The sequence below is a fragment of the Paenibacillus sp. Paensp111 genome (genome assembly GCF_059492195.1).
Genome location: NZ_CP168527.1, coordinates 925,514 through 1,156,199 on the forward strand (window position 1 = coordinate 925,514; position 230,686 = coordinate 1,156,199).

The 230,686-nt window shown below is 49.0% G+C and carries 215 protein-coding genes, 6 tRNA genes, 2 pseudogenes and 2 riboswitches (1 of these 225 only partly in view); of the genes and pseudogenes, 152 read left to right on the forward strand and 71 right to left on the reverse strand.

Annotation, left to right across the window (positions count from 1 at the left end; genetic code table 11):
- From ACEN86_RS04265 to ACEN86_RS04275, 3 genes are all read left to right on the forward strand, one after another.
- On the forward strand, positions 1-1,578 hold the 3' portion of the coding sequence (locus ACEN86_RS04265; RefSeq protein ID WP_495633123.1) for an ABC transporter ATP-binding protein. The gene continues 186 nt to the left of window position 1, outside the view; the window shows 1,578 of its 1,764 coding nt (coding positions 187-1,764); its start codon lies beyond the left edge, outside the window; the stop codon is at positions 1,576-1,578.
- A complete protein-coding gene (locus ACEN86_RS04270) occupies positions 1,559-3,388 on the forward strand; it encodes an ABC transporter ATP-binding protein (protein WP_495633124.1) in 1,830 nt (609 codons plus the stop codon). The genes ACEN86_RS04265 and ACEN86_RS04270 overlap by 20 nt, the downstream gene beginning before the upstream one ends.
- A 96-nt stretch (positions 3,389-3,484) precedes the next feature.
- The gene (locus ACEN86_RS04275; protein WP_495633125.1) at positions 3,485-4,120 is read left to right on the forward strand and encodes a spore coat protein; all 636 of its coding nucleotides are present in this window, start codon (positions 3,485-3,487) and stop codon (positions 4,118-4,120) included.
- 90 nt (positions 4,121-4,210) lie between these two features.
- Here ACEN86_RS04275 and ACEN86_RS04280 read toward each other — a convergent pair whose 3' ends face one another.
- Entirely contained in the window at positions 4,211-6,640 is a 2,430-nt protein-coding gene (locus tag ACEN86_RS04280; protein ID WP_495633126.1) for a putative bifunctional diguanylate cyclase/phosphodiesterase, read from the reverse strand.
- A gap of 315 nt (positions 6,641-6,955) precedes the next feature.
- Here ACEN86_RS04280 and ACEN86_RS04285 point away from each other — a divergent pair, with 315 nt between their 5' ends.
- Entirely contained in the window at positions 6,956-7,747 is a 792-nt protein-coding gene (locus ACEN86_RS04285) for a nucleotidyltransferase domain-containing protein (RefSeq protein WP_495633127.1), read from the forward strand.
- Positions 7,748-7,862: 115 nt separating this feature from the next.
- On the opposite strand, the gene ACEN86_RS04290 is transcribed toward ACEN86_RS04285, so the two are convergent.
- Positions 7,863-9,002, reverse strand: a complete 1,140-nt coding sequence (locus tag ACEN86_RS04290) for a zinc-dependent alcohol dehydrogenase (protein WP_495633128.1) — start codon at positions 9,000-9,002, stop codon at positions 7,863-7,865.
- Positions 9,003-9,180: 178 nt separating this feature from the next.
- On the opposite strand from ACEN86_RS04290, the gene ACEN86_RS04295 reads away from it, so the two are divergent.
- The 5 genes from ACEN86_RS04295 to ACEN86_RS04315 all read left to right on the forward strand — a co-directional run bounded on the left by ACEN86_RS04295 (position 9,181) and on the right by ACEN86_RS04315 (position 13,259).
- Positions 9,181-10,164 (forward strand): Gfo/Idh/MocA family protein, encoded by a 984-nt coding sequence (locus tag ACEN86_RS04295; protein ID WP_495634212.1) that lies wholly within the window; start codon positions 9,181-9,183, stop codon positions 10,162-10,164.
- 352 nt (positions 10,165-10,516) lie between these two features.
- Positions 10,517-11,107 carry an SLOG family protein gene (locus tag ACEN86_RS04300; RefSeq protein ID WP_495634213.1) on the forward strand — a complete coding sequence of 197 codons (591 nt, stop codon included), beginning with the start codon at positions 10,517-10,519 and terminating at the stop codon, positions 11,105-11,107.
- A 93-nt stretch (positions 11,108-11,200) separates the two neighbouring features.
- Positions 11,201-12,217: a TIR domain-containing protein gene (locus tag ACEN86_RS04305; protein ID WP_495633129.1), complete on the forward strand. Its 1,017-nt coding sequence runs from the start codon at positions 11,201-11,203 to the stop codon at positions 12,215-12,217.
- Positions 12,214-12,387, forward strand: coding sequence for a hypothetical protein (locus ACEN86_RS04310; RefSeq protein ID WP_185897324.1), 174 nt, complete (start codon positions 12,214-12,216; stop codon positions 12,385-12,387). The genes ACEN86_RS04305 and ACEN86_RS04310 overlap by 4 nt, the downstream gene beginning before the upstream one ends.
- Positions 12,388-12,626: 239 nt before the next feature.
- Entirely contained in the window at positions 12,627-13,259 is a 633-nt protein-coding gene (locus ACEN86_RS04315; protein ID WP_495633130.1) for a DedA family protein, read from the forward strand.
- Between the two features lie 131 nt (positions 13,260-13,390).
- Here the strand turns inward: ACEN86_RS04315 and ACEN86_RS04320 are convergent, their stop codons facing one another.
- Genes ACEN86_RS04320 through ACEN86_RS04330 form a run of 3 tightly spaced genes read right to left on the reverse strand, consistent with a single transcriptional unit; the run spans position 13,391 to position 14,430 of the window.
- Positions 13,391-13,642 (reverse strand): helix-turn-helix domain-containing protein, encoded by a 252-nt coding sequence (locus ACEN86_RS04320; RefSeq protein WP_495633131.1) that lies wholly within the window; start codon positions 13,640-13,642, stop codon positions 13,391-13,393.
- Positions 13,643-13,648: 6 nt separating this feature from the next.
- Positions 13,649-13,819 (reverse strand): YvrJ family protein, encoded by a 171-nt coding sequence (locus ACEN86_RS04325; protein ID WP_246021877.1) that lies wholly within the window; start codon positions 13,817-13,819, stop codon positions 13,649-13,651.
- Positions 13,792-14,430, reverse strand: a complete 639-nt coding sequence (locus ACEN86_RS04330; protein ID WP_495633132.1) for an RNA polymerase sigma factor — start codon at positions 14,428-14,430, stop codon at positions 13,792-13,794. Before ACEN86_RS04330 ends, ACEN86_RS04325 begins: the two co-directional genes overlap by 28 nt.
- 570 nt (positions 14,431-15,000) lie before the next feature.
- On the opposite strand from ACEN86_RS04330, the gene ACEN86_RS04335 reads away from it, so the two are divergent.
- Positions 15,001-15,516 carry a mismatch-specific DNA-glycosylase gene (locus tag ACEN86_RS04335; RefSeq protein WP_495633133.1) on the forward strand — a complete coding sequence of 172 codons (516 nt, stop codon included), beginning with the start codon at positions 15,001-15,003 and terminating at the stop codon, positions 15,514-15,516.
- 52 nt (positions 15,517-15,568) lie between these two features.
- Complete coding sequence (locus tag ACEN86_RS04340) at positions 15,569-16,735, forward strand: MFS transporter (protein WP_495633134.1); 1,167 nt, start codon at positions 15,569-15,571, stop codon at positions 16,733-16,735.
- Positions 16,736-16,966: 231 nt separating this feature from the next.
- Here the strand turns inward: ACEN86_RS04340 and ACEN86_RS04345 are convergent, their stop codons facing one another.
- Positions 16,967-17,893: an exonuclease domain-containing protein gene (locus tag ACEN86_RS04345; RefSeq protein WP_495633135.1), complete on the reverse strand. Its 927-nt coding sequence runs from the start codon at positions 17,891-17,893 to the stop codon at positions 16,967-16,969.
- A gap of 187 nt (positions 17,894-18,080) precedes the next feature.
- Here ACEN86_RS04345 and ACEN86_RS04350 point away from each other — a divergent pair, with 187 nt between their 5' ends.
- The 3 genes from ACEN86_RS04350 to ACEN86_RS04360 all read left to right on the forward strand — a co-directional run bounded on the left by ACEN86_RS04350 (position 18,081) and on the right by ACEN86_RS04360 (position 20,154).
- Positions 18,081-18,527 carry a MarR family winged helix-turn-helix transcriptional regulator gene (locus tag ACEN86_RS04350; RefSeq protein WP_495633136.1) on the forward strand — a complete coding sequence of 149 codons (447 nt, stop codon included), beginning with the start codon at positions 18,081-18,083 and terminating at the stop codon, positions 18,525-18,527.
- Between the two features lie 68 nt (positions 18,528-18,595).
- Positions 18,596-19,546: a ring-cleaving dioxygenase gene (locus tag ACEN86_RS04355; protein ID WP_495633137.1), complete on the forward strand. Its 951-nt coding sequence runs from the start codon at positions 18,596-18,598 to the stop codon at positions 19,544-19,546.
- Positions 19,543-20,154 (forward strand): alpha/beta hydrolase, encoded by a 612-nt coding sequence (locus tag ACEN86_RS04360; RefSeq protein WP_495633138.1) that lies wholly within the window; start codon positions 19,543-19,545, stop codon positions 20,152-20,154. Before ACEN86_RS04355 ends, ACEN86_RS04360 begins: the two co-directional genes overlap by 4 nt.
- Positions 20,155-20,324: 170 nt before the next feature.
- Here ACEN86_RS04360 and ACEN86_RS04365 read toward each other — a convergent pair whose 3' ends face one another.
- Together ACEN86_RS04365 and ACEN86_RS04370 are read right to left on the reverse strand one after the other, a co-directional pair.
- The gene (locus ACEN86_RS04365; protein WP_495633139.1) at positions 20,325-21,302 is read right to left on the reverse strand and encodes an aldo/keto reductase; all 978 of its coding nucleotides are present in this window, start codon (positions 21,300-21,302) and stop codon (positions 20,325-20,327) included.
- A gap of 109 nt (positions 21,303-21,411) precedes the next feature.
- On the reverse strand, positions 21,412-23,061 hold the full coding sequence (locus tag ACEN86_RS04370) for a DUF2339 domain-containing protein (RefSeq protein WP_495633140.1): 1,650 nt from the start codon (positions 23,059-23,061) through the stop codon (positions 21,412-21,414).
- A 197-nt stretch (positions 23,062-23,258) separates the two neighbouring features.
- Here ACEN86_RS04370 and ACEN86_RS04375 point away from each other — a divergent pair, with 197 nt between their 5' ends.
- On the forward strand, positions 23,259-24,872 hold the full coding sequence (locus ACEN86_RS04375) for an S-layer homology domain-containing protein (protein ID WP_495633141.1): 1,614 nt from the start codon (positions 23,259-23,261) through the stop codon (positions 24,870-24,872).
- A gap of 3 nt (positions 24,873-24,875) precedes the next feature.
- Here the strand turns inward: ACEN86_RS04375 and ACEN86_RS04380 are convergent, their stop codons facing one another.
- Both ACEN86_RS04380 and ACEN86_RS04385 read right to left on the reverse strand, forming a co-directional pair.
- Positions 24,876-25,301: a threonine/serine exporter family protein gene (locus ACEN86_RS04380; RefSeq protein WP_495634214.1), complete on the reverse strand. Its 426-nt coding sequence runs from the start codon at positions 25,299-25,301 to the stop codon at positions 24,876-24,878.
- 26 nt (positions 25,302-25,327) lie between these two features.
- The gene (locus tag ACEN86_RS04385; RefSeq protein ID WP_495633142.1) at positions 25,328-26,107 is read right to left on the reverse strand and encodes a threonine/serine exporter family protein; all 780 of its coding nucleotides are present in this window, start codon (positions 26,105-26,107) and stop codon (positions 25,328-25,330) included.
- 239 nt (positions 26,108-26,346) lie between these two features.
- Here ACEN86_RS04385 and ACEN86_RS04390 point away from each other — a divergent pair, with 239 nt between their 5' ends.
- The 5 genes from ACEN86_RS04390 to cyoD all read left to right on the forward strand — a co-directional run bounded on the left by ACEN86_RS04390 (position 26,347) and on the right by cyoD (position 30,754).
- Complete coding sequence (locus ACEN86_RS04390) at positions 26,347-26,607, forward strand: hypothetical protein (RefSeq protein WP_127199504.1); 261 nt, start codon at positions 26,347-26,349, stop codon at positions 26,605-26,607.
- A gap of 280 nt (positions 26,608-26,887) precedes the next feature.
- Complete coding sequence (locus tag ACEN86_RS04395) at positions 26,888-27,808, forward strand: ubiquinol oxidase subunit II (protein ID WP_495633143.1); 921 nt, start codon at positions 26,888-26,890, stop codon at positions 27,806-27,808.
- 24 nt (positions 27,809-27,832) lie between these two features.
- Positions 27,833-29,815 (forward strand): cbb3-type cytochrome c oxidase subunit I, encoded by a 1,983-nt coding sequence (locus tag ACEN86_RS04400; protein WP_495633144.1) that lies wholly within the window; start codon positions 27,833-27,835, stop codon positions 29,813-29,815.
- On the forward strand, positions 29,815-30,420 hold the full coding sequence (gene cyoC / locus ACEN86_RS04405; protein ID WP_495633145.1) for a cytochrome o ubiquinol oxidase subunit III: 606 nt from the start codon (positions 29,815-29,817) through the stop codon (positions 30,418-30,420). Before ACEN86_RS04400 ends, cyoC begins: the two co-directional genes overlap by 1 nt.
- A gap of 1 nt (position 30,421) precedes the next feature.
- On the forward strand, positions 30,422-30,754 hold the full coding sequence (gene cyoD / locus ACEN86_RS04410) for a cytochrome o ubiquinol oxidase subunit IV (protein WP_495633146.1): 333 nt from the start codon (positions 30,422-30,424) through the stop codon (positions 30,752-30,754).
- A gap of 136 nt (positions 30,755-30,890) precedes the next feature.
- Here the strand turns inward: cyoD and ACEN86_RS04415 are convergent, their stop codons facing one another.
- Complete coding sequence (locus ACEN86_RS04415) at positions 30,891-32,969, reverse strand: class I SAM-dependent methyltransferase (protein WP_495633147.1); 2,079 nt, start codon at positions 32,967-32,969, stop codon at positions 30,891-30,893.
- Between the two features lie 98 nt (positions 32,970-33,067).
- Entirely contained in the window at positions 33,068-33,781 is a 714-nt protein-coding gene (locus ACEN86_RS04420; RefSeq protein ID WP_495633148.1) for a peptidylprolyl isomerase, read from the reverse strand.
- Positions 33,782-33,896: 115 nt separating this feature from the next.
- Between ACEN86_RS04420 and ACEN86_RS04425 the strand changes: the two genes are divergently transcribed.
- The 4 genes from ACEN86_RS04425 (at position 33,897) to ACEN86_RS04440 (ending at position 38,655) form a co-directional block, all read left to right on the forward strand.
- A complete protein-coding gene (locus ACEN86_RS04425) occupies positions 33,897-34,970 on the forward strand; it encodes a GGDEF domain-containing protein (protein WP_495633149.1) in 1,074 nt (357 codons plus the stop codon).
- A 122-nt stretch (positions 34,971-35,092) separates the two neighbouring features.
- Positions 35,093-36,466, forward strand: coding sequence for a spore germination protein (locus ACEN86_RS04430; protein ID WP_495633150.1), 1,374 nt, complete (start codon positions 35,093-35,095; stop codon positions 36,464-36,466).
- The gene (locus tag ACEN86_RS04435) at positions 36,459-37,556 is read left to right on the forward strand and encodes a GerAB/ArcD/ProY family transporter (protein ID WP_495633151.1); all 1,098 of its coding nucleotides are present in this window, start codon (positions 36,459-36,461) and stop codon (positions 37,554-37,556) included. The genes ACEN86_RS04430 and ACEN86_RS04435 overlap by 8 nt, the downstream gene beginning before the upstream one ends.
- Positions 37,549-38,655 (forward strand): Ger(x)C family spore germination protein, encoded by a 1,107-nt coding sequence (locus tag ACEN86_RS04440; RefSeq protein WP_495633152.1) that lies wholly within the window; start codon positions 37,549-37,551, stop codon positions 38,653-38,655. The genes ACEN86_RS04435 and ACEN86_RS04440 overlap by 8 nt, the downstream gene beginning before the upstream one ends.
- 96 nt (positions 38,656-38,751) lie before the next feature.
- On the opposite strand, the gene ACEN86_RS04445 is transcribed toward ACEN86_RS04440, so the two are convergent.
- The gene (locus ACEN86_RS04445; RefSeq protein ID WP_495633153.1) at positions 38,752-39,069 is read right to left on the reverse strand and encodes a hypothetical protein; all 318 of its coding nucleotides are present in this window, start codon (positions 39,067-39,069) and stop codon (positions 38,752-38,754) included.
- 167 nt (positions 39,070-39,236) lie between these two features.
- Positions 39,237-39,416 (reverse strand): hypothetical protein, encoded by a 180-nt coding sequence (locus ACEN86_RS04450; RefSeq protein ID WP_495634369.1) that lies wholly within the window; start codon positions 39,414-39,416, stop codon positions 39,237-39,239.
- A gap of 178 nt (positions 39,417-39,594) precedes the next feature.
- Between ACEN86_RS04450 and ACEN86_RS04455 the strand changes: the two genes are divergently transcribed.
- The 4 genes from ACEN86_RS04455 to ACEN86_RS04470 all read left to right on the forward strand — a co-directional run bounded on the left by ACEN86_RS04455 (position 39,595) and on the right by ACEN86_RS04470 (position 45,234).
- On the forward strand, positions 39,595-41,037 hold the full coding sequence (locus ACEN86_RS04455) for a SulP family inorganic anion transporter (RefSeq protein WP_495634215.1): 1,443 nt from the start codon (positions 39,595-39,597) through the stop codon (positions 41,035-41,037).
- 87 nt (positions 41,038-41,124) lie between these two features.
- Positions 41,125-41,901 carry a Cof-type HAD-IIB family hydrolase gene (locus ACEN86_RS04460; protein WP_495633154.1) on the forward strand — a complete coding sequence of 259 codons (777 nt, stop codon included), beginning with the start codon at positions 41,125-41,127 and terminating at the stop codon, positions 41,899-41,901.
- 106 nt (positions 41,902-42,007) lie between these two features.
- Positions 42,008-43,018, forward strand: a complete 1,011-nt coding sequence (locus ACEN86_RS04465; RefSeq protein ID WP_495633155.1) for a LacI family DNA-binding transcriptional regulator — start codon at positions 42,008-42,010, stop codon at positions 43,016-43,018.
- Between the two features lie 299 nt (positions 43,019-43,317).
- Entirely contained in the window at positions 43,318-45,234 is a 1,917-nt protein-coding gene (locus tag ACEN86_RS04470) for an ATP-binding protein (protein ID WP_495633156.1), read from the forward strand.
- A gap of 66 nt (positions 45,235-45,300) precedes the next feature.
- Here the strand turns inward: ACEN86_RS04470 and ACEN86_RS04475 are convergent, their stop codons facing one another.
- The 3 genes from ACEN86_RS04475 to ytaF form a co-directional block, all read right to left on the reverse strand.
- Positions 45,301-45,552, reverse strand: coding sequence for an NHLP leader peptide family RiPP precursor (locus ACEN86_RS04475; protein ID WP_495633157.1), 252 nt, complete (start codon positions 45,550-45,552; stop codon positions 45,301-45,303).
- 75 nt (positions 45,553-45,627) lie between these two features.
- Complete coding sequence (locus ACEN86_RS04480) at positions 45,628-46,563, reverse strand: hypothetical protein (RefSeq protein ID WP_495633158.1); 936 nt, start codon at positions 46,561-46,563, stop codon at positions 45,628-45,630.
- A 176-nt stretch (positions 46,564-46,739) separates the two neighbouring features.
- A complete protein-coding gene (ytaF, locus tag ACEN86_RS04485; protein WP_495633159.1) occupies positions 46,740-47,357 on the reverse strand; it encodes a sporulation membrane protein YtaF in 618 nt (205 codons plus the stop codon).
- A gap of 191 nt (positions 47,358-47,548) precedes the next feature.
- On the opposite strand from ytaF, the gene tatA reads away from it, so the two are divergent.
- Positions 47,549-47,752 (forward strand): twin-arginine translocase TatA/TatE family subunit, encoded by a 204-nt coding sequence (tatA, locus tag ACEN86_RS04490; RefSeq protein WP_495633160.1) that lies wholly within the window; start codon positions 47,549-47,551, stop codon positions 47,750-47,752.
- Between the two features lie 48 nt (positions 47,753-47,800).
- Here the strand turns inward: tatA and ACEN86_RS04495 are convergent, their stop codons facing one another.
- Positions 47,801-49,480, reverse strand: coding sequence for an alpha-amylase family glycosyl hydrolase (locus tag ACEN86_RS04495; protein WP_495633161.1), 1,680 nt, complete (start codon positions 49,478-49,480; stop codon positions 47,801-47,803).
- Between the two features lie 270 nt (positions 49,481-49,750).
- Between ACEN86_RS04495 and ACEN86_RS04500 the strand changes: the two genes are divergently transcribed.
- The 6 genes from ACEN86_RS04500 to ACEN86_RS04525 all read left to right on the forward strand — a co-directional run bounded on the left by ACEN86_RS04500 (position 49,751) and on the right by ACEN86_RS04525 (position 53,293).
- Positions 49,751-50,140, forward strand: coding sequence for a DivIVA domain-containing protein (locus ACEN86_RS04500; RefSeq protein ID WP_495633162.1), 390 nt, complete (start codon positions 49,751-49,753; stop codon positions 50,138-50,140).
- A 117-nt stretch (positions 50,141-50,257) separates the two neighbouring features.
- On the forward strand, positions 50,258-50,722 hold the full coding sequence (locus tag ACEN86_RS04505) for a Dps family protein (protein WP_495633163.1): 465 nt from the start codon (positions 50,258-50,260) through the stop codon (positions 50,720-50,722).
- A 202-nt stretch (positions 50,723-50,924) separates the two neighbouring features.
- Positions 50,925-51,092 carry a hypothetical protein gene (locus ACEN86_RS04510; RefSeq protein ID WP_495633164.1) on the forward strand — a complete coding sequence of 56 codons (168 nt, stop codon included), beginning with the start codon at positions 50,925-50,927 and terminating at the stop codon, positions 51,090-51,092.
- Between the two features lie 196 nt (positions 51,093-51,288).
- Entirely contained in the window at positions 51,289-51,630 is a 342-nt protein-coding gene (locus ACEN86_RS04515) for a KGG domain-containing protein (RefSeq protein WP_495633165.1), read from the forward strand.
- A gap of 182 nt (positions 51,631-51,812) precedes the next feature.
- The gene (thpR, locus tag ACEN86_RS04520; RefSeq protein WP_495633166.1) at positions 51,813-52,367 is read left to right on the forward strand and encodes an RNA 2',3'-cyclic phosphodiesterase; all 555 of its coding nucleotides are present in this window, start codon (positions 51,813-51,815) and stop codon (positions 52,365-52,367) included.
- A gap of 161 nt (positions 52,368-52,528) precedes the next feature.
- Positions 52,529-53,293 (forward strand): cell wall hydrolase, encoded by a 765-nt coding sequence (locus tag ACEN86_RS04525; protein ID WP_495633167.1) that lies wholly within the window; start codon positions 52,529-52,531, stop codon positions 53,291-53,293.
- A gap of 15 nt (positions 53,294-53,308) precedes the next feature.
- Here the strand turns inward: ACEN86_RS04525 and ACEN86_RS04530 are convergent, their stop codons facing one another.
- Positions 53,309-54,463, reverse strand: a complete 1,155-nt coding sequence (locus ACEN86_RS04530) for an MGDG synthase family glycosyltransferase (protein ID WP_495634216.1) — start codon at positions 54,461-54,463, stop codon at positions 53,309-53,311.
- 301 nt (positions 54,464-54,764) lie between these two features.
- On the opposite strand from ACEN86_RS04530, the gene ACEN86_RS04535 reads away from it, so the two are divergent.
- The 7 genes from ACEN86_RS04535 to ACEN86_RS04565 all read left to right on the forward strand — a co-directional run bounded on the left by ACEN86_RS04535 (position 54,765) and on the right by ACEN86_RS04565 (position 66,025).
- Positions 54,765-55,361: a TetR/AcrR family transcriptional regulator gene (locus ACEN86_RS04535; RefSeq protein WP_495633168.1), complete on the forward strand. Its 597-nt coding sequence runs from the start codon at positions 54,765-54,767 to the stop codon at positions 55,359-55,361.
- A gap of 48 nt (positions 55,362-55,409) precedes the next feature.
- Positions 55,410-57,683, forward strand: coding sequence for a YhgE/Pip family protein (locus ACEN86_RS04540; protein WP_495633169.1), 2,274 nt, complete (start codon positions 55,410-55,412; stop codon positions 57,681-57,683).
- 299 nt (positions 57,684-57,982) lie between these two features.
- A complete protein-coding gene (gene gltB / locus ACEN86_RS04545) occupies positions 57,983-62,578 on the forward strand; it encodes a glutamate synthase large subunit (protein ID WP_495633170.1) in 4,596 nt (1,531 codons plus the stop codon).
- Between the two features lie 182 nt (positions 62,579-62,760).
- Positions 62,761-63,306, forward strand: coding sequence for a dTDP-4-dehydrorhamnose 3,5-epimerase (gene rfbC / locus ACEN86_RS04550; protein WP_495633171.1), 546 nt, complete (start codon positions 62,761-62,763; stop codon positions 63,304-63,306).
- A gap of 45 nt (positions 63,307-63,351) precedes the next feature.
- Positions 63,352-64,245: a dTDP-4-dehydrorhamnose reductase gene (gene rfbD, locus ACEN86_RS04555; protein ID WP_495633172.1), complete on the forward strand. Its 894-nt coding sequence runs from the start codon at positions 63,352-63,354 to the stop codon at positions 64,243-64,245.
- An 87-nt stretch (positions 64,246-64,332) separates the two neighbouring features.
- Complete coding sequence (locus ACEN86_RS04560) at positions 64,333-65,238, forward strand: ABC transporter ATP-binding protein (RefSeq protein WP_495633173.1); 906 nt, start codon at positions 64,333-64,335, stop codon at positions 65,236-65,238.
- Positions 65,231-66,025 carry an ABC transporter permease gene (locus tag ACEN86_RS04565; RefSeq protein ID WP_495633174.1) on the forward strand — a complete coding sequence of 265 codons (795 nt, stop codon included), beginning with the start codon at positions 65,231-65,233 and terminating at the stop codon, positions 66,023-66,025. The genes ACEN86_RS04560 and ACEN86_RS04565 overlap by 8 nt, the downstream gene beginning before the upstream one ends.
- Positions 66,026-66,260: 235 nt before the next feature.
- Here the strand turns inward: ACEN86_RS04565 and ACEN86_RS04570 are convergent, their stop codons facing one another.
- Both ACEN86_RS04570 and ACEN86_RS04575 read right to left on the reverse strand, forming a co-directional pair.
- Positions 66,261-66,683: a bactofilin family protein gene (locus ACEN86_RS04570; RefSeq protein WP_495633175.1), complete on the reverse strand. Its 423-nt coding sequence runs from the start codon at positions 66,681-66,683 to the stop codon at positions 66,261-66,263.
- 31 nt (positions 66,684-66,714) lie between these two features.
- Positions 66,715-67,689, reverse strand: a complete 975-nt coding sequence (locus ACEN86_RS04575) for a peptidoglycan DD-metalloendopeptidase family protein (RefSeq protein ID WP_495633176.1) — start codon at positions 67,687-67,689, stop codon at positions 66,715-66,717.
- A gap of 226 nt (positions 67,690-67,915) precedes the next feature.
- On the opposite strand from ACEN86_RS04575, the gene cls reads away from it, so the two are divergent.
- Positions 67,916-69,346: a cardiolipin synthase gene (gene cls, locus ACEN86_RS04580; RefSeq protein ID WP_495633177.1), complete on the forward strand. Its 1,431-nt coding sequence runs from the start codon at positions 67,916-67,918 to the stop codon at positions 69,344-69,346.
- A 36-nt stretch (positions 69,347-69,382) separates the two neighbouring features.
- Here cls and ligD read toward each other — a convergent pair whose 3' ends face one another.
- The 3 genes from ligD to ku all read right to left on the reverse strand — a co-directional run bounded on the left by ligD (position 69,383) and on the right by ku (position 72,393).
- A complete protein-coding gene (ligD, locus tag ACEN86_RS04585) occupies positions 69,383-70,282 on the reverse strand; it encodes a non-homologous end-joining DNA ligase (RefSeq protein WP_495633178.1) in 900 nt (299 codons plus the stop codon).
- A 172-nt stretch (positions 70,283-70,454) separates the two neighbouring features.
- Positions 70,455-71,399, reverse strand: a complete 945-nt coding sequence (locus ACEN86_RS04590) for an ATP-dependent DNA ligase (RefSeq protein WP_495633179.1) — start codon at positions 71,397-71,399, stop codon at positions 70,455-70,457.
- Positions 71,400-71,472: 73 nt separating this feature from the next.
- Positions 71,473-72,393, reverse strand: coding sequence for a non-homologous end joining protein Ku (gene ku / locus ACEN86_RS04595; RefSeq protein WP_495633180.1), 921 nt, complete (start codon positions 72,391-72,393; stop codon positions 71,473-71,475).
- Positions 72,394-72,612: 219 nt separating this feature from the next.
- Here ku and tsaE point away from each other — a divergent pair, with 219 nt between their 5' ends.
- The 11 genes from tsaE to ACEN86_RS04650 all read left to right on the forward strand — a co-directional run bounded on the left by tsaE (position 72,613) and on the right by ACEN86_RS04650 (position 80,925).
- The gene (gene tsaE, locus ACEN86_RS04600) at positions 72,613-73,107 is read left to right on the forward strand and encodes a tRNA (adenosine(37)-N6)-threonylcarbamoyltransferase complex ATPase subunit type 1 TsaE (RefSeq protein WP_495633181.1); all 495 of its coding nucleotides are present in this window, start codon (positions 72,613-72,615) and stop codon (positions 73,105-73,107) included.
- A 2-nt stretch (positions 73,108-73,109) separates the two neighbouring features.
- Entirely contained in the window at positions 73,110-73,949 is an 840-nt protein-coding gene (gene tsaB, locus ACEN86_RS04605; RefSeq protein WP_495634217.1) for a tRNA (adenosine(37)-N6)-threonylcarbamoyltransferase complex dimerization subunit type 1 TsaB, read from the forward strand.
- Between the two features lie 13 nt (positions 73,950-73,962).
- Positions 73,963-74,490 carry a ribosomal protein S18-alanine N-acetyltransferase gene (rimI, locus tag ACEN86_RS04610; protein WP_495633182.1) on the forward strand — a complete coding sequence of 176 codons (528 nt, stop codon included), beginning with the start codon at positions 73,963-73,965 and terminating at the stop codon, positions 74,488-74,490.
- Positions 74,478-75,536 (forward strand): tRNA (adenosine(37)-N6)-threonylcarbamoyltransferase complex transferase subunit TsaD, encoded by a 1,059-nt coding sequence (gene tsaD, locus ACEN86_RS04615; protein WP_495633183.1) that lies wholly within the window; start codon positions 74,478-74,480, stop codon positions 75,534-75,536. Before rimI ends, tsaD begins: the two co-directional genes overlap by 13 nt.
- A 242-nt stretch (positions 75,537-75,778) precedes the next feature.
- Positions 75,779-76,567: an SDR family oxidoreductase gene (locus ACEN86_RS04620; protein WP_495633184.1), complete on the forward strand. Its 789-nt coding sequence runs from the start codon at positions 75,779-75,781 to the stop codon at positions 76,565-76,567.
- Between the two features lie 133 nt (positions 76,568-76,700).
- Complete coding sequence (locus ACEN86_RS04625; RefSeq protein WP_495633185.1) at positions 76,701-77,165, forward strand: PH domain-containing protein; 465 nt, start codon at positions 76,701-76,703, stop codon at positions 77,163-77,165.
- A gap of 88 nt (positions 77,166-77,253) precedes the next feature.
- Entirely contained in the window at positions 77,254-77,988 is a 735-nt protein-coding gene (locus tag ACEN86_RS04630; RefSeq protein WP_495633186.1) for a glycerophosphodiester phosphodiesterase, read from the forward strand.
- Between the two features lie 3 nt (positions 77,989-77,991).
- Positions 77,992-79,188, forward strand: a complete 1,197-nt coding sequence (locus ACEN86_RS04635) for an SLC45 family MFS transporter (protein WP_495633187.1) — start codon at positions 77,992-77,994, stop codon at positions 79,186-79,188.
- Positions 79,189-79,237: 49 nt separating this feature from the next.
- Positions 79,238-79,816, forward strand: a complete 579-nt coding sequence (locus ACEN86_RS04640; protein WP_495633188.1) for a DUF1572 family protein — start codon at positions 79,238-79,240, stop codon at positions 79,814-79,816.
- A 241-nt stretch (positions 79,817-80,057) separates the two neighbouring features.
- Positions 80,058-80,474 carry a DUF2500 domain-containing protein gene (locus ACEN86_RS04645; protein ID WP_495633189.1) on the forward strand — a complete coding sequence of 139 codons (417 nt, stop codon included), beginning with the start codon at positions 80,058-80,060 and terminating at the stop codon, positions 80,472-80,474.
- Entirely contained in the window at positions 80,467-80,925 is a 459-nt protein-coding gene (locus ACEN86_RS04650; RefSeq protein ID WP_495633190.1) for a GNAT family N-acetyltransferase, read from the forward strand. The genes ACEN86_RS04645 and ACEN86_RS04650 overlap by 8 nt, the downstream gene beginning before the upstream one ends.
- Positions 80,926-80,940: 15 nt before the next feature.
- Here ACEN86_RS04650 and ACEN86_RS04655 read toward each other — a convergent pair whose 3' ends face one another.
- Positions 80,941-81,708, reverse strand: coding sequence for a YqcI/YcgG family protein (locus ACEN86_RS04655; RefSeq protein WP_495633191.1), 768 nt, complete (start codon positions 81,706-81,708; stop codon positions 80,941-80,943).
- Positions 81,709-81,856: 148 nt separating this feature from the next.
- On the opposite strand from ACEN86_RS04655, the gene ACEN86_RS04660 reads away from it, so the two are divergent.
- Complete coding sequence (locus tag ACEN86_RS04660) at positions 81,857-82,231, forward strand: hypothetical protein (protein ID WP_495633192.1); 375 nt, start codon at positions 81,857-81,859, stop codon at positions 82,229-82,231.
- A 91-nt stretch (positions 82,232-82,322) separates the two neighbouring features.
- On the opposite strand, the gene ACEN86_RS04665 is transcribed toward ACEN86_RS04660, so the two are convergent.
- The 3 genes from ACEN86_RS04665 to ACEN86_RS04675 all read right to left on the reverse strand — a co-directional run bounded on the left by ACEN86_RS04665 (position 82,323) and on the right by ACEN86_RS04675 (position 86,028).
- Complete coding sequence (locus ACEN86_RS04665; protein WP_495633193.1) at positions 82,323-82,700, reverse strand: rhodanese-like domain-containing protein; 378 nt, start codon at positions 82,698-82,700, stop codon at positions 82,323-82,325.
- Positions 82,701-82,726: 26 nt separating this feature from the next.
- Entirely contained in the window at positions 82,727-83,647 is a 921-nt protein-coding gene (cysK, locus tag ACEN86_RS04670; RefSeq protein WP_495633194.1) for a cysteine synthase A, read from the reverse strand.
- A gap of 431 nt (positions 83,648-84,078) precedes the next feature.
- Complete coding sequence (locus ACEN86_RS04675; RefSeq protein ID WP_495633195.1) at positions 84,079-86,028, reverse strand: ABC-F family ATP-binding cassette domain-containing protein; 1,950 nt, start codon at positions 86,026-86,028, stop codon at positions 84,079-84,081.
- 202 nt (positions 86,029-86,230) lie between these two features.
- Between ACEN86_RS04675 and ACEN86_RS04680 the strand changes: the two genes are divergently transcribed.
- The 8 genes from ACEN86_RS04680 (at position 86,231) to ACEN86_RS04715 (ending at position 92,836) form a co-directional block, all read left to right on the forward strand.
- Entirely contained in the window at positions 86,231-86,854 is a 624-nt protein-coding gene (locus tag ACEN86_RS04680) for a 5-formyltetrahydrofolate cyclo-ligase (protein WP_495633196.1), read from the forward strand.
- Between the two features lie 71 nt (positions 86,855-86,925).
- Complete coding sequence (gene moaC, locus ACEN86_RS04685; protein ID WP_495634218.1) at positions 86,926-87,393, forward strand: cyclic pyranopterin monophosphate synthase MoaC; 468 nt, start codon at positions 86,926-86,928, stop codon at positions 87,391-87,393.
- A gap of 39 nt (positions 87,394-87,432) precedes the next feature.
- A complete protein-coding gene (locus ACEN86_RS04690) occupies positions 87,433-87,918 on the forward strand; it encodes a MogA/MoaB family molybdenum cofactor biosynthesis protein (protein WP_251377675.1) in 486 nt (161 codons plus the stop codon).
- 85 nt (positions 87,919-88,003) lie between these two features.
- Positions 88,004-88,219, forward strand: coding sequence for a twin-arginine translocase TatA/TatE family subunit (locus ACEN86_RS04695; RefSeq protein ID WP_495633197.1), 216 nt, complete (start codon positions 88,004-88,006; stop codon positions 88,217-88,219).
- Between the two features lie 121 nt (positions 88,220-88,340).
- Positions 88,341-89,102, forward strand: a complete 762-nt coding sequence (gene tatC, locus ACEN86_RS04700) for a twin-arginine translocase subunit TatC (protein WP_495633198.1) — start codon at positions 88,341-88,343, stop codon at positions 89,100-89,102.
- A gap of 287 nt (positions 89,103-89,389) precedes the next feature.
- Positions 89,390-89,674: a co-chaperone GroES gene (groES, locus tag ACEN86_RS04705; protein ID WP_495633199.1), complete on the forward strand. Its 285-nt coding sequence runs from the start codon at positions 89,390-89,392 to the stop codon at positions 89,672-89,674.
- Positions 89,675-89,755: 81 nt separating this feature from the next.
- Positions 89,756-91,375, forward strand: coding sequence for a chaperonin GroEL (gene groL, locus ACEN86_RS04710; RefSeq protein ID WP_127199560.1), 1,620 nt, complete (start codon positions 89,756-89,758; stop codon positions 91,373-91,375).
- Between the two features lie 276 nt (positions 91,376-91,651).
- The gene (locus ACEN86_RS04715; protein WP_495633200.1) at positions 91,652-92,836 is read left to right on the forward strand and encodes a hypothetical protein; all 1,185 of its coding nucleotides are present in this window, start codon (positions 91,652-91,654) and stop codon (positions 92,834-92,836) included.
- 134 nt (positions 92,837-92,970) lie between these two features.
- Here ACEN86_RS04715 and ACEN86_RS04720 read toward each other — a convergent pair.
- A pseudogene (locus ACEN86_RS04720) lies at positions 92,971-93,084 on the reverse strand (GMP synthase (glutamine-hydrolyzing)); the annotation flags it as partial.
- Positions 93,085-93,966: 882 nt separating this feature from the next.
- Between ACEN86_RS04720 and ACEN86_RS04725 the strand changes: the two are divergent.
- Genes ACEN86_RS04725 through lacZ form a run of 7 tightly spaced genes read left to right on the forward strand, consistent with a single transcriptional unit; the run spans position 93,967 to position 104,087 of the window.
- Positions 93,967-94,938, forward strand: a complete 972-nt coding sequence (locus tag ACEN86_RS04725; protein WP_495633201.1) for an ABC transporter permease — start codon at positions 93,967-93,969, stop codon at positions 94,936-94,938.
- A gap of 15 nt (positions 94,939-94,953) precedes the next feature.
- Positions 94,954-95,823 (forward strand): carbohydrate ABC transporter permease, encoded by an 870-nt coding sequence (locus ACEN86_RS04730; protein ID WP_495633202.1) that lies wholly within the window; start codon positions 94,954-94,956, stop codon positions 95,821-95,823.
- A gap of 49 nt (positions 95,824-95,872) precedes the next feature.
- Complete coding sequence (locus ACEN86_RS04735; RefSeq protein ID WP_495633203.1) at positions 95,873-97,549, forward strand: type 2 periplasmic-binding domain-containing protein; 1,677 nt, start codon at positions 95,873-95,875, stop codon at positions 97,547-97,549.
- A gap of 42 nt (positions 97,550-97,591) precedes the next feature.
- Positions 97,592-98,530: a family 43 glycosylhydrolase gene (locus ACEN86_RS04740; RefSeq protein WP_495633204.1), complete on the forward strand. Its 939-nt coding sequence runs from the start codon at positions 97,592-97,594 to the stop codon at positions 98,528-98,530.
- Positions 98,531-98,549: 19 nt separating this feature from the next.
- The gene (locus tag ACEN86_RS04745; protein ID WP_495633205.1) at positions 98,550-100,253 is read left to right on the forward strand and encodes a sensor histidine kinase; all 1,704 of its coding nucleotides are present in this window, start codon (positions 98,550-98,552) and stop codon (positions 100,251-100,253) included.
- Positions 100,250-101,011 (forward strand): response regulator transcription factor, encoded by a 762-nt coding sequence (locus ACEN86_RS04750; RefSeq protein ID WP_495633206.1) that lies wholly within the window; start codon positions 100,250-100,252, stop codon positions 101,009-101,011. The genes ACEN86_RS04745 and ACEN86_RS04750 overlap by 4 nt, the downstream gene beginning before the upstream one ends.
- Before the next feature lie 28 nt (positions 101,012-101,039).
- Positions 101,040-104,087: a beta-galactosidase, LacZ type gene (gene lacZ, locus ACEN86_RS04755; RefSeq protein ID WP_495633207.1), complete on the forward strand. Its 3,048-nt coding sequence runs from the start codon at positions 101,040-101,042 to the stop codon at positions 104,085-104,087.
- 96 nt (positions 104,088-104,183) lie between these two features.
- Here lacZ and ACEN86_RS04760 read toward each other — a convergent pair whose 3' ends face one another.
- Positions 104,184-106,802 (reverse strand): S-layer homology domain-containing protein, encoded by a 2,619-nt coding sequence (locus tag ACEN86_RS04760; RefSeq protein ID WP_495633208.1) that lies wholly within the window; start codon positions 106,800-106,802, stop codon positions 104,184-104,186.
- 296 nt (positions 106,803-107,098) lie between these two features.
- Between ACEN86_RS04760 and ACEN86_RS04765 the strand changes: the two genes are divergently transcribed.
- Complete coding sequence (locus tag ACEN86_RS04765) at positions 107,099-107,776, forward strand: Na-translocating system protein MpsC family protein (RefSeq protein WP_495633209.1); 678 nt, start codon at positions 107,099-107,101, stop codon at positions 107,774-107,776.
- Positions 107,777-107,949: 173 nt separating this feature from the next.
- Positions 107,950-108,330, forward strand: coding sequence for a response regulator (locus tag ACEN86_RS04770; protein ID WP_495633210.1), 381 nt, complete (start codon positions 107,950-107,952; stop codon positions 108,328-108,330).
- Between the two features lie 98 nt (positions 108,331-108,428).
- On the opposite strand, the gene ACEN86_RS04775 is transcribed toward ACEN86_RS04770, so the two are convergent.
- Positions 108,429-110,186, reverse strand: a complete 1,758-nt coding sequence (locus tag ACEN86_RS04775; protein WP_495633211.1) for a glycine betaine ABC transporter substrate-binding protein — start codon at positions 110,184-110,186, stop codon at positions 108,429-108,431.
- A complete protein-coding gene (locus ACEN86_RS04780) occupies positions 110,186-111,388 on the reverse strand; it encodes a quaternary amine ABC transporter ATP-binding protein (RefSeq protein ID WP_495633212.1) in 1,203 nt (400 codons plus the stop codon). The genes ACEN86_RS04775 and ACEN86_RS04780 overlap by 1 nt, the downstream gene beginning before the upstream one ends.
- 233 nt (positions 111,389-111,621) lie before the next feature.
- On the opposite strand from ACEN86_RS04780, the gene ACEN86_RS04785 reads away from it, so the two are divergent.
- Positions 111,622-112,185, forward strand: coding sequence for a GbsR/MarR family transcriptional regulator (locus tag ACEN86_RS04785; RefSeq protein ID WP_495633213.1), 564 nt, complete (start codon positions 111,622-111,624; stop codon positions 112,183-112,185).
- 48 nt (positions 112,186-112,233) lie between these two features.
- Here the strand turns inward: ACEN86_RS04785 and ACEN86_RS04790 are convergent, their stop codons facing one another.
- The 5 genes from ACEN86_RS04790 to ACEN86_RS04810 form a co-directional block, all read right to left on the reverse strand.
- Positions 112,234-112,803 carry a permease gene (locus tag ACEN86_RS04790; protein WP_495633214.1) on the reverse strand — a complete coding sequence of 190 codons (570 nt, stop codon included), beginning with the start codon at positions 112,801-112,803 and terminating at the stop codon, positions 112,234-112,236.
- Positions 112,804-113,054: 251 nt separating this feature from the next.
- Entirely contained in the window at positions 113,055-113,810 is a 756-nt protein-coding gene (gene pstB / locus ACEN86_RS04795; RefSeq protein WP_495633215.1) for a phosphate ABC transporter ATP-binding protein PstB, read from the reverse strand.
- Between the two features lie 28 nt (positions 113,811-113,838).
- The gene (gene pstA, locus ACEN86_RS04800) at positions 113,839-114,726 is read right to left on the reverse strand and encodes a phosphate ABC transporter permease PstA (protein WP_495633216.1); all 888 of its coding nucleotides are present in this window, start codon (positions 114,724-114,726) and stop codon (positions 113,839-113,841) included.
- On the reverse strand, positions 114,723-115,622 hold the full coding sequence (gene pstC, locus ACEN86_RS04805) for a phosphate ABC transporter permease subunit PstC (protein ID WP_495633217.1): 900 nt from the start codon (positions 115,620-115,622) through the stop codon (positions 114,723-114,725). Before pstC ends, pstA begins: the two co-directional genes overlap by 4 nt.
- A gap of 94 nt (positions 115,623-115,716) precedes the next feature.
- Positions 115,717-116,649, reverse strand: a complete 933-nt coding sequence (locus tag ACEN86_RS04810; RefSeq protein ID WP_495633218.1) for a phosphate ABC transporter substrate-binding protein — start codon at positions 116,647-116,649, stop codon at positions 115,717-115,719.
- Positions 116,650-116,845: 196 nt separating this feature from the next.
- Between ACEN86_RS04810 and ACEN86_RS04815 the strand changes: the two genes are divergently transcribed.
- The 11 genes from ACEN86_RS04815 to ACEN86_RS04865 all read left to right on the forward strand — a co-directional run bounded on the left by ACEN86_RS04815 (position 116,846) and on the right by ACEN86_RS04865 (position 128,174).
- The gene (locus ACEN86_RS04815) at positions 116,846-117,733 is read left to right on the forward strand and encodes a LysR substrate-binding domain-containing protein (RefSeq protein WP_495633219.1); all 888 of its coding nucleotides are present in this window, start codon (positions 116,846-116,848) and stop codon (positions 117,731-117,733) included.
- A gap of 68 nt (positions 117,734-117,801) precedes the next feature.
- Positions 117,802-118,353 (forward strand): sigma-70 family RNA polymerase sigma factor, encoded by a 552-nt coding sequence (locus tag ACEN86_RS04820; protein WP_495633220.1) that lies wholly within the window; start codon positions 117,802-117,804, stop codon positions 118,351-118,353.
- Complete coding sequence (locus ACEN86_RS04825) at positions 118,331-118,681, forward strand: hypothetical protein (RefSeq protein WP_495633221.1); 351 nt, start codon at positions 118,331-118,333, stop codon at positions 118,679-118,681. The genes ACEN86_RS04820 and ACEN86_RS04825 overlap by 23 nt, the downstream gene beginning before the upstream one ends.
- Entirely contained in the window at positions 118,659-120,923 is a 2,265-nt protein-coding gene (locus tag ACEN86_RS04830; protein ID WP_495633222.1) for a carboxypeptidase regulatory-like domain-containing protein, read from the forward strand. Before ACEN86_RS04825 ends, ACEN86_RS04830 begins: the two co-directional genes overlap by 23 nt.
- Positions 120,924-121,136: 213 nt before the next feature.
- On the forward strand, positions 121,137-122,072 hold the full coding sequence (deoR, locus tag ACEN86_RS04835; protein ID WP_495633223.1) for a DNA-binding transcriptional repressor DeoR: 936 nt from the start codon (positions 121,137-121,139) through the stop codon (positions 122,070-122,072).
- 191 nt (positions 122,073-122,263) lie between these two features.
- Complete coding sequence (gene deoC, locus ACEN86_RS04840) at positions 122,264-122,929, forward strand: deoxyribose-phosphate aldolase (protein ID WP_495633224.1); 666 nt, start codon at positions 122,264-122,266, stop codon at positions 122,927-122,929.
- A 34-nt stretch (positions 122,930-122,963) separates the two neighbouring features.
- Positions 122,964-123,362, forward strand: coding sequence for a cytidine deaminase (locus ACEN86_RS04845; RefSeq protein WP_495633225.1), 399 nt, complete (start codon positions 122,964-122,966; stop codon positions 123,360-123,362).
- Positions 123,363-123,448: 86 nt separating this feature from the next.
- Positions 123,449-124,627 (forward strand): NupC/NupG family nucleoside CNT transporter, encoded by a 1,179-nt coding sequence (locus ACEN86_RS04850; protein ID WP_495633226.1) that lies wholly within the window; start codon positions 123,449-123,451, stop codon positions 124,625-124,627.
- Positions 124,628-124,653: 26 nt separating this feature from the next.
- On the forward strand, positions 124,654-125,832 hold the full coding sequence (deoB, locus tag ACEN86_RS04855; RefSeq protein WP_495633227.1) for a phosphopentomutase: 1,179 nt from the start codon (positions 124,654-124,656) through the stop codon (positions 125,830-125,832).
- 285 nt (positions 125,833-126,117) lie between these two features.
- On the forward strand, positions 126,118-126,828 hold the full coding sequence (gene deoD, locus ACEN86_RS04860) for a purine-nucleoside phosphorylase (protein WP_495633228.1): 711 nt from the start codon (positions 126,118-126,120) through the stop codon (positions 126,826-126,828).
- A gap of 44 nt (positions 126,829-126,872) precedes the next feature.
- Positions 126,873-128,174 (forward strand): pyrimidine-nucleoside phosphorylase, encoded by a 1,302-nt coding sequence (locus ACEN86_RS04865; protein ID WP_495633229.1) that lies wholly within the window; start codon positions 126,873-126,875, stop codon positions 128,172-128,174.
- A gap of 57 nt (positions 128,175-128,231) precedes the next feature.
- On the opposite strand, the gene ACEN86_RS04870 is transcribed toward ACEN86_RS04865, so the two are convergent.
- Positions 128,232-129,923 carry a methyl-accepting chemotaxis protein gene (locus ACEN86_RS04870; RefSeq protein WP_495633230.1) on the reverse strand — a complete coding sequence of 564 codons (1,692 nt, stop codon included), beginning with the start codon at positions 129,921-129,923 and terminating at the stop codon, positions 128,232-128,234.
- Positions 129,924-130,330: 407 nt separating this feature from the next.
- On the opposite strand from ACEN86_RS04870, the gene ACEN86_RS04875 reads away from it, so the two are divergent.
- Both ACEN86_RS04875 and thrC read left to right on the forward strand, forming a co-directional pair.
- Positions 130,331-130,495 carry a hypothetical protein gene (locus tag ACEN86_RS04875; RefSeq protein WP_495633231.1) on the forward strand — a complete coding sequence of 55 codons (165 nt, stop codon included), beginning with the start codon at positions 130,331-130,333 and terminating at the stop codon, positions 130,493-130,495.
- Positions 130,496-130,689: 194 nt separating this feature from the next.
- A complete protein-coding gene (gene thrC, locus ACEN86_RS04880) occupies positions 130,690-132,090 on the forward strand; it encodes a threonine synthase (protein ID WP_495633232.1) in 1,401 nt (466 codons plus the stop codon).
- 133 nt (positions 132,091-132,223) lie between these two features.
- Here the strand turns inward: thrC and ACEN86_RS04885 are convergent, their stop codons facing one another.
- Positions 132,224-133,942, reverse strand: a complete 1,719-nt coding sequence (locus ACEN86_RS04885; RefSeq protein ID WP_495633233.1) for a methyl-accepting chemotaxis protein — start codon at positions 133,940-133,942, stop codon at positions 132,224-132,226.
- A 143-nt stretch (positions 133,943-134,085) separates the two neighbouring features.
- Here ACEN86_RS04885 and ACEN86_RS04890 point away from each other — a divergent pair, with 143 nt between their 5' ends.
- Entirely contained in the window at positions 134,086-134,844 is a 759-nt protein-coding gene (locus ACEN86_RS04890; RefSeq protein WP_495633234.1) for an exodeoxyribonuclease III, read from the forward strand.
- A 17-nt stretch (positions 134,845-134,861) separates the two neighbouring features.
- Positions 134,862-136,268 carry an aldehyde dehydrogenase gene (locus tag ACEN86_RS04895; RefSeq protein WP_495633235.1) on the forward strand — a complete coding sequence of 469 codons (1,407 nt, stop codon included), beginning with the start codon at positions 134,862-134,864 and terminating at the stop codon, positions 136,266-136,268.
- A gap of 85 nt (positions 136,269-136,353) precedes the next feature.
- Here the strand turns inward: ACEN86_RS04895 and ACEN86_RS04900 are convergent, their stop codons facing one another.
- A complete protein-coding gene (locus ACEN86_RS04900; protein ID WP_495633236.1) occupies positions 136,354-137,118 on the reverse strand; it encodes a MerR family transcriptional regulator in 765 nt (254 codons plus the stop codon).
- 119 nt (positions 137,119-137,237) lie between these two features.
- Here ACEN86_RS04900 and ACEN86_RS04905 point away from each other — a divergent pair, with 119 nt between their 5' ends.
- From ACEN86_RS04905 to ACEN86_RS04930, 6 genes are all read left to right on the forward strand, one after another.
- Positions 137,238-138,131: a DUF8580 domain-containing lipoprotein gene (locus ACEN86_RS04905; protein WP_495633237.1), complete on the forward strand. Its 894-nt coding sequence runs from the start codon at positions 137,238-137,240 to the stop codon at positions 138,129-138,131.
- Positions 138,132-138,156: 25 nt separating this feature from the next.
- On the forward strand, positions 138,157-138,921 hold the full coding sequence (locus ACEN86_RS04910) for an SDR family NAD(P)-dependent oxidoreductase (protein WP_495633238.1): 765 nt from the start codon (positions 138,157-138,159) through the stop codon (positions 138,919-138,921).
- Positions 138,922-138,957: 36 nt separating this feature from the next.
- Positions 138,958-139,632: a sulfite oxidase-like oxidoreductase gene (locus ACEN86_RS04915; RefSeq protein ID WP_495633239.1), complete on the forward strand. Its 675-nt coding sequence runs from the start codon at positions 138,958-138,960 to the stop codon at positions 139,630-139,632.
- A gap of 148 nt (positions 139,633-139,780) precedes the next feature.
- Positions 139,781-141,325: a methyl-accepting chemotaxis protein gene (locus ACEN86_RS04920; RefSeq protein ID WP_495633240.1), complete on the forward strand. Its 1,545-nt coding sequence runs from the start codon at positions 139,781-139,783 to the stop codon at positions 141,323-141,325.
- Positions 141,326-141,668: 343 nt separating this feature from the next.
- Positions 141,669-142,094 (forward strand): hypothetical protein, encoded by a 426-nt coding sequence (locus ACEN86_RS04925; protein ID WP_495633241.1) that lies wholly within the window; start codon positions 141,669-141,671, stop codon positions 142,092-142,094.
- A gap of 228 nt (positions 142,095-142,322) precedes the next feature.
- Entirely contained in the window at positions 142,323-144,599 is a 2,277-nt protein-coding gene (locus ACEN86_RS04930; RefSeq protein WP_495633242.1) for a preprotein translocase subunit SecA, read from the forward strand.
- Positions 144,600-144,745: 146 nt separating this feature from the next.
- Here ACEN86_RS04930 and ACEN86_RS04935 read toward each other — a convergent pair whose 3' ends face one another.
- Both ACEN86_RS04935 and ACEN86_RS04940 read right to left on the reverse strand, forming a co-directional pair.
- Entirely contained in the window at positions 144,746-145,732 is a 987-nt protein-coding gene (locus tag ACEN86_RS04935) for a BtrH N-terminal domain-containing protein (protein WP_495633243.1), read from the reverse strand.
- Complete coding sequence (locus tag ACEN86_RS04940; protein ID WP_495633244.1) at positions 145,725-146,288, reverse strand: PadR family transcriptional regulator; 564 nt, start codon at positions 146,286-146,288, stop codon at positions 145,725-145,727. The genes ACEN86_RS04935 and ACEN86_RS04940 overlap by 8 nt, the downstream gene beginning before the upstream one ends.
- 87 nt (positions 146,289-146,375) lie before the next feature.
- On the opposite strand from ACEN86_RS04940, the gene ACEN86_RS04945 reads away from it, so the two are divergent.
- The 3 genes from ACEN86_RS04945 to ACEN86_RS04955 all read left to right on the forward strand — a co-directional run bounded on the left by ACEN86_RS04945 (position 146,376) and on the right by ACEN86_RS04955 (position 148,665).
- Complete coding sequence (locus tag ACEN86_RS04945) at positions 146,376-146,543, forward strand: hypothetical protein (RefSeq protein WP_495633245.1); 168 nt, start codon at positions 146,376-146,378, stop codon at positions 146,541-146,543.
- A gap of 266 nt (positions 146,544-146,809) precedes the next feature.
- Complete coding sequence (locus tag ACEN86_RS04950) at positions 146,810-147,616, forward strand: helix-turn-helix domain-containing protein (RefSeq protein ID WP_495633246.1); 807 nt, start codon at positions 146,810-146,812, stop codon at positions 147,614-147,616.
- A gap of 77 nt (positions 147,617-147,693) precedes the next feature.
- Positions 147,694-148,665, forward strand: coding sequence for a proline dehydrogenase family protein (locus ACEN86_RS04955; protein ID WP_495633247.1), 972 nt, complete (start codon positions 147,694-147,696; stop codon positions 148,663-148,665).
- A gap of 324 nt (positions 148,666-148,989) precedes the next feature.
- Here the strand turns inward: ACEN86_RS04955 and ACEN86_RS04960 are convergent, their stop codons facing one another.
- On the reverse strand, positions 148,990-149,871 hold the full coding sequence (locus tag ACEN86_RS04960; protein ID WP_495633248.1) for a LysR family transcriptional regulator: 882 nt from the start codon (positions 149,869-149,871) through the stop codon (positions 148,990-148,992).
- A 100-nt stretch (positions 149,872-149,971) separates the two neighbouring features.
- Between ACEN86_RS04960 and ACEN86_RS04965 the strand changes: the two genes are divergently transcribed.
- The gene (locus tag ACEN86_RS04965; protein WP_495633249.1) at positions 149,972-150,856 is read left to right on the forward strand and encodes a DMT family transporter; all 885 of its coding nucleotides are present in this window, start codon (positions 149,972-149,974) and stop codon (positions 150,854-150,856) included.
- A gap of 405 nt (positions 150,857-151,261) precedes the next feature.
- On the opposite strand, the gene ACEN86_RS04970 is transcribed toward ACEN86_RS04965, so the two are convergent.
- Both ACEN86_RS04970 and ACEN86_RS04975 read right to left on the reverse strand, forming a co-directional pair.
- Positions 151,262-152,134: a sulfurtransferase gene (locus tag ACEN86_RS04970; protein ID WP_495633250.1), complete on the reverse strand. Its 873-nt coding sequence runs from the start codon at positions 152,132-152,134 to the stop codon at positions 151,262-151,264.
- A gap of 20 nt (positions 152,135-152,154) precedes the next feature.
- Positions 152,155-152,367 carry a hypothetical protein gene (locus tag ACEN86_RS04975; protein WP_495633251.1) on the reverse strand — a complete coding sequence of 71 codons (213 nt, stop codon included), beginning with the start codon at positions 152,365-152,367 and terminating at the stop codon, positions 152,155-152,157.
- 391 nt (positions 152,368-152,758) lie between these two features.
- Between ACEN86_RS04975 and ACEN86_RS04980 the strand changes: the two genes are divergently transcribed.
- Positions 152,759-154,174: a deoxyguanosinetriphosphate triphosphohydrolase family protein gene (locus tag ACEN86_RS04980; RefSeq protein ID WP_495633252.1), complete on the forward strand. Its 1,416-nt coding sequence runs from the start codon at positions 152,759-152,761 to the stop codon at positions 154,172-154,174.
- 170 nt (positions 154,175-154,344) lie between these two features.
- Here the strand turns inward: ACEN86_RS04980 and ACEN86_RS04985 are convergent, their stop codons facing one another.
- A complete protein-coding gene (locus tag ACEN86_RS04985) occupies positions 154,345-155,232 on the reverse strand; it encodes a LysR family transcriptional regulator (RefSeq protein WP_495633253.1) in 888 nt (295 codons plus the stop codon).
- Positions 155,233-155,341: 109 nt separating this feature from the next.
- Here ACEN86_RS04985 and ACEN86_RS04990 point away from each other — a divergent pair, with 109 nt between their 5' ends.
- Positions 155,342-156,751 (forward strand): MFS transporter, encoded by a 1,410-nt coding sequence (locus ACEN86_RS04990; protein ID WP_495633254.1) that lies wholly within the window; start codon positions 155,342-155,344, stop codon positions 156,749-156,751.
- A 108-nt stretch (positions 156,752-156,859) separates the two neighbouring features.
- On the opposite strand, the gene ACEN86_RS04995 is transcribed toward ACEN86_RS04990, so the two are convergent.
- Both ACEN86_RS04995 and ACEN86_RS05000 read right to left on the reverse strand, forming a co-directional pair.
- Positions 156,860-157,429, reverse strand: coding sequence for a thymidine kinase (locus ACEN86_RS04995; RefSeq protein ID WP_495633255.1), 570 nt, complete (start codon positions 157,427-157,429; stop codon positions 156,860-156,862).
- A gap of 188 nt (positions 157,430-157,617) precedes the next feature.
- Positions 157,618-158,232: a sterol desaturase family protein gene (locus tag ACEN86_RS05000; RefSeq protein WP_495633256.1), complete on the reverse strand. Its 615-nt coding sequence runs from the start codon at positions 158,230-158,232 to the stop codon at positions 157,618-157,620.
- A gap of 282 nt (positions 158,233-158,514) precedes the next feature.
- On the opposite strand from ACEN86_RS05000, the gene ACEN86_RS05005 reads away from it, so the two are divergent.
- The 8 genes from ACEN86_RS05005 (at position 158,515) to ACEN86_RS05040 (ending at position 169,373) form a co-directional block, all read left to right on the forward strand.
- Complete coding sequence (locus tag ACEN86_RS05005; RefSeq protein ID WP_495633257.1) at positions 158,515-161,550, forward strand: efflux RND transporter permease subunit; 3,036 nt, start codon at positions 158,515-158,517, stop codon at positions 161,548-161,550.
- A 185-nt stretch (positions 161,551-161,735) separates the two neighbouring features.
- The gene (locus tag ACEN86_RS05010; protein ID WP_495633258.1) at positions 161,736-162,926 is read left to right on the forward strand and encodes an acyltransferase; all 1,191 of its coding nucleotides are present in this window, start codon (positions 161,736-161,738) and stop codon (positions 162,924-162,926) included.
- Between the two features lie 111 nt (positions 162,927-163,037).
- Positions 163,038-163,307: a hypothetical protein gene (locus tag ACEN86_RS05015; protein ID WP_495633259.1), complete on the forward strand. Its 270-nt coding sequence runs from the start codon at positions 163,038-163,040 to the stop codon at positions 163,305-163,307.
- A gap of 264 nt (positions 163,308-163,571) precedes the next feature.
- Entirely contained in the window at positions 163,572-164,723 is a 1,152-nt protein-coding gene (locus tag ACEN86_RS05020) for an outer membrane lipoprotein-sorting protein (RefSeq protein ID WP_495633260.1), read from the forward strand.
- A 235-nt stretch (positions 164,724-164,958) separates the two neighbouring features.
- Complete coding sequence (gene alr / locus ACEN86_RS05025) at positions 164,959-166,155, forward strand: alanine racemase (protein WP_495633261.1); 1,197 nt, start codon at positions 164,959-164,961, stop codon at positions 166,153-166,155.
- A 234-nt stretch (positions 166,156-166,389) separates the two neighbouring features.
- Entirely contained in the window at positions 166,390-166,671 is a 282-nt protein-coding gene (locus ACEN86_RS05030) for a CopG family ribbon-helix-helix protein (protein WP_495633262.1), read from the forward strand.
- A 2-nt stretch (positions 166,672-166,673) separates the two neighbouring features.
- The gene (locus ACEN86_RS05035; protein ID WP_127199609.1) at positions 166,674-167,024 is read left to right on the forward strand and encodes a type II toxin-antitoxin system PemK/MazF family toxin; all 351 of its coding nucleotides are present in this window, start codon (positions 166,674-166,676) and stop codon (positions 167,022-167,024) included.
- A gap of 147 nt (positions 167,025-167,171) precedes the next feature.
- Positions 167,172-169,373 carry a Tex family protein gene (locus tag ACEN86_RS05040; protein WP_495634219.1) on the forward strand — a complete coding sequence of 734 codons (2,202 nt, stop codon included), beginning with the start codon at positions 167,172-167,174 and terminating at the stop codon, positions 169,371-169,373.
- A gap of 106 nt (positions 169,374-169,479) precedes the next feature.
- Here ACEN86_RS05040 and ACEN86_RS05045 read toward each other — a convergent pair whose 3' ends face one another.
- From ACEN86_RS05045 to ACEN86_RS05055, 3 genes are all read right to left on the reverse strand, one after another.
- Positions 169,480-169,890 (reverse strand): VOC family protein, encoded by a 411-nt coding sequence (locus ACEN86_RS05045; protein ID WP_495633263.1) that lies wholly within the window; start codon positions 169,888-169,890, stop codon positions 169,480-169,482.
- Between the two features lie 149 nt (positions 169,891-170,039).
- Positions 170,040-170,174: a cortex morphogenetic protein CmpA gene (gene cmpA / locus ACEN86_RS05050; RefSeq protein WP_127199611.1), complete on the reverse strand. Its 135-nt coding sequence runs from the start codon at positions 170,172-170,174 to the stop codon at positions 170,040-170,042.
- A gap of 72 nt (positions 170,175-170,246) precedes the next feature.
- Positions 170,247-170,606 (reverse strand): hydrolase/acyltransferase, encoded by a 360-nt coding sequence (locus tag ACEN86_RS05055; protein ID WP_495633264.1) that lies wholly within the window; start codon positions 170,604-170,606, stop codon positions 170,247-170,249.
- Between the two features lie 111 nt (positions 170,607-170,717).
- Here ACEN86_RS05055 and ACEN86_RS05060 point away from each other — a divergent pair, with 111 nt between their 5' ends.
- From ACEN86_RS05060 to ACEN86_RS05100, 9 genes are all read left to right on the forward strand, one after another.
- A complete protein-coding gene (locus ACEN86_RS05060; RefSeq protein ID WP_495633265.1) occupies positions 170,718-171,179 on the forward strand; it encodes a SprT family protein in 462 nt (153 codons plus the stop codon).
- Between the two features lie 63 nt (positions 171,180-171,242).
- A complete protein-coding gene (brfA, locus tag ACEN86_RS05065; RefSeq protein WP_495633266.1) occupies positions 171,243-171,452 on the forward strand; it encodes a ribosome rescue factor BrfA in 210 nt (69 codons plus the stop codon).
- The gene (locus tag ACEN86_RS05070; RefSeq protein WP_495633267.1) at positions 171,449-171,751 is read left to right on the forward strand and encodes a putative quinol monooxygenase; all 303 of its coding nucleotides are present in this window, start codon (positions 171,449-171,451) and stop codon (positions 171,749-171,751) included. Before brfA ends, ACEN86_RS05070 begins: the two co-directional genes overlap by 4 nt.
- 367 nt (positions 171,752-172,118) lie before the next feature.
- A tRNA-Asn gene (locus ACEN86_RS05075) sits at positions 172,119-172,194 on the forward strand.
- Between the two features lie 9 nt (positions 172,195-172,203).
- Positions 172,204-172,295 (forward strand) — tRNA-Ser (locus tag ACEN86_RS05080).
- A 232-nt stretch (positions 172,296-172,527) separates the two neighbouring features.
- Positions 172,528-172,602 (forward strand) — tRNA-Glu (locus ACEN86_RS05085).
- Between the two features lie 132 nt (positions 172,603-172,734).
- Positions 172,735-172,810: transfer RNA gene (locus tag ACEN86_RS05090), tRNA-Lys, on the forward strand.
- 14 nt (positions 172,811-172,824) lie between these two features.
- Positions 172,825-172,907 (forward strand) — tRNA-Leu (locus tag ACEN86_RS05095).
- A gap of 167 nt (positions 172,908-173,074) precedes the next feature.
- A tRNA-Leu gene (locus ACEN86_RS05100) sits at positions 173,075-173,157 on the forward strand.
- Positions 173,158-173,277: 120 nt separating this feature from the next.
- On the opposite strand, the gene ACEN86_RS05105 is transcribed toward ACEN86_RS05100, so the two are convergent.
- A complete protein-coding gene (locus ACEN86_RS05105; RefSeq protein ID WP_495633268.1) occupies positions 173,278-174,627 on the reverse strand; it encodes an Nramp family divalent metal transporter in 1,350 nt (449 codons plus the stop codon).
- A gap of 345 nt (positions 174,628-174,972) precedes the next feature.
- Here ACEN86_RS05105 and ACEN86_RS05110 point away from each other — a divergent pair, with 345 nt between their 5' ends.
- The 12 genes from ACEN86_RS05110 (at position 174,973) to ACEN86_RS05165 (ending at position 186,463) form a co-directional block, all read left to right on the forward strand.
- Entirely contained in the window at positions 174,973-175,251 is a 279-nt protein-coding gene (locus ACEN86_RS05110; RefSeq protein WP_127200513.1) for a hypothetical protein, read from the forward strand.
- Between the two features lie 170 nt (positions 175,252-175,421).
- Positions 175,422-175,844 (forward strand): thiol-disulfide oxidoreductase DCC family protein, encoded by a 423-nt coding sequence (locus ACEN86_RS05115; RefSeq protein WP_495633269.1) that lies wholly within the window; start codon positions 175,422-175,424, stop codon positions 175,842-175,844.
- A gap of 150 nt (positions 175,845-175,994) precedes the next feature.
- Positions 175,995-177,164 (forward strand): nucleotide-binding protein, encoded by a 1,170-nt coding sequence (locus ACEN86_RS05120; protein ID WP_495633270.1) that lies wholly within the window; start codon positions 175,995-175,997, stop codon positions 177,162-177,164.
- Positions 177,165-177,166: 2 nt separating this feature from the next.
- Positions 177,167-178,432 carry a TadA family conjugal transfer-associated ATPase gene (locus ACEN86_RS05125; protein ID WP_495633271.1) on the forward strand — a complete coding sequence of 422 codons (1,266 nt, stop codon included), beginning with the start codon at positions 177,167-177,169 and terminating at the stop codon, positions 178,430-178,432.
- The gene (locus ACEN86_RS05130) at positions 178,410-179,207 is read left to right on the forward strand and encodes a type II secretion system F family protein (protein ID WP_495633272.1); all 798 of its coding nucleotides are present in this window, start codon (positions 178,410-178,412) and stop codon (positions 179,205-179,207) included. The genes ACEN86_RS05125 and ACEN86_RS05130 overlap by 23 nt, the downstream gene beginning before the upstream one ends.
- A 12-nt stretch (positions 179,208-179,219) precedes the next feature.
- Positions 179,220-180,092 carry a type II secretion system F family protein gene (locus tag ACEN86_RS05135; RefSeq protein WP_495633273.1) on the forward strand — a complete coding sequence of 291 codons (873 nt, stop codon included), beginning with the start codon at positions 179,220-179,222 and terminating at the stop codon, positions 180,090-180,092.
- A gap of 36 nt (positions 180,093-180,128) precedes the next feature.
- Positions 180,129-180,323 (forward strand): Flp1 family type IVb pilin, encoded by a 195-nt coding sequence (locus tag ACEN86_RS05140; RefSeq protein ID WP_495633274.1) that lies wholly within the window; start codon positions 180,129-180,131, stop codon positions 180,321-180,323.
- Positions 180,320-180,979, forward strand: a complete 660-nt coding sequence (locus tag ACEN86_RS05145) for a TadE/TadG family type IV pilus assembly protein (RefSeq protein WP_495633275.1) — start codon at positions 180,320-180,322, stop codon at positions 180,977-180,979. Before ACEN86_RS05140 ends, ACEN86_RS05145 begins: the two co-directional genes overlap by 4 nt.
- A gap of 32 nt (positions 180,980-181,011) precedes the next feature.
- The gene (locus tag ACEN86_RS05150) at positions 181,012-183,219 is read left to right on the forward strand and encodes a hypothetical protein (RefSeq protein WP_495633276.1); all 2,208 of its coding nucleotides are present in this window, start codon (positions 181,012-181,014) and stop codon (positions 183,217-183,219) included.
- On the forward strand, positions 183,188-184,168 hold the full coding sequence (locus ACEN86_RS05155) for a TadE/TadG family type IV pilus assembly protein (RefSeq protein ID WP_495633277.1): 981 nt from the start codon (positions 183,188-183,190) through the stop codon (positions 184,166-184,168). The genes ACEN86_RS05150 and ACEN86_RS05155 overlap by 32 nt, the downstream gene beginning before the upstream one ends.
- Before the next feature lie 20 nt (positions 184,169-184,188).
- Positions 184,189-184,695, forward strand: coding sequence for an A24 family peptidase (locus ACEN86_RS05160; RefSeq protein WP_495633278.1), 507 nt, complete (start codon positions 184,189-184,191; stop codon positions 184,693-184,695).
- Between the two features lie 19 nt (positions 184,696-184,714).
- A complete protein-coding gene (locus tag ACEN86_RS05165; protein WP_495633279.1) occupies positions 184,715-186,463 on the forward strand; it encodes a DUF6382 domain-containing protein in 1,749 nt (582 codons plus the stop codon).
- A gap of 25 nt (positions 186,464-186,488) precedes the next feature.
- Here the strand turns inward: ACEN86_RS05165 and ACEN86_RS05170 are convergent, their stop codons facing one another.
- Together ACEN86_RS05170 and ACEN86_RS05175 are read right to left on the reverse strand one after the other, a co-directional pair.
- Positions 186,489-187,409, reverse strand: a complete 921-nt coding sequence (locus ACEN86_RS05170; RefSeq protein ID WP_495633280.1) for a TIGR01777 family oxidoreductase — start codon at positions 187,407-187,409, stop codon at positions 186,489-186,491.
- Positions 187,410-187,559: 150 nt separating this feature from the next.
- Positions 187,560-188,030: a DUF2621 domain-containing protein gene (locus ACEN86_RS05175; protein ID WP_495633281.1), complete on the reverse strand. Its 471-nt coding sequence runs from the start codon at positions 188,028-188,030 to the stop codon at positions 187,560-187,562.
- 156 nt (positions 188,031-188,186) lie between these two features.
- On the opposite strand from ACEN86_RS05175, the gene ACEN86_RS05180 reads away from it, so the two are divergent.
- The 4 genes from ACEN86_RS05180 (at position 188,187) to ppnP (ending at position 192,998) form a co-directional block, all read left to right on the forward strand.
- Positions 188,187-189,308 (forward strand): deoxyribonuclease IV, encoded by a 1,122-nt coding sequence (locus ACEN86_RS05180; RefSeq protein WP_495633282.1) that lies wholly within the window; start codon positions 188,187-188,189, stop codon positions 189,306-189,308.
- Positions 189,309-189,335: 27 nt separating this feature from the next.
- Complete coding sequence (gene purU, locus ACEN86_RS05185) at positions 189,336-190,235, forward strand: formyltetrahydrofolate deformylase (RefSeq protein WP_495633283.1); 900 nt, start codon at positions 189,336-189,338, stop codon at positions 190,233-190,235.
- Positions 190,236-190,613: 378 nt separating this feature from the next.
- Positions 190,614-192,650, forward strand: coding sequence for a transketolase (tkt, locus tag ACEN86_RS05190; RefSeq protein WP_495633284.1), 2,037 nt, complete (start codon positions 190,614-190,616; stop codon positions 192,648-192,650).
- Between the two features lie 36 nt (positions 192,651-192,686).
- Positions 192,687-192,998: a pyrimidine/purine nucleoside phosphorylase gene (ppnP, locus tag ACEN86_RS05195; RefSeq protein WP_127200534.1), complete on the forward strand. Its 312-nt coding sequence runs from the start codon at positions 192,687-192,689 to the stop codon at positions 192,996-192,998.
- A 671-nt stretch (positions 192,999-193,669) separates the two neighbouring features.
- Here the strand turns inward: ppnP and ACEN86_RS05200 are convergent.
- On the reverse strand, positions 193,670-194,566 hold the full coding sequence (locus ACEN86_RS05200; RefSeq protein WP_495633285.1) for an NAD(P)-dependent oxidoreductase: 897 nt from the start codon (positions 194,564-194,566) through the stop codon (positions 193,670-193,672).
- A gap of 174 nt (positions 194,567-194,740) precedes the next feature.
- Between ACEN86_RS05200 and ACEN86_RS05205 the strand changes: the two genes are divergently transcribed.
- From ACEN86_RS05205 to ACEN86_RS05215, 3 genes are all read left to right on the forward strand, one after another.
- A complete protein-coding gene (locus ACEN86_RS05205) occupies positions 194,741-196,096 on the forward strand; it encodes a glucose-6-phosphate isomerase (protein WP_495633286.1) in 1,356 nt (451 codons plus the stop codon).
- Positions 196,097-196,214: 118 nt separating this feature from the next.
- Entirely contained in the window at positions 196,215-196,847 is a 633-nt protein-coding gene (locus ACEN86_RS05210; RefSeq protein WP_495633287.1) for a YigZ family protein, read from the forward strand.
- A gap of 6 nt (positions 196,848-196,853) precedes the next feature.
- A complete protein-coding gene (locus ACEN86_RS05215) occupies positions 196,854-197,435 on the forward strand; it encodes a TetR/AcrR family transcriptional regulator (protein ID WP_495633288.1) in 582 nt (193 codons plus the stop codon).
- A gap of 152 nt (positions 197,436-197,587) precedes the next feature.
- Here the strand turns inward: ACEN86_RS05215 and ACEN86_RS05220 are convergent, their stop codons facing one another.
- The gene (locus ACEN86_RS05220; RefSeq protein ID WP_495633289.1) at positions 197,588-197,989 is read right to left on the reverse strand and encodes a secondary thiamine-phosphate synthase enzyme YjbQ; all 402 of its coding nucleotides are present in this window, start codon (positions 197,987-197,989) and stop codon (positions 197,588-197,590) included.
- Between the two features lie 782 nt (positions 197,990-198,771).
- Between ACEN86_RS05220 and ACEN86_RS05225 the strand changes: the two genes are divergently transcribed.
- The 3 genes from ACEN86_RS05225 (at position 198,772) to ACEN86_RS05235 (ending at position 203,782) form a co-directional block, all read left to right on the forward strand.
- Complete coding sequence (locus ACEN86_RS05225) at positions 198,772-199,836, forward strand: sulfate/molybdate ABC transporter ATP-binding protein (protein WP_495633290.1); 1,065 nt, start codon at positions 198,772-198,774, stop codon at positions 199,834-199,836.
- A 220-nt stretch (positions 199,837-200,056) separates the two neighbouring features.
- Positions 200,057-202,696, forward strand: a complete 2,640-nt coding sequence (locus ACEN86_RS05230; protein ID WP_495633291.1) for an Ig-like domain repeat protein — start codon at positions 200,057-200,059, stop codon at positions 202,694-202,696.
- A 300-nt stretch (positions 202,697-202,996) separates the two neighbouring features.
- Entirely contained in the window at positions 202,997-203,782 is a 786-nt protein-coding gene (locus ACEN86_RS05235; protein ID WP_495633292.1) for an MBL fold metallo-hydrolase, read from the forward strand.
- 88 nt (positions 203,783-203,870) lie between these two features.
- Here ACEN86_RS05235 and ACEN86_RS05240 read toward each other — a convergent pair whose 3' ends face one another.
- Genes ACEN86_RS05240 through lplA form a run of 3 tightly spaced genes read right to left on the reverse strand, consistent with a single transcriptional unit; the run spans position 203,871 to position 206,678 of the window.
- A complete protein-coding gene (locus tag ACEN86_RS05240) occupies positions 203,871-204,677 on the reverse strand; it encodes a Cof-type HAD-IIB family hydrolase (protein WP_495633293.1) in 807 nt (268 codons plus the stop codon).
- A gap of 30 nt (positions 204,678-204,707) precedes the next feature.
- Positions 204,708-205,664, reverse strand: coding sequence for a DMT family transporter (locus ACEN86_RS05245; protein ID WP_495633294.1), 957 nt, complete (start codon positions 205,662-205,664; stop codon positions 204,708-204,710).
- Positions 205,665-205,676: 12 nt separating this feature from the next.
- Positions 205,677-206,678: a lipoate--protein ligase gene (gene lplA, locus ACEN86_RS05250; protein WP_495634220.1), complete on the reverse strand. Its 1,002-nt coding sequence runs from the start codon at positions 206,676-206,678 to the stop codon at positions 205,677-205,679.
- 245 nt (positions 206,679-206,923) lie between these two features.
- Between lplA and cobD the strand changes: the two genes are divergently transcribed.
- From cobD to ACEN86_RS05310, 12 genes are all read left to right on the forward strand, one after another.
- Positions 206,924-208,012, forward strand: a complete 1,089-nt coding sequence (cobD, locus tag ACEN86_RS05255) for a threonine-phosphate decarboxylase CobD (RefSeq protein WP_495634221.1) — start codon at positions 206,924-206,926, stop codon at positions 208,010-208,012.
- Positions 208,013-208,077: 65 nt separating this feature from the next.
- The gene (locus tag ACEN86_RS05260; RefSeq protein WP_495633295.1) at positions 208,078-208,818 is read left to right on the forward strand and encodes an adenosylcobinamide amidohydrolase; all 741 of its coding nucleotides are present in this window, start codon (positions 208,078-208,080) and stop codon (positions 208,816-208,818) included.
- A complete protein-coding gene (cbiB, locus tag ACEN86_RS05265) occupies positions 208,815-209,783 on the forward strand; it encodes an adenosylcobinamide-phosphate synthase CbiB (RefSeq protein WP_495633296.1) in 969 nt (322 codons plus the stop codon). Before ACEN86_RS05260 ends, cbiB begins: the two co-directional genes overlap by 4 nt.
- On the forward strand, positions 209,774-210,418 hold the full coding sequence (locus tag ACEN86_RS05270; RefSeq protein WP_495633297.1) for a histidine phosphatase family protein: 645 nt from the start codon (positions 209,774-209,776) through the stop codon (positions 210,416-210,418). Before cbiB ends, ACEN86_RS05270 begins: the two co-directional genes overlap by 10 nt.
- Before the next feature lie 188 nt (positions 210,419-210,606).
- A riboswitch (cobalamin riboswitch) is annotated at positions 210,607-210,812 on the forward strand.
- Between the two features lie 293 nt (positions 210,813-211,105).
- Positions 211,106-212,086 (forward strand): ABC transporter substrate-binding protein, encoded by a 981-nt coding sequence (locus tag ACEN86_RS05275; RefSeq protein WP_495633298.1) that lies wholly within the window; start codon positions 211,106-211,108, stop codon positions 212,084-212,086.
- Positions 212,083-213,141 (forward strand): FecCD family ABC transporter permease, encoded by a 1,059-nt coding sequence (locus tag ACEN86_RS05280; protein ID WP_495633299.1) that lies wholly within the window; start codon positions 212,083-212,085, stop codon positions 213,139-213,141. The genes ACEN86_RS05275 and ACEN86_RS05280 overlap by 4 nt, the downstream gene beginning before the upstream one ends.
- An 8-nt stretch (positions 213,142-213,149) precedes the next feature.
- Complete coding sequence (locus tag ACEN86_RS05285) at positions 213,150-213,932, forward strand: ABC transporter ATP-binding protein (protein WP_495634222.1); 783 nt, start codon at positions 213,150-213,152, stop codon at positions 213,930-213,932.
- Positions 213,933-213,934: 2 nt separating this feature from the next.
- Positions 213,935-215,002 (forward strand): nicotinate-nucleotide--dimethylbenzimidazole phosphoribosyltransferase, encoded by a 1,068-nt coding sequence (gene cobT, locus ACEN86_RS05290; protein ID WP_495633300.1) that lies wholly within the window; start codon positions 213,935-213,937, stop codon positions 215,000-215,002.
- Positions 214,999-215,565: a bifunctional adenosylcobinamide kinase/adenosylcobinamide-phosphate guanylyltransferase gene (cobU, locus tag ACEN86_RS05295; RefSeq protein WP_495633301.1), complete on the forward strand. Its 567-nt coding sequence runs from the start codon at positions 214,999-215,001 to the stop codon at positions 215,563-215,565. Before cobT ends, cobU begins: the two co-directional genes overlap by 4 nt.
- Positions 215,562-216,365 carry an adenosylcobinamide-GDP ribazoletransferase gene (gene cobS, locus ACEN86_RS05300; protein WP_495633302.1) on the forward strand — a complete coding sequence of 268 codons (804 nt, stop codon included), beginning with the start codon at positions 215,562-215,564 and terminating at the stop codon, positions 216,363-216,365. Before cobU ends, cobS begins: the two co-directional genes overlap by 4 nt.
- A 97-nt stretch (positions 216,366-216,462) precedes the next feature.
- Positions 216,463-218,043, forward strand: a complete 1,581-nt coding sequence (locus ACEN86_RS05305) for a cobyric acid synthase (protein ID WP_495633303.1) — start codon at positions 216,463-216,465, stop codon at positions 218,041-218,043.
- 151 nt (positions 218,044-218,194) lie between these two features.
- On the forward strand, positions 218,195-218,905 hold the full coding sequence (locus tag ACEN86_RS05310) for a queuosine precursor transporter (protein WP_495633304.1): 711 nt from the start codon (positions 218,195-218,197) through the stop codon (positions 218,903-218,905).
- Between the two features lie 127 nt (positions 218,906-219,032).
- Here ACEN86_RS05310 and ACEN86_RS05315 read toward each other — a convergent pair whose 3' ends face one another.
- Positions 219,033-220,121, reverse strand: coding sequence for a M24 family metallopeptidase (locus ACEN86_RS05315; RefSeq protein ID WP_495633305.1), 1,089 nt, complete (start codon positions 220,119-220,121; stop codon positions 219,033-219,035).
- A gap of 14 nt (positions 220,122-220,135) precedes the next feature.
- Positions 220,136-220,633, reverse strand: a pseudogene (locus ACEN86_RS05320) (DinB family protein); the annotation flags it as partial.
- Positions 220,634-220,793: 160 nt separating this feature from the next.
- Between ACEN86_RS05320 and ACEN86_RS05325 the strand changes: the two are divergent.
- On the forward strand, positions 220,794-221,015 hold the full coding sequence (locus ACEN86_RS05325; RefSeq protein WP_495633306.1) for a YczO family protein: 222 nt from the start codon (positions 220,794-220,796) through the stop codon (positions 221,013-221,015).
- Between the two features lie 102 nt (positions 221,016-221,117).
- Here ACEN86_RS05325 and ACEN86_RS05330 read toward each other — a convergent pair whose 3' ends face one another.
- The 10 genes from ACEN86_RS05330 to ACEN86_RS05375 form a co-directional block, all read right to left on the reverse strand.
- Complete coding sequence (locus tag ACEN86_RS05330) at positions 221,118-222,098, reverse strand: 2-hydroxyacid dehydrogenase (RefSeq protein WP_495633307.1); 981 nt, start codon at positions 222,096-222,098, stop codon at positions 221,118-221,120.
- 290 nt (positions 222,099-222,388) lie between these two features.
- Entirely contained in the window at positions 222,389-222,886 is a 498-nt protein-coding gene (queF, locus tag ACEN86_RS05335) for a preQ(1) synthase (RefSeq protein WP_127200562.1), read from the reverse strand.
- A 30-nt stretch (positions 222,887-222,916) separates the two neighbouring features.
- The gene (queE, locus tag ACEN86_RS05340; protein WP_495633308.1) at positions 222,917-223,672 is read right to left on the reverse strand and encodes a 7-carboxy-7-deazaguanine synthase QueE; all 756 of its coding nucleotides are present in this window, start codon (positions 223,670-223,672) and stop codon (positions 222,917-222,919) included.
- Positions 223,665-224,159, reverse strand: a complete 495-nt coding sequence (gene queD / locus ACEN86_RS05345; protein WP_495633309.1) for a 6-carboxytetrahydropterin synthase QueD — start codon at positions 224,157-224,159, stop codon at positions 223,665-223,667. Before queD ends, queE begins: the two co-directional genes overlap by 8 nt.
- A complete protein-coding gene (gene queC, locus ACEN86_RS05350; protein WP_495633310.1) occupies positions 224,156-224,824 on the reverse strand; it encodes a 7-cyano-7-deazaguanine synthase QueC in 669 nt (222 codons plus the stop codon). The genes queD and queC overlap by 4 nt, the downstream gene beginning before the upstream one ends.
- A gap of 91 nt (positions 224,825-224,915) precedes the next feature.
- Positions 224,916-224,959, reverse strand: a riboswitch (PreQ1 riboswitch).
- A 173-nt stretch (positions 224,960-225,132) separates the two neighbouring features.
- A complete protein-coding gene (locus ACEN86_RS05355; RefSeq protein ID WP_495633311.1) occupies positions 225,133-226,857 on the reverse strand; it encodes a proline--tRNA ligase in 1,725 nt (574 codons plus the stop codon).
- Between the two features lie 375 nt (positions 226,858-227,232).
- Positions 227,233-227,982 (reverse strand): CPBP family intramembrane glutamic endopeptidase, encoded by a 750-nt coding sequence (locus ACEN86_RS05360; protein WP_495633312.1) that lies wholly within the window; start codon positions 227,980-227,982, stop codon positions 227,233-227,235.
- On the reverse strand, positions 227,963-228,508 hold the full coding sequence (locus ACEN86_RS05365; RefSeq protein ID WP_495633313.1) for a PadR family transcriptional regulator: 546 nt from the start codon (positions 228,506-228,508) through the stop codon (positions 227,963-227,965). The genes ACEN86_RS05360 and ACEN86_RS05365 overlap by 20 nt, the downstream gene beginning before the upstream one ends.
- Positions 228,509-228,640: 132 nt before the next feature.
- Complete coding sequence (gene speD / locus ACEN86_RS05370) at positions 228,641-229,459, reverse strand: adenosylmethionine decarboxylase (protein ID WP_495633314.1); 819 nt, start codon at positions 229,457-229,459, stop codon at positions 228,641-228,643.
- A 206-nt stretch (positions 229,460-229,665) separates the two neighbouring features.
- On the reverse strand, positions 229,666-230,607 hold the full coding sequence (locus tag ACEN86_RS05375) for an RluA family pseudouridine synthase (protein WP_495633315.1): 942 nt from the start codon (positions 230,605-230,607) through the stop codon (positions 229,666-229,668).
- Between the last annotated feature and the right edge of the window lie 79 nt (positions 230,608-230,686).

The window sequence follows — 230,686 nt, forward strand, 5'->3', positions numbered from 1 at the left end:
TCGGTTATCGCTTTTATCGCCGGGATCTCAAGCTCCTTCTTCGCTTCCCATGCCAGCCAGAGCTTCGCGTTCGATCTGCGGGACAAGCTGTATGAGAAGGTGCAGTCCTTCACCTATTCCGTATTCAGCCGCTTCGAATCTTCTTCCTTGATCACACGGCTTACCGGGGATGTTACGCAGCTGCAGGATATGATCTTCATGAGTCTGCGGTTCGCAACCCGGGTTCCGCTTGTGGTCTTCGGCAGTATCCTGATGGCGCTTATCGTGGATGTCAGGCTGGGCCTGCTGCTTGTTATGACCATCCCTTTCCTGATCGTGTTTGTGGTGTGGATGATGAGAATTGCAACTTCCAACTTCGGCAGAGTCCAACGGCGGCTCGATAAGGTGAACGAAGTCATTCAGGAGAATCTGACGGGAATCCGGCTAATCCGGGTATTCGTAAGGGTAGGGCATGAGATTGAACGGTTCGCAAAATTCAGCCTTGCGCTGATGAAGGAGACCGTGGGGTCGCTCAGACTCATGGAGTCCACGGTGCCTTTCATTCTTCTGCTGGTTAACTGTGCGATCATCGCCGTGCTCTGGTTCGGCCGAATCGATATCGCCGCCGGGGATGCTACTGTCGGGCAGGTCGTGGCCGTTGCGAATTACTCCCTTAGGATTATCGGGGCGCTGTCGGCGCTGTCCTGGATCCTGATGAGCTATTCCCGGGCTATCGCCTCGGCAGGGCGGATACAGGAAGTGATGGATACGGAAGATCATGCCGAGGATCCTCTTCCTGACGCTGTGAGCGGGGCGGAGAAGTCCAGTAAATCCCCAGGGCCTATCCGCGGACAGGTCCAATTCCATAATGTAGGCTTCCGTTATCCCGGCAGTGACATTGCCGTGCTGGATGGGATCAGCTTCACGGTGGAGGCGGGTCAGCGGGTGGCCATTCTCGGAGCAACGGGTTCCGGCAAATCCTCACTCATCCAGCTCATTCCCCGGCTGCATGAGCCTACTGAGGGGGAGATCCTTATCGATGGTGAGGATATTCGGAATATCTCCCATTCCCGGCTGCGGGCATCCATCGGTTATGTTCCCCAGGAGGTCATGCTGTTCACAGGATCGATCAGGGATAATATCGCCTGGGGCAATGAGCATGCCTCTTACGGGCAGGTTGAGACCGCAGCCAGACAGGCCCAGATTCACGAGACGATTGAGCGGCTGCCCGAAGAGTATGATACGAAGCTCGGCCAGCGGGGAGTCAATCTGTCAGGCGGGCAGAAGCAGCGGCTGTCCATTGCCAGGGCACTGGTCAGACAGCCATCGATTCTGATCCTGGATGACAGCACCAGTGCGCTGGATGTGGCAACAGAGGCGGCCCTCCTGCAAGCCTTGAAGGACTTATCCTGCACCACATTCCTGATCACCCAGAAGATCAGTTCAACAAGGTCATCTGACCTCATTCTGCTTTTGGACGAAGGCCGGCTTGCTGCCATAGGCAAGCATGAGGATTTGATGCAGACATCCCGTTTGTACCGGCAAATCTTTGAGTCTCAGTATGGGGAGGGATCACATCATGTTCAAAGCCTTAGCTGAACCGTTTCAGCATCCATTTCCCGAGATTGAACTGCAGAAGGGGAGCGGCGGAAGGAAGCCGAAAGCTAAAGCAAGGAACGTCTCGGGCACAGTAGGAAGGCTCTGGATTTATCTTGCCCGCCGTAAGGCTAAGCTTCTATTGGTCCTGTTCATGGTGGTACTGAGCTCGGGACTTGCTCTTCTAGGCCCTTACATGATCGGGAAAGCTGTGGATGATTATCTGGAGAGCAGGGGCGGACACTTTGGCCTGTTTCTGGCCGGACTTGGCCTCGTCTATGTGCTGTACTCCGTGACCTCCTGGCTGCAGAACATTTGGATGATTGAAATCTCCCAGGAGACGGTGTACCGCATGCGCATGGATCTGTTCACCCATCTGCACCAGCTGCCGATTCCGTTCTTTGGCAAAAGACAGCAGGGCGAGATTATGAGCCGGCTTACTAACGATATCGAGAATGTCAGCTCTACGCTGAACAGCTCTGCGATTCAGATATTCTCCAGCATTCTCACCCTGGTGGGTACGCTTGGCGTCATGCTGTATCTTAGTCCGCTGCTTACGCTGCTGACCTTCCTGGTCGTGCCGCTCATGATTCTGGGCATGCGCTGGATTACCCGGCGCACAGGTCCGCTGTACAAGCAGCGGCAGGGCAATCTCGGGGAGCTGAACGGGTATATTGAAGAGACTTTGTCCGGACAGCGGATTATCAAGGCATTCTCTCAGGAGCCCAGGGTAATCCGGGGCTTCAAGGAGCGAAATGAAGCCATCCGCCGTTCCGGCTTCTGGGCGCAGACCATATCGGGCTTCATCCCGAAGCTGATGAACAGCCTTAACAATCTGAGCTTTGCCATTGTGGCCGGGATTGGGGGAATTCTTGCGATTCGCGGTGCGGTCACCATCGGAATCATTATTGTCTTCGTGGAATATGCAAGACAGTTCACCAGACCTTTAAATGACCTGGCGAACCAGTGGAATACGCTGCTGTCGGCGATAGCGGGAGCAGAACGGGTATTTGAAGTCATGGATGAGGAAGTGGAGGTCAAGGATGAAGGGGCATCAGTGAAGCTGGATCATGTGGAAGGCGCAGTCAGCTTGTCCCATGTCTCCTTCTCTTATGAGGAGGACGGGGATACGCTGGCAGACATCAGCTTTGAGGCGAAGCCCGGGGAGATGATTGCCTTGGTCGGCCCGACCGGAGCAGGCAAGACTACGTTAATCCAGCTGCTGTCGAGATTTTACGATCCTTCGGAGGGACTGATCACGGTGGATGGGCGTGACCTCACTACGATTCAGCGTCAAAGCCTGAGATCGCATATGTCCTTCGTGCTGCAGGATTCATTTCTCTTCCAGGGAACTATTCGTGAGAATATCCGCTTCGGACGCCTGGATGCTACGGATGAGGAAGTAGAGGAGGCCGCAAGGCTTGCTAATGCTCATGCCTTCATTATGCGGCTTGACGGGGGCTACGACAAAATGCTGGAGACTGGCGGCAGCGGCATCAGTCAGGGACAGAAGCAGCTGCTTGCCATTGCCCGGGCCATTCTGGCGAAACCTTCGATTCTGATACTCGATGAAGCCACCAGCAGTATCGATACGATTACCGAGATCAAGATTCAGGAAGGTCTGCAGCGTCTGATGAAGGGGAGAACCAGCTTTGTCATTGCCCACAGGCTGAATACCATTCGGCAGGCGGATAAGATCCTCGTTCTGAAGGATGGAAGACTGATCGAACAGGGACCGCATGAGCAGCTGCTTGCTGCGGGCAGGTTCTACAGCCAGCTGTATTACGGACAGCTCAGGAATGAGGAAATGTAGTGAGGAGCGCTTGCTTGGCGCCTGAATAATAGCTCTGTTTTTTATGAATACTATTTCAGGTTCACTCATTACACTACCCCAAAGGAGGGTCTGCTAATGCAGCAGCAGTATGGATCAGAACAGCAAAACCAGGGTCAAAATATGCCACAGTTAGGCCGTGGTGGTCATGAAATATTCGAGGCGCATGATATTATCGGGTGTACCATCAATTTGCTCGATAACTATACCATTTACAGATCGTTCGTGAAGGACCAAGAGCTGATGGGTATCCTGGATCGTCAAGCGGCTTATATCCAAACCCAGTACAATTTGACGGTGGAATGCTTCAAGTCTGGGTTGAAGCCAAGTCAGGAGACCGAACCCTATCTGATTCCGCAAATGAAACAGCCTGTATATGGAATGCAGCAGCAAAGCCAGCCTAAGAAACCGGCAGCCTCCCAGGCTGAAATTAATGACGCCGTAATCAGCACATTGATGCTGAATATTGTTAAGCCTCATGCTTCCGCCCTGGCCAGATCGGCGACCGAAGTCGTTAATCCCGTAGTCAGACGGGTGCTGGCTTCCCAATCCCAGAATTTTGTGGAAATGGCCTATGAGCTGTTCGAGTATCAGAATGTACGCGGTTATTACCAGCTTCCGCAGCTTCCCGGACAGGATATGCATGCCATGTTGAATGGATTCGCCCCAGCTATGGGCGGCAACCAAGGTATGGGCATGGGTCAGGCACATTAAAAAAAGCGAAATCGCCAGCCTAAGGAGATGATCCTTGGGCTGGCGATTTGTATTTAGTGCGAGATATCGCAATTTCATTTTATTCATAAGTTAGGAGACTTCATTCTCCAAGACCACCGGGAGATGAACAGATACATCCTCAGAGGTCAGAGGCACACTATAGTAGAAGCCTTGTGCATTGTAGCACTGCAGCTCCTTGAGCAGAGATACCTGGGCTTCAGTCTCCACCCCTTCGGCTACAATCGCTAGGCCAAGCTGTCTGGCCATGGAGATGATCATCTCAGCAATGGCTCTGCTATCACTATCACTTGTTATGTTGCTAACGAAGGACCGGTCGATCTTCAGACAACCAATCGGCAGACTGTGCAGGTAGCTTAAGGAGCTGTAGCCTGTCCCGAAATCATCCATAGATACCGATATGCCCGCCTGTCTCAGATCATTCAGAATACGAATCACGTGCTCCTCATTATGCATCATGGCACTTTCGGTGATCTCAAGTTCGAGCAGTTCCGGGTCAAGCCCAAGCTCGGTGATAAGCATCATAATAGAATCAAATATGTCTGGCTTCATCAGATGAATCTGCGAAATGTTAACGGCTACAGGTCTCACTTGGCGGCCTTCAGCCAGCCATCTCTTCACCTGGGTACAGGCAGTTCGGAGAACCCATAGTTCTAGATCGACAATAAGTCCCGACTTCTCCGCTATGGGAATGAACAGGCCAGGTGAAATCAAGCCGAGCAAAGGGTGATGCCAGCGTACAAGCGCTTCAAGTCCGATGACCTCTCCCGTCCGGATATCGACCTTGGGCTGATAGAGCAGACGCATCTGATCTGCTTGAATGGCACGCTCCAGGTCATTTTCAAGAATAATCTGCTCGATACTGGTCTGGTCGCGTTCGGCATCATAGAATTGATATTGGGAGCTTCCGTTCTCCTTCGCAATATACATGGCTGCATCCGAATGCTTCATGAGAGCGTCAGCATCCAGCCCGTCTTCGGGAAAGGTGGCAATTCCCACAGAGGCGGACAGCTTAACGGAATGATTGCCCACTTCAAAAGGCTGCACGAATTCATGAACCACGCCCCCAGCCAGGCTCTCAAGAACGGCTTTTTCCTGAACATCAGGGATAAGGACCGTGAATTCATCTCCCCCGATTCGGGCAATTGTACAGCTTGCTGGAAGACACCGCTGGAGCTTCTGGGCAGCCTGCCTGATCACTCTGTCCCCGAAGTCGTGACCGAACAGATCATTAATCCTTTTGAACCGGTCCAGATCAATGAAGAGGACGGAGAAAGGACGGGAGTCATGAGTACCCATTGCGGTTTTGGCCGTTTTGGCTGTTAACAAATGCTTGAAAGATCGGCGATTGGCGAGGCCGGTTAGCTCATCATGATAGGCAAGATGCCGGATAAGCTCCTGATCTTTCTTATGGCTGGTCATATCTTTGATGATGCTGTAAGCCCCAACCAGTCTTTGATCAACCATAATGGGCAGCGAGGTAAGCCATAAGTGCAGCACGGAATCATCCGCGGCCTTCACTTGAAGTTCAATGCTGCTGGCCTTCCCGCTTAAGACTTGACTGAAATGCTGGCTTGCCGGCTGCTTCTGATCTTCGGGCAGGAGATCGGGAAAGCGAATGCCGCTCAGCTGTAGACCCAGGCGCTGCTCTAGAAGCTCGGCTTGACGGTTCATGCCGGTAACTCTTCCGCTGGGATCGAAGGCCAGCACGCTGTCGGGATTATACTCATAGAGGGACATATAATGCTGCTCAGTCTCGATGATCCTTTGATTCTGGCGCCGCTGCCGATCTTCGAGAAAGGCATCAGGAATCATATATAGGGCTGAGGTGATGAAGAGCATGAATACATAAGGCATTAAGAAAGCAGGATTCGTGCCTATATCCTTACTTGGAAGCACGGAGAGAATGCAGAGCAGCGGAGTTCCGAATAAGGCTGCGCCAGCCAGGATTACACCCGGAAGCCGTGTCCAGGTATGCAGACTATGCTCACGGTTACGATTGGATACGGCAAGCAGCTTGATTACGGCAAAGCACAGAATTAACACGATCGCCAGGCTTAACAGGACTAGCTGGGGCCTCCATGCGAGATTCGTACCGAACAGGAGCAGAATATTCGCGTAATCGAAGGATAGGATAATGATTGTGATGATCAGGCTGGTTCGGAAATACTGTTTGAATCCACTTCGCGGTTGTCCAGCGTAACGCATGCCGAATTTTACCGCTGCATAACAACCGATAAGGGTGAATAGTAAATGAAGAATATAATAGGTTCGGACGTAGGGCACAGTTGTAGAAGACAGCACCAGGATATGCGAAAGACTGAAGCCAACAGAGCCGGACAAGAGGCTAAGCTGCTGTAATCGCTGTTCTTTCTTGCTGCGTATGGAAGTTAGGGAAGGTGCAGAGCGGTAAGTAAGAAGAGCAGCTCCGGCCAGACTGGCCATGAAGGCTATAGTTAAATCAAGCTGGTCCAAGTGTAAAGGTTCAAGAAGGGTAGGCATAGTTCGACCTCTCTCATGAAGTATGTAGGAAATAGGGTAATAGGATAGATTCAAAGAAGAATCAGGACTGAAAGAACTAGAGCCTTTTATCATATAATAAACCTTAGAACCAGGACTTTAAACATATATTTTCATCAAATAGAATATTTTGTTTGGTTCATAAGACACAGATGTTTGAGTGTGATTAATTCTTCTACTATACAAGTTCAAAAGGGAACTGTGATCCCTAAATGGTATATACTGGTTTACAAGGTTTGAGCCAATATGTATAATTCACTGATAATTAAATACGGATCTGGGAGGTGTACTAAGCAAATGATGAAGGACAAGATAAGACAAGAGCTGCAAAGAATTGAACAAGAAGAGCATGTACGCATTCTGTACGCCTGTGAATCCGGAAGCCGGGCGTGGGGATTTCCCTCCAAAGATAGCGACTATGATGTAAGGTTCATCTACATACGAGAGGTAGAGTGGTACTTATCCATCCATGAGAAGCGGGATGTAATTGAAAGGCCGATCAGTGACCTGCTGGATATTAACGGTTGGGATCTCAAGAAAGCCTTGTATTTATTCCGGAAATCCAATCCGCCTCTGCTCGAGTGGCTACAGTCCCCGATTCAATATCTGGAGACTTCTACCGTGGCCGAACAGATCCGCCGGATATCTCCGCTCACCTTCTCCCCAAGATCCTGTATGTATCATTATCTTAATATGGCAAGAGGCAATTTCCGGGACTACCTATCGGGGGATAACGTGAGGATCAAGAAATACTTCTATGTACTAAGACCGATTCTTGCCTGCGGATGGATTGAACGCAAGGGGACTATGCCGCCAATGGAGTTCGATCACCTGGTTACCGAGCTCATTCCCCATCATAGTGAGCTGTACAGGGAGATCAGGGAGCTCCTTGACCGGAAGAAAGCTGGAGATGAACTGGATTATGAACCGAAGCTTAGTCTCATTCATGAGTACCTGGATGAGAGAATTGCCTACTTTGAGAAGACGATTAGCGAACAGAAGCAGGCGGATGGAGGACTTGATGAACAACTGGATAAGCTGTTTGTTGGAGCCTTGCAGGAGGTATGGGGAGTACCGCTAAAAGTATAGGGCCAGACGCTATCTCCGCCAGAGGTGTACGTGAATCTACTTCACAGGCAAAAGGGGTGTCCCATGCAGCCATTTTCATGGCTCGCGGGACACCCCTCTTGTGTTCTTGCCGGATCTAAGGCTTCAAGATGACCTTGATACACTCATCTTCATGTTCATAGAACGTTTTATAAGCATCGCTGGCCTGATCAAGCGGAACCCGGTGCGTGATAATCTCCGTCGGATCGAATTCTCCTGCGGTAATCATATCGAACAGCTTCGGCATGTAGTGAATGACCGGGGCTTGTCCCATCTTCAGCGTAATATTCCGCTCAAAAATATCCCCGAGAGGGAACATGTTGTACAGAGAACCATACACACCGGTTAGCTGCACTGTGCCGAATTTGCGGACAGCATGAATACCAATATCCAGGGCGCTCAGCGTACCGCCTTGCAGCTTCAGCTTCTGTCCGATAGCTTCCATAGCATTCTTCTTCCCGTCCATCCCCACGCAGTCGATAACAATATCGGTCCCGCCGCTCGTGATCTCTTTGATATATTGGCCCATATCATCGAAATCTTCAAAGTTATACACTTCCGAATTGTTCATCTGCTTGGCCTTGTTCAGCCGATAAGGGACGTTGTCAATAGCGATTACCCGCTTGGCACCTTTCATCCAGGCGAATTTTTGGGCCATGAGGCCAACCGGTCCGCAGCCCAGAACGGTTACAGTATCTCCTGGCTTCACACCGGCATTCTCCACACTCCAATAGGCAGTTGGAAGCACGTCGGACATGAACAGCAGCGATTCATCCGGAAGCTCGCAGGATTCGGGAATCACGAAAGGCATGAAGTTGCCGTAGGGTACTCGCAGAAGCTCGGCTTGTCCGCCGGGATAGTTCCCATAGCGCTCCGTGAATCCGAAGTAGCCGCCCGTATCAATCTCTTCGTTACGATTGGAATTGTCGCACTGACTCTCCATATCGTGCTGACAGTAGAAGCAGTGCCCGCAGGAGATATTGAATGGGAGAACGACACGGTCCCCTTTTTTGACACGGGTCACTTCAGGCCCGACCTCTTCCACAATGCCCATAGGTTCATGGCCTATGACGTAATCCTTGGCGGCAGGAAGTGCGCCGAGATAAATATGTAAATCCGATCCGCAGATCGCTGTTGAGGTAATGCGCACAACAATATCGTCTTTCTTCTCCAGCTTGGGATCTTCCACTTGCTTTACCTGAATATCCTTGGCTCCTTGAAAGGTAACTGCTTTCATAGATGCTCGACCTCCTAAGTGGTAATAGTTGAAATATACCCGGTATCTAATTTTTTAAACGAAGCCAATGGAAAATAATTTCCAAACTTATGAACCTTACCTGACGAGGTAGACATCGACTTTACAGAGTGAGAGAATAATCATATCGATATATTGAGGGAAGGAATGAGACAGGGTGATACGATTCGGTATTATCGGAACGAACTGGATAACAGAACGATTCGTACAAGCTGCTTTGGAGAATGATCAATTTGTTCTGGCGGCCGTATATTCACGAACCAAAGAGAAAGGCAGTTCCTTTGCGGCAAAATATGGCGGTCCACAGGTGTACACGGATCTTACGGAAATGCTCTCAAGCGATTCAGTGGATGCGGTATATATCGCTAGTCCGAATTCTTATCATGCGGAGCAGGCGATTCTCTGTATGAACCATGGGAAGCATGTCCTGTGCGAGAAGCCTATGGCGTCCAACGCGGCAGAGGTACAGCGTATGATCGAAGCAGCACAGAAGAACGATGTGGTGCTGATGGAAGCACTCAAGTCAACGCTGATGCCTAATTTCAAAGTGATCAAGGATAACTTGTATAAATTAGACCGGGTCCGGCGTTATACGGCGAGCTATTGCCAATACTCCTCCCGGTATGATGCTTTCAAGCAGGGCACTGTGCTTAATGCATTCAATCCTGAGTATTCCAACGGGTCTCTGATGGACCTGGGAATCTACTGTCTCTATCCTATGGTAGCCCTCTTCGGCAAGCCGGATTCCATTCAGGCTGTTGGGGTCATGCTGTCATCGGGTGTGGACGGGGAAGGCAGTCTGATTATGAAGTATGATGAAATGGAAGGCGTAGTTATGCATTCCAAGATTAGCGATTCCTATTTGCCGACGGAAATACAGGGAGAGAACGGAACGATGGTGATTGATAAGATCAATCAGCCCTATTCCGTGAAGATTCATTACCGGGACGGAACGATTGAGGATCTTACCAAGCCTCAAATGCATGAATCCATGTATTATGAAGCCCGTGAGTTCATGGACCTCATCTTAAGCGGTGAACGGATAAGTGAGATTAACTCCCATGCTACTTCGCTGGCTGTAGCCGAAATTATGGAAGAGGCCAGACGGCAGATCGGTCTGAAATATAAGGCGGATATCGACTGAGGTTCCACCAAATTAGTCTGGAGAATGGGGACGTTCTGCAAGGTCACTGGACCTTGGGGAGCGTCCCTTTTTGTGTGCCAGCATGGTATAATGCCTTCACAAGATTAGGCTGTATAATGAATTTAGAGAAATTGACATGTAAGGAAGGCGGAACGTAGGGGAAGCTTGGAACTGTAGGAGCGAAAGCGACCGCCTTTGTCTCCGGATTTCAACCGAACAATGTGAATGATAAAGGAATCTGGAGACAACAGCGGCCGAAAGTCCAAGCATTCCTCGTAGTTCCAAGCGTACCCAGATATGTGAATATTTTATTGTGGGTTTATTTAGCATAAAGGTGTGACAAGTGATGACTATCAAAAATCTGCTCGTGACCGGTTACCGTGCCCATGAACTCGGGATATACAATCAGAAGCACGAAGGGATTGCTTATATACGGAAGGCGATAAAGGGGAAATTGATCCCATTGATTGAAGAAGGATTGGAGTGGGTGATTACGCCAGGTCAATATGGTGTTGATCTATGGGCCTGTGAAGCCGCACTGGAACTTAAGGAAGTGTATCCTCATCTGAAATGCTCAATCATCACAGCCTACAAGAATCCGGAGGAGAACTGGAAGGAAGACAAGAAGGAGTATTATGAGCAGATCATCAGGAAGCTCGATTACTATGGAGCGGTCAGCAACCAGCCCTATGACGGAGTGTGGCAGCTTACCGCCCGGGATAATCTGCTGCTGCGGAAGACAGAAGGGATTCTCCTGTTCTATGACGAGGATGCAGGGGAGGCCAGTCCCAAATTTATGAAGAAGCGGGCCTGGAAGAAGCATGAACAGGAGGGCTATCTGTACTTAAGCTTAACTTCGGAGGACATCCAGAGCATTGCGGATGAAGAGGCCATGAACGAGCGCCCCGGAGATGAACCTTTGGGTCTGCCCGAGGATTGGTAACCCTTTGTAATCCATGGCTTTGTCGTGTCTCTGGGCGGCTCATGCATGTTATAATATCCCAATAAGGAAGATTATGGTGATTTGGGGGATGACATGAACAGACCTTCCGTATTTATCGGCTCATCAAAGGAAGCCATTCCAATTGTTAATGCGGTTCAGGAAGAGCTTGAGCATTTTGCAGTGGTTACCCCTTGGCACAGAGGGGTATTTCAGGCGGGACGTTATACGATGGAGGATTTGGAAGTTCAAATTCATGAGAGCGATTTCGCCGTATTTATTTTTCATCCGGACGATGTCACCACTATCAGAGGAAAGTTATATTATACGGCAAGAGACAATACGATATTTGAAATGGGACTGTTCTGGAGTCAGCTGGGCAGAGAGAGAGTCTTCTTTATGCTGCCTGCCCATATTCCTGTTCAGGAGAACGATGAAGAGATACAGGTAGACGGATTTCGCACCCCTTCTGATCTGTTCGGGATGACAACGTTAACCTATCAGTTCAATCCGAAGAACTGGAACTCATCTGTTGGAGTAGCATGCGGCAAAATGGGGGCCAGATTTGCGGAACTGGGCTTCAAGAATACTGACCCGGCTGAGCTTTTGCAGCAATCCGCCCAAGAACGCGACCGCCTGCTGCGGATTATCGGCTTCTTTGAAGAACTCAATCATAAGCCCTCGATGGGAACTGAGCTGTACAACCGGATATGCCGAGCGCTGCGCTTGTCATTCGAAGCAGCTCCTTACACCGTCAGTGGATCAGCGCTGTTCAAGGCGGAGGAACGGGTGATCCGGCAGGTTGGCAGTGACGGAATTGGCGAGCTTGGGCGCGAATATTCTCTTGAGGTGAATCAGGATAAGAAGGCCGCGCACGAGATTATTCATGTGGTCGATGTACATCTCAGCGGGAATGTATCTTTTAGCCAGCGTAACCGCAAATCCATTGTGAAGGAATATATCTTATGTTATCCTCTAGCTAAGAGGTATGTCTTCACCATTCATCTGAAGGGTACAGTCCAGGTGAATGAGACCTTGTTCGAGACGATCTGTTATGTAAATAAGACGCTGCTTGATTCAATCCATGATTTGCTGGGAGGGGAAACGTCATGAAATCCAGACCTAGGATGACTTTCAGAAGATACAGACTGAAGAGTCCGATTCTGCTGCCGGGTCATTTGAAGATTGTGCTGGCTCCTACCTTGGATGGGGAAGATGAAGAGGCGTTCACGGTGCTTTATGAACGTAAGGCCGAGTATGATAAGCCGGTATATCGAATTTAATATCAGGATCCTCATGGTCCTTAACGAATGAAGGGTGTCTTTCGCACGGTGGCGTGCGGCAGGCATCTTTTTTTGTTAGATAAATGTGTACTGAGCCCCTGATGAACAGCAGACGGGTCCAGGGTTCTCCAAGACCAAAGTCCAGCTCCAAGACTATACCCCAGCCAATTACAAATATGGTTATTTGCAGGTAGACTGGTAAGCACCTGAGTTAACTATAGATGGTTAGGGGCGTAATCATGGAGTGGATCAGCGGTTTGTTTGAACAATATGGATATTTGGTGTTATCTCTTGGACTATTTGCGGAGTCACTGGCCATCCCATTCCCGGGTGAGCTGGCTATGGCCATAGCGGGGCATTTATCTACACATGGGAGCTTCAGCATCCCGCTAATTATTGCCTATTCCTATGGAGGGGCCGTAGTGGGGACATTGTTAACCTATCTGCTTGGTTATAGGCTGGGCATACCCTTGCTGGAGAAGTACGGAAGGTTTCTTTTTCTGAATGAGGGCCGAAGGCTCAAGCTGACGAGATGGTTCGGCAAATATGGCGACAAGCTCATTCTGATCAGCTACTTCGTTCCAGGACTACGACATTTTACAGGCTACCTATCCGGTATTCTCAAGGTTAAGCTGAGGACCTTCCTTGTCTATAATTGTATAGGCGGAATTCTCTGGGTTCTGACTTATGTGATGATCGGCCAAATATTCGGGCGAAAAATCGAGCTGCTCCTTCACCTCATCTCCCAGTACTCCGCTGCCGCTATTGTGGTGGGATTGATCATGCTGATAGCCGGACTTCTGATCAAGCGAAACTTCAAGGCTATTCGCCAATGGTTAAGAACCTCAGGCCGGCAAAAAGAACAGGACTAAAGAGAGGATTAGAAGCTGCAGATGATAAAGGATAAATACCAAAAGAAGCCCTTCCTTGGCATGGTTGCTCGTACTTCCATGTCCCAATGAACGGGCTTCTTTTGCTTTAAATTATCCTTGCTAGAGACGCTTTATTTCGTCTCGTCTCGGTCCAAAGAACTTATGAAATCCGTGAAGCTTGGGATACGACTCAGGTCGTATGACAGAATCTTCTCGGTTAGCTTCTCGTGAATACTCTGCTCCAGATCTTCTTGATCGGAGGGGGAGGCCATTCTGCTGTGCTTTTTAATCAGTGGAGCGAACTGGTGTAGAATTTGATAGAGGGCGTCCCGGTCCCCTTGCTGGGCCTTGATCACCAGATCTAGCAGTGTATCATTCTCCATTGCGTGCTACTCCTTTGCTCTTTGTGTGTTGTGGAAATCTGCATCTAATTCTTGGATTGAATGATCCAGCGAACTCAGTTTCTTTTCAAACCGGAAGAACAAATACCCGCTAACCACGATGGGAAAACCGACATTGTTAATGGCATGCATCAGGAAATTGAGCAGTGCTTCATCCACTTGTCATCACCTCCTTTATCGGGACGGACGGAGGAACGGAGCTTGTTCAGGGCTGACTGGCGTGTCTTGAATATCGCTTGCGGACTGACCTGAAGGCTTTCGGCGATCTCCGTGTCTCTATAGCATAGAACATAGGACATAAGTACAATTTGCTGCTGCTTATGGGTTAACAACCGGAAGGAGCCGTACAGCTTCTCATCCTCAATGTTCTCGGCAAAGGCCGAATATTCCTTGAAATAGTAATCCACAGATGGGCTATAATCAAATAGGAGAGAATCACTTCCATGGCTCTCCTCAGAGCTCATCTGATCAATAATCAAGGGGTTCCGGTGATGAATTCGGTGGTTAGATCGGATAAAGGAAAGAGTAGACAGCTGGACAACGGAAGCCATATATCGTACGAAGCGAAGCTGGAACAGATGCTGCCGAAAGGCATCCTGAATCCGGTCCCAGCTTTCTATATGACCTTTGATAGCGCTTACTAGAATAGAGACATGAGGCGTGTGGCTGAAGAAGGACTTAATGACAGGGTTGCGGAAGGCGGCTTCATGAACGGCTGCATATTTCTCAAAAATATTTAGCTCATCGCGGGTTAAAGCTCTTACTTTCATAAGTCTAAACCCCCTTCGTTATATGAATGGCCAAGGTTCATTCCTTGCTTCCGATCTTATTAATAAGATATTAGGGTTATATCCAAAATAAACCTGTTATTGAACATACGTTCTGAGTGTTAAGAAAATTAAAACACAGTAGGTATAGATTATTTCATAAATGGAATTAATTGGCATGAGTCTATAGGCTGTTTATCAATTAGACATATAGAAGGACTTTTGCTGGAGGAGGGGCGGCAGATAGCGGTGGTTTTTCAGAGAATCGGGCCAAGCTCATCTGGACATCACAAACGGCATGGATTACAGTGAACGAAATGATCAACCTGCCATGACAACCCCTCCCTCTGGGTATTTAAGCCTCTGAACATGAATCTGAGCTATGAATGAAGCAATCATTCGTTATTCCATATATTGGCTTATAGTAATAAAGTGTCCCAGGTGCAAAGAAAAACAACCTAGTTTACTTGCTGTTATTAATTTTGTAAATGAGATTTCTCTCTCGCCGATTAGACGGGGCTCTATCATTCATTTCATATGATTAATTACTTGAAGAAGAGGAGGAGTTCTTTCATGAATGAGATTGCGGATCATCTGGATTATGGTCTTCAGATTGTCTTCATTGGCTTCAATCCGAGTCTGCGTTCCGGCGAAGTGGGTCATCATTACGCGAATCCCCGCAATAACTTCTGGAGAATTCTTCACAGGTCGGGACTCACGCCCAGGCTGTATGAGGCTTCCGAGGATGGAGAACTGCTTAAGCTTGGGTATGGCTTCACGAATATTGTAGCCAGACCGACGCGAGGTGTTGAGGATATTACCCGGGAGGAATACCGCGGGGGCCGGGTTATTCTGAAAAGCAAGCTGGAGCGTTACCGGCCGCAGATTGCCTGCTTTGTGGGCAAGGGGGTATATACGGAGTTCACCCGCAGGACAAGGGTGGATTGGGGCTTGCAGCCCGATTCCTTTGTGGAAGGAATTCATGAATTTGTGGCCCCTTCCTCAAGCGGTCTTGTCCGAATGCCGATGGAAGAGATCGTGGAGATCTATAGCAGACTTAAGGAGTTTGTGTCTTTGGAAGAGGAATAGAAGCAGGAAGGCTCATTCGTGGATTGTACTCATAATTAGGAGTGAACATCAGGTGAAAGCAGAACTTACTAAGATTCGTGGTTTCTATCTCGCAACAGGACTATCCGGAGGCGTATTCATCCCTTATTTGTCGCTGCTTCTTGTACATAACCAGCTTACCAGCAGCGAGATCGGATTTGTGACCTCGCTAGGCATGCTCATCTCCGTGCTGGTGCAGCCGATCTGGGGACTGACGGTAGACCGCTTCCAGATCACACGTCTCACCTTGATCCTCAGCTGCGCAATCCCGGCGGTGCTTGCCATAGGTTATAATTCGCACAGCCTGCTTCTGCTCGCTGTGGTCAGCGGCGCAGCAGCGCTTTTCTCCACTCCTCAATCGGCGATTGCGGATACCTATGCGGTAACGGCAGCCAAGGCTGCGAATACTTCCTATGGCACCATCCGCTTGTTCGGAAGCATCGGCTTCTCGGTAGGAGGGTACCTTGGCGGGTACTATTTGATCCATTATCCGCTTACAAGCTTATGGATACCTTATGCCCTGCTAGGCCTGACAGGAGCGGCAGTGGCATTCTCTCTGCCAAGACCCGCGATGAGCATTCATGCCGGTGTAGCCTCCTCCATGAGATCGGGACTACAGGAGCTGCTCCGCAATCGCCAGTTTATTATTTTCCTGTGCGGATGCCTGCTGGTTAGCCAGACCCTGACGGCCTTTAATACTTATTTTGCCCTAGCCTTCAAGTCCATTGGGGGGTCGCTTGGGATGACCGGGATTGCCTTTGCCATCGCTTCAGCGACGAATGTCCCCGCCATGTTAGTCGCTGCCAGGGTCATGAACAAGTACGGACGCGAAAGAACGCTGGTTCTGGCCTCCATCGTCTATGCCCTGCGCTGGGCGCTGCAGGCTCTATTCCCGTATCCTTTTGTAGCCATATCCGTTCAGGTGCTGCACGGGATCTCCTTCGGATTCTATTATGTCGCTGCGGTGAATTATGTCTCAGGTACGGCCAGAAAAGAGCTTCAGGCCACGGGTCAAAGCTTGTTCAGCATGGTCAGCGGCGGATTTGCAGGTATCCTGGGGAATCTGTTCAACGGATATCTGCTTCATGCCGGTGGCCCGGCGCTTATGTATGGAATTTGTACATTGAGCGCAGTTATGGGCGTAGCTTGCTTCTGGTATGTTGCAAGGGCAGGAAAGCAAGCAGCTGCGGGACAAAAATGAAGCTAAGGGGTTCTTGCATGAATATTGAACATAACTCTCTTACAAAATAAACAGCGATAGCCAAGGACGAGAAAAGAGTCCTAGACTATCGCTGTTTCACTTAACTGCTAGTGATAAAAAGCAGCCGACCCATGTGTTGGCTGCGTATGACCAAATTCTCGAGATTTAAGATATCGTCCATCATCACTGTGGGCTAACTAATGTTGTGTTGTTACCAGGGGCACTACCTGCTTACCCCAGCAAAGGCAGGAACTCTTCTTCGGGCAAAATACGGATCTTCCGTCCGGAAGAAGACAGCTTCTCGGCTTTGCGGATCTTGCTGTTGCTCTTGGTTCCGTTCTGGTGCTTGATATAATCCTTCGAACCCACCACCAGGTAGTGGGTATTCGGCAGCACCTGATCGGTCAGCAATCCGCCAGCATCGGCAACCCGCTGCATCGCCTCCCGCCGGGAAAGTGACCCGAGCGTGCCGGAGAACACGACATTTTTGCGATACAGAACGTGATTCTCATCGAACTGGGATACGGAGGGGGCAATCTGGCTGGCCCGGACACTTCCCCCGCTGCTGCGGGTGGAGGCAAAAGAAATATGAGTATAATCCGGCTGGATTGAACCCAGCCGGTATTCGCAGTGAGCAGCAAGCTCGGGAGCGAGTAAGGCTTCGGACTTCTCCATGCACTTCATGAATACAAGTGCGGCTGCTCTGGCGTCTTCGAGCGCGTCATGGTGACGGAAGGCGTCCAGATCCAGATGCCTGCTGATGGAATTAAGCCGGTAGCTGGTTAGCCCCGGCCAGATTCTTTTGGCAAGAAGGTAGGAGCATAGATAGCTGAATCCTTCACTTGGCAGTTCATGTAAGACCATGCAATGTCTCAGTACGCTCATATCAAAAGCGGCATTGTGTGCCACAATAACTTGATTATTCAGTAAAGGCCCGATGGAGTCCCAAAGTTCCTTGAAAGTAGGGGCGTCTTCTACCATCTCTTGGGTGATCCCGTGGATCTGAACAACATAAGGATCGAAGTCATCGAGCGGATTGACAAGTGAATAGAACTCCTCTGCGATCTGACCGTCTCTGACGACTACAATTCCCACGGCACACACACTGCCCCGGTTCCTCATATTCGCCGTCTCGAAATCGAGCGAGACAAAATTCATCGAAGTGTCACCACCCTTTCTAGTATCTGCTGTATTCTATTTTACACCAAATAGATTCGAGTTTCCTTAGCGGGGAAGGATTCCTTCACGAAACATTTGACAGCTGTAAATACCCGATGTATAATTATCTTAAATTAAAGATAAATTAAATTAAGATAAATAATTAGATCAAAGGAGGGAGAGACTTATGAAGAGCGATCGAGAGCTTTCGCTTAAGCTGCTGGTGGTATTGTCCAAATCGCATAAGATCATTATGGATCATGCAGTCAAAGATATGAAGAAGTACGGACTGTCTACCTCCGAATTCACGGTACTCGAACTGCTATACCATAAAGGACAATTCCCGCTGCAGCAGATTGGCGACAAGATTCTGGTGACAAGTGGAAGTATTACTTACAACATTGATAAGCTGGAGAAGAAGGGACTGCTCAAGCGGGTTCCTTGTCCGGATGACCGTAGAGTGACATATGCTGCGATTACAGAAGCAGGTCAGGCGTTATTTGATCAGATCTTTCCCGAGCATGCAGATGTCATTGAGTCCTTGATGAAAGGTCTGTCGGCTGAAGAGAAGAAGATGACGATCTCGCTGCTGAAGAAGCTGGGCAAGTCAGCGAAGAAGACAGAGACAGGATAGCAAATTTTTTTACTATAAATCTTAAATTTAAGATATTCTAATCCAAACTATTAAGGAGAGTGTAGATCATGACACAAAAAACCGCTGGAATTCACCACATTACCGCTTTTGTTCGGAACCCGCAGGAGAATGTTGACTTTTATGCAGGAGTACTTGGACTTAGACTGGTAAAACAGACTATTAATTTTGACGCACCTGAAGTGTACCACTTATATTTCGGGAACCAAATTGGCAGTCCGGGAACTGCCATTACCTTCTTCCCTTGGCCTGAATCTCGTCTTGGTGAAGTAGGCGGCGGGCAGGTGGGGACTGTGACCTTCGCCGTACCGGCGGGAACGCTGTCCTTCTGGGAGGAACGTCTGCAGCGGTTAGGCGTTGAGGCCGAGAGAACCGAGAGATTCGGCGAAGCTTACCTTAACTTCAAGGACTATGACGGGCTGCATCTGGAAATTGTGGAACGGGAGGAAGGGCCGGAGAGCGAGTGGTCATTTGGGGGTGTCCCTGCGAACAAAGCCATCAAAGGATTCGGCGGTGCACAGCTGCTGAGTATGGCCCCAGCGAAGACGATGGACCTGCTGGAGAATGTCATGGGTCTCGTTAAAGTGGGCGAGGAGAACGGGTGGGTCCGTTATCAGGCTTTTGGCGATGTGGGTAATATTGTAGATGTGAATGCAGAACCCGTGAAGCTTGGAAGAGGTGGAAGCGGGACGATTCACCATATTGCCTGGCGTGCTGCGGATGATGAAGATCATGCCAAATGGAGAGCCCATATTCTTGGGCATGGATTCCAACCTACCCCGGTTGTAGATCGCCAGTATTTCAATGCTATCTATTTCCGCGAAGCGGGCGGGATCCTGTTCGAAATTGCTACAGATACACCGGGCTTCGATAATGATGAACCTGCGGATGCTCTGGGTGAGAAGCTGATGCTGCCGGAATGGTTCGAGCCGAACCGGGCTGAGATTGAGGCAGGACTTCTTCCATTCAAAGTCCGTGTACTGGAGGGGGATCAATCATGATTCATTTATTTCAAAAGGGATCGGACCTGAGTACTCCAACCCTGCTGCTGCTGCATGGAACCGGGGGGACTGAACAGGATCTAGTTCCTCTTGCAGGGCTGATCGATCCTACAGCCTCGTACCTAAGCGTACGGGGGAATGTGCTGGAGAACGGCATGCCGCGGTTCTTCCGCAGGCTGGCTGAAGGCGTGTTCGATGAAGAGGACCTGGTCTTCCGGACCGGGGAACTGAACGCTTTTCTGGATACAGCCTCAGTACAGTACGGATTCGACCGGAGTAATGTCACAGCGATTGGTTACTCCAACGGGGCTAACATCGCGGGCAGTCTGTTATTCCACTATCCGAACACGCTGCGAGGAGCGATACTGCATCATCCTATGGTTCCCCGCCGGGGGATTCAGCTGCCTGACTTAACGGGAGTGCCCATCTTCATAGGAGCAGGGTCCAATGATATGATGTGTCCGCCTGCTGAGACCGAAGAATTGGCCTCACTGCTGGAATCGGCGAATGCATCCGTAGAAGTTCACTGGGAGCAGCGAGGCCATCAGCTTACCCAGACAGAAGTGAGCGCCGCAGCAGCATGGTATCAAGGGAAGTTCACATCCTGATGCTTGCGGGGTTCTAAGAACGAACACAGCTCAAGGTACTTCGTGTATTGAGAAAAAGAAACCGTCCCTAGATAGAATGGAAGTACCACCTGCCATCTACCCAAGGAACGGTTTCTTTGTTCGTTCTATATACCATGGACTAACTACGGCCCAACCTTATCCTTTGCCAATTAGGGAAGATTCACTCCCCGTGAAGAGACATACAGCTTGTACCATTCATCACGGGTCATCATTCGTGACTGGCTTTCGGCATCCCGGCAGGCCCGAATCCGCTCGGGATTGATTGTGCCTATCACCGGTTGAATCTTGGCCGGATGTCTCATTAACCAGCCAAGTACGATAGCTTCGGGGGTGGTGCCTTTATCATGAGCCATCTGCTGGACAAGGGCGGCAGTAGCTCTGATATTCTCAGGCTGATCATCCAGCGGTCTTCCCGAGAATTTGCCTTGAGCAAGAGGCCCCCAGGCCTGAATCTGGATATCGCTGGACTGGCAGTATTCCATTAAACCTTCGGAGAAGCCCACAGAGGTTCCAGCCTTCTGATTCACATGTACGCCTTGATCCAGGAAGTCCAGCCGTTCCAGACTGAGCTCCAGCTGGTTCACAACGAGTGACTCCGGCAGGGCCTGTTCCAGAAAGCGGATTTGGGCAGCGTTCATGTTGGAGACTCCGAAGTACCGTACTTTTCCAGAGGATTTGAGCTTGCCGAAGGCTTCGGCCACTTCATCCGGCTCCATAAGCGGGTCCGGACGGTGAAGGAGAAGTACATCCAGATAGTCCGTGCCAAGTCTCTGAAGAGTCCCGTTCACCGAAGCGAGAATATGTTCCTTGGAGAAATCAAAGCGGCCAGGAACCTCCTCGTCCCCAAGCCGGATTCCACACTTGGACTGAATAACAATCTGCTCCCGCATCCCGGGCCGCGTCTGCAGAATTCTGCCAAAGGTCTGTTCCGCCTTGCCGCGGGTATAGATATCGGCATGGTCGAACATCGATATGCCAATGGAGAGGGCGGCATCTACCGCCTTCTCTGCCTGAAGCACATGCTCCTCCGTGATGGGCGCGTCGTTCCATTCACCGCCGAAAGGCATACAGCCCAGAATAAGGCGGCTCGTAGATATTCCTCTTTTCTCAAGCGGCATAATTCTCATAGTTACCTCCATGGTTATTCAAGGATGTTAGTCACTTTAAACATACAGCTTAAAGAACGGCCTTTCAAGAAAGTGAGGAACCTAATGCGAACAGCTGAATAGCTGAGTCTTACGAATTAGGATGATCCGGCGTACTGCCTTGGCCTTGTTCGGGAGGAATTCGTCGGTACAGCAGCCGGGAGGCAGCGATTCCTATCGCGCCGAGACCCATGAACAGCACAGCCCGGATGGCCATCGTTACACCCGGGAGGTCGAAATAGATTACTTTTGCCAGGGTGAGAAATAAGAAGAAAATGCCCGTAAACCTTACGCTGCGGATCTTCCAGACTACTCCGGCCACGATGATGGCTACGGCGTACAGCGCCCATATGGCAGATAGGATGAGGTGCCTGCTGTCAAAGTCTAACCCCCGGGTAAGAATGTCAGTAATTTGAGTGATGAAGATCAAGAACAGTACCGGATCTGCCCAATTCCATACGGAACGCCTAAGCAGGAAGTAAGGCTGCTCAGGAAGCTTGTTAAGGACTTTGGCCACCAGAGCTGCTGAGCCTAGAAGTATAATCCAAGCTGCAGATTCAATAGAGAGCACTTCAGGTATGGGATGCAGGAGCAGCCATAGGATGCCCGTCATGTAGATCAATCCGCCTGTTGCAAGCTGAAGAACTCGCCTGGATAGGATACCGAGCAGAAGGGCGAGCGTCCCCAGGGCGATAAGGGCAGCGGATAGGGTAGCCGCTTGTAGTATGTCAAATAGCCAGAGATAGCAGCCCAAAGCAGCCAGGCTGACGTAGAGCGAGTAATCTTTCTTCCAGATGAAGTTCCATAGGGCGGTCAGGCAGAAGATTAATGCCCATACAGCGGTTGTGATTTGATAAATGATCGCTTGATCTCCATGGAACAGGAGAGCCGTCCAGCCAGAGAGCAGCACGAACCCGGTGAACAATAGGATCTGATTGCCACGGGCAAATATAAGCGGTCTGAAGAATGAAAGGACGAATAATCCGAAGTATTGAAGCAATATGGCGGTTAAATAAGCATAACGAATGGACTCTGTGCCCGAGCCCAGATACAGTGCGAACAAAGGAATATGAAGCATGAAGAATGCTGTGAGATATGAAATGCGGAAGGAATACAGGACCGCGATAATCATAATGGCCACCGAGAACAAAGCTTCATATCCGGCAAAGATCCAGGCGTTAGGCACCTCCGAGCGGATCAGGAAGGGGATTAGATAACCGCCGACCATGGTGATCATGATCAGCACCTGAGACCTGTGCCGAATGGCGGTAAAGACGCCTGCCCCTATAGAGAGAATATAGAGAACGAACGAATGCGGAGCCGGAATCAGCTCGTATAACATATGGGCTGCAAACAGGGTAAGCATCAGAATTGCGATTGATCCGCCCTGCAGGACCTGACCGAGGGCCAGACGTTTGTGACGAAATTGAATCTCCCCGTACCAGAACAAGAGAGCGGCAGCACCAAGGCCGAGTATGCAGCGGGCAGGCTCAGTGACGAACCCCGCACTGACAGCCGCTTTGAATCCCCACAAGATGCCCAGAAGCAGCACAAGCACGAACACTCTTGGCAGCCAGACCCGTGCAATCAAATGCTCCCAGTCTATTCGGGGATCAGGGGCTTTGGCTTTGGGAAAAGGCTTTACTTTCTGAGCTGTATTCTGATGCTGCATGTGTTCAAGCTGCATTTCCAGCCGCAGCACTTTCTTCTCCAGCTCATCGATCCGTCGATGGATATCCAAGACTAAGGCGCCTCCTTTAAGTTGCCGTACAGCTGAGTTAAAGTAACTTCATAAATTTGGTAATAGTATATCATGAATCCGGTCCTATATAACCGCGCTCGTGAAGCTTTGTCTACCAATATTTTCGTGTCGCTAGAGTCCTTTTTTTCTGATAGTATTGCGGGGTTCAATAAGTTAATCAGAAGAGGTGGACAAAGGTGAGGCAGGCCAAAGCGAGAACAGCGGTATTTTTGATTATTTGTATGTTAAGCGGTTTCATGGCGATACAAGGCAAGACCATGGCGGGTGCCGAGAATCTACCATTTACGGATTTGGAAGGTGCCTATGGAACCCACGAGATTGCAGCTCTATATAACCTAAGTATTATGAAAGGGACTTCTCCCACCCTGTTCTCCCCGGATAGGCCGATTACGCGGGCTGAAAGCTTGACTGTGCTGATCCGTCTGCTGAAGCTGGAACCCGTTCATGGAGCCGTTGCTGCATTCACGGATGTACCTGCAAGCAGGTGGTATTACGGTTCGGTACAGGCTGGTGTTGATCTCGGAATTACCGAAGGGACCAGCCCCAGTGAGTTCGCACCGGATCAGCCTTTAACCCGCCAGGAGGCCGCGGTATGGCTGGTTCGGGCTTTGAAGCAATCGGGTACTTCAGTTGGAACAGCATCGGTATTCAGTGATCGGGGGGAGATGGCCACCTGGGCGGTTCCTTCCATTGCCATAGTTCAGGAACTCGGGCTGATGCAGGGGGATGCGGGAGAATTCCGTCCGAATGCTCCGATCACTCGCCAGGAGACCGCCGTCTTGATGGCCAGGGTGCTGGAGACTCGGGACTTTGCCACCAAGATTAATCAGCCAGCAGCATCAGGCATTCAGCTGGGATGGCAGTACAATCAGACTACCGAGCAGTATGAGCAAAGCGTACAGCGTTCAGGGATAAATACGCTTTCCCCGCGCTGGCTATTCCTGGAGAGTAATGGAACCATCAGTCAGTACATTGACCGGTCTCTGATCACCTGGGCCGGGCAGCATAACAAGAAGGTATGGGCGATGGTAGGCAACCGGTTCGATGCCGATGCAACACATCTAATGCTGGCGGATAAAGCCAAGTCAGCGGCAGCAGTCAAACAGATCGGTGATCTCGTACGGAATTACGGCTTGGACGGGATTAATCTTGATTTCGAGAATATATATCCATACGACAAGGCAGCACTGACCTCCTTTGTTCAGGCCCTTGCAGCTCGGCTTCATCAAGAGCAGGCGTTACTTACGTTCAGTGTCTCCCCGGATCTCGGCACGGACTGGACGGAAGCATTCGATTATGCGGCCTTAGGCAAAGCGTCGGATTATATGGTGCTGATGGGATACGATGAGCACTGGGCGGGGGGAAGTGTAGCGGGTTCAGTCTCCTCACTTCCTTGGCAGCAGAGAGGCCTGGATCGGCTCATTGCGGCAGTTCCTGCCACGAAGGTGATTCTTGCGCTTCCTCTATATACAAGAGACTGGTCGCTGAACAAGGATGGCTCAGCGGCATCCTCTGCCGATCTGACGCTGACGGAGCAGAATAGGCTGTTGTCCGCGTACGGCCTTCATCCTAAATGGAATCGGACTCTTCAGCAGTACACAGCCGATTATACATCAGGAACGGTCCGGCACCGGATTTGGGTGGAAGACGCGCGTTCCCTATCGAGAAAATATGCAATGGGCGCAAGCCGCAAGATCGCAGGGTTCGCGTATTGGTACGTTAGCAGTGAGAGTGCGGACGTGTGGCCGGCTCTGCGAAATGCAGGCCGATATGCCGGATACCATTTCTGAGGATTATCTGCCTCGGCTTCTGCTGGCCACTTGGTTCAGCACCTCGGATAGAATAAGTCCCATGGCAATGGCGCCGGAGATTAGGAAAGCTTCAGCAGCCAGCTGAACGGCTGTGTTGTATTCATTTTCAACAAACTTGCGCATCGCATCATAGGCTAGACCGCCCGGGACCAGTGGGATGATACCCGCGACACTGAAGATAATGACAGGCATTTTGTAGAGTTTGGCAAAAACCAGGCTGATCAGTCCCACCATCGCAGCCGCAGATAGTGAAGCCAGCACAGGACCGAAGCGGGGCTGTAGCAGCAGATAGATTACCCAACTGAGCATGCCTGCCAGGCCGCACTGAAGCAGGGAGCGTTTGGGGGCGTTGAACAGGATGGTAAAGGCGGAAGATGCTACAAAGCTGGCGAGCAGTTGGGCCATCATAACCATATCGGAAGACCTCTTTCATATTAGAAAAATAAAAACAGAGCCGCGATCCCGGCTCCAATCGCGAAAGCGGTCAGGAAAGCCTCAGCTCCGCGGGAGAGACCGGAGACCAAATGGCCGGCCATCAAATCTCGTACAGCGTTCGTAATCAAGAGGCCGGGCACGAGAGGCATCACGGAGCCGATAATGATCTTGTCCAGCTGGGCGCCAATCCCTGCGCGGACAAGCAGCAGAGAGACCAGACCGACGAGGAAGGCGGCGAACAATTCAGAGAAGAATTTGACCTTCACCAGTCTCTGGAAATAGATAACGGCAGAGTAGCCGAGTCCCCCGCTTATCATGGCGGGGAGAAAGTCTTTCCATTCGCCCTGGAACATAATTGTGAAGCAGGCGCTGGCAATGGAGGCTGCAGCGATCAGTATCCATACCGGGAAGGCATGGGCGGCGGCATCGATTCTCAGCAGCTCCTGCTTCGCTTCTTCTGCCTGGATCAGACCTCCTTTGAGCTGGCGGGAGACGCTGTTCACGGCTGTCACTTTCTGGAGGTCCGTGGTCCGCTCTGCAATCCGAATCAGCTTGGAGGAAGCCTCGCTGCTCGCTTGAAATATAATTCCCGTAGGTGTGACATAACTGTGGGAGAGGGTCATGCCGAGGCTTGCGGCCATGCGTGTCATCGTATCTTCCACGCGGGAGGTTTCCGCTCCGCTCTGGAGCATGATCTTGCCGGCAAGGAGACACAACTCGGTAGCAGTCTCGATATCCTCTATATGGCGAAGTTTTGAATTTTCGTGGGTAAGGTCCATAGGGATCTACTCCTCTTGGTCTGTAACTGGATTGGATCATCCGTAATTATATCATGAGTAGGTATAGGCTGACATGTTTAGCATCATGGGGAAAGGGTAAGAGATGAATAAGTAGCGCAAGTTCTAAATGTGACAGAATTATAAAAATAATTTGAACAAATTATGAACATTTTGTTGCGGTTTGTGGTATACTTAATTCATAAGCAAGCCCTTTCAACATTTAACCAGGAGTGATGAACATGTCAGCTAAAGTATATCCTTTCAGTAAAGTTCAGCAAATGAAAGATGATGGCTATACCGTTGCCTTTTATATGACCGTAATATCTTGGGCGCTCCTTGCATTCGGTGTTGTACTGTGTCTCTTCAACCTGGCGGAGTTCAATGACCGAAATATGGCCTTGATGGGTGGCCTCGGTGCCATGATCTCCAGTGTATTCGTGTATACCATTGGAACCTCGATTTATCTGGTTCAATCCAACTCGAATAAAGACAACAAATAAACAGTTCTCAAGTGAGATAAATAATTATCAAAAACCCTTAAGATTGATGTCTTAAAGGGTTTTTTTGCGTCCATATTAGTAGTTGTGAACACTTCGTGAAAATAATGCCTTCAAATGGAAATGAATTTATGACGATTTGGTTAACACGTGACAAATCTCACATGCAATCTGATAAACTGAAACAGCTTTGATGTGTATGGGTAATTACATTAATAAAGTACAGTTTGAACTACTGATGTTTTGGAGTCCATTCTGTACCTGATGAAGAGGTGATGGGATAATGAAAAGCAAGCGGTCCGGCTGGAAACTGCTCACGATTCTGGTCTTGAGCTACGCTGTGATCATCGCAGTGTCCGTAGCACTTGGATGGGATAAGTTCATCGTGCTTGATCCGAAAGGACCTGTGGCTGAAGTTCAGCAAAAGCTGATCATTCTAACAGGACTAATATGTATGGCTGTCGTGATTCCAGTTATTGTACTCATGGTCTACATTGTATGGAGATACCGGGATACTCCAGACAATGATGCGCCTTATCAACCTAATTGGCATGATAGCAAGCTGCTTGAAACCATTTGGTGGGGGATTCCAATCGTTATTATTATTGTGCTTGGTATCTTCACTGCGCGTGATACGTATAAGCTAGCCAAGCCACCTGTAACGGATGCTAATCCGATTACGATTCAGGTTACTTCACTGGACTGGAAATGGCTGTTCCAATATCCGGGACAGAAGATTGCGACGGTTAACTATGTGCAAATTCCGGCAGGTGTTCCAATTCGCTTCCAATTGACTTCGGATGCACCGATGAACTCCTTCTGGATTCCGCAGCTCGGCGGTCAGGAATATTCGATGCCAGGTATGGCAATGCAGCTGTGGCTGCAGGCAGATAAGCCAGGTAAATATTTCGGCTCCGGTGCCAACTTTAGCGGTAGGGATTTCGCTCACATGCAGTTCGAGGTGGAGTCCAAGCCGCAGGCAGAATTCAATGAATGGGTGAAACAGGTCAAGGCATCTTCACCAGAGTTAACCAAAGAGGGCTACACTCAGCTGGCGAAACCAGGCACTGCCAAACAGGAATTTTTCTCGTCCTATCCGGATGATCTGTACACCGAGATTGTGGACAAGAATGGCGGAATTTATATGAAGCATGAGATGGATAGTATGAATTCCGGCAGTTATAACGGCTCAACAAAACCATAATGATAGGCGAAAGAGGGTTACGTAATGTGGGAAAATATTAAAGATTTCGCCTCCACTTTTTTCGTCACCGGTGATCCGCTAATTTATGGTGCGGATGTGTCCATTGCGCTGACGAGTATCGCGATCGTCTTTGTACTGACGTATTTCAAAAAGTGGACGTGGCTTTGGCGGGAGTGGATCACTACCGTCGATCACAAAAGAATTGGTATCATGTATCTCATCGCTTCACTGCTTATGCTCTTCCGCGGCGGGGTCGATGCGCTGCTGATGCGTACACAGCTGGCTCTGCCGAACATGAAGTTCCTTCAGGCAGACCACTATAATGCTGTATTTACAACACACGGTACGATCATGATTCTCTTCATGGCGATGCCCATGATGTTCGCTTTATTTAATCTAGTTGTACCTTTGCAATTGGGTGCAAGGGACGTAGCATATCCGTTCCTGAACTCCCTGAGCTTCTGGCTATTCCTGATGGGCGCCATGTTGTTCAACTTGTCATTCGTTATCGGGGGATCTCCTGATGCGGGATGGCTCAGTTATCCGCCGCTGTCGGAACTGTCTCATAGTCCGGGCGTCGGAGAGAACTTCTACATTTGGGGGATACAGATCTCAGGTATCGGTTCCCTGGCAACAGGCATTAACTTCCTGGTAACGATCTTGAAGATGCGTGCACCAGGAATGAAGATGATGAAGATGCCGCTGTTCTCCTGGTCTGTACTTTCCAGTTCGATCATCATCATCTTCGCATTCCCGATTCTGACGGTTACGCTGGCGTTGCTGTTCCTCGACAGGTTCCTCGGGGCTCACTTCTTCACGATGGATCTGGGCGGCAATCCAATGATGTATGTCAACCTGATCTGGATGTGGGGTCACCCGGAAGTGTATATCGTGGTTCTTCCGGCATTCGGTATCTTCTCTGAGGTTGTAGCAACCTTCTCCAAGAAGAAGATATTTGGTTATAATTCGATGGTCTTCTCTATGATGCTCATCAGTATCGTATCCTTCTTCACTTGGGCCCATCACTTCTTCACGATGGGAGCCAGTGCGAACGTTAACGTATTCTTCGCCATCTCGACGATGGTTATCGGTATACCGACAGGGGTTAAGATCTTTAACTGGCTGTTCACGATGTTCCGCGGGCGGATTACAATTACACAGCCGATGCTGTGGACCCTTGGATTCATCCCATGTTTCGCCGTGGGTGGGGCAACGGGTGTCATGCTGGCTGTAGCTCCTGCCGATTATCAATACCACAACAGTTACTTCCTGATTGCCCACTTCCACCAAGTGCTGATCGGTGGTGTTGTGTTCGGTTATCTGGCAGGGATTTACTACTGGTGGCCGAAGGTATTCGGATTCAAGCTGAACGACCGTCTTGGTAAATGGGCCTTCTGGCTGTGGAACATTGGTTTCTATGTATGTTTCATGCCGCAGTACGCACTCGGCTTCATGGGTATGACCCGTCGTCTATATACTTATGGATCAGATACAGGCTGGGATCTGGGCTGGGCACCTCTTAACCTTGTATCCACAGTAGGTGCTTTCCTGATGGGTCTCGGATTTATTTTCCAAGTGTGGCAGATCAGCTACAGTATCCGCAAAGGCGAGCGCGACCTCACGGGAGATCCATGGGGTGGACGGACGCTCGAATGGTCCATTCCATCTCCTGCGCCAATGTATAACTTTGCGGTAGAACCGCAAGTCACTACAGATGACGCATGGTGGAAAGTCAAAGAAGACAGAGCGAAAGGCATTAAGCCGGCACCTGTCAAATATGAACCGATTCATATGCCGAAGAACTCGGCGATACCGTTCGTGATGTCGGTATGCTGGTTTATTGCCGGATTTGGCTTTGTATTTGACTGGATGTGGATGGCCATTCCAGGATTGATCGGGGTAGCAATTTGTCTGCTGGCACGTTCCTTCTCGTACGACACGGATTACTACATTCCGGTTGATGAAATTGAGCGCACTGAGGCAGCTTTAAGAGGGAGGACCGTCTAATGGCACACGCGACTGCAGAGCATTCCCACGCGCATGAAGCCCACGAGAGTCACGAGTCCCTTAAGGTGCTTGGCTTCTGGATCTTCATCGTTACGGATATCTTGATATTCGGCACATTGTTCGCCTGCTATGCGGTACTTCATACGCATACGAACGGCGGACCTGGTGCCAAAGAATTGTTTGAAATGCCGGGCGTTATCGCAGAGACCTTTATCCTGCTTACAAGCAGCTTCACAAGCGGTCTGGCTGTGCTTGCCATGCATAAGGGCAAAGTGAAACAGCTGATTGCTTGGCTGGCCGTAACTGCGGTGCTGGGCGCTGCCTTTATCGGCATGGAGCTTAATGAGTTTGTGAAATTGGTCGAAGAAGGCCACAAGATTTCCAGCAATGCATTCCTGTCTGCTTTCTATACACTGGTGGGTACACACGGTCTTCACGTATCGATCGGTCTTGTATGGATGATCGGACTTATGATTCAGTTGTCCCGTAGAGGTATTACTGAAGTGACTACCCGTAAAGTAACAAACCTCAGCTTGTATTGGCACTTTTTGGATGTCATCTGGATCTTTGTCTTCACCGTCGTATATTTGATGGGGGTGATGTAAGATGAGTCAGCATAATACCGGACATGAACATGCCTCTGGTGAGAGCCATGGTTCACTGAAGTCTTATGTGATTGGTTTTATTTTCTCCATCGTCTTAACGATCATTCCGCTCTTCATTGTTATGAATGGTCTGCTTAACAAGACCCAGACCTTCATCACAATTATGATCATGGCTGTGCTTCAGCTGATCGTTCAGCTCTTCTTCTTCATGCATATCCGTGAAGGTGAGAAGCCAAGATGGAACGTTATGACCTTGATCGTAGGGATTATTATCGTACTTACCGTTGTAGGCGGATCGATCTGGATCATGTCCTTCAACTCTACGGTGCAATAATAGGGCGGCAGTGTTTAACAAATGAAATCGGACTCCAATGAACAGCGGGAAGGCGCCGTTCATGGGGACTGAACTAGAAAAAGGGAATGTCTCATAGCCAGGCAGTTGGCTGTGGGGACATTCCCTTTTCTTTTTGCTAAGTGTTCACTTTCTCAATCACAATCAGGCAGGTGCTGTCTGGAAGAGGTACGGGCATTTCTTGCTCGTCCAGAAATAAGATTCGTTCCGTCAGCGCTTCCGTATAACCTTCCTGAAGGAAGTGGCGGTTCTCGGTAATCAGGGCGGCATCGCCTAAAGTTGAACGGATGAAATCGATGTATCCGCTCGGTGTGAAATAACCGAACTGCTCCTGCACCTCGTGGACATAAGCTTCTTCTCCCCAGGTATAGGTGTATAGGAATTCCATGGCATCGTTAACCGGCATTTGCACTTCCTGATCGCCAACGATTTCAAACTGAATTTTGCGTCCGGTAAAATCATTCTGGTACCTGTGCAGCCAATCCAGCCCGTCTGCCTCCAAGAATCGAATACGGCGGTTGAGTGTAGTCGGCTCGGTCATGATTCCGTCTCTGATTATAATCCTTCCCCCTACAGGAAGGACTTCAAAGGCACTGACCAAGGCAGCGGCGATCGTAGCCTGATTGAACCGTCTGCCTTCATACTCAATGTAAGAGAACAGCTCATGAAGGATAGAGGAGAAGACGATGGTATCGGCCTGACCTGGCTTCACATAACTCGAGAGCTGGAGAGCATCCCCTTTGATCACATGCCAGCTATGTCCTTCAAGCTGTTTTTTGCGCTCAAGCGCTTCAATGACATTAGCTGAAATATCCAGGCCGGTCGCCTGAATATGCGGCAGTTCCTGTTCAATTAGATCAAGCAGCACACCTCCGCCTGGACCAATATCAATGACCCTCTCACCGACGATATAGCCCAGAATTACCTTCTTATAATCGGCTGTCTGGTTCATGCCGGCAAGGTATTCTTCTTCGTTATGAAAACGGTCATAGGCGTCACGGCGCAGATCGAACAGATCGAAGAGCATGAGGACGGCTTTCTCATAGAGAGGTGATTTCTCGGCCTCTATACAGAATTCAATCAGCTTCTCCGCCGCAGGAGAGAACTCGAATGTGAAGAAGACGGTGTCGGGAAGCTCAGGATGAGTCTGTAGCGTATACTTAAGATGAGGACTGGTTATCTTCTGACCGCCGAGGATATTCTCCCAGGAGAGATCAGACAGGTACTTCTCGATAATCCTTTTCTTATAGACATTAATCTTCTTGGAACCTTTATAGTCGTAATACATCATGTTCATAAGCCTCTCGAAGCTGACATGACGCACGGAAAGGTCGGTTCTCTCATGACGGACAGCGAGGAGCAGAATCTTGATGAATTCGTCCAGGGCGAAGTCCTGAGTAGCCGATTCAACGTACCAAAGCGTCTGTTCCTTCATGGGAGCCAGGCTCACATCAAGATTCACCTTTTCCTGAATCAGATTGATTTCTGTATCGAATCGCTCACCCCTGCGAATGGACTGGGTTCTCAGCAGCCGCAGCCGCTCAAGTAACGCTGCTTCGCCTGGAAGGGTATCATAGGCAATCTGCCGGATCAGCTTCTCTACTTCCTCCCGGGTAGACAGCCATAACTCTTCGGATACCCCGCCGATAATGCAGTGATTGAGAGGAAGCAGGATATGGATAAGCTCATCGGGGGATAGCTTGCCGGATCTGATCAAGGCTTGAAGAGGTTCATTCTCCATATAAGGAACCTCCCCGCGGAGCTGCTGGCCGATGAGTCCATGTGTCGCAATCAGGGTATTAATGACTTGAAGGCGGTCGCTCGAAGTCTGTTCGAAGTGGTGCTCACTATAAATCTGAGCCGAGCCGATATTATGTACGAACAGATTTATACCCTGCTTCTGCCAGACTCTGCGCTGCTGAAGGCTGCCTCCCTTGGATACCTCGGACCAAGTGAGCACTTCTTCTATGATCTCCCTGATCCAGAAGGATAAGGGCAGCTTATCCAGAATAAGCAGGGTTCTTTCAACATAATCAAGTACTGGATTAGCATTCTCCAGTTCGCGGAGAGCATGGATACGCTCCAGATTGAAGACGGGCTGTTCTGCGGTGACAATATAGTTCCGCCAGGACTGAGAGTCCGCAGCTGATTCATAGCCTTGCCGATAGGCGGTAATCGCCGAGAGTGATGCAAGCATCGCTTTTAGTCCTCCTCTGTAAGTTCTTATATCAATATATAACACAAAAGGACAGGCCGGGAGGATTTATCCCGGGCCTGTCCCTGATAAGCTGGTGTTTATTTGAGCGTCTCCGGCTGCTTATATTCCACACCGAAGGTATCGACGGTAACTTTCTTCATCACCTGCTTGGTGTTAGGAGCATCATTGGCGTCGCGAGGCTGATTCACGATCTCATCAACAACCTCCATACCTTCAGTTACTTTACCGAAGGAAGCGTACAGACCATCCAGACTTGGATAATCGGCAGCCATGATGAAGAACTGGGAACCGGCTGTATCCGGCATATTGGTTCTGGCCATGGAGATGACGCCGCGCGTATGCTTGAGGTCATTTTGGAAATTGTTCTGAGTGAATTCGCCCTTTATATTATAGCCGGGTCCTCCGGCCCCAGTGCCTTCAGGGTCACCACCTTGAATCATAAAGCCGGGAATGACACGGTGGAAGATGGTTCCGTTATAGAAGCCCTTCTTAATCAGTGAGATGAAGTTATTCACAGTATTGGGGGCAACTCTCGGGTACAGTTCCACTTTAATTGTTTTGCCGCTGTCCATCTCAATGGTAACGACTGGATTTTTGCTGCCCTTGTTGGCAATTTTATCCTGCAGGCTCCCTGCAGCTGGCGTCTCCTTGCTGGTCTCGGCGGGTGCAGCCGGAGCCGCTTGGGATTGTGTGTCCGTGGCCTCCTTCTTGGCTCCGCAGGCTGAAAGCACGAGGACGAACATCATCAGCATGACGATGAGGATCGGCCGGGTTGTCAAAGCTTTCTTCATGTATCTTACTCTCCTTTTTGGTTGTCTCAGGATCTATTATACCTTCTTTGGTTTCAGGAGAGAAACAAGACACAACTAATTATTCTACTTCATAGACACATGCGAGGGATCTGCCATGTTGGAGAAACTAATTAACAATTTTACGCTGCTGACATCATTTCTGTTCTTCGGAAATATGGTCCGCAGTCGGTTCCTAAATGGGAGAGTCAGGTTTAACCTGAATCTGTTCATTAGCGGGGTTGTCCTTGGATTGTTCGGCCTGCTGCTCATGCACTTCACCTTCCCAATCAACAGCTTGGTGGTTGCAGACTTCCGGCAGCTTGCCATTATCGTGTCCGTATACTTGGGAGGAGCCGTCTCTGGATTCTGGACGACGCTGATCATAGCGGTCTACAGGCTGATCTTCCTGCACGGACTCAGCTCAGCTTCCATTCTCGGGGCTTCGAATGCCGTGCTAACCTTTCTGGTAGCGGTGTGCCTGCTGCCGCAGAGGAAATTTCAATTGAGGAAATGGGTACTTACCCTTGTTCTGTCCCTTGCTGTCACGCTGAGTACGTTCTATATAACTTTACACGAGAATGTAGTAGCCGTGCTGGTTCCATTCTCCTTGATATTTACCCTGGCGGGTATGTTCACCTATTATATGCTGCGGTATCTGAAACGCTCGGATGATCTGCTCCATATGATGAAGGAAGCGGCACACCGGGACTTTCTTACAGGCCTGCATAATCTAAGGGCTTTCGAAGCTTTTTTTGATTCCAAAGTGGAGGCCAGTTACATTGAACCTTCGGTATTCTCGCTGCTCGTCGTGGATATCGATTATTTCAAGCAGGTGAACGATACGTATGGACATGCGGCCGGAGACGCTGTACTGTCCCAGCTGGCTGATGTTCTCAGGGATACTTTTCATCCAGGCGATTATATTGCCCGCAAGGGCGGAGAAGAATTTGTTATTATCGTAGATGACTGCGGGATTGATAAGGTACGGCAGGTGGCCGAGCGGCTGAGAAGGAATGTAGAGAATCAAATCTTTGACCTTCCGGAAGGGGACCACATCCGGCTGACCATATCCATTGGTGCCTCAGTCTATCCGGTTATCGAATCAGGGAAGCTGTTCGAGAAAGCGGATCAAGCGTTATATGCGGCCAAAGAAGCAGGAAGAAATCAAGTGTGCCTGATGAGTGCTTAAACTGGAGGAAGAATACCCAAGCGGGTATTTCTTCCTCTTTTTTTGTATGGTTTGCACCCGATTGTGCCAAAATAGGAAAACCATGAGCGAAGATGGAATTGTAGAGGGCAGGAGGAATGGATATGCGAGGCACCAAGAAGGAAGCAGACAGTCTTCTGCGGTTCATTCAAGAGAAATTGTCCAAAAGCATGGATTTGGAGCAGCGCAGCTTGTGTACCTCTGAGCAGCAGGTGGAGCTCGTGTACTTGCGGAGTATAGCGGACTCCTCCACGGTGAACCGCTTTATAATCAGCCCTTTTTTTGAAACCCAGGACAAGGGAAGTTATGAAGATTACATCGCCTCTTTCCCTGGTAGTAAGTCAAGCCAAGACCCTAAGGAGATTCTGGAAATGCTGCTTGGGGGTCATGTAGGAATTTTTTTCAGTATGGAAAAAGTGTATTTGTTCGATGCCGTTCGTGTCGAAGCAGGATCGGTAGAAGATGCACAGACCGAAGTTATCGTTCAGGGTCCTGCAGACTCCTTCAATGAAAGCCTTGATGTGAATATGAATTTGATACGGCGCCGCTACCAGTCTTCTGATCTAAAGGCGGAGACCACCACAATCGGTCATAAGTCGAAGACCAAGATAGCCATCATGTATGATGAGACGCGAATCGATCCTGAGGTCCTAAAAGAATTAAAGAAACGTCTGGATGGCATCTCGGTTGATATCCTTCAGGCTGCAGCGGAGCTCGACAAGTATCTGTCCGGCAATAAATACCGTCTCTTTCCCACGACCATTGTGACTGAGCGGCCCGACCGGGCAGTCTTTAATATCTCGGAGGGCAAGATTATCCTCATTGTGGATACCGCTGGATTTGCGGTTATTCTCCCGGCAGTATTTAATGATTTCTTCACAGCCATGGATGACAAGCTTCAGGTACTTCCGGTAGGCTGGTTCCTCAAGGGTATTCGCTACCTTGGTCTTATCCTTACCGTTCTAATTCCAAGCCTGTATGTGGCGTTCACCTCCTACAACCCCGAAGTATGGAAGGTACAGATTGCTTTGTTAGTAGCAGGAAGCCGCGCAACAGTTCCTTACCCGTCTTATATTGAGGTGCTGATCATGCTTCTCATGATGGAGTTTCTGACCGAGGCCAGCTTGCGGCTGCCTAAAGCTATCGGCCCGACTGCAACTACGGTAGGCGGGCTTATTCTGGGGACAGCCGCTACCGAAGCGGGACTTGTCAGCAACATCATGATCATTCTGGTATCCGCAGTAGCGATTTCCAACTTTGTCATTCCGATGAATATGATGGGGTTCACGGTCCGTGTCATCAAGTACCCATTTATATTCCTGGCTACTATATACGGCTTACTCGGAATTGTGCTGGGCTTAGTCAGCGTGATTGTGTACTTGTCCAGTCTGCGAAGCTTCGGAAAGCCTTATTTCAAGATTTTCGCGATTGAGAGAGTCAGACAGAACCCCTCACAGAAGGAGCAAGGCAATGGTTAAGAACAAATATTTCTACTATCTCTTTCTGATCAATGCCTTGATTAATATTATCAATTTCGTGCCGAGGGGATTAATTGCAGAACGCTTTAACGGAACTATGATGGCGATCGTCGTCTCGGTGCCTGTTGGACTTATTCTTATGTCTCTCTGCGTCAAGATGATGAATAAATTTCCGGGTGAGGGACTGCCGGAAATATTCCTTGCGAACTATCCCAAGCTGCTAGCCAAGTCCATGCTCTTCGGACACACCCTGCTCTGGTATGCTGCTGGATTGATTACCCTAATCTCGTTCGTAGACGTAACCATGAGATATATTACCGCCGATGTATCGCCAGTCTTAATTATGATTGGCTTTCTTGTGGTTGTCTGTCTGGCTGTCCGTGTAACTGCTGAATCGATCCTATATGCGCTCGAAGTCATGATTCTTCTGAATATACCGATCATTCTCTACGTCCTGGTCAAAGCATTCCTGAATCCTATGTTCAGCTGGGATGCAGTACTGCAAGTCCTCACCTATTCATTTAAAGTTCCATCCTACGGGGCTATAGCGGATGCCACTTTTATTTTCACAGGCTATCTTAACTTGGCCATCTTTAACCGGGCCTTTAATAAAGTTACGATAAAACGGTTATGGTTAATCGGGATTACCGGGTTCGTCATTCTGCTTATATCGGTGTTGATTCCGATCGGATATCATGGAACGATTGGAGTAGAAAGACATGTCTACCCTTGGTTCTCTACGGCGGATGTGCTTCGTACGAAGAATTTTATAATTGAACGGGTGCTGTTCTTCTTCTATTTCACCTATTTAACACTCTCCCTGGTGAGTTCAGTGGTACACTGGCATGTGGCACTTGAGATGCTGAAAGGTGTATTTACGATTAAAGAGAAAAAGAAGCGGAAGATTGATCCGGAATGGTGGATGCTTCTTGTATTCGGCCTGGTGGGCTTATTGTCGATGGGGACCAATCAATTTTTCCGGGATCGTGCGGGTCTTTGGTTCCTGAATATTCGGCTTGTCGGCGAAGGCATACTGATCGCCAGTGTGTATTTGGCCTACAAAAGGAGGGGGGCTAAGAGACATGATTAGAATCGTGTACTGGGTTCTGGTTCTCTTGCTGATATTGCCCCTTCAGGGGTGCAAATTCAAAGATATTGATCTGAAGCTGTTTGTTATGGCCATAGGTATTGACGAAGCGGAGAACGATCCGGCCAAGCTCAGTGTGACGCTGAAGATTGCTATACCTCAAGGTGATCCCAAGAAAGCTGAAGAGCAGGTTCAAATCCTGACACATGAAGGGGATACCATAGCTGAGATTGTACGGGAAATGAAGTCCAGAATTGATAAAGAGCTTGACTTCGGACATTGTAAAGCCGTACTGTTCGGCGAGAAATACGCCCGTAAAAATATAGAGGAGGGCTTGGACTGGATGATGCGCAGAAGAGATCTCCAGCTCACGATCTATACTGGGGTAGCCAGGCCTTCAGCGAAAGAGGTGCTCAATGTACAGCCTGTAACGGAACGGATTCCGGCGAACTCGCTTCTCCTTGCCTTAAGTAAGGATGGGACGGAATCTCCCTTTATTGTTCCGGCTGCCTTCTCCTATCTGCTGCAAAGACGTATCGATGAGAAGGGGGTGGACCCGATTCTTCCTCTAATTGAAGCGAAGAATGATCATGAATTTCTGATCAACAAAGCCTATCTCTTTGACAAGAATAAAGCTTTGGAAGTGTTAGATCCAGAAGAGACGAGAATTTATAACTTGCTGTATTTGAAGAATCTCAAGACCTCCTTTAATTTGGAGTATGAGGGGATTAAATATGCTTACAATGTAGAGAAATCCAAGTCGAAGTACAAAATAATTACACCCAAGACGGGGACCCCCTCTATCGAATATACCATCAAAGTTAGTGCCGAGATGGAGGAAAGTTACAGAGGCTCCAGCTTCAATGAGAAGATGATCAAAGATCTGTCGAAAGCCGCAGGAGAACAAATGAATGAGCGTGTGGAGAAGGTTCTTAAGAAGATACTACAAACCAAAAGTGATCCCTTGGGCTGGGGTCTTCGGTATCAAGCCAGGCACTGGAACAATTCTACGGAATATAAGGACTGGGCTGATCTGAAAGAGCGGCTGGAATTTCACGTGAAAAGTAATGTAGATATTAAGTATACGGGAATGGTACGGTAAAGGCAGGCTTATACGCTCATAGTAAAGCCCACAGCTTCAAGAGGAGGCTGTGGGCTATTACATGTGCTTATGAATGTGTCCCTGTGAATCGGACCGTTATTGATCGTCCTCGCCATCATATCCATTAATCAGGTCGGTCCCATGCATGATGATCTCAGGCGGAGCAGCAGGGTCAACGGGACTGTTCTTTTCTATGGCATCCGCGTCCGGTACATCTTCAAGATTGACATCCTCGGCGGAATCTGTCTCATCCTCTTCATAAGAGCTTAGGCTTTGCGTACTCCGGCTGTCATGAGGGAGCAGGTCGTCGCTTGGAATGTCGTTCTCGGGACTATAGTCCGCTAGAATTTTATATTGTTCATATTCCTGATCTCCACGATTTTCCGGGTTAAGTGGGGTGCGATCTCGATCCATAGTCGCCAGGCCTCCTTCAGATTACTTCATTATTAGGGTCTACTTGGAGCTTACCCCAAACCGCCTTTTTCCAAACGCAGACTTACTTGTCTGTACGGTGGAGCCAGCTAACACAATAAACCCGGCAGAGCATGGCTCCCCGGGTTATTCATGCTATAAGGGCAAGCTTAGAATTTAGGGAATACGTATTTAACGAGGAAATAGAGGAATCCGAAGAACAGGATAATGTACGCAGCGTACTTAATGAAAGTTGAAGCTACCATACTTGAGTCGGTTTTGTGCTGAATGTCTCGTCTCTCCACTTCAACATTACTTACCTCAGTGCGTTCCTGGGGATTAATCATCATTTTCTCCTCCTTTTCCGTTGATAGTTGGCTGTATAGGCTGTTGATATTTAATAAACATGAGCACATGCAATGAAACAACAGGGTCAAGGTACTACAGTCTTTCAGGAACGGAACTTGACGTGTGCCTTATAATTGAAGAGATGACTCAAGAGATACACATAGAGGAGTGGGAATTTTGTTGGTGAATGGGTTGAAACAAGGCTTCTTGGGAAATACACGTAGAGATATTTTGTCCGGATTAACTGTGGCCTTCGCTTTGATTCCCGAGGCGATTGCTTTCTCAATAATGGCGGGAGTTGACCCAATGGTCGGACTCTATGCTTCGTTTATTATAGCTGTAAGTATTTCATTCTTCGGGGGAAGACCCGGAATGATCTCCGCGGCAACGGGAGCCATGGCCTCCTTGATGGGGCCGCTCATTGCCGGGTACGGAATCGAGTATTTGTTCGCGGCAACAGTGCTGACCGGAATTCTGCAGTGGGGAATGGGAGCGCTGCGATTCGGGCGCTTTATTACGTTCGTCCCTCATTCCGTGATGGTCGGATTTGTGAATGCTCTGGCTATCATTATATTTATGGCCCAGCTGCCCAACTTTGAGGGAGCTTCTTGGGAAGTCTACGCCATTCTGGCCGGTACGCTGCTCATCATTTATCTGTTCCCGCTGCTGACCAAGGCGGTTCCTTCGGCTCTGGTTGCTATTATTGTAATGACACTCATCTCCGTATGGTCGGGGACCGAGGTAAGGACCGTTGGAGATATGGGGAACATCACACAGTCACTGCCATTCTTTCATCTTCCCCAGGTCCCGCTGAATTTGGATATGCTGCTCGTGATCCTGCCTTATTCACTGGCTTTAGCCGTTGTAGGAATGACGGAATCCCTGCTTACCGCTACGCTGGTGGATGAGCTTACCGAGACAGGGAGCAATAAGAACCGCGAGATCCGCGGTCAGGGGATTGCCAATGTCATCACCGGCTTCTTCGGCGGTATGGCTGGCTGTGCCATGATCGGGCAGACTGTGATCAACGTCAAATCCGGCGGCCGTACCCGGTTATCAACCTTTGTCGCTGGCGCATTCCTGCTGTTTCTCATTCTGGTGCTGGGTGATGTGGTCAGGGTAATTCCGATGGCAGCTCTCACAGGAGTCATGTTCATGGTGTCCTTTGGAACCTTTGACTGGGGTTCTCTTCGTACCCTGCACAGAATCCCGCGTACGGACGCAGTTGTTATGGTGGCTACTGTGCTCATTGTGGTGATCACGTCCAACTTGGCGATCGGTGTAATCTGCGGGATAGTGCTAAGTGCGTTATCCTTTGGTTGGAGAGCAGCACGTCTAAGATCCAGTTCAGAGATTGACCCAAGCGGTGTCAAAAAATACACGGTGTCCGGGCCGCTCTTCTTCGGTACAGCCGCACAGTTCATCCAGTTGTTCCCCGCTTCCGAGGATCCGCGGGTAATTATTATAGACCTTGCGAAATCCCATGTATGGGATCATTCGGCCATTCATGCCATTTCTAAAGTGACTGCCAAGTACAGAGAGCTTGGTAAAGAGGTTAGTATCCAAGGGCTCAATGAGGAAAGTAAGGCATTGATTGAGAAAGCCGGGTATGCCTTAGGATAACCGTAAAGTAAACACTTGACCTGTAATGCTTTTCATATTCTATGCTTATCCCAGCGGCATTAAATAACTAGACTGCGAGGGATAAGTATGGAGCGAAGATTGGTATTTTTTGATATAGACGGTACGTTATTGGATCATCACAAGAAGCTGCCTGAATCGACTATTCAGGCTGTTCAGTCCTTGAAAGAACAGGGCCACGAGGTGGCGATTGCCACTGGCCGTGCACCCTATGCCTTCAAGGAGATTAGAGAGACTCTCGGAATCGAGTCGTTCGTATCGCTCAATGGACAGTACGTGGTATATCAGGGCAAAGTAATCTATAAGAATCCTATTGATCAGGCCATCATACAGTCACTCACTGAGTTCTGTATTCAGAAGAACAATCCAATTCTATATGTCGGGGAAGAGGGCATGAAGATGAACGTGGTTCAGCACAACCGGGTGGATGCAAGCTACATTCCTCACCAAATGGACCTTCCTGGATATGATCCGCATTATTATGTGGACAGAGAGATCTTCCAGTGTATTGTGTTCTGTACGAAGGAAGAGGAGCCCGATTATCTGCTTCAGTTCGATCAGCCTCTCCGATTTGTGAGATGGGACGAGGTAGCTACTGATATTCTGCCCCAAGGCGGCTCCAAGGCTGCTGGAATTTCAAAGTTCATTGATTATGCCGGAGTAAGCCGGGAAGAAGTTGTTGCTTTCGGTGATCATCTCAATGATATCGAAATGCTGCAGTTCGTGGGTCATGGGGTTGCCATGGGCAACGCGCAGGAGGCAGTCAAGCGAATCGCGAGATATACGACAAAGGATGTCGGAGACAGGGGCATCATGCATGGTTTGAAGAAGCTTGGACTCATCTAGGGAGAAGCCGCGGACAGCGGCTTTTTCTTATTGACTTCTATGTTGCTCTTCTCTACAATTTGCAGAAGAATACAAGGCAGAGCCTTAATGTGGGAGTTGACCCCCTTTGATCACCATATACGATATTGCAAGGCAGACCGGCTACTCGCCGACTACCGTCTCCAAGGTGTTCAATGGCTACACCGATGTGAGCCAGAAGACGCGGCGGATCATTCTGGATACTGCGGCCGAACTGGGTTACGTGCCTAATGCCAATGCACGAAGCCTGACCACCAAGCGTTCCTGGACAATCGGGATGCTCTTTGTTGAGCCACGAGGGTCCGGAATCAGGCATCCCTACTTCGGTGGGGTGATTGATGGCTTCAAGCAGGTCGCTACCTCCAAGGGGTATGATTTAATGTTCATTTCCAAGGATATTGGAGGAAGGCAGAGCGGATATCTGGAGCACTGCAAAATAAGAGGTGTGGACGGAATCATTGTTATTTTGCCGGATCACTCAGACCCGTACTTTCATGAACTGATGGACAGCAGCATACCGATGGTTATGCTTGATCAGCATTCTCCTTCGCACAGTACGGTTAGTTCAGATAATATTAAGGGAGGCATTACGGCTGTAGAATATCTCTACTCGCTTGGCCACCGCAGGATTGCCCATATCTCGGGCGGTCTGTCTACCTTTGCTGGAGAGAAGCGTCATCAAGGGTATCAGATGGCCTTGAACAACCTGGGGATTGCCGTGAGGCCCGAATATGTGGCTGAAGGCCCCTTCGATTATTCCATGGAAAGCGGCTATGAGGCCATGAAGCAGTTATTAGCGCTTGAGGAGCTTCCAACCGCCGTCTTTGCCGCTGGGGACAATCTTGCGGTGGGGGCAATACAGGCCATCCGTGAACGCGGACTCCGTGTACCTGAGGACATTTCGATTATGGGCTTTGATGATATTGAAATGGCGCAGTTCCTTACGCCTGCACTAACAACCATTAGACAGGATACGCGTCTGCTTGGCAGCAGAGCTGCTGAATTATTAATTGGCTGCATTGAGGGAGAACATGAAGTACAATGCGAGATCCTGCCTACAGAGCTGATTATCCGTGACACCTGTCAGCCCAATTCATAATTTATATCTGTGCTCTCTAGATAGAGACTCCTGTGATCAGGGGTCTCTATTCCTATGTAATGGGGCATTTTGGAACTAATTACCTACAAACTCCAGTAAAAGTATTTACCTAATTGGAAAAATTTGATAGTCTTAAGAGAGTCGGCAAGCAGCTTGTCATCTTCCGGTAAGGATTACAAAGCACCATATCAGGGTGCTTTTATTGTGACTATAACTAACTTTTCAGTCAGACAAACTTCCAGGATCCGTTCGGTGGGGTAATCGGTCCGAAGGTTCCATTAAATCGTCGAGGTGTAGAAATGAAGGGTCTGCTCAAAGGTATCATCATCGTTATGGTTTTAGTGGGGCTGGGACTAGCTCTGTTCTCAACGGGGTTGTTAAATAACAAGAAATTGGATGCCTATAGTGTTCCCAATTGGAATGTCGCGTGGGTAAAGAGTCTGAATATGCCTAGCGGCAATAAGGAGATCAAGACTCTTAATGGCTGGCATCCGGCAGATCTTAATAATCCTATGCCCGGTAGACCGGGCCAAGCAACTAAAGCTTGGATTGAGTTTACCCTGCCGCCAATGGGGGAAGGAACTCAGGCTATATTGCTGGATAAGGTATTTGCCCAGAAGGTAACTATTTATATTGGAAACCAAAAGATCTATGAATCTCCAACTGATGGAATATTCGGAAAAAAGAAAATTCTTGCCCCATTCCAGCCTTTTAATTATAAGAATCAAATAGTTTACATAGGGTTAACTTCTAATAATACAAGGTTAGGCCTAGTTAAGGACCTAATCAAAGTAGGGAAATATGAGGATTTGGAGAGATATTTTGTAACGCGCGATGTGTTGGATTTTGTTCTAAGTGGTTCACTTATGTTTATAGCAGTCATCATGCTGGTATGTCTCTTCTTCTTGAACTATGAACTGCTATCTATTTGGCTGGCCCTGTCTATGGTTATTCTATCGAGCGGTATGCTGGTTGTAACTTACTCTTCCTTCCTGTATACATTTTATCCGGTTAATGTAAGATATACGCAATGGATTTTTGATATTTCATTGTTTGTTCTGCTTTATTCTATGAATTTATTTTTTGAAAAAATTTTCGGAAGAGGCTTCTTGTCCCTGATTACGATAATCCGTAGATTTCACCTCAGTTACTCGCTGGTTTGTTTTGCGTTTGCGATATTCAATGTCATTAATCATTATCAATATGACCATACATATTCTCTTCTAACCACAACGATTATGGGATTTATCATGATTACTGAGTTTGCGCTATTAATTAGTGTCGCAATAATGGAAGCTGTAAAGGGGAATATGGAAGCCATCTTTTTTTCTATTGGTTTTGCTTTGCTTGCTTCTCTAAGTTTAGGAGAACTCATATGGTATTATATGGAGAACCAACGGTATGAATTTTTTGTCTGGAAATGGGGACTGGTCTGCTTTCTGATATCGCTTATTGTAATCCTAGGAAGAAGATTCGCTAAAAATCATGACCAGCTTGTTGAATATTCCCAGCGGTTGGAAATGTTCAATGACGAACTGCAGCGTTCAGAGAAAATGGAGATCATCAGTGAGCTTGCTGCTTCCGTTGCCCATGAAGTTAGAAATCCGCTTCAGGTTACACGCGGATTCCTTCAATTGTTGGCTGAGAAGCAGCAGACTCAGGACAAAATTTACTTGAATATGGCTTTAGATGAGCTGGACCGTGCTTCCGGTATCATTACCGACTTCCTTACATTCGCCAAGCCGGAAGCAGGGAAGAGCACCATTCTGAATATTCTTAATGAATTTACCCATATTGAAGGCATTCTCGTGCCGATGGCTAATCTTCAGGGCGGGCGCATTACTATGGATATTCCGCCGCTGCTCGAGGTTAAGGGGAACACCTCCAAGTTCAAGCAGGCTTTCATTAACATTATCAAGAACAGCATAGAGGCTCTTCAGGGCGAAGGGGAAATTAAGATTTGGGCTTATGCCAAAGAAGGATATATTTATATTCATGTGAAGGATAATGGGGAAGGGATGAGCGCAGCAGAGCTTGCCCGGCTTGGTGAACCCTACTTTTCTAACAAAAGTAAAGGGACTGGACTGGGGCTTATGGTTACTTATGGTATCATTGAAGTCATGAATGGAGATTTAACCTTTAAGAGTGAGAAGGGGGTGGGGACAGAAGCAATAATCCGGTTCCCCGAAATAAGGAAACCGGATTATCAGAGCTAGTAAGCAATTAAGTATCTTAGTAGAGTGTTAAATAAGTAAGTAGGTTATCGCCCCTTAGAACCATACTTATGGGAACCCGGTCCAAGTATTCTTCATTACTGTGTTCTTGTTAAGCGACTTCTCAGGGCTAGGTGGCAGAATCAGATAGAACTCGTCAGGCTTCTCTTCAACAGCATTCACTCTGATATTTTCTGGAAGAATTACGCCCAATGCTTCCTGGATGGCTTTCTTAGGATTGGCAAGGAGTTGTGCTTTGAAACTTGGGTCCTGCCAGGCTTTCTGAATTACTTGATTTGTAAGAATAGCATCAGTTGACATAGTAATCTTCCTTTCAAAATAGGTATTTTGTTCCAATAACAATGTATCATATAGTTCATGGATTATCTAGTAATTTTATACATTTTTAGAAAGCCAATAGTTCAATCCTCCTGTTTGTAACAACATTCGATCTTTTTCGATATTCTCCGCTGCATTTCGCAGTTCTTCAAGCAAATGATAGCTGAAATCTCTTAGATGCGGCACTAGCTCGTTGATAGCTTCCACCTGCAGGTGATTAGCTGCAGCTTGTTCTGCATAACGGTTAAGACCGTCTTTTATGTAGATTACTTGTTCAATCTGTTCTGCGGATACGGCTTGATCCGCTGGGATCTGGAGCTCGGCACGAACGAACGCGACAAGGCTGTTGTAATTCGCCTCCTTCATGTCCTTCTTCCAATCCATAACATCGTCCAGCATTTGCAGTGTAATGAGGGCATAATCGGTAGCGTCTTCCAGCTGGGGGATGAGTGAGGTTTGCCCGGACATCATAAGACTGCTTGCAACGGACAGCTTGATAGGAGCTGCCTTGTGTGCCATACGGACCGGATTATCCAGGAAATAGTTCTCTTGATTCTCATAAGTTACGGCATCAGCCCACTGCTGCAAATAGATGCGGTAATAATCCCAGAATGCGGATTCAGCCGGAAAGTACGAACTGTAGATGTGGAAGAATTCCTGCTGAAGCAGGTTCGCTAGAGGAAGGAGCTCAGGGGGGCTTTCACCGGGACTATCCATCACATAATCAATGGTTTGAAAATACATCATCCCAAAAATATTGGCGAGCGAAAGTCTGCGGGTGTCTTGAATACTGAGCTGTGAACAGCTCCGGAGCCATAATGGCAATAGGAAGCTGATATAGTTGTTAGGATTGTCTTCCTTCAGGGCATGAGCTTCATCCAGCATCTTGAGAGCCGTAGTCCTGAACACCCCGGGCATCTTTGCAATAATTTGCTCAGCTTCATCGAACGCCCACTGCATGTCCTCTCTATAAGCATCAAACCAATCCTTCATACTTCGTCCCCCTTCATATATTTCATGAGTAGACAAGCTGCGATATATAGATAACGCCCTTAATTCTGAATTAGTTTGCATGTGATCTAAACTTTTTTGGGATCTGAAAATGCGTCAATTTTATGAATGGGAGAGCCCGCCAGCTAAAGCCCAGGGACTCTCAAAATCAAGGACAGCTAGAACATCTGATGAATGCCTATCACAATCAGGAGCAGCCCGGATACTACCGTTGCCCGGTTGCCCAGCTTCTCGGCAGCGTAACGCTCTCCGAATAAAGAGCTGAGGGCAAGCAGGACGAAGCTGAAGAACCCGACGGAGAGTGAGGTCAGCCATACATTAAGGTTCGTGATTCCCGCATTAAATCCTCCAGCCAGGGCATTCATAGCCAGAGCTATACCGAGGAGTAGGGATTCCGCCAGACTGATGGACTGAGAGCTGTCTCTGTCAGCTTCCGCAGGATTGCTCAGCAAGCGGGTGAAGCTGCTTCCGTTACCACTATCGGCTGTTGGCCTGGTGCTCTTCTCCCGGAAGGGTTGCAGCAGAACCCAGATCCCTACAGCGACAATCACTACGGTGCCTATGGCCTGACCGATCCACGGCTCCATCCATATGGAGATCATGCTGCCAAATAGACCGGATACCAAGGTCGCTAGGAAGGAAATGATGGCAATTGCCAGATTCGAATACCAAGGGATACGGATCTTTTGTACGCCATAGGCAATTCCAACTCCGGCATTATCAAGGTTGGAAGCCAAACCGATTGCTAAGACGGCCATCAAACTATAAGTACTCATGAGGTTCGCCCCTTTACCATTGCTTATGAGATCAGCATATGCCCAGTCGCTCAGTTTGGTTTCTCTGGAAATAAGGCGAAGATGATTGCAATCGGAGTGCAAGATTTGTTTCCATTTTTGTCGATAAAATGTTACCCAGAAGCCGTATAAACGTGTATAATTTGAGTATGATCCACTGAGGAGTGATAATTGTGCTTGAAAATTTACTGCGGCCAACTCATTTGCTGCTGCTTGTCATTGCTGCACTGTTGTTGTTTGGTCCAAGCAAGCTCCCTGAACTCGGACGCAGCTTCGGATCGATGCTGAAAGAGTTTAAGCGAGGCGCACGCGGAGATATTGTGGAAGAAGAGAAGCTGCCGGATACAAATAAGCTGGAAGAAGTAAATAGCAAATAAATGAGTAGGCACCCATTGCTGGGTGCCCTTTTTGTATGCTTTATTTGCTTACGGCGTTACAATTACGGTACTGTATGGCGGGAGTAGCAGCTTCGCCCCGTCCAGCTTGGATCCGCTGTCTGTAGTCTTCAGGACACTTTTAAAGGTAGGTACGCCTGAGGGACTTGTTAGTGTAGTCGTCTGCTCCTTGCCCGTAAGGTTGTGAACTACAAGTACGGTATCCTTACCGGACATTCTTACATAAGCCATTATATTACTATTATCCTGGGTATATTCGTCGATCCCGCCGCCTTGAAGTGCCGGGATTTCTTGTCTCCAGGTAATCAGTTCCCGGTAGTGGCTAAGTAAGGACTCGGGATCCTTAAGTTCGGCTTCTACATTTGGTGCATCCTTCCCGCTGTTACTCGCGGCAGGTTCCCAGGTCGTCTGCTGTGGGCCTTTGCCGGCTGCATACCACTGCATGGGTTCGCGGATTTCCTCGTCAGGCTTGGAGCCCTTCATGCCAATCTCCTCACCATAATAAAGGAATGGATTACCGGGAAGCGTTAACAGAATGGACGCCGCCATCTTGGCATGGTGGACATCGCCGCCAAGGACACTCATCACCCGGTTCTGGTCGTGATTGGAGAGGAATACGGCATCGATGAAGTTACCATTTGACTTTTGTGCATAATAATCAAGAGTACGCTTTAAAGTGAAAGCGAGATTATTATCCTTCTCTGCGGAGACGGCATTCAGAATTTGTTCTGCCAGTGCGAAATTGAAGCCTGAGTCGAAAGCCCGATCAAGGAAGGGTGCTATGGACGAAGCAGATTTCTCCCACACTTCGCCCACCATATAGGCTTTGGGGTTAACTTCATTCAGCTTGCTGCGAAATTCCTGCCACCAGGCGACGTTCTTGGCCGTAGTAGCTTCGTTGTGGTCGGACTGCAGATTCTCGTAAATATGCTTGGCTGCATCCAATCGGAAGCCATCAAGCCCTTTTTTCAGCCAAAACTGTCCAATATCCTCAATCTCATTCCTCACCTCAGGATTATCAAAATTCAAATCCGGCATGCTATCCGAGAACGGCGCCAGATAGTGACTTCCCAGTAAAGAACGCCAGGCGTTGCCGCTGCCCGTTGCACTGGCACCCTCAGGCTCAATGTTCTGATCCTCTGCCCATGTATACCAGCTGCGGTATTTGCTCTTCTCATCCTTGGCTGACTGAATGAACCAAGGGTTCATCTTGCTCGTATGATTAACCACCAGGTCCATAATTACTTTAATGTTACGCTTGTGGGCTTCCTTAATGAGAGTATCGAAATCGGCCATGGTTCCAAAGTCCGGATTGATGGCTCTATGGTCGGTGACGTCATAGCCATGATAGCTCGGCGAAGGGTTGATCGGCGTTAGCCAGATTCCGCCCACCCCCAGATCCTTCAAATAATCAAGCTTGGCGGTGATCCCTTTCAAGTCACCAATTCCATCACCATTTCCATCGGCGAAGGAACGGACAAAGATTTCATAATACACGGTTGAAGCTTGCTGTGATACTGAAGCTGTACTCTCCGTGCTTCCCGTCTCTTTGCTTTGAGAAGCTGCGTTGTTAACGGTTGTGGAAGGAGTAGGGGCGGGAGCAGGCGTGGAGGAAGAACTGCACCCGGACAGCAGAACTGCGAGCAGAGCCGCAGAGGTTAGCCAGCGTGGAAGGGTATACATTGATTTTGGGGCTGAGCCGTTCATCATAAGTTATAAGTCAATCCTTTCTTGGGAAAATTGCGGTTATTAAGCTAAATATCTATGTAGGAGCTAATTCCCATATTAATAGATGAAAGCGATTTAGTAAAACGTTTGCGCTATTTTTTTTGTACTCAAAATTGCCCCTTTAGTTCGGACTTAAGTTAGAGGAGGGACCGAGGAAGCGGGTGGTTGTATTCCTGCATTAGAAATGTGATACATTATAAGAAGAAAAAAGAACAATAAGATATCTTTTGTTCAGGTTATGGAGGGATTCAAATGCAGGAGGATTACGAACGCAAGCTGCAGGATCAGAAGGATTTGTTCAGACAGCTCGGGATCAAGCTCGATGCACTTTCAATTCATGAGAAGGACTTCCCTGTGAAAATGAGGGGCTATGAGAAGGAAGATGTCGATCGGCTGCTCGATGAGGTGATAATTGACTATGAGCGCTTTTACGATATTATTACGGATTTGCTCGATAAATATAAAGAGATCCAGCGGAGACAGGCTTTCTGGGAAGAAGAGAAGAGAGCACTGACAGCGCAGAAGGCCAAGCTGGAGAACACCAATGTGGTCGACCGCCATCTTGTAGATGAGGGCATTCGCTCCCTGGAGCGAAGCATTGAGCAGTTCAGGCTGACTATCCGCAAGGAGTTCGACCTTTAATTCAAGTGCATATTTACGGAATGAGGAACACATACTTGGTTCAGATGACCCACAGCCCATATTTATGGACTCTTCATGTTAGTTCGTTAAACTTATCATAGGAGGACGACTCGACTCATGGCTAATCAAGCACTTTCTCATACCGACACTGCACTCCATCAGATCATGAATCTTCAAATTGCCAATTGGTCAGTTCTCTATACCAAGCTCCATCATTTTCATTGGTATGTGAAGGGACCGGATTTCTTCACGCTGCACGAGAAGTTTGAAGAGCTTTATACGGAAGCCGCTGGATACCTGGATGAGCTTGCTGAGCGTCTTCTGGCTATTGGCGGGAAGCCGGTAGCTACCTTGAAGGCGAGCCTGTCGATTGCATCGGTATTAGAGGCGGAAGGGACGCTGCCTGCCGGGCAAATGGTCGCTGCGGTCATTGAAGACTTCAAGTTGGTGACTGCGCAGCTGAAGGAAGGCATTCAAGCTGCGGAGGAAGCCGGGGATGAGGCTAGCGCAGATCTGCTGCTGGGCATTCAGACTGCACTGGATAAGCACAACTGGATGCTGTCTGCTTTTGCACAAAGTTAACAATATGAGATTTGGCGCGGGCTCTATGCATAGGCATGGAGCCTTTTTGCTATGGAATGAAATGCACGGGAATTGGCCGGATGTTTCGCATTTGAATCGGTGGGTAAATTAATCAAGTAGCCGCTGCCAAGCAGCTAACCAACTATCAATTTGACAATTTCCCGGCGGCAGTGCCGGGGTTATCATAAAGGAGAGAATGACCATGAAAGAACAAGAACAAGCTTTTAAGAGAATTATGATTACAGTGAATGGGGAGCCCGTAGGAAGTGAGCTCTTCATCGATCAGGAGACTTATCTTCCGGTTGCACGCCAGTATATTACGAACCTTGAATCGGCTCAAAGCGAAGCAGCAGAGGTATCTGCACTGTAGATTTAACTATATAGGACATGCATTAGGTGAAAGACACTCGACCGGCACCCGGGACGGGTGTTTTTGGTTTATTGGAGTTTTTACAATTACATACTAAATTTAAAATATATGTTTATCTTCTACGAGGCGGGGTAATAGAATAGCGTAGCAGACAAGACAGTCTGATAACTTCAAAAACCATAAGGAGTGATTCATAATGGCACGTAACAATGATAATAACAAGATGAGCCGTGAAGAAGCAGGACGCATGGGTGGAGAAGCTACAGCTAAGAGTCATGACAAAGAATTCTACCAGGAAATTGGTCAAAAAGGCGGCGAAGCTACCTCTAAAAATCATGATAGTGAATTCTATCAAGAGATTGGCCAAAAGGGTGGAGAAGCTACATCGAAGAATCACGACAAGGAATTCTATCAGGAAATCGGTCAAAAAGGCGGCGAAGCCAGAGGCAACTCTGACAGCGGCAGCAGTGATGGTAAAATGAGCCGTGAGGAAGCAGGCCGTAAAGGCGGCGAAGCTCGCGCACGCCAACGCGATTAAGATTTACTTTATCAAACTTAAATTTAAAATATTGGAAGAAAATGCCTCGGGTTATTCATAGACCCGGGGTGTTTTCTTGATTTTTTATGTCCGATTAAGTTATAGTGGCTAAATGTGTGTGGAATACTAATAACAAACTTCGCCAAATTTGGGAAGAAAGTTATAATACCGGAGGTATCACTATGGACCCTAAACCTGACACTGGACGTTTATTTATTGCTGTTCCACTTCCGAATTCGATTCAGAACGCAATTGGAGAATGGATGGATGAGCACAGGAAGCAGCTGCAGTTCCGGAAATGGGTGCATCCGGCGGACCTACACATCACGCTTCAATTTCTGGGGGATACCCTTATGCAGAATGTGCCGCAGCTTCATGCTGAGCTTCGAAAGGCTGCGGAAGGCTTCGGAACTTTCCAATTGGAGGTTCGCGGCCTCGGGACATTCGGACGGCCTGCCGTTCCTAGCGTACTCTGGACTGGCGTCAGCGGAAAGACGGGACGGCTCAGTGATCTTCACGAGCAGGTTGAAAGCGCAGCAGCCAGATTGGGGTTCAAGCCTGAGGAGCGTGCTTATAAGCCGCATATTACACTGGCAAGGTCGTTCCAGGGCGAGGATTTCTTAAGCCAGGATGACCGTATTTCTTTTGGAGAGTGGAGCCCTGATTCATTCGTCATTTACAGAACGCGGATGGGGCGAAATCCCATGTACGAAGTGATCGAGAGGATCATGTTATAAAAAAAATTTCCGGGAGTTGTTATTCAAATCTCTCATAATCGGTTACATAACATAGAGTACGCAAGAACAGATGTACCGTATGAAGCGTCTCTCGTGGAGAGCGGGAGGTTTCGGACGACTTCATAGCATAGAGAGAATATACCGGAACGCAGGAGGTCACTATGGATTTATTCAAACAAAATCGTTACGTCGCGCTGTTGATCGGCGCTATTCTAGTATGTGTGGGTTCAATTTGTCTATTATGGAGGACGGCAGGAATAGAAGAACAGGGGATCATGAGTATGCCAAGGTTGGGTGCAGAATCCGCTATTCCTATGATGCAGGATCAGATTTTACGTCCGGTTGAACCTTCAATTTCGTCAGTACAGAGGAACAATATACCTCATGCTGCTGTGGTGGGACATGACTTTAAGCAAGCGATAGACAAGAACAGACTAGTCAAAGAGCAGCACGTGACTGCTGCAAAACTGGACAAAACCATCCCCCCAAAACAAATTTTCTTCACCAGAACTGCGCTATTAAGTCCGGAGGATAAAAGTAAATCCACCTGGAAATACGCGCTGTCAGAAGAAGAGCTGCTTCTCCTGCAAAAGATTGTCATGGCAGAAGCAGAAGGCGAACCGTACAAGGGCAAAGTGGCAGTCGCCAATGTTGTCCTGAACCGGCTGCGGTCAGCCAATTATCCCGATACGATTAAAGATGTGGTATATCAGAAATATCAGTTCAGTCCTGTTCAGAATGGACGACTAAACCGTGTGAAGCCTAACAAGGATACCGTTCGTGCAGTTACCGAAGCTCTGTATGGACGTAAAGAAGTCAGTGATGATACGTACTATTTCCTATCCATCAAGCTTGCCAGTGATTTAACTGTTGCACGTACTCAGAAGAAGACGAAGCAAATTGGCAATCATACTTTTTACAAATAAATTTCTATGCCTAAGTTACATGCTGATCTGCTTAAGCGTACGAGAATTACTGTTGTCGTAAAGTATTTCCACTAAATCATGAGCACAGCGGTCAGGCTTATAATCCACCTTGGACGCTTGATACCTTGCTGAGTTGTACTGTACCGTCCGGTGTCTGCTGGTTAGCCGCTCGAACCACCGATCAATGGCTTCAGCCTCCAGAGTCTCGCCATAACCGCTGGTTACGAAATACTGCCGGTTGCTCTCTTCCTGACCCGGTATAGATTCACAGAACAGCATCGGAAGTCCCTTGGCCAGCGCTTCTGTACAAGTCATTCCGCCAGGCTTTGTAATGAGCAGATCAGAGGCATCCATCCATTTACTGATCTCCTTGGTATGGCCGAGAATAACCACATTGGGGTGATTAAAGCCAGGATGACTTTTCAGCTTGGAAGCCAGTTTGTCATTTGTACCTGTGCAAAAGACCAATTGAACCTTGTCTCTCCAAGAGCTCAGAGAATCGAGTACCTGTTTCTTGAACAAGAGGCCCCATCCGCCGCCCATAATCAGGACTGTGGGGATGTTGCGAAGCTGTAATTCCTTGCGAACGCACTCCTTATTCCCGGTCGTCCAGAAATTCGGGTGAACAGGGATTCCGGTGACATGAACAGCTTCCGGTGTAATTCCGCGGTTCAGTAGTAATCTGCGGACCTCGGGCGTGGAGACCAGATACCGGTCAACCTCAGGATTGATCCATGCGGCATGGGCATCATAATCAGTAATCACGGTATATAAGGGAACCTTTAGACCTGCCGCCGATTTAAGCCGAGAAATGACGGCGCTTGGAATCGGATGGGTGCATATAATGAGATCCGGATTCAGCTGCTTAATGAGATTAGCCGTATGAGTATAGAATATTTTATGAAGGGCAAGCCGGGTCAAGCGGTTAATAGGCTTCTCGTACTGCTTGCGGTACAGCATGCCGACTAAGGCTGGACTTGTAACGACAGTCTTGCGGTAGGCAGACAGAATGATCGGTGCCACAACAGGATTGAGAAAAGAACCTAGCTCCAGCACCTTGGTCTGTATACCCGGGCTGATTTTTTTCATACCTGCAGCCAGAGCATAAGCAGCCTGAGTATGCCCGCTTCCAAAGCCTTCAGATAGAATAAGCACTCTTTTTCTGTTCACTATGTTCACCTGCTTCATTTAGTCCTCCTTATTATAAGGAGGCTTTTTTTGTTTCCATATGTATATTAACGCTGTTCACTTATCTATAGTTTATTTCGGTTCGCGCTTTTAGAGAACAGGCCGTGGACCAGATAAATACTGGACCAAGGTCGGGGAATATTAATGATAGAATTTCAAAATGAAAAAATGATGAAAATCAGTTGCAAATTCAATTAAAGGGTGATAAATTTAACAATGACCGAATGACCTAAATTAAAATTTAGTCAATTAGTTCTGATTTAACTGAGGAAGGAGGGAAAAGGTGTCCACCATCGATCGGCGCAAACAAATCATAGAAGCAGCAACAAAGTCTTTTTCTTTGTTCGGCTACAAAGCGACCACTATGGATCAGGTAGCCAGGATCGCTAACGTCGGTAAAGGCACGATCTATACCTTCTTCGCGAATAAAGAAGAGCTGTTCGACGACATTCTTCAGGGTGTTCTGCTTGAGATGAAACGAATCACGGAGCAGCAGGTTGAGAAAGACAAATCGTTTTTTGACAATCTGTATAATGCACTGGATGGTGTGCTTGAATTCAGGGAAGAGCATGAATTGCTGATCAAGCTGGCTCAGGAGGTCAGAGAGTTTGGAACGCCGCAGGCAAGAGAAGCTATGCAGCGTGTCGAGAATGTGATCATTGACTACCTGGGGAAGCAGATCGGCCATGCGATTGAACAGGGCGAAATCAGCCAGATTAATCCTGAGGTCGCTTCGTTCATTATGTTTAAGCTGTATATTGCCCTCGCTTCAGATTGGAATAAACAGCATAAGCCTTTGACGAAAGATGAGATCAAGGATTATATCAAGTTATTTTTGACGGATGGTATTGCAGCAGGCAGCAGGGACAAGAGAGAGTAATCTGCCGAACTTAAACAGATAGAGATTTAAAAGGAGAGAGAAATCGCGATGAGAGCATTATCTGTGTTTTTCAAGGATATGAAGTCAGGCGTTAAGAAGCCAATGACCCTGATATCGTTCATTGCGGTCATATTCGTGCCTATTCTGTACTGCGGAATGTATTTATCCGCATTCTGGGACCCGTATGGTCATCTTGATCAACTACCCGTTGCGGTAGTCAACCAAGATAAAGGCGCTGAATATGAAGGGAAATCACTGCATATCGGCAGCGACCTGGTGGATGAGCTTAAGAAGAATGAGGATTTCAAATGGAATTTCGTAACCGAGAAGGAAGCTCAGCAGGGTATTGATGAGAACCGCTATTATATGAAGATTACAATTCCTGAGAATTTCTCATCCCAGGCTACCACCCTCATGAACGATCATCCGCAGCCGGCTGATCTGATCTATGAACCGAATGGGAATTATAACTTCGTTGCCGGCCAGATCGGCAACAGTGCGGTCAAAGACCTAAAAGCAAAGATCTCAGCTAAGGTGACTGAGGCCTATACCAACAGCTTGTTCGATAAGGTATCCGAGATATCCTCGGGTCTGACCGAAGCGGGCAACGGTGCCGGTGATATTCACACAGGTGCCGGCAAGCTGCAGGACGGTGCGGCCAAGCTGAAGGAGAATCTGAATAAATTAGTCAACGGAACCTCGGAGCTTCAGGCCGGTATGGTACCTCTAGCGAATGGCGCCGGCAAGCTTCAAAGCGGTGCTTCGGAGCTGAACAAGGGGGCTTCCTCATTAGCAAGCGGACTTGATCAGCTCAGCGCTGCCCACAAGCAGCTCCAAAGCGGGACCGAGCAGGCCGCAGCGGGGGCTTCCCAGTTAACCGGCGGGCTAGAGTCTTCTCTTGAAGGGAACAAGAAGCTCAATCAAGGACTCCATGCTTCGCTTGAGGGAACAACCAAGCTCCAGCAGGGTCTTCATGCTGCGGTGGACGGAAGTACGAAGTTGAATCAAGGACTGCAGTCTTCCGCCGATGGCAGCGCGAAGGTAGCTGAGGGCGCCAAGGGTGTAGCCCAGGGACTGGATCAGCTGGTCAAAGCCAACCCGGCTCTAGGCAAAGATCCATCTGTTCAGAAGTTGCTCGCGGCAAGCCAGGCTGTAGCCCAGGGCAGTGAGCAGGTTGCTGAAGGACAAAAGCAGCTTGCAGCTGGCAGCGGTCAGCTTGCAGCGGGCAGCAAGCAGCTGTCTGACGGCAGCGATCAGCTTGCGGATGGGAACAAGCAGCTTGTCTCCGGAAGTGATGCCCTGCTTGCAGGGAATCAGAAGCTGGTGGACGGGGCATCCAAGCTCCAGGCGGCTGGACCTAAGCTTACCGGGGGAATGCAGCAGTTCGGCTCCAAGCTGTCCGAGGCGGCGGCAGGCGGCCACAAGCTTGCATCCGGTGCCCAGCAGCTGTCTGACGGCACAAGTTCGCTGGTAGATGGAATTCATAAGCTCGGCGGCGGCGTTAGCACGATTGCCAGCGGTTCCGTCAAGCTGGATGAGGGTGCAGGTGAACTTAAGAACGGGATGGGCGACCTCGTGAGCGGCTCAGGCAAGCTTGCGGATAAGCTGAATGAAGCAGCTGACAAGACTTCTGATGTGAAGGGTACGGATGAGCGGGTTACCATGTATGCTCAGCCTGTCGAGGTCTCCGAGAACACATCCAAAAAAATCACCAACTACGGAACAGGGATTGCCCCTTACTTCCTGTCGATCAGTCTTTTTGTAGGTGCACTTCTTTCTACAATTATTATCTCCATGAGAGGAACTACCGTAGAGGATGCGTCCGGCTTGCAGCGCTTCTTCAGCCGTACATTTACCTTCCTGCTCATGAGCCTGTTCCAATCGATTGTCGTGGCTACGCTTGTCCTGGTACTTGTTGGACTCAAGGTACAGAGCTTACCGCTCTTCTATCTGTTCACATTCGCCACAAGCTTTGCCTTCATGATGATCATTCAGGCCATTGTGACCTGGCTGGATCAACCAGGCCGGTTCCTGGCAGTTATTCTGATGGTGCTGCAGCTGACAACCAGTGCGGGCACTTTCCCGCTGGAGCTGCTTCCGGACTGGATGAAGCCAATCAACCCTTGGCTGCCAATGTCCCACTCCGTGACAGGATTCAAGACGGTTATCTCAAGCGGAGACTACAGCACCATGTGGCATCAATTTGATCTGCTGCTTGTGTATGGTATTGTCTTCGTATTGATTACTTTGGCTTACTTCCTGCTGAGAACACCTAAATCAACAGATATGAATCAGGAAGAGATTGTTACACCACTTGCATAAAATAGATAGTTTGAGAGGCGTTCCTTCATAGGGACGCCTTTTCTCATAAAAAATCTTATCAGCTTCATAAAAAGATTAGATTTCCCACATAGAGAACGGGATGCTACAATATCAAGAACAATAATACGAATGTGACTTCTGTCTCGTTTTTCGTGTTGCAGCTGAGAATTTGGAATGGATGATCCATTTATCAGAGGATTTATGCAAATAAAGTGTTCAAAAGTCTATTGGAAACCTGCCGTTTTGCGTATAAATTGGTTGGAACGAGCTATTTTACGAACAGAAAGGTTGCATGTTATATGAAACATACGGATATTCCGGCAAAGCAAGGTTTATATGACCCGGCTTTTGAAAAAGATGCCTGTGGTATGGGTTTTGTAGCCCATATTAAAGGACGGCCGTCTCACGATATTGTCAGCCAGGCTCTGACTATGCTTATTAATATGGAGCACCGCGGCGGACAAGGCAGTGAGCCTAACTCCGGCGACGGAGCAGGGATCATGATTCAGCTACCGCACCGCTTCTTCGCACTTGAAGCAGAGAAACTGGGCTTCAGCCTACCTGAAGCAGGCCAGTATGGCGTCGGTATGATCTTCCTGCCTCATGATGAAGAGGTTCGCAGCCGTCAGGAAGCGAAATTCAAGGAGATTGTTGAAGAAGAAGGGCAGCAGCTGCTTGGATTCCGTACGGTGCCAACGCACGACGAGATGCTTGGCAAATCCGCCAAGGAAGCTAAGCCTTATGTCCGTCAAGCTTTTATCAGCCGCAGCGCTGATATTAAGGATGATCTGAGCTTTGAACGCAAACTTTACGTCATTCGCCGCCGCGCCGAACTGGCTATCCGTTATGGTGGAGCGGAGCAGGGCGATGCTTTCTACATGCCGAGTCTTTCCTGCCGCAAGGTAGTCTACAAAGGAATGCTCACAACCGAGCAGGTAGGCGAGTTCTATCTGGATCTGCAGAATGAACAGCTTGAGTCCGCTATCGCTTTAGTACATTCCCGTTTTAGTACAAATACGTTCCCAAGCTGGGAACGCGCGCATCCATACCGTTTCATGATCCACAACGGCGAGATCAATACCCTTCGCGGTAATGTTAACTGGATGCATGCCCGTCAATCCCTGTTCCAAAGCGAAGTGTTCGGAGAAGATTTGGCTAAGGTGAAGCCGGTTATTAACCCGGATGGATCGGATACCGGGATGTTTGATAATACGTTTGAATTCATGTATTTGAGCGGACGCTCTCTGCCGCACGTAGCCATGATGATGGTACCAGAGCCTTGGAATAACCATGAAAGCATGGACGACAGCAAGAAAGCCTTTTATGAATACCACAGCTCCCTGATGGAACCATGGGATGGCCCGGCTGCAATGGGCTTCACCGACGGAATCCAGATCGGTGCGATTCTTGACCGTAACGGACTTCGTCCTTCCCGCTACTATGTAACCAAAGATGATCTGATCATCTTGTCTTCCGAAGCTGGTGTCCTGGATATCGCGCCGGAGAACGTTCTGTACAAAGACCGTCTTCGTCCGGGCCGGATGCTGCTGGTAGATACGAAGGAAGGCCGGATTATCTCGGATGAGGAAGTGAAAGCTTCCATCGCCACAGAGAATCCATATCGTGAATGGCTGAATGAGCATCTGGTTCATCTTGATGATCTGCCAGAGGCTCCTGAACTGCCGGAGCAAAGACATGATAATGTAACCAAACAGCAGCTGTCCTTCGGTTATACCTACGAGGAGCTTCGCAAAGTGCTTGAGCCGATGGCTTCCACTGGACAGGAAGCGATTGCTTCCATGGGTTATGATGCCCCAATCGCCGTGTTGTCTGACCGGCCTCAGCGTCTGTTCAGCTATTTCAAGCAAATGTTCGCCCAGGTTACGAATCCGCCGATTGATGCGATTCGTGAAGAATTGGTAACATCGACGCTGACCACGATAGGTCCTGAACGCAACCTGCTTAATCCGGAACCGGAAAGCTGTCGTCATATCCGCCTTGAATCTCCTATTCTATCGAATGAAGATTTCGCGAAGCTGCGCCACGTTCACCGTCCGGGCTTCAAATCGATGACGATCCCAACCTTGTTCCCGGTTGCCGAGGGAGCTGAGGGACTTCGCAAAGCGATCGATACGCTGTGCAGCGCCGCTGACCGTGTCATTGAGAAGGGTCATAATATCCTGATCCTGTCCGACCGTGGCGTTAATGAAGAGCAGGCGGCTATTCCTTCGCTGCTTGCGGTATCCAGCCTGCACCACTATCTGATTCGCAAAGAGACCCGTACCAAGGTAAGTATCCTTCTTGAGTCCGGTGAGCCGCGTGAAGTTCATCATTTTGCACTGCTGCTCGGTTATGGCGTAAGTGCGGTGAATCCTTATCTGGCCTTCGAAACTTTGGATGATATGATCTCACAAGGTATGCTTCGCGGGATCTCCCATGAGAAGGCTGTGAAGAACTTCATTAAGGCTGCTACCAAAGGTGTCGTGAAGACACTGTCCAAGATGGGGATCTCCACGATTCAATCCTACCGCGGGGCTCAAATCTTTGAGGCTGTAGGTCTTAATCAGGAATTCGTAGATCGTTACTTCACATGGACTCCTTCACGTATTGGAGGAATCGGACTTGAAGAAGTAGCTAAAGAGACGATCGCTCAGCACTACCGGGCCTTCAATGAGAAGGACGGCAACGATAACGTGCTGGACTCCGGTGGTGAGTATGCATGGCGTGCGAATTCAGAAGAACACATGTTCAATCCTCAGACGATTCACCTGCTTCAGCAGGCAGTTCGTACGGGAGATTACGGAATATACAAGAAATACGCTGCGCTTGTTCAGGGAGAGAATGAGAACCATTTGACGCTTCGTTCCCTGCTTAATCTGAAGCCAGCGGGTCCTAAGGTTCCACTTGAAGAAGTTGAATCTGCTGCTTCGATCATGAAGCGGTTCAAGACCGGTGCAATGTCCTTCGGTTCCATCAGTAAGGAAGCTCACGAGTCTATCGCGATCGGTATGAACCGCGTAGGCGGCAAGAGCAACACTGGTGAGGGCGGGGAAGACCCGGCTCGTTTCACGCCGGATGCTAATGGAGATTCACGCCGTAGTGCCATCAAGCAGGTAGCTTCCGGACGCTTCGGGGTTACATCCCACTACCTGGTGAATGCGGATGAGATTCAGATCAAGATGGCGCAGGGCGCGAAGCCGGGTGAAGGCGGACAGCTTCCAGGCCGTAAGGTATATCCTTGGGTTGCGGAAGTCCGCGGTTCAACTCCGGGTGTTGGCCTGATCTCGCCGCCTCCGCATCACGATATCTATTCGATCGAGGATTTGGCCGAGCTCATCTACGACCTCAAGAACTCCAATCCGCGGGCTCGTATTAACGTGAAGCTGGTATCTGAGGCTGGCGTAGGTACAATTGCAGCGGGTGTAGCCAAGGGACGGGCAGATGTCATTCTCGTCAGCGGTTATGACGGCGGAACAGGCGCATCACCGCAAGGTTCGATTCGTCACGCAGGTCTGCCTTGGGAACTGGGTGTTGCCGAGACTCATCAGACGCTGATTATGAACAATCTTCGTGACCGTGTTGTTCTTGAGACAGATGGTAAAATGCTCAACGGACGCGACTTAGCGGTTGCCGCTCTGCTCGGTGCCGAAGAGTACGGCTTCTCTACAGCTCCGCTTATCGCGGTTGGCTGTATCATGATGCGCGTATGCCATATGGATACATGTCCGGTTGGTGTAGCTACTCAAAATCCGGAGCTTCGCAAGAATTTCACCGGTGATCCACAGCATGTGGCCAACTTTATGACCTTCGTTGCTGAAGATTTGCGTGAGTGGATGTCTGAGCTTGGTTTCCGCACTATCAATGAAATGGTGGGCCGGACCGACTGTCTGGAGACAAGCGAAGCCGTTAATCACTGGAAGAAGAGCGGCGTAGACCTGAGCCCGCTGCTGCATGTTCCTGCCCTTCATGAAGGTGCAGACCGCTACAATACCCAGCAGCAGAATCACGGCCTCGAGAAGACGCTCGATATGACTAAGCTGCTTGCCCTCGCAGCGCCTGCTCTTGAACGCGGCGAACGGGTTCAAGCCGAGCTGCCGATCACGAACGTGGATCGCGCTACAGGAACGATCCTCGGTAGTGAGGTGACCCGCTTATACGGAGCAGCGGGTCTGCCGGAAGACACGATCCGGTTCCATTTTGTCGGATCGGCGGGTCAAAGCTTTGGAGCGTTCGTGCCGAAGGGCATGACGCTGACGATTGAGGGCGATGCCAATGATTACATTGGTAAAGGCCTGTCAGGCGGTAAGCTGGCGGTGAGACCATCACCGAAAGCTACCTTCGTTGCCGAAGAGAATATCATCGCCGGCAACACGGCCTTCTACGGAGCGACCAGCGGTGAAGCTTATGTCCGCGGTATCGCGGGCGAGCGCTTCGCGGTGCGTAACTCCGGGGCAAATGTCGTGGTTGAAGGTGTAGGCGACCACGGATGTGAGTACATGACGGGCGGACGTGTAGTCGTCCTAGGTGGAACCGGACGCAACTTCGCAGCCGGAATGTCCGGCGGTGTCGCTTATGTATATGATCCGGAAGGTACGTTCCTTGACCGCTGCAACCTGGAAATGGTTCTGCTTGAGCGTGTCGAGGAAGCCGACGAGGCGGAAGAGCTTCGTTCCCTGATCAGCCGCCATGTGGAGTACACAGAGAGTGCTGTGGGCCGCAAGGTGCTGGATAACTGGAATGAATCACTGGCTTCCTTCGTACGGGTTATTCCGAAGGATTACAAGCGGATGCTACAACAGATCCGCAAAGTTCAAGAACAAGGCCTTCAAGGCGAAGCAGCTCTGCTTGCCGCATTTGAAGCCAATATGCGTGAGCTTGCCCGCGCTGGCAACTAATCGCTAAATCGAAGACCTGTAAGTCCAGAAAGTTGGACTTACAGGTTTTTTTGCATATATCCGGGAATTTAACAGTACGTGCTTGGGAGGGCCAGCGACTGCCGTTCCCTACGGTATAAAGCCAGCATATGCTGTGAACAAGGACTGATATGAAGACAGTCAAATGTTTGGGAGGTATGGGAATGCGCGTTATGGATACAGGGCTGCCGGGAGCGGTCATCATTGAGACCGATGTACACGAGGATGAACGGGGCTTTTTCACGGAGAGCTATAAGCGGGAAGCTTTCGAACAGCTGGGGATCACACATGATTTCATACAAGACAATCATTCCTATTCGGCGTCAGCAGGAACGCTGAGAGGGCTCCATTATCAGCTTCAGCCCAAAGCGCAGACAAAGCTGGTCCGTGTTCTGTCAGGAGCCATATACGATGTGTTCGTGGATCTCCGTAAGGAGTCACCTACCTTAGGCAAGTGGGAGGCGGTTATTTTGACCTCGCGGAATTTCAGACAGGTGCTGATTCCCCGTGGCTTCGCTCATGGATTCTGGACGCTTGTCCCCCATACGGAGGTGCTGTATAAGGTGGATGAGGTCTATTCCAAGGAACATGACCGGGGGATTCTCTGGAGCGATCCTGCGCTGGCGATCTCTTGGCCGGGTACCAAGCCTGTTCTCTCGGATAAGGATAAGGCACATCCGGTGATGGCCAAGGCGGATTTTGACTTCTGAATGATTCTGCAGACTTATATTAGAGTGAGGAGTTGAATAGATCTGATGAGCGAGGCAAGGAGTCAGATTGGCCAAGGAACGAGCCGCGTATTAATCACTGGCGCACAGGGCCAGGTGGGGCGTGAGCTTCAGCATGTTTTTCTTCGAAAAGGATACGAGGTGCAAAGCATGGGCCAAAGCGAGCTTGATGTTACGGACACGGACCAGTGCTTTCAGGTGTTCCGGCGTCTGAACCCGGATCTGGTTATACATGCTGCGGCCTACACCAACGTGGATCGCGCAGAGAGCGAACAGGATAAGGCTTATCAGGTGAATGCCTATGGAACACGCAATGTCGCAGCGGCTGCCGAAAGTATCGATGCCAAGCTGATTTACATTAGTACGGATTATGTCTTCGGTGGTGAAGCAGGGCAGGAGCCGCTGGATGAATTCCACCCTACCAAGCCCGTGAATATCTATGGCCGATCTAAGCTTCAAGGTGAGAAGTTCGTTCGCGAGCTTCATTCTCGGTTCTTCATTGTCCGTACCTCGTGGGTATATGGGCACCACGGAAGTAACTTTGTAAGAACGATGCTGGAGCTTGCAGCCAAGCAGGAGAGGATCCCGGTCGTGCATGATCAGATGGGTTGTCCCACCTATGCACGAGACTTGGCCGAGACGCTTGAAGAGCTTGGTTCCTCCTCGAAATACGGCACTTATCATGCAGCCGGTGCAGGTTCATGCTCCTGGTATGATTTCGCTTGCTCGATTTTTGAGTTAGCCGGGATGAAGAAGGAGGTTATTCCCGTATCTACGGAACAATTCCCTCGACCAGCTCCGCGTCCAGCCTACTCGGTGCTGATGCAGCAAGCACTTCGTTTGAATGGGTTCAGTCCGATGAGAGATTGGAAGGAAGCGCTGGCCGATTTTATGAAAAAAGAGAAAACGAAACTCATTTGATTTTCTTGCGTTATTATTATGTATGGTAAAATCAAGAAATTACCGTCCGGCATATCCGGACCGGGTACATAGGGAGAGTGAATGTATATGTCTCAAGAACCTGTCGTCCGCTTATCGAATGTGACGAAGAAGATTGGTTCCAAGACCATCATTGATCGTCTTACGCTTGATATTCCAGCGGGCCAGGTATACGGCTTCCTCGGTCCTAACGGATCAGGAAAGACCACAACCATCCGGATGATGGTCGGCCTAATGTCGATCACGGAAGGGGATATTGTGATCTGTGGGTCGAGCGTCAAGACGGATTTCGAGAAAGCTATTGCTCATATTGGCGCGATTGTAGAGAACCCGGAAATGTACAAATTTCTAACCGGGTATCAGAACATGATTCATTATGCACGGATGTCCGGGGTTGGCAAGGAACGTATAGACGAGGCAGTAGCTTTGGTTGGTCTTGAGAAACGTATTAATGACAAGGTGAAGACGTACTCACTCGGCATGCGGCAGCGTCTGGGTGTCGCCCAGGCGATCCTCCAGCGTCCCAAGCTTCTGATTCTGGATGAGCCTACCAATGGCCTTGATCCGCAAGGGATCCGCGAGCTCCGCGATTACTTACGGGTGCTGGCAAGAGAAGAGGGGACAACCGTATTTGTATCCAGCCACCTGCTGTCAGAGATGGAACTGATGTGTGATACGGTAGCGATTATCCAGAGCGGCAAATTGATAGACGTTCGTTCGCTTAAAGTGGAGGATCTGGAAGGACAGTATACGGAGACCGGCTTTGAGGTTAGCGAACCGGAGCGGGCGCTTGAGCTCGTAGGTGCTGGCCGACTGGAGGAAGGCCGCCTGATCGTCACGGTTAACCGGGAGCAGATTGCAGATCTCAACAGTCGATTGGTAGCTGCGGGAATTAAGGTATATGGCATTCAGGTTCTGACACGATCACTCGAGGATCAATTCTTGGAAATGACGGGAGGCGGGCAAATTGGGTAATTTTCTAGCCTTGGTACAGAATGAGAATATGAAAATTTATCGGCGATGGCGCACATGGATCATGCTTGCTCTAATTGTGCTGCTGCCTATATTATTTGGGATCATAATTGCGGTTAATAATAGTACTTTTGGTTCCAATATGGGGGCTTGGAGTGCTGCGTCTGATCTGTCCTTTATCTATTTTCTTGTGTCGATTTTCTCGGTTGTCATCGCAGCCGATATTGTGGCCTCAGAATTCACATGGGGAACCATCAAGCTGCTGCTCATTAGGCCTTGGACAAGAAGCAAGGTACTTCTGTCGAAGCTGCTGGCCGTCCTGTTGTTCACAATCGCGATAAGTGTCCTATTTATGGTTGTAACGGCAGCTATTTCTCTGATCTTGTTCCCTGCTTTTCCTCCGATTAATGCTTCGGGCCCATCCACGTTCGAATATTTCATCAAGATGTTAGGTTATAAATTCATAGAAGTACTGGTAACTACGGTGTTTGCCTTTATGATATCGGCAGTCTTCCGCGCAAGTGGACTCGCAATTGGATTGTCTATGTTTCTATTGTTTGCTAGCGGTATTCTAAGTGCTATCTTAGATCCGGCAAAATATGCCTGGGCTAAATATCTGCTCTTCAACAATATGGATCTATCGCAGTACGCCATGAGAGAATCTGCTGGATTAACAGCTAACGCTAACGGGATGACCCTTGGCTTCTCCGTGACGGTCTTGGCCGTCTATGTGGCAGCATTCCTGATTATCGCGTGGATGGTATTTACAAGAAGAGACGTTGCGGCGTAGTCATAATATAGAATTGGATTTCGAATGGATGAGACTCTGGCGCTTCATGTGCCGGAGTCTTGTTGTATTAGTTGCGCAATTTCTGTGTTGATTAGATTCGAATTAAGTCATTAACCAACAAAAAAGGGACGCATTCTCCTTGAGAGTGTGTCCCTTATTTAAGTTTGTAGGAGAACAGTATACTGCTTTGTAGTGGAAAGGAAGTAGCAGGGCAGCATCGGAATCAGAGCAGTGGTTATCCGGCTTCAGGCTGGGGAACACTCTTGGACTTGCCAGTGGGAGCAGGGGAGGGAGAAGGAATCCTACTAGCTACAGGCCGCTCCATGATGCTGATTCCATTGAGAATACCTCCATCCAGAATAACCAGCGTGTGGGCAGACACATTCCCGTCTACTTGGCCGCTTGCTGTTATCGTTAATTTGCCCTCGGTAATTATGTCTCCAAAGACCTTGCCTGCAACAATAATTTCGTTCCCCTTAATGGTGGAATGAGCTTCACCTGACTCACCGATCACAATTTCACCTGTTGTCTCAATCTCTCCTTGAAATTTGCCTTCCAGCCTGAGGTTGGATTCACAGCGAAGCTTGCCCTGGATATCACTGCCGATCCCGATTAAGGTGTCGGATCCTTTTCCCGCACGTTTATTATCCTTGAACATGATTAATCCTCCATTCATAAAGGTTATTTAATTACTGTCCCTGATTGAGGTAGGGGAGCGGATCAATCGGCTTATTCTGCTTAAGCACCTGGAAATGAAGATGGGGTCCTGTACTCCGCCCCGTAGATCCGAGCTTTCCGATCACTTCTCCCTTGGTTACTTCGTCATTTGCACTAACGCTGATTCTGCTTAAATGCATGTACCAGGTCTGCAGCCCATTGGGGTGCTGGATGATAATGAAGTTCCCCCGTGCAGGCGAATGCTCCGCCTGAACAACGGTACCCGCAGCGGCGGAGTAGACCGGATCTCCTATTTCCCCGGAAATATCGACACCGGCATGAAAAGCTGACTTTCCGGTAAAAGGATCGGAACGATACCCAAAGTTGGAGGTTATACTCCGGGATAGGGTTGGCCAAAGTGAGGGTGTGGTCGACAAGGATTGATGAAGGTGCTGGGCTTGATCAACCATACCTGGGACCCTGTTCAGCATAGTGTTAATCAGCTCGGACATCTCGGCAAAATCGTCCTGTGTGTTATAGGCAAGCCTGCTTGCGGTATTTACATCATGAACAGCAATGAACTCTCCTCCGATATGAGAAGTATCATCCGGCATACTTGAAGCCGTGCGAGCCTTGCCTGTACCAAATTTGCTGAGAATCTGCTGAAGCTCCTTCTCCAGCTCGGAGACCTGCTGAACCTTGCTCTTCATACTCTTGGATTCAGCTGATAGGGTAACAATCTGGGCCTGTAGGCGTTTGATCGCTTCATCCTTGTCCGTAACCACGGCCTCCAGCTGCATATTATTGCTTTGAAGCTCCTGTTCCAGGCTTGCCACGGTATGTCCGGAGTAAGCTTGAAGGCTTACAATTAACCCGGATATGGAGAGCAGAGCGGCAAGAGGGACGGCAATGACCATGGGCTTGGAGACTTGGATTTGCTTTACGGCTTGGTTGGCATCCTGAAGCACAAGGAGGGTCATTTTGCGGGATAACATGGCATTTCTCATGGCATCTCCTTTCATCAAAGCCGAAAATTGATATTTTTCTTTAATTCAGTGAGCTTTACTTCTATAATTTATGTATTCGCAGCTCTCTTATAACATGCTTAAATAGGCAGAATTAACGAATTTGATAGCTGCAGATGGGATAGGGAGTATTACATAGGAATATGGTTAATGCTGAGTAATACATAATCTTGAAGATTTCTTATTAGAAGATAGAAGGGGGACAACCATGCTTTGGCTGGTGTTTGCACTTATAGCTTTTATTTTCCAAAGCGCTACAATACTTATTCTTGAGTTCCGCAATCCTTCCAAGACGGTAGCGTGGCTGTTCATTCTGTTCTGCTTCCCGATTATTGGCTTCGTTCTCTATTATTTCGTGGCCCAGGATTATAAGAAGCGGAAGAACCTCCGCCGGAAAGGAACCCGGTTGTTCCAAGAGATGAAGGGGCGGCTCTGGCGGCAGGCCGAGATTGTCTCATCCGTTCAGGAAATGCATAATCCCGAGTTCCATCATCAGGAGAGATTGTTCAATCTATTAACTCACTTGTCTGAAAGTCCAATAACCGGATGCAACAGGACCAAGGTGCTTACCGACGGGGAGGATACCTATGATGCAATCCTTGCTGAGATGGAGAAGGCCAAGGATCATATTCATATTGAATACTACATATTTAGAAGTGATGAGGTAGGCAGGCGATTCAAGGAGGTCATGATCCGAAAGGCCGGGGAAGGTGTCAAGATCCGCATGATCTGCGATGGACTCGGCAGTTACTACCTGAAGAATGAATTCATCAATGAGCTTAAAGAGGCGGGAGTTCAATTCTACTTTTTCCTCCCCCCGCTGATTGCTACCATTGACCGACGCGTGAACTACAGGAATCACCGCAAAATTGTAGTCATTGACGGAACTATGGGTTTCTTGGGGGGCATTAATGTCGGCGAGGATTACCTTGGTCTATATCCGAAGCTTGGAGAATGGCGGGATACCCATCTGCAGATCGAGGGGGACTCTATCTATTTCCTGCAAAATACGTTCCTGACCGACTGGAGGCTGGCTTCCGGTGAGCGGGTCTCCGATCCGGCCTTGTTCCCGGAACATCAATGTACCGGGAATGAGCAGGTTCAGATCCTGACCAGCGGTCCGGATCAGCACTGGGATGCGATACAGGAGATGTGCTTTGAAGCCATTGCCGTAGCCAAGAAGCGGGTGTGGATTACAAGCCCGTACTTCATCCCCGACCCGAGTGTATATACAGCACTGAAGACCGCCGCCGTCAGCGGTGTCGAGGTGAAGATTATTATTCCTTATCGTTCCGATAGCAAGCTGGTCCATCTGGCATCCCTCTCGTATGTAGAAGAGCTGCTTCATGCCGGAGTCAAATTCTATCAGTATACAAAAGGCTTCATCCACGCCAAAGTGATGATTGTGGATGACATGCTGGCGACGGTAGGAACAGCTAATATGGATATGCGCAGCTTCTTCTACAATTTCGAAATGACCGCTGTGCTGTTCGATCAGGCTCCGATCCGTAGATTGATGAATGATTTCGAAGTAGACTTGACGCATTGCCGTCCCATCTTGCTGCGGGAGTTCTCCAAGAGACCCAGACTGCAAAAAGGGGCTGAGATGCTTACGCGTATGCTGTCACCTCTTCTATAACCTAATCTAGATCTCATCTATGATCTATGCCAAGAACTATCTCATTGCCGGTTTCTTCAGATGTTTGAGAATTAAATCTACAGATTGGGGCGGCACTGCTTGCAGCAGGTCGCCTTTGTGCTGTAATCGCTCCGAAATATTAAGCAGATTGAACTCGGAAGGATGCGGATTGCGCCTTACTTCTTCCCAGGTTAATGGAGTAGAGACGCTAGCGGCCGCTCTAGCACGCGGGGTATAAGGGGCCGCAAGGGTTTTGCCGTTATAATGCTGGAGGTAATCGAAATAGATTTTATCCCCGCGGTCCTTCTTGAGCCGCTCTATGGTGAACAGGTCTGGGAAGCGTTCGGTGACGAACCTGGCAATGAAATGACCCAGTGTTCTCAGCTCGTCGAAGGTGACGCCATACTCGGTAGGTACAATAATCTGCACACCCGTTGCACCCGAGGTCTTCGGGACAGAGGCAAGGCCGAGTGAGCCAAGAATATCGCCGACATGGGAAGCCGCTTCCATAATGCGCGGGTCATCTTCCAGGGTAGGATCCAGATCAATCATCCACTCGCAGGGGAGGGATTCATGAACATAGTGAAGAGACGGATGGAACTCAATGGAAGCCAGATTGCCCAGCCATAGAAGGGTGGGGAGATTATCCATCACAATGTAATTGATATTCTCGTGAAGAACAGTATGAACATACTCAGGCAGGGGTTCAGGGGCGTTCTTCTGGTAAAAGAAAGGCCCGTGAACACCGCCCGGATAGCGAATGGTGGTTAGAAGACGATTCCGGCAGTAGGTAAGCAAAAAGGGAGACAGCTCAGCGAGCTTCTCCAGATAATCGCGCTTCGTTATCCCGGCCTCCGGCCAAAGCAGCTTGCCCGGATTGGATATAGGGATCTCGTATCCTTCAATAGTAATCGTGCCGCGGATCGTTCTGGGCATGATAGCAGCTCCTTCCGATTTTGAATAAGAACCAGTATTTCGGGATGGGCCAGCAAATAGCAGCATACTGAGCGAACCCATGGGTGCAAGCGGCGCAAGGTGATAGAACTAGATGTACAAGTGCGAGTAAAGCAGACCAGGTTAGTCTCAACTTAACACCCAAATCGCTGCATCAGCTGGAACCAAATTTACATATGGCCGGATCCATGGAGACCACAGCCTGAATACTCGGCTGCCTGAGGGTTCCTCCCGGTGTCCACTCAAGGAAATTCACCTTCACCGTCAGCAGCGGTTCAACCCAATAAGCCTCCTTGCTGCGTGAGGGCTGAACAGCGAAAGGGCGGGAGGTTCTTGTTATGGGAGCGACCCGCTCGGTGAGTGATCTCCAATCCTGAACGGTCAATTTGCCTGTCCCGGCATGTCCGATATACCACAGCCGTCCTTCTTCATCATAGAGACCCAGCATCAGTGCATTCACAATCCCACCGCGCAGCGTATAACCGCCGACGACAGCGACCAGATCCTGAATGACCTTCTTCTTCATCCATCTTTTGTCCTTACCATCCAGTGCATAGGAACTGCCGAGGTCTTTGACCACAATGCCCTCCATACCGTGCTGATTCATGACTTCGTACAAGACTTCAGAAGAGGGGAAGTCGGCTGTGATCTGGACACTTACATTAGGCATGATAGCTTCTCTGAGAATGTTTTGCCGTTCGCGCAGCGGAAGGCCAGTTAACCAGGTTCCGTTGTGATACAAAATATCAAACAGCATATAAGTCACCGGCACCTCCTGCTGTGCCCGCCGGATATTCTCTGCTCTGCGTGAGCCATCCCGCCGCATTACCTCATGGAAAGAGGGCTTGCCTTCATGCAGCGCAATAATCTCGCCATCCAGAATAATGGATTCTGCCCGGCAGTATTCCTGTATCCGGGTCAGTTCAGGATACTGAAGTGTCCGGTTATTCAGCTTCCGGTTAACGAGCTGCACCTCATCTCCGTCGAAATAAGTCAGCATCCTGACTCCATCCCACTTAATCTGGGCGGTCCAAGCTTCACCCTCCGGCAGCTTGTCTGTGGAGATAGGCTCAAAAGGAACAACAGGCTGCAATTTCATCCAAGTTCACTCCTTGCAGGTTTCGATGCAATGCCTGCGTGTACTGCTAAGAGAGTTCCACATTCCCTGGAACCTAGGAAATGGTCTTCTTCGCTTTGGAAGCACTCTGGCGCTTGGGCTTTGGTCCAGCCTTCGGCGCACCGGTCGAGTCTTCTTGGGCAGAAGTGGCCGCGGCTCCGCGCTTGGCTCTCGGCTTCTTCACAGCAGGTCCCGGATCTGTGGCGATAGGCTTCACGGCCTCGATGCTTGCCTGCAGAGCAGCCATCAAGTCAATGACATTGCTCTCCGGCTTCGCTGGGGCCAAGCTGATCTCCTCACCGGCAACCTTGTGCTGAATCAGATTCATCAGCGACTCCCGGTAATCATCACTATACTTTGAGGGCTCGAAAGGTGTAGACAGCTGCTCAATCAGCAGCTTGGCCATCACGAGTTCCTTATCGTTCACCCCGGCAGCCTCGGGGAGATTGGGCACTTGGCTAATCGGCCTAATCTCATCCGGGTAGAAGATGGTCTCGATCGCGAGGCACCCTTCCATGACCCGGATGGCGGCCAGGCTGCTCTTGGAACGTATGGCAATCTTGGCAATCCCGATCTTGCCTGTCTGCTTCATCGCTTCAAGCAGCAGCAGATAAGCGTTGGAACCGGCCTGATCAGGGGACAAGTAATAGGTCTTCTGAAAATAAATCGGGTCGATATCCTTAAGGTCGACGAAATCCAGAATGGTGATGGTCCTTTCCACTTGGGCGGACAGTTGCTCGAGTTCGTTTTTCTCGAAAAGGACGTATTTTCCTTTCTCATACTCATAACCTTTGGAGATTTCCTCCCAGTGGACATCCTTCTCACAGGAAGGACAGCGCCTCACATAAGAGATCGGGCTTCCGCAGGCCTTATGAATATATTTCATGGAGATGTCCTTATCCTCTGTCGCGGAGAACATTTTCACCGGAACATGAACAAGACCGAAGCTAATAGCGCCTTTCCATACCGTATGCATACAGGGAGAACTCCTTTCAGGGTCATAAATATATACCGAATCAAGATCGTGCACTAGGCTGACTACCTTTAGTATGGGACAAAAAGGGCTATCTAATAACCACGGCCCGGTGAGGACAAATAATTCCTGGTTTCTTGCGGGGTGGACAGGGTACCGATATAATGAGAACAGATGTAGGGTATAGGAAATTAGGATGATCGGATAAAGGTGGTTTATCCCATGGAATTTGATAAGAAAGCAGCAGATCTAATATGGAATGCGAAGGATATTGCGGATACGGAGAAGCTGGCTGCATTTCTGGCTGAACAGGCGGAGCCGGGAACGGTCTTGGCGCTGGACGGGGATCTGGGGGCGGGCAAGACCGCATTCTCCCAGCTGTTTGCGAAGCATCTTAAGGTTGAGCAGCAGGTGAACAGCCCTACCTTCACGATAATTAAGGAATATGAGGGCAGGCTGCCCTTCTATCATATGGATGTATACCGGCTGTCGCTGGAAGAAGCGGACGAGCTGGGTCTTGAGGAATATTTCGAGGGACATGGAGTTACGCTTGTGGAATGGGCAAGTCTAATTGAAGAGCTTCTGCCTTCGGCTTATCTGCATCTTTATCTTGAAGTTACGGGCATGAATGAAAGACGGATTTATTTGAAGGGGCAGGGTGCGCCTTATGGGCAATGGCTCCTGGACCTAAGAGAGAATGGGGAACTGGGATCATGACTATGAATTCAGGAATGCCGAGTTATACGCTTACCTTTGATTCGTCCACGGCTTCGCTCGCTGTGGCCGTTATGGAGAGCGGCCGGCTGCTGGCTGAGCGCAATATTACCGCCGAGCGCAATCACTCGGTGCATCTAATTACAGCGATTCAAGATGTTCTAGCGGAGGCCGGCCTGGCGAAGAGCCAGCTTGCCGGTATCGGAACCGGGATCGGCCCGGGGTCCTACACGGGCATCCGGATCGCCGTGACCACGGCCAAGACGCTGGCGTGGTCCATGGGTCTGCCGGTGGCGGGCATCTCCAGCCTCGCCGCCGTGGGACTTGGCGGCTGGGCCGCCGGCACGGGCCAGCCGCCCGAGGCTTTCGAGGCTGCGGCAGGGCGCCGCAGCGAGAAGCCAGCAGCCGGGGAGCAGGCTGCTGCGGGCAGGGCTCCAGTGGAATGGATCATTCCGCTGATGGATGCACGGCGCGGTCAAGTGTATACCGCGCTGTTCGAGGCGGCGCCGGGCGAGCTGCCCCGGCGCCTTGAGCCGGATGGCATCCGGCTGATGGAGCGCTGGGTTGCAGCGCTTGCCGGACGCCTGGAGGCGCTCGCGCCAGAGGCGCGGCCGTCCGCCGTGTGGTTCACCGGCGAGACGGAGGTGCACGGAGCGGCTGCGGAGGCGCTCCGCCCGCTGCTTAGCGGGCGGCTTGAGACGCGGCCTTACGTGCTTGAGGGCGTATGGGCCGGTCTGCTGGGCGCGGACCGGCTCCTGCGCGGCGAATCGGACGAGGTGCATTCGCTCGTCCCGAATTATACCCAGCTTGCGGAAGCGGAAGCGAACCTGCTTCGCGGCGTGTAAGGGGGCAATCGACATGGAAGCAGAACAAGCTGCAGGCATGCAGGCCGGTGACGGAATTAGGTTCCGTCCAATGACGACCGGAGACATACCTGAGGTAATGGTCATCGAGCATGAATCCTTCACGCTGCCCTGGACGGAGAATGCGTTCCGCAGTGAGATGACGCAGAATCATTTTGCCAAATATATCATTATGGAGAAGGACGGCGCACCGATCGGCTATGCGGGTATGTGGACGGTTGTGGACGAGGCCCATGTGACCAATATTGCAGTGCGAACGGCTTATCGGGGTCAGCACCTTGGAGAGAGGCTGATGCGGGAAATGATGCTGTTGGCCGGGAGAATAGGGATGACCAAGATGACCTTGGAAGCCCGTGTCTCCAACACGGTCGCTCAATCCCTGTATGGGAAGCTGGGCTTCCGCCCTGTCGGACTGCGTAAAGGCTATTATTCAGACAATCAGGAGGATGCGCTTATTATGTGGTGCGATCTCCCTGATGATATTGTTGCCCATTATGGGGAAGGAAGCGAATGGGACTTATGAATGGACTAGATACACAATTCGAGCAAGACAGTTATATTCTGGCTGTAGAGACCAGCTGTGACGAGACCTCCGTGTCGGTGGTCAGGAATGGGCGGGAGGTGCTCTCCAACCTGATTTTCAGCCAGATTGAGACACATAAAGCCTTCGGCGGCGTTGTCCCTGAGGTCGCTTCACGCAAGCACGTCGAGAGCATTACGCTGATGCTTCAAGAGGCCGTTCAGCAGTCCGGCATCTCGCCGGACAAGCTGTCCGCGGTTGCGGTCACGCAGGGGCCTGGCCTGGTAGGGGCACTGCTTGTCGGAATTATGGCCGCGAAGAGTCTGGCCTTTGCCCTGGATAAGCCGTTGATCGGGACGCATCATATTGCAGGGCATATTTATGCGAACCGCCTTGTTCAGGAGATCGCGTATCCGAGCATCGCGCTGGTTGTATCCGGCGGGCATACAGAGCTTGTGCATATGGAGAGTGAAGGGCAGTTCAAATTAATAGGCCGAACACGGGATGATGCGGTGGGCGAAGCTTATGACAAGGTCGCGCGTGCACTGGGATTCCCTTATCCGGGAGGTCCTTACGTTGACCGGCTGGCCCATGAGGCGGAGAACTCGGCCGATCTTCCCCGTTCCTGGCTTGAGCCGGGTTCCTTCGACTTCAGCTTTAGCGGACTCAAGTCTGCGGTACTGAATGTGCTGAACCAGAGCAAGATGCGCGGCGAGACGCCGGACACGGCTGCGATTGCCCGAGGATTTCAGGAATCGGTCATCGAGGTCCTGGTGGAGAAGGCGATACGTGCCATGCGGATGACGGGGGCTTCCGAGCTCCTACTCTGCGGGGGAGTTGCAGCGAACCGCGGACTGCGTGAAGCCTTGGCCGCACGCTGTGAACTTGAGGGCATCACACTTCGAGTTCCCCCGCTGCAGTACTGCACAGATAATGCGGCAATGATCGGAGCGGCTGCCTATCTAAAGCTTAGGCAGGGCGAGTTCGCGCCGCAGACCATGAAGGCGGAGCCAGGGTTATCGCTCGAAGAGTGGTCGGTTGGCAGTTAAGTTGGAAAGTATACGAAGTCCATCCTGATTCATGCAGGATGGACTTTTATCTATATTCCCATCAGTGCAAGTGCTGTAGCAAGGGGCTCTGGTCGTATTCAGAAGCTGGTTACTTCCGGGTTTTAATGTCTGATATATCAGTGGCAGACTGGGAATGTTGATGTTGTTCAGTATAATTCATACTGGCTATTTTGGTTATGTTATGTAATAGGAGAGTTCATGCTGATTGGAGGGGGCTAATTATGAATTTGGGTCTATCCGGCAAATCCGTTTTTGTCGCAGCAGCAAGCAAGGGATTAGGCAAAGCCAGTGCGCTTGCCTTTGCGCAGGAAGGGGCACTTGTAACCATAGCCAGCCGGAATGAGGAGCAGCTTGCAAGAGCCCAAGAGGAAATCCTTGAGGCAACTGGTCATAAAGTGAACACAATTCGCATGGATGTTACTGTTCAGGAGGAGATCCGCCTTGCAATCAAGACTGCAGCCGAATCTCAAGGAGGCCTTGATGTAGTCGTCACCAATGCAGGTGGACCGCCGGGAGGAGCCTTTGCGGATATGAGCGATGAAGACTGGCAGCGAGGTTTTGAACTGAACTTGCTTAGTGTTATCCGCATGATCCGGGAAGCGGTCCCCTATATGAAATCCGCAGGAGGCGGAAGAATCGTCAATCTGGCTTCCACTTCAATCAAGCAGCCAATTCAGGGGCTTATTCTATCGAATGTATTTCGTGCGGGAGTTCAGTCGCTCTCCAAGACACTGGCGGAAGAGCTGGCGAAGGATGGAATCCTGATCAATACCTTGGCTCCTGGACGAATTGCTACAGACCGGATTACCGAGCTGGATTCTGCGCGGGCGGCAAGTAAGGGGATTTCGCTGGAATCCCTTCAGGCGGAGGCAGCTCTGGCCATCCCGCTTGCACGGATGGGGACTCCCGAGGAATTTGCCCGCATGGTGACCTTCTATGGTTCATTTGCGAATACGTATGTGACGGGTCAATCGATTATCGTGGACGGAGGCATGCTGAAGGGGTTATAGCCAGCAGCTATGCGTAAGCAGCCTTCATTAGGTCAACCTTTTACACTTAGGTGTAGAAGGTTTTTTGTATTTTAGAATACCTTATTTTTCCTTTGTCGGATAAAATTATAGTTAAATAGAAAGGAGGATCCACATGCCACACCTCGTATTCAAAACAGGCCGAGACCGGGTATACCTGTCCATCTGGATTGGCACCCTTGTGCTGATCGCGTTATCGTTATTTGTACCGCTGCTATTCACCCCTTTCATTTATCTGCAGCTTGTTATTGTGGGGGCCATTGATGTGCTTGTGACCGGCTTATTGATTTGGCTGATCGCCGATCTCAAATATGTGATGACCGAGGAGCACTTGCTGGTAAAGGGAGGCTTCATTAAGTCAAGAATCCGTTACAGCGATATCACCAAAATCACGAGAAATCCGGGGATCTGGGCCGGCTACCGAATGTTATTCTCGCGCGATGCTATTGAAGTGCATTATAAGACAGGACTTTGGGGCAGCGTGATTATCTCTCCTAAGGAGAAGGAAGCGTTCATAGAGGAGCTTAAGAGAAGAAATAGACACATCCAGGTGGAACCTTTGGCACCGGAGCAGCAGTAACTAATCTGCATAACATGGATTTTACATTTGAAGATTATAGTTAAATAAGCACTTATATAAATTACGGTTAGCTGAGGAGGATGAGCTAGTGCCCTTTATCAATTTCGCGCATCGGGGAGCGGCAGGTCACTGCCCGGAGAACACGATGGTATCATTTCAGAAGAGTATAGAGCTAGGAGCTACGGGTATAGAGACCGATGTACAGATGACCCGGGACGGGCATCTGGTATTGATTCATGATGAGACCCTGCAGCGCACGGCCGGTTCACCGGAATGGGTGAAAGATCTGACGCTGGAGCAGCTGAAGCAGAAAGAAGCGGGGTCCTGGTTCCATGAAGACTTCCGGGGAGAAGCGATTCCGACACTTGCACAGCTGCTGGAGCTGGTACAGCCTCATGAGATTGTCGTGAATTTGGAGCTCAAGAACGGAATAGTGCAGTATCCGGACATCGAAGCGAAGGTGATTGAGGAGGTAAGAAAGTTCGGGCTTTCCGAGCGGGTTATTATCTCCAGCTTTAATCACTATTCTCTAGTTCAGTGCAAGAAGCTGGCTCCGGATATACGTACCGGTATTCTATACATGGAAGGGCTGTATGAGCCTTGGAACTATGCGGGTGGAATTGGAGCAGATGCTCTTCATGCTTTCAAATATGCCGTAACACCTGAACTTGTTGCTGAGGCTGCCCGGCATGGGGTTCCCTATCATCCTTTTACTGTCAATGATCCTGCGGAGATGAAAGCTCTTATTCGTGCAGGGGTCTCGGGAATTATAACCGACTATCCGGATCGTCTGGCGGATCTGTTGGCTGCTGCAGGAGGTTAATGGATGAAGAAAACTTGGCTGCTGGGGCTTGGCTTTTTTAGTATCAGTCTGACCTGGGCACTTTACAATGCGTTTGTTCCTTTATTTCTGGATGATTACTTAACCAAAGCCTCCATGATCGGCTTCATGATGACCATTGATAACTATTTGGCTCTGTTCATACAGCCTTGGATTGGCTACCGCAGCGATAAGACACAGACCCGGTATGGCCGGCGGATGCCCTATCTGCTTATTGGGATGCCTCTTGGCGCGGTATTTGTGACACTGATTCCATGGTATACCAGTCTTCCAACGCTCGTCCTGTTCATGGTGCTCATGAATCTTTCCATGAGTCTGTTCCGTTCCCCAACGGTTGCCTTGATGCCGGATATTACGCCAGAGCCGCAGCGGACCAAGGCGAACGGAGTCATTAATTTGATGGGGGGGCTTGGCTCTGTCCTCGCTTTCGGGATCGGCTCCTCGCTGTATGGAATAGGCTCTTATGTGCCATTCTTAGGGGCAGGTATAGTGATGCTTCTGTCCATGTTCATCCTCAAGGCTGTCATTCAGGAGCCTCATGTATTACAGCATCCTGGGGTGACGGAGAAGAAGCCGCCCGTTCGAATTAAGGAGCAGCTGGATAGAACTACGATTCTGATCCTGCTTGCGATCTTCTTCTGGTTCGTAGCCTATCAGGGGGTTGAAGCCATGTTCACCTTGTATGGGACCAAGCACTTAGGCCTGTCCGATAAAGCGGCTTCCTTCTCGCTAACGTTCTTCTCGCTGGCCTTCCTGGTATTTGCGCTGCCAAGCGGCTGGCTTGGGGCCAGATACGGCAAAAAACGGATCATATCCGCAGGGGTGATTGGGCTGCTTCTCGTGTTTGGCGCCCTCATTTTTGTGCAGTCAACCTTATTGCTTCGCGTGCTGCTCATTGTTGGCGGGATCTTCTGGGCATGCATCAACATTAATTCCTACCCCTGGATTGTCTCGACAGGCAGGGAAGCAAGCATTGGGACAAGGACGGGGCTATATTACTTGGTCTCCTCGCTAGCGGCTATTATTTCTCCACCACTGCTCGGCTTGTTGATGGATATGTTCGGCTATCCTATGCTGTTCATTGCGGCTTCATCTGGCCTTGTGCTGGCATTCCTGTGCCTCCTGGGCATTAGACAGGACCCTGCTGAGCGCCATGCTGGACCTGCGGTCTCGTCCATATGACGTATGGAATAGAACGAATAACATAACTTTGAAGAAAGGGTGAGTAAATATGGACAGCCATCAAATTTATCTGGATAGTATTAAAAGTCAATTTGAATATTATAAGAAGCTTGGGGAAAAAGCGATGGAGCAGCTGGAGCCCGAGCAGCTGTTCACCTCCTATAATGATGATACCAACAGTATTGCCACGATAGTGAAGCATCTAAGCGGTAATATGCTGTCCAGATGGACTCATTTCTTAACCGAAGATGGGGAGAAATCTTGGAGAGACCGGGACGGGGAATTTGAGCAGGATATTATCGTAGATAAAGAAGAGCTCATGAAGAAATGGGAAGCTGGATGGGCCTGTCTGTATGAGGCACTGGATTCGCTTCGCCCGGATCAGCTGTTGGACATCATCTATATCCGTAACGAGGGACATACGGTGATAGAAGCGATCAACCGGCAGCTTGCGCATTATCCTTATCATGTCGGGCAGATTATCTATGCGGCCAAGCTGCTTAAGCATGGCAGCTGGCTCAGCCTGTCTGTTCCCAGGAACAGTTCGAGTACCTATAATGCTGAGAAGTTCTCCAATGAGAGAGTGGTTAGGAACTTTACGGTAGAAGAGCTGAAGAGACTCGAATAACATCCATTCATAATAGACCGGAGCTCCCAGGGGCTTCGGTTTTTTGCGTTTATAACTATTTTAAATATTTTTAATCTTAAATCCTTCTTACAAAGCTTACAACTTGCGAAAATACATGTATAATTATGGAAAAAGGGATAGATACTTGAAGTCTTCTCACATCAGCACAAGAATCTCTTATCATAATGTCAATTGTAAAGTCTGAGCATGACTACTATAATGACAGAAAGGCTGTGCAGCCATGGATAACATTTACAGATTCGGACCGGATGGTTTCTTTGAGTTTCTGGATGAGGTTCCCTTGTGGTTCAAGATTTTTGGAGGTACGCTGCTGATTGCGGTAATAGGAATTTTTGCGTATGCCATTATTAAAGGTTTATTGGTATGGTCAGCTAATAATAGTAAGAATCTATTAACGAAGCAGGCAGTGGTTGTGTCGAAGAGAATGGAAGTGTGGAGAGGAGCGGGGAATTCAACCCCTTCAACCAATTATTACATTACCTTCGAACTTGAGAACGGAGCCCGGCTGGAATTTCAGATGGCCGCGCGCGAATACGGTCTGCTGGTAGAGAAGGATGAAGGCGAGATTACCTACCAAGGTGCGAGATTCATGAACTTCAACCGCAGAATTAGAGGGGATTACAAACAGTATGGCTAATAACTTTGGAGTATATCAGGCATCAATCAAGGATTTAGTGGAACTGGCTGAATTGTTCAACAAGTATAGGATCTTTTATGGACAAGCCTCAGATCTTGAAGGGGCGAGAGCTTTCTTGTTTGACCGCTTTGAACATCAGGAGTCCATCATCTTTTGTGTGCGGAATTCAGATACAGGGCAAATAGTCGGATTCACGCAGCTGTATCCGCTGTTCTCCTCCATCTCCATGAGAAGGCTGCTGCTGCTGAATGATCTATATGTCGATGAGGCCCACCGGAAGCAGGGAATCGGTCAGATGCTGCTGGATGCGGCTAAGGATTATGCGGGCAGGGTCCGCGCAAAAGGACTGCAATTATCCACGGCGGTAACGAATAGCTCCGCACAATCCCTATATGAACGAAATAGTTACGTCAGAGACAATGAATTCTATCATTACTTCCTGGGAGTCTAGCCGGAATATTGAGGCTTAATCCTTGGATGTGGAATTGCCCGCCCGGCTCAGCTTACCGTGAGAGAAGGGGCAAGATCTTGCCGCCCTATCGTTATCCCTCAGAAAATACTGCTTCCACTCGTAATTGTCTTCTGCCCCGTACAGCTTGAGGTCCGGATGGGGCCCCACTGTATCATAGGCTTCAAGCCTTTGCCTGATTAGCGGTTTCAGCATTTGAACCTGCTTTGGCATTTTATTGAACTCGGTCAATACCCATCTGGGCGTAAGAGCTAGCAGAAAGTAGGGAAAGTGCCGGCTTTGACGCTGGATGTGAGCAGGGGTTGCACAGTAGACGAAATAGGATTCTTCATGGAAGCAGAATTCCCATATATGACTGGATGGATCCAGCGGTATATGCGGCGGCCATTCACGCTTGTCCTCCTGTGCAGTCCTGCTCAGCAGATCCCAGAACAAGGTTTCATATTGCTCCACGGGGAAGTTACTCTTAAGGTCAGTCGGAGTATCGAAGAATAGAATGAGTGACGTATATTTACCGAACTGGCGGGAGTTCTCCGTATAGTCTCGTATTAATTCGGCCATCATTCCCCCGGCACCCGGACTGCGGGGATCGGTGACAAATCCATATCTTAAGTGGCTGTTCATGAACCCGAGTGTTGCAGGAATACATGGGAATTTCTCTTCGCGGTTCGTCATCTTCGCGGCAAAAGCTTGATAGGCAGCGATCTGCCAGTCTTCCTGAGGGACAGAGTGACCCTCCATCATCTGATTGTCATAAAGAATCATCTGCAGCACTCCTTTTATGACAGATTATGAGAATGAAGGGAAGCGGGTGACTGTCCCGTATTAAGAACTTGATTAGAAGATGAATATGTTCGCAATTGAGGATACATATGCCGACTGCTACACATACAGTCAGAAAGAGAGGCGATCCATGACGCTTACCCTATTGCTCCTACTCATACTTTTCATGGGAGCTGTGTTAGTTCCCTTATTGGTCATCGAGGTCAATCGAAGAAGGGAGATTAACTCGGATTTTGATCGATCATACTTTATTTATTCCTTAATATCACTGGGAATTCAGGTGATATTCCTGGCTTTGTTCCTCACGGATACGCTTCAATTGCTTGAGGTTTGGGGTCATGTGATTTGGTGGTTGGCTATAGTGGCGGGTTTATTTATCTGCGTGTATGGAATCTGGAAAAGAACCAAAAACCGCAAGAATCTGATCCTGTTCCTGCTGACAGGAGGAATCAGTGTAATTCTGAGTTTCTTGTATCTATTAGGCTTGTTAATTACAAGTATGTAATGAGGTATTATACTCTAATACACAAGAAGGCCCTGAGCCGGACTCCGAATGATCGGACCGGGTTCAGGGCTCTTTTGCATACTAGAAATTATTATTTCCGTTCAAGCTGTTCAGGGTTAAATGTTACGATTACATTCTCAGGGCCGCCGATGACTTCCTTATCCCAATTCAGCATGCCGCCTTCATAGTTGTGAACCTTGGTGAAGCCTTGATTCTGGAAGAATTTCGTGACCTGAAAGCTTCGTCCGCCGCTGCGGCACACAAACACATACTCGCGGTCTTTATCGAAGTCGTTAATATAAGCCGCGATTTCACCCATGGGAATCAGCGGAACGGAAGGGATATGCGCGTCCTCATATTCCTCTAGCTCTCTTACGTCAATGACCAGCACGTTTCTCTCTTTGTCCTGAAGAAGTCCGTACAGCTCGTCGCGATCCACATGGGATACGCCCTCAATCATTCTGCTCATTTCTCCATTCTCCACCTTTCCCTATCTCAAAAAATATCCATACTTAAGTACCGCTCCCCTGTATCCGGAGCGATGCAAAGGATCCTTTTCCCTTGGCCAAGCTTCTTGGCCAGCTGTAAGGCAGTCCAGACGGTAGCCCCGGCAGATGGACCAACCAGGATACCTTCCTGGCTTGCAAGCTGGCGGGTGGTCTCAAGAGCGTCGTCATCGGCAACCTGTACAATTTCATCATACACATTTGTATTCAGAATGGAAGGGACGAAGCCGGGGCTTGTTCCCACGAGCTTATGAGGACCAGGAACCCCGCCGGAGAGAACAGGAGAGCCCTGGGGTTCTACCACATAGATCTGGATACCGGGAAGATGCTCACGCAGAACTTCACCGGTTCCGGTAATTGTGCCGCCGGTTCCGGATGAAGCTACAAAGACATCCAGACGGCCTTCCATCTGTTCGATAATCTCAAGTGCTGTTGTGCCGCGGTGGGCATCCGGATTGGCCGGATTCTCGAACTGCTGTGGGATGAAGCTACCTGGAATCTGTGCCTGCAGTTCCAGGGCCTTGGCGATGGCACCGGGCATCCGCTCGGCAGCAGGGGTCAGTACGACTTCGGCCCCGTAAGCTTTCAGAATGTTGATCCGTTCTGCAGTCATATTGTCAGGCATAACCAGAATTGCACGGTATCCCTTGGCGGCCGCGTTCATGGCCAGCCCGATGCCTGTATTTCCACTAGTCGGTTCGATCAGGGTTGAACCCGGCTTAAGTAAGCCTTCCTGCTCAGCCCTAGTAATCATATGATAAGCTGCCCGGTCTTTCACGCTGCGGCTTGGATTGAAATATTCAAGCTTAACATACACCTCGGCGTCTTCCGGCCGAGCGAGCCGATTCAGTCGGACTGCGGGAGTATCTCCAATCAACTCCGTAATACTATTTACTACTTTTTTGGACAAGAGTAACCCGCCTTTCTGAGCTGTGATTTGTATATTGTAACGATAACCTCTATAGCATTCAAGCCTGTCAAAATATAGTTCTTCCCAGCGAAGATGGGGCTTTAGTCGTAGTTGTCAAGTTGTGGACAAACTTATCCACAGTTTACCTGAATTATGTGCATAAAATGTGCAATCCCTTACCCAGTATCTGTTTACATGAATCATGAAAAAGGGGACAATATTTTCATAATGTGATGTGTGATTTGTGGATAATGTGGATAATAAAGTGGATAAGAACGTTTTATTTGGATAAGTAGGCTAAAAAAACGGCCTTGGAGGCCGTTAGATTAAGGACTGAATTCTTAATATTGTGGATAAGGCTGTGCATAATTGAAGTTGATTGTAATGGTAATGTTAAAAAATATTTTTGAGGATCACCGAAATGCACCTGTCTATTCCCCGGCAAGCAGCTCTTCCCATTCCGAATAAGCCTCGGACAATTGGGACTTCAGGAGGTCTATTCGGGTCTGACGTTCCTGTACGGCGAGATAGTCCTGGTAGACTTCCGGCTCAGCGAGCTCCGCTTCAAGTCCCGCGATGCTGTCCTCATGCTGTGCAATCAGCTGTTCCAGCTGTTCAATGCGGCGCTGCCGGCTGCGTTCCTCACGCTTCGCCTGCTTATCGGCCTCATAAGACCTTGCGCCGGCCTTGATTTCCGAAGTATCCTCTTCCGCCTTCTTGGCTGTGGCCAGCTTGGCCGCGGCCTTCTCCTGGGCAAGCTCCTCAAGCTCCTGCTTCTTCTCCAGATAGTCATCGTAGTTGCCCAAATAAGGCTCAGCTCCATTCGGATGAAGCTCCACAATACGCTCTGCCATCTTATTCAGGAAGTAACGGTCATGCGAAATGAAGAGAAGGGTCCCGTCATACTCCATCAAGGCAGCCTCGAGGACCTCCTTGCTGTACAAGTCCAGATGGTTCGTCGGCTCATCGAGGATGAGCATATTGGCTTTATGAAGCATGAGCTTGGCGAGGGCCACCCGGGCCTTCTCCCCCCCGCTTAATGCGGAGATCCGCTTCAGTACATCCTCACCGCTGAATAGAAAGTTCCCCAGAACACTGCGGATCCGGGCTTCCTCAATATGAGGGAAGGCGCTCCAAAGTTCTTCAAGAACGGTGTTCTTCGGATTAAGATGGGTCTGCTCCTGGTCATAATAACCCAGCTTGACCTTGGTTCCCCAGTTAATACGGCCTGAAGCCGGCTTCAGGTCACCGGTCAGCATTTTGAGAAGCGTAGACTTGCCGATCCCGTTAGGTCCAATCAGGGCCACGGTCTCGCCCCGGCGCAGGTCAAAGCTCACATTCTGGAACAGAGGCTTTTCTGTGTCAAAAGAATAAGCGAGCTGGTCCACCTGCAGCACCTCTTTACCGGACATGATCTCTGCTTCGAACGTGAAGCTCGCTTTCTTCAGATCACCGAGAGGGCGGTCAAGCACCTCCATCCGGTCAAGGGCTTTGCGCCGGCTCTGTGCACGCTTGGTGGTCGAGGCACGAACGATATTTTTCTGAATGAAATCCTCAAGTCTTGCAATCTCGTCCTGCTGCTTCTCATACTGCTTCATCTGACTCTCGTACTCGGCAGCCTTGAGCTCGATATACCGGCTGTAGTTGCCTGTGTACTTCTTGGATTGATGACGCTCGATCTCCACAATAGCGGTGACCAGGCGGTCGAGGAAATAACGGTCATGGGAGACAATGAGCAGCGCGCCGGAATAACTGCGGAGATAATCTTCCAGCCAGGTCAGCGTCTGAATATCCAAATGGTTCGTCGGCTCATCGAGCATCAGAAGATCAGGGGCCTGAAGAAGAATCCGTGCGAGAGCAAGGCGGGTCTTCTGGCCTCCGCTCAGGGTGGAGATCAGGGTGTCTGGAGGAAATGAGCCAAAGCCCATTCCATGCAGAACGCTGCGAATGCGGGTCTCCATTTCATATCCGCCATGATCCTTGAACCAGTCGGACTTCCGGGCATAGCGCTCCAGCAGGTCCTCAAATGCCTTCTCATTCCCGGCCGACTCGGGATTTGCAATTTCAAGCTCCATTCGGCGGAGCTCCGCCTCGGTCTCGATCAGCGGACTGAAGACATACAGCATTTCCTCCCAGATTGTGCGTTCGGACTGCAGTCCGCTGTTCTGAGCAAGATAGCCGATGGTGGTCTCCTTGGCTTTGAAGATCTGTCCGCTGTCATAAGACATTTCTCCGGCTAGAATCTGCAGAAGGGTGGACTTTCCGGCTCCATTCACACCCACTAGTCCGATGCGGTCGCGCTCCAGAATTTGCAGGCCAATGCCTTCGAGTATATTGGTGGTACCGTACGATTTACGAATATCTGTAGCTTGAAGCAGCATAACTTGTATATCCTCCATATCTATAAGAAACCTTGCCTGTTGTTAGGGCTGATATCCATAGTTTACATGAAAGATCACTCAATTGCACCGCCAGGCAAGCGGGGTCTGCGTCTTAAAATGAGGGCCCCTTGTATCAAGTTTTCATTTTGACAGAACAGTGCTAAACTAAAGAAAGATATGTTTGTGCGAAGGGTGATAGGAAGTGGGCATACCGGATGTCAAAAGAGAGCTGCGCAGCCGAATGAGAAGCATACGTGCTGCGGTTCCCGAAGCTTCAAGAGTGGAGCAGTCCGATTCGGCAAGCCGCCTCGCGGAAGCCGAGGTCCTCGCCCCGCTTCGCGCCGCTAAGACAGACGGAAGGCTAACCGTGTTCGCCTACCTGTCTTTCCGGGACGAGCCTTCCACACTCCCGTTTATTCGCAGCTGCTGGTCCCAGGGAGACCGCGTCCTGGTTCCGCGTATAACCGGACCTGGGACGCTCACACTGTATGAGCTTGCTCGGGAAGAAGACATAACAGCCGGCACCTGGGGAATTCCTGAACCGGCTGAATATTTGCCTGAGTGGAGTCCCATTCAATATGCCGATATTGATCTAGTTATGGTTCCGGGCCTCGCCTATGATCCAGCCGGAGGGCGAATCGGCTTTGGCGGCGGTTATTATGATCGCTTTATGGAACAATTGAAGAGACAATGCAGAAGAACCAGCATGCCGCTTCTGGCAGCTTTAGCACTCCGGGAACAGATTATTAATGACATTCCGATGGAGGAGCATGATTTTCGGTTGAATCTCCTTTTTACGGCCGCAGGTATCGTTCGGATTCTATAGACCACTTAGAATCGCAATTCATGATAAAGGTTGGGAAGATCTTGACAGATTCAGCATCAGAACACGGCAAAATGACCCATTTCAATGAGCAGGGCCGGGCCAGAATGGTAGACATTTCGAATAAAGAGATCACGGTCCGCACGGGTGTTGCTATAACTAAAGTAACCATGCTCCCCTCTACGCTGCTCGCCATTAAGGAAGGCCGGGTCGGCAAGGGAGATGTGCTGGCGGTAGCTCAAGTTGCCGGAATTCAGGCGGCCAAGCGGACTTCGGATTGGATACCGATGTGCCATCCTTTGCCGCTTACCGGCGTGAACATCATGTTCACCGACAATGGAGAGGACGAGCTCTATATAGAAGCTTCGGTTAAGACCGAAGGGAAGACCGGGGTGGAGATGGAGGCTTTGACCTGCGCCTCAGCAGCAGCCCTGACGATCTATGATATGTGCAAGGCGCTGCAGAAAGATATGGTCATCGGACCTACTCTGCTCAAATCAAAGACGGGCGGCAAGAGCGGCGATTACAACCTCGGGGTATAGACAACTAAATGTTCCAATTCGGATAAGGAGGGTGACTTCATGGTATGGAAAACAGCGATCTTGACGGCTAGCGACAAGGGAGCCCGAGGCGAACGTGAAGATACGAGCGCCCAGGTTATCCGGGAACTGGTCGAGGAAGAACTGGGCGGAGAGATTGTGGAATACCGCATTGTTCCTGACGAACAGGATGAGATTATTGCAGCTTTAATCGAAATGACCGATTATTTTCAGGCCAATCTGGTACTGACAACCGGCGGAACGGAGCTGGCTGCCCGGGATGTAACACCAGAAGCTACGCGCCGTATTATTGAACGGGAAGTTCCGGGCATGGCCGAAGCGATGCGGGCAAGCGCCATGCAGAAGAACCCGGCAGCCATGCTGTTCCGGGGCGTCGTGGGCATCCGCGGCCGTACATTAATCGTGAACCTTCCGGGAACTCCCAAGGGCGTGCATGAGAACCTCGCTGCTATCATGGGACAGCTGCCGGAGGCCCTGCTGATGGTTACAGGCCAGTTCAGACTCTAGGACTTAATGCGTATTTCGGCTGTAACTGTAATTTTACTTATGTTATGATTGGACAATAGCATGTAACAGAACGGAGGGAACAAGGATGGGCGGTTTTATCTTGATCGTGATCGCAGCCCTGCTGCTGTTTGGACCGAATAAACTTCCTGATCTGGGACGGGCGGTCGGCCGTACGTTCCGTGAATTCAAAGAAGCCACCCGTGATATTGTGGATGATGAACCACCTGTGAATAAGACGGGGCCGCTGTCACCTAGGCCAGAGCAGCAGCCGCAGGCAGCTGAACGCCGTTTGCCAGAATAACCTGACTCCTTCCCGAAGGAAGGAGTTTTTTTGAGGGTAGCATAGATTTCGCTTCTATACGGGCACCGGAAGGTGCTTTATTTATGTCCGAAATATGATGATGTACAGGAGGGCGGCCTTAATGCCTGACGAACAGGATGGAATGTCGGTTGTCGATCATTTGTCTGAACTTCGCAAACGTCTGTTTGTTACACTGATCCTATTTGCTGTCGTGCTTGTAGGCGGGTTTTTTGTCGCCCATCCGGTATACGACTATTTGACCACCCATGGACCGAAGGGGCTTGAACTGAAGCTGAATGCCTTCTCCTTCTGGGACGGGGTCAACGTATATATGAAGATTGCGCTGATCGTGGCGCTGGCGGTCACGCTGCCCTTTACCATCTATCAGATCTGGGCCTTCGTCAGCCCGGGCCTTAAGCCTAAGGAGCAGCGGGCTACCCTGAAATATATTCCTTTTGTCTTCATTTGCTTCCTGATTGGCGTAGCTTTCGGATACTTTGTTGTATTTCCACTGGCTATGCAGTTCACCTCAAGTCTGAATAAGCAGCTTGGACTGGTCGAGACCTATGGAATAACGGACTATTTCAAGTTCATGACCAATATTATTCTTCCCATATCGCTGTTGTTTGAGCTGCCGATCGTAGTGCTGTTCCTGACCCAGCTGCGTCTGCTTAATCCCAAACGGCTCAAGAAAATGCGCCGGGTGGCTTATTTTGCCTTAGTGGTCATATCCGTTATGATTACACCTCCGGATTTCTTCTCGGCGTTCCTGGTACTGGTGCCTATGATTCTATTGTATGAATTCAGTGTATTTCTGTCGGGTAGAATGTACAGCAAGCAGCTGGCTGCCGATGCGGAGCGAAGAGCGCAGTACGAGGATTGATTTTAAGAGTTCCCTTTTCATGAGGCTAGGATTAGCCGGATGAAGAGGGGCTTTTTTTATATTTGCAATAGCTTGAAGAATGAGGAATATTTAGGCTGTTGTTCGGATAGGATGTAAGGGGCGTGTCCAAGAAAAAAATGGTGACAGGGACTTGAAATCTGACGCCACACCTAGTATCATAAAGTTGGTTGTTAGCACTACACGATGTCGAGTGCTAACATTAACATTCATGTGTATCCAAGTGTATCCAATCAACACAACATAACTATTTAAGGAGGCTATTTTTCATGATCAGACCTTTAGGTGAACGTGTATTGGTAGAACCGATTGAACAAAACGAGACAACTGCATTCGGGATCGTACTCCCCGACTCCGCTAAGGAGAAGCCGCAAGAGGGCAAAGTAATCGCTGTCGGCAGCGGTTCCGTTAACAAGGACGGTGTTCGTGTGGCTCTTGAAGTGAAAGAGGGCGACGTAGTCTTGTTCTCCAAATACGCCGGAACAGAAATTAAGTATGAAGGTAAAGAATACTTGATTATGAAAGAAAGCGACATTCACGCAGTCATTGGCTAATGAATGCAAAGTCCCGAACTTCAATATAAAGCGTAAGTGAAGATAATTTATTACTAAATTAATCAGGGAGGTTTTTTGAACATGGCAAAGGACATTAAATTCAGTGAAGATGCTCGCCGCGCGATGATGCGTGGGGTTGATGCTTTGGCAAATGCGGTAAAAGTAACACTTGGACCAAAAGGACGCAACGTGGTGCTTGAGAAGAAATTCGGAAGCCCGCTTATCACCAATGACGGTGTGACCATCGCCAAAGAAATCGAACTCGAAGACGCATTCGAGAACATGGGTGCTCAGCTTGTTAAAGAAGTAGCTACCAAAACCAACGATGTAGCTGGTGACGGTACAACTACAGCAACCGTTCTTGCCCAAGCCCTCATCCGTGAAGGTCTGAAGAACGTAACTGCAGGTGCAAGCCCAATCGGTCTTCGCAAAGGGATTGACAAAGCGGTTCGCGCAGCAGTAGAAGAACTGCAAAAGATCTCCAAAACCATCGAAGGCAAGCAATCCATCGCACAAGTGGCTGCGATCTCTGCTGCAGACGAAGAAGTAGGCGAACTGATCGCTGAAGCTATGGAGAAAGTCGGCAAAGACGGCGTTATCACTGTTGAGGAATCCCGTGGATTCGCAACTGAGCTTGAAGTGGTTGAAGGTATGCAGTTCGACCGCGGATATATCTCCCCTTACATGATCACAGACACAGACAAAATGGAAGCTGTTCTGGATAACCCATACATCTTGATCACAGACAAGAAGATCAGCAGCACGCAAGAGATCCTGCCTGTGCTTGAGAAGATCGTTCAACAAGCTCGTCCGCTTGTGATTATTGCTGAAGATATCGAAGGCGAAGCTCAAGCTATGCTGATCGTGAACAAACTTCGCGGTACATTCAACGCAGTAGCGGTTAAAGCTCCTGGCTTCGGCGATCGTCGTGAAGCTATGCTACAGGACATCGCTGCTCTGACTGGTGGTCAAGTGATCACTGAGAAGCTCGGTCTTGACCTGAAAAGCACAAGTATCGAACAACTTGGTAACGCTCGTCAAGTGCGCGTAACCAAAGAAGCTACTACTATCGTTGACGGAAGCGGCGACAAGAACGATATCTCAGCTCGCGTTAGCCAAATCCGTTCCCAATTGGAAGAGACTACTTCCGAGTTCGACAAAGAAAAACTGCAAGAGCGTCTGGCTAAATTGGCTGGTGGCGTAGCGGTTATCAAAGTCGGAGCTGCAACTGAAACAGAACTGAAAGAGCGCAAACTGCGCATCGAAGATGCTCTGAACGCAACTCGCGCTGCGGTTGAAGAAGGTATCGTATCCGGTGGGGGTACAGCGCTTGTGAACGTATATCACGCTGTAGCTGCTGTAAATGTGACGGGCGACGAGAAGACAGGTGTGAACATTGTACTTCGCGCTCTGGAAGAGCCAATCCGTACCATCGCTGCTAACGCTGGTGAAGAAGGATCTGTCATCGTTGAGCGCCTGAAGAAAGAACAAATCGGCGTAGGCTACAACGCAGCTAACGGCGAATGGGTGAACATGTTCGAAGCAGGTATCGTTGACCCTGCTAAGGTTACCCGTTCCGCATTGCAGCACGCTGCATCCGTTGCAGGACTGTTCCTGACAACTGAAGCGGTTATCGCTGATAAGCCAGAACCAGAAAAGCCAGCTATGCCTGACATGGGCGGAATGGGCGGAATGATGTAATAAAGGTGCATATTGGAAGGCAAATGAGCCTTTCAGCTTGTGCTAAGCGGCGTGAATTTTTGTCTTACTTAGATAAGGATTTATGAAGCTGTCATAGTAACAAACTTTAGAACATAGGAAAAACCACTTCTTAATAATTTAATTAAGGAGTGGTTTTTTTGTTGCTAAAATTCAATTTTTATGATTGTCTTGAGGAACATAAGTTCAAAAATAACTAAGGTGAATAACGAAAAATACCTAATTATTTATTGTTTTGTCAAGAGGAGAGATAGAAATATGAGTGACTATGTACAGGCAACAATATTTATGAGTGATGAGAGTAGTGTCAGTATTAAAAATATGTTGAAAAAAAAGAAATATAAATGTTACTTGATGAACAATAGCTCACGATATATAGTTGCTTTCAAAGAACCAACGAAACAGATTATTGAAGATGTATCCAAAACTTTTCAGCGAGTAGTTAATATAGAGTATGGGCAGGATTTCGGGTGGAGTATTGAGCTGTTTGAACAAGGAGAAAAAAAAGGTAGTTTTGAGGTAAGCTTCGAGAAGAAAGGACTAAGAAAAGATAACATTGGAATATTAATGGAAATTTTAGGAGTTTTAAGTTTGGACACAATTGCTCTTCAAGAGCTGGAGACTATTCTTAGAACGAAGGAAACGGTAGACATAGAGAACTATAGCTGGCCTCAACTCATAAGAACATTAAAGTTAGATATAGATACCAATTTCTCATACAGTTTTCTAGAAAACCAGGGAGAAGGGTATCAACAATCTCTTGGCTTACATCATGTTCAAACTAAAAAATCAATGCCCATAAAAAGAATTGTCATACGAGAGTTGAGTACGTTTATGAATGAGAAGGGATACTTTTTAACTAAGACTGCACCAATTCCATTCGATTATGCTTTTTTCAAAAACATTGAGGATATCGGAATAGGCCTTGCATTGTCTATTGAAAAAGAAGACTCAAAATTCAGTGTCACTCCGTTTTTTAAAACACTGTTTGATCATGTTATAATGCTGTCACCTTCTATGAGATATTTTGATACGGAGGAACACCTTGTATCGACTTTAAAGGAAATTAAGAATTCCTTTGAAGAACATGAAAGCAGGTTAAAGGAAGAATTAATATATGCGGCATTTGATAAATGTAAATTTTTCGAAACCTATGTTGATCCATTTATGTCCAGGTATGGTATTACACCAATAGAATCTTCCATAGAAAAATTAGCAGGCGGAAAAATAGTGTATTCTGGAAATAATAAAGAAATTCACTTTCATCAGGGAAACATAGCAATTGGTCTTCTCCTTGAAATAAAAGTAAATAATCAGATGATCCTCCTTGACACACTTGAAAAATACCATACACTAAAAGCTAAGTACCAAAATCAAAGCGAATTTCATGAGATTGTAAATGCTTATCTTCAGATACTTGAACAAGAGTATTTGAGTATTTGATAGAGGTATTCACTTCACGCACTACTAATTTTTTGACGGGGAGTTTGGACTGGCAGGAAACTTATCAATTTTAAGCAAAATTAACCACCTTATACCTCGCAGAGCCCTATTAATTCAGCGCAAAAACTTCTTTTCTATTTTATATTCCCCTCAATGGTAGCTGGTGGTTTTGATGTTACGTCGTTGACGATCCGGCTAACGTTATCAACTTCATTAACAATACGAACGGAGATCTTCTCCAGCAAGTTTCAAGGGATACGGATTTCTAGTTTATATCGGGTATTGGTCGATACCCGTATGAAGGATACATTGGATATTAATTAAGTACTGACATGGGCGGAATGATGTAATAAAGGGTCTACCAACCCGATAATAACAAGCATTTAAAAGGGCTCCCCGAAGGGGGCCTTTTTGTGTGTAATAACGCTGCATAATTGCCTTCAGAAAGGGAGATGACAAATGATATAACTAGTTTGAATACTAGCAATAACAGAAGGCTTCGTTTATAATAAACCGAGGTCTTCCATGTTAGGAAATTATATCTAAAATGAAAAGGTAGATAATGAGAAAAAAAATTCATCCTTACTATTATTTAGGTGGTTTTAGTGGATTGGTTATTGGCTATTTAATAGCAAAAGTCTATCAAATTTGGGTTATTGCTTTTTTAGAAAGGAAGAATTCACAAATCCAATTTCTTCCTATGTTTTGGAGAGAAGTTTATAACACACCTGGTTGGTTTACGTTCTGGGTTGTCCTGATTTTTTTCACTATTTGTATTTTATTAACAAGAATGTTAATAGGTCCGTCTATTAAGTGAGTTGACTAACAGGGACTTATCAAAAAGGGGATCGGCTGCCGCCGGTCCCTTTTTTATTTATCGTCCGCTTGATAACTCTATCTCCAGTTACACGTGATTAACACTCTCCCTCACTCAGACAATCAGATTACCTGTCTTCCCCTCCCGCAAAGCTGTCATCCCTCTATAACCTTCGTTAATAATCTCGATAATCTAACTAAGTTAAATTCGTAGATATGATGTTCAATAAGTCACATATCTAAATGAAAGCGCTGTAGCTAATATTAAATATGTAAAGAAGGAAGGGATTCATTAGATCGGAGGGGGGAATATAATGGCTCAACTGGTGCAGGCCGATGTTGATCAGGTAGAGACGAAGAAAGCATTAAGCTCAAGGGTGAATAGGGTACCCTGGAAAAAGGAACTAAAGAAAAACTGGCCTTTATATCTTCTGTGTCTACCCTCGTTAATTGCCGTAATAATTTTCTCTTACGCCCCTATGGGTGGATTGCTTATGGCGTTCCAGGACTACAAGCCCTGGTTAGGAATTTTTCATTCACACTGGATTGGGCTGGATAACTTCACGAAGATATTTCAGTACCAAGAATCTGTACAAGCTATTAAAAACACAATCATCATTGCTGTCATTAAAATTGTGGTCGGAATTATTGTTCCCATTATCATGGCCCTGCTATTGAATGAGGTTAGAAACATGGGATTAAAGAGAGGCATTCAGACTTTAGTATACCTGCCTCACTTCCTGTCTTGGGTTACGGTTGCCGGGATCATGCTTGATATCCTGGGTCTTGAAGGCGGTATCAATCACTTCCTTGCCCAGTTTGGCGCCAAGCCGATATTTTTCCTGGGGGATCCAAGCTTGTTTAGACCCAGTGTAATCATCAGTGATCTATGGAAGAACTTTGGCTTTGGTATGATTGTCTACCTGGCAGCAATCACAGGAATCGACCCAACCCAATATGAAGCAGCAGAGATGGATGGCGCCACAAGGTGGCAGCAGACCAAATATGTAACCCTGCCGAGCATGCTGCCCATGATTGTAGTTGTCTCCACATTAAGTCTCGGTAGCATCTTGGATGCTGGCTTTGACCAGATCTTCAACTTATACAACCCACTGGTGTATAGCACTGGAGATATTATCGATACTTATGTATACCGGGCTTCACTTTTGAGTGGACAATATGGGTTCGGTACGGCGGTAGGACTGTTCAAATCAGGGATCAGCTTCATATTAATTTTGATTTCCTACCGTATTGCCTACAAGGTTGCCGGTTACAAAATATTCTAGAGAGGAGGTATAATCATGTCTCATAAATCCAGGGGATATAAGATATTCTCGTTCTTCAACCATATATTCCTGATTATGATTGCATTGACATGCTTGTTGCCTTTACTCCATTTGTTAGCACAATCATTTAGCAGTAAGGCAGCCGTAAATGGGGATCTAGTATCATTTTGGCCAGTAGAGTTCAATGCGGATTCCTATATAAAAACATTTAAAAACTCAAATTTTGTTCGTTCTATGGGTATTTCGGTTGTACGAACCTTGTTAGGAACCCTGATTAGTATGTTTTTAATTACTACAGCTGGTTATGCGCTGTCCAAAAACTTCCGTGGACGCAATGTAATCATGTGGGTTTTCATTTTCACCATGCTGTTCTCAGGCGGATTAATTCCTTCCTACATTCTGGTGACTCGTCTAGGTCTGAAGGATACCTTATGGGCACTGGTCCTCCCTGGGGCATTTGGAGCGTATAATCTGATTCTTATTATGAACTTCTTCAAGACGATTCCGAAAGCGCTTGAAGAATCGGCATTTATTGATGGGGCATCGTTCTTCAAGATTCTCTGGAAAATCTATTTACCGCTTTCCTTGCCAGGACTCGCAACAGTTGGATTATTCATCATGGTTGGCAATTGGAACGCCTGGTTCGATGGAATCTTGTACATGTCAGACACAAGCAACTACCCGTTAGCCTCATTCCTGCAGACCGTAGTTGTACAAAGCTCGGCACAAAATATGGCGTTAGACCCATCAGCGGCAAAGGCCATGTCGGAGCAAAGTATTAAGGCGGCTCAGATATTTATTAGTACCTTACCCATCATCCTGGTATATCCGTTCCTTCAAAAATTCTTTGTTAAAGGGATAGTAGTAGGCTCAGTGAAAGAATAATGAATACGAGGACCGCAAGAATATATGTATACGACAAGGAGACATGATCATGAATAAAAGAATCGGTGCTCTAGTATCTGCTGCAGTAGTATTTGGCGGATTGTTAGCCGGCTGCAGTAACAACAATACAGCGGAACCAACAGCTGAATCCACATTTCAGAACGGCAAGTACAATCCGCCTGTTACGATTACGATTGCGAAACAACAAGATGAGAATGCCGGGAAATACATCAATGGTGAGAGTCTAAATGACAACGTGTTATCCCGCTGGGGTGAGAAGAACCTGGGCATCAAGGTCAAAACTACGCTGCTGGGCGGCGATGGCGGCAACTACAATAATAAGGTGCGTCTGGCCCTCACAGGTACCGAGAAGCTTCCGGATGTTCTCCCAGTGTATGATGCACAATTAATGAGTGATTTGATCGAATCAGGTAACGTTAAAGAGATTGCCGATGATATCAAGAATTATATGCCGGACCGCTTAAAGGAAATTTACAAGCAGTATCCAAGCACATTTAACCCGGTTGTAAAAGATGGCAAGGTGTATGGTCTGGCTATCACTCCTAACTTGACTGAAGGCGAAGTCATGCTGATACGTCAAGACTGGTTAGATAAGCTGCATTTAAAGGCCCCTACCAATATAGATGAATTTGAACAAGTCATTGCGGCCTTTACCAATGATGATCCGGATGGTAACGGCAAGAAGGATACCTACGGCTTTGATTTTTCAGGGAAGGATTCCTACAATACAGGCTGGGTTAGTGATCCGGTAATGATCTTCAGTGCTTACACAGGTAAAGACATCCCAAGCCAGTGGCATGAAAATAACGGTACACTAACTTATGGTTCAGTTGCGGCTGGGAATAAGGAGGCACTGGGCAAACTGAGTGACTGGTATTCCAAAGGCTATTTGAATAAAGAATTGGCTACTCAAGGTGCCTGGGATACTTTGGCAGACTTCACTCAAGGTAAAGCTGGTATTATTATTGGACGACCTTGGCTATACGGCAGTGTTAAGGACGTGGAGACTAATGTTAAAGGCGCCAAGATTAAGGCCTATCCAACGATTAAGGGTGTAAATGGGGACAGAACGTATCAATCAGGCCAATTAGCCGATGGTGTCTTCATGTTTAACAAAGACTTCAATAACTTAAAAGCCTTCTTCTTATATTACGATAAGCTCTATGACGCTGCTTTTGGTACTGGCGGTTTCAAGTATGGTTTCGCTGAGGGTTACGATTACGATATCGTAAATGGCAAAGTAACCTTCGATCCCAAACAATTCAAAACTCCATTAGATGCAGCACAAATGGTAGGTAAGATGTCATTTACTAAAAATACACCTAGTGTGGATGGCCCGGGCAAATCCTTCTATGATCTTTCGAAAGGAGTAAAGCCAACAACAGGTGTATTAATGAGATCGGATTCTATGGATCTTCCGGCAAAAGAAGGATATGTCATTTCGTATGAGAATGCCGATTCCCTGCTGCCTAATGCGTTCAACGGTCCTCCTACACAGACGATGGCAGCTTCATGGGAACAATTGCAAACGATGGAGAGAGAAACATTCACCAAGATTATTTATGGAAAGCTTCCTCTTAGCGCCTACGATGACTTTGTGAAGGATTGGAACGAAAAAGGCGGAAAACAAATTACAGATGAAGTGAACCAGTGGTACAAGAATACACAACAAGCGGATGTAATCTCCAAAATGGGCTTGAAATAAGAATTCACGAATAAGAAGAATAACAATAGGAAGTGATATCAATTGAAGCAGCTCATGAATGGCTCTAAGTGGACGGATACGAATGGGAACGAGATTCATGCCCACGGAGGGCATATCATTTATCATCAAGGTTACTATTACTGGTATGGTGAGGATCGCCGGAGCAGCTATTATATCAGTTGCTATCGCTCCAAGGATTTATTCACATGGGAATTTAGAAATCACATTATAACGACAGACAGCCAAACCTCTGAAATACGTATTAGAACCAAAATCCAGCTGGCCCAAGAAGATGGCGGCAAAGTTAACCTGGAGCGTCCAAAGGTACTTTTCAATGAGAGAACCAGCCAATTTGTACTTTGGGTTCACTTTGAGAACGGACAAGACTATAACGACGCGGCTTGTGCTATTGCGACTTGTGACACGCCGGATGGGGATTTTGTGTACCATGGTCATTTTAATCCTTATGGCTACATGTCACGTGATTGCACGCTCTTCCAGGATGAGGATGGCACGGCTTACTTCATTTCGGCTGCTCGTGATAATGCGGATCTTCACCTCTATCGACTCCAGGACGATTACATGAATGTGGAGAAGATGGCTGCACAGGTCTGGCAGGGTGAGTACCGGGAGGCACCGGCTGTAATCAAGAAAGATGGGCTTTATTATATGTGTTCATCATTCTGTACAGGATGGGCACCCAATCAGGGCAAGTTCGGTACAGCACCAAGTATGGAGGGGCCGTGGAGCGTATTGGAGAACTTCGGTGATGACACGACCTATGCCAGCCAGCCCGCATTTATATTGAAGACTCAGGAAGGCCAGCTATTATACTATGGTGATCGCTGGGATGCCGAGGATTACTTTAATTCGAGTTACGTGATGCTGCCCCTGGAAATCTCGGATTCCAAGTTGGTAATTAACTTTTATGACAAGGCTGTACTAACAGATAAAGGAATTATTGAATTTACTAATGACTAAGGATCAGGAGGGAAAAAGAATGAAAAGAGTGAGCATGAAGCGATTCATCTATTTTTTCGTCTTTTTCCTTCTGCTTACTGTAGGTTTATTTGTAATTCTGGATGTACTAGGGACAAAAACAATTAAGGATAGTCTGGTCCAAACGTCCAGAAACCAGCTGGAATATACAGATAAAATGCTTAATATCGGAATTGATGAAGCCATGTTATATGGCATGCAGTATACGGCCGACACATCGGTTCGTTATTATCAAAGCCAAAAGCTAGGCCTAGACAATTATGACGCACAAATGAAGCATGTGGATATGTCAAACCGCCTGCAGAATCAGCTCTATTCAAGCAAAGCTGTCGATGCGATGGGGATTTACTGGATAGCCAATAATGAATTTATTTCAACCGGAGGGCTTCCTAGAGCCCTCTTTAAAGATGTAACCAAGCGGGGATGGCAAACTTATAAGGGGAGTCTGTATTATTTCTCTGTCTATCCTTATATCCGTCAACCGGAGAATCCAAGTGACATCCGATATGTTGTAGGGGTTAAGTTCAAGACGGATTACTTGACGAGCCTGCTGGGAGATTCCTTTCACGGCAGCAGTTCGAGAGCGCTTTTCTTAGTGAGCAAAAGCCTGGTCATTAGTGACCAAGTGGTCGACGAAGATATCGTGAACAGTGTGAAAGAGAATATTAAGCCGGGTTCAGAGAAAATCTCTGAATTCAATTATCAAACTAAATACAGCGATTATTTTGTATTGGTGAAGTATATCAAGCCTATTGATACGTACTTGGTTACTTATACACGGACCAATGCTTTCCTTAATCCTCTTAAACATATCAATCTGGTGTTCTCTGCCAGTATCCTGATTATTTTGCTCATAGGGCTCATTTTGCTAATTCTGTTCTATCGGAATTTTTATCAAAATGTAAATTTGCTGGCAAAGAAATTTCGTCACGTGGAGGAAGGAGATTATAACTCAAGAATCCGCGAAAATTCGGATAATGAATTTAACAAGCTTTTCAAGAGTTTTAATCATATGGTTGCCCAAATTCAAGCTTTATTTGCCTCCTTGAAAGTGGAGACGGAGCTGCGGCAGAACGCCGAAGTGAAGCAATTACAGGCCCAGATTAATCCGCATTTTCTATATAACAGTCTTTTCTTTATTATGTCGATGGCTAAATCCTCACCCGAAGCAGTTATTAAGATGAGTAAACACTTGGCAAAATATTATCGTTATATGACCAAAATTGAATCGCAGGAGGTTACCCTGAACTCCGAATTAGACCTCGCCGATCATTATTTGTCCATCATGGCCCTGTGTAAGGACGTGGATTATGAGATCCATGTGCCGCCTAAGTTAGGGGAGCATCGAATAATGCCGCTTATTATTCAGCCCATCGTTGAAAATGCGATTCAGCATGGCATTGAAGAACTTCAAGGTGCTCATCGTATCTCCATAGAGGTCAGGGTGCAGGATTCCGGTGCGCTGATCACCATTGCGAATGATGGTAAGGGGCTTACGCCTGCTGAAATCCAGAAGCTGAAGGCTAGAGTCGAGAGGGATCAGCCGCCTGAGGGCAGCAAAGGGATTGGGTTATGGAATATTAATCACCGTCTCAAGAACACCTATGGCGACAAAAGTGAGCTGCACTTTTTCACCAACAACTGGGACGGCTTAAGCGTCTCGTTCTACATTGATTTCTCGCTTGATGGAGGTAGGAGGCAGTGAAGTTATTAATTGTGGATGACGGGCAGTACATTGTTGAGTATCTAAAACATTTGCTCGATTGGAAGAAGTATGGGATAGAGCAGGTTGAGACGTTAACCAATTCGTTGAAAGCTAAAGATAAATTGGTGCAGAACCAGATTGATATTCTGATTACAGATATACGTATGCCTGAGGTATCGGGGATTGATCTGCTCCAGCATATTAATAAGCATCAACAAAAGACAAGGTCGGTAATTCTATCCGGTTATTCGGAGTTCGAATATGCACAAAAGGCTCTTCGGTTAGGGGCAGTAGATTACCTGCTTAAGCCAGTTGACAAGGACGATATGGAAGCAGCGATTAAGAAAGTTATCAAAACGTTTGAGAAGGATCGTGTAGATCCCCTTCCGGGGCTCCCCGAGAGTGAAGAGGACTCCAAATTACCCGTAAATAGCAATATCCATATCCTTCAAGCCTATATTGACAACCATCTTGATGACGACTTGAATTTGGATGACTTGGGAAGGCTGGTGTACCTCCATCCGGTGTACCTCTCCAAGCTATTCAAACAAGAGACAGGTGAGAATCTGTCGAATTATATTTCACGCAAGCGAATGGAAAAGGCGACCCTGTTATTAACGGGTTCAAACCTGCATATTAACGATATTTCGCACTTGGTTGGATATCGGCAGCCCCAATATTTCATCAAGCTGTTCAAAGGGCAATATGGCATTACGCCTCAACAATACCGCAGGAAGCAGCTGGACTTTGATAAGTAGATTAATCGGATAGGAAGTGTATACCTTTATGAATGCAAATCCAATAACTAAGAGTGCTGTTCCCAGCCTGTATTGGCTGACAGACGTGGACGTGTTTGCTGTAAATCGTCTTTCTGCTCATTCCGATCATGTGTATTATAGAACACTGGAAGAGGCGAGAAGTGCTGGCCCTATGGAGATGCGTCACGATTTGAATGGAAGCTGGAAGTTCTCGTATAGCATAAATCCTGACAATCGTCCGGAGCATTTTTATAAAGCGGATTATAATTGCTCTGGCTGGGGGGATATATCTGTACCGGGTCATATTCAGCTTCAGGGTCACGGTCAGCCTCAATATGTAAATACGATGTATCCTTGGGATGGACATCACGATATCCGTCCACCGGAAATTCCAGCCGGCGACAATCCGGTTGGAAGCTATATTAAATATTTCGAAGTTCCCACTCACATGCGGAACAAGCCGGTGTATATTTCTTTTCAGGGTGTAGAATCAGCCTTCTATGTCTGGATGAACGGGAAGTTTGTCGGCTATAGCGAGGATTCCTTCACCCCGGCCGAGTTCGATCTCACGCCTTACTTAACTGAAGGGGAGAATAAGCTTGTTGTAGAGGTCTATCAACGGAGTACGGGAAGCTGGCTGGAGGATCAAGACTTTTGGAGATTTTCGGGGATATTCCGTGATGTATACCTATATACCGTGCCCGATATCCATGTCTTTGACCTGCATGTTCGGCCAGAGCTGGATGCGTCTTTGAAGAAAAGTACGCTGTATGCGGATTTCAAGCTTCAAGGGGCTTCTCCGTCAAAAATAACGGCCAAATTAGTGGATGACAAGGATAACCTGGTTGCATCGGCTAACGGGGAAGACGTTGATAGACGGTGGTCGATCTGCATGCCAGTGGATACTCCTAATCTTTGGAGTGCGGAGAGCCCTTATTTGTACAAGTTATATATTGAACTCTATAACGAAATAGGCAGCTTGGTAGAGGTTGTCCCTCAGAAAGTTGGCTTTAGAAAATTTGATATGGTAGACAAAATCATGCGTCTTAACGGGGAACGGATCCTATTCAAGGGAGTTAATCGCCACGAATTCAACCCACGCCGCGGTCGTTCGATAACCAAAGAAGACATGCTGTGGGATATTAGAACCTTAAAGCAGAATAACATTAATGCGGTGAGAACGTCCCACTATCCCAATCAAAGCCTATGGTACCAATTATGTGACGAATTCGGGATTTATGTAATTGATGAGATGAATCTGGAAACCCATGGATCTTGGCAGAAGATGGGCAAGGTTGAGCCGTCCTGGAATATCCCGGGTAACAAGCCGGAGTGGGAGAACATAGTTATGGACAGGGCGATTTCGATGGTAGAAAGAGATAAGAATCACCCTTCCATATTGATCTGGTCCTGTGGAAATGAGTCGTACGCAGGTGAAGTTATCTTGCATGTCTCCAATTATTTCAGGAAGACTGACCCGAGCCGTCTTGTCCATTATGAAGGGGTATTTCATAACCGGGATTATAATGATACCAGTGATATGGAGAGTCGAATGTATGCCAAGCCGGCAGACATTGAAGAGTACCTGAACGGAAATCCGCAGAAGCCGTACATTAGCTGTGAATATATGCACGCCATGGGCAACTCACTTGGCGGGATGTACAAATACACGGATCTGGAACAGAAGTATCCGATGTATCAAGGCGGATTTATCTGGGATTATATAGATCAGGCTATCTATGCCAAAGACCGCTACGGTAAAGAATTCCTAGCCTATGGTGGTGACTTTAACGATCGTCCAACGGATTACGGATTCTGTACCAACGGGATTGTATATTCGAATCGTGAGCTTTCACCAAAAATGCAGGAAGTGAAATTTCTATATCAAAACTTTAAGCTTCTACCTGACCCAAGCGGTGTGACGATCAAGAATGAAAGCTTTTTCACGAATACGGCAGACTATGATCTGGAATATACACTACTTCTGGAGGGAAAGGAGATCTACCGCAACAAGCTTGCAGCAGCAGTAGCTCCACAAAGTGAGGGGAGATTTGAATTTGTCTGGCCGGCGAACCACACAGTCATACCGGGAGAATACGCAGTTACGGCCTCACTGAAGCTGAAGGGTAACACCATGTGGGGAGATACCGGGTATGAGATTGCATTTGGACAGTTTATTTATCAAGTCGGACTTAAGACAGCACCTTCTGTAAGCGGAGAACTACGGGTTGTCCATGGTGACGTGAATATCGGGGTTCATGGCCGCGACTTCCACGTTCTGTTCTCTAAGGGAGTAGGCAGTCTGATATCGATGAATTATGCAGGCAAAGAAATGATTGCACAGCCGCCAGTTCCTTTGTTCTGGAGAGCCACTACAGATAATGATCGTGGATATGCTCAAGGTTTCAATTCCGGAGTCTGGTATGCGGCAAGTTTGACCAGAAAATGTATAGATATTCAAGTGGAAGAGAACAAGAGTGAAGTAAGAGTTGCCTTTACCTATAAATTCTCGATTCATCCTGATCTGGAGGTTAAGACGGTATACACTGTTTATCCTTATGGCAGCGTTCAGGTGAAATCGGTGTATAAAGGAGCGGACAATCTGCCGCAGCTGCCAATCCATGCGATATCCTTCAAGGTTCCGGCTGATTATGATCAGTTGGAGTGGTACGCTATGGGACCAGAGGAGAATTACTCTGACCGCAGCAAGGGGGCTAGACTCGGGATCTTTAACCATCAGGTATCTGATAATTTATCAGGTTACGTTATGCCGCAGGAATCTGGCAACCATACCGGAGTGCGCTATGTCAACGTGATGAACCGTAACGGTCAAGGAATTCAGATCTCTTCGGTCAGCGAACCCCTGGAATGCAACTTTTCACCTTATACAGCGTTCGAACTGGAACATGCGAATCATATCTATGAACTTCCGGATGTCCATTATACCGTTGTAACTGTAGCCGGTCGGCAGATGGGCGTTGGAGGAGATGACAGCTGGGGAGCCCCTGTTCATAATGAACATCTTATCTTGGCGGATCAAGATATGGAATTCGAATTTATCATTCATAGAATCTGATTTTTCATAGTTACTTCTCTAGGAAGGTCAAAAAGGATGAACTCGAGCAGCGTTCTGCCGCTTGGAGTTCATCCTTTTGTTTAGAAAAAGTATACTTTAGAGGTCTCCCCCTGGAATAACTGATCCACCATCTGAGGCGCCAGGGATGGCAGGAATCGTGATCGAGATATCTCCAGCTGGATGTATACCACTTGGTCCCGAGATGATTGAAGCTGGAAGCGAGATAGTAACTCCGCCAGCCGGAATATTAGCATTGTCTCCAAGGGTGATTTGGAAGCCACTGGCATACGAGCCATCACCGATATAGATTGTATCCGATGAAGTATTCATTAGCAACGCTTCTTGACCAAAGGTGTAGGAAGGGTCAATTGACTTAAGGGCATTCTCAAGCTGCTCCATGGTAAATACATTATTGGTATCCAACCCATCCATTCCTTGGTCATCTGACACGGTGAATTTCTTGATTAGATTATTGAAATTGATCCAAATGGAATCATTATAATCATAAATCAAGCTGTCAGCACCGTCTTGCTGTTGTGTAACAGGCTCATCCTGGGCAAGAGTAGGTTCAATAGTATCTATCGTAAAGAAGGATACGGTTGTTTGTGCCGCGCTATCGGTTACTACAAGCTGATATGATCCATTTTCGCTAATCATGTCACCGAGTGAATACCCTGGAACATCAACATCATACACATGATCATTATAGTTAAGGCCTGTATCAGTTTTCGATAATTTGACATTCATAATATCACTGTCCGTTGAAGTAGGCGTGACTGGCTGGTTCAGGTAAGGCTGTGTATCACTATTATTGTTGTTAGGAAGACCGCTGATTATTGGAGCAGGGTCTGTTACGTCAGTATTAGTTACACTTCCCACAGGTGAACCAACTTCTCCTCTGGAGTCGGCTGGAGTAACTTCAAAAATAATTTTGTGTCCACTGTCAGCCGCAGTTAGCGTATAGGTCTTAGCATTAGCACCTAATATTTCAGTTTTATTACTAACCTCATCATTATCCACCCGGTACCATTTATAAGTAGTAGCCCCTTCAGAATCGCCAAGATCCTCATCGCTAAAAGTGTATGAACCTGTCAGCGTCTTGCCTGCTTCGTTAACTCCTGAGATTGTTACATCATTGACAGTGGGAGCATGATTCACACTTATTACTGGAGCCGTTGGAGCTGCAGGAATTGTGATCGTGAAAGGCCCTTCTGGGCTTAAGCCGGATGGGCCGACAATTTTGGTTGGATCCAGAGTAATAGTTAGTCCCTCAGCTGGAATATTAGCGCCTTCGCCTAGTACCAGCCTAAATATATTGCCATAAGGCACACCTTTAATGTTACCCATAGGATTTTGAGTGTACAGAGAAGCTCCGGTACCTAAAGTATAATTTGCAGATTTCTCCTTAAGGGCATTCTCAATCGCCTGAACGGACAAACCAGGTAGTGCCCCAGGCAAAGTATCCGAGCCTTCCGAATTGTTCATATCCGTGGTATCGAACTTTTGAATGGAACGATTGAAGGCGATCATAATGTAATCACCTGAATCATAAGCGTATTGATCCCCCGCACTATTCTGGGACTGGTAATTTACGCCTTGAATACTAGGGGTTGTTTTGTCAATAGTGAACCAGGTCTCCACTACTTGGTCCGAATTATCCGTAACCCTCAAATGATAAGAAGCTTCATCGCTGATCGTTGCGCCTAAGGTATAGCCATTAACAAGCTGCTCAGATGAACCTCTTCCGAACATTCCATAGGATGCCTGCCAAAGCTCGACCGTCTTGATATCCGAACGCTCGGAGGTTGGCGTTACATTTTGTTTGTAGTAGGTTTCATTAGCCAAGGTCGCAATATTTACACCTTCCAGCAGTGGAGCAAGATCCGGCTGCTCTGGAGTCGGAACAGGGCTCTCGTCAACAGGTGGAATGGTCGGTGTTGGCGGTGTCTCAACGACAGGCGGAGTTGGTGTAGGTGTCGGTATTGGTGTTGGGTCTGGCGTCGGCTGAACAACCGGAGGCTTCGTCTCTACTGGAGGAGTCGGCTTGCTCTGTTCCTGTTCTGTCTTGCGCTGCTCGTCTACTACCACTTTCTCTTTCAAAAACTTGGATGCAACGAGTGCTAAATCCTGCCTGCTCGCACTATTGGAGGGGCTGAAGGATCCATCTGCATTTCCAGCCATTAATCCGAACTCAACAGCCGTTGCAACAGCATCTTTAGCCCAGCTGGCAATAGACGCAGCATCGGAGAATTTCAGATCTTTGGCTTTGCCAGTCCTATCCACACCGAGGGCATTAACAAAAATCACGGCCATCTGCTCGCGAGTCAGGTTTTGGCCTGTTCCGAACTGTCCGCCGCCGGTACCTTTAACAAGGCCAGCTTTTACAGCAGCTTCTACCGCAGCATAAGCATAATGGTCTTTGGGAATGTCTTTGAAAGTGGCAGTAGCTGGTGGATTGCTAAGATCAAGATTAAGTGATCTGGCCAGTACAATGGCAAAATCCTGCCTGCTGATATTACTTGTGGGATTGAATTTACCGTTGCCAGTTCCATTCATAATGCCTTTCTCGACCAGCTCAAGAATGGCCTGCTTCGCATAGTTGTTTGGAATGTCGGACAAGGTAGTTGCAGCTGAAGCATGTGGAGTCAAAGCTCCAAGAAGTACCGCGGTTGAGAGTACAGATAAGGATTTGTTTCTTAAGTTACGCTTCTTCATCGTTGTGCCCCTTTGCTGAATGTATCTCTAGTTGATTAAATAATATCCTCTTGCTGCCGAAGCGTTTTAAGGAACCCTATAATCACTAATGGATCAATATATATATCGGAAGAATGAGGCCATTATTTATAATTAATTTTTACATTTAATGTCTAAAATCCGCTTATTTTTTCGTATACTAAGCTGACTCACTCATTCTTGAGCTGTTTAATAAATAGCAATTGACCAAGCAAAGGGCAATCTATTAATATCATTTTATTGTTTATTCATTTAGTATTAAGAGGAGGTGTGGTAGAATGGTAACATTAAAGGAAAAAAATACTCAAATCGCCAGTTTTACCGGGAAACTGCTTAGAAATCGTTTTGGCAAAGGTCCCGAATCCGTACATGTATCTATCGGTGAACGCGGAATCGCGATACATATCCGGAACTTTATTAGTCCAGTGGAGCAGTTCTTGCTGGATAAGGAAGAAGAGCAGGCCCTTCGGTACACCAGGGAGCTATTGATGAAGTCGCTGCTTCCAGAACTATCTGCCTACCTGAAGTCTGAGCTTGCACTCAAGATTGAAGAATTGTATTACGACTGGGGTCTTCACAATGCTTCGGGGATGATTGTCGGATTATTCGATCTATATAGTGAGAAAGCGGAGCGTTATCAAGGACAGAAGAGCGTTCATGACAGTGTAATCAAGGTCAGCGGCATGGTTCAGAAGGAGCCTGTGAATATTGACTCCTGGTGGTTGAATTCCAAGACTTTAATTGTAATCCGGGAAGGTATTCTGATCATCCTCGAGAAGGAACTTCTTGATATGGGATATGAGAATATTCTCAAGACAACCAAGCGCAAGATGGAGAAGCGGTTTTTGGATCAGGAGACAGGATTTACAGAGGTACTAAACAAGACAATATCCGATATTTATGTAGATTGGGATTTCTCACGGGATCGAAGTGTGATTGCCTACACTTTTCAATAATTACATACGGGTTGTAATGGGTCAGACATGAGAATGAGCTGAACATAAGCCAAAGAAAGAGTGAATGAACTCTTTTTTTGGCTTTTTTTGTTGGTTCCAGGTGTTATTCCGCTCGCCGTCTATTCTCCCTTCGTTAAGCACGTAGGCTTTACCAATAAGGAGTGAAGAAGATAATGAGTTCACCCAATTATACGATTCTGTATGTAGAGGATAATGAGCTGAATATGGCGTTAATGGATCATATTTTTAAAAAGATCCCCCATATCAATCTTATCGGGGCTGCAAGTGCAGAGGAAGGCATAGAGATCGCTATAAATGGGCAGCCGGATATCATTTTTATGGACATTCAATTGCCCGGCATGAACGGCTATGACGCTCTTAGAGAGCTTCAGATCAGGGAAGAGACACGCCATATTCCGGTGCTCGCAGTCAGTTCATTTGCACAAAAGTCTGATGTGGAGAAAGGATTACAGGCGGGGTTTGCCGATTATATCACCAAGCCTTTTCAGGTGAAGGCTTTCAAGAGCTTGATTGAGCAGTGGATAAAGGTATAGCAGCATGCAAGAATAAGTCGATCTAGGTATAAAAGAAGCCCCCGTCCATCCAGGACAGGGGCTATCTCCTTATTGCAAGGATTCCATCATCATCATTATTATTTGTTCAAATCTTCTATGGAATTAACGTCCACATAAGCGGGTACAACAAGGCCCGTACGGACCCCGGTCATATTTGGCCCCAAATCCTCTACCTGGTTCTTGTATTTAGCCCAGTAATCTGCATGGGTCAAAGGAAGCCAGGCTGAGGCTGTAGCATCTACATCTCCGCTGGCTACTCCGGTCCACATAGGTCCAGCTTCTACTTGAAGAGAAGTGACCTCGTAACCTAGCTCCTCATGAAGAACATATTGAAGAAGATTGGTGCTGGCAATCTCGGAGTCCCATGCCACATAGCTTAGCGTGAGCTTCTGGCCATTCACCTTGGCAAGCCCCTTGGTCCATTCCTGTACACGGTCCCGATGCTTCGCTGCCCAGTTCTTGGCCGCGTCCTCAGGGCTTTGACCTCCTTGAATAGCAACCATCATTTCGCCCATCTCATCGGCTGTCCATTTGAACCGATCCAGAAATGCATAAGCAACTGGCTGATCCTGCTTCAGCCCCTTACGGGCAATGGTGTGAATCTCTTCTGCTTCACCATAGGTCTTCTTAGGATCATCCAAATACTTGAGATCGTACTTGGTGAATATCCAATGCGGTGTCCATCCCGTAACGATGATCGGTTCTTTATTCTTGACGGCTTTATCGAGCATGGCCGTCATAGCGGTGCTTGATCCCTCTACCAGCTTCCAGCTGTCCAGCTTATAGTCCTGGATGGCCTTGGCGGTGGACTTCATAATTCCTGATCCGGGATCAATCCCGATGATCTGGTTATGGAATTTGCTCGCTACTGCGCCCCCCTGGTTAGCGTCAGCCGAAGTCCCGGAAGGCAGAAACAGATACTGTGCAATGCCTCCTACAATCAGGGTGGCAAGCAAGGCTGAAGCGAATACCAGGCGCCGGCGCGGCTGTCTGTGCAGTGCGGCTTTGCGGCGGCCTGTCTTGAACAGGTTCTGAGAGAATCGGTCGAGCACAATGGCCAGGACCACCACGGCAAGTCCAGCTTCAAACCCTTGCCCGATCTTGAGCTGAGCCACAGCCCGGTAGACCTCGGCTCCGATTCCTTGCGCCCCGATCATGGAGGCAATGACGACCATGGACAGGGAGAGCATAATCGTCTGATTAATCCCGGCCATCATCGTTGGCATGGCCAGCGGCAGATCCACCTTAATGAGCTTCTGCCAGGTGGTCGAGCCGAAGGCCTCTGCAGCTTCGGACAGCTCGGAGGATACCTGCTTGATGCCCAGGTAGGTCATACGAATCGTCGGCGGTATCGCGAAGATTACGGAAGCAATAACACCCGGCACTACACCCAGACTGAAGAAGGTAACGGCCGGAAGTAAATAGACAAAGGCAGGCATAGTCTGCATGAAGTCAAGAATGGGCGAGACGATGCGGTGTGCAGTCCGGCTGTAAGCACTCCATATCCCCAGTGGAATGCCGAGCAGGATAGAAATGAGACCTGACGTAATGACAAGGCCCAGCGTATTCATCGTCTGTGTCCAGTATCCTAAATTCTCAATCAGCAGAAAGCCGATGACGGTAAATAAAGTTAAGGGAAGACGGCCGATTGCAAAGGCGATGATTCCCAGTATGGCAATGAATAGCAGAGGATGCGGCAGCAGGAAGATATCTGAGAAGAAGCCAACGACATGCGCTATAATTGCAGCTATGGCATCGAACAGACCTCCGAGATGTGAGCCCATCCAGCTTACAAGCGCCTCAATCCAGTCGGCTAGTGGCAATTTCGGTAACATTACGCTTCACCTCCAAGGACCTTGGTATCTCCCGCAAGTGCACCGAGCACCGCGCCGCGAACGATCACGCCGAGCAGACGGTGATTCTCGTCCACAACGGCGAGCGGAACCTTCGCGGAGCTGGTCACCTCGAACAAGTCTCCAAGAAGGGTATCCGGGCTTACCTCAGGCCCATCCTTGATCAGAATCTCGGAGAGCCCCATCCCGGATTTGAGCGCCATAGAAGCATCCTCGGCCGTAATGACACCGAGAAGCCGCTTGCCGCGGTCAATTACGAATAGGTTGGAGATCCCCCGCTCACGCATCAGCTGCAGGGCAACCCGCGGACCTCTGTCCAGCGTCACGGTCTCCGGACGGATCATGACATGTGAAGCTGTGAGTACTTTGGACAAATCTACATCTTCAATGAAGCGCTCAACATAGCGGTTCGCCGGCTGTGTCAGCATTTCTTCGGGTGTCCCCAGCTGAACAAGCGCGCCATCCTTCATCAGCGCAATCCGGTCTCCAATCCGCAGAGCTTCGTCCAGATCATGGGTAATGAAGACAATGGTCTTCTTCATCCGCTCCTGAAGCTCAAGCAGCTCGTCCTGCATATCTCTGCGTATGAGCGGATCCAGCGCGCTGAATGCCTCATCCATGAGCAGGACTTCAGGATCGTTCGCGAGGGCTCTGGCAAGACCAACCCTCTGCTGCATGCCGCCGCTAAGTTCATCAGGCATTTTGGCTCCCCAGCCCTTGAGACCAACAAGCTCCAGCGCGTTCTCCGCTTTGGCTCGGCGCTCTTCTTTACTGATCTGCTGGATCTCCATCCCGTATTCCACATTCTCAAGCACCGTACGATGCGGAAATAGGGCGAATTTCTGGAACACCATGCTGATATTCTTACGTCTGACTTCACGAAGCTGCGCTTTATTCATCTTGCGAAGATCTTTTCCATGAATCAGAATCTCTCCTGAGGAAGGCTCAATCAGACGATTCAGCATTCGGACAAGAGTAGATTTGCCGCTGCCTGACAGGCCCATAATGACGAATATCTCACCTTGGCGGATATCCAGACTTACGCGGTTAACCCCGACTGTAATCTGTTTCTCGCGGGCTAGTTGTTCTTTGGTATGCCCTTTCTCTAACAGCTGAATGCCCTGGGCCGCATTAGGCCCAAACAATTTGCTGACATTCCGCACTTCAAGAATTGTATTCTCCAAAAAAAGCTCACCCCTTTTATTTCTGTAGGTCTTAGTCTATCAAAAAAAATTCCATTTAATCAATTCTTATATCTGTACATACAGTACGTACAGAAAATACTGTACATAGTTTACATAGATCATGCTCACTCTAACTCCTAATTGCTCTATAAGTCGTTTCTTTACTTTTGGGTACGCTTTTTCTAAGATAAGATACATAAGTGTACAAAGAGGTTAAATAGGAGGCTGCAAGCATGGGCTTGGAACAGCTAAATGAGCAAGAGCAAGAGGCTCTGCAGAAGGTCCGCAAGCGAGTAATTGAAGCTATAGGCAGAAATATGGACTTATATGGGATTACATTGTCTACCGGGCATCTGTACGGACTGCTGTTCTTTGCAGACAAGCCGATGACGCTGGATGAGATGGGTCAGGAAATGAAGATGAGTAAGACCAGTATGAGCACAGGAGTACGGACGCTGCTGGATCTTAAGATGGTTAATAAAGTATGGGAAAAAGGTTCCCGCAAGGACCTGTATGAAGTGGAGTACGATTGGTATCAGACTTTTAATGACTTCTTCGCCATCAAATGGCGCAAGGCTGTTGAGATGAATCTCAATGTGCTTAAGCGTTCCATCGATGAAATGGACAAGTGGATTGCCCGGTCAGAGGAGGAAGCAGTAAAAGACGTTCTTGCCGGAGATCAGAGGAAGATGAGGGAAGCGGTGGAATACTACTTGTGGCTTGACCGGTTAATTGACACCCTGGAGAGCGGGGAGATTTATAATCTGGTTCCAAGGCAGGTTGAACCGAAGGCGTAAGCGGATGACCGCTTACGCTTTTTTTTTATTATGGAACCATAGAACCGATTAGCCTATATTCAGCACATCGGAAGCCAGGCACAGAAGCATAAGAACGGCCAAGATGGCACCAGAGCGGTGGGCAAGTAATCTCGTGCTCCCCGATGTACCGGTGACAGCAAATCGGAAATACATGAAGCTTCCTGCTGCGATCAGCAGCAGCTCGGCTGTCATGGAGAGAGCAGGGCTGCGCCATAAGCCGAGTCCAAGCAGAGGAAGATCGCCCAGATTTCCGGGTAGAATCGGAAGATCAGAGCGGTGCACCAGCAGATCAAGAAGCCAGTGGCTGAATACTACGGCTCCTACAGTCAATCCTCCCCGCTTCCCCCAGAGCTTCCCGGCCAGGAAGCCAGTGAAGACGGCAAGGATCAGGACACTGAGGAGGGCGTGAGAATAGTCAGCATGAATCACTTGATTCCCATAGCCAGCCCCGGTCTTGACTACAGTCTCGACATCACTTAGGTACAAGGGGACGAAGATAACATCAATCAGCTGGGTAGAGAGCATAAGCGCCCAAAGTGGAACCTCAGGTACCTTGGCCTTTACAGCCGCTGCAAGTCCAAAATGTCCGGCTAACATAACTTCCCCTCCTTCTTCTTGAGTCTGCGGAGACGGGAGTCTAGATAACCGCAAAGACAAGTGAATAAGAGCATAAACACAATGAAACTCATGGCACAAGCTCCTCTCAAGATAAAACTAATATCATTAGTTTTATTATAACTAATACCATTAGTTTGGCAATAGCCAATTCCATATTTCTGGACAAAAAAAGCAGGTCTTCAGTCTAAATAACCGAAGCCTGCCTCTGTACACTGCTTGTTTTGATGAAGTTAACCAAACCGGCCGGAGATATATTCCTGGGTGTTCGGTTTGGATGGGTTGGTGAAGATGATGCTTGTCTCGTTATATTCCATTAGACTTCCCAGGTAGAAATAAGCGGTGAAATCCGAGACACGCGCAGCCTGCTGCATATTATGGGTCACGATCACAATGGTCAGCGATTTCTTGAGTTCGCCGATCAGCTCTTCAATCTTGGATGTAGAGATAGGGTCCAGGGCAGAAGCCGGTTCGTCCAGAAGCAGAATATCGGGATTGACCGAAAGGGCCCGGGCGATACATAACCGCTGCTGCTGGCCCCCGGAAAGGGACAAGGCTGAGGTATGCAGGCGGTCCTTAACTTCATCCCAGAGGGCCGCCTTGCGAAGACTCTCCTCCACAATCTTATCAAGCTGCTTGCGGTTCTTGATTCCATGGTATTTGGGGCCAAAGGCAATGTTCTCATAAATAGACTTATAAAATGGATTAGGGCGCTGCCATACCATGCCGATCTTTTGGCGCAGTACCGTTACATCGGTCTCGGATGAATTGATGTCCTTGTCTCCGATCCAGATGTTCCCGGTCTGACGGGAACCCGGAATTTCATCATTCATCCGGTTGAGTGAACGGAGGAACGTGGATTTGCCGCAGCCGGAAGGGCCGATCAAAGCCGTTACACTTTGTTCGGCAAAGGTCATGTCGATGCCTTTTACCGCCTCATGTTCTCCGTAATAGACTTTAAGATTTTCAGTACGTAAGGTGTCCGTCATGAGCCGTTCTCCTCTTCCTTATCATTTATCATTTGATCGATGTGAATTTCCGGTACAGTGCTCTGCCCAGCCAGCGGGCCAGCAGGTTGAAGATCAGAACCAGAATAACCAGGACTGCGGATGCGCCTGCAGCAATCTGTGCGGCATCAGGTGCAAGCCCTTCGCTGTTGACCTTCCAGATGTGTACAGCCAGCGTCTCAGCCGGCCTGAACGGGTTCAGCGGCGAATTATGATGCAGCGGGTTCCAATCGCTGAAGTTAATATGCGGTGTAGTCATCCCTGCCGTGAAGAGCAGGGCGGCAGCTTCGCCGAACACCCGGCCAGCCGCGAGAATAGTACCGGTGACGATGATCGGAAGTGCTACCGGGAACAGGATGGAGGTAATAATCTTCCATTTGGACAAGCCCATGGCCAGACCGGCTTCCTTCTGTTCCTTGGGTACGCTGCGGAAAGCCTGCTCGGTTACCCGCACCATCAAAGGCATGTTGAAGATTGTAAGGACAATCGCGCCAGAGAACAGCGAGAATCCAAAGTCGAACTGCTGAACGACCACCAGGAGTCCGAACAGACCCACCACGATGGAAGGGAAGGAGGACAGCACTTCAACAATCAGGCGGATGGAGTCTGTCAGCTTGTTCGGCTTCGCATATTCAGCCATATAGATTCCAGCCCCAAGGCCGAGTGGAATGGTAATAATCATAGTCAGGATAAGCAGATATAAGGAATTAAAGAGCTGAGGCCCAATTCCGCCTCCTTCGCGGATCGTCTGAGGCTCTGAAGTCAAGAAGTCCCAGCTGATATGACTGAGCCCTCTAAATAGAATAAAGCCCAGCATACCCAGAAGTACGGCTACAATTAGCAGGGCGAAAAATACAATTATACCGGTTGCAAGCTTATCGGCGGCTTTCGCTTTCAAAGTTTATGTCTCCTTTCGAGAAGCCTTACGACAAAGACAAAGACGAAGGTCATCAGCATCAAGATCATAGCCATACTCCAAAGTGCATTGTTCTGCACAGATCCCATAACGGTATTACTCATATTCAGTGTAATTACACTGGTCAAGGTAGAAGCCGATTCGAACAATGAGGTCGGGATATGCGGAGCATTCCCGATAACCATCTGTACCGCAAGGGCTTCACCGAAAGCCCGGGCCATACCCAGAACTACCCCAGTCAGAATAGAGGGGAGAACCGTAGGGATAATGACTCCGTAGATGGTCTGCCAGCGGGTTGCCCCAAGACCGTAAGAAGCTTCCTTCAGATTGCGGGGCAGGGCGCCAAGCGCATCTGTGGCAATACTGGTGATGGTCGGAAGAATCATAATCGAAAGAACGATGGCTCCTGCAGCCACACCGATCCCTTGACCCGGGAAGGTATCGCGCATGAAAGGGACGAGGATGCTTAGTCCGATGAATCCATATACGACAGACGGGATTCCGGCAAGCAGCTCGATCACCGGCTGAAGCAGCTTTTTGCCCCAGGAAGGAACAATTTCCGTCATGAACAGGGCTGCACATACACTCAGCGGGCTGGCGATGACCGCAGCGAGGAGTGAAGTCAGGAAAGACCCGTAAATGAACGGCAGTGCGCCGAATTGGTTATCATCCGGGCTCCAGGTAGATCCGAACAAGAAATCGGACAGACTTACATTATTGATCGCAAAGGTTGAAATCCCCTTGGTAGCTACGAAATAAACAATGGATATGATGATAACGATGAGGAAGAGCACACAAATGGTTGTATATCCCCGCCCAATCCATTCCTCAGTACGATGCTTGCGCAGCAGAAGGGGGGTATCCTGGTTAGATTTCATGAGGTCCTTCTTTCCTTTCTAAATTGAAAATAGAGGCAGAAGTGTATTCTTCCGCCTCTTGGTATAAATTCGTGAGCAGCCGGGGTACTTGGTATTACTTCGTTACGTTACCCGCTTCATCACGCTTAACTTGCATTTTATTCGCAGGGATGTAACCAAGCTCAACGACATCGCCGTTTTGAACTTCGTCAGTCATGAAGTAATCGAGGAATGCCTTTGTAGTAGCATCCGGCTCACCTTTAGTGTACATGTGCTCATAAGCCCATACCGGATATTTACCAGAGATCACGTTGTCCACTGTTGCATCTACACCTTCATATTGAACAGCTTTCACTTTGTCATCCAAGTAAGAAAGGGCAAGGTAGCCAATGGCGCCCGGAGTTTCTGTAACCAGCTTCTTAACTGTACCTGATGAATCCTCTTGGATAGAGCCTTTCAAGTCTTCGGTCTTGGTTCCCAGAGCGAACTTCTCGAAAGTAGCACGAGTACCGGAGCTGCTAGGTCTGTTCACGATCACGATCGCTTGGTCTTTACCTTTAACATCTTTCCAGTTCGTGATCTTGCCTGTGAAAATATCAACCAGCTGCTGCTTGGTGAGGTTAGTCACGCCAACTTCAGGGTTAACGACTGCGGCAATCGCTACAACAGCCACTTGGTGATCAACCAATTCCTTGGCTGCGGCAGCATCCTTCATTTTCTCGGAAGCGAAGACGTCGGAGTTCCCGATTTGAACTTGTCCGCCTGACACTTGAGTAAGTCCTGTACCACTGCCTCCGCCTTGCACCTGAACGGATACACCGGAGTTTTTATCCATGAACTTCTTGCCTACTTGTTCAACGAGCGGTTGAAGTGCTGTAGAACCGGAAGCAAGAATTGATCCGCTAAGTGTTGAAGTCTCAGCTGTACCAGCGTTGTTGTTATTGTCTGTAGTAGTTGTACCTGACGTATTGTCTTTGTTGCCGCATGCTGCAAGTGATACTGCAAAAGCAAGAGTAAGAGTCAGAAGGAGCAGCTTCTTTAATTTCATGGTTTGTAATCTCCCCTAAATGATTTTTTTATTTTGGTCGAATTTTGTTCCCGACTCTTAGAAGTATAGAGCCCATTCATCATTCTAAATTCACGACTTTGTAAATGGAGTGATAAAAAAATGAATAAAAAACTGATGCTACCATAGATTTTATCTAATTATCTAGCTAAGATGGAGACAGGAGGCGAGTCATTGTATGAACATTGTAAAGCTGAAAATTGTCGTTCTAATAGAGAAATACAAGAAAATTTCCGATGTGGCCGGGGCGCTAGGTCTGAGGCAGCCTACGGTTACTTTCCATATGAAAAGTCTGGAGGAGGAGCTGGGAACCGCGATCTTCGATACCCGCCGCGGCCGGGTTATCCTGACGGAGGCCGGCAGAGCGCTTCTATATTATGCGCAGAGAATCACTTCTCTAACAGACGAAGCGATCAACATTGTTGCGGACTTCGATACCCTGGAACGCGGCACCCTGCGAATAGGTGCCGGGCTCATGCCAGGTAATTATTATCTCCCAGCGGTAGCCGGGCGATTCATGCGTCAATTTCCGGGGATTCATCTGGATTTCAAGATCAAGGCCGATGATGAGATTGTGAGGATGCTTCAGCAGGCAGATATTGATCTGGCGGTCATGCATACGAATCCGCCTTTAAGCGGGGACAATCTGGAGTGTGAGGTGCTCGAAGAGGATGAGATCGTGCTTATTTACCCGGCTGAACATTCTTTTGCGGCACTGAAGAAGATTGAAGTGAACCAGATTTCGCAGGAGCGCTTCATCCAGCATGCGGCCGGGTCGTTCATCCGCGGCTTCTCGGAGCGCTGGGCTGCGGCCAATCAAGTGAACCTGTGGAACTCGGCGGGGATGGACTCGCCTGAAGCGGTGAAGCTGGCTGTCCAGTCGCGGATCGGGATATCTTTTTATACCAAGAGAGGGTTATTGCTCACGGATGCTCCTGCCGGGGTTCGAACAGCATCTCTGCCTGGGAACAAGATTCCGGATCCGCAAATTTCACTCATCTACCGGAAAGACCGCCCAATGACAGCGGCGGCCAGGGAATTTGCGGCTTTTCTCAGATCGGTCTAATCTCTATGCAACTTAAACTCTCTGGCAGGCATCTTATGTAGGGGAAGGGGGAAGCCGATCTGGATGTAGTGAAGGGACTAGTAGAGAGGAATGAGGCAGCACTGCGAAGTCTGATGGAGCAGTATGGGGACGAGCTGCTGCGCACGGCATATTTGCTGCTGAAGGATCGGCAGGCTGCAGAAGAAGCGGTGCAGGATACATTTGTTGAAGTATTTACGAAGATCAGCACGCTAAGGGATAGCGGTAAGCTTAGAGGCTGGATGTTCCGCATTATGATCAACCGCTGCCGGATGAGACAGCGCAGCTGGAGCTGGCGGAATTTGTTCCCAAGCAGCGAAGTGGAGGCATGGCAGGGAGATGAACTGCAGCAGGGTCCTGAAGATCAGTTCTTACTGGAGTGGAGAAATGGACGGTTAAGTGATGCGATTCACCAGCTGGCCTACATTTACCGTGAAGCAATTACCTTATATTATTACAGCGAAATGTCGATATACGAAATCGCAGAGCAACTGAATATAAGTGAGAACACGATCAAAGCACGCCTGGTCAGAGGCCGGAATCAGTTAAGGAGCCTATGGGAGAAGGAGGAGAGGCAGGATGAACAGGGAACCAAGTACTAGTACGCCAAAGCAGAAGCTTGATCAGGAGCTGGAATCGTTACATTTTACATACCAAACGAAAGTACTTAAGAGAACACATCCCGGCAGCTGGGGTGAACAGCTTCGAAGAGTCTGGAACTACGAAATTGAAATTCCCCTAGTGCCGGCTGCGGGGACACTGGCTGTCATGGCATTAATTCTCTTCCTCCGCCCATGGAGCAGCTCCGTGCCGCATAACCATGAACAGTTTATAGATCGCGGCCCCCTAATAGAAGCCTATGGCAATACCTACTGGAAGAAGGATTACGAAAGGGCGGTGGCGAGACTTGAAGATCAAACTCAAAATTAAACATTTGGCGGGAATCGTGCTTGCTGCGGCTGTGATCTTCATTCTGCTGAGAGAATACGTGATTCCGAGGATGGAGCTTACCGCTGCCGAAGAAGGATTTGAGCAGGGGAAGGTTACGGGCAAGGAGAAGCTGTTGAAGCTGATTTCAACTGCCGAGGGCAGCAAGAAGTGGGAGCTGATCAGCAAGTATATGATCCCGGGTACTCCGGGTCTGGATGAGAAGAGTTATGATGTTGTGGTAGGCCCGGATTCCACCGAGGGAGGCGGGGTTGATCGTTCAGAGCCGGTAAAATTCGATGAATCCGAGAAGATGCCGCTCTTATTGGACTATGTTCATAATGGGCCAGCCGACAATAGTGAATATGGAGCGGCTGCTTCAGGGCTTGCCAGAACCTATTATGTGAAGGGGAATCCCGCTGAGGCTGTAGCTATATTGAAGCAGGCGGAGGAAAGAATACCCCAGCTATATAGCTTCAACCGCCTGAATCTGGCCATACAGCGTGCCGGGCTTTTGAATTTCATAGGTGAGGAGGAACAGGCTCAAGAGATTATTACCGGATTAATGAAGGCTGTAGATAAAATTGGGAGTCTGGATCTAACGGCACGTCTCGTGACCATGAGAGCTCAATTCTTGGCCCGTGAAGGAAAGCTTCAGGAGGCAGTGGACATAGTAGATCATACTATTAGTGATAACAAAAGTGAAAGCGGATCAACCGGGAACCAGGCGGATCAAGATTCGAGGGTTGGGGACCCGATTGGTAGGCTTACTGTACTCAGCCAGCAGCTTAAGGCGGCAAGCCGGCAGAAAGACCCTGCTTCTACTGTTAAGGGAAGAGTAACCCGTAGTGACGGCACACCTCTTGCCGGGGTAGGTGTATTCCTTCGAGAGAAGAAGGATGTTACCCACAGCCTCCTTGATGCGGAACCGTATCAGGCGATGACCAATTCGAAGGGAGAGTACCAATTCCCCGCAGTTCTAGCCGGGACTTATCAGCTGTATGCGGGCTTCAGCTTCGATCAAATTGATGGCTGGACCTGGCCTGTGATGTCAGGGAATTGGATCGATCTTAATGAAAGTAAGCATTTGGTAAAAGATATTACGTTAAGGCCTCTGCTGGACTTGATCTCTCCGGTGAACAAGCAGGTCATTCGGGGAGAGTCCATTGACTTCAAGTGGGAATCTGTTCAGGGCGCGGCTTCATACAGCTTGAAGATGGGGGTAGAGGATAAGGGTGGTGTGTCGGGTATTGGTATTCTTTCCGGTATCCAAGGCACTCACGTTCAGCTTCACGTTGTGGAGCTGTATGACAAGCAGACGGGAACTATTTCTTACAGCAATTCAGCGAACGTGATGATTCCCGATCCCGACTCTATTCTCGGATTCTCGAACCCGGAAGCAACCTATTCCTGGAGTATTGAAGCCTATGATGCCGAGGGTGAGTTATTGACCCGGAGCAACGGTTACCGATTGAACAACAACACGCTTGGAGCACTACCCCTGCTTCAGATCAAGAGCCGCACGCTTACAGATGCGGATCGTCTGCTGCTGGACGGTAAGCTGGATGAAGCTTTAAGTGCCTATAAGCAGTCTGCCAAGCAGAATCCGTCCGATGTCCACAGTCTGAGGATGGTGGTCAAAGTCCTTGACGCCCTTGACGACGATCCAGAAGTTCGACGGAAGCTTGCTGAAGAGAAGTTTCCTTACCAGAAACGGCTCGCAGAGCTTTACCCCTCTGCAGACAACTGGTTTCGCTTAGTTGATTATTACTACAGACATAACGAGTGGGAATCGTTCTTCACCGCTTATAATAAAATGATATCGTATCACGGCAAGGGATACGATGATACGTACGACCGCTCCCTTTACGCCACGGCGCTGCTTAAGCAGGGAAAGCTGGAGGAGTCGGTCAAGGCATTCGAGCTGGTCATGCAAGATGACCGAAGCCATCGCTTTGTCGGGAATTATCTGGCGGCAGCGCTGCTTCGCGGGGATTCCTTGGAGTCGGTTCAAGCGCTGGCGAAGAAATATCCGGAGAATTTTTTTGCCGGCGGAGAGACGAATTGGGGAGAACTGGTGATTAAGCTGAAGAAAGAAGCTCAGGGCTCGGCTGACTATCGGCAGGAGCTGGGCGAGAAGATCAGGTGGGTACTGGCCAAGGACAAGAAGCTGGATACCTGGCTCAAGACTACGCATGAGTCCAGCTTGAAGCAATTTGTGCAGACCTTGGCGGACGTGCGTTAAGCACCTCCCTAGTTAATCTGACAGAAGGCCGCTTATAAGCCCAGAGGTAAGCCGCTTGGTAAACCTGAGGCAGCAGATCTTCTCTTCTCATTTGCCATTGGATTATAATAGAATAATCATTATGGAATCGGAAGTCCAAGCAATCTCAGGATTAGCGACCGTAACTATATTGGATACTTCAACTTTTATATAGAATGCAGAGGAGGGAGACCCATGGAAGATGAGAAGCAAAGGCTGAGTATCGAGGCTGCCAGGCTCTATTATCTCTCTGATTATAGTCAGCAGGATATCGCCACAAGGCTTGGCGTCTCCCGTCCGACTATTTCGAGGCTGCTCCAGTATGCGAAGGATCAGGGTTATGTAAGGATCGATATTGTCGATCCCCTGGAAGATCTGGATGTGCTGGGGGACCGGCTGAGGAAGAAATACAATCTGGATCTTGTGCTTGTCAGTTATTCTCCACTTAATGAGTACCAGGAGATACAGAAGCAGATTAGCAAGAAGGCGGCTGAATATCTGTATGAGAATGTGCAGGATACAGATATTATCGGCGTCACTTGGGGAACGACGATGTATGAGGTTGCCCAGAACCTTCGGCCCAAGCAGGTCAAGGGCGTAGAGGTGGTTCAGCTAAAAGGCGGCGTCAGCCATTCCCATGTGAATACGTTCGCGGTAGAGACCGTTAATTTATTTGCCGAGGCGTTTCATACGGCTGCCCGGTATTTGCCCCTCCCGGTTATCTTTGATAATACGGCGGTCAAGCAGATGGTTGAAGCGGATAGACATATCCAGCGGATTATCGAGCTGGGCAGACAGGCCAACATCGCCGTCTTCACTGTGGGGACGGTCAAGGATGATGCCCTGCTGTTCCGGCTTGGATATTTCAACAAAGAAGAGCAGCAGCTGCTTGAATACAGAGGGATTGGAGACATCTGCTCCCGATTCTTTGACACCGAAGGTCATATTGTCAGTGAAGACATTAATCAGCGCACGGTTGGCATTGACCTTGCCGATCTTAGGCGTAAGGAGAAATCGATCCTGGTCGCCGGCGGGCATCGCAAGATTGAAGCCATTCGGGCGGCGCTTACCGGAGGATACGCCAATATTCTGGTGACGGATCAGTTCACCGCACAAGCTTTATTAATATGAAGGATCTGCCGTAGGATTACGGCAGATTTTTTTATGCTTTTAAGACCATAATAAAGAGAGAAGAAGCGTGAACATAATTTCATAATAACGTTTACGTATGTTCACCAGCATGCTAAGATAACTATGAAATGATGACGTATTGAACAAGATTTCTAAGTGAATATAATGTTCCCCCAAAGGAGATGGATGATATGAATGTAGCTGCACTGATTGACCATACCCTGCTGCGTGCAGATGCCACTAAGGCAGAGATCACCAAACTTACCGAGGAAGCGAAGAAATACGAGTTCGCCTCTGTGTGTGTGAATCCAACCTGGGTAGCCTACTGTGCAGAGCAGCTGGCGGGCACTTCCGTTAAAGTATGTACGGTAATCGGGTTTCCGCTTGGGGCAACTACTTCGGCGGTCAAAGCTTTTGAAGCTGCTAATGCAATCCAGAATGGCGCCGGTGAAGTGGACATGGTCATTAACATTGGGGCCCTTAAGGATGGAGACCACACACTTGTGGAGCAGGATATCAAGGCGGTTGTAGAGGCGGCAGCCGGACAAGCGTTGGTTAAAGTCATTATTGAGACCAGTCTGCTGACCGATGAAGAGAAGGTTAAGGCTTCTGAGCTTGCCGTACGAGCAGGGGCTGACTTCGTCAAGACCTCGACAGGCTTCTCTACCGGCGGAGCGACACCAGAGGATGTTGCCCTCATGCGCCGTACGGTAGGCGATCAGGTAGGAGTCAAGGCATCTGGCGGCGTACGCAGCCTTGAAGATATGAACAAAATGGTAGAAGCCGGAGCGACACGGATTGGAGCAAGCTCTGGTGTGAAGATCATGGAAGGTGGACAATCCACATCATCCTATTAATCTGCTGCCAACCCACCAGAAGGAGGAAATTCCGATGAAAGATCAGCTGATTCAAGAAGCGACCCAGGCACGGACGATGGCCTATGTTCCCTATTCGAAATTCCAGGTAGGTGCTGCCGTGCTAAGCGGCGGACAAGTATATAGGGGCTGCAATATCGAGAACGCATCCTTTGGACTGACCAACTGTGCCGAGCGGACAGCCATTTTCAAGGCGGTATCAGAAGGGAACCAGAGAATCGAAGCGATAGCCGTTGTGGCCGATACCGAAGGTCCGGTATCTCCTTGCGGAGCCTGCCGTCAGGTGATGGCTGAATTTTGTGACAAGGATACCAAGATCTATTTGACGAACCTTAATGGAGATACCGAGGAATGGACCATGGAACGCCTCCTTCCTGGGGCATTTCAGGCAGAAGACATGGACAAAAAGAATTAATCCTTCGGGATTATTCTTTTTTGCTTTAAAGTGAAAGCGCTTAAGGAACAACTAGAGATGACATCACAGTAACGGGAGCAGACATCATGAAATACGCAATAGCTGTACTTGGGATTCTTATCGTATTGGCATTAACCTACCTGGTCAGTCAGGACCGGAAGAAAATAAGGTTCAGGCCGATTGCTCTGATGATCGTGCTGCAGGCCTTGTTCGCATTTTTGCTGCTGAATACTGGGGTTGGGGAGTTCATGATCAGGGGCTTCGCCTCCGTATTTGATCATTTGCTGGGCTATGCTTCAGAAGGTGTGAATTTCGTGTTCGGGGGAATGGCGAATGAAGGACAGATGCCATTCTTCCTGTCGGTGCTCCTGCCGATCATTTTTATATCTGCACTGATCGGGATTTTGCAGTACACGAGAGTTTTGCCTTTTGTCATTAAATACATTGGACTCATCTTGAGTAAAGTAAATGGAATGGGTAAACTGGAATCCTACAACGCTGTGGCCTCGGCTATACTTGGACAATCTGAGGTGTTCATTTCTGTGAAAAAACAGATCGGTCTGCTGCCAAAGCACCGTCTGTACACGTTATGTGCCTCTGCCATGTCTACAGTATCGATGTCGATTGTAGGTGCTTATATGACCATGATTAACCCGAAGTACGTGGTTACTGCACTTGTGCTTAACCTGTTCGGCGGGTTCATTATCGCCTCAATCATTAACCCTTATACCGTAACAGCTGAAGAGGATATACTTGAAGTTCAAGATGAGGAGAAGCAATCATTCTTCGAGATGCTGGGTGAGTATATTATGGATGGCTTCAAAGTCGCCATTACCGTTGCAGCGATGCTGATTGGATTCGTTGCCCTCATTGCGCTCATTAACGGCATTTTCAGCGGGCTCTTCGGGATCTCTTTTCAGGAGCTGCTGGGTTATGTATTTGCACCGTTTGCTTATGTAATGGGTGTACCTTGGAGGGAAGCTGTAGAGGCGGGCAGCATTATGGCAACCAAGATGGTCTCGAATGAATTCGTGGCCATGCTGGACCTGGGCAAGCATACAGCGCTATCTGCACATACTGTAGGTATTGTGTCCGTATTCCTGGTTTCTTTCGCGAACTTCTCTTCTATAGGAATTATTGCGGGAGCTGTAAAAGGACTGCACGAGAAGCAGGGCAATGTGGTAGCCAGGTTTGGCTTGAAGCTGTTATACGGAGCAACGATGGTCAGTGTACTGTCGGCCACGGTTGCAGGGTTGTTCATTTAAGATATAAGGTGAGAGGAGCCGTTAATATGGCTGAATTTAAAAGAATTCACGTAATCGTGATGGACTCTGTGGGAATAGGAGAAGCTCCGGATGCAGCGAAGTTCGATGACTTCGATGTGGATACCTTCGGACATATCGCCGAGGCGACCGGGGGTCTAACCATGCCGAATATGGCCAAGCTGGGTCTGTCCAACATCAAGGAAGTGAAGGGTGTACCCAAGGCGGACAAGCCTTTGGCTTACTATACGAAAATGCAGGAGGCCTCCAGCGGAAAAGATACGATGACCGGACACTGGGAGATCATGGGTCTGTATATCGGGACTCCCTTTCGTGTATTCGAGCATGGATTCCCCGATGAGCTGATCCAGCGCATTGAAGAGAAAACAGGCCGCAAGGTGATCGGGAACAAGCCGGCCAGCGGAACGGAAATTATTGACGAGCTTGGAGAAGAACACGTGAAGACTGGGGCCCTGATCGTCTATACTTCAGCGGATTCGGTGCTCCAGATTGCAGCCCACGAAGATGTAGTTCCGCTTAAGGAACTGTATGAGATCTGTGAGTTCTGCCGTGAAATTACTTTGGATGACCCCTACATGCTGGGGCGGATCATTGCCCGTCCATTCGTAGGAGAGCCCGGGAATTTCACCCGGACTGCGAACCGGCATGACTACGCGCTGAAGCCGTTCGGCCGCACGACCATGAATGAGCTTAAGGATGCTGGCCTGGATGTAATTGCCCTAGGTAAAATCTCCGATATTTACGACGGGGAAGGGGTAACGAAGTCGGTCCGCACCGTGTCCAATATGGACGGGATGGATAAGCTGGTGGAAGTGCTGGATGAGCCGTTCACCGGGATCAGCTTCCTCAATCTGGTTGACTTCGACGCGCTGTACGGTCACCGACGTGATCCGCAAGGCTATGCGAAGGCGCTTGAAGATTATGATGCAAGATTGCCGGAAGTTCTTGAGAAGCTGACCGATGAGGACCTGCTGATCATTACCGCAGACCATGGTAATGACCCTACGTACCGGGGAACCGATCACACCCGGGAGTATGTTCCGCTTCTGGTCTACTCACCGAAATTTAATGGAGGTGGCGCACTCCCGCTGCGCAGCACCTTCGCCGATATTGGCGCAACCGTAGCCGAGAACTTTGGCGTTAAGCTGCCGGACCATGGAACCAGCTTCCTGGCCGATTTGAAATAATTATACATGACGTAGTCAAAAAATTGACATACAGGGAGGCGTAATGAAGGGGAAGCTTGGAACTGTAGGAGCGAAAGCGATCGCCTACAAGCTTTCTGAAAGAAAGCTGCATCGGAAGCATAAGCTCTTTGTCCCCGGATTTTATCCGCACCGCGGTATAAATCAAGAAATCTGGGGACAACAGCGACCGAAAGTCCAAGCATTCTCCGTAGTTACGACCGTACCTACATAACAGTCATATATAGGTTAACTTATTTAGATTATTTTACTTAGGAGGATTCACACATGAGTGTTCATATTAACGCAAGTAAAGGCGATGTCGCCGAGACTATTCTACTGCCGGGTGATCCGCTCCGGGCCAAGTATATTGCCGATACCTATCTTGAGGACGTGACCTGCTACAATCAGGTGCGGGGTATGCTTGGGTTCACCGGAACATATAAGGGACAACGCATTTCCGTGCAGGGAACCGGTATGGGCGTGCCTTCGATTAGCATATATGTGAATGAATTAATCAGCGAATACGGCGTGAAGAATCTGATTCGTGTGGGAACCTGCGGTGCCATGCAGCAAAATATCCGTGTGCGTGATGTCATTCTTGCCCAGGCCTCGTCCACAGATTCCAGTATGAACCGCAATGTGTTCGGTGGAGGATATGACTTCGCTCCCGTTGCGAGCTTCCCGCTGCTCAAAGCAGCTTACGACCGTGCCGTGGAGAAGGGCCTTCAGCTTCATGTCGGTAACATCTTCAGCTCCGACATGTTCTACCGGGATGACAAATCCATCACCCAAAAGCTGATGGATTATGGGGTTCTGGCGGTGGAGATGGAGACCACGGCACTCTACACACTAGCAGCCAAATTCGGAGTAAATGCGCTGACTATCCTTACTGTAAGCGATCATCTTCTCACCGGAGAGGAGACTACATCGGAAGAGCGCCAGACCACTTTCAACGAGATGCTTGAGGTTGCTTTGGATACCGCAATTACCCTGTAACTTATCGTTAGAGCAACTGTAGATCCAGTGAGGAGAGTGTAGGTATGAGAATGGTCGATTTGATCGAGAAGAAGCGCGACGGACAGGAACTGACGACAGAAGAGATCAACTTCATTATCGGAGGCTACACCAAGGGGGAGATCCCCGATTATCAAGTCAGCGCGCTGGCGATGGCCATCTTCTTCAGGGATATGAATGATCGTGAACGGGCCGATCTGACTATGGCGATGGTGAACTCCGGTGAGACCATTGACTTGTCCGGCATCGAGGGTATCAAAGTTGATAAGCATTCAACAGGCGGGGTTGGCGATACGACAACGCTTGTGCTCGCTCCTCTGGTTGCAGCGCTTGATATTCCGGTAGCGAAGATGTCCGGCCGCGGGCTTGGACATACCGGAGGTACCATTGATAAGCTGGAGGCTATTAGCGGCTTCCACGTGGAGATCACGAAGGAAGAATTCACGAATCTTGTGAACAATCACAAGATTGCTGTAATCGGGCAGACCGGCAACATTACACCGGCAGACAAGAAGCTGTATGCACTGCGGGATGTTACGGCTACCGTGGACTCTATCCCGCTGATTGCAAGCTCGATTATGAGCAAGAAGATTGCCGCGGGTTCGGACGCGATCGTGCTTGATGTGAAGACGGGAGCGGGAGCGTTCATGAAGACCGCCGAGGATGCCAAGGCGCTTGCTCATGCCATGGTCAGCATAGGCAACAATGTCGGCCGCAGAACGATGGCGGTCATCTCCGATATGAGCCAGCCTCTGGGCTTTGCCATCGGGAACTCCCTGGAAGTGAAGGAAGCCATCGATACCCTGAAGGGGACCGGACCTCAGGATCTTGAGGAGCTCTGTCTGGCGCTTGGCCGTCAGATGGTCTATCTGGCAGGCAAGGCCTCTTCGCTGGAAGAAGCGGAGGAGAAGCTCAAGGAAGTGATCAAGAACGGCAAGGCGCTTGAGAAGTTCAAAGAGTTCATTGCGAATCAGGGCGGAGACGCTTCGATCGTGGATCATCCCGATAAGCTTCCGCAGGCGGCTTATCTGATCGAAGTTCCAGCCAAGACCGATGGTGTAGTGGCAGAAATTGTGGCCGATGAAATCGGTACGGCTGCGATGCTGCTTGGGGCAGGACGCGCAACCAAGGAATCCGAGATCGATCTGGCCGTAGGTCTGATGCTCAACAAGAAGATTGGGGATCAGGTCAAAGCCGGAGAGTCTCTGGTTACAATCCATGCGAACCGTGAACAGGTAGATGAGGTCATGGAATTAATCTATGCGAATATCCGAATTGCGGAGCAAGCCGAAGCTCCCCGGTTGATACATGATTTAGTGACTGAATAGTAAATTCGAAAGGGGCCGTCTTAGAGACGGCCCCTTTTTGCGTTTCCTATAACAATTTTAGTTCAACTTAAATCTCGAGAGGACACCATGCAGATCTTCTGCTAGTCTGGAAAGCTCATGAGCAGAGGAAGCGATTTGCTCCATACTGGCCAGCTGTTCTTCGGTGGAAGCCGAATTGTTCTGACTGGCCGCCACGACCTCCTCACTGGATTTGGAGACCTCCTCCATGAAGCTGACTAACTGCTGGCTTCCCGAAGACAGCTTCTGAATCGTGTCTGCAGTCTCACCGACCTGCGCGGACACCTCGGCTGCCTGAGCTTCGATTGCCTGGAACATGCGGCCCATCTCAATCGTTTTTGTAAGTCCCTGTGCAACTTTCCCGGTACCTGTGTGCATCGCGATTACGGCTTTATCGGTATCTGTGACAATGGCTTGAATGAGCTCATTGATCTGCTGCGCCGATTCCTGCGACTGTGTGGCCAACTGCCGAACCTCTCCGGCTACCACCGCGAACCCTTTCCCTTGTTCACCTGCTCTTGCTGCTTCAATCCCTGCGTTAAGTGACAGCATATTTGTCCGGTTGGCGAGTTCGGTAATCATACGGGTGATCCCGTTGATTTGCTGGGAACGGTCACCAAGGGATTGTATAACGGAGGCCGCTTGCTGCACCGTCTCCTGAATATCGTGCATTTCGATTACCATGTCCTGTATGGCCGAGGATCCCTGAGTTGAGGACTCAAGTGAAGATGCAGATAATCCGGATACTTCTTGATTGCGATCCTTGACGTTCTGGATACCCTCAGAGATTTGCTGAATGCCATTTACAGCTTGGGCTACGTAAGTCTGCTCGCGATCGGCACTGGTCACGATCTGCTGGGTGGATTCCACAATATACTCGGTTGCTTTTGTCGTATGCTCTGCACTTGCCGTTAACTGTTCTGAAGCGGCAGCTGCCTGAATAGCCGTATCTTTGGCTTGAATAAGAATCGAACGCAGATTGCGGATCATTTCATTATAAGAAGCTGCCATTTCAGCCAGCTCATCCTTGGATTGCAGCTGAATCTCACGGCTCAAATCCCCGTGTCCTTTAGCGATCTCTCTCATCTGCTGGTTAATGACTCTCATAGGCTTGGTGATCGAGCGGGCGATAAGCCAAGCGATGAACCAGGCAATAATTATGGCAGCCCCGCATATGATTAGCACGAGGAGCTCCTGCTGCCGATTCTCTCTTTGCCTTGCAAGGTTGTTCTCAGCGGTTTCTTTATCGACTTTGCTGATAAGCTGGCTAAGGGAAGACTCTAATTGTTTGCGAACTTGGCGTTCTTCATTGAAGTGAATACTGACAGCCTCGGCAGATTTTCCTGCACTCACACTGGCCAAGACACGCTGGCTTGCTCCGGCATAAGTATCATAATCCTGTTCTAGTTCAGCAAGAACCTTCAGATACGCATTATCCAGACCCGGCTTGGCTTTAAGGGTGATGAAATGTTCCTGTACGGTCTTATTTTTCACAGCCATTTCAGCTGGGAATTTCTTATCTCCAGTTAATAGATAAGCGCGTTCGTCGTTAGATAACCCCGTTAGACTGTATTGGAGCGCTTTGAGAGTGTATCTGAATTTGGCATCCCCGGAAGACTCCTGTTCCTCTATCTGCGACCGTTTCATTTGATAGACGGATAGTGCTGAGATCAAGATAAGAAGGGCAATAACTACACTAAAAGACACTAACAGTTTGTTTCGAATTTTCATAACATTCCTCTATTCTGCCATAAATTATAGTTAGGATAATATTCGACAATATCCGCTAAAAACCTCCTGTGGCAGGTTCGACACTGTGATTTTTTTCTCTGACTATTCGCCTATTTCATGTTAAGTCTCTGGTCCTCAATATTAAGCGCTTACAGAAAAAGTAAGGTCCCATTCCTTTGGGAAGCCTATCTAGCCCTTTTTTCGCATAAGATATCCCACAGGTCACAAATCATTTCTTTTATGGCCATAATCCCTAGCCCTTTACTCCCTATTATCGAAAAAAGTGTTTACGTTATATCGGATTCGGGTATTGTAATAACGAAATCAAGATAATTGCGGACAAATTAGCGGGCGCACTAGTCCTATAAGATATCCCGGGAATTGTCGAAAGTGGAGGAGGAACCATTATGAATCTTACTGTACACCAATCCATGGCATATAATTACTATCAGCCATATAGACCTCAGAACCTGAACATACAGAAGAAAGATAACATGAATGACAGCGCAAGCAGCTTCAAAGAGATTTTGAGCCAGAAAATGGGTTCACCCAATTCAGGACTGAGAAAATAGGCTGTTTAGGACGCCGACATAACATAACAGCAAAGAAGATCAATACATAGAGATCACGAAGATAGGTTCAATCCTGGTAATTCAGAGATTGAGCCTTTTTCTTCTTTTAACTGCTTTTTCAAAAATAGTACTTGGTTGCGGCTCCCCGAAAGGTTAATATAGACATAATCAAATTTCACTTTTGGAGGCCAATTATGCAATATGTAAGTACACGGGGGCAGGTTGCACCCAAAGGTTTTATTGATACTGTGCTGATGGGGCTGGCTGATGACGGAGGACTTATGATTCCTGCCGAGATTCCGGCAATCTCCCCTAGGACCCTGGAGGAATGGAAGAGCCTCAGCTATGAGGAATTGTTCCAGCGTATTTTCTCCTTATACATTAATGATGAGATTCCAGCGGAAGATCTTAAGGCAATGGTCAAGCGGAGCTACGCCAGCTTCCGTACACCTGAAGTGACTCCGGTTAAGAAGATCAGCGATTCTCTCTATATCCTGGAGCTGTTCCATGGACCTACCTTTGCCTTTAAGGATGTAGCCCTTCAATTTATGGGTGAGTTCTATTCTTATGTCTCGAAGAAACAGAATGAGATTATTCATATTCTTGGAGCTACCTCCGGGGATACAGGAGCGGCTGCCATTCAAGGTGTTCGGGGCAAGGAGGGGATCAAGATCTGTATTCTGCATCCTCACCAGAAGGTAAGCAAGATCCAGGAACTTCAGATGACCACGGTAAATGATGAGAATGTGCTGAATCTTTCGGTCAAAGGAAATTTCGATGACTGCCAGAAAGTCATCAAGGATCTGTTCGCAGATCTTGGTTTCAAGGCGAAGCACCATCTGCGTGCCATCAACTCCATCAATTTCGTGCGTATTCTGGCTCAGACTGTGTATTACTTCTATGCTTACTTCCATATTGATGAGGAGGCCAGAGCGTCCAAGAAGGTTAACATCAGTGTGCCTTCAGGGAACTTCGGCAATATTTTCTCCGGCTTCCTGGCCAAGAGAATGGGACTGCCTGTTCACAAGCTGATTATTGCCACGAATGAGAATAACATTCTGGAGCGTTTTGTGCGTACAGGAGAATACAAGCCGGGCGATTTCAAGAGCACGCACAGCCCGTCTATGGACATCCAGGTTGCAAGCAACTTTGAGAGATATTTGTATTACCTTCTGGACGAGAATGTGGAGAAGGTGTCCGAGTATATGAAGCAGCTGCAGACTGAAGGCAGGATTGTGGTAAGTCCGGAGCTTCTGCTCCGTGTACAGAATGATTTTGCTGCCTATGGAGCTTCCAATGATGAGTGCCTCCAATATATCGGCGAGTATAATAAGAAGTATGATTACCTGCTGGATCCGCATACCGCTTGCGGAATCGCTGCTTATCAGGAATGCAGTGAAGAGGATGAGGTGACGATTACCTTTGCTACCGCGCATCCGGCCAAATTTGATGAAGCCATCGGCTTGTGTATGATTGAGCAGAAGTTCCCTGAGGAGATTTCCGCGCTCTTGACCAAGCCTCAGTATCAGCAAGTCGTAGACTATGATCAGGATGCAATTGTTCGTGAACTGGAGACATTTTACGGGGACAAGTAAAGCCTGATGCCATATTAGCAAAAACCTTCGATGCTCACTCTTGAGGCGGCATCGAAGGTTTTTTTGTTGTGTACATTCAAGTTATCCGATCGATCAGAATGGATACTCTAGTCCGTTAAGCGGCGACTTGTGATTACAGCCGGAATCGGGTAGAGAGGCCCTGGAGCTCTGCGGCCATAACGGTTAAAGAATGCACAGCTTCTTCAACCTCTTTCATAGTAGCCTGCTGCTGCTCAGAGGCAGCAGCCACGCTCTGGGTCCTGGTGAATGAAGCGGCTGCAATCTCCTCGGTAGTCTGCAGGGAGGAGCTGACCTCCTCGGAGCTCGCAGAGATTTGTTCAGAAGCGGCAGATACCTCTTCAAGCTGCTGATTCACTTCCTGGATCGATTTGATAATTTGGTTGAAGATCAGCTTCGCTTCCTCCATGCCTTCAAGACCCAAGTGGATCTCGGACTTCTCTTTCTCCATCATCTTGACGGCTTCTACGGTAGACGTCTGGATCTCCGTAATAATGGCGGAGATTTGTTCTGATGATTGATTGGACTGCTCGGCCAGCTTGCGCACCTCCTGAGCTACTACGGCAAATCCTCTGCCGTGTTCCCCGGCCCGGGCCGCTTCAATGGAAGCATTCAGGGCCAACAGGTTGATCTGGCCGGAGATGCCCTTGATTATATCCACAATGTTGCCGATCTCTTGGGAATGCTCATCAAGCTTGCGGATTACCGCCTCTGAAGAACGGGACGTCTCCAATATGGAGTCGAGCTGGCTGCTGACAACCTTGATTTGATCTCCGCCGAGACGCGCCTGATCTGTCGTGTACTGCGAGATATTCGAGACATCGGCTGCGGACTCCGCTACCCGGTGGATCCCTGTGGCAACTTCCTCCATAGCCCGGCTGCATTCTTTGGAGCTGCCTAACTGGATGTCTGACCCTTCAGCCACCTCCTGGATTTCTGCCGCGATATGTCCGCTTGCTTCACTGGTCTGCTTGGAGCTGGCAAGCAGTTCCTCTGAACTTGCCGAGAGCATTTCAGCATGCATGCCGATCTTGGAGATAATCTCCCGAAGACTGTCTATCATGTCATTGAAGCCCTTCGTCAATACGCCGATTTCATCTTTGGAGATGTAGGAGCCGCTCACAGCTAAGTTTCCGTTCTGGGCCTCTACCATGAGGGATTTCAGCTTATCCAGTGGCTTGATGATCATCCTGGACAAGATCAGGCTGATCGCTCCGCAGATCAAAATGGAAGCAATCAGCAGAATAATCGAGTTACGCTTGCTGTCTGCAGCATCATTCTTATTGCTTTCGTTCAGAGCGGCTGCGGCATTCTGGTTCAGTTCCTTGATCTGGGTGAGCGTGTTCATGATATCGGTCCGAATCGGCATCAGCTGAGAGTCGAAGACCTTATATGCCTCATCAATCTGATTGGCGGCCAGCTTGCTCAGCATGGCATCCCGGGCCTGGTTGCTTGCCCCGATCCTGCCTTTGAAGCTGGTGTAGAGCTGCTTGGCTTCCGGTGTCAGGCCGATTCCCTCAATCTGCTTCTGGGCGGCGATGCTGCTTGAAATTATCTTTTGAATCTCGCCGCTGATCTCTTTCTGCTTCGCCTCATTCTGATTAACGGGCATCATGAGCTCCAGCTGCAGGGTGTTGATCTGGGCATTGTTCGTAATGATCTGATTAATCAATTCGTTCGGCACCATGTTGTGCGTATACATTTGTTTGGCATGGTTATTGATTTTGTCCAGGTAATAATAGCCTGATAGGCCGATCAGACACATAAAAATCGTAGATAGGCCGATTAAGCCCATGATTTTGGCAGAAACCTTCTGATTCACAATAAACCTCATTCTTGCAGCCTTCTTTCCTCTCGGTGTCTAAAAGATTTCAAGTCTTTGTTCTCTATATATCGTATAATGTAGGCTGTTCCTAAAGATGATTTGAGCGGTTTGTGAAATATGGGTTAAATTACCTAGTGGGTAGGGGAGAATATATGAAGCTGGTATCGTGGAATGTGAACGGGCTGAGAGCCTGTGTAAATAAAGGGTTTCAGGATTATTTTGACGCTGAAGATGCGGATATATTTTGTGTTCAGGAGATCAAGCTGCAGGAGGGTCAGATCGAGCTTGATCATAACGGCAGATATGAGCAGTATTGGAATTATGCCGAGAAGAAGGGCTATTCAGGCACTGCGGTATTTACCAAAATAAAGCCGCTCTCCGTTAGATATGGTCTGGAAGAGGATCATGAGCCGGAGGGTCGTGTGCTTACGCTTGAATATGAATCATTCTACTTGGTGAATGTCTATACGCCGAATGCCAAGCGTGATCTGGCTAGGCTGGATTACCGGCTGGAGTGGGAAGACCGGTTCAGACACTATCTAGAGGAGCTTGATAAGCTGAAGCCGGTCATTGTGTGCGGGGACATGAATGTGGCCCACCAGGAGATTGACCTCAAGAATGCAAAGGGCAACCGCAATAATTCAGGCTTCACGCCGGAGGAGAGGGAGAAGATGACGCGGCTGCTGGATGCCGGATTTGTCGATACTTTCCGTTACTTCTATCCGGACAAGGCGGACGCATACAGCTGGTGGTCCAATATGCCCAAAGTTAGAGAGAGAAATGTCGGCTGGCGTATCGATTATTTTCTGGCCTCGTCGAGACTGAAGCCCAGGCTTGCGGATGCGCGAATTGATGCTCATATTATGGGAAGTGACCATTGTCCGGTTGTACTGCTTCTGTCAAATGACTAGCACCGGAGATTATATCCATGGAAGAGGGGATGGACGTGAATAACGAAGCTTCAGAATCAGACATTCAGGATTTACTGACCAGGCAAAAGCTTTATTACGACGAGGGCCACACCCGCAGCGTGAAGATCAGGCTGGCCATCCTGACCCGCCTTAGAGATGTGCTCAAATCGAGTGAAGCCGAGATCATGAATGCGCTTCGGCAGGATCTGAACAAGTCAGAGCTGGAAGCCTATAGTACAGAACTCGGGATTGTGCTGGAGGAGATTAGACATATATGCAAGCGCCTTACCCGATGGGTGAAGCCCCGCAAGGTGAGAACAGCGCTGACACACGTGGGCTCTAAAGGCCTGATCGTCCCGGAACCGTATGGTACGGCGCTCATCATTGCGCCATGGAACTATCCCTTTCAGCTCGCCATCTCTCCTCTAATTGGTGCTATTGCAGCGGGGAATACCGTCGTGCTTAAGCCCTCGGAGCTGACCCCGTCGGTCTCGGCTCTGCTTAGACGCATCCTGGCTGAAGTGTTTCAGGAGGAGCATGTTGCCGTAGTTGAAGGAGGCGTAGAGGTAAGCACCCGTCTGCTTAAGCATAAATTTGATTATATCTTCTTCACCGGCAGTGTAAGTGTAGGGCGGATTGTGATGGAAGCCGCTGCGAAGCAGCTTACCCCGGTGACCCTGGAGCTTGGGGGCAAGAGCCCTTGTATCGTGCATGAGGATGCAGATATCCCGCTTGCGGCAAGAAGAATCGTCTTTGGCAAATTCACCAATGCAGGCCAGACCTGCGTTGCACCGGATTATCTGTGGGTTCATAAGAAGGTGAAGGAACCGCTGCTGAGGGAAATGCGCCAAGTAGTTCGTGACTTTTACGGAGAGCATCCGCTCAGCCATCCGGATTACGGCCGGATTGTAAGCCGGCGGCATTTTGATCGGCTGGTTAAGTTCCTGCAGAATGGACAAGTGGTGATGGGGGGCGGGTCGGATGAGGAGAGCCTTAAGATTGAGCCTACTGTGCTGGATCAGGTAACCTGGGATATGCCAGTCATGAAAGAGGAGATATTTGGCCCGGTGTTCCCGGTGCTGGAGTATGAGGATCTGCAGGAAATGATGGCCTCAGTTCGCAGTCACCCCAAGCCGCTCGCTCTATATTTGTTCAGTCAAAGCAAGGCGATTCAGAATCAGGTAATTCAGTCCCTATCCTTCGGCGGAGGGACGATTAACGATACCTTGATGCATCTGGCGACGCCTTATCTGCCTTTCGGAGGCGTGGGGGATAGTGGAATGGGAAGTTACCACGGCCTAGAAAGCTTCAAGACCTTTTCACATGAGAAAAGCGTACTTATTCAGACCAATCGCTTCGACTTCACTTTCCGTTACCCGTCTTCCAAGAATGCACTACGCATAATCAAGAAGCTGCTGAAATAACAAGCAGGGCAGTATTCTGAGCTCTCATGGCTGATCAGAGATCTCAAGATACTGCCCTTATTGGTTTTGATAGGCTATTCCCTTGTTACTGCCTGATCCCTGTGTAGACAAGAATGGCATCTCTCAAGAACTCAGCCGTACCGGGCTGCTTCTCGTCATAATGCGCTTTGAAGCGTTCGTCATCCACATACATTTGAGCGAGCCCCGCATGAGCTTCCTTGCTGTACTGAGTCCAGTGGTAGGTCAGCCACTGCCGATGCAGATCTGCCGCTTTCTGAGCCAGCGCCCCCTTGGGATCGCCTGTCTTGAAGGCTTCAGCCAAAGTGGAATACAGCTCATCGGTAAGAGAAGTGAATGCCTCGTGCTCAGCCTGTGACATGTTCTTCAGCTTTCTGTTAGATTGATCAATCACATCATCCCCATATTTTGCCCGGATTTCCTGTCCGTATTGCTGCTCATTGTCATCAATGAGCTTCTGCTTGAAGCCTTCAAATTTCTCTTGGTCTGTCATAACCATTCTCCCTTCGTGGGCAGCAATCGTCTTCTCCACATTGGCGATGAGAAGATCCAGCTGTTTTCTTTTGCCAAGGAGCTGCTTCAGATGTTCCCGGAGTGTCCCTGCTCCATCAAATGAAGCGGCATTCATCATCTCCCGGATGAGTTCCAGACTAAGTCCTAGTTCTCTGTAAAATAGAATATGCTGAAGTCTGTCAACCTCACTCTGCCCGTAGATCCGATAACCGGATGAGTTGATTCTACCCGGCTTAAGAAGGCCAATTTCATCATAGTAGCGGAGCGTTCGGGTACTGATCCCGGCCAGCTGACCGAGCTTTTGTATGGTATATTCCACTCTGCGTCCCTCCTGACAATTTAACTGTACGCCTTAACGTAACGTGAAGGTCAATATCTATTTTGCAATGCAACCTGGCAGGGGAGTTCTACGTTTAATTATACGGAGGTGTTATGAACATGACGAAAAATTTGAAAATGGCTTCCGCTCTGCTGGCGATGATCATGGTGCTTGCTTTGGCCGCCTGCAGTAATGAGAAGTCCACACAGCCTGCACCCGGGCAGGCACAGGCGGATACTACACAGAATGAGCCGGCCAAGAAGCCGGAAGATCAGCCTAAAGAGAATGTGATGAAGGAAGGCACGGGAACATTCACGGGGCTGGCAGACCCTCATACCGTTGAGATTATTATGGACGGTAACGCTGCCGCTTTTCAATTGGGAGAAGGGATGGATCAAGCTGCCTCGGGCTTGCAGCAGGGAGACCAAGTAAGCTTTAAATATGAGGAGAAAGCGATAGAAGGTAATTCGGGGGCACAGCAGCTGGTGCTGACCGAGATTACGAAGACCGCATCTGGCGGAGCATCCGGTTCAGGAGGATCAGCCGCCAAGGAACGTCCGCAGACCGGGAAGCTGGAAGTGACCGTGGAAGGGAACACAGAGCAGCGGACAGCTTCGCTTGTAAAGGGTGAAGGGTATTCTATGTACATTCCGGAGCAGTTCACGTTCGATCCGAAGGCTGGACTTCTCTATATGAACATCGATAAGAACTATGCGGTAAGAATCGAGAAGCTGTCTTCTGACCTTAATCTTGATAAGATAGAGGCTGAGGGCCGGAAGGAGCTTGAACCGCATGGTAAGGTGACTAAGCTGACAGGAGAAGAGATCACCCCGTCCATGCGGGATGCCAAGCTGTTCCTGCTCTCTTCGGGAAAGTCGGCTACGTATGAGTTTATTGTGAAAGAGCTTGATGGCAGCGGCTACATTTTTCACGTAGATATGCCCCAAGGGGAGCCATCTGAGGGATTTGGCCCTCTTGCTTTTGCGGCGCTGAGTACGATTGAGAATGAATGAGATGTTGGGATAATGGAGGGATTGCATGATTTCTATTGATTTGGCAGGCAAAACAGCTCTGATCACAGGGGCGAGTGGAGAGCTTGGCCGGGTAATGGCACGTACACTTGCCCAGAGCGGGGCTGATATTATTATTCATTATTTCAGCAATCAGGCGAAAGCAGAAGCCGTTCGGCAGGAGGTAGAGCAGCTTGGCCGCAAGGCCTATGTCATTTCCGCTGATATTTCCAGCCTGGATTCTGTTCTTCAGATGAGAGATACCATTCAAAGTGGGTTCAAGCTGCCCGATATCGTCGTAGCGAATGCGGTCTCCCAATATAGCTGGACCACTGTGCTTGAGCAGGATCCCGCAGACTATCTGGACCAGTTCAACTCGACCGTGCTGCAGGCAGTCCACTTGTCTAAAGCCTTTGTTCCCCATATGATTCAGCAGCAGGGCGGCCGCATTGTCGCGATTAATACAGAATGTTCCATGCAGAACTTCCCTACCCAGTCCGCCTATGTGGCAGGCAAGCGGGGGATGGATGGCGTCTACCGTGTGCTGGCCAAAGAGATCGGGGAGCATCAGATTACGGTGAATCAGGTCGCGCCGGGCTGGACAATTAGTGAGCGTGACCGGAATAACAACACGGAGCACAGCGAATCCTACGAGCAATCGGTTCCACTTAAGCGGCGCGGGACGGATCAGGAGATTGCCAATGTAGTGGCATTCCTGGCTTCGGATCTGGCAAGCTTTATTACAGGTGCTTACGTGCCGGTCTCAGGCGGGAATGTAATGCCGTCTATCTGATTGATTTTGACTCTGAGAAGAGGGAGGCTTGACCCCATGCATGACAAAGCCGATCGGCTGAAAGCAGCCAAAGTCCGGGACCCGCATCATATGGAGTCCTCCAAGCCCAGTCGATTGCCTCCCGGACAGACTTTGACCGAGAAGTTCCCGATTCTGCACGAAGGTCCGGTACCAGAATATGATCTGAACAGTTGGACGCTGCGTGTATTTGGTGAAGTGGAGGAAGAGCGGGTATTCAGCCTGGATGAACTCAAATCCCTGCCGCAATCGAAGTCCGAAAGCGATATCCACTGTGTGACCCGGTGGTCCAAATTCGATACCCGCTGGGAGGGCGTGAAGTTTGGAGACTTCATGAAAGAACTGCGGGTTCTGCCAGAGGCCAAGTATGTTATGATTCATGCGGATACGAATTATGAGACTAACCTGCGGCTGGAGGATTTGCTGCAGGAAGACGTCCTGCTTGCTTTCAGTTATGACGACAAGCCCTTGACGGCGAAGCACGGCTTCCCTCTGCGGCTGGTCGTTCCCCACTTATATTTCTGGAAAAGCGCCAAGTGGGTCCGGGGCATCGAATTCATGAAGGAAGACCGGAAGGGCTTCTGGGAAAGTCATGGCTTCCATAACACGGCCGACCCGTTCCAGGAGCAGCGCTTCTCCTCGGATGAGTATGAAATGCCGGAAGGCGAATGGGAATACAACGAGTATGATTGATCTATACAATAGGCCGGACAGCGATTTCGCTGTTCGGCTTCTTTTATATCCGAATTCACCCTGTTTTTATGTGATGGATATAATATTTTGTCGAAATTTGTCCGATATACTCCTTATCATTGTATTTGGCTAAAAGGACGGGATAAGTGTGAATCGTAAGGACGAAATTATTTGGAAAAGAAATAAACTGATCACCGTCATGGTGGGCGTCATTACCGTAGTGGGTGTGGGGCTGAGCTTTCTGGTGCCGGCTCTATTGATCAGCAGCCTGGTATCTGCGCTCTTCACCGGCTGGCTGGTATATGCCAATGTGAGAAAAAAGCATATCCACTTGGTGCCGTGGCTGATTACGGGCATGGTGAGTATTACGATTGTATACGTTGGCTGGGGCCAGGTTAATCCTTTACTGGGCTTACTTGTAGGCTCTTTGCTGCTGCTGTATCCTAACAACCAGTTTTCTGCCACTGGCTTTACCGTGGCGCTGGCCAATAATATTCTTCAGCTATTTCTGGTTCCTGCTTCTACCAAGGAAGATTTAATCGGAAATATCATCAACGTGGGCATGGCCGCTATTACCGGCTTTATTCTTTGGTTAGTCTCCAACCTTAATCTGAGGCTCTTCAAAGAGAGTGAAGTACGCGGAATTGAAGTAGAACAATCCAGAATGAAAGTCGAGACCATGCTCGATAGTGTAAAAGAGGCCGCATCTGTCCTCTATAACTTTACGGATCAGATGAAGAAGAAAGTCACAGAGACAGGATCCATCACGAACGATGTCACCGCAGGATTTAACGAAGTGGCCAAGGGTGTGGAATTTCAGGCAACCAGTGTCTCGGAAATTTCCGATTCCCTTTCGATATCCGATCTTCATATCCAGGAAGTTGCGTCCCATTCCAAGGAGATGAAGGAACTCTCGGCACATATGGCTTCGATTACGGAAGTCGGAAGTACGAAGATGGATCATCTCAATACTCAGATGAAAGATCTATACGAAGTAATTATGACAACCGCGTTGGAGATGAAGGCGTTCAACGAGGAAAGTGAAGCGATGTCCGATATTCTGGAGGGGATCTCCGAGATTTCCAACCAGACGAATCTGCTGGCTTTGAATGCAGCGATCGAAGCTGCGCGCGCCGGAGAGCATGGGAGAGGTTTTGCGGTAGTATCCGGTGAAGTTAGAAAGCTGGCTGAGCACTCGGGTCAATCCGTAGTAGAAATCGCCAATATTCTAGCAGACCTGAAGCTTCGCTCCCAGTCCATAACTGAACGCTTCGGAGTGATCCGGGAGTCTCTGGACGAAGGAAGAAGCTCTGTCCGGACTGCCGATGAAGTATTCCGTACCATTAACGACAATACGCAGCAGGTTCTGAATCAGGCGGTGAACATCGAGAACAGTTCCTTTACGATGAAGGAATCGTCCAGCAAGGTAGTTAGCGAAGTGTCAGAGATCTCCAGTGTAACTGAGGAGTCCAGTGCTGCAGCAGAGCAGATTCTGGCCAGCATGGAACTGCAGCGCAATCTGACTCATGAAATGGTAGACGGCTTCGTCGAATTGGAGCAGCTGATTCTCGGTCTGAACCGACTGGTTAACGATAATTACTATTCCTCCAATTCTCAGGATGGGAATAAGAAATCTGATCCTGCCCAGGTGGAAGGAGCTTCCGAGCTTCAGAACAGTAAAGTATCTGCGTAAAGCTTGTGGAAGTGAAAAAAGCCTGTTTCTGCGTGTATGCAGAAGACAGGCTTTTTAGGTTTTGCTGCCAACGCTCCTGGTTTTTTACGGTTGGAACTTATACAGATACGGAAGACTGGTCTAAACCTTAGTACGCTATTGTACATGATAACTGGGAAACCACCGGTACATATTTGCTACTAGGTCAATACGGATCAGTTACGGACATGTAGAAAATTGGGGATTAACGTATACTTAGAAAACGCTTGGAAGGCTTTTTATCCAAGCGTTTTTTGCTTTTTCTTTTAATGCACAACTTTATTAATGATAAGTACGTTTGTAAATTTAAGGGGGGAATGGATTTATGAAAAGAAAATTCTTAAAGTTCCTCATCATAACCATGATTATTGGGATTTGCGTCGGTTGCCCAAATGATAACCAATCCAATTCAGAAGTATCGGACGACCTTACGACTAAGGAATTAGAAATGTTTCACCCTGGCAACATTACAAACGTAGATTCAATAGAAATAATTAGTGGTAGCAATGGTAACCGGAAGGTGATCAATAATTCAACGGAAATCAAGGAATGGATGGAAAAAATTCGCCAACTTAAAATCGTTCCCGATCCAAACCAACAGGAATCGAGCGGTGTTTTATTCCATGTAACTTTGTTTGAAAAAAAACAAAAAAAGTTATATCTAACCCCTACTAGCATTAACCACACGCCCATTAAGCCTAACCCTGATTTAACATCACTCCTGAAGAAACTTTATGGAGATGAAAAATAGTATAAAAAACTTCCCTAAAATAGCAGCAAGGCGCAGAGAGCGAGATGAACAAATTTTAACCTGGAATACACTGAAGCATTTCTAACCGTCGTATTTTTGAATTAAAATTGACGTTCACTCGTTGTCACTTGTTAGAGGGCCTCTCATTATGTGCCAAATTTATCCATATATAGTATAATCGTAGCACTAACTTGTTGTATCTCTTAAACGAGGGGGGAGCAAATTTCTATGAATATAGCAGCCAAGTTGATTGAGAAATTCAAAGACTATGATACTCAGAATAAGCTGAGAGTTTATCGGGATAAAGCGAAGCTCATTATGACACGAAATTTGGAGGCATGGGACGACGAGGAGCTTCAAGCGGAATCTGTCCGGCTGCAGAACGAAGCAAGATTGGGCACGCCCCTGGACGAGCTGCTCATTGAGGCTTATGCGTTAGTCTGCGAGACAGCGAAGCGGAAGCTGGGATTATGTCCTTACGATGTCCAGATCATGGCAGCTATCGCTCTACACGAGGGTTTTTTGATTGAGCAGCATACCGGTGAAGGCAAGACACTTTCTGCTGTTATGCCTGCTTATCTGAATGCATTAACGGGTAAAGGCGTCCATGTGCTGACTTTTAACAATTATTTGGCAAACCGAGATGCGCAGTGGATGGGTCCAATCTATCGTTTCCTTGGGTTAACCGTTGACTCGGTTCAAGTGGGGATGACCCTGTTGGAGAAAAGAGAGTCGTACTCTGCGGACATAACCTATGTTACGGCTAAGGAAGCGGGATTCGACTACTTGCGCGACACGATCGCGCTATCCCAGGCCGATACCGTGCATCGTCCTTTCCACTACGTTATCGTCGACGAAGCGGATTCACTGCTTCTCGATGAAGCGCGGGTCCCGCTAGTTATCGCCGGCGAGCCGGTTATTTCCAAGAATGACGGTATTCTGTTCGCAGAAGTGGCCCGGCAGCTGCAGCAAGGGGAGCATTACGAATTTGATGAGTTCCAGAGAAATGTATACCTGAATGAAGCGGGCGCTGCGAAAGTGGAGTCACTGATGGGTTGTGGTAATTTGTACGATAACCACAATAACGATTTGTTATCATCGTTAAATTGTGCGCTGCATGCGGAGACATTATTGACGAAAGACGTGGATTACATTGTCCGGGACGGCAATATCGAGCTGATCGACGAATATACCGGCCGCGTCGCGCAGAACAGGCATTTGCCGGAAGGATTGCAAGCTGCGCTTGCGGCCAAAGAAGGGCTGCAATCTTTAGCTGGTGGAAAAATTCTCGGGACGATCACCCTTCAACACTTTATTAGCCTGTATCCGAAAATTAGCGGGATGACAGCTACCGCATACGCCTCCGCAATGGAATTCGAAGCTGTATATCAGCTCCAGGTCGTACGAATTCCGCCGAAACGTCCAAACATACGAATCGACCATCCGCACCGGATCTTCACTCATAAAGAAGCCAAGCTTAAGGCGCTCGTACGCGAAATCGCGTCTGTCCATGGGACGGGACGTCCAATTCTCATCGGTACATCAAGTGTCGGGGAGTCTGACCTACTGGCGGAGACGCTAGCAGCTGCAGGTGTACCCTGCCATGTTCTGAATGCGAGAAATGACGAAGAAGAAGCCGAGATCATAGCCAAGGCAGGGGAAATCGGGGCCGTGACGGTGTCTACGAATATGGCGGGACGCGGCGTCGATATTAGGCTAGGCGGCGGTAACCCCGTACAAGCAGAAGCAGTCGCCAAGCTGGGCGGGTTATATGTGATGGGTACGCATGTGAACGAAAGTGTGAGGATCGACGACCAGCTGCGCGGGCGCTCTGGCCGTCAAGGCGATCCCGGAGCGTCCATATTTTTCGTAAGCTTGGAGGACGAGTTGTTGCTTCGGTTCGGTATTCACAAAGCTGTTCGCGCTAGAAGACAGGATGATCCACTCGAGGATCCGGTACTCCGCGATAAAATCATACATATTCAGCGCGTGGTTATGGGCCAAAACTTCGATATCCAGCAGGAGCTGAACGGTTATTCGGATATGGTGGAGGATCAGAGGCGGATTCTATACGAAGAGCGGCTTGCAGTTTTGAAAGGCTGGAAGCCGATGAGTCCTGCGGAGCAGCGGGTACGGCTTTTTTATATCGACAAGTTCTGGGCTGACCATCTAGCATACGTGTCTTACCTTCGCGAAAGCATCCACCTGGAGAGCATTGCCAGCCGCAATCCAATCGATGAATTTCATGCGCAAATTACCGAAGCCTTTGAGCAAATTGCAGATAAAATCAATAGGGCTTCAGCCGAGATGCTTGTAAGGCTTGAGGGCTCGAATGATCCAGCGAAGTGGGAAAAGTTAGGCCTGAAGAATCCTACTTCCACAAGGACTTATATTATTAATGATCAATACATCCAGAACAAGCGCAGCTCATGGTCTGGATCCACCGTATTTGCTTTTTGGCTGCGCAAGATTGCGAGGCCCATATTCAGGCTGTCAGATTACTGAAACAGCGAAATCATGCTGCAATCACAGCAGACCTCGTCTGGTGGCCATTATTGATTGCTGTTGTATGCACCTATTTACAACGAACAGGAGTACATCGCCATTAATGCAATGTACTCTTATAAATGGTTACACTAATTAAAGCTACTTCACACCTTCAATAATAGCTCCATGGCTTCACGTTCCTTAACTGCAATCTCAATCAAAAGCTTGGAAGCCTTGTCCAGTTCCTGATAGCTGCCCGTTCTGCCTGCAGTGTCGAACATAGAAGATACGCTTACCCACATAGGAGCGATTTCGGTGAACAACCTGTGTGCCTTGTCTAGCCTCGAGTCTCCAATCAGAGCCATACATTCCTCAAGAAAATCCCGATATAGATTTCGGAACAAAGCACCGCCTGTTCCCGCCTTTTCCATCAATAGCGCAGTCAGGCAGAGATCTGCATCTATATTCTTGCTTCTAGAAGGCCACTTCAGGACTTCTTGGCTCATTTTGAGGATGCCTTTATTCCCTATATTGCGAATGGGCGGATTTAGATAGTCTCGTGCATTTTGGGTGATAGAGGATCGTATTGCGGGTACAAGCTCAGGAAGTGTATCGGCCGGTTCAATGGTAAATGAACGATTCCTGGAGCTCATCGGGCCCTTAGCGCTTCTGGCCATGGCCAATTGCGTCAGTCGAGTCTTCACAAGACCACCCTGCTGGCGTGTATCCGCCATGTAGGCGTAATCGGCATCCGCGCCATAGATTACGGCGTAATGACCTGCAAAATGCACTTTTTTCGTAAAATAGTCCAGGTAATAGGAGTCTAGCTTCAAGCCAACCGGAACTCCGCGTTCTAGGAAGCTCAGCACATTCTGCCACGCTTTATTGACAGAGGAGCTCTCTTGCACCCTGAGAGTTAAGTTGAGCCGGGATGCCAGGCAGGAGGTCAGTTCATCCGGCTTCACTCTTCCCCCTATGAAGGGAAAGTCCATCTGCTTGGAATCCCAGTAAATGAAACCAAATCCCTGACCTAATCCGAATAACATCGGCTCCGATAGCTGAATTCCAGCAAATTGAAGCAGGTTGCCTACGGTTGTCGTCTCGCAATGTTCCCCTTGATAAGGCACGAAATCTTCAATGATTCTACTCATGTTCCTCCGTCTCCTCCAACAATTCTTGAATGATCTTGCTAACGAACGCCTGCTCACTCTCGATGAGACTCACTGGGTGAAGGAAAAGTGCCCTGACATGAAGCGGTAAATGAGCGCCGCCTTGCGATGCATACATCTGCCTTAGATGATTCAATGTCTCTCCAAGAAAATCCAGCCGTTTGCGCAAAGCTTCAATCGCCTTGTCCTTCTCCACAACAGGTAATGCGGCGAGCCCCAGATCGAACCGATTATCGCGTTCGCGAGAAGAAGACAGGCTGGAGATGACTTCATCTCTCAGCGTCCCGATACCTTGTTCGGTCATGACAAATCGTGTCGGCATAGGTCCCTTTCCGGATTTCTCGCCGGATTCTTCGTGCTCAATCAAGCCCTTATCGTTCAACTTCTTCAGACCAGCGTAGACTGAAGTCGTACCGATATTGGCCCATTCCCTATAACCTCGCTGATCGATTAGCTTATTGATGTCGTAACCCGATGCTTGCTTACATTCCGCGATAATTTGCAGCAGTGTAAATTCAACATTCGAAAGTTGATTCATGTGTGGACTCCTAACGATTAATATTACACAGGTGTAATATATCACTAGTGAAATAAAAAATCAATATTACGATGGGCGTTGGGGTAAGTGGGTTATACTTCAGCAGACCTGATCAAGGCTGAACGATGGGAGAAGGGATATAACAACTTGCCGCCGGAGACCAGGGGAGAGGGGCAGCATAGTAAGAATGAAGAACGGGGCATGCCGAAGCAGCAAGCGTTAATACATCAAGCTGGCAGTTACAACGGAACCTAAAAAGGACTGCAGCAGTTCGCCTCACGGCAACCTGTTACAGCCCTTCAAACCGCGTCTGGTGCGGCTTCTCTGTCTTATTCTTATCCCGTCGCCAGCTTATTCTCGGTATACGAGATCCAGTCGCTTCAGCTGGTCCGTAGCTTCTAGTAAGTATGCTGATTGCCCGTGCGAGTTACAGGAAAACTTGCTGTTACTTGTGATACGGTTCAATATATCATATATAGAGCGAAACCATGTTCATTCACGTTTGGAGGGGTATAGTTCCGATGGCCGATGTAACATTTTATCGAGACGAGGCATTGCCTTTCTTGGAAGCAAAGCGATGTCGGAAGAGTGACTTAGCTTATCAGAAACATTTCCATGAGGAACATTCCCTCGGTTTAATAGATGAAGGCGAGACTCAGGCGTGGTGCGAAGGGATGTTATGGCGCGTAGAGTCGGGGAGAATGATCAACTTTCCGCCACACATGCTCCATGCTTGTCAGCCTGCTGAGAATGCCAACTGGAAATACAGAATGCTGTTCATTAAGCCGAAATGGTTTGAACATATTGAACTTCCTCATCTTAATAATCTTCAAATTCCGTTCTTGCTAGAGGACCGGAAGAACAACGCTTGCCGTAAACTATTCAATCGAACCATGGATTCCCTTGTCCGTAATGAATCTTCCTTGGAGATTGAGACGGCGTTAATCGAACTGATGCATATGCTCATCATTAAGCATGAATCCGACATCGTACACGAACCGCATGGCGCGTTGGAACAGAAATACGTCAATCGGGTTAAGGAATATATTCATGCCCATTACAAGGATCGGATCACACTTGAAACATTGGAGCAAGAGACCGGCGTCGGCCGTTATCATCTGATACGATTATTTAAGAAAAGTACGCATCTGCCTCCCCATGCCTATCAGAATCTGCTGCGCATCAATCATGCCAAGATTGAGCTGAAAAAGCAGCGGCCCATTGCCGAAATAGCGGTTGACACCGGATTCTATGATCAAAGTCATTTTACGAAAGCCTTCGCCAGAATAGTAGGTGCGACGCCTCAAACTTACGCGTTATCCATATAAATAGAGCAATTTTTTACAATCCTCTTCTATCGTCTCGATAGTACACTGAGCTGAGAAGACAAGAGGAGGGCTACTATATGGCGATCACAATTGAACTGGAAAAACAATTTGCAGAAACGATGAAATCCATTGCTCGGCGGGCAGAGTTGAAGGATTATGTCGAGCAGACGCCATCCATATATCATATGCTGCAACGTGCTGCCGCGAGGTATGTGACGGGCGACGACAGAGCAGCCGGACTGGAAGCGGGGAGGGCGCTTGTTAATAAGGGGTATGCAATTTCTATAGAATATATTGGCGAAAATACGGCAGATGTCCAATCTTGTGAAGCGGCGGCACTGGAAATGGAACAGCTCATTCAGACCCTGATTGATCGCGGGATAGCGGCTCGCGTATCGTTTGACCTCTCCCACATCGGTTTATCGGTAGATGACGCATTAGCATATAAGCAGTTGGCAGCCTTGGCGGAACAGACCCAGCGGAGGGGTATCGAACTGTTTATCAGCATGGAGGAATCAGCCAAAACCGAGGCGATTCTCGCGATCTATAAGCGTGCAGCAGCTATCTATCCGAATATTGGTATCACCTTGCAAGCACAGTTGCACCTTACAACACAGCACTTGAATGATTTGCAGGCTGATTCTAGACGATTACGCCTTGTGAAGGGAGCCTATCAAGAGCCGGATCAGCTGGCGATCTCACGTTCAGACGCTCTGAATGAACGCTATTTGCAGCTCTTGGAACAATCCATTGATAAAGGGCATCGAGTATCCATCGCTACCCATGATGAGCGCATCATAGATGAGGTGATCAATCGGGGATGGGCCTTGAAGCCGGGTGTGGAATTCGAAATGTTATACGGGATTCGGCCCGACTTAAGCAGCAAACTGAGAAGAGCCGGCTATCCCGTTCGCATCTATCTAACCTATGGCCATGAATGGTATTTGTATTTATGCCACAGGATCGCCGAGCACCCGCCAAATTTATATCAAGCAGTTATCGACATCGCGGCTGATAGACCCATTGATTCTGTTAGGGATTATGAATAATTGTGAGAGTAAAGCGCCGTCTATAAGGAGAAAGTGAACTTACCTATTCATAGAAAAAGGGATGTATGAGGGAGCTACAAGCTTCCGTCTCATACATCCCTAATTGCACATTGTTCGCCGCTATTTCTTAATGCATTCGATCTCTAGGTTTAATTGCGATGACAGTGCCTGGGGATTGCAACTGTCATGGATTTCGCCCTACTTGTGATACGGTTCACCTTATCATCTATAGAGCGAAAAATCTTTAGGCACCCAAAATGAGCAGTGGCTGAGTAATCGAAAGCCCCGACTCACGTTGTGACGCGGGCCGGGGCTTGATTTGTTTTAAGTCAGGTCATACGGCGGCGGAAACAAGTCGAGCGTAGTCCGAATGAACAATTTGACCGCGTGGGATGCCTCATCGATAGATGGAACTGCAAGTCGGATATCGCGATACGCATTCGGTTCAAGCTCACGCTTCACGAGCCCTGTAGGGAGGGATTTCAGTGCAAGTTCGGACAGAATGGGGAAGCCGAGACCTTCCTCTGCCATGTTGAGAGCCATGCTGACGCTCTGAACGATGTACTTTGATTGCAGGTGAGCTCTCGCTCGTTCGAATAGGTCCGTAATTGGCGGCTCATAGCCGGATTTACACGTAATGAATGGCTCCGTCGAGAGCTGTTTGACGGGGACAATGGGTAGACTGCTCAGCGGGTGATCCTCTCGCAGTACGGCGAACATTTTCTCCCGATAAAGTGGAATCGTCTCCCAATCGCCGTCCGGCGGAATGAGCAATGCAATGTCGATCACTCTTGTCTCCAGCCAGTTTCTCAGTTCGTCGATGCTTCCTTCATGCAGCTCGAATTCGATGCCCGGATGCTGCTTGGCAATAACACTAATAATACGTGGCAGGAAGTGAGCGGCGGCCACAGGAAAGGCTCCGACGCGGATTGTGCCAACTTGAAGCCCTTTCTCATCAGCGATGACTTGATCGACCTTGGCGAAGGTACCGAGAATCTCACGGAACTGCACGACGATTCGCTTACCGGTTTCAGTCAATTGCACCCCGCGGCGGTCGCGCAGCAGCAGAGGGATATCCAGCTCCGATTCTAACGAGGAGATTGCTCGGCTAACCGCGGGCTGCGTCATATTGAGTTCAAGGCCGGCTTTTGTAAAGCTCCCAGTTTCTGCGATCTTCACGAACAGCTTGATTTGTGTATATGTCATAACGTGAATGATATGCCTCCTATGAAAAACATTCATTTTCATCATGGTTCAATTTAGTGTATCATTCGGATAAAGCTTAACACAAGGAGAGATTTGTTATATGTCAGAGACATCGTTATCGCGTAAGCAAACGTTATTCTACTTGGCCTTCCTCATTCTTATGTGGGGAATTAACTGGCCATTATCCAAGTATGCTCTCGAGTTTACGCCGCCGCTTCTGTTTGCCGGACTTCGCACACTAATCGGAGGAGTGCTGCTTATTATTATCGCGCTACCGCGCTGGAAGCAACTTCGGCTTCGGGAAACGTGGCTGTATTATGTGCTGTCCGCATTCTTAAGCATCGTATTCTACTACGGCTTCCAAACAGTTGGCCTCCAATACATGCCGGCAGGCCTGTTCTCTGCGATCGTGTTCCTCCAGCCTGTGCTGCTCGGATTGTTCGCTTGGATGTGGCTGGGAGAGAGGATGTACGCACGGAAAATGGTCGGCCTACTGCTCGGCTTCGGTGGAGTCGCCGCGATGAGCATCGGTGGATTGGAGGGAGGCATCTCCATCTTCGGAATTCTGCTCGCCTTGGGATCCGCACTAAGCTGGGCGCTTGGCACAGTCTATATCAAACGGCAGGCGGCCAAGGTCGATTCGCTGTGGATGACCGCTATGCAGATCGTGATTGGAGGCATCGTCATGACAGCTTACGGCTCGACTGTCGAGAGCTGGTCAGAGGTGCGCTGGACGGCAGCCCTCTTGTACGATACGCTGTTCATCTCCGTATTCGTCATTGCGCTCGGTTGGCTCGTATACTTCAAGCTAATTGGTTCAGGCGAGGCATCGAAGGTCGGCTCGTACACGTTCCTCATCCCGGTCGTCTCAATCATCTGCAGCATTTTGTTCCTGAATGAACATTTGACGATGAACCTTATCGTGGGCATGATGCTTATCGTTGCCAGCATACTGCTTGTAAATGTAAGGCCAAGACAGGTCTAACGTGATTTAATCGTAGAATACCGCAAGATCAACGCGCCAAAATCATCGTCGCGAAAATTTCATTTCTGCCTTTAAAAGTACTCTAATTCGTTGCTTCCATCCACCACGGATGGCCCCTACACCTGGTGTTTTCGTGCAAATTTCCCTACTTGTAATACGGTTCACCTCGATTAATCTGCAACACTAATGTTGGCTTTTCGTTGATTTTCCTCAAATAATCTCCATTTGTTGATTCAGTGTATATATTTGTTTGAGGGACATCTATATGTTTTACGCCAAAAATATGAAAATTCATTTAATACTGTCATATGGAACCCATTGTGGACTCCCAGTTGATTCGTAACATAAAAAATACACCGCCTGGGCTTAGAAGCCACCTGGCGATGTAATCAACTTTGCATACTGCTATCCGTCTTTCCGTTCTCCTTCGTCCCCCACCGCGACCGGATTCCCTTCATAACTAATCCAATCGCTCCAGCTTCCTGGATACAGCTTCACGTTCGTGTATCCGAGATGATGCAGCGCGAGCACGTTCGGACAAGCGCTTACGCCGGATCCGCAGTATACAACGACGTCACGGCCTTTTTCAGCTGCTTGAATAATATCTGCAAAATGCTCCCTAAGCTCCGCCTCGCCCTTCCAGGCTCCGTGCGCATCAAGCACCTCCTTCCAGAAGCGGTTAGCCGCTCCTGGAATATGCCCGGCGCGGGCATCGATCGGCTCTTCCTCGCCGATATAGCGCTTCGCTTCGCGCGAATCCACCAGCAGCGCGCCGCGTTCCCCGGCGGCAGAGGCTTCGCGCACTTCGCTGACGTCAGCCCACATGCCGCGCTGCGGCTGAGCGGTGAACGTCTGCGGAATGACTACCTGCTGCTCGGCGTTCAAGGGATAGCCCGCCGCCTCCCATGCGGAGAAGCCTTCGCTCAGCACATAGGCCTGCTCATGCCCGGCATAGCGCAGCAGCCACCACAGCCTCGCGGCGTACATGCCGCCCTGATCGTCGTAAGCTACGACTCTCGTCTGCGGGCCAATCCCGGCCCGTCCAAGACGATCTTCCAGCGCCGCCATATCTGGCAGGGGATGGCGGCCGCCATGAGCCTGGACAGGACCTGACAAGTCCGCCTCCAGGTCCAGGTAGACAGCGCCGGGAATATGACCGGCGTCATAAGCCTGCCGCCCAGCCTCCGGCTTGCCGAGCTGAAAGCGGCAGTCTACAATCACTTGATCCTGCTCGTAGAGCCTTGCGAGCAGCCAGTTTTTTGCAACCAACATAGACATATTACTCCTCCTCTATCCTTTTACTTTCGAATCTCAAAAAATTGACAATCCTTTCGTGAATGATACGCCAGTTCACTTACGCTCGATTGCAGGATGACAGTCTGGTCATCAAAGCGAATAATGACTCCGCCGGAATCTACCAGATGATCGTCTTGAAATACACGAATACGGTACTGATGGTCCAAAGCTTCCTGAAAGTCCTGTTCAGTCAGGAGCGGTCTTCTAATCGGCATGGTGATTCCCCTTTGCTGGTACAGATTACAATTAAGGTTAACATATCATAAAATTGACCCTTGGTGCGACCGCAGGGTGTTGGGGGATTTTGTGCCGGGGCAGATGACTTGGGATTCTCCTTTGACTTCAAACAGACTCTGGAAGTACACTAGTTAAAAATTACTAAAATCCTGCTATAAAAGTTGAACTTAAAGAGTTACCTAGGCAAGAGTGTGAAATGATTCTGGAGAAGCGTAGCGTTCGCCTTTGATCTCAGACTTCTACCTTTATAATTCAATTAAGAAGTCTGAGAGCAACAGCGATCGTAAGAACATTACACACGGCTGACTAACAGGTAAAATCATTTGTTCAACTCATATAGCAGATCTAATAATTAGGAGTGGCTTGATTATGGACGTTAATGGACTCAGGCAGCACAGGCAGTACCCGGATCAGACGGGGCACGGGCATGGAAATGCTCGGGCGGCTTACGAGCGTGATTATTCCAGATTGATTCATTCGCCTACCTTCCGGCGCCTGCAAGGTAAATCACAGGTGTTCGGGGCCGGAACCGGCGATTACTACCGGACTCGTCTTACCCATTCTCTTGAGGTGGCTCAGATTGCGAGGGAAGCTGCGCGCAGCCTGATTCGTTCCTATCCGGGCATTGACACCGCGAGGGCTGGCAATCCGGGACTCATCATTGACTCCGAGGTTGTGGAGTGTGCGGCAATTTGTCACGATTTCGGGCATCCGCCATTTGGGCACAAAGGAGAAGAGGTGCTCTCGGGCATACTGGACCGCTTGATTGAGGATAAAGTACAGCAGGAGCTGAAGAAGAACAGTGATCCAGCTGCCAATGAGCTGCTGATTCGCTCCGCAATGAGGCAGAAGTATGAGCATTTCGAGGGGAACGCCCATAATTTCCGGCTAATCATGTTTCTGGAGAAGCGAGAGGACCTGGATGGGCTGAATCTGTCGGATGCAGTTCTGCTGGGAACGAATAAATATCCTTTTCCCGGCACGGTGAATCATAAGGGGATGTATCACCATGAGTGGCAGTATATTTCTGAGATCCGGAGTCAATGGGGAATTCCGGCGGGCAAGAAGACGCTAGAAGCCCAACTGATGGACCTGTGTGATGATATTGCATACTCGGCGCATGATCTGGAGGATGGGATCAAGGCGGGGAAGATCGAGGTGCATGAGCATTTCATGCAGGACCCGCATATCCAGCAGCTGATTGTGGAGAAGGTGAATACGCTGGAAGATCCGTGCTGGCAAGGATGGGACGATGAGCGCATACGGAGTAAAGCAGAGGAAGTGCTGACTTCGTTCCTGCGGGTCTGGAATGAGAAGCTGCCGACCTGTGAGTTCGATTCGTCCCGGACCCGCCGGGAGGTTAAGGCCTATTGGGTAAGCCTTTTCGTGGGAAGCCTGGGCGTCATTCCGGACGGGAACTGGCAGAAGGTGACCTTTGTGAGGAATGGAGAAGAGGACGAGGATATGCTGCGGACAGTCAGCGTGCTCAAGAGTTTCGCTTGGGTTACCATGATCCGGGACCTCAGGGTACAGCGTCTGCAGAAGCGGAGCGCGTGGATTATTAAGAGGCTCTGGGATGCTTTTGTGGACCCTCACACTTCGAAGTCCATTATTCCGGGAGACTGGCTCCGCCGCTTTGACCGGGATCAGAAGAGAGAGCATCCGATCTGGACCTGGGAGCATATGATCATTGATTATATTGCAGGCATGACCGACGCTTACGCCGAGAAAATATACAACGAACTGTACGGACTCAAGGTCGGCTCGATTTACGATCTGGATTAACCCGAGCAGAGAGGGGCTCTCCCAAAGGGAGATAATTGAGAGAAATAATCTGAAGGGAGCGAGCTCCAAGCAGACCAGACCTGCTTAATCGCTAGAGGTAGCGCGAACTTCGAATACAAAAAGCAGCGGCAGAATTGGACTGAGCCATAAAGTCTAATTCTGCCGCTGCTTTATTTTCCCCCCGCCGCCTTCGCCGCGAAATACTCCACGACCACCTCGCGGAATTCCTGGGCTGCCCGCGAAATGTACCGGCTCTTATGTGATAATAATGCGATCTCCCGCACCAGTTCATGACCCTCTACTTGGAGATAGTGAATATGATCATTTGCATTGCTTGCTGTGCTTGGGATGAAGGCAATGCCAATTTCGGCTTCCACAAGTGAGCCCAGCCTTGCAGGCTCATCTCCCTCGTACACATATTTGGGCGAGAATCCGGCGGATTGGCATACGGAGTCGGTTAAATCTCGTGTACCATAGCCTCTTTTTACACCGACAAACCACTCATCTCTCAGTTCAGCCAAGCTCACGCTATCCTGGCCTGCCAGCCTATGACTCTTGGGAACAGCAACAAGGACCGGGTCGTTGAACACGATCTGGGTATTAATATCATCTCCGTGTATAGAAGGTGAGGACAAGCAGAAGTCTACCTCTCCCCGGTGAAGAAGCGTAACCATTTCCTGCGTGGTTAGCATTTGGACATAAAATTGGACATCAGGCCGCTTCTTCCGGAACTCCCGAAGGATATAGGGCAGCGCGCTTGCGGCGGTTACCGCCAATTCGAGTGTGCCATGTTCGGGACTTGATAAATCGCTAATCTCCTGCTTCCCCTGTTCGAGTTCGAAGAGCGCCCTTTCGGCGCGGCGAAGGAAGCTGCTTCCGAATTCATTTAACCGCAGCTTTCTTCCTACCCGGTCGAATAGGGGTACACCTAAATCCTCTTCCAGACGCTGAATCGTCTTGCTTAGTGAGGACTGTGTCACATGCAGGCTTCGTGCGGCTTCAGTTACATGCTCCAATCTGGCTACCGCGATAAAATATTGCAGCTGAAGAAGCTCCATTTTGCACCTCCGCTCATTCCTTCTAGTCTATGAAATCATAACATGAAATGCATTGGAATAAATAACGGGTTTCAAGTACGATGACATTAATACGAGAGGGGGAGCGGAATTGAATGCTCGCAGCAGGTGGTTAATGATTTCAGTATGTCTTGGAATTCTGCTCAATCCATTAAATTCTTCGATGGTGTCCGTAGCTCTTCCGAGTCTGCAAAATGTGTTTAAGCTGGATTTTACCGGCGTGTCCTGGGTTATATTCTCTTTCTACATTGCAAGTGCAGTTGCCCAGCCTGTCATGGGTAAAGCCAGTGATTTATTCGGCCGCAGGAGAATCTTCCTTGCCGGGCTTGTTATATCCTTCGCGGCATCCTTATTGGCTCCGCTATCACCCTACTTCGGCATGCTTATTGTGCTGCGCGTTGTGCAGTCGATCGGAACAAGCATGATGGTTGCGGTGGGAATGGCCATCATACGCATTCATATTACGGAGAGACAAGCGACTGCACTGTCTGTCTTGTCCATATTCCTATCCGGAGCCGCAGCGATTGGCCCTTTTATAGGCGGTGTCCTGATTCATTGGTGGGGGTGGCCAGCTATTTTTCTGGTCAATATTCCGTTTGTGCTGGCAAGCTTTCTGCTCGCCCGGAAGACGATACCTAAGGAAGAGCGGTCTACACTTCTCACTGCGCGGGACATGACTTTTCGAAAGTGGGTTGCTGTGATCGATGTATCAGGAATTCTGCTCTTCACAGTAGGGCTGATTGCTCTGCTCGTTGGGCTGCTCTCAGCCAAATCAGCCGGGCAATTCTCCTCAGGAAGTCTTATACCCCTGCTGATCGGCCTCGCAGCGCTGGGGGGATTCGTAAGACATGAGCTCAAGACGAAGACGCCCTTCATTCCTTTGCAGACATTCGCCCGGCATCCTGCGATGACCTCTGTCAATATCCAATATATCCTTGTTAATCTGCTATATTATTCGCTCTTCTTCGGGTTCCCTTCTTACCTGCAAACGGTCCGGCACGTCAGCGAGTTCAACACAGGAATCCTTATGCTGACCTTGGGTCTGGCCTCGCTGGTCACTTCGCCGCTGGCAGGACGATGGATTGATAAGTCAGGACCCCGGCCGGCGCTGCTCATGTCTGCTATTCTGATGACTTTTGGGTCCGTATGGATCGTGACCTTGAATCAGACAACATCCGTGATCAGTGTATGCTTGGCACTAGCCGCATTCGGGATTAGTAACGGGCTGAGTAACGTAGGCATGCAAGCAGCCATGTTCCAAAGTTCTCCGAAGGAGATTATCGGTGTCGCATCAGGTCTGTTCAATACCTCGAGATACTTGGGGACCATACTATCTTCCTTGTTGATCGGTATCGTTATGGGAGGCAAATTCAGCTTCGGGGGATTTCGGTGGCTTGCGGTGATTCTCACAATAATTGCCTTGTGTTTGGTATTCATGAACCGGCGGACCCGGGAGTCAGGGCCATTGCAAGAGTCAGAGGTTCCGTCAGGCTCCAATTAAATGTGCGAGTATGAGCATAGGTTCATAAGAATTGAATGCTGCGTTAATCTTTTGGAAAATAAATAAAGTGGGTGTCCCCGGTTCATCAACCTGGGAACACCCACTTTTTTATAATGGTGGATTTGCGTGACATCTGCGGCATACCGGATAGTAGGCTTCGCTGCCGCCGATCTGGATCTGTTCGCCGTTATACACGGGCTTGCCATTCTCAACCCGCAGGTTCATGGTGGCCTTGCGTTCACAGAACCAGCAAATCGTCTTCATCTCTTCTAATTTGTCGGCATAGATCAGCATCTGCTCACTGCCCTCGAACAAGCGGTTCTGGAAGTCGTTCTTGAGCCCGAACCCCATGACGGGTACGTCCAGTTCATCCACGATCCGGGCAAGCTGCCGGATGCCTTCCTTCTTGAGGAACTGGCACTCATCCACCAGTACGCAGTACGGCCTCGGTTCGTGCTCCTTCACCATGCTGAATATATCTGTGTCATCATAGATCGGAATGGCCTGTCTTCGCATACCGACACGGGAGGACACGAATCCAATCTCGTCCCGGGTGTCGAGCGCCGGTGTGAAGATCAGAACGGGCTTGTTCTGTTCCTCATAATTGTGGGCTACTTTAAGAATCTCAATAGACTTACCGCTATTCATTGCTCCGTATTTGAAGTATAACTGTGCCAAGCTGCATGTTCCTTTCCCCGCTGAAAATATCTATTACAGCATAATAGGCGGGCTTAACGTTAGTCAATGAGGAACCGCTGGGAGCTAAAGGCTGAACCGCTGGGCAGTTGGCTCAGAAAGCCAGAACTCCAGAAAGCTAGAAAGCCCAGAACTCCAGAACTCCAGAACTCCAGAACTCCCAGAACTCCCTAAGACGACTCCTTCGCAGCCGCCCCTTCCGCCGAACTATGCATCCCGGCGGGAAGCTGATCCGTTCCAAGCATCATGTCCAGCGCAGGATTCGTGACCCCGAAATAATGCTGGGAATCTTTAAAGTGATGAAGTAAGTGGTACTTCTTCATCCATCTGCCAAAGCGTGTGCGGGGAGTAATTGGGCGATGCGAGACATAATGAACCCACTCGTAGAGCAGGTGATAGACGGCTACCCCGAACATAAGTGCACTACTGAGATGAAGGCTTTGGAGAGCAAGGGTGAAGAAAAGCCAGAACAGGAGATGGACCGGAACGTTGTAGGTGTTGGGTGTGAGCATGTCCTTGAAATCCTGCGGGTTCTTATGGTGATTGTCATGTCCTTCATGAGCCTTCGGCATGATCCTTGACAGCCATCCGTGCAGAATGAAGCGATGCGAGACATATTCGACAATGAAAAAGACCAGTAGTCCTCCCAAGACAGCGCACCACATCCAGCGGCTGTAAGGTGTGAGGAGCGTAACAACCGCATACACGATCAGCATACAAGTGATGAAGAGCACCCTTGAATCAAAGGCAAACTCCTTCACGAACTGCTTCTGTTTACTTTTCATAGTCTGATTTCATCCCTCTCCTTATATCTCTATAACAAGATCAATAAATTGAACTAAGTTCAAGGCCCTCATCCGGAATTCTGGTATATGTAGCAAAATTTGTAACTTTAGTTCATTACTTATAATTAAGCACAGAACTCAGGCTTTGACTACTGGGCCAAAGTCCAGTGAATGACAGCTCTAAGGTCCAGAGTTAATTACCTCCTCCAGATGGTGTGCTGGCACTATTCACGTCCTCTATACTTTCAACATGAGAGACAAATTTTGGGGAGGAAGAAGAAATTGAAATCACTGATTCGTTTTAGTATGAAGAATGCCACAGCTGTATTGCTGCTGGTAGCGGTACTGGCTGCTGGGGGTTATTATGCGGTCAGCCAAATGAAGATGGAGAAATACCCGGATGTGGATATTCCGTATCTGCATGTCAATATTGGATATCCGGGCGCATCACCCGAGCAGTCCATGAGAGATGTAGGTGAGGTACTGGAAAAAGACTTTCGCAATATAGAAGGAGTGACCGGCGTATATACCTGGGGGGCTCCCAATGCCTATTCCGGTGTAATCAAGACCAGCATGTCGGTCAATATGGACAAGATTGAAGAGGAAGCTCGTAACATCGTCTCCAAGGCCAAGCTTCCCGAGGGCACAGGTGAGCCTGTCTTCTTCAGCGAGAAGCTTGACCCCGAAATTTATACGGTTGCCTATAGCGGAGCAGATCAAGAGAAGCTTGCGCGATTCGTGGAGGACGAAGCCGTCCCGGCTGTTAAATCGGCTGAGGGGATAGGGCAGGTTGAGGTAAAGGGCATACAAGATAAGAACATATACATACAGATTAAACCCGGCAAGCTTAAGGAGAAAGGACTAACTCTCGATCAAGTCCAGCAAATGATTACAGCTAATCATGTGAATATTCCGATTGGTGACATCAAGACATCTTCGCAGCTTCTGCCCGTTCGGATGGATGATACCCTGCAATCGATTGAGGATGTCCGGAATATCCGGTTGTTTGCGGCAGCTGCGCCCCAGCCTCTATCTGGGGGAGAAGCCAAGCTGAACTCTTTTGCACTGAGCGAGATTGCAGATGTTACATACCGTGCATCGGATGACACCATTACCCATATGAATGGAATGCCTGCTGTGACCCTTAGTGTTCTGTCGAAGGGCGGACAGGATACCGTAGGGATGGTGAAGCAGATTAAGCATAACCTATCAAGCCTCGTCATTCCCTCAGGAATCAAGCAGGAGCTGCTGCTGGATCAATCCGAGGATATAGAGCACTCGGTCTACGGCATGCTTCGGGAAGTGCTGCTCGGATGTCTGATGGCGGTTGCGGTCACGCTGTTGTTCCTGCGTAACCTGCGTTCGACCTTGATTGCTGTCATTTCCATACCGCTGTCGATGCTGGCTTCATTTATTGTACTGAACCAGCTTGGTTATACCCTGAATATGATGACTCTCGCAGGAATCGCCGTAGCCATCGGGCGGGTCGTGGATGACTCGATTGTGGTAATTGAAAATGTGTTCCGCCGGGTGCGGGGAGCTCAGGAACGAAATGCAGAGCTGGTCGAGCAGGCTACCCGCGAGGTGTCTTCGGCTATCACCTCCTCAACGCTAACGACCGTGGCGGTCTTCCTGCCGCTGGCCTTCGTGCCAGGCATTGTAGGTAAATTCTTCGTTCCGCTGGCATGGACCATTGTAATTTCGCTGCTGTTCTCACTTCTGGTTGCGGTAACCCTTGTTCCGCTCATGTCGAGACTGTTCCTGCTCAAGATTAAGCATAAGGAGCATAAGGAAGGCAGTCTGCAGAAGCTCTACCGCAGAATGCTATCAGGAGTCCTTCGTCACAGAGCGGTGACGCTCCTGCTTGCGATTGTTCTTCTTGCTGGAAGCTTGGCAGTCCCTGCCGTAGGCGCAATAGGCTTCAACTTTCTGCCCTCGGAGAAGCCGACCAACTTTAATGTGGATGTCACCATGCCGGTAGGGACAAATGAGGCTTTAACGCAGCAGGTTGTTAAGGCTGTAGAGCAGGCAGTTAAGGCTGAGCCTGGAGTGGAGCGTACTTTTATACGTACGGCAGATGAAGAGGGGCGTGTTGCTTTCAAAGTAACTAAAGAAGCGGATACGACCCGTATCGGTGAAGAGCTACGGAGTAAGTTCGCGGATATCAAGGGCGCCGAGAGTATTGTGCTGGTTGGTCTAGGCGGGATTGGCGGGAACAATCTGAACATTATTGTGAACGGGCCCAGTCATGCAGCGATTGCAGAAGGAGCCAATCAAATCGCTGCGGCCATCCGCAAAATTGACGGTTTGGCGGACGTTCGAAGCTCGGCTCAAGGAGAGAAGCCCGAGATTGCCATTGACCTGAATCATGAGCGGGTGGCTGAGAACGGACTGACGCCTGCCCAGGTAGCCTCAGGCCTGAGAATGATGGTAACCGGGGGCACCATTGCAAGCATGGATATCAACAATAAGCCGTCCGATGTTATTCTGAAGCTGCAGACCGATCATACGGGTTCTGCCGAGCAGCTTAAGGAACAGGAAGTTACCGGCGCTTTGGGTCAACCGGTTAAGCTTGGGGATCTGGGTGTGATCAAGAAGATCCAAAGCCGGACCCTGGTTGCCCATTTGGACCAGAAAGAATATATGGAGGTCTATGCGTCCATTACCGATAACAACTCAGCTAAAGTGAGCAGTGAAGCCTTTGCCGCCATTAATGCTCTTAAGCTGCCGAATGGCGTATCCTGGACCTCGGAAGGGGCCGCCAAGGAAATGAATGATGGGTTCGTCAGTATGGGCATAGCCCTGCTGGTCAGTGTTGTGCTTGTCTACTTTGTAATGCTGCTAGCTTTTGGTCAAGCCAAGCTTCCGTTCGTTATCCTTGCGTCCATTCCTTTCTCTATCATTGGAGCGATTGGCGGATTGTTCCTTTCAGGGGAGCCGATTGGAATGCCGGCGATGATTGGACTGCTGATGCTGAACGGCATCGTTGTAACCAATGCCATCGTACTGCTTGACCGGGTGAAGCAGAATGAACAGAAGGGGATGGAGAGACGGCAGGCCTTGATCGAAGCCGGAGTTACGCGTGTGCGTCCTATTCTGATGACGGCCATTGCTACGGTAGGCGCCCTGCTTCCGCTTGCTCTATCCACCGAGGCTGGCTTGGTATCCCGTGCTCTTGCGGTGGTGGTGATCGGCGGACTTGTCAGTTCGACGCTTCTAACCCTGCTGATCGTGCCGGTCATTTACAGTTTCACGGGCTCTAGGCGCGAGAAAGTGAAGCATAAGCAGGAGGTGCTGATTCCGGCCGAGCAGCTATAAATGCAATGACTAACGCGAAGCAGGCCAAGGCTGCTTGCACTTATAAAGACCAGGCGAATTATAGACATTCGCCTGGTCTTTCATATATTCAGAGAGGGAAGCATCTTAACTTCGTGTTAGATAGGACAATCCTGCTATAATAGACGAATTGAACAAAACAACAAGCGAAAGAACAGGAGTATGTAATGATTCGGATAGCGAAAGAGAGAATACTAGAAATTGAACTTCTCCGGGGGATTGCTTTCGCGGGGGTAGTGTTCCAGCACGCGGTCGCCCATTATGGCTACCTGAAGGAGATAGGCCTTGCTGACGGAGTACTGCTGGCCCTGCTCGTCATTCTATCGAAATTTGCGGTGCCCGTATTTATTTTTATTACTGGGATGGTGCTCTTCTACAATTACGATGGAGAACTGAAATATCGCTCTTTTCTGGTAAAAAGACTCAAGGATATAGGAGCACCCTTTTTCATATGGTCCATCTTTTATATGTTCCTGAATCACGCCTTTCCTCACCTCCGTCTTGAAGAAATCTTAGCGGCCGGTGAACGGCTGATTACGGGCAAAGCAAGCTATCATCTATGGTATGTATTCATGATGATTCAGTTCTATCTATTGTTCCCGCTGTTCCGGAAATGGGTGAGAGGAGGATCTCAGCGACTGCGCCCAAGAGTCCGTCCGTGGGTTGCTACGGCGGCAGGGGCTGCTTATATCGGGCTGATGCCGCTGATCGGAATTATCGCGGGAATGTTCTCAGCAGCCGATATTCCGGTGATCACTCCGCTATTTACCACTTATGCAGACCGAAACGTGCTTTATTATTTGTTTTATTTCCTGCTGGGCGCAGCAGCGGGCCTGAACGTTCCCAGATGGCAGCAATGGGTTAGGCAGGGACAATTCCTCTACTGGCCGGTATTTATCGGCTTCACAGCCTACTTCTTCTATCGTCTGGTGAATGGCTTTATTGGCGCGGAGGGGCTTCATATTAATTTTAACGGAGTGGCGCTGCTGCAGCCCCTTATGGTTATTTTCCTTACAAGCTCGATCTTTGTGCTCTATAGGATTGCGATGGCTTTGAAGACTGGCGCTCATCCGCTTCTGCTCCGCATGCTATCCGGGATCAGCGTGTTATCGTATGGGGCCTATCTGATGCATGCCGCCGTGCTGAGGCTCGCGTATGCTCTGGAAGGCAGCTTGTTCGCGGGATGGAGTATGACTCTGCGTACGCTGATAGCTTTTATATTATGTATGATGATGTGCTGCCTGTTAACTTGGCTGCTGGCTAGGCTTCCGTTTGGCAAATGGGTGGTCGGTATTCATATTCCGCAGAGATCGAGGACAGGGCAGCAGGCGGAACAGAAGCCTGGCATAACCTCCTGACTTAGGAAGACATCGTCTATGAATTACCTTCGTAAAACATGATAACCAGCCCACACCATCAGGCTCATGTCTGCGTAAATTGAGTCATGAACCTATGGAGGTGAATAACCATTGGCGAAGTTGTCCAATCATGCGAAAGCTCGCAAGTATTTGAACAGACGGGTGAAGATCAAGACCAAGACAGGCAGTATCCTGTACGGGACTATTGTGAAAGTATCCGGCAAGCGTCTGTATTTGAATACATCCTCACTGCACGGCAAGGATACCAAGGCTCACGTCACTTTTGCGCCACTAATTCTGCCTCTGGTCCTTTTCGATCTGCTTGCCATTATTTTGCTGGAACAGCCTAGAAGAAGACATCACAGACACCACAGGTGGTAGCTTGCTAGTGGAACGTTCCGTAACTAGACGTTGGTCTGCTGCAAGCGGCCAGAACACGCAGTGATCCTTAAGGAAAGCCATTTGGCTTTCTGAGTGTAGAGGAACCCAGGTTAAAGCAACCTTGGGTTTCTTTTTTATTTCCGGTAGTTTTGCAGCTCTTATGTAAAGTCCCGGCTTGTCAAACATGTCCGCATAATCGTCCAAGTTCCCACATAGACATGTATCAAGTTTAGGAAAATTCATATGGGCTAAGGGGATGATACCATGCGTCGAATCACATGGGTGCTAACCATGGTGATAGCTTTCAGCATGCTGCTGGCTGCGTGCGGCACGAAGAATTCTGCTGATGTTATCAAAGACTTGGATCAAGTCGTTACAAAGATGGAAAGTTATGAAGGTACGGGAACGATGACCCTCCATACAGGGGATAAGCCTCAGGAGTACCGGGTGGAGGTATGGTATCAGAACCCGTCATATTACCGGATTGCCTTAACGAATGCGCAGAAAGACGTGACCCAGATCGTACTCCGCAACGATCAAGGGGTGTACGTGCTTACACCAAGTCTGAACAAGAGCTTCCGTTTCCAGAGCGATTGGCCTGAGAATCAAGGGCAGGTATATCTGTACCAGACCTTGGTTCGCAGTATCCTGAACGATACCTCGCGTCAATTTGTAGACGATAAGGACAGCTATGTTTTTGATGTGGCAGCCAATTATAATACCCAGACCCTGGTGCGTCAGAAGATTTGGCTGAACAAGAAGGACTATGCGCCAAAGCAGGTTCAGGTCTCAGACTCGAACGCCAATGTGGTCGTTGAAGTGAAATTTGACAAGTTCAAATTCGATGCCGGTTTTGATAAGAAGTCGTTCGACATGCAGCAGAATCTGAATGCTGCTACACCGAACTCCAAGGGCACGATCCTGGAAGTGGATGAGAACGGACAATTGGTCGAGAAGACCCCGGATCAGAACCAAGCGGCTGATTCTTCCTCGGACAGCAAGGATACCGCGGCACAATCAGCGGACGATAAGGCAGCTCAGGATTCTGCCAAGCTTCCCGCGATGAATGAGACCTTCGGGGTCATTATGCCGACCTATCTTCCTGAGGGTGTAGCCAAGAAAGAAGAGAAGGTCATCGAAGGCAGCGAGAACAGTGCAGTACTCCTTCGTTATGATGGAGCATATCAATATACGCTGACGGAGGGCCGAGCAGCTGACCGAGCGGTATCTCTGGCGGCCAATGGCCAGGTTATCGATCTGGGCTTCACCTGGGGTTATCTGACCGGATCCGACCAGGAGACACAGAATTTGGCCTGGACCGTGGACGGTCTGGAATTCAATCTTACCAGCAACAATCTGCCCGCGAATGAAATGATCAAGATCGCCGCTTCTATGCAGGATCAAACGGGTAAATAATAGTGGGTAGACGGATAACGGCTGGAGGGAGGATAAATCTTGCCCCTTCACACCGTCCATCCGTCCTCTTTTTTTATCTGCTGTTAACGTGGTATGATCGCCTGAATCATTCTGCCGGAATGCTGGTTTACTTGCAGAAAAAGGTTTCTCTATCGTAATTGACAGCCATCACTGGGAACATTAACATTAGTTTATTGTGTTAATGGATTTTCAAACATTAGAGAAGGTGACCTCATTGCAAGTAAACTATCGACCCACCCAAGTCCAAATTGATCTGGACGCTCTTCAAGCCAACTATTTGGCATTCCGTCAGGCTCTGCCTGAAGGGATGAAGCTTCTGGCCTGTGTGAAAGCAAATGCTTATGGCCATGGAGCGGTACAAGTAGCCAAGGAAATGCAGCGCCTCGGTGCTGATTATCTTAGCGTAGCGTTTCTGGATGAAGCTTTGGAGCTGCGGCAGGCAGGTATATCGCTCCCCATCTTGGTCCTGGGCTATGTACCTGTGCATGGGATTCAAGCGGCTTGGGAGAACGACGTAACGATCGCCCTGTTCAGTGAGGAAGTGCTGAGCGCCATTCGAGAGATGGATGCCTCCAAATTTGCGGGCAAGCTCAAGGTACACATTAAAGTGGATTCGGGAATGGGACGACTGGGGCTGTTACCCGGTGAGAAGCTGACCCGATTTGTCGGTGACGTGATGGCGGTGCCGCATGTGGAGGTAGAGGGGCTATTTACCCACTATGCCACGGCAGATGAGGAAGATAAGACCTATACACTGGAGCAGTACCGACGTTTTCAGGGCGCGTGCGAAGCACTGCGGGAGCAGGGTTATGAGATCCCGATTATACATACGGGCAACAGTGCTGTCGCCGTAGATATGCCGCAGATCTCCTGCGATATGGTTCGTATAGGGATTTCCCTATATGGTCTATATCCGTCAGCAGAGGTCGAGCAGACTAAGGTGAAGCTAAGCCCGGTATTAACACTGAAAACACAGGTAGTATTTGTTAAAAAGCTGCCCCCGCACTCAGGCATCAGCTACGGGATACGCTATACGACCGAAGCCGAGGAGCTGATAGGTACACTCCCTATCGGTTATGCGGATGGATATTCACGTATGCTGACGGGGAAAGCACAGGTTCTAATTCGCGGACGCCGCGTTCCTGTCGTTGGGACCATCTGCATGGACCAGTGTATGGTATCGTTGCAAACTTTTGCCGAAACGGCAGAGGAAATTCAAGCCGGAGAAGAGGTTGTCCTCATTGGCCAGCAGGGCGGGGAGACTATTACCGCAGGCGAGCTGGCTTCTGAGCTAGGTACCATCCACTACGAGATCATCTGCATGCTGGCTCACCGCATACCACGGCTTTACACTCGTTCAGGGGTGCCTGAACTCAGGGTGAATCCGCTGGTTGCGGCGAGTTCCAATTAACGGTTACCCCCAAAAGTTTTTACCTGTATGGAGGAATTGTTCTTAGGTACCCCGAATATATCAAGTAATTGGAAAATGACAAATGGTATGTACGCCACTGTGGTTTTTCGTTTATAATGAAATGCAGCATACTTGATATACAGGGAGCATATATTCCTTTGTATAAATTTCCTTGGATAATGATATACTGGTCCTAGGAAAGAAGGTCGAGAGGTTTGTGGGGGTGTAAAGTAATTGGCCAATATGCAGAGCACCAAAAGAATCATGATCAGCTTGCCAGATTATCTTTTGCAAGAAGTGGATGGGATTGTAGCTATGGAGAATTCCAACCGCAGTGAACTTATTAGGCAGGCAATGAAGCTCTACTTGAACGAGCGGAAGAAGCGTTATATCCGTGAGTCCATGCAGCGCGGTTACATGGAGATGGCGAAGATTAACCTGACCATGGCCTCTGAAGCGTTCCATGCGGAGGAAGATGCGGACAGCACTCTGGATCGGCTAGTAAGCGGGGTGTGAATATGATCGTAAAGCGCGGTGACGTATTTTTTGCTGACCTCTCACCTGTTGTCGGTTCCGAGCAGGGAGGGGTAAGACCGGTGCTTATTATCCAGAACGATATCGGGAACCGTTTCAGCCCGACAGCCATAGTTGCTGCAATTACGGCTCAAATTCAGAAGGCAAAGCTGCCGACTCATGTTGAGATTGAAGCGGCTACGCATGGGTTTGACCGGGATTCCGTGATTTTACTGGAGCAGATACGAACCATTGACAAGCAAAGGCTGACTGACAAGATCACCCATCTGGATGAAGAGACGATGAAGAAGGTGGATGAGTCACTGCTTATCAGCGTGGGACTGATTGATTTCTAAACAAAAACATGACCTGATTATAAGAGGTGCGCCGGGGAGACCTGGGCGCATTTTTTATTTGGGTATCAGGCTGCTGGCAATATAGGCTGAAGTTTGTGATAATAAGTTACATATAGTTTAGGGAAAGAGGGATTGGATTTGTCAGATATGGACACGTTGGTGGAGGTTTCACCTCAGGAGGTTCAAGCGGAAGAACAGGAGCGGATCATAAAGCAGATCGCCAAAGAACTGCAGATTTCCGTCAAACAGATACGCACAACGATCGGGCTGCTGGGTGAAGGGAACACCATTCCGTTCATTGCCCGCTACCGTAAGGAAATGACAGGAGAGCTGGATGAGAACCAGCTTCGCAATATTGAAGAACGGGCGGCTTATTTACGCGGCCTGGAAGAGCGGAAGCGCGAAGTCATCCGGATTATTGATGAACAAGGCAAGCTTACACCAGAGCTCGCTGCGGCGATCAAGCAATCAGGGAAGCTTCAGGAGGTGGAGGACCTGTACCGTCCTTACCGCCAGAAGCGTAAGACACGTGCGAGTGTGGCGAAGGAGAAGGGACTTGAGCCCTTGGCTGAATGGCTCTTGAGCCAACCGAAGCAGGGAGATCTGCTTGCTGAGGCTGCGAAATATGTCAGTGCGGACAAGGGAGTGGACTCAGCAGAAGTAGCAGCACAGGGAGCCATGGATATTGTCGCTGAAATTTTTGCGGACGATGCGGCCATACGGGCCTGGGTACGCCGATATACGTTCGATCATGGCATGATTGATACGGCGGCGAAGGATGCCGAACAGGAAACCGTCTATGAAATGTACTACAGCTACCGGGAGCTGGCCAAGAAAATGCCGCCGCACCGTATTCTGGCGATCAACCGGGGTGAGCGCGAGAGTGTTCTGAAGGTATCGCTGGACGTCCCTGCTGAGCCGGTTCACAAGTATATGGCCGGCCAAATCATTAAAGGGCATTCCCCGGTGGAGGCAGCGCTTCATACCGTGATTGAAGATGCCTACAAGCGTCTGATCGCTCCGTCAATCGAGCGTGAAGTGCGCGCAGAGCTGACCGAGAAGGCCGAGAATCAGGCCATCTCGATCTTCTCGGGCAACCTTCGCAGCCTGCTTCTGCAGCCGCCGGTGAAGGGCAAGAACGTCCTTGGCGTGGACCCTGCCTACCGGACGGGCTGCAAGCTTGCCGTCGTCGACGACACGGGCAAGCTGCTTGAGGTAGCGGTGACCTATCCGACACCGCCGCACAACAAGAAGCGCGAAGCTGCCGCCAAATTTAATGAGCTGATTGATAAGTACGCCATTCAGCTCATTGTCATCGGGAACGGAACGGCTTCGCGCGAATCCGAGCAGTTCGTCGCCGAGATCATCGCCGAACGTGAGGAGCAGGAGCTCGCTTACCTGATCGTCAGCGAGGCTGGGGCCAGCGTCTACTCCGCATCGAAGCTCGCGCAGGAGGAATTCCCTGCGCTTGACGTCGCTGAGCGAAGCGCGGTCTCCATCGCCCGCCGGGTTCAGGATCCGCTTGCCGAGCTCGTCAAGATTGATCCCAAAGCCATCGGCGTCGGCCAGTACCAGCACGATGTCTCCCAGAAGCATCTGGAGGAGAGCCTGAAGACGGTGGTTGAATCCGCGGTTAACCACGTTGGAGTGGATGTGAATACCGCCTCGCCTTCTCTGCTGTCTTATGTCTCTGGGGTTAATGCGACAACAGCGAAGAATATTGTGAAGTTCCGCGAAGAGAACGGCAAGTTCATGAATCGCAAGCAGCTTCAGAAGGTTCCGCGCCTTGGCGCCAAGACCTATGAGCAGTGCATTGGCTTCATGCGTATTCCGGGAGGAAGCGATCCGCTTGATCGCACGCCGATTCACCCGGAATCCTATTCTGTGGTTACCCGCCTGCTTAAGGAGCTGAATATCGAGCCGCAGCAGCTGGGCTCCAAAGAAGTGGCTGCCCAGCTGTCGAGCCTCCAGCCCGAACCGCTGGCAGAGAGCCTTGACGTGGGCGTGCCTACATTGAAGGACATTCTGGAGAGCTTGCAGCGTCCGGGGCGGGATCCGCGTGAGGAGCTGCCGCTGCCTATTTTCCGTACAGATGTGCTGAAGATTGAGGATCTCACTCCTGGAATGAAGCTGCAGGGTACCGTTCGGAATGTAATCGACTTTGGCGCTTTCGTGGATATCGGGATTAAGAGTGATGGACTTGTTCATATTTCGCAGCTTAGCAGCGGGTATGTGAAGCATCCAATGGATATCGTATCCGTTGGGGATAACGTGACCGTCTGGGTTCTGAGCGTGGATGTGAAGAAAGGCCGCGTTGGCCTGACGATGCGTGATCCTGAGAAGAACTAGGACTCAAAATACAAGAAGGTTGTCCTCCAGCAGTGGGTCTGCGGTGGTCAACCTTCTTTTTATGTTCGAATATCCAGTTAAATGGAGGAGGTTAATACGATAGGGATTAGGCTTGGTGTGCTTTGGGCTCCGTCGTAATCATCCACTGAACTCCATACTTATCTTCAATTTCGCCGAACAAGGCTCCCCAGAAAGCGGGCTCAAGCGGAAGCTTTACTTTACCATCTTCAGCAAGATTAGCAAAAGCCACTCGCGCTTCTTGTTCAGATTTGAATTCAAGCAATTGGGAAATAGAATTTCCATAACGTAATGATTCATATACGAAGTCAGACATCAAGAAATGTACACCGGCGGCAACAAAGCTTAAGTTGATAATTTTGTCCCTTAGCTCCTCCTTCGTCCCAGGAATTTCTCCATACGTGGTTACGGAGTGAATTTCGCCTCCGAGTGCCTTGATGTAGAACTCAGCCTGCGATCTGGCATCTTCCGAGAAAATATGGGTTGTAAGTTTGGCCATCGGTCAACATTCCTTTACTTATGCTTAGAATTGGTTAATCCATTCTAACATACTGAGAACGATATTTACTGTTATTTCTCTCTCAAAGACAAGAAGCCACGCTGAAGTCGCGGGGACTTTAGCGTGGCTTCTTAAGGGCTATGCATCAGTTACAGCTGACCTGCATTATGATTGTCTTGTGGGCGATTATAGTAGAAAAACCAGCACTCGTTAAGCAGTCTGATCTGGCGCCGGTCCTTCTTATGAAACGCCCGCATAATTTGATTACAGAGCCATTTTGGCAAAAGGCTCACCCTCCTGTCGAATTCCCTTTAATATGCATAGCATATGGGGGGAAGCCCGGAAGTGTGCAGGTCCTACACCGATTGTTCTGCTTCTTCTTCGTACCACTGTTCGAGTTGGGCCTGAAGAGCACGGATCTCGGTAAGCAGTGAAATGAGCGGATAGCTGCTCTCTTTGATCTCCGAGAAGGAAGCCTCAAGCGCATTGATATATTCCAGTCCACTGGTAATCCGGCTCGTCTCTTCAAGCAGATCGAGCCGGTCGCACTCGGCAACCGCTTTGGGAAGCGCAGGAATGTGCTCCGCTGTCAGCTTGGCAATTTCCTTGTGAAGCCGTAGATTCAAAGCACTCAGCTGATAGGCATAGTCCGCGGGCATTTCCACGAACTGCAGTTCATGATTGAATTGTAAAATGACATAACGCATAGTCTGCATAATTGGGTGACTCCCTCCAAGTGATTCCTACTTGACAGTGTAGCGTAATCAGAAGTTAAAATTCAAGTGTATCAACCGGGATTTCTGGAATGAGGAAAGGGAGATGATCCTGTGACTAACGATGAGCTGCAGGCATGGGTAGAGGAGATATCCCTACACAGCTTTGGTCTGCCGTTTCGACATAAGGCTTCCTTTAACCCGCGGCTTAGGACGACAGGGGGCAGATATTTTATGAGAACCCATCATATTGATATCAATCCCCACCAGCTTCAAGCGTTCGGAAGAGAGGAAGTCGAGAAGATTATTAAGCATGAGCTGTGCCACTATCATCTGCATTTAGCCGGAAGAGGGTACCAGCATAGAGATCCTGAATTTAAGGCCCTGCTCCACAAGGTAAAAGGAAGCCGCTACTGCCAATCGCTGCCGGGAACTTCCGGCCGAAGACCCCAGCCGTACCGTTACAAGCTGGTCTGCACACGCTGCAGGATGGAATATCTGCGCAAGCGGAAGGTGGATCCGGGACGTTACCGATGCGGGAGATGTGCGGGTAATTTGAGGATGGAAGAACTTTGATCTTCTACGCGGATGACCGCCCGTGATATACTGAGATCATATTCAAGAATGAGGAGTGATCCAATGGCCAAGTCAAATGCCAAGAAGGTAAGAGAGAAGCTGGCGCGTGAAGGCAAGCGCAATCCCGAGGCGGGAAGAAGCCTGTTTGTATTTACGGATATGAGAACTAGAACAACTAAGACCAAGCATGAGAAAATGTATCTGATCAAGCATAAGAACCAGGTTTCCGGGGGCGGAAATGATGGTTCTTTTTTAATGGAGGGATTGGCTTGAGCAAATTTGGATTATATACAAAATTCACGACTCATGATAGTCAGCGTAATACTCTGGTGGAGATTCTGCTCGAAGCAGCCTGCGAAATGGAAGCAGTAGAAGGCTGCATCCTATACATCGTCAACACTCCAGACAACGATCCAAATAGTGTATGGGTAACCGAGGTGTGGAGCGATGCGTCAGCTCATCAGGCATCCCTGGCACTTGAAGGGGCAAGAGAGCTAATTCAGAAAGCCAAACCACTCATCACGGGGATAGAACAGATTAAACTTAGCCCGCTTGGTGGCAAGGGAATTTAAGTTGTATTTTACACAAGTAAGTAACTTAATGTGCTCATAAGTGAGCATGTCTTACATATACATGATAATGGGAACGTACAGGGAGAACCTCTGGGAGAGGAGAACTGGGCCGAAGGAGTATTTTGCGGATGGAATGGAGGAGAGGCACCATGAGTGCTGAACTGCTTATTCAACTGCTTGTGCTCATTATTATGATTATCGGTCTGGATCGACACAGAAAAGATTCCTGAGTTTCCACTACAAAGACCTGGCCAGGCGGCCGGGTCTTTCCCCTGAATTCCACCTAACATTTCCAGATGATTCTTATCCTGTAATTCTTGACTTTGTTAAGTCAGCGTGATAAATTAATTGAAGTATTCATTATTGTTCCCTGATAGCTCAGTTGGTAGAGCACTCGACTGTTAATCGAGTTGTCACAGGTTCGAGTCCTGTTCGGGGAGCCATTTCTATTTGGAGAGATACCCAAGTGGCTATAAGGGGACCCTCTGCTAAGGGGTTAGACTGCGTAAGTGGTGCGAGGGTTCGAATCCCTCTCTCTCCGCCATCATTCACATAACAAGATCTTACATAATGACCAGGGGCTTTTAGAAGCTCCTGGTTTTATTTTGCTGTCCTGATCTATGTGTGCTTATACGCTGATTTAGGATCACCAGGGCTATTTATTAGCAAAACTTTCCTGAATAAAAAAAGTTATAAAAAAAGCTTGTCAGTCGTTTCTATTTTTGATATACTCATTTTTGTTGTCACACGAGAACAACATGAAATACTTAAGGCATGGCCCGTTGGTCAAGGGGTTAAGACACCTCCCTTTCACGGAGGTAACAGGGGTTCGAATCCCCTACGGGTCACCATTTTGTTTAACAGCTTCAAGTAGGGATGAGAACCCATTAGGGTTCGTCGGAGCATCCGTTTCGGTAGGATTACATCGCAGTCTCGTTCGGAGAACGAGTATCCCCTACGGGTCACCATTTTTTTCTTAGTAAGAGCCATTAGCTCAGTTGGTAGAGCACCTGACTTTTAATCAGGGTGTCGAAGGTTCGAGTCCTTCATGGCTCACCATTTTAATTTTATATGCGGTCGTGGTGGAATGGCAGACACGCTATCTTGAGGGGGTAGTGGGTGTATACCCGTGGAGGTTCGAGTCCTCTCGACCGCATCAACAGCTTTAAGCGCAAAGGAACCTTGTTCACAGGGTTCCTTTTTTGCATAGTCTTATGGGGGGATATTCCCCGGAAATAAATATTTGATTTAATTTCCACTTTACATTTGTGCTTGGCATCTATATAATATGAAATGTTCGCTTGAATTAAGCGATTAAGCCGCGCGGTCGTGGTGGAATGGCAGACACGCTATCTTGAGGGGGTAGTGGGTGTATACCCGTGGAGGTTCGAGTCCTCTCGACCGCATATTGTATTGAAGGGACGATCTTTTTGCTGAATTGCAAAGAGATCGTTTCTTTTTTTATGTAGAACATAATAAAGCCCCCGGTTCTCCTGATGGAAGAACTCGGGGGCTTATTTTGCAGCTTATGAATTAATGGTCTGAACAAGCAGGAAGACGTTAAGAGTAATAATGACTCCTGTAACGAACCAGGCCAGTATATTAATCCAGGCTTTGTTGGCGAATTCACCCATCTTGGTTTTGCTGCCCGTAAATTTCACCAGAGGAACAACAGCGAACGGGAGCTGTAAGGAAAGAATCACCTGGCTGAATATCAATAAGTCCTGGACTCCGGAATCTCCATACATGGCAGTTACAATTACTGCCGGAATGATGGCAATCAAGCGCGTAATCAGACGGCGCAGCCACGGCTTGAGTCGGATATTAATGAAGCCTTCCATTACAATCTGACCTGCAAGTGTACCCGTGAGCGTCGAGTTCTGACCCGAAGCCAGAAGGGCAACCGCGAACATCACACTTCCCAGAGTAGTCCCGACAATAGGAGTTAGGAGATGATAGGCATCGCCGATGTCCGTAACTTCAGTCAGACCGCTCGTATGAAAAGCTGCTGCCGAGACGATGAGAATCGCGGAGTTGATAAATAGGGCAAAAGTTAAGGCGATCGTCGAATCCCAGGTCATATACTTGATGGCTTGACGTTTGCCAATGGCTGACTGGTCAAATTGACGAGTCTGAACGATAGAAGAGTGCAGGTATAAGTTGTGAGGCATGACCGTAGCCCCAAGAATAGCAATGGCCACATAGAGCATCTGCGGATTGCTGATCACTTCAGCACTTGGGATATACCCCGTTAGGACACTCCCCATATCCGGACCCGTGAGGAACAGATCAATCCCAAAGCAGACGGCAATGGTTGCAATCAGCACGATAATCAGCATTTCAAGGAACCGGAATCCTTTATTCTGCAGGATCAGAATCAGCAGGACGTCCACCGCGGTTATGATGACCCCGTATAGTAAGGGCAGACCGAATAATAAGTTGAGCGCAATGGCGGTCCCAATAACTTCTGCTAAATCGCAAGCCGCAATGGCCAGCTCACACAATATCCAGAGTCCCCAGACAACCGGTTTGGAGTAATTGTCTCTGCAGGCTTGCGCCAGATCCTTCCCGGTCACAATTCCTAGCTTACCCGCAAGGGATTGAAGAAGGATAGCCATCAGATTGGAAATCAAAATGACAGATAGCAGCGTATAACCGAATCGCGAGCCTCCTTCGATATCCGTTGCCCAGTTGCCGGGGTCCATGTAGCCAACGGCAACCATGTATCCGGGTCCTGCAAAGGCAAGGAACTTTCTGAACCACTTGGCATTGGTCGGAATCCGTAGAGAACGATGCGCCTCCGGAAGCGATGGAAGTCCTTGATTGGATCTCCAGCCGGGCAAGCGCCCCGCGGTGCTTTCTTGAATATCATCCATAGGAATCACCTCTTCATTCATAATTTAATCCGTTTTCGTGCTTTCACTCATATTGTACACCTACAATAGTTTTTGTCTAGGGAAACTTTTTGGTGAAAACGTTTTATTTCTAATTTTTTTCAAAAGTACAGTAAGGCTTGATATATAAGGATTTGTCCGGTATTTATATGTATGCCTAACCGGGATAAAAGGCTACTTGGCCAGCAATAATAATTATGAAGCAGAGTCGTGTTAAGCCATTCAACAGCACAGGAGCTTGACCACTTAGTTGACATGCCGCCTAAAATTATTTAATATGTCTAAGTACTGAAAAGTGATCGAAATTTAATTAAACGGGTGATGAGCATGTCTTACAGACCAATTGTTGAGAACGTGACCGAAGCCAGCAGCAATCAGAAGGATGGCTTGTACGAATTTATTGTCAAAATGGTCGATGGAACGAAGTGCCGCGTGTTCTATCATCGCTATCCGGAATGGAAGCTTACGAACATTAGCCGTCTTCTTCAAAGTCCCTGCCCGATTTGCCGCAAAGACTTCATTTGCAAGTGCATGGATAACTTTGCCGGGGATATCGGACAACAGATCGTAGACGGACAATATTTGGATAAAGCGGAAGCCAAATAACACGGGCGATAGGCAGATAAACAAGGTGCGGGGGTTAACCTCGCGCCTTTTTTCTATTAAGATAAGAGGGTGCATCGTTAATCGTAGGAGCACTCTACTATATATTTTTAACCAGATTCTGGGCTAATCCTGCACTTGGCCGAGTTAGCTCACAGATAGGGGGGGAGAAAATGAGCCAGTACAATCCTAATACAGAGCAAGGGCCCATTGTTCTTATGGACGGGGTGTGTCATTTATGCCAGGGACTTACGAAGTTCCTGATTAAGCATGACCGTGCGGGGCGTCTGCGCTTTGCTTCCCTGCAATCGGGCGTAGGGCAGAGGCTTCTTGAAGAAGGCGGCATGCCGCTAGATTCTTACAGTAGCGTTGTACTTGTTGAGGATGGGCACTATTATACGCGCTCCAAGGCTGCTCTAAGGTTAGCAAGGTTGCTCCCTTTTCCGTGGCCGTTATGGTATGTATTCGTCGTGATTCCCCCCTTCATTAGAGATGCGGTATATGATATGGTTGCACGCAATCGGTATCGGTGGTTCGGCAGGGACGAGACCTGTATGATCCCCACAAAGGAGATTCGGGATAGATTCCTGGATTGATGAATGTATAATAAGGACTTGCTAGCTTGATATAAGTGTGATATTCTAACTGTAAAATTAAGGAACAACGGAAACGGAAGCACCGTTCATGAACCGAGTTATCGGTTTTTGAGCGGTGCTTTTTTTGTTGTTCATTAGGGGGTTGAGTAGATGGTTCCTGTAAGGATAGTGCTTGCCGTGCAGGATGAATTTTATATTGAGGCATTGCTGCATTATGTAAGCTGCAGTGAATTCAGTCAGAAGATACGGGTCACGGCATTCAGCAAGGTAGATGCTTTTCTAGAGAGAATGACGGATGGCAAGGAGCTGCCGGATGCCGTAGTGTCAGAGTCGATTTTTATGGAAGCATGGATCACCAATGACAGAGATAAGACATTTCCTAGAATATGCCTTATTGAGGGAGAACGGGACATACAAGAAGGCATGACTACGCTGCATAAATACCAGCCGTTGAAGGACCTGCTTAACTCAATCCTGTCGGCTATTCAGAGCGGACGAAAGTCTCTTGGGGCTCCTCCTTCTTCTGCTGGCAGGACAAGTGTAGTTGGAGTCTACTCGGTGAGCGGCGGGAGCGGAAAGTCGACTACTGCACTGCAGCTAAGCAGACAGCTCAGCTCAGAGGGACTAGAGGTGCTGTATCTGAATATGGAGACAGCCGGCAGCGGATTCACCGGGGCTTCAGGAAGACAAGAACAAGAACATGATATGTCCGGACTGGCCCGTCTTCTCTATGAACTGCAGGCGGCAGAAGATAAAGGGGATAGGCTGGGCCCCGCTGCAGCAGATTATGTCGTTCGGGATCCTTGGCTTCAGGCAGCCATGTTCGAGCCGCTCTCAAATTTAAATGAACTATTAGAACTTTCGAAAGAACATACGATTCGGCTGATTGATTATCTGGCTGGCTGCGGTTGTTATGATTTTATCGTAGTGGACACGGATAGTTATCCATCTGAGCGTACGGAAGGGGTATTCGAACGCTGCGATCAGCTGGTTTGGCTTGTAGCGGACGATATCGGGGCAGTTCGCAGAACCAACAGATGGCTCGTTCATCTAGAACGGACGAGAAATGATCTCTATGCTGCTCTAATTCAGAAGTCGATTTTCATTGTGAACCGGTGTCTTGGAAATTTCGCGAATGAGCTTCCCCTGGAGAAGATGGTTCACTATCTGACACTGCCTTATATTCCGGCCTGGAAGCAGTTGAATTCCTGGGAGGCGCTGTTTCATTCGGCGGAATATCAGCGTGATCTGATGAAGCTGTGCCGACGACTTACGGAAGTGTCTGGCCACATCCTCGAGCCTGCAGCAGGAGGAGGATAAGCATGACGGAGGCGTGGTTCAGACAGCTTCGCAGTGAGATCAGGGCGGGTCTAGATGTCACTTCTAGTATGAGCGACAGTGAGCTGATGGAGCATATTGAACGCCGGGTGCTTCGTGACGAGCATGTCAAAGGTCTTACCGCCGCAGAGAAGAGGAAGGTAGTTCGCAGAGTGTATGACTCTTTCCGGGGTCTCGATATTCTCCAGCCTTTGGTTGAGGATAAGTCCATTACAGAAATTATGATTAACAGCCATCAGGAAATTTTCATCGAGCGTAAGGGTCATGTAACCCAGATTGATATGAAATTTGAATCCAGGGAACGTCTTGAGGATATTATTCAGTCCATTGTGTCGGCAGTGAACCGGGTGGTGAATGAATCGGCGCCCATTGTGGATGCCCGTCTTAAGGATGGTTCACGGGTGAATGTGGTGCTTCCGCCTGTTGCCTTGAAAGGACCTACAATGACCATCCGTAAATTCCCGGAGCGGCCAATGACTATGGATGACATTGTCGCTACCGGCTCACTGAGCGTAGAGGCAGCAGTATTTCTCCAGGACCTTGTCCGGAGCAAATATAATATCTTCGTCAGTGGAGGAACGGGTTCCGGGAAAACTACTTTCCTCAACGCTTTGTCTCAGTATATCCCCTCGGATGAACGTGTGATCACGATTGAAGACTCGGCGGAACTGCAAATTACGACCGTTCCGAATCTAGTATCGCTGGAGACACGCAACTCGAATACCGAGGGCAAAGGTGAGATCTCGGTCCGTGATTTGATCCGTTCATCTCTGCGTATGCGGCCCAACCGGGTAGTTGTGGGCGAGGTACGGGGGCAGGAGGCTCTGGATATGCTGCAGGCAATGAACACTGGACACGATGGGAGCCTCTCAACTGGGCATGCGAACAGCACATCTGACATGATCAGCAGGCTGGAGACAATGGTCCTGAGCGGAGCTGAGCTTCCGATTCAGGTGGTCAGGCAGCAGATCAGCTCGGCGATTGATATTTTTGTCCATCTGTCCCGACTGCGGGACCGCTCCCGCCGGGTTACTGAGATTTCGGAGGTTATTGGCATGAAGGATGGGGAAGTAGTTCTGAGCTCGATCTATGTTTTTAAGGAGACTGGAGAACAGGAAGGGCGTATTCTTGGCGGCTTAGTGCCGACAGGTAACTCTCTACATCATACATCCAAGCTCAGTATGGCCGGGCTGCCAGGCAATAAATATGAAAGGGAGCATCGGTCTGATGAAAGTTCATGTCCAGCGTAATGTTAGTGCGGTGAACCGAAATGCTGCCGGAGCGCTCCCGGATTACAAGGTGCACATATTAACCCCTCATCAAAAGATGGTGAGTATGGTTGTTGGCGGAATCGTGCTGTTTACGGTAGGATACATATTTTTTCATGCCTGGTTCCTCTCCGTTATTGTCGGAGCAGGAGGCATATATGGACCGAAATTCTGGAGCAAATACCTTCTGGCAAGAAGGAGAGAAGCGCTATCCCTGCATTTCAAGCAGGCATTGTATTCCCTTTCTTCATCGCTGGCTGCAGGACGTTCGGTTGAGAATGGATTTCGGGAAGCCATTTCTGATCTGCGGCTTTTATATCCGGATGCACGAAATGACCTCATTTCTGAACTCCATATTATCTGTACAAGAATGGAATATGGACAGCCTGTGGAAGAGGCGCTGCAGGATTTCAGCCAGCGTGCGGGCATCGAGGATATTACGAATTTTGCAGATGTGTTCACAACCTGTAAAAGAACAGGCGGGGATCTGGTTGAAATTGTGCGGCGGACCTCCGGCATTATCAGCGAGAAGCTGGACATCAGCCAGGAAATTTCTGTCATGATTGCGCAGAAGCGGTTCGAGTCGAAAGCGCTGCTTGGGGCACCGATCTTCTTCCTGCTGTTCATGAATTTTTCCTCTCCCGATTATATGCAGCCTTTATACAGCGGAATTGGGCTGTTCATCTCGGGAATTGCGCTGCTCATGTTCGGAGGATGCTTCTGGCTGATCAACAAGATTATGAATATTCGAATATAGGAGGTCGCTTGATTGCTGATATGGATAGTTGTTCTTAGTGTATTAAGCGCCGCTTGGGGACTCTTGTATCAGCGTTCATCCCGGTCTTATAAAGACTGTGGAGAATTTCAAATGGATGGTCTCAGACTTCAGAAGCTGGCTCCCCCTATGCTCTATCTTTTGGAAAGAGTGCGGTTCGCCGGAAGATTTCCGATGTTCTTCTTCAAGGTACAGCGTTCGGTTCAGAAAATGTGCGGGGAGCGAAGAGTAGGTGACTTTACACTTATATTTCTTGCAGAAATGCTTTCGTACTCATGGCTGCTATTGACGTCAGGTGCTGTCTTCTCTCTTCTTATGGGGGGTGACCCTGCTGGATTTGGTATTGGGGTAATGCTTGCCGTTCTAATCCCGACAGCGCTGGTTACGGATTTACACCGGAAAGTGGTAAGGCGGGAACAGGAGATTATCATGGAGCTCCCGGAGCTGCTGAATAAGATCATTCTGCTCGTTGGGGCAGGGGAGACCGTACAAAAGGCAATTCGTCACTGCCTTGATCGCAAACGGGATCAAGATAACCACCCTCTCTACCGTGAGCTGCTTCAAATGTCACGGGAGATGGATAGCGGGTATTCGTTCCAGCAATCCCTGGAAAGCTTCAGCAAACGCTGCGGTATCCAGGAAGTATCCGCTTTTACCACGGCAGTATTGCTTAACTTCCGTCGAGGGGGGAGTGACTTCGCACTCGCTCTCAGGGATTTATCACATTCGTTATGGGAAAAGAGGAAGGCGGTCAGCCGGACCCGTGGAGAACAGGCCTCGTCAAAGCTTGTGTTCCCTATGCTGGTGCTGTTTTTGATTATTGTTGTTCTGGTGGGTACACCGGCCTTTATGGCCATGAGCTTATAAATTATAGATGTCGAACTTAAATTAGGAGGAATTAGGATGTTAACAACAACTCAAGCAAAAATGAAGCAGCTGTGGAAGGATGAGAAGGGTCTAGGAATGCTCGAGATTATATTGATCATAGCGGTCATTGTAATCATAGCCGTGATTTTTAGAGAACAGCTCTCCAATATTATTAAGAACTTGCTGTCGAAGGCAGGATCGAAGACGGACGAATTCATGGATGGGGAATGATCAGAAGGCTGAGGAGGGATATAAGAGGCAACTTTACACTTGAAGCCTCTTTGGTTATGCCTATAGTGCTAATGTGCACGATGTTGTTGTTATTTCTCTGCCTGTATTTGTATCAGACCTCGATTCTTCAACAGACGGCTGCAGTGGCGGCTGAACGGGCAACCAATACCTGGGAGAATAGCTACCGGAATTCCCGAACGGGTGCGGTGCAAGCGGATCAGCATGATGGATTGTATTGGAGACTAACGGACGATTCCATGGTACAGGCTTTATTCGGCTGGGCAGGCGGCGGCCAGTCTGCTTCACTCTCTCTGCCTTCCGGCAGTGCAGACGGTTCGCTGGCTGTTACCAAGTTAAGTCATACGGGTCAAGAGGTGCCATCGCATATTAATGGAACCATGAAATACAGCCGCAACCTGCTGTTCAGGAAGGTGACCGTTTCGCTGGATAGGCTGATTCACCTGGCTCCGCTGGAACGAGCTATGGGCAGCGATCTGAAGCAGCTTGGACAATCCTCTTCTTATGTGGTTGAGCCCACGGAGTGGATTCGTACGGTGGATCTGGGCAGATATTATGCTGCCAAGTTCAAGAGCGGCAAGGGATCTGGAGCGAGCCCGAAAGAGGCTGGAGCTGCTCTGAAGCAGTACGCCAAGTAGAGATTGGCCGAGGAGTGAGAGGAGGGGCGTAAATGTTTGACAAGGAACGCTCCGAACGCGGTGCGGTGACTATATTTTTGATTATAATCTTTGCTTTCATCTTTGCCTTTGTCTCTATATTTATTGATTATTCACGCATGTCGGCGCTGCAGGCCCAAAGTGAGCAGATTTCCCATGCCGCGGTACGTTCCGTTCTCTCGGCTTACGACCCGGATCTCCTTGATCGTTATGGTTTGTTTGCTTATGGAGGAACCGATGAGAATTACATTATGTCTAAAGTGCTTAAGGATGAGTTCAATTTGCTTGATCGTAGCGATGACCTTTCGATTATGAAGGCCAAGCTGGACAGCTCATCGGTGCAGCTGGAGCGGCCTTTGGGTACCTACCCGGTTTTTACCCAGCAGATTCGTGAGCAAATGAAATATAAAGCTCCCATTGATTTCACGATTGAAATCGTGAATAAGTTTAAACCGATGTCGAGCGTAATGAAGGAAGCATCAAATACTGTGGATGTCATGGGAAAGCTGCAGAAGCTGTATGACGAGCGTGAGGATAAGCTTAATCAGCTGGTCGATCATCAGAAGAAATCTGCTGACTCGGTACAGGAGCTTTCCTCCTGGGTGACAAGCAGAGGGATCACATCGATCCCGGATAAGCCCTTGAATGGAAGCGTCTCTTCTGTAAGGGATGCTGCAGGCCAGTTCGAAGATTATAAGTCCAAGACAGAGGAAGATAGTAAGAGAAAGCCAGTAGATAGAATGTATGATACACAGATTTCGAACTATACCAATGGAGTCGCACAAGCTTTTAACCGTGTTACCAGAGGTCAAAGAAATGCGGCGGAGAAGCACCAAGAGCTGCTTCCAGCTGCAGCGGAGCTTGCGGAGCAAGCCAGGCTCCTCAATGACCAGATGAAGCAAGTAATTATAGATTCAGAGAATCGCTCTGCAAATAACGGGTATGACCAGGTAGGATCGGGTACCTCAGGAGCAGACCAGACGGCGAGTGAAGAGATCAGGAAGATTAGGCAGCAGAGCAGAAAGCTGCTTCTTCCTGATAATCTAATCACTCAAATAGAGAAGAATATCGAGGATCAAAAGGTAAGCTTCACGCGTCTAAACGGTCAAGTTAGCGGGCTGCTGACACAGGAAGGATCCCTGCTAAGTACTGGAGGCGGCTCGGGTCCTATTAAGCAGGCAGTCGTGTCAGCGGGACAGGAAGCAGATGCTTATCTGCGGAAGTTTGTGGATTTGGGCGGGGCATTAGATCAAGAGTCGAAGCAGCTTGAATCCTATAGAAGTTATGACGAGGCCCGGAAGAAAACAGAGCAGGAAGCCAAAGGTAAGCTGGAACAAGCTGGCAATATACTTAAGCAGTTATCCGGACTCAAGGATAAGATGGATGCCAAGCAAGAGGAGTTTAATACTCTCGAAGGCTATTACAAAGAGAATATGGATCTGAACGCCAAAGGCGACTCCGGTGATACGGGTCATGTTTCTACAGGCACTGACCCTTACGCGTCAGGACAGCAGTCGATGGGCAATATGGACAGTCTATATGGGGCGATGTCATCCCTTCTTAGTGGAATGACAGATAATTGTTACGAGACGGAATATGCGGCCGATTATTTCGAGCACTTTGATGTGACCAAGCTTAAAGACATGGTGAAGAGCGGCGGATCGGGTTCTCTTAATAATGCGGTAGATCAATTTGGGCCGGAGCAGCAGGAAATGGAGTATATCCTTTATGGCTTCCATAATCTCGGTGGGAATATTGCAGCTGCTTATGGAGAGATATTTGCATCCAGACTGGCAGTTAGAACTATGGAGGGCTTCATTAAGAACAGCTCGGCTGGCAATCCTCTGTTGATTCTAGCTTTGGCCCTGCTATACGGCATTGAACATGCTATTCAGGATATGGTGACCCTGTGTGATAAAGGGAGTATCCCTCTAAGCGATTATTTCAAGGTCGAGCTCACCTATCTGGACTATTTAAGAATCTTCATGCTTCTTCATGGACAAAGTGATGGACGTCTGTCCCGGATGCTTGCCTTGATCCGACTTAATACCGGGATTAATCCTGACCAGCGTAACACATATATTTCGAGTGAGGTTACGATTGCCATGCCGCTGTGGTTTTTGCCGGGGGTAGCCAAAGCCCTTAATGCGTCTGGAGTTCTTGAAGGACGAGTGGAAGGAAATAAATATTATGCAGTTAAAAAAGCGGACTACTCTTATTAAAGTTTGGCGAAATGTCCGGGGAAGTATTGTTCTTGAAGCGTCGCTGGTGCTGCCTGTTTTTCTGCTGGTCATATTCTTCCTTATCTATATGGTACAGATGACTGTCATTTCTACACAGATGCACAATGTCGTCTCGAATGCGGTAAAGCAGGTTTCTGCTTCGATGTATCCGATTGCATTGGCAGTGAAGTCCCAACAAGATCAGGGAAAGGAAGAGGGAGGCGGTGTCAATCTTCAGATACCAAAGGTCTCATTGTCCGAATGGGCCTCCAAATTTGCTTCACAAATGCAGCCTCCTTTCTCAAATTGGGTTAGGGAGGCAGCGGCCAAAGGAGATGAACCGCTGCAGGATCTCAAGAATCAACTGTCAGAGGCACTGCTCGATCCAGTGATTAAGCCGCTGCTGCACCCTTTTACGGAGGGTACGATTCTTAATGAAGATCGGATGCATGTCAGTCAGGTAATAGTGCCGGATTTGAAGAAGGGTAAGACCCCCTACTTTGGCCTGGAGATCAGCTATGAACTGCCCATTAAGGTACCGTTCACCTCAGGTAAGATTGTGCTTCAATCCAAAGCTGTGGAACGTCTGTGGATTGGGGATACCCATGAGCAATCGGGTGGTCTTGCTTCTGGGGAGGGAGCAGATCAGAATGGGCAAGCGGCAGTGGTCTTATCCAAGCCAAGCCCTGCTTATACAGGGAATCAGGCGCTTATTCAGGCAAGAGCCAAGCCTGGAAGTAAAGTGACTTTGACGGTGTACTATAAGAGCGGTAAGAGTGTCGCGAAATACTTGGGAGAAGCTGTTGCCGATTCCTCGGGCAAAGTCGAATGGAAATGGCTGATATCCGGGAACACCACACATGGAAATTGGACATTTGTACTGGAAACAGATGAAGGTGTGCAGACAACAGATAGTTTCCAGGTAACTGGAAAAGGCAATACGAAGTAAGTAATTTGGAGGGAGAACTAATGGAGTTGGGGTTTGCTGGATGTTTGATTTTTCTGTTAGCTGCCTTTGTCACGGATATTAAATACATGAAGATTCCAAATATCCTCACGGTTCCGGCAATGATATCGGGAGTACTCTACCAGGTATGGATTGATGGCTGGTTAGGGCTTGCCTTGGGGCTTAAAGGGGCAGGCATCGGATTCGGGATTATGCTGGTCCTGTATTGGACCGGAGCGGTTGGGGGAGGGGATGTGAAGCTGTTCGCAGGAATTGGGGCATGGATGGGAACCGGCTTTACGATTACATCTCTAGTCTACTCTATTATATTTGCGGGAATCCTCGGGCTTCTGATTCTGATCTGGAGAAGAGAAGCTATTCGAAGAGTAAGAGGGGTGCTGAATAGTGTGCTGGGGGCAATCATCCTTAGGGGTCTTGGGCCCATTAAGAGCAAAGAGAGCGATATGCTAAGTTTTCCCTTCATGCTTGCGGTACTACCTGGCGTGCTAACTGCTTACTATTATTTATAAAGTATAAGGGGGTCATGAATTGCTTTGTTTGCAGACTGATTTCGTGCGCAGTGGCGGAACGTATATGGTCCTCTCAACAGAAGAGGGACTTGGGCCAAGTGATCTCAGCCGAGTACAGTGTGGTATGATCGCTTCCACATCTATTCCGCATCTGCTCAAACTCGACGTGAAGGAAATCGATCTTAAAGTGAGCCTGCATTACGATATTACAGGTAAAAGAATGCTCTCACAGTGTATGAAAAGTGAGAAGCTCAGCATGCCGGAGTTCTACGTTCTGCTGCTCCAATTAGTGAATGCTCTGGATGAATCGAAGCAGTATATGTTACAGCCAGCGAATTACTGGCTTAATGAGAATTATATATTCGTAGACGGCAGCTTGAACTTAGGTAAAGTATTCCTTACCTATATTCCTGTGCAAGAGGAATTTAACTCAGAGCCGATTCAGAATCAGCTGCTCTCGTTGATCATGAAGCTGATCGCTTCCGTATCTGTGCTTGAGGGAATTGGAGTACAGAAGATCATGCAGTCATGCGGAAGTGATCTATTCTCCTTGGCTGGGTTCCGAAAGCTCCTGCGGGAGCTGCTTGCCGGGGATGGACAGAACTATCCCGAAGCAGATAGTGCCAAGCGTGTATTAGATTCTAATCACGAGGTATTCATGAACCGGAGAAGTCAGGCAGGCAGTCCATCTTTTGCGAAAGAGCCGGGTAGAAGCTTACCGCCGCTTGTTCCTCCAATGAAGGACATTATTCATGAGACGAAGCTGAGCCAGCTGGAAGAAAGTGATTCTGCTCAGAGAGAGGAGCGGGGGAAGGACACAACCTCGTCCTCAAAGCGGACCTATATTTTATTAGGGACAGGTCTTATCGTGGCGTTCTTGTGGAAGTTCGTTTACCTTGATAACCCGGGATCAACAGGTCTGTATATATGCGGTGGAATTACTGTTCTAATGCTTGCAGGTGTGATTTGGTTCTTAAGTGGTCGCAGCCCTCTAACAGCCTCGGGTAATAAGCTCGATTCCGAGCAAGACGATTCTGAAATAAATACAAGAAGTACAGGAAAAGCGGGATCTTCTGCCGAGCATGCAGACGGTAATCAAGGCCGAAGAGGGAAGTGGAGCCTGGAGGACTTCCTGAATGAGAATAAAAAGGAAAAAGAAGAGGTAGGCAGATCGAAGAGCTGGGATGAGACCGAGTGGCGGTGGAATGATCAATTTCTCATCAGGGAGGAAGTAGACGGCGGCTCATACTCAACAGGCAGAGTAGATCCTGCATTAAAAGGAACATGGGAAGATAAGCCTGTTCTCCCAGGCTATGTTCCAGGTGAAGGTGTTCAGCTGCGTAATGATGATCAGCCTAATCCCGAAGGCGGCTATTACGAACAGCTCAGCGGAAAGACGGAAATTCTTGCTCCATCAAGACAAGCTACAGTCCTTCTTGATGGACAGGGAAGTACGAATGACTCTCTGACTCCTTACTTGGAAAGGATCGAGCAGGGGAGCGGGAATTCAGAGAGGATAGTGCTCTCAGGAGTCACATTCGTAATCGGTCGCTCTGAGGATGTGGTTCAATATGTTGAGAAGACAGTGGGAACCTCGCGCGCGCATGTTGAACTGACCATCCAGGGCAGGAAGTGCTCGATTCGAGATCTGGGTTCCAAGAATGGGACTAAGCTTCAAGATGAGGTTATCGCACCCTATAAAGAATATCCCCTTGAAGTGGGAAGCACCTTCTCGATTGCTACAACAAGTTTTAAGCTATGCATGTAAATTCGGGTGAATCTTATCGGAACTTTTAATCTTTATTATGTTCTTTTAAATCAGTAAGTGCATCCAGCAAAGTTGGAAATAGATATATGAAACAATTTTCTTGTGCTTTGTGCGGCAGGACTCGCTGCCCGTCGAGCAGCAGAGTGGATTGCTCTCCTAATATGGACTTCAACAAGAAGCCTGGAAGTGGGAACCAGTAGGGGCGGTGAAATACTTTCGCGGCCGTACGTCCGAACTCATCATTAGTTACAGGAGAAGGGCTAACCGCGTTGATGGGTCCCTTGATTGCCGGATTCATAATTGAATAATCAATTAGCCGCACCATATCTTGCAAATGTATCCAGGACATCCATTGCTGACCGGTTCCCACTTTTCCGCCAAAGCCTAGCAGGTGTGGCAAGCGCATAAGCGGATAGGCTCCTCCTTGATTACCTAGAACAACACCAGTTCGCAGAGTGACCATGCGGTCTACTGATTTCGCCAAATCTGCTGCTTCATGTTCCCATTTCAAAGTTACTTCAGACAGAAAGTCCTGTCTCAGCGTAGGGCTGTTCTCATCGTAGATTTCGGTAAGTGAGGTCCCATAAATTCCGATGGCAGAAGCCTGAACAATAACAAGAGGCTTATTGTGAAGCTTGTTCATCAGGGATGCCAGAGCCTGAACGGATCTAAGTCGAGAGTCCAGAATCCTCATCTTGCCATTCTCGGTCCATCGTTGATTCAGGGATGAGCCTGCCAAATTGACCAGCGCGTCTAGGCTTTCCATCAATTCAGGTGAACCTTCAAGTTCTCCCCAGGTAATATACCTTGGATTGGCAGCAGCTTGCTCTCGATCAGCAGTCGGGCTCTTGCGAGTAACTATAATAATCTCATGTCCCCTCTCTAACCAATAAGACACGAGAGCGCTTCCGATAAATCCTGTCCCTCCGCAGACAGCCACCCTCACGTTGACCCCTCCTTTGATGAACGAACCTGATCTTTTAGGTGTTTTATTAATTTTAAAGATTCCTAGCGTGGTTATACTAAATATATAAAAAGAACCCGCCAAGGCGCGAGCCAAGAAGGTGGGTTCATTCGGGTCTTTCAAGCTAAACTATCATTTATTCATTAAGTGCTGGTAAGGCGAATAATCAATCTCATTCTTCTTCAGAAATTTAACAAGGAACTTGTTGTCACGCTTTGGCGTCGCTACAATATATCCTTTGATACAGTGATCACGAGTCACTTCAGTGGCGCCGCTCTCTATCGCGATTTTGCCAATTTCAGCAGCGATCGAGTGTTTGGCAATATCCCGAAATGCTTGTGGGACAGGGGATACCAGTTTATCCAAAAAAGCTTTGGCGTCATCGGTCCACATCGGGCGGCTCCGTTCAACCCAGTAATTCTGCCAGTCCAGCTTGGACCTGCCGTCTGCCTTCGGCAGCACCTTCATGAATTTGCGGAACATGAAGAATCCGCCAATGGTCATGGTGCCAAGCATAATAAAGCCCCAGAAAACAATTGAGTTCATGAACCAGCGGTCTGGCCCAGACGACACAGCGAACGAGAAGACGTTCCAAGGGTGCATTTATATTCTCACCTCATATTTTAAATTCACACGCGGCAATTTATCAGCCTGTATAGCTATTAATTATTAGGAATTATACCTTATTTCTAGATTTATTTCGATATTCACGCTAAAATATACTGAATCAAAATCATTAAATAAGGGGGATACACAGAAGTGCTGAAGATCGGTTCCCATGTATCGTTATCCACTAAGGGATTGCTTACTGCCACGGGCGAAGCAGCCTCATACGGCTCAAGCTCGTTCATGATATACACAGGCGCACCGCAAAATACCCGCCGTAAACCTGTTGACTCGCTGTTTATTGAAGAAGGTAAAGCCGCAATGGCTGAGGCTAACATAGACGAAATTGTCGTGCATGCTCCCTACATCATAAATTTGGGCTCCTATAAGGAGAATACATACCAATTGGCTGTAGACTTCCTTAAAGAGGAAATTCGGCGTACCCATGCATTGGGTGTAAGGAACATTGTGCTTCATCCGGGTGCATTCACGGACAAGGATGTAGATTATGGAATCGACCGTATTGCCGCCGGGCTTAATGAAGTGCTGAACGGTACAACCGAGACGGATGTGAGCATCGCTCTTGAGACTATGGCCGGGAAAGGAACCGAAGTAGGCCGAACTTTTGAGGAGATTGCCCGGATCATTGATCAGGTAGAGCACAAGGAACGTCTAACGATCTGCCTGGATACGTGCCATATTCATGATGCCGGATATGATATTGTGAATAACCTGGATGGCGTGCTGGACGAGTTCGACCGGATTATAGGTCTGGACAGAATCGCAGTGGTGCATATTAATGATAGCAAAAACCCGGTCGGTGCCGGGAAAGACCGCCATACCCCGATCGGTTCCGGGTGGATTGGGTTTGAAGCGATTCGGCGTGTGGTTCACCACGAGAAGCTTCAAGGCCGTCCTTTTATACTGGAGACGCCTTGGATTGGTAAGGACGCTAAGACCCAGCGTCCGATGTATGAAGTGGAGATTGCCCTGCTTCGCGGCAATGTGGCCGAGCGGTTCGGGGAGAGCTTCCTCTCTGACGTCGAAAAGGTTCATGCTTTCTTTAATAAGCAGGAAATTTACCCGCGTTCTTTCATCATCAGTACATGGGAACTGCTAAAGGGCGATGCCAAAGCCAAGAAAGCAGATCCGCGTGAGCCTCTGGAACGTCTTTATGATGATGTAGTAGAAGCGGGCTTGTTCCCGGAAATGACAGAAGAACAAATCAATCAGCGCATCATTGCCTGGCTGGCTGTGAACGAGCTTACGGTTTAGTGAATTTAAGGAGGATTTTTGTATCAAATGGACACTCATGTTAAAGCAGGTCTTCTGCCTGTAAAAGAATATCAACAACATCGCGCACGTATGCTGATTTCCTGTCCTGACAGTCCGGGAATCGTCGCAGCCGTATCCCATTTTCTTCACCAACACGGGGCCAATATTGTTCAATCGGACCAATATACAATGGATCCGGAGGGCGGCATGTTCTTCATGCGCGTCGAATTTGACCTGAACGATCTGAGCGGCAAATTGATGGGAATCAAGAGTGATTTCCAGGAAATTGCGGACAAGTTCCAGATGGATTGGAACATCTTCCCTCTGAACGAGAAGAAGAAATTGGCCATCCTCGTGTCCAAGGAAGATCACTGTCTCGTTGAACTTCTGTGGCAGTGGCAGGCCGGCGATCTGGATGCCGAAATCTCGATGGTTATTAGTAATCATCCGGATATGAGGGAGTACGTGGAATCCTTTGGCATTCCATACCACCATATCCCGGTAACTCCGGATACGAAGAAAGAAGCGGAGCAGCGCCAGCTTGAACTGCTAAACGGGAAAGTGGATCTGATCGTTCTCGCCAGATACATGCAGATCGTCTCACCGGCATTAATTGAGCCTTACCGGAATCGGATTATTAATATCCATCACTCCTTCCTTCCTGCATTTGTGGGAGGTAAGCCTTATGCGCAGGCGTATGACCGCGGCGTTAAGATCATTGGCGCAACCGCTCACTATGTAACCGAGGAACTCGATGGAGGTCCGATTATTGAGCAGGACGTTCAGCGTGTAAGCCACCGTGATAATGTGAGCGAGCTGAAGCGGATCGGCCGGACTATTGAACGGGTTGTACTCGCTCGTGCGGTCAAGTGGCACATTGAGGACCGGATTCTTGTTCACCAGAACAAGACGGTCGTGTTTAACTAACAAACTTGTAGACAGGGCACCCTTTGCAGATGCGGGATAAATTCTCGTTTTCGCTTGGGTGCCCTATTGGTATTTTTAGTCTTTTAGAAGGTGCAGACGATATCTCCAATGAAGATTTGCCCCTTTACGCATACTTAACTTCAACTTAGGGAAGTTGTAATCTAGTAGGATTTTGCTCGTTCTGTCAGAATGAACAATTCCTGTGTGAAAAATAGCGAAAGAACGCCTTTCATGGGATTTATGGACAGTCAGTGTGGAAATGAGCCCCTTAATTGTGGTACAATGCATAAATAAGTCAAAATGACTTTTTCAATTTGGACGTTATGTTTGATCCCTTAATCAAACTTATCTAAAGACCTTTGAGGAGGAAACAATTTAATGGCTGATCAAATCAAGGAAATCGCTGACAACAATGTAATCGATAATTTGTCGATTGCCACAATCCGTACTTTGTCTATTGATGCAATAGAGAAAGCAAACTCCGGTCACCCGGGCATGCCGATGGGATCTGCTCCTATGGGCTATCAACTGTTCGCAAAAACAATGAATCACAACCCGGACCATCCTACGTGGATCAACCGCGACCGCTTCGTGCTGTCCGCTGGACACGGTTCGATGCTTCTATACAGCTTGCTGCACCTTAGCGGCTATGATCTGTCCCTTGATGATCTGAAGCAGTTCCGTCAATGGGGAAGTAAAACTCCGGGTCACCCTGAGTTCGGACACACAGCCGGCGTAGATGCAACTACTGGACCACTGGGCCAAGGTATTGCAATGGCAGTCGGTATGGCGATTGCAGAAGAGAATCTGGCTGCGACATATAACAAAGACGGCTTCAAAGTCGTTGACCATTATACTTACGGCATTTGCGGCGACGGAGACTTGATGGAAGGGGTATCTGCTGAAGCTGCGTCCCTTGCAGGTCACTTGAAGCTGGGCAAATTGATCTTCCTCTATGATTCCAACGATATCTCGCTTGATGGTGAGCTTAACCTGAGCTTCTCCGAGAATGTTAGACAACGTTTCGACGCTTATGGCTGGCAGACTTTGCTGGTTAAAGACGGTAACGACCTGAGTGCGATCGCAGCTGCGATTGAAGAAGGTAAGAAGGACACAGCTCGTCCAACTCTTATCGAAGTGAAGACTGTCATCGGTTACGGCAGCCCGAACAAACAAGGTAAAGGCGGCCACGGCGGTACTCACGGTTCTCCGCTTGGTGCAGAAGAAGCTAAGCTGACTAAGGACTTCTACAAATGGGTGTACGAAGAAGACTTCTATGTACCTGATGAAGTTCGCCAGCACTTTGCAGACGTGAAGAAGCGCGGTATTGAAGCGAACAAAGCTTGGGATGAGCAGTTTGCGAAATACAAAGCGCAGTACCCTGAACTTGCTGCACAATTTGAACAGGCTATTGCCGGCGAACTTCCAGCGAACTGGGACGCTGAGCTTCCTAAGTACACTTCCGCGGACAAAGCGCTTTCTACTCGCGTAGCTTCCGGTAATGCACTTAATGGTCTGGTAAAAGGAGTTCCACAGCTTCTTGGTGGATCTGCTGACCTTGAAAGCTCCACAATGACTCACTTGAAAGGCCTTCCTGTTCTGACTTCGAACAGCTACGAAGGACGCAATGTGTACTTCGGTGTTCGTGAGTTTGGTATGGCTGCTGCAATGAACGGGATTGCCCTGCATGGCGGACTCAAAATCTTCGGAGGTACGTTCTTCGTATTTACAGACTACCTGCGTCCAGCTATCCGTCTGGCTTCTATCATGGGTCTTCCTGTTACTTATGTACTTACCCATGACAGTATCGCGGTTGGTGAAGACGGCCCGACACACGAACCGATCGAGCAGCTTGCTTCAATTCGTATTATCCCTGGTCTGACTGTTATCCGTCCGGCTGATGCTAACGAAACTTCGGCAGCTTGGGCATATACGACAGAGAACAAGAGCAACCCGGTTGCTCTGGTACTGACTCGTCAGAACCTGCCTGTGCTTGAGAATACGGCAGAGCTGTCCCGCGAAGGTATCAAACGCGGTGGTTATGTAGTATCCGATGCCAAAGACGGCAAACCGGTTGCTCAGCTGATTGCTACAGGTTCTGAAGTTCAGCTTGCAGTTAAAGCTCAAGCAGCACTGGCTGAAGAAGGTATTCAGGTTCGCGTCATCAGCTTGCCAAGCTGGGATCTGTTCGACAAGCAGGATCAAGCTTACAAAGATTCTGTTATTCTTCCAGATGTTAAAGCTCGTGTTGCCATTGAAATGGCTCATCCGTTTGGCTGGGAGCGTTATGTTGGCGAGAAGGGCTCCATTATCGGCATCAGCACGTTCGGCGCATCTGCACCTGGCGACAAGGTGATTGCTGAGTATGGCTTCACTGTAGAAAATGTTGTAAAACACGTAAAAGCACAACTGTAATCAACGATAAACGACCGAAAAGGGGAACGGAAAACGATGCCGCAATTTCAAAATGTAACCGTAGATAAAGCAGCCAATATTTATTTTGATGGAAAAGTAACCAGCCGTGCCGTGTACTTACAGGATGGAAGCAAAGTTACACTGGGTATCATGCTGCCTGGTTCGTATGAATTTGGAACCGATACGGAAGAGGTTATGCTTATTCAATCCGGAGATCTGAAGGTTCTTCTTCCAGATGAGACGGAGTGGAGAGAAATCAACGGTCAGGGCGAGTTCACCGTTCCCGCAGGTCGGAAATTCAAGCTAGAAGTCAGTACGGTGACGGATTACTTGTGTTCGTATAAATAATAATTACCCTCCCAAACCCTCCCTTCCAAGGGAGGGCCCCAAGGGCTACGCCCTCTGGACACCCGAAAGGGGTCTAGGGAGGGACGGTTAGCGGCACTTAGCTCGGTAGGAGCAGGGATCGCTTGCCGTCCCTTCGGGACCCGCTTTCAATGGGGATGGGTTTGGTAACTGAAAAGACTGGCATAACAAGCGGCTCCAACTGTACTGAGTGTAACTCGTGCGTTGGAGCCGCTTGTCGTCCCTTCAGGACACGCTTTACGTCCGAGTGGCGAACGGTGAAGCTGCTTAGGGTTATGCGTTCCGACGTGCTGGGAGGCGCTGTCCCTGCGGGATGCGCTGGGTTAGAGCAGAGACTGGTTACTTGGCGAGGGGTGGTACCTGGGTTGTGGGCTTCGTGCTGGGAGGCGCTGACCCTGCGGGATGCGCTGGGTTTATGCAGAGACTGGTTACTTGGTGGGGTGTGGTACCTGGGTTGTGGGCTTCGTGCTGGGAGGCGCTGTCCCTGCGGGATGCGCTGGGTTTATGCGGAGACTGGTTACTTGGTGGGGTGTGGTTCCTGGGTTGTGGGCTGCGTGCATAGAGGCGCTGTCCCTGCAGGATGCGCTCGCTGAATGCAAAAGAAGGGCAGCCAAGGAGTATGGCATGCCCTTCTTTTATGGTTTAAGTATGGGTTACAGCTTTTTACCGGCGATCGTCTGGCCGATCCAGCTCTCATAGATCTTGACGACGGCGGAGAGGTCCTCCTCGCCATAGCCCTGGGTCTGGCCGGCTTGGAACAAGCTCTTGGCCAGGTTCAGCATGGGAGATGGGATGGAGGCGCCATCGGTCAGGGAAGAAGCGAGCTTAAGGTCCTTGAGCATGAGCTGCAGCGAGAATTGATTGCTGAAGTCATGGTCGATGATCTTCTGGCCTTTCAGATCGGCCGCTTTGCTACCAGCGGAGCCGAGCTGCACCAGCTCAAGGAAGGCGTCAGCCGGGAGACCGGACTTGGAGGCGATGGCGAAGCCTTCGGCTAATGCCAGGTTGTTGATGCCTACCATCGTATTGTGGGCTAGCTTGGCGACGGAGCCTGTTCCGTTATCGCCCATATGTAGGATCTTTTTGCCTAACGTCTCGAAGATGTCTGAGGTTGACTCCAGGGTGTCGGCCGGGCCGCCGACCATGAATACAAGCGTACCGCTAACCGCTGCCGGAGAGCTTCCCGTAACGGGGGCATCCAGGAAGGTGCCGCCGAGTGCTGTAATCTGGGAAGCAAGCTTTCTGGAAAGTGCAGGGGAAATGGTGCTGCAGTCAATTACAATGCTCCCCGAGTGAAGTCCTTGCAGAACCCCGTTATCACCTTCATAGACCTCTGCGATCGAATTGTCATCGCTGACCATGGTAATGATAACATCATTGCCCTCAGCTGCCGCGCGGGGGGTGGAGACGGCTGATGCGCCTTCCTTAACTAAAGCCTCTGCCTTGGAAGCAGTGCGGTTATATACGGTAACAGGGTACCCTTGCTTGAGCAGATTGGAGACCATTGGGGCGCCCATCGTACCCAAACCAATAAAGCCTATTCTCTTCATAACGAGTTCACCTTCTAATGTCGAATTGTGATACAACTTCTATTTTAGCACGCCTCAAGGCCAGAGTGTACAATGTGCCCTTGTCTTCACCTGGAATATACAGTATTCTAGTTTTAAGTTGTTTCTTGGATAGGTAGAATAACCCATACAAATATAAACGGAGGTAGTTTTGTCATGTCAAAAAAAGTAACTTTTGATTACAGTAAAGCCCTTACGTTCGTCGGTCAACATGAAATTGACAATCTTGCAGAGCCGGTTCGTGTGGCTCATGAACAGTTACATAAAGGAACGGGTGCCGGTTCGGATTATCTGGGCTGGATCAACCTTCCTACAGAGTATGACAAAGAAGAGTTCGCGCGTATCCGTCAGGCTGCGAGCAAAATCCAGAACGATTCCGAAGTTCTGATTGTAATCGGAATCGGCGGTTCGTATTTGGGTGCCCGCGCAGCGATCGAAGCGTTGTCTCACTCGTTCTACAATACTCTGCCGAAGGACAAGCGTAAGACTCCGCAAATTCTTTTTGCGGGTAATAATATCAGCTCCACTTATGTAACACACCTGCTTGATCTGATTGAAGGCAAGGACTTCTCCGTCAACGTTATCTCCAAATCCGGTACAACGACTGAGCCGGCCATCGCTTTCCGTATTTTCCGTGCCGAGCTTGAGAAGAAGTATGGCAAAGAAGAAGCCCGCAAGCGGATCTATGCTACTACTGACCGTGCGAAGGGTGCCTTGAAGAAGCTTGCTGATGAAGAAGGCTACGAGACGTTTGTTATTCCGGACGATGTAGGCGGACGTTATTCCGTACTTACTGCTGTAGGTCTTCTGCCAATCGCAGCTGCCGGCATTGATGTGGAACAGATCATGCAGGGTGCAGCCGATGCCTCCAAAGAATTCAGCAATCCGAACCTTGCCGAGAACGCAAGCTATCAGTATGCTGCAGTGCGTAACGCCCTGTACCGCAAAGGTAAAGTAACCGAAATTCTCGTGAACTACGAGCCATCCCTGCACTTTGTATCCGAATGGTGGAAGCAGCTGTTCGGCGAAAGTGAAGGTAAAGATTATAAGGGGATTTTCCCGGCTTCCGTGGACTTCTCAACCGACTTACACTCCATGGGACAATTCATTCAGGAGGGTAACCGGAACATATTCGAGACCGTTATCCAGGTAACGGATGTAGATCATCACATCACGATCGAATCGGATCCGGATGATCTGGATGGCCTGAACTTCCTTACAGGCAAGACCGTGGACTTCGTGAACAAGAAGGCATTCCAAGGTACCTTGCTTGCACATACAGATGGTCAGGTGCCTAACTTGATCGTTAACGTTCCTGATTTCTCCCCTTACTCCTTTGGTTATCTGGTGTACTTCTTCGAGAAAGCCTGCGGAATCAGCGGTTATCTGCTCGGCGTGAATCCATTTGACCAACCTGGTGTAGAAGCATACAAGAAGAACATGTTTGCCCTTCTTGGCAAACCTGGATACGAGAAAGAGAAAGCTGAACTGGAAGCGAGACTTTCCGAATAGTCTGAGATTTCGCTAATAGTGTATAGCAGCACACGATATATGTGCATAAAGAGCAGTTCGCCGCAAGCCGGCCGGACTGCTCTTGGCACATCATCATACGTCTGAAAGGTAATACGTTATGCTAGAGAGATATAGATCAGTCAGAGAATCCGGCAGCCAAGAAATCGTCATCAAGAAGTCCAGATTCATTGGTCACGTTATGCCGGTCCGAACTGAGTCCGAGGCGATCACCTTCATCGAACAGGTTAAGAAGGAACACTGGAATGCCACACACAATTGCTCTGCCTACATGATAGGTGAGCGTGACGAGATTCAGAAGCAGTCCGATGATGGAGAGCCAAGCGGCACAGCCGGCAAGCCTATTCTGGAAGTTATCCGCAACCAGGGGCTTAAGAATGTGGCTATTGTAGTCACCCGTTATTTTGGCGGGATTATGCTGGGAGCGGGAGGTCTGATCCGGGCTTATACGGACGGAGCGGTCGCAGCCATAGAGGCAGGAGGGGCGATTACCCTTGTTCTGCATCGTGAAGTCTATGTTGAGGTGGACTATACCTGGCTCGGCAAGATTGAGAATGAGCTTCGAACCCGAGGCGTACGCACAGGACAGTCTTCTTTTGCTGATAAAGTTACTTTATTATGCCTGCCAGAGAATCATGAGGCTGAGAGTTTTACTGCCTGGATGATTGATTTAACACAAGGACAATCCGTTATTACAGAAGGTGAGAGGATTTACTTTATCGAAGGGGAATAATGTGAAATGGCAAGAAGAGCAGTGGAACAGGAGTTGTCTAGAGACAGAATTATGGATGCCGCCAGGCATCTGTTCATAACAAAAGGGTATCGTGCGATATCGATGAGAAGTATTGGACAGCATCTGGGTTACAGCCACGGATCCCTCTATTATCACTTCAAAGAGAAGGCCGAGTTATTCTATGCAATCGTGGTACAGGACTTCAATCATGTGGACCTCTTGTTTCGTCAGGTCATCAGCAGCCCCAAGGTCGAAGGATTGACCAAGGTGGAGCAGCTCATGCTGGAATTTATCAAATTTGGAATGGATCATCCGCATCAGTATGAGATTATGTTTATGCTCCGTGATGAAGAGATTCTATCCTACTGCCGTGCAGAGCAATCCAAGTGCTTTGACGTATTCTCTTCCATTGTGAAGAAATATATGAGAGAAGAGAACCATCCTTTAGCTCATCATACATCGGTTCCTTTAAGCATGTTTTTAGGTCTTCATGGATTCATTTCATTCTATATTCAAGATCATCTTACGTTTGAAGAAATTCATCCTGCTGCCATTGCCCATGTCAAAATGCTGAGTCATAGCCTCTAATTGTGCGTCGGGAGACGTATTTATTTTTACTATGTTGCTTTAACTAAGTACATCATTGTAGCTGTAATCCTTCATAACGTTAATATACTGATGTGTATTTGAGTCATCAGATTTACAGCCCAGTCCGAAGTTAAGCGGAGCTGGGCTGATTGTTATCCTTCATATATTTTGACATGATATTGTCTGGATCTAGGTCCATCGAATTCACAGAAGTAAATGCCCTGCCATCTTCCGAGGAGAAGCCGTCCTTCATGAATAATTACGGTCTGAGAAGGACCTGCTGTAATCGACTTCAGATGGGAGGCGGTGTTCCCTTCAGCATGTCGGTACTTGGGATGTTCCCAAGGATAGACCTCGTCAAGCCGCATAAGCACATCGTGTCTGACATCCGGGTCCGCATTCTCATTAATGGCAATCCCGGCGGTGGTATGGGGACAATAGATAACGGCCAATCCTTCCCTAACTCCACTTCGGGATACGATGCTGGTTACTTCCCTAGTAATATCGCGCAGTTCATCCCGTTTGCTGGTAGAAAGCTCAAGTGTAATTAGCATAGTGTACCTGCCTTTCTATAGAAATGAGAGTAAAAAAGAAGCCGGGTAGGCTTCTTCATATTCGTGATTACCTTTGTTCGTTCAATCTTCGGTTCATCATAAAACCATTTCCTTGATTAATCACAAATTTGGAATTTAGCTGATCTGCCACTTCAGTGAATGAAACCGAGCAGCCCAGACAGAGACGATTATGACGGATTGGGGCTCCACAGCATTCACAAGGATAGGTTAGATTCTTGCAGTTCTTAGGCAATCGGCCTTCTCTAATAAACTGAATGATGACCGACTTTTTAATTTTAGTAGAATGGGTTAGCTCTTCTGTGGATGCATTTGGAGATTTCCAAAGCAGGTCTAGGCACTCGGCAAGCTCAGAATCCAATTTAGCACTGCAATTGGTGCATAAGTCCCTGAGATTTTTTCTATATACAGACCCACAATTAGGACAATTGCCTGTTAACAGTTCCATATTCATCATTCCTTGTAGGTGATATAGGTAGAAAGTTCTAGTTATATTTTACTGTATGGCCTAGTATGTATCAATAGACTTGGTGAAAAATATATATGCAAGAGGCCAAGGTAACTTTCCCTTTCTATTATTAACAAAAAACGGTCCAATCTAAACATACGAAACAATTGACGATTGAAGCAGGTATTTGGTAAAGTAAGTGGTAAGAATTAATACCCAGTAAATTGATGAGAATTTATATTAATCGGTGATTGTTACATTAGACAGAGATATATGAGAGCCTGCCGTTTGATGTGAGGAAGGGGCGTGAGCCAACATGCACGTGGAAGTCAAAAATTTGGATAAGCATTTCGGTTCTTTTCATGCGGTTAAAGATGTGAGCTTCGGTATTAAAAAGGGTCAGTTAATCGGTCTGCTCGGCCCGAGCGGTGGCGGGAAAACCTCAATTCTGCGGATGCTCGCAGGGCTGGAGAGCCCGGATTCCGGAGAGATTCTGTTCCACGGACAGCGTGTGAACCATTTAACACCTCAGGAGCGTGGAATCGGATTCGTCTTCCAAAGTTACGCTCTATTCAAGCATATGACTGTGTTTGACAATATAGCCTTCGGTTTGAAGGTGAAGAAAGCGCCTAAAGACAGCATTCGTGATCGGGTAATGGAATTGGTTGAGCTTACGGGCCTGAAGGGCTTCGAGCATCGCTATCCCCACCAGCTGTCAGGTGGACAGCGTCAGCGTGTAGCTTTTGCCCGTGCGCTTGCGCCTGAGCCGCAGCTGCTTCTATTGGATGAGCCTTTCGCTGCGATCGATGCGAAGATTCGTCAGGAGCTTCGCTCCTGGCTTCGTGAGCTTATTGAGCGGGTAGGGATCACCTCAATCTTCGTCACTCACGACCAGGATGAGGCTATCGAGGTGGCAGATGAGATTATGATAATCAGCCATGGACAATTGGAGCAAAAGGGAACACCATGGGATATTTATAAGGACCCATCCACACCATTTGTTGCCCAGTTTATTGGTGAATCTACCCTGATAGATAACGCAGCCAAGCTAAAGGGCTTTGATGAAGCGAGCAAGGGTGTGGATACCAAGGCTTTGATCCGTCCTGAATATATCGAAGTTGGGACAAAGCATGAGTTCCAGGTGTTATCTGCAACGGATAGCGGAGTCGTGAAGCACCTTCATTTCCGCGGCAGCCAGTGGCTGGTTGAAGTGGAGGTAGGCGGGTACACGTTAACCACCTACCGCTCATTGGAGAAAGAGAATCTGCATGTAGGACAGCAGGTTCAAGTGCTTGTGCATAGAGCTTATCTTTATAATGAAAAGGGAAGCTGGATGGCCGAGAACCGCTTCAAAGTGGACCCGCTCACGGTAATTATTTAGCTAAATATTTCAAAACTGAATGTTGTGCACAATAACCGAAGATGAGATCTTCGGTTTTTTGCTATTTTTCTAACCCTTTGCTATTTTTTGTATCGAAGATATCTTGATCTCTTAAAACTTAGTACTAAAATGACGATATAAAAAAAGCAGTATGACTAAGTCGTCAGGTACAGCCGTATACAACAAGAACGCAGCAGGATATCACAGACAGGGGGATTATATGAAAAGTTTTACGAGATCGGTTTCTATTGTTTTTTTTTCTTTGACATTATTATTCACAGTGGCTACTTCACGCCAGGCTAATGCCGCTATTGCAGGTACCGGGTGGGAAAAGGTTGGAGCCAGCACAACAGACGTGGCTGGTTATATAACGTTAATCATTGATGATACCGCATCGGTTGACGAGATGATGAATTTGGATAACAGTCCATCAAGCGGCGGGTCAAGCACTATGGTGCAAGGTACTCCATACGTAGCTTTTGATAATGGAATTACAGGCATTGTTACGGTAGCCAAGCTTGTAGATGGTACATGGACACAACTCGGCAGTAGTTCGATTACAACCAATCGTTCTTCCAGGGTCAGGATGGTTATGGATCAGGGTACGCCGTACGTTATTTATGTTGATCAAGTTAATCTCTACCAAAAGGTGATTAAGAAGTTTAACGGTACAGCATGGGAGAGCGTGGGACCTGCCTTTGATGGTAATTATGCACAATTAGCGGTTGATAAGGGCACTCCGTATATTTTTTACAGCGATTATTCTAACTCGAGGAATGGTAAGGCTACTGTAAGAAAACTTGAAGGAAACAGCTGGGTGGATGTCGGTCCGGGAGGTTTCTCGGGAGGAATCATCAGTGTTCCTTCACTTGCTGTTGATCAAGGCACGCCGTATGTGGCTTACCAAGATGGTGCGCATGATGGCAAATTAACAGTTATGAAATACAACGGAGAGTATTGGGAGCCAGTCGGGAATCTCGGATTTAGCGCGGGTATCGCTGGCGGGGGAAATAAAGGTGCCATTATTCTTCGTATCAAGGATGGAACACCCTATGTCATGTTCTCGGATGGAGCTTATGCCGACGATAGGGGCTATGGGAAAGCAACTCTTATGAAGTTCAATGGAACAGATTGGGAAAGTGTAGGGACACCCGGGTTCTCTGCAGGCGGAACAGCCTCGTTATCTTTTGTATTTAATGGTGATATTCCTTATGCAGGCTATACCGATGCAGTGAACGCAGCCAAAGCAACGGTTAAGAAATTTAATGGGACTGCATGGGAAACAGTCGGGAAAGAAGGCTTAACGCCTTCCGATGCGGAAGATACTTCTATAGCGGTGGATGGCAATGGAACTCCATTTGTTGCCTTCTCGGATTATACGCAAAATGCCAAATTATCATTAATGAAATTCAATCCGCATGAGCTGCTGAACAGCAGTACGACTCTATCCAGCTCCTTAAATCCATCGAAGGAATATCAGCAAGTTACGTTTACTGCTACCGTGGCAGGCACGGATGATAGCGGAATTCCAACAGGAAGCGTGCAGTTTAAAGATGGGGATATTTTGCTTAACCAGGTGGGACTGGATGAATCAGGTGCAGCCACCTATTCTACGAGCAGCTTAAATGTCGGGGAACATACGATTACAGCGGTATATAGTGGAGATGCGAAATACGATGTTAGTACATCTACATCGGTTACTCAGCAGGTTACTTCGAATATTGTAGTCAATAATCCGCCACAGCTTAGACCTACTATAACTACGGTAACAAGTTATCCTAACCCCTCTACACCTGGCCAAGAAGTACAAATTAGAGTGAAGATTGCATCGAGCCCAAGTACTTCTGGCGATGTGCATGGAACGGTTATTATTAAGGATGGCTCAACTCAATTGGCTGAGGTTAAGGTAACGCCACTTGGGATATCGAATGGATATACATTTGCATATTATTCCACAAGCGATCTTAAGGTAGGAGATCATCCACTGACCGCTGAATACAGCGGAGATAGTTTGTTTGGACCTAGTTCTACTTCTGAGCCCTATATTCATGTAGTTGGTCAGGGGACTTCGACTACACCGACACCAACACCAGTGCCGACGCCAACACCAGTGCCGACACCAGTGCCGACACCGACACCAACGCCAACACCGGAGCCAGTACCAGTGCCAACTCCGGCACCTGCGCCAACACCAACTCCATCACCGGAGCCGGTACCAGCACCGCAACAGGATGTTGAGGTTTTCAAGAAAGACGTATTTAAACGCGGTGCAGATGTTGAGCAGACGATCGAGAAGAAAGTGAACGAAGCGCTCAAGCATCAGAACTCTGGTTTTACTCCCGTAGATACGAAGAATCACTGGGCAGAACAGACGATTGATATCTTTACGAAGCTGAACATTATTAGAGGCTATGAAGATAAGACGATTAGACCGAACCAGGACATGTCCAGGGGAGAGTTCATTGCGATTCTCGCCCGCATATTTGATGTAGGCGGAACGCATAAGGCCGAACTCAAGGATGTCAAGGGACACTGGGCGGAAAAGCCGATCGTGCAGTTTGCTCAAGCGGGAGTCATCAGCGGCACTGGAAATGGGGCCTTTAAGCCGGACAGTGCGATCACGCGCGAAGAGATGGTTGTGATTCTATCAAGGATCGTTAACCTCCAAGGAGCTGCGCAAAGCTCGAACGGGCAGGTAACGGACCCGATTGAATTAGCCGCAGAAGCGGGAATTATTAAGGGCAGCGGCAATGGGAAACTGAATCCCCAAGGCACTTCTGAAAGAGCCGAAGCGCTGCAGCTTATTCTCAATACGCTCAAGCTTAACTCCAAGATCAAAACTATGCTTGAATTGCTGTAACTGGAAAACGGAATAGAAGAATAAGAGTATAAAAGAAGACGTCCCAGTGGAATTTGGGACGTCTTCTCTATTTAAAGGAGATATAGCTAAGGCTGAATGTGTTTAAACGGTCATTCAGTAAATTTCGAAATAGATATATGTTGCCGTGTATTGCATTCGAGAAGGGTGCGCATGGCTAGGGTCAGAGCTTTCTTGTTGAGCTTCGCTAGCTGAACTATAATATATAGTGGCTAATCATATAGAACGTGAGCAGCAGAGCAGGCGGGTTAATCATAACAGTTACTAATGAGTTCAGGAGGAATGATGGCTGTGGGAGATCAGCTTAGGTTCTGGGGAACCGGAGATGCGATGGGAGTGCCACGGGTATATTGTGAATGTACAGTCTGTGAAGAAGCAAGAGCGACGGGCGTGAACAGGCGTTATCGTTCGAGCGTGCTGGTGGACTCTGGTGATGAGTCTTTTCTGATTGACTGCGGCCCTGACTGGCGCGCCCAGATGGAGCAGCGCAAGCTGCGCTTTGTCCGGAATATCGTAGTCACCCACGCGCATTTTGACCATATTGGGGGGCTGCCGGAATGGACGGATGCCTGCAGGTGGCTGGAATGCCGAGGTCAGCTGTATGCGCCTCGTGAGGTGATTGAGCTTATCTTAAGGCAGTATCCGTGGCTCGGAGGACATGTTGATTTCCATGCGATAGACGAGGGGATAACACTTGCCGGCTGGGAAATCCAGGGCTGGAAGGTCTTCCATGGCAAGAACGGCTACTCCTACGCTTACAGACTCGAGAAGGCGGGATATGCCTGGGTCTACTGCTCGGATGCAATTGCCCTTCCGCCAGAGGACCGAGTTCTGATGCGGGGACTCCATATGCTCGTTCTCGGTACAAGCTTCTATAAGGAAGAGGCTCCCTTCCACACCCGTTCGGTCTATGATATGAAGGAGGCTTTGGAGCTTCTTGCAGATGTGGACCCGGAGCGGGCGATATTTACACATATGTCGCATGACGTGGATCTGAACAGGGACTATCCCCTGCCTGATCATGTGCGTCTTGCGTATACAGAAATGGCTGTCCTATTGGAGAAATAGGACAGCCATTTTTGTAAGTTCTTGAAGTTCTTTTTACACTGAAGGGCTAAAGGGATAGATCTCAGGTAAAAGTCCGCTTAAAGAAAATTTATTTCTGTGCGAGCACAAATTTCTCAATGACCTCTTTGACCCCGTCGTCATTATTGCTTGCTGTTACATAATCGGCAAGCTCCTTGAGCGGAGCAATTGCATTACCCATAGCGACACCAAGGCCAGCAGCTTCAAGCATTTCATGGTCATTCCAGGAGTCGCCGATCGCAATAGTCTCAGACAGGTCACAGCCAAAGTGATCCGCAAGGAAAGCCAGGGCAGCACCCTTGGTTCCTTCTTTGTGCATGAACTCAAGGAAGTAAGGCTTGGATTTCGTAATATGCACGCCGTCTCCAAGCAGTTCACGGAAAATAGGAATCAGCTCGTCGAGATAGTCCGGCTCATCGATAATGAGCATCTTCGGAGTCGGCTGGGAGATCAGCTTCTCGAAGTCTGGTTCGATATAGTACTGGGTATTATTCAATTTGCTGTAATCAATCAGCTTCTGATTCTCTTCTCGGGAATACAGCTTATCGTCAATATAAGTCTGCAGGTGCAAATCATGTTCGATACAGTATTGGAACAGCTTGCGGGCCGCATCAATCGGCATATAGCGTTCATACAACACTTTCTCGTCAAGCAGGTTCTTCACCAATGCTCCCTGATATGTAATGATAGGAACATTTAGTCCGGTCTGGCGGGCAATTTTGTGAGCAGAGGCATAGGCCCGGCCAGTTGCCAGAGTGACAACCACACCCGCAGCTACCGCGTCCTCCAAAGCTTGCTGGGTTCCAGGGGTCACTTCCTTGTCATCATTAATGAGGGTATCATCGATATCGATGGCGATTAATTTGTATTTAGACATTAGGTTTCTCTCCTTATATCGCGCTCTGGTTCAGGCGCTGATTTCTTTATTATCCGGACTGCTGGCTGTAGATTGAAGCACGGCTTCGGCGGCAGGGGCTGCCGGTTGAAGCTCGGCTGCAATCATGCCGGCCAGGATGCAGGCACATCCGATCAAGGCTGCAAAGCCCAAATGTTCACCTGCAAATATTACGCCGGTTAGAGCTGCAAACACAGGCTCCATGGCGAAAATAACCGCAACCCGGGTTGGCGTCGTGTGCTGCTGGCTAACCGTCTGAATCCAGAAGGCGAAGGCGCTGGTCGGACCGATTGAGACTAGAAGGGCGATCAGCACCTCTGGGCGCATAAGCGTATCCCCCAGCTGACTCATAGTCCCCAGGCGCTCTGTCATCAGCGAAGCTGCAAGACTTAGCAGCCCGGTAACCGCAAGCTGAATGGCAGCAAGGGGCAGAGCTGGATACCTGGGGGCGTATATCCCTGTGAAGCCAATATGAAGTGCAAAAGCAAAGGCACATAATAAAATCAGGCCGTCTCCCCGGTTAGGAATGAAGCTGCCTCCGGAGAAGGTTAATAAATATAAGCCGAAAGCGGCCAGTACAGCACTGGCCAAGCTTATTTTGGACAACTTATGCCGGAGCAGTACAGCCGCGATGATGGGGACCATAACGACTGACAGGCCCGTAATGAATCCGGCATTTGAAGTTGTGGTGTACAACAGGCCAATGGTCTGAAAGGCGTAACCTCCAAATAGAAATACGCCGAGCAGCGAGCCATGCAGCAGCATTTTGACCGATAATTGTCTCCACTCTCTCCTGTAGAACACGGTAATAATCAGAGCTAGCAGCAATGAGGCTCCGATAAAGCGCACTGCATTGAAAGCCAGCGGGGGAAGAGCCTCCACTGCGGACTGGATCATCAGGAAGGTACAGCCCCACATCATGGCGACGATCAGCAGACTGAAATCCGCTAGTCTGGAACGCGTAAGCATGGATCAGTATCCTTATTCTTCAAGGAAGACGAGTCCAATGAAGTCGCTAAGTTCAATATTGCCAAAATAATGCTTCAGATCCGTATCCGAGAGAGCAGCTTCAACCTCATTCTCCTCATAACGGAGTCCCCTAAGCTTATCTTCAATATCAGCGACATCGCCCACGCCAAAGAAGTCCCCATAAATCTTGATCCCGGCAATCCGGCCGTCCTTGATATCCATCCTTAAGTCAATAATACCGACAGGGAATTTCTTCGTATGCTTGACGTTGCTCTCCGGAGATAATCCGTAGTTCCATTCCCAATTCTGATAGCGTTCCTTGCTAATCTCATGGATCTTGTTCCAGTCCTCTTCTGTCAGCACATACTCAGGAATCTCATCGACTTCCATGCCGAAGATATGCCGCAGCAGCTCCGAGCGGAATTCCTCAATCGTAATCTTCTTATCCAGAAAGTCGGAAATATTCGCTACCCGGCTGCGTACAGATTTGGTGCTCTTGGACTTGAATTTCTCGGGGTTAGCGTGAAGGGATGCCTGCACGTTGTCCAGGTTCAGGTCGAACATGAGAGTCCCATGGCTGAACATGCGTCCTCTTGTGGAGAACTGGGCGTTGCCGGAAATTTTCTGTTCCCCGACTTGCAGATCGTTGCGGCCGGTCAGTTCCGCATTAACCCCAAGCTGCTGGAGGGCTTCAACAACGGGCTGGGTGAATTTGCGGAAATTATGAAAGGACTGTCCATCATCCTTCGTAATAAAGCTGAAATTAAGATTGCCCAGGTCGTGGTACACGGCTCCACCGCCGGATAGACGCCGGACGACCCTAACGCCGTTATCCTTGATATACTCCGCATTGATCTCTTCAATGGTGTTCTGATGCTTGCCAATAATGACAGACGGAGCATTAATGTAAAAGAGTAAGTAGGTTTCATCCGCCGGAAGATGCTTGAGCGCATACTCCTCAATGGCGAGATTAATGGCGGCATCTGTAATGCCCTGATTATCGATAAACAGCATCGCTCTCTTGTCCTCCGTATCTAGTCTATGCTTTGTCACTTACTTTCTCATTGTAACGCAATTATTCGGGGAAACCAAAGAATTTTGGCACAATATTGACGTAAAAAGCAGGCCCGCGTCATAATGGGTACAATTATGTCCTAGTTAAGAATTTTGGGAGCGCCGCGAATGGATGAACACTTCAAGGGGCTGCACCACGTACAAGTCAATTATTCAACTTACGGTAGAAGAAGGAAGGTACAATGATGCTTGAAGTATATGGGCACGGAGGAGATTTGGAGACAGCCGCAGATACCTATGGAAGAAGTACAGGGGACTTCACCGATTTCAGCAGCAATATTAATCCGCTGGGCCCGCCGCCTGGGCTTATAGATGGCTTGAAGGAGGCCTTATCCTCAATTATTCGATATCCCGATCCAGGACATAGGCAATTCAAGAGCATGCTGGCACAGCAATTAGGTCTTGTAGAAGCGTGGCTGTCCATTGGTAATGGAGCGGCCGAGACGATGGCTCTTATTCTGCTCGCGCTGCAGCCTGAGACGGTAGGCATTGTAGAGCCCTGCTTCTCGGAATATGCCGCACTGGCCGAACAGTTCGGCTCTAAGGTGATCTCGGTAAGGGGCGAGGCGGATCATAATTTTCATGCAGATCCAGCGGATATGGAGCAGCTGATCAAGAGATCCGATCTGATCTTCCTTGGACAGCCGAACAATCCAAATGGAGTGCAGTACGGGATTGAGCAATTGAGGCAGTACGCACGTTCCGCTGAGCGGGAGGGTACGTATTTTGTAGTGGATGAAGCCTTCATCGACTTCATTGTGCCTGAATCCAGGCAATCTCTGCTGAGTGAGATCAGCCTATACTCCAGACTTATTCTTGTCAGATCCATGACCAAGTTCTATGCTATCCCGGGACTTCGGCTGGGTTATGGCATAGCTCATCCCGATATTATTCGTGCGATGACGAACAAACAGGTGACCTGGAGTGTGAACCAGCTCGCGCTGGCAGCCGGCCAGATCTGTCTGGCAAGTCCGCCCGCTTATGAAGAAGCCACAATCTCGCTGATCATTGAAGAGCGCAGACGTCTGCGGGAGGGACTCGGCCGTCTTGGATGCAGAACTTGGGCGGGAGAAGCGAACTTCCTACTGGTAAGACTGCCGGATGAATGGACAGCCATTAGGATGCAGAACGAGCTGGGCAAGCGGGGAGTGCTTATCCGCAGCTGCGCCATGTATCCGGGGCTCGGAGAAAGGGATATCCGGGTGGCAGTCAAGAACGAGAGAGACAACAGCCTGCTGCTTCGTGAGATGGAGGTTGTAATAGGGAATGTCTAGGGATAGATGCGAGAGGACTCCCAGCTGCATGGGGAATCAGGAATCAGGAATCAGGGGGGATAGATTTGAGTACGCCTTTTATACATACAGGAAGTGAAGGAGACAGTCCTCGCGGCGAGTATGACTCGGAAGCCTATCGGGGGCTTCACTTAATCCGCGGAGAAAGACATATCTCCTTGAACCTGCCCGGTCCAGTAGAGGCCTTGGGCAGCTCGGTCTATGGGGGCGGGATGGCCCGTCTGCAGAGGATGGTGAACATCTATGTCGATCGCTTCTACCGATGCGATGATCCTGAGCGGGATATCCGGGAGTTGCTCCAGCGGTGGGAATATCCGCTGGAAGAGACGGCTGGATTGTTGACAGCCGTCCGGCTCGAACACGCAGCGGTGGCCGAGGAGAAGAATGACGAGGCCTCCGTATTCGTCTGTGCCACGGCGGGTGTATCCAACGGCGCCCGCGCGGGCAGTGCACGTACCACGTTCTCGGCGGACTACGTCCCGGGAACGATCAATCTGATGATCGCGGTAGACGGCCGGATGACTCCGGCCGCCATGGTGAATGCGATCATCACTGCAACCGAGGCGAAGGCGGCTGCCCTCGCCGATCTGGGTGTTGCCGATGCCGAGAACGGCCTGGCGGCAACCGGCACCACCACTGACGCCGTGATCATCGGCGTCAGCCAGAACCCGGCGTACGGGCTGCTGCATCCGTACGCGGGCACCGCGACCCACATCGGCGGCCGGATTGGCCGCCTTGTCTACAGCGCGGTGCGGGAGGCGCTCGCCGCCGCAGGAGTCCGGCGGTGATCGCCTGGTGGGTCCTGCCGGCCGCCTACTTGGTCGACCGGCTCATTGGCGATCCGCGGGCCATCCCCCATCCCGTTGTGGGGATGGGCCGGGCGATCACGCGGATCGAGTCGGCGATTCGCCGCCGGGTGCCGGAGCCGCGCCTTAAGGCTGCGGGCTTGCTGCTGCCGGTGCTCGTGGCGGGCGGAGCCTTCGCCCTCACCTGGGGACTGATCTGGCTGCTTGCTAGGATCAGTCCCTGGCTTGCCGCTGCCGCGGAGATTTGGCTGATCGCGACTACGATTGCCGCGAAGGGCCTCAAAGACGCGGGCATGGAAGTGTATCACTGCCTAAGACAGGGGGACCTTCCTGCGGCACGCCGGTCGCTTGGCATGATTGTTGGACGTGATACGGCACATCTGGAATCCTCTGAGATTGCCCGGGGGGCGGTGGAGACGGTGGCTGAGAATATTGTCGACGGAGTAGTCTCGCCGCTGTTCTATGCCATGATCGGCGGTGCTCCGCTGGCCATGGCCTACCGGGCAGTAAATACGCTTGATTCGATGGTCGGATACAAGAACGAGAAGTACAAGAATCTGGGCTGGGCGTCTGCCCGCCTGGATGATGTGGCAAATTATATCCCGTCGAGAGTCACCGCACTGATGCTGATTGCTATCGCTAAGGGACTGGGTCTTCAGGCGGGACGTGCCTATCGGACCGTCCGCAGAGATGCTGCTTCGCATCCAAGTCCGAACAGCGGTTATCCCGAGTCAGCGGTGGCTGGAGCACTGGGGATCCGTCTTGGCGGAGAGAATGTGTATCACGGGATTACCTCCTTCCGTGCATATATGGGGGACAAGACCCGCGAGATGGTCCCGGATGATATTCCCAGGACGGCCGCGATGCTGATGTGGGTGTCCAACCTGTTCGTACTTCTCGGATCCCTGATTCTTCTGTGGCGAGGAGGCAGTCTGCTGTGGATTTAACCGTAGAGTGGGTGTTGGCACGTCATGGACGGACCAGGTGGAACGCGGAGCGGCGTTATCTGGGACACACCAATCCGGATCTGCTGGAAGGTGAGGCTGCGCATCTTGGTGAGCTGGCTGCGCAGCTGCAGGGAGCCGAGTTTGACGCTGTCTACAGCAGTGATCTGCTTAGGTGCACGCAGACTCTGCGGCGGGTACGGCCGGATTTGATGGATCAGGTTAGGTTGGATTGCCGGCTTAGGGAGATGGATTTTGGCGAATGGGAGGGCAAGACCTATGACATGCTGAAGGACAACTCGTCCTACCGGGCATGGATTGATCATCCCGAGGAGGTAACTCCGCCGGGTGGAGAGTCCTGGGGGCATTTCAGCAGCAGGGTGTCACAGTTCTATAAGGACGTCATGACCGAAGCGCTGTGGTATGCTGAACAATCGAATGATACAGGCAATCTGTCCGCCTCTAATCCACGTCGGATTCTAGTGATAACCCATGGCGGAGTGATTCGCCTGTTAAGAACCTGTCTGCTGCCGGACACCAATTACTGGGACTATCAAGCCGAGACGGGCAGTCTGCTGAGAATTCCAGTCCAAGTGAGCAGCACTGGATCAGGCAATGAGAAGCATGAAAATTTGTAATGAAAAGCAGCATTTGACCCCAAAACTCCTGGAACAACTCTTGTCCAGAATGGCTGTGTTTGAATGACACTGGAGATCTAAGCTCATGCCTGTACTCCCAATATGTGTATAAATTGTTGAAATTTCGGGTTGTATGGCAGGGAGTTTTCACCTATAATCCAAAAGAGTAGATTCATCTTGAATAAGCGAACACATTATATTCATAAGGTCCTTGTAGGATGGCACAGCCATGTTATGAGGTTAATAGGGAAGCCGGTGCAAATCCGGCACGGTCCCGCCACTGTATACCGGGGACGAGCCCAATCATCAGCCACTGTACTTGTTTAGTATGGGAAGGCGGGCTATCGTCATTCAACCCGGAAGTCAGGAGACCTGCCTTGTGAATTCGTAACGGTCCTCCGAGGAAGGGACAACGTTCTGCCGGAAAATATTTTGTGCGGATGTACTTCTCGCGTTAAAGAGGTATAGGTTCACCGGACATGCTTTCGTAGACGTAGACCTGATCCATAGGATCAGGTCTTTTTCTTTTTGGTAACACGGAAATGATCGGACTCGCAGATGAAGTCAAGGTGATCTCTATTTAAGCTGAACGATTGAATTCCATAGGGCAGCCGTGTGAAATGTTCTAGTGGTAATTCTTAAGTTCAAGCCGTCTGGCAACCTAAATTAGAAGGGGAGAGAAACACAATGAAATGGAACAAAATCGGAGCCGTCTGGCTATTAGCGCTTGCACTGGCGGTAACGGCAGGCTGCGGCAATAAAGAAACGGAAGGAACTCCGGCCGCCGAGCCAGCGAAGCAGGAAGCGAAGTCTCCTGAGCAGACTGCCCTTAAGACAACCTATCCGCTCAAGCTGAAGGATGCCACAGGGGAAGAGGTTACTTTTGACAAGGCTCCTGCCAAAATCGTATCCCTGGCTCCATCCGAGACGGAGGCGCTATTTGCTCTCGGTCTGGATAAGGAGATCGTGGGCGTCACGGATTTCGATGACTACCCTGAAGCGGTGAAGTCGAAGCCGAAAATGGGCGGTATGAAGGTAAATGCCGAGGCGATTGTAGCGGCACAGCCGGATGTAGTCTTCGTGGCAGGACTTACAGATACTGAGACAATCAAGAATCTGCGTGGACTGAAGATCAAAGTATTCCAGTTCAACCCAAAGACCATTGATGCCGTTGTCCAGGACATTGAAACTTATGGTCAGATTACGGATCATCAGACAGAGGCCAAGAAAGTTACGGACCAAATGAAGAAAGAGCTTCAGCAGGTTACAGATGCGGTGAAATCGGTACCGAATGATCAGAAGAAGAAGGTCTACATTGAATTCTCTCCGGGTTATACCGTAGGTAAGGGCGAATTCATGGACGAAATGATCTCGCTCGCCGGCGGCGTGAACGTGGCTGGTGATTTGACCGGCTGGCAGCAAATCAATGAAGAGAATATCATCAAAGCCAATCCGGATGTCATTCTCTACGCCAAGAGTGTAGTAGACGAGAACAACAAGACGCTGGCTGATATCATCAAAGCCCGCAGCGGATGGAATGCCATCAAGGCCATCAAAGACAACCGGATTGTTGGACTTGATGACAATCTGCTCAGCCGTCCTGGTCCTCGGGTCACTCAAGGCTTGATTGAAGTCGCTAAAGCGATATATCCGGATCTCGTGAAATGAATAAGAAGTTAGCGGGTTATATGGGGGCCAGTCTTATTCTACTGGTCCTTACCCTGCTGATCTGTGTAGGCACCGGCTCGGTCTCCCTTCCGATGGGGGATATTGCACGAATTCTGCTTCACAGAATTCCTGGCCTGGGGAACTGGATTACACCGGACTGGACTGCAGCTTCGGAGCAAATCGTGCTTAATGTCCGTCTGCCCCGGGTGCTGCTTGGCTTGATTGTAGGGTCATCTCTGGCTCTTGCCGGCGCGGCATTCCAGGGGGTTCTGCGTAATCCGCTTGCTGATCCGTTCACACTCGGTGTATCCTCAGGATCTTCTGTGGGCGCGGCCGTGCTTATCTTCTTCGGCTGGCAGTTCTCTGTTATCGGCATATTTACGCTGCCGATGGTTGCTTTTGTCACCGGAATTGTTACCCTTTGGGTGGTTCTTGCCCTGGCTAGAGAAGGAGGGAAGATCCCGACAGAGAGCTTGATCCTGGCAGGGGTAGTTATGCAGACTTTTCTTGGAGCCGTCGTGGCCTTTCTGACAGCCATGTCTAAGAAGACGGTAAATGAAATTTTATATTGGACAATGGGAAGCCTGAGTCTGCGCGGATGGTCATACTTGGCCATCCTTTTGCCGTATTTGGTGATAGGTCTGATAGTGATATGGAGCGGGGCACGCCGGCTGAATCTATTCGCGCTGGGTGAGCGGCAGGCCGCCCATTCGGGTCTTGATGTAGAGCGGACCAAGCTCGTTATGCTGGTTGTCTCCACTCTGCTTACGGCTGCGGCGGTCTCGGTTGCCGGGGTTATCGGATTTGTAGGACTTGTCGTTCCCCATATGGTCCGTCTGATCACCGGGCCTGATTACAGGCTGATTGTACCTCTATCGGCTGTTTGCGGAGGGATTTTCCTGATGTGGAGCGATCTTGCAGCACGAACCATCCTGGGAATGGTCGAGATTCCTCTGGGAATCGTGACGGCATTTGTTGGCGCACCGTTCTTCGCGTATCTCTTATACCGGAATAAGAAGCAGCGGGAGAGCAGACAGGAGCGTGGTATGATGTGAGTAGGATCATGATTGAACTTAGAGGGGTCACCATGCGGATGGGGCACAAGATTGTCCTCCGGAATTTGGATTTAAAGATTGGACAGGGACAATTTATTGGGATTATTGGACCTAATGGCAGTGGGAAAACCACGCTGCTGCATACCATTTCAGGCGTAGAGAAAATAGAGTCTGGAGAAGCCCGCATCGACGAAAAGCCGGTCCAGTCTTATAAACGCAAAGAGCTTGCACGCAAGCTGGCTGTGTTACAGCAGGATGGGATCCCTAACATAGGGTATCCCGTTGAAGATGTCATAGAAATGGGGCGCTTCCCATTTCTGGACTGGCTTGGGCGTGACCAATCTCCAGATGCCAGGCAGGTCATGGACAGGATTATGACCAGGCTGGAGCTGGATTCGCTTGCGGCTCGTCCCCTGGATGAGCTGAGCGGCGGCCAGAAGCAGCGGGTGGCTTTGGGTAAAGTGATGGCCCAGCAGCCGCAGATTCTGCTGCTTGATGAGCCTACAACCTACCTCGATATCCGCTATCAGCTTCAATTTATGGAGCTTGTATCCCAGTGGCAGAAGGAAGAGGATCTGACTGTCGTGGCGGTTATGCACGATTTGAATCTGGCCTCTATGTACTGCGACCGCCTGGTCGTTCTGCAAGCCGGAAGTATTGCTGCGGAAGGCACTCCTCAGGAAATATTAACACCCGACAATTTAGGGCGTGTGTTCGGGGTTCAATCGGCGCTTGCCGAACACCCGGATCTGGGTGTACCGCAAATCATGCTAAGACGAAAGGGGTACTAACGATGAACAGTTCAATAATGGAGCGAATTGGTGCAATTCATGCACTGGATATTCAGGCTATGGAGGAGGCTGTAAGCAGGCTGGACAGTCTGACTAAGCCGCCCGGAAGTCTCGGTAAGCTGGAAGAACTGGCTGCCCGCCTGGCCGGAATTACAGGTAAGGCGCTGCCATCATTTCCGAAGCGGGCAGTGGTGGTCATGGCAGGAGATCACGGAGTATGCGAGGAAGGGATCAGTGCTTTCCCAGCAGAGGTTACGCAGCAAATGGTCCTCAACTTCCTGAATGGCGGGGCAGCGGTCAACGTCTTGTCGAGACAGGCTAAAGCGGACGTGCTGTGCGTGGATATTGGCGTGAATGGGGATATCGATCACCCGGAACTGCTGAAGCGGAAGATCCGATATGGAACAGCCAACATGGCTGCCGGTCCGGCAATGAGCAGGGAAGAAGCTGAAGCTGCGATTATGGCAGGTGCAGAAGTTGTGAGGGAAGCGGTCTCGAAGGGGACAACGCTGTTCGTAACCGGAGAGATGGGGATCGGCAATACAACGGCCAGCTCTGCCATAATGAGTGCTTTAACAGGGATTACACCTCTTGAGAGTGTAGGTCGGGGAACCGGACTGAATGACGAGCGGCTTAGGCATAAGGCTGTGATCGTCCAGAGAGCGCTTGAACAGAACAAACCTGATGCTGATGATCCTGTGGATGTACTGGCCAAAGTAGGGGGGCTCGAGCTTGCGGGACTGGTGGGAGTTATTCTTCAGGCTGCTGCGAGTCGGTGTCCTGTGGTCATTGATGGATTCATCTCTACCGCCGCTGCCCTGGTCGCGACGCGGATAGTTCCGGAAGCTCGTGAGTATATGATTGCTTCGCATGTATCCGAAGAGCAGGGACATGCGATGCTTCTGCGCGAAATCGGGCTTCTCCCGATGCTGGATCTGGGTATGCGTCTTGGCGAAGGGACGGGCGGCGTGCTTGCTCTGCACCTGATCGATGCGGCCTGCCGGATTCCGGCTGAGATGGCGACTTTTGAAAGCGCGGGGATCTCAGGGGCTGGTGAGGGCCACCAATGAACGTGCTGATCACGGGAGGAGCACGAAGCGGGAAGAGTGCTTTTGCCGAGAGATGGTGCATGAAGCATGCTTCTTCTGCTGTGTATATTGCTACGGCCCAGATCTATGATGAGGAGATGCGTGAGCGGGTGGCTCTGCATCGCCAGCAGCGGTCTGAGGCTGGCTACACATGGAACACATTAGAGGAGCCTCAAAGATTAGTAGAACTTCTTGACGAGTTGGCAGGGTCACGTCAGAATCCGCCAGCGGTTCTGGTAGATTGTCTCACCTTGTGGCTGTCCAATGTTCTGCTGTCAGCCGGTGAGGGATCAGATAAGGATTCCACGGCGGTGGTGGAACGGGAGATAGAGCGGCTTGTGGAAGCCGCTAAGAGGTATACGGGCCAGCTTGTTCTGGTCACGAATGAGGTTGGGAGCGGAATTGTGCCGGAATACCCGCTGGGCCGTCAGTACAGAGACCTTGCCGGAAGACTGAACAGGAAGATGGCGGAGATCTCCGGACAGGTATTTCTGGTTACGGCCGGAATCCCCGTAGAACTGAAAAGCAGGGCGTATGAGTTATGAGAGGCCGGGGACAAGCCATCCTGGCCGCTTTTCAATTTCTATCGCGTTTTCCGGTCACAGCCCAGCTGGACTTTACACCCGAGCTGCTTAAGCGAAGCACAAGCTTTTATCCGCTTGTTGGGGCGGCTATAGGCTTCGCCACCTGCTTGTTATCGCTTATCTGCGCCTGGGCGCTGCCGCCTCTGCCTGCCTCTGTAATTATACTCACTGGCTGGATCTACCTTACCGGCGGCCTGCATCTCGATGGATGGATGGATACAGCGGATGGTCTGCTCAGCTATCGTTCCCGTGAGAAGATGCTGGAGATTATGAAGGACAGCCGGGTCGGTGCTATGGGCGTGATTGCATGCGTCTTGCTGCTGCTGCTCAAGGTGACTTTAATTGCTTCACTTCTGGAAAAGGGGGCGCTCCCGCTGGCCCTTCTCACTGTTCCTCTGTGGAGCCGATGGTTCATGGTTCATGCGATCGCAGGCTGGCCCGGGGCCAGAGGCCCCGAGGGACTTGCTGGACGGTTTGGCGGAGTCACATATCATTCCTCTTGGGCTGCGGGGCTGTGGGCTCTGATCCTATCGGGCGCCGCCTTGATTCTTCTCATGACATGGGGTCATGGGGCCGATCTAAGCTGGCTTCAGCTAGGGATTTGTTATGCGGCTGAGCCGGCAGCAGCCTGGCTAATAGGCTCGCTGGCGGCAAGCAAGATCAGCCGAAGACTGGGCGGCCTTACGGGAGATGTTTATGGGGCCTTGAATGAAGGGCTGGAAGTGCTGCTGATGGTAATTTTGCTAGTGATAATACATTGACGACAGAGATAACGATTTATTCCTATTGGGAAAGGTTTTGTGGGGGATGTACTCATCCTTTCCGGCCCGATAGTGAAGATGTAGGGGAGGCCAGACCATGAAGGGGCAATCAGACTCCCAGGGTGCCGTGTTGATGATCCAAGGAACGGCTTCTGATGTGGGGAAGAGTATCATAACCACGGCGTTATGCCGTATTTTCAAGCAGGATGGTCTTCGCCCGGCTCCTTTCAAGTCGCAGAACATGGCGCTGAACTCTTATGTGACCGAAGATGGCCTCGAGATCGGTAGAGCTCAAGGCGTGCAGGCCGAGGCATGCGGAATTCAGGCCACGACCGATATGAATCCCATATTGATTAAGCCGACCGGGGAAATGCATTCTCAGATCGTAGTTCATGGTAAGCCGCTTGCCCATATGAGTGCAGCTGCTTACCGTGAGGATTTCCTGCCGGTAGCCAAGCAGACGGTGATAGAGGCGCTCCAGCGCCTTCGGTCTTCCTATGAGCTTGTCCTGATGGAGGGGGCGGGAAGCCCAGCGGAGATTAATCTCAAGGATCGGGATATCGTGAATATGAATCTGGCAGAATGGGCGGATGCCCCAGTCCTGCTTGTTGCTGATATTGACCGGGGCGGGGTATTCGCTTTCCTGGTAGGAACTCTGGAGCTGCTGACTCCGGGGGAACGTGCTAGAGTTAAGGGCTTTATCATTAATAAGTTCCGCGGGGATCTCGCGCTCCTTCAGCCTGGGCTGGATTGGCTGGAAGAGAGAACCGGGATACCGGTTTTGGGTGTTCTCCCTCATATTCCGGATTTGAATATTGAAGCCGAAGATTCAGTTGTTCTGGATAACCTCTCCGGCCGAAGTGACGCTGAAGGGCTGGATATTGCTGTAATCCGCTACCCGAGAATTTCAAATTTTACGGATTTTGATGCCCTGAGTGCTGAAGCGGATGTTAACCTGCGTTACGTATCAACTGGAGCTGAACTGGGGATACCGGATGTAATTATCCTTCCAGGTACCAAGGATACCTTGGGGGATCTCTTCTTTCTCAGAGAGCAAGGGCTGGATCAGGCCATTCAAGCAGCTATGCGTCAGCCGAAGACGCGGCTCGTGGGGATTTGCGGAGGTTATCAAATGCTGGGCAGACAGCTGATAGACCCTGACGCTAATGATTCAGGACGGGCAGGACAAGCCGACGGACTTGATTGGCTGCCTATGACGACCGTGTTCCTATCTGAGAAGCGGACGATTCGAGTTACGGGAGCCGTGCTTAATGACCAGACCATTTCACTTTACGGAAATTGTTCGATGATACCGATTCAAGGTTATGAGATACATATGGGTGAATCTGTCTGGCTTGAAGGCTTCGCCCCTAAGCCGTTATTCGAGCTTTCCAGCGGTCGCGACAACCCGGAGGACACCTGGCTGGAAGGCGCTGCGAGCGAGGACGGCCGGGTTATGGGAACGTATCTTCATGGTGTGTTCGATAATGACGTGTGGCGCAGGGCTTGGCTGAACGGAGTAAGGGTGGAGAAGGGGCTCATGCCAATTCATGAGACATTTTCGGCGGCAGACCGCAAGGAGCAGGCTTTCGACCGCCTGGCCTCGATTACGCGTGAGCATCTGGATATGAGCCGGATTTATGCAATTGCAGGCTTAACCAATCCGGGGCCCGGCTGAAGTTCGAACTTTCACTCTATGAGCTAAAAGGTATCCATCCCTTCGGGGATTGTGTTAAAGTAGTATTTGCTGTGCCTGTGATCCATCGATCTTACGGCCAGCCGCGGTTCGTAACCATCCCGCGTAACCAAAACTAGGAAGGAAGAGGACGATGTTTAATTTTAGCTGGGGCGCGCTGTTCGTGCTTGTGAACTTCACGTTCCTGTTGATGTGCTACAAGTTTTTTGGTAAAAAGGGGCTGTATGCCTGGATTGGTGTTGCGACTGTCATCGCCAATATACAGGTAGCCAAGACGATTGACATGTTCGGCATTGTCATGACACTCGGGAACACCATGTATGTAAGTCTGTACCTGACAAGCGATCTGCTGAATGAAAAGTTTGGACGCGAGGAAGCGCGCAAAGCGGTCTGGTTCGGCTTCTTCACCTTGATCATGACGACGATTATCATGCAGATGGTGCTGGTCTTTGAGCCCCAGTCCGGTGATATCGCGCAGCCGGCTATGGAGACAATCTTCGGGCTTCTGCCTAGACTGGCGATCGGAAGTCTGACGGCTTATTTTATCAGCCAGTTCCTGGATGTTCGTCTGTATACCTGGATTCGAAAATTCTACCCGAAGCGGAATCAGCTGTGGATCCGGAATAACGGGAGTACGATGATTAGCTCATTTGTAGATACTTTGATTTTTTGTACAATTGCTTTTGCAGGTCCCATGTACAGTCTGTCCGACTGGCTGGAGATCCTGTTTACAACTTATATCGCTAAATTCGTACTGACGGCTGTCGGCACTCCATTCTTGTATATTGCCCGAAATTTCAGGCATAAGGAAGACGAAGCCTCGCTTCTTCCTGCTGCTAAGTAGCAGGTAGCTGACGCTGGCTTCAAATGCATATTCTGTGTATATAAAGAAATCTCGCTATATATAAAATGGGTTGGTGGAGCTTCCATTTTAAATATAACGAGATTTTTTGGATTTCAAATAATCTGATCTACTCCAGGATGGTAAGTGTCTTAGGGAAAGAAGTTAGAACCTCCACGCCATCTGCTGTGACCAGAATATCATCTTCAATTCGGACTCCGCCAACTCCGGGTACATAAATCCCCGGTTCGACGGTGAATACATTACCTTCCTGCAGAAGGGCTTGGTTCTGTCCGTGAATGGAAGGATACTCATGCACATCAATTCCCAGACCATGCCCCAGACGATGCATGAAATATTCCCCGTACCCGGCCTGCTCAATGAATGAGCGCGCAGCGAGGTCAATCGACGCAAAAGATACGCCCGGTTTGATGCTGCGGATGGCCTGTTCATTGGCTTCAAGCACCGTGTTGTATATTTTGGTGAGCTCTGGGGAAGGTTCTCCAAAGGCAAAGGTCCGAGTGATATCCGAAGCATAGCCATCCGCATATACGCCAATATCGTACATAAGCAGATCGCCGTACTGCAATTGTCTGGTGCCTGGCACGCCATGCGGAAGAGCTGTTTTCTCGCCAGTAAGTACCATGGAATCGAACGAAGGGCCGTCAGCGCCCAATCTTCGGATCTGATATTCAATTTCAGCGACAAGCTCATTCTCCGTAACCCCTGCTTTAACTTTGGTTAAGCCCTCTTGGAGAACCTGTTCAATCAAGGTAACAGCATGTTTGATCTTGGTTATTTCATCTGCGGATTTGCGGACCCTCATGTCCTGAAGCCAAGGACCGATATCCCGGTACCGGGCAAAGGTGAGGTGTTCCTGGAGAGATTCGAAACGGGCCAGTGAAAGATGATTCTTCTCCAGTGCAATCGTCCCGACAGAGCCCTTCAGCGCCTGATTTAGTATGAGATAAGGATTATCGGTGTCTTTATGCGTATAAATGCGATCCAGATCAGATCCAGCCCGGGCAGCCTCTTCATCAAGAGCCGGGACGATCAGGAAGGGTTCTTCACCAAGCGTCATCGATGCTGCAAGAAATCGTTCATGAGGATTACTGAGAAATCCGGTCAAATAATAGACATGTTTGGGGTCGGTGATCAGAAGGGTTTGTACCCCGTTCTCTTTCATTAGGTGTTCAAGTGCAGACCATTTCAGGTTCATAGATGGACTTCCTTTCAAGATTGAGAGATGAGCGCCTGTTTGATATCCCGTATTTGCTCCATATGGCGCTGTTCATGCAGACCGATGAATTCTTCCCACTGCTTAAGATCCATCAGTCCAAATACCGGATGGGGAAAAGACAGCTGCGTGAGCTGATCATCGCTGTGTCCTTCAAGCACCCGGATGAGGGAAGCCCGGGACTGCTCAAGCTGCTCCTTCAGCTGCTCGAAGGATTTCGGTTCTTCAGTCGGAACCATGTGAGGAGGTGCTTGGATACGGCGGGTTCGGTCAAGCGTCAAGTGATAGGGCTTGGTATTGGTTGGAGCAGGCTGCCCCTGTTTCAGGGTTACACCCATCTGGTGGGCAATTGTGCGCTCCATCAGGTACAGATGATCAAGCACCTGAGCGATGCTCCACTGTTCCGGGACTAGGCGGACGTTGAGCTGCTGATAATTCAAATCCGCCACAAGCCCGTATATTTGCTGTCTGATTCGCTGATTATGCTCCATGAATTCTGCCTCCTTTGTAAATACTCATATTGTGATCATATCAGAATTGGAAAAGGATCAAAAATAACCTGCTTCTAACTGGGAAGGCGTCGCAGCTTGGCAATGTTTAATTTTGCGTAGATTACGGTATAAAGGAAATATCAAAGGATAAGAGGTGAACAGCATGGAGGAGCGCGGTAAAATCAATTCTGGGCCATCCGGCATGGATAACCCCGAACAGTACAAGACCGATCAGGAAAGCTTGTTCGACAAGTTCGAAAGCGAGCAGAATGTGGATTCGATCCCGGTGGAGGATTTGAACGAGGAAGTCAAGGAAGAGCGGAACAAAGAAGAGACCAAGCATACTTCTTCTACTCAGAAGAAATACAAAGTGGATTTTGAATAGCAGGGTTCCGAATAAATGGCAAAGACTCCGTCAACCGGTTGACGGAGTCTTTGTGCTGCTCTTACAAGCAATGCAGGCTAACTTGCGCATTCTGTCAGATCATTAGTCCCGGAGCTCTTTAACAAGTCCCGCAGGGGTTCCGCCTTGCAGGACACTCACCATATTCTCCGCTGCCCGCATGGCCATATCCAGACGAGTCTTCTCTGTAGCGGAGCCAATATGGGGAAGGAGGACCACATTCGGCATGGACAGGAGCGGATTCCCTGAATCTACAGGTTCCTTCTCAAATACATCAAGTCCCGCTCCGTAGATCATCTTGTTCTGAAGAGCCCGAATCAGCGCTTCCTCGTCCACGGTCTGTCCGCGTGAAGCGTTAATGAAGATCGCGGTCTCCTTCATCCGGGTGAATTCAGCCTCCCCGATCATGTGACGGGTCTCCTCAGTGAGCGGAGTCAAGAGCACGATGAAGTCGGACTGCTCAAGCAGCTCCTCCATAGTGGCGTAGACGGCATTAAGTTCTTGCTCAGCCCGCTCACTGCGGCTGCGATTGTGATACAGAATATTCATGCCGAAGCCGAATTTGCCTCTGCGTGCAACCGCTTGGCCGATGCTTCCCATCCCAATAATGCCAAGTGTCTTATGATGAACATCCAGCCCGAACAGGCTTTCATTATCTCCACGCTTCCAGCTGCCTTCCCGCACGTACCTGTCCATTTCAGGGACACGCCGGGCAACAGACAGCATCAGAGCCATAATAAGGTCCGCCACGGTGTCATTCAGGACATCAGGTGTGTTGGTGCCTTTGATCCCCCGCTCTTTCATCGCGTCAAGATCAAAATTGTTATAGCCTACACTCATGGTACTCACCACCCTGAGATGGGGAGCATGGTCAAGCAGCTCGGCGTCAATCCTGCCGCCTGCGGTCAGCAGACCTTCCACATCTGCAATGTGCCCGGCCAGCTGTTCTGAAGTCAGGGGCTTCTCACCTTCCCATTTGCTGTACGTGCAGTGCTTGCCGATATACTCCTCCACTTCTGGGGGAACGGGTCTGGCTATGAATACTTTCGGTTTGGTTATGGTCATGCTGAGGACTCCTCTCCGTCTGGGCTGTAAGCAGTTCTAACCTTTACTCCCCATATTACCCTATATAAGTTGAATTTAAGAATTACTAATAGGCAAGAGTGTGAAATGATTCCGGAGAAGCGGAGCGTTCGCCTTTGTGATTAGACTTCTACCTTAGAAACTGAATAAAGAAGTCTGAGAACAACAGCGATCGTAGGAACATTTCACACGGCAGCCTAGCACGTAAATCATTAGTTCAACTTATATAAAAAGAGTCCCGCTGATAATAAGCCGCCCGCAGCTGGCGTATCCTACCGGTTATCAATCTTCTCCGGATACATATCATGGTTCATCATCCGGTGGTCGGCCATTTGTTCATACTTCGTGCCTGGCCGGCCGTAATTGCAGTAAGGGTCAATGGAGATGCCGCCGCGGGGCGTGAATTTACCCCAGACTTCAATGTACTTCGGATCCATCAGTTTAATTAGATCGTTCATAATGATATTCATGCAGTCCTCATGGAAATCACCGTGGTTACGGAAGCTGAACAGATACAGCTTCAGCGATTTGCTCTCTACCATCTTGATATCCGGAATGTAGCTGATGTGCAGAGTTGCGAAGTCAGGCTGGCCGGTAATCGGGCAGAGGCTGGTGAACTCGGGAAAGTTGAATTTTACGAAATAATCACGATAGGCATGCTTGTTCTCGAAGCTTTCCAGAACTTCAGGGGCATATTGGAACACATATTTGGTTCCCTGGTTGCCCAGCAGGGTCAAGTCCTGCATCTCACTTGGTTGTCTTCCGCTCATAGTTAGAATTTCCTCCGATATCTATATTAATTAAACCCCGCGCTTGTTCCCCCACACGAGGGTATGCAGCTGAGGCAGTACGCGAACGTTGTTCAGCTCTTCTGATTGCATAACAGTATCAATCAGCTGTTCATATTGAGTAAGCAGATAGGAAGCATGGGCTTCGGTATCCATCCGCTGTACATCGGGATTTCCGACCTGCAGGAACATGACCGCATCAGGGTAACGAGCGTGTACCTGAGTGGCATAGGCCAAGTCTTCCTCGTCAAAAATAACCACCTTCAGGCTGTAAGCATATCCCTGCGGTCGCGCCGCAAGCTTGAATACAATCTCGTCAAGTCTCTCCCAATCGGTGGCCATTCCTGAACTTGGCGGCTTCGGAGAGAGGGTAACCTCGTCAATTTCATGCAGCCAGTCCTGCCAGCGCGACCCTTGAGTCTCCACCGCAATACGGATCCCCTGTGCCTTAAGCAATGAGACAAGTGATCCAAGCTGCGGCAGCAGAGCGGGGTTCCCGCCCGACAGCGTCACGTGGGAGAAGCGGCTGCCTCCGATGTGCTTCAGTTCCTTCCAGATCTGCTCCGCACTCATAGGCTGAATCAGATCCTTGGCGCTTCCATCCCAGGTAAAAGCAGAATCGCACCACGAGCAGCGGTAGTCGCAGCCTGCCGTGCGGACGAACATCGTCTTCTGTCCGATGACCATGCCTTCGCCTTGTACGGTCGGACCAAAGATTTCGAGTACGGGAATGCCGGGAGCCGCTTTGACCTCAGCTGAATTATTCACCGGTCATCCACTCCCGTCTAACCTCGGCGTAGCTGGTCGGGGTCTCATACAGCCGGATGAACTCAGTACGTCCATCACAGATTAGAGACTTATACTCATCAGACAACAGAGCTTCTTCCATCTGTTCATACAGCCATACGACCATATTCTCTGCCGTGGTGTTCATTGGCGGCAGGGTCTCATTCAAGTAACGGTGATCCAGATAAGTCTCCATTCGGGTCTTCCATATTTCCTTGATCAGCCCGAAATCTGCCGTAATCCCGGTATCATCCGGCCGTGCACTGATTCCAATGACGGCCTTATAGGTATGGCCGTGCAGATTCTTGCACTTGCCTTCATATGCGTGCAAATGATGCGCGGCATCAAATGTAAATTCCTTGCTCACCAGCACTCTCCGGTTATGATAACGGAGCTCGCTGGCCTTGATATCAACCTCGAACTGCTGGAGCTTCTCTACGATGCGAAATTCACCTGGTGTTCGGCTCATGAGCGATCCCCTTCCTTGCGGGACTGAAGGAATTTATCCAATCCGGCTTGTCTCAGCTTGCAGGCAGGGCATTCTCCGCAGCCATGTCCAATCACGCCGTTATAGCAGGTCAGCGTCTTCTCACGTACGAAGTCGAACGCGCCGAGCTCATCTGCAAGCGCCCAGGTCTCAGCTTTATCCAGCCACATAAGCGGAGTGTGAATTACAAAGTTATAGTCCATCGCGAGATTAAGCGTGACATTCAGCGATTTGACAAAAGTATCGCGGCAGTCCGGATAGCCGCTGAAATCGGTCTCGCAGACGCCGGTGATCAGGTGTCTTGCCCCGGCTGTCTTGGCTAGTACAGCTGCAAAGCTCAGGAACAAATGATTGCGGCCTTCCACAAAGGTGCTGGGCAGGCTGCCCTCTTCCTGGGTAATCTCAATATCATCACGTGTAAGCGCGTTGGGTGCCAGCTGGTTCAGCAGACTCATATCGAGCACGGTGTTCTTGACTCCAAGTTCCTCAGCAATCTGCTTGGCACATTCGATCTCCAGGCTATGACGCTGGCCGTAGTTGAAGGTAACCGTCTCGACCTCGGCAAAATGCTTCAATGCCCAGAACAGGCAGGTCGTGCTGTCTTGTCCGCCGCTGAATACAACAACAGCTTTTTCATTTTTAAGCATAAAAAAACCTCTCTATCTTCTAAAGTGTGGAAGAGAGAGAGTTCTTGAACTGGCATCGCAAAAAAACAAGCCCTGTCAAATTACGGATAAGGCTAGCTTAGTTTTTTATAGAGGGAGTTCGCGAACCTCTCCCATGTGCCCAGGGCACATGGACTTTCTTCAGTTGAACGCAGGATGCGCTGAACTATTATAACACAATTCAGCTGCATTGGAGGATGAAAGTTATGGCTATATCTTAAAATTCGACTTATATATGTTCAAAAAAAGGAATGACCGGGCTGACCGGCCATTCCTTGGTGCATAGTGAGTTACCTTAACTCTGGCTCCATGATTCTTGCCAATGCGGCTTCGAAATTCAGTACTTCCGCTTCCGCCTTGTGTCTTTCTTTCCATTCCACTTGTCTGTCCTTGGCCAGCTTACCAATCACAAGGCGTATTGGAATCCCGATCAGGTCCGAGTCTTTGAATTTGACCCCTGGCCGCTCGTCCCGGTCATCCAGCAAGACCTCGATGCCCTGACTTGTCAGCTTCTCGTAGAGCTCATCGGCCAGGCTCATCTGGGTCTCATCCTTGATGGAGAGCGGAACGATATGGACTTGGTAAGGAGCCAGGGAGGTCGGCCACAGAATTCCATTCGGGTCATGATGCTGCTCGGCTACAGCCGACAGGAGACGTGAGACGCCGATTCCATAACAGCCCATGATGAGGCTTTGCTCCTGACCCGAGGCGTCAGAGTATACAGCACCAAGCGCTTCGCTGTACTTCGTGCCCAGCTTAAAGACATGGCCAACCTCGATTCCGCGCACCAGATTCATCTCGCTTCCGCAGTGTGGACAGAGGTCGCCTAGAGCAGCATTCCGCAGATCCAGCACGGTATCCAGAGCGAAGTCAACGCCTGGGCGAACCCCGCTCAGATGGTAATCGGATTGGTTCGCGCCGGTTATGGCGGTATCCATGATGCCGACCTCTTGATCAACAAGCAGGGGAATCGTGAGTCCTACCGGTCCGGCAAAGCCAACTTCTGCGCCTGTCACCTGCAGGACCGTGGCTGCATCAGCCAGCTGGACCAATTCAGCCCCGGTATGATTCTTCAGCTTGATCTCATTCACTTCATGATCACCACGAACAAGCACAGCCACCAGATTGCCGTCACAGCGATAAATCAGCGTTTTGATGAAATTGCTTGCTTCCTGCCCTGTGAAGGTGACAAGCTCTTCAATGGAGTGAACTCCTGGCGTGGAGAGCAGAGTAGGGGAAGGCAGATTCGCACGGGTGCTTAACCAAGTCCCCCGATGTTCCGGGTGATAAGAGGTCTTGAATTCCGCTTTCTCCAGATTGGCAGCGTAGTCTCCTACAGTGCATACCGCAATGGTATCCTCGCCGATATCGGCAAGAGCCATGAACTCATGAGTTTCTCCCTCGCCTCCGATAGCCCCGGCATCCGCTTGAACTGACCTGAAATCAAGCCCGCACCTTGTGAAGATACGCGTGTAAGCCGCATGCATGGACCAGTAACTGGTATCCAGTCCGTTCCAATCTGTATCAAAGGAATAAGCGTCCTTCATCAGAAATTCTCTTCCCCGGAGTAGACCGAAGCGGGGCCTGCGCTCATCCCGGAATTTGGTCTGGATTTGATAGAGGGTCATCGGCAGCTGCCTGTATGAGCTGATCTCATCCTTCATCAGGGAAGTAATGACTTCTTCATGAGTGGGGCCGAGGGCGAACTCTCTGCCATGACGATCTTCCAGGCGGACAAGCTCCGGTCCATAAACCTCATATCTGCCTGATTGTCTCCACAGTTCCGCCGGCTGCATGGCGGGCATTAGCAGCTCCTGCGCCTCCGCCAGATTCATCTCTTCACGAGCAATGGCTGCTGCCTTCTGCAGGACACGCCATCCGAGGGGAAGGTAGGTATACACGCCTGAAGCCAGCTGACGAATATATCCGCCGCGCAGCAGGAGGCGGTGGCTTTGCGTCTCGGCATCCGCAGGTGCTTCTCTTAATGTCGGTATTAACATTCGGCTTTGTTTCATTTAACTCATCCTTCCTGTAGGTAATTACTAAAAACAAAAAAGAGCGCTCTTCGTCAAGGGACGAATGCGCTCGTGGTACCACCCTAATTGATCAGCATGCTGCTAGGCTGATTCTTAGCCTGATAACGGGGTTCACCGGCAGCGGTTTGCCGCTGCAGCTTCCAAGGTAGGGAGTTCTCGGATCGGGACGGGAAGCCTTTCAGCCCATGGGTTTCCTCTCTATACGGCCGGTGTCCGAAGCTCATGATCTTGGTCAATGCTTTTTACAATATAGATTGAACTTTACTCTACACGACAACCTTATGTTCAATCTTTATAATTTCCAATTAAATTACAACAAATTTGGTTCCAGGTCAATCTTTGGCTGCTTCTGGATTAACTGGATAAGGCCGTCCGGATAGGAACTCTTCTCAAATTTAAGATCAGCCAAATGGCTTGAAGTGCTAATACGGCAATGACGACAAGCGTTCCATACCAGACCGAGTCACTAGGGCTCATAAATTGAATCAAATTATGTATAAAGTGGAATGTGATTAAAGGTAGGATATTGTTATTCATGATGATTAATAAAGCTAGGACAAGGCCTACGAGCAGGGCATAGACAATCTGCACAATCGTGTCAAATAAACTTTGACCGGACAGAGCATTTAATATGTGTGTAACTCCGAACAGGATGCTGGAAGTTACGACAGCGGTAGTAACCCCTTTGGCAAGCAAAGTTCGCAGGATTAAGCCGCGGTAGATCGTCTCCTCGACAAAACCAACCAGCAGAGTAAATCCGATGAAGTACAGCCAAGTTGAACCTGAAGCAGACTTAAAGCCATTCATGCAGTTAATGCCGAGCACTAGCACAAGCGGAAGGTAATAGATCCAGTTCCTGGAGGGGATGTTCCGGATCGATTCAAAGCCGAGAGCACTCCATTTCCTTCTTATCGTCAGATACACGATCAACACGAGAGCAATCGGGACGAAGGCGATAAGAACAGGGGCGGTATAATCCAGCTGCTTGATTTGTGCGTAGGCCCCTGCCGCGAACATGGCAATAAGCAGAAGTAATTCGATAATAACTACGGCCAGAACAGGCCTCCTGGCTGAAAATGTTCCTCTATTCGGAGATGTTGTCATGATTCAGATCATTCCTCTCTTTAATATCTTTAATCCATTGTTCCTTCATTTTCAAATATTGCAGTCCATAATGAAGCACAGACACCCGGTAGTAATGGGCCTCGGGATTCTCCAGTTCTTGCAGTTCTTTCGACACGATATTCTGAACGACCTCCAGCTGCTTCACCTGCCCATGAAGCCCGAATTGATATGCAGCAAGGTGTTCCTCCCGGATAACAGGATCCAGGTAATCGTAGAAAAATATCTTCAGCAGAGGTTCACCGCGAAACTCCTGCAGCGGCTCCGCCAGCCATTGAAGAAATTGACGCTTGCCCTCCGGGAGGAGAGTGGCAATCTTCTTGTTCTTCGCATCTTCCGTATCTGTAATGGATACCCAGCCTTTCTCGGCCAAGCGCTTCAGAGCCGGATACAGACTTCCGAAGCTGGCTTTATAAAAGAGGCCAACCGTGCTGTCGATCGTCTTCTTGATCTCATAGCCGTTCATGGGCTGTTCGATAAGCAGCCCTAATATGACATATTCCAGCATAACCTCATTCACTCCCTTATATCTACTCGATATATCCATTCGATATATTTATCATAATGGATTTCAATATTTTGTCAACAAAAAAAGAGAGGATTTATGAAAAATCCTCTCTTGATCGGAACGAAGCTCTATTTACAGAGAACCGCGCTTCATATTTTTACCGTAATAAATCTCGTCCATTTCAACCTTTAGCCGGTCTGTGATTGAAGCCTGCTCTTCCAGACTCAGCTTTTCCTTCGTATAACCGAACAGGTAGTTATCCAGGTTAAAGGCTTTGAGCTTACACTTGGTATGGAATATATTCTCTTGATATACATTAACATCGATCATGTCATACAGCTTTTTATCCTTATCTGGGATGTAATTCTGTATGGAGCTGATATCGTGGTCAATGAACAGCTTGCGTCCGTTAATGTCACGTGTGAAGCCGCGAACCCGGTAGTCCATTGTCATCATATCCGGCTCAAAGGAATGAATAAGGAAGTTAAGAGCTTTAAGCGGGGAAATCTCCCCGCATGTAGATACGTCAATATCTGCCCGGAACGTACTGATCCCTTCATCCGGATGGGACTCGGGGTAAGTATGAACGGTGATATGGCTTTTATCGAGATGCATCACTACAGAATCGGGCAGAGGCCCTGGGGTCTCGTCAAAGGTCTCCGTGTTCATCTCTGCAACAGGGCCTTCAGACACGAGCATGGTTACACTGGCGCCTTGGGGAATGTAGTCCTGTTTGGCAATGTTCAATACATTGGCTCCAATGATGTCAGACACAGATTTTAAAATGGCGGTAAGGCGGTCAGCGTTATACTGCTCATCCACATACTCAATGTAGGCATCGCGTTCTTCGGTCGTTTTGGTATAGCAAATATCATACATATTAAAGCTGAGGGATTTCGTCAGATTATTGAATCCATGCAGTTGTATGGCTTGCTCGGGGGTTAATTTCATGGGTCATGTCTCCTTAAGTCACCATAATAAATAAATTATTACCTGATCTTATTTGTCCTAGTCTTTTATTGTTTTACCCGAAACTCACTGTTCGATAACAAGTAAGCAGGAACCCTGAACGCCAAGCTGGGTTAACAAGCCCGAAAAAGCCTGCAGGCGGCGCCTGCAGACTGCGGTTAGATGGAGATATCCAGTTGTATGTCCGTTTATTTGGAAGATCCCGCTTTGAACGGCTTCAGGAATACCTTGGGAATATCCGTCTCAAAACGCATCATGGCCCCTGTGGTCGGATGCTCAAAGGCCAGAATGCGGGCATGAAGCCCCAGTCTGCCGATTTCTTTGCTCCTCGAACCATACTTCTTGTCCCCGGCAACAGGATGTCCGATATCCTGCATATGCACGCGAATTTGATTTTTGCGGCCTGTTTCCAGATGAACCTCGAGCAGAGTGAAGAATTTATTGGACATTAACTTTTTGTAGTGAGTGACCGCATGCTGTCCGTCATTGGGATAAGGGCTGGAGTACATCTTGAGTGTGCTGCTTTCCTTCAGCCACGAGGTAATCGTGCCTTCCTGCTTCTTCACCTCACCATCCACAAGCGCGACATAGGACCGCTCTTTTACAATATCCTGCCAGGAATTCTGAAGGATTTGCTGCACCTTTTCACTTTTTGCAAAAAGCATAACGCCCGAGGTATCCCGGTCCAGCCTGTGGACAATAAAGATCCGCTGATTGGGGTTCTCGGTTCTAACATGACTCATAAGCTGGCGGTAAGCCGTGATCTCATTCTCTTGACCTGCCGAGACGGATAACAGGCCGTGTTCCTTCTGGATTACAACGATATCCTCATCTTCAAAAAGTATGGTCATGCCGATCAGCGGCGGGGCAGAGCTCACCTTCTCCTGATGGATAGACACGAGATAGCCGGGCTCGAGCTCATAATTGTATGCGGTGGTAGGCTGGCTGTTCACCGTAACCTGGCCGCGGGCCAGTATGGATTTCACGGAATTCCGGCTTAAGTGGCTTAGGGTATCTACTAGAAAAGGGAGCAGCTGAGAGGGCTCTTTCACCGTATAAATCTTCGGCTTGGCCGGGCTGCTTACTTTGGTGGTGCGATTTGATGTATAGCTCTTCTTCTTCACGTTCATGCCTCCTGGTAATCCGTGCTAATAGCGTCTCTTATCTAGACCGATGATACCCTTATTCCCACGTCCGGGTCAATGTACG

What these genes read in the sequence shown, in the direction of transcription:
- ACEN86_RS04510 (WP_495633164.1), top strand. Translation starts at nt 50,925, where the DNA reads ATGAAAGAACAAGAACAAGCTTTTAAGAGAATTATGATTACAGTGAAT.
- ACEN86_RS05360 (WP_495633312.1), bottom strand. Translation starts at nt 227,982, where the DNA reads ATGACAACATCTCCGAATAGAGGAACATTTTCAGCCAGGAGGCCTGTT.
- ACEN86_RS04960 (WP_495633248.1), bottom strand. Translation starts at nt 149,871, where the DNA reads ATGACATATACACAAATCAAGCTGTTCGTGAAGATCGCAGAAACTGGG.
- ACEN86_RS04395 (WP_495633143.1), top strand. Translation starts at nt 26,888, where the DNA reads ATGAAAAGCAAGCGGTCCGGCTGGAAACTGCTCACGATTCTGGTCTTG.
- ACEN86_RS04575 (WP_495633176.1), bottom strand. Translation starts at nt 67,689, where the DNA reads ATGAGAAATGCCATGTTATCCCGCAAAATGACCCTCCTTGTGCTTCAG.
- ACEN86_RS04310 (WP_185897324.1), top strand. Translation starts at nt 12,214, where the DNA reads ATGAAATCCAGACCTAGGATGACTTTCAGAAGATACAGACTGAAGAGT.
- ACEN86_RS04965 (WP_495633249.1), top strand. Translation starts at nt 149,972, where the DNA reads ATGTCAGAGACATCGTTATCGCGTAAGCAAACGTTATTCTACTTGGCC.
- cyoD (WP_495633146.1), top strand. Translation starts at nt 30,422, where the DNA reads ATGAGTCAGCATAATACCGGACATGAACATGCCTCTGGTGAGAGCCAT.
- ACEN86_RS05155 (WP_495633277.1), top strand. Translation starts at nt 183,188, where the DNA reads ATGCAGTTAAAAAAGCGGACTACTCTTATTAAAGTTTGGCGAAATGTC.
- ACEN86_RS04930 (WP_495633242.1), top strand. Translation starts at nt 142,323, where the DNA reads ATGAATATAGCAGCCAAGTTGATTGAGAAATTCAAAGACTATGATACT.
- deoR (WP_495633223.1), top strand. Translation starts at nt 121,137, where the DNA reads ATGGAAGATGAGAAGCAAAGGCTGAGTATCGAGGCTGCCAGGCTCTAT.
- ACEN86_RS05285 (WP_495634222.1), top strand. Translation starts at nt 213,150, where the DNA reads ATGATTGAACTTAGAGGGGTCACCATGCGGATGGGGCACAAGATTGTC.
- ACEN86_RS05045 (WP_495633263.1), bottom strand. Translation starts at nt 169,890, where the DNA reads ATGGCCAAACTTACAACCCATATTTTCTCGGAAGATGCCAGATCGCAG.
- ACEN86_RS04495 (WP_495633161.1), bottom strand. Translation starts at nt 49,480, where the DNA reads ATGATGAACGGCTCAGCCCCAAAATCAATGTATACCCTTCCACGCTGG.
- ACEN86_RS05215 (WP_495633288.1), top strand. Translation starts at nt 196,854, where the DNA reads ATGGCAAGAAGAGCAGTGGAACAGGAGTTGTCTAGAGACAGAATTATG.
- ACEN86_RS04735 (WP_495633203.1), top strand. Translation starts at nt 95,873, where the DNA reads ATGAATAAAAGAATCGGTGCTCTAGTATCTGCTGCAGTAGTATTTGGC.
- ytaF (WP_495633159.1), bottom strand. Translation starts at nt 47,357, where the DNA reads ATGAGTACTTATAGTTTGATGGCCGTCTTAGCAATCGGTTTGGCTTCC.
- ACEN86_RS04305 (WP_495633129.1), top strand. Translation starts at nt 11,201, where the DNA reads ATGAACAGACCTTCCGTATTTATCGGCTCATCAAAGGAAGCCATTCCA.
- ACEN86_RS04570 (WP_495633175.1), bottom strand. Translation starts at nt 66,683, where the DNA reads ATGTTCAAGGATAATAAACGTGCGGGAAAAGGATCCGACACCTTAATC.
- ACEN86_RS05205 (WP_495633286.1), top strand. Translation starts at nt 194,741, where the DNA reads ATGTCAAAAAAAGTAACTTTTGATTACAGTAAAGCCCTTACGTTCGTC.
- ACEN86_RS04620 (WP_495633184.1), top strand. Translation starts at nt 75,779, where the DNA reads ATGAATTTGGGTCTATCCGGCAAATCCGTTTTTGTCGCAGCAGCAAGC.
- ACEN86_RS04415 (WP_495633147.1), bottom strand. Translation starts at nt 32,969, where the DNA reads ATGCTTGCATCACTCTCGGCGATTACCGCCTATCGGCAAGGCTATGAA.
- ACEN86_RS04925 (WP_495633241.1), top strand. Translation starts at nt 141,669, where the DNA reads ATGAAAAGAAAATTCTTAAAGTTCCTCATCATAACCATGATTATTGGG.
- groES (WP_495633199.1), top strand. Translation starts at nt 89,390, where the DNA reads ATGATCAGACCTTTAGGTGAACGTGTATTGGTAGAACCGATTGAACAA.
- ACEN86_RS04430 (WP_495633150.1), top strand. Translation starts at nt 35,093, where the DNA reads ATGCGAGGCACCAAGAAGGAAGCAGACAGTCTTCTGCGGTTCATTCAA.
- ACEN86_RS04635 (WP_495633187.1), top strand. Translation starts at nt 77,992, where the DNA reads ATGAAGAAAACTTGGCTGCTGGGGCTTGGCTTTTTTAGTATCAGTCTG.
- lplA (WP_495634220.1), bottom strand. Translation starts at nt 206,678, where the DNA reads ATGCTGTTTATCGATAATCAGGGCATTACAGATGCCGCCATTAATCTC.
- deoD (WP_495633228.1), top strand. Translation starts at nt 126,118, where the DNA reads ATGAGTGTTCATATTAACGCAAGTAAAGGCGATGTCGCCGAGACTATT.
- ACEN86_RS05150 (WP_495633276.1), top strand. Translation starts at nt 181,012, where the DNA reads ATGTTTGACAAGGAACGCTCCGAACGCGGTGCGGTGACTATATTTTTG.
- tsaB (WP_495634217.1), top strand. Translation starts at nt 73,110, where the DNA reads ATGAATTCAGGAATGCCGAGTTATACGCTTACCTTTGATTCGTCCACG.
- ACEN86_RS05010 (WP_495633258.1), top strand. Translation starts at nt 161,736, where the DNA reads ATGATTCGGATAGCGAAAGAGAGAATACTAGAAATTGAACTTCTCCGG.
- ACEN86_RS04400 (WP_495633144.1), top strand. Translation starts at nt 27,833, where the DNA reads ATGTGGGAAAATATTAAAGATTTCGCCTCCACTTTTTTCGTCACCGGT.
- cobT (WP_495633300.1), top strand. Translation starts at nt 213,935, where the DNA reads ATGAACAGTTCAATAATGGAGCGAATTGGTGCAATTCATGCACTGGAT.
- ACEN86_RS04420 (WP_495633148.1), bottom strand. Translation starts at nt 33,781, where the DNA reads ATGAAGAAAGCTTTGACAACCCGGCCGATCCTCATCGTCATGCTGATG.
- ACEN86_RS05325 (WP_495633306.1), top strand. Translation starts at nt 220,794, where the DNA reads ATGGAGGAGCGCGGTAAAATCAATTCTGGGCCATCCGGCATGGATAAC.
- ACEN86_RS04350 (WP_495633136.1), top strand. Translation starts at nt 18,081, where the DNA reads ATGAAGAGCGATCGAGAGCTTTCGCTTAAGCTGCTGGTGGTATTGTCC.
- ACEN86_RS04955 (WP_495633247.1), top strand. Translation starts at nt 147,694, where the DNA reads ATGGCGATCACAATTGAACTGGAAAAACAATTTGCAGAAACGATGAAA.
- ACEN86_RS04850 (WP_495633226.1), top strand. Translation starts at nt 123,449, where the DNA reads ATGAAATACGCAATAGCTGTACTTGGGATTCTTATCGTATTGGCATTA.
- ACEN86_RS05230 (WP_495633291.1), top strand. Translation starts at nt 200,057, where the DNA reads ATGAAAAGTTTTACGAGATCGGTTTCTATTGTTTTTTTTTCTTTGACA.
- ACEN86_RS05145 (WP_495633275.1), top strand. Translation starts at nt 180,320, where the DNA reads ATGATCAGAAGGCTGAGGAGGGATATAAGAGGCAACTTTACACTTGAA.
- ligD (WP_495633178.1), bottom strand. Translation starts at nt 70,282, where the DNA reads ATGCCCAGAACGATCCGCGGCACGATTACTATTGAAGGATACGAGATC.
- ACEN86_RS04645 (WP_495633189.1), top strand. Translation starts at nt 80,058, where the DNA reads ATGGATAACATTTACAGATTCGGACCGGATGGTTTCTTTGAGTTTCTG.
- ACEN86_RS04660 (WP_495633192.1), top strand. Translation starts at nt 81,857, where the DNA reads ATGACGCTTACCCTATTGCTCCTACTCATACTTTTCATGGGAGCTGTG.
- ACEN86_RS04940 (WP_495633244.1), bottom strand. Translation starts at nt 146,288, where the DNA reads ATGAATCAACTTTCGAATGTTGAATTTACACTGCTGCAAATTATCGCG.
- ACEN86_RS04815 (WP_495633219.1), top strand. Translation starts at nt 116,846, where the DNA reads ATGAACATTGTAAAGCTGAAAATTGTCGTTCTAATAGAGAAATACAAG.
- ACEN86_RS04270 (WP_495633124.1), top strand. Translation starts at nt 1,559, where the DNA reads ATGTTCAAAGCCTTAGCTGAACCGTTTCAGCATCCATTTCCCGAGATT.
- ACEN86_RS04440 (WP_495633152.1), top strand. Translation starts at nt 37,549, where the DNA reads ATGATTAGAATCGTGTACTGGGTTCTGGTTCTCTTGCTGATATTGCCC.
- ACEN86_RS05000 (WP_495633256.1), bottom strand. Translation starts at nt 158,232, where the DNA reads ATGAAAAGTAAACAGAAGCAGTTCGTGAAGGAGTTTGCCTTTGATTCA.
- ACEN86_RS05200 (WP_495633285.1), bottom strand. Translation starts at nt 194,566, where the DNA reads ATGAAGAGAATAGGCTTTATTGGTTTGGGTACGATGGGCGCCCCAATG.
- ACEN86_RS04825 (WP_495633221.1), top strand. Translation starts at nt 118,331, where the DNA reads ATGAACAGGGAACCAAGTACTAGTACGCCAAAGCAGAAGCTTGATCAG.
- ACEN86_RS05330 (WP_495633307.1), bottom strand. Translation starts at nt 222,098, where the DNA reads ATGACCATAACCAAACCGAAAGTATTCATAGCCAGACCCGTTCCCCCA.
- ACEN86_RS05220 (WP_495633289.1), bottom strand. Translation starts at nt 197,989, where the DNA reads ATGCTAATTACACTTGAGCTTTCTACCAGCAAACGGGATGAACTGCGC.
- tsaD (WP_495633183.1), top strand. Translation starts at nt 74,478, where the DNA reads ATGGGACTTATGAATGGACTAGATACACAATTCGAGCAAGACAGTTAT.
- ACEN86_RS04905 (WP_495633237.1), top strand. Translation starts at nt 137,238, where the DNA reads ATGACGAAAAATTTGAAAATGGCTTCCGCTCTGCTGGCGATGATCATG.
- purU (WP_495633283.1), top strand. Translation starts at nt 189,336, where the DNA reads ATGGACACTCATGTTAAAGCAGGTCTTCTGCCTGTAAAAGAATATCAA.
- ACEN86_RS04355 (WP_495633137.1), top strand. Translation starts at nt 18,596, where the DNA reads ATGACACAAAAAACCGCTGGAATTCACCACATTACCGCTTTTGTTCGG.
- ACEN86_RS05120 (WP_495633270.1), top strand. Translation starts at nt 175,995, where the DNA reads ATGGTTCCTGTAAGGATAGTGCTTGCCGTGCAGGATGAATTTTATATT.
- ACEN86_RS04725 (WP_495633201.1), top strand. Translation starts at nt 93,967, where the DNA reads ATGGCTCAACTGGTGCAGGCCGATGTTGATCAGGTAGAGACGAAGAAA.
- ACEN86_RS05105 (WP_495633268.1), bottom strand. Translation starts at nt 174,627, where the DNA reads ATGGATGATATTCAAGAAAGCACCGCGGGGCGCTTGCCCGGCTGGAGA.
- ACEN86_RS05365 (WP_495633313.1), bottom strand. Translation starts at nt 228,508, where the DNA reads ATGCTGGAATATGTCATATTAGGGCTGCTTATCGAACAGCCCATGAAC.
- ACEN86_RS04885 (WP_495633233.1), bottom strand. Translation starts at nt 133,942, where the DNA reads ATGAGGTTTATTGTGAATCAGAAGGTTTCTGCCAAAATCATGGGCTTA.
- ACEN86_RS04665 (WP_495633193.1), bottom strand. Translation starts at nt 82,700, where the DNA reads ATGAGCAGAATGATTGAGGGCGTATCCCATGTGGATCGCGACGAGCTG.
- ACEN86_RS04895 (WP_495633235.1), top strand. Translation starts at nt 134,862, where the DNA reads ATGGAAGAGGGGATGGACGTGAATAACGAAGCTTCAGAATCAGACATT.
- ACEN86_RS05245 (WP_495633294.1), bottom strand. Translation starts at nt 205,664, where the DNA reads ATGCTTACGCGTTCCAGACTAGCGGATTTCAGTCTGCTGATCGTCGCC.
- ACEN86_RS05020 (WP_495633260.1), top strand. Translation starts at nt 163,572, where the DNA reads ATGCGTCGAATCACATGGGTGCTAACCATGGTGATAGCTTTCAGCATG.
- cobU (WP_495633301.1), top strand. Translation starts at nt 214,999, where the DNA reads ATGAACGTGCTGATCACGGGAGGAGCACGAAGCGGGAAGAGTGCTTTT.
- ACEN86_RS04365 (WP_495633139.1), bottom strand. Translation starts at nt 21,302, where the DNA reads ATGAGAATTATGCCGCTTGAGAAAAGAGGAATATCTACGAGCCGCCTT.
- rimI (WP_495633182.1), top strand. Translation starts at nt 73,963, where the DNA reads ATGGAAGCAGAACAAGCTGCAGGCATGCAGGCCGGTGACGGAATTAGG.
- queD (WP_495633309.1), bottom strand. Translation starts at nt 224,159, where the DNA reads ATGAGCCGAACACCAGGTGAATTTCGCATCGTAGAGAAGCTCCAGCAG.
- ACEN86_RS04890 (WP_495633234.1), top strand. Translation starts at nt 134,086, where the DNA reads ATGAAGCTGGTATCGTGGAATGTGAACGGGCTGAGAGCCTGTGTAAAT.
- ACEN86_RS05280 (WP_495633299.1), top strand. Translation starts at nt 212,083, where the DNA reads ATGAATAAGAAGTTAGCGGGTTATATGGGGGCCAGTCTTATTCTACTG.
- ACEN86_RS05055 (WP_495633264.1), bottom strand. Translation starts at nt 170,606, where the DNA reads ATGCAGACTATGCGTTATGTCATTTTACAATTCAATCATGAACTGCAG.
- ACEN86_RS04515 (WP_495633165.1), top strand. Translation starts at nt 51,289, where the DNA reads ATGGCACGTAACAATGATAATAACAAGATGAGCCGTGAAGAAGCAGGA.
- ACEN86_RS05355 (WP_495633311.1), bottom strand. Translation starts at nt 226,857, where the DNA reads ATGAAACAAAGCCGAATGTTAATACCGACATTAAGAGAAGCACCTGCG.
- thpR (WP_495633166.1), top strand. Translation starts at nt 51,813, where the DNA reads ATGGACCCTAAACCTGACACTGGACGTTTATTTATTGCTGTTCCACTT.
- ACEN86_RS04790 (WP_495633214.1), bottom strand. Translation starts at nt 112,803, where the DNA reads ATGTTAGCCGGACATTTTGGACTTGCAGCGGCTGTAAAGGCCAAGGTA.
- ACEN86_RS04425 (WP_495633149.1), top strand. Translation starts at nt 33,897, where the DNA reads ATGTTGGAGAAACTAATTAACAATTTTACGCTGCTGACATCATTTCTG.
- rfbD (WP_495633172.1), top strand. Translation starts at nt 63,352, where the DNA reads ATGAGCGAGGCAAGGAGTCAGATTGGCCAAGGAACGAGCCGCGTATTA.
- ACEN86_RS04730 (WP_495633202.1), top strand. Translation starts at nt 94,954, where the DNA reads ATGTCTCATAAATCCAGGGGATATAAGATATTCTCGTTCTTCAACCAT.
- cyoC (WP_495633145.1), top strand. Translation starts at nt 29,815, where the DNA reads ATGGCACACGCGACTGCAGAGCATTCCCACGCGCATGAAGCCCACGAG.
- ACEN86_RS04385 (WP_495633142.1), bottom strand. Translation starts at nt 26,107, where the DNA reads ATGGACCTTACCCACGAAAATTCAAAACTTCGCCATATAGAGGATATC.
- ACEN86_RS04640 (WP_495633188.1), top strand. Translation starts at nt 79,238, where the DNA reads ATGGACAGCCATCAAATTTATCTGGATAGTATTAAAAGTCAATTTGAA.
- tkt (WP_495633284.1), top strand. Translation starts at nt 190,614, where the DNA reads ATGGCTGATCAAATCAAGGAAATCGCTGACAACAATGTAATCGATAAT.
- ACEN86_RS04460 (WP_495633154.1), top strand. Translation starts at nt 41,125, where the DNA reads ATGGAGCGAAGATTGGTATTTTTTGATATAGACGGTACGTTATTGGAT.
- ACEN86_RS05175 (WP_495633281.1), bottom strand. Translation starts at nt 188,030, where the DNA reads ATGCACCCTTGGAACGTCTTCTCGTTCGCTGTGTCGTCTGGGCCAGAC.
- ACEN86_RS04335 (WP_495633133.1), top strand. Translation starts at nt 15,001, where the DNA reads ATGAATGAGATTGCGGATCATCTGGATTATGGTCTTCAGATTGTCTTC.
- thrC (WP_495633232.1), top strand. Translation starts at nt 130,690, where the DNA reads ATGCAATATGTAAGTACACGGGGGCAGGTTGCACCCAAAGGTTTTATT.
- ACEN86_RS04330 (WP_495633132.1), bottom strand. Translation starts at nt 14,430, where the DNA reads ATGAAAGTAAGAGCTTTAACCCGCGATGAGCTAAATATTTTTGAGAAA.
- ACEN86_RS04525 (WP_495633167.1), top strand. Translation starts at nt 52,529, where the DNA reads ATGGATTTATTCAAACAAAATCGTTACGTCGCGCTGTTGATCGGCGCT.
- ACEN86_RS05110 (WP_127200513.1), top strand. Translation starts at nt 174,973, where the DNA reads ATGTCTTACAGACCAATTGTTGAGAACGTGACCGAAGCCAGCAGCAAT.
- ACEN86_RS04785 (WP_495633213.1), top strand. Translation starts at nt 111,622, where the DNA reads ATGGGCTTGGAACAGCTAAATGAGCAAGAGCAAGAGGCTCTGCAGAAG.
- ACEN86_RS04980 (WP_495633252.1), top strand. Translation starts at nt 152,759, where the DNA reads ATGGACGTTAATGGACTCAGGCAGCACAGGCAGTACCCGGATCAGACG.
- ACEN86_RS04760 (WP_495633208.1), bottom strand. Translation starts at nt 106,802, where the DNA reads ATGAAGAAGCGTAACTTAAGAAACAAATCCTTATCTGTACTCTCAACC.
- ACEN86_RS05115 (WP_495633269.1), top strand. Translation starts at nt 175,422, where the DNA reads ATGAGCCAGTACAATCCTAATACAGAGCAAGGGCCCATTGTTCTTATG.
- ACEN86_RS04715 (WP_495633200.1), top strand. Translation starts at nt 91,652, where the DNA reads ATGAGTGACTATGTACAGGCAACAATATTTATGAGTGATGAGAGTAGT.
- ACEN86_RS04475 (WP_495633157.1), bottom strand. Translation starts at nt 45,552, where the DNA reads ATGTCAACTGATGCTATTCTTACAAATCAAGTAATTCAGAAAGCCTGG.
- ACEN86_RS04540 (WP_495633169.1), top strand. Translation starts at nt 55,410, where the DNA reads ATGAGAGCATTATCTGTGTTTTTCAAGGATATGAAGTCAGGCGTTAAG.
- ACEN86_RS05310 (WP_495633304.1), top strand. Translation starts at nt 218,195, where the DNA reads ATGTTTAATTTTAGCTGGGGCGCGCTGTTCGTGCTTGTGAACTTCACG.
- ACEN86_RS04320 (WP_495633131.1), bottom strand. Translation starts at nt 13,642, where the DNA reads ATGGAGAATGATACACTGCTAGATCTGGTGATCAAGGCCCAGCAAGGG.
- tatC (WP_495633198.1), top strand. Translation starts at nt 88,341, where the DNA reads ATGCCTGACGAACAGGATGGAATGTCGGTTGTCGATCATTTGTCTGAA.
- ACEN86_RS04590 (WP_495633179.1), bottom strand. Translation starts at nt 71,399, where the DNA reads ATGAAATTGCAGCCTGTTGTTCCTTTTGAGCCTATCTCCACAGACAAG.
- deoB (WP_495633227.1), top strand. Translation starts at nt 124,654, where the DNA reads ATGGCTGAATTTAAAAGAATTCACGTAATCGTGATGGACTCTGTGGGA.
- ACEN86_RS05125 (WP_495633271.1), top strand. Translation starts at nt 177,167, where the DNA reads ATGACGGAGGCGTGGTTCAGACAGCTTCGCAGTGAGATCAGGGCGGGT.
- ppnP (WP_127200534.1), top strand. Translation starts at nt 192,687, where the DNA reads ATGCCGCAATTTCAAAATGTAACCGTAGATAAAGCAGCCAATATTTAT.
- pstC (WP_495633217.1), bottom strand. Translation starts at nt 115,622, where the DNA reads ATGAAATCTAACCAGGATACCCCCCTTCTGCTGCGCAAGCATCGTACT.
- ACEN86_RS04770 (WP_495633210.1), top strand. Translation starts at nt 107,950, where the DNA reads ATGAGTTCACCCAATTATACGATTCTGTATGTAGAGGATAATGAGCTG.
- ACEN86_RS05225 (WP_495633290.1), top strand. Translation starts at nt 198,772, where the DNA reads ATGCACGTGGAAGTCAAAAATTTGGATAAGCATTTCGGTTCTTTTCAT.
- gltB (WP_495633170.1), top strand. Translation starts at nt 57,983, where the DNA reads ATGAAACATACGGATATTCCGGCAAAGCAAGGTTTATATGACCCGGCT.
- tsaE (WP_495633181.1), top strand. Translation starts at nt 72,613, where the DNA reads ATGGAATTTGATAAGAAAGCAGCAGATCTAATATGGAATGCGAAGGAT.
- ACEN86_RS04380 (WP_495634214.1), bottom strand. Translation starts at nt 25,301, where the DNA reads ATGATGGCCCAACTGCTCGCCAGCTTTGTAGCATCTTCCGCCTTTACC.
- ACEN86_RS04435 (WP_495633151.1), top strand. Translation starts at nt 36,459, where the DNA reads ATGGTTAAGAACAAATATTTCTACTATCTCTTTCTGATCAATGCCTTG.
- groL (WP_127199560.1), top strand. Translation starts at nt 89,756, where the DNA reads ATGGCAAAGGACATTAAATTCAGTGAAGATGCTCGCCGCGCGATGATG.
- lacZ (WP_495633207.1), top strand. Translation starts at nt 101,040, where the DNA reads ATGAATGCAAATCCAATAACTAAGAGTGCTGTTCCCAGCCTGTATTGG.
- ACEN86_RS04935 (WP_495633243.1), bottom strand. Translation starts at nt 145,732, where the DNA reads ATGAGTAGAATCATTGAAGATTTCGTGCCTTATCAAGGGGAACATTGC.
- ACEN86_RS04650 (WP_495633190.1), top strand. Translation starts at nt 80,467, where the DNA reads ATGGCTAATAACTTTGGAGTATATCAGGCATCAATCAAGGATTTAGTG.
- speD (WP_495633314.1), bottom strand. Translation starts at nt 229,459, where the DNA reads ATGAAATTAACCCCCGAGCAAGCCATACAACTGCATGGATTCAATAAT.
- ACEN86_RS04745 (WP_495633205.1), top strand. Translation starts at nt 98,550, where the DNA reads ATGAAAAGAGTGAGCATGAAGCGATTCATCTATTTTTTCGTCTTTTTC.
- ku (WP_495633180.1), bottom strand. Translation starts at nt 72,393, where the DNA reads ATGCATACGGTATGGAAAGGCGCTATTAGCTTCGGTCTTGTTCATGTT.
- ACEN86_RS05375 (WP_495633315.1), bottom strand. Translation starts at nt 230,607, where the DNA reads ATGAACGTGAAGAAGAAGAGCTATACATCAAATCGCACCACCAAAGTA.
- ACEN86_RS05130 (WP_495633272.1), top strand. Translation starts at nt 178,410, where the DNA reads ATGAAAGTTCATGTCCAGCGTAATGTTAGTGCGGTGAACCGAAATGCT.
- ACEN86_RS04470 (WP_495633156.1), top strand. Translation starts at nt 43,318, where the DNA reads ATGAAGGGTCTGCTCAAAGGTATCATCATCGTTATGGTTTTAGTGGGG.
- ACEN86_RS04975 (WP_495633251.1), bottom strand. Translation starts at nt 152,367, where the DNA reads ATGCCGATTAGAAGACCGCTCCTGACTGAACAGGACTTTCAGGAAGCT.
- ACEN86_RS04625 (WP_495633185.1), top strand. Translation starts at nt 76,701, where the DNA reads ATGCCACACCTCGTATTCAAAACAGGCCGAGACCGGGTATACCTGTCC.
- ACEN86_RS04870 (WP_495633230.1), bottom strand. Translation starts at nt 129,923, where the DNA reads ATGAAAATTCGAAACAAACTGTTAGTGTCTTTTAGTGTAGTTATTGCC.
- ACEN86_RS04360 (WP_495633138.1), top strand. Translation starts at nt 19,543, where the DNA reads ATGATTCATTTATTTCAAAAGGGATCGGACCTGAGTACTCCAACCCTG.
- ACEN86_RS04845 (WP_495633225.1), top strand. Translation starts at nt 122,964, where the DNA reads ATGAAAGATCAGCTGATTCAAGAAGCGACCCAGGCACGGACGATGGCC.
- queC (WP_495633310.1), bottom strand. Translation starts at nt 224,824, where the DNA reads ATGCTTAAAAATGAAAAAGCTGTTGTTGTATTCAGCGGCGGACAAGAC.
- ACEN86_RS05140 (WP_495633274.1), top strand. Translation starts at nt 180,129, where the DNA reads ATGTTAACAACAACTCAAGCAAAAATGAAGCAGCTGTGGAAGGATGAG.
- cls (WP_495633177.1), top strand. Translation starts at nt 67,916, where the DNA reads ATGCTTTGGCTGGTGTTTGCACTTATAGCTTTTATTTTCCAAAGCGCT.
- queF (WP_127200562.1), bottom strand. Translation starts at nt 222,886, where the DNA reads ATGAGCGGAAGACAACCAAGTGAGATGCAGGACTTGACCCTGCTGGGC.
- ACEN86_RS04560 (WP_495633173.1), top strand. Translation starts at nt 64,333, where the DNA reads ATGTCTCAAGAACCTGTCGTCCGCTTATCGAATGTGACGAAGAAGATT.
- ACEN86_RS04865 (WP_495633229.1), top strand. Translation starts at nt 126,873, where the DNA reads ATGAGAATGGTCGATTTGATCGAGAAGAAGCGCGACGGACAGGAACTG.
- ACEN86_RS04500 (WP_495633162.1), top strand. Translation starts at nt 49,751, where the DNA reads ATGCAGGAGGATTACGAACGCAAGCTGCAGGATCAGAAGGATTTGTTC.
- ACEN86_RS04915 (WP_495633239.1), top strand. Translation starts at nt 138,958, where the DNA reads ATGCATGACAAAGCCGATCGGCTGAAAGCAGCCAAAGTCCGGGACCCG.
- moaC (WP_495634218.1), top strand. Translation starts at nt 86,926, where the DNA reads ATGACCCATTTCAATGAGCAGGGCCGGGCCAGAATGGTAGACATTTCG.
- ACEN86_RS04655 (WP_495633191.1), bottom strand. Translation starts at nt 81,708, where the DNA reads ATGATTCTTTATGACAATCAGATGATGGAGGGTCACTCTGTCCCTCAG.
- ACEN86_RS05160 (WP_495633278.1), top strand. Translation starts at nt 184,189, where the DNA reads ATGGAGTTGGGGTTTGCTGGATGTTTGATTTTTCTGTTAGCTGCCTTT.
- cobD (WP_495634221.1), top strand. Translation starts at nt 206,924, where the DNA reads ATGCTTGAAGTATATGGGCACGGAGGAGATTTGGAGACAGCCGCAGAT.
- ACEN86_RS04985 (WP_495633253.1), bottom strand. Translation starts at nt 155,232, where the DNA reads ATGGAGCTTCTTCAGCTGCAATATTTTATCGCGGTAGCCAGATTGGAG.
- ACEN86_RS04505 (WP_495633163.1), top strand. Translation starts at nt 50,258, where the DNA reads ATGGCTAATCAAGCACTTTCTCATACCGACACTGCACTCCATCAGATC.
- ACEN86_RS04390 (WP_127199504.1), top strand. Translation starts at nt 26,347, where the DNA reads ATGTCAGCTAAAGTATATCCTTTCAGTAAAGTTCAGCAAATGAAAGAT.
- ACEN86_RS04480 (WP_495633158.1), bottom strand. Translation starts at nt 46,563, where the DNA reads ATGAAGGATTGGTTTGATGCTTATAGAGAGGACATGCAGTGGGCGTTC.
- ACEN86_RS05315 (WP_495633305.1), bottom strand. Translation starts at nt 220,121, where the DNA reads ATGAACCTGAAATGGTCTGCACTTGAACACCTAATGAAAGAGAACGGG.
- ACEN86_RS05240 (WP_495633293.1), bottom strand. Translation starts at nt 204,677, where the DNA reads ATGTCTAAATACAAATTAATCGCCATCGATATCGATGATACCCTCATT.
- ACEN86_RS04450 (WP_495634369.1), bottom strand. Translation starts at nt 39,416, where the DNA reads ATGATGATTAATCCCCAGGAACGCACTGAGGTAAGTAATGTTGAAGTG.
- ACEN86_RS04345 (WP_495633135.1), bottom strand. Translation starts at nt 17,893, where the DNA reads ATGAATTTTGTCTCGCTCGATTTCGAGACGGCGAATATGAGGAACCGG.
- ACEN86_RS04970 (WP_495633250.1), bottom strand. Translation starts at nt 152,134, where the DNA reads ATGTCTATGTTGGTTGCAAAAAACTGGCTGCTCGCAAGGCTCTACGAG.
- ACEN86_RS04290 (WP_495633128.1), bottom strand. Translation starts at nt 9,002, where the DNA reads ATGAAAGCAGTTACCTTTCAAGGAGCCAAGGATATTCAGGTAAAGCAA.
- ACEN86_RS05275 (WP_495633298.1), top strand. Translation starts at nt 211,106, where the DNA reads ATGAAATGGAACAAAATCGGAGCCGTCTGGCTATTAGCGCTTGCACTG.
- ACEN86_RS04445 (WP_495633153.1), bottom strand. Translation starts at nt 39,069, where the DNA reads ATGGATCGAGATCGCACCCCACTTAACCCGGAAAATCGTGGAGATCAG.
- ACEN86_RS05235 (WP_495633292.1), top strand. Translation starts at nt 202,997, where the DNA reads ATGATGGCTGTGGGAGATCAGCTTAGGTTCTGGGGAACCGGAGATGCG.
- ACEN86_RS04315 (WP_495633130.1), top strand. Translation starts at nt 12,627, where the DNA reads ATGGAGTGGATCAGCGGTTTGTTTGAACAATATGGATATTTGGTGTTA.
- ACEN86_RS04950 (WP_495633246.1), top strand. Translation starts at nt 146,810, where the DNA reads ATGGCCGATGTAACATTTTATCGAGACGAGGCATTGCCTTTCTTGGAA.
- ACEN86_RS04775 (WP_495633211.1), bottom strand. Translation starts at nt 110,186, where the DNA reads ATGTTACCGAAATTGCCACTAGCCGACTGGATTGAGGCGCTTGTAAGC.
- pstB (WP_495633215.1), bottom strand. Translation starts at nt 113,810, where the DNA reads ATGACGGACACCTTACGTACTGAAAATCTTAAAGTCTATTACGGAGAA.
- ACEN86_RS05040 (WP_495634219.1), top strand. Translation starts at nt 167,172, where the DNA reads ATGGACACGTTGGTGGAGGTTTCACCTCAGGAGGTTCAAGCGGAAGAA.
- ACEN86_RS04275 (WP_495633125.1), top strand. Translation starts at nt 3,485, where the DNA reads ATGCAGCAGCAGTATGGATCAGAACAGCAAAACCAGGGTCAAAATATG.
- ACEN86_RS04765 (WP_495633209.1), top strand. Translation starts at nt 107,099, where the DNA reads ATGGTAACATTAAAGGAAAAAAATACTCAAATCGCCAGTTTTACCGGG.
- ACEN86_RS04910 (WP_495633238.1), top strand. Translation starts at nt 138,157, where the DNA reads ATGATTTCTATTGATTTGGCAGGCAAAACAGCTCTGATCACAGGGGCG.
- brfA (WP_495633266.1), top strand. Translation starts at nt 171,243, where the DNA reads ATGGCCAAGTCAAATGCCAAGAAGGTAAGAGAGAAGCTGGCGCGTGAA.
- ACEN86_RS05035 (WP_127199609.1), top strand. Translation starts at nt 166,674, where the DNA reads ATGATCGTAAAGCGCGGTGACGTATTTTTTGCTGACCTCTCACCTGTT.
- ACEN86_RS04810 (WP_495633218.1), bottom strand. Translation starts at nt 116,649, where the DNA reads ATGAAATTAAAGAAGCTGCTCCTTCTGACTCTTACTCTTGCTTTTGCA.
- rfbC (WP_495633171.1), top strand. Translation starts at nt 62,761, where the DNA reads ATGCGCGTTATGGATACAGGGCTGCCGGGAGCGGTCATCATTGAGACC.
- ACEN86_RS04280 (WP_495633126.1), bottom strand. Translation starts at nt 6,640, where the DNA reads ATGCCTACCCTTCTTGAACCTTTACACTTGGACCAGCTTGATTTAACT.
- ACEN86_RS05305 (WP_495633303.1), top strand. Translation starts at nt 216,463, where the DNA reads ATGAAGGGGCAATCAGACTCCCAGGGTGCCGTGTTGATGATCCAAGGA.
- cobS (WP_495633302.1), top strand. Translation starts at nt 215,562, where the DNA reads ATGAGAGGCCGGGGACAAGCCATCCTGGCCGCTTTTCAATTTCTATCG.
- deoC (WP_495633224.1), top strand. Translation starts at nt 122,264, where the DNA reads ATGAATGTAGCTGCACTGATTGACCATACCCTGCTGCGTGCAGATGCC.
- ACEN86_RS04695 (WP_495633197.1), top strand. Translation starts at nt 88,004, where the DNA reads ATGGGCGGTTTTATCTTGATCGTGATCGCAGCCCTGCTGCTGTTTGGA.
- ACEN86_RS05210 (WP_495633287.1), top strand. Translation starts at nt 196,215, where the DNA reads ATGCTAGAGAGATATAGATCAGTCAGAGAATCCGGCAGCCAAGAAATC.
- ACEN86_RS04875 (WP_495633231.1), top strand. Translation starts at nt 130,331, where the DNA reads ATGAATCTTACTGTACACCAATCCATGGCATATAATTACTATCAGCCA.
- ACEN86_RS04690 (WP_251377675.1), top strand. Translation starts at nt 87,433, where the DNA reads ATGGTATGGAAAACAGCGATCTTGACGGCTAGCGACAAGGGAGCCCGA.
- ACEN86_RS04285 (WP_495633127.1), top strand. Translation starts at nt 6,956, where the DNA reads ATGATGAAGGACAAGATAAGACAAGAGCTGCAAAGAATTGAACAAGAA.
- ACEN86_RS04675 (WP_495633195.1), bottom strand. Translation starts at nt 86,028, where the DNA reads ATGCTGCTTCAAGCTACAGATATTCGTAAATCGTACGGTACCACCAAT.